We start from the raw sequence: 164,045 nt of genomic DNA on the forward strand, positions 1-164,045 counted from the left end.
GGGCGACAACGTGTCGATCACGGTGAAGCTGATCGCGCCGATCGCGATGGAAGAAGGTCTGCGCTTCGCAATCCGCGAAGGCGGCCGTACCGTCGGCGCAGGCGTCGTCGCCAAGATCATCGAGTAATATCGACGATCCGCGGGCCCTTCCAGGGTCCGCGATTCTACGGTAGGCAGTCATACCGTCGAAACCGGGTGTCCAGTTTGATCTGGCACCCGGTTTTTCTTTGTGGGGCGTCGGCCGCGGCATCGAAAAACGCCTGCCACCGCGGCGAATTTTCGTGTAGAATCGCGGGCTTAGCAGTGGAAGTACCGTTCGGAACCCGGCGCTTCGCTCCCCGCAGGCAACAGGTTTCGCGTTCTTTTAGTGTCCGGCGATGCAACATCGCCTCGCTCTTTTCAAGGAATCGTCATGCAGCAACAAAAAATCCGCATTCGCCTGAAGGCTTTCGACTATCGTCTGATCGATCAATCGGCTGCCGAAATCGTCGATACCGCGAAGCGGACTGGCGCAATCGTCCGTGGCCCGGTGCCGCTGCCGACGCGCATTCAGCGTTTTGACATCCTGCGCTCGCCGCACGTCAACAAGACGTCGCGCGATCAGCTCGAAATCCGTACCCACCAGCGCCTGATGGACATCGTCGATCCGACCGACAAGACGGTCGACGCGCTGATGAAGCTCGATCTGCCGGCTGGCGTCGACGTGGAAATCAAGCTGCAGTAAGGCTTTCGGCGCCGCCTGGTCCGCTCGGTGGTGCTAAGTCTTTGTATTGCTTGCGGAAATCGAAAGGTCGGGCTATACTGCTTGGCTTTTCGCGTATTCGCGTAAAAAAGTTGGGCCTTGCGTGCCCGGCATTTTGTAAATCAGCCCCGACCAATCGCAGTCGGGAATGGAGAAAATGATGAGCCTTGGACTCGTAGGTCGCAAGGTTGGCATGACCCGTATCTTCACGGCTGAAGGGGATTCGATTCCCGTCACCGTGCTGGACGTGTCGGACAACCGCGTGACGCAGATCAAGACTGTTGAAACCGACGGCTACACGGCCGTGCAGGTTGCATTCGGCTCCCGCCGCGCATCGCGCGTGACGAAGCCGCTGGCAGGTCATCTCGCCAAAGCCGGTGTCGAAGCCGGTGAAATCCTCAAGGAATTCCGCATTGACGCGGCCAAGGCAGCCGAGCTGTCGAATGGCGCCGTGGTCGGTGCAGATCTTTTCGAAGTAGGCCAGAAGGTCGACGTGCAAGGCGTGTCGATCGGTAAGGGCTACGCCGGTACGATCAAGCGTTACAACTTCTCCTCCGGCCGTGCTACGCACGGTAACTCGCGCTCGCACAACGTGCCGGGCTCGATCGGTATGGCGCAGGATCCGGGTCGCGTTTTCCCGGGCAAGCGCATGACGGGTCACCTCGGTGACGTTACGGTGACGGTGCAGAACCTCGAAATCGCTCGTATCGACGCAGAGCGCAAGCTGCTGCTCGTCAAGGGCGCGATTCCGGGCGCGAAGGGCGGCAAGGTTTTCGTGACGCCGGCCGTCAAGACCAAGGGGGCGAAATAATGGAACTCAAGCTCCTGAACGAAAATGGTCAGGAAGGTGCAGTGGTCAACGCGTCGGACGTCGTGTTCGGTCGTGACTACAACGAAGCGCTGATCCACCAGGTCGTCGTCGCGTACCAGGCGAATGCTCGCCAGGGTAACCGCGCACAGAAGGACCGCGAGCAAGTCAAGCACACCACCAAGAAGCCGTGGCGTCAGAAGGGTACGGGCCGTGCTCGTGCCGGTATGTCGTCGAGCCCGCTGTGGCGTGGCGGTGGTCGCATCTTCCCGAACTCGCCGGAAGAAAACTTCTCGCACAAGGTCAACAAGAAGATGCATCGCGCAGGTCTCTGCTCGATCTTCTCGCAGCTGGCCCGTGAAGGCCGTCTGTCGGTCGTCGAAGACATCGTCCTCGAAGCGCCGAAGACCAAGCTGCTGGCTGACAAATTCAAGACCATGGGTCTCGACTCCGTTCTGATCATCACGGACACGGTCGACGAGAACCTGTACCTGGCTTCGCGCAACCTGCCGCACGTGGCGATTGTCGAGCCGCGCTACGCTGACCCGCTGTCGCTGATCTACTTCAAGAAAGTGCTGGTCACGAAGGCTGCGGTCGCCCAGATCGAGGAGTTGCTGTCATGAGCGAGATTCGCAAGAACGATCATCGTTTGATGCAGGTCCTGCTCGCACCGGTGATCTCGGAAAAGGCGACGCTGGTTGCCGACAAGAACGAGCAAGTCGTGTTCGAAGTCGCACCGGATGCCACGAAGCAGGAAGTGAAGGCGGCTGTCGAGCTGCTGTTCAAGGTTGAAGTTGATTCGGTCAACGTGCTGGTTCAGAAGGGCAAGCAAAAGCGCTTCGGCCGTTCGATGGGCCGCCGCAAGGACGTGAAGAAGGCGTACGTTTGCCTGAAGCCCGGCCAGGAAATCAACTTTGAAGCGGAGGCCAAGTAATCATGGCAATCGTGAAAGTTAAACCGACTTCGCCGGGTCGCCGCGCGATGGTCAAGGTGGTCAACAAGAACCTGCACCAGGGCAAGCCGTACGCGGCACTGCTCGATTCGCAGAGCTCGACCGCCGGCCGTAACAACAACGGTCGCATCACCACCCGTCACAAGGGCGGTGGTCACAAGCATCACTACCGTATCGTCGATTTCCGTCGCACGAAGGACGGCATCCCGGCAAAGGTCGAGCGTCTCGAGTACGACCCGAACCGCAGCGCGAACATCGCGCTGGTGCTCTACGCAGACGGCGAGCGTCGCTACATCATCGCCCCGAAGGGCCTGACCGTCGGCCAACAGCTGATGTCGGGTTCGGAAGCGCCGATCCGTGCAGGCAACACGCTGCCGATCCGCAACATTCCGGTCGGTACGACGATCCACTGCATCGAGATGCTGCCGGGCAAGGGCGCGCAAATGGCGCGTTCGGCTGGCACGTCGGCCATGCTGCTGGCGCGTGAAGGCGTCTACGCGCAGGTTCGTCTGCGTTCGGGCGAAATCCGCCGCGTGCACATCGAGTGCCGTGCAACGATCGGTGAAGTCGGCAACGAAGAGCATAGCCTGCGCCAAATCGGCAAGGCCGGCGCGAACCGCTGGCGCGGTATCCGCCCGACGGTGCGTGGCGTTGCGATGAACCCGGTTGATCACCCGCACGGTGGTGGTGAGGGCAAGACGGCTGCAGGTCGCGACCCGGTGAGCCCGTGGGGTACGCCGGCTAAGGGTTACCGCACCCGCAGCAACAAGCGCACGACGACGATGATCGTCCAGCGCCGTCACAAGCGTTAAGGAGTAGGCAATGGCACGTTCTGTAAAAAAAGGTCCGTTCTGCGACGCCCATTTGCTGAAGAAAGTTGAGGCGGCTGCAGCTTCGCGCGACAAAAAGCCGATCAAGACCTGGTCGCGTCGCTCGACGATTCTGCCGGATTTCATCGGCCTGACGATCGCTGTTCACAACGGCCGTCAACACGTTCCGGTGTACATCTCGGAAAACATGGTCGGCCACAAGCTTGGCGAGTTCGCACTGACCCGTACGTTCAAGGGTCACGCGGCCGACAAGAAGGCCAAGAAATAAGGGGCAATCAAGATGGAAGTGAAAGCAATTCATCGCGGTGCCCGCATCTCGGCGCAAAAAACGCGCCTTGTGGCTGACCAGATCCGCGGTTTGCCGGTCGACAAGGCGCTGAACGTTCTGACGTTCTCGCCGAAGAAGGCGGCTGGCATCGTGAAGAAGGTTGTGCTGTCGGCAATCGCGAATGCGGAGCACAACGAAGGCGCTGATATCGACGAGCTCAAGATCAAGAGCATCTACGTCGACAAGGCTGCATCGCTCAAGCGTTTCACCGCGCGCGCCAAGGGCCGCGGTAACCGCATCGAGAAGCAATCCTGTCACATCACTGTGACGGTCGGGAATTAAGGAGCCATACGATGGGACAGAAAATTCATCCGACTGGCTTCCGCCTGGCTGTCAGCCGCAATTGGGCTTCGCGTTGGTACGCGAACAACAACAATTTCGCGGCGATGCTGCAGGAAGACATCGGTGTTCGTGAATACCTGAAGAAGAAGCTGAAGAACGCTTCGGTCGGTCGGGTCGTCATCGAGCGTCCGGCAAAGAACGCGCGCATCACGATTTACAGCTCGCGTCCGGGCGTCGTCATCGGCAAGAAGGGCGAGGATATCGAACAGCTGAAGACGGAACTGCAACGCCGCATGGGCGTGCCGGTTCACGTCAACATCGAAGAGATCCGCAAGCCGGAAACCGATGCTCAGCTGATCGCTGATTCGATCACGCAACAGCTCGAGCGCCGGATCATGTTCCGTCGCGCGATGAAGCGTGCGATGCAGAACGCGATGCGTCTGGGTGCCCAAGGCATCAAGATCATGAGCGCAGGCCGTCTGAACGGTATCGAAATCGCACGTACGGAGTGGTATCGCGAAGGTCGCGTGCCGCTTCATACGCTGCGTGCCGACATCGACTACGCGACTTCGGAAGCGAAGACGACCTACGGGATCATCGGTGTCAAGGTGTGGGTGTACAAGGGCGACACGCTCGGCCGTAACGACGCGCCGGTGGTCGAAGAAGTAGCCGAAGACAAGCGTCCGCGTCGCAATGCGCGTCCGGGCGACCGTCGTCCGCGCCGTGATGGCGAAGGCGGCGCTCCGGGTGCTCGTCGTGGCGCACCGCGCCGTGGCGCCGGCAAGCCGGAAGACGGCAAGACTGGAGAATAACGATGCTGCAACCGAAACGCAGGAAGTATCGCAAAGAGCAGAAGGGTCGTAACACCGGCAAGGCGACGCGCGGCAACGCCGTGTCGTTCGGTGAATTCGGCCTGAAGGCGATCGGTCGCGGTCGTTTGACCGCACGTCAAATCGAAGCGGCGCGTCGTGCAATGACGCGTCACATCAAGCGTGGCGGCCGTATCTGGATCCGTATCTTCCCGGACAAGCCGATTTCGCAAAAGCCGGCAGAAGTGCGTATGGGTAACGGTAAGGGTAACCCGGAGTACTACGTCGCCGAAATCCAGCCGGGCAAGATGCTCTATGAAATGGACGGCGTATCCGAAGAACTGGCACGCGAAGCGTTCCGTCTGGCCGCAGCGAAGCTGCCGCTGAAGACGACGTTCATCGTGCGCCAGCTCGGCGCCTAAGGAGAAAACATGAAGGCTTCCGAACTTCTCCAGAAAGACCAGGCCGCGCTCAACAAGGAGCTGGCGGACCTGCTGAAGGCGCAATTCGGCCTGCGCATGCAACTCGCGACCCAGCAGCTCACGAACACGAGCCAGCTGAAGAAGGTTCGTCGCGACATCGCACGTGTGCGGACCGTCATGACTCAGAAGGCGAACCAGAAATGAACGATAGCGTGAAAACCTCGCTGAAGCGGACGCTGGTCGGTCGGGTCGTCAGCAACAAGATGGACAAGACCGTCACCGTGCTGATCGAGCACCGCGTCAAGCACCCGATCTACGGCAAGTACGTCGTGCGCTCGAAGAAGTACCACGCGCACGATGAAGCGAACACCTGCAACGAAGGCGATCTCGTCGAAATCCAGGAAACCCGTCCTGTTTCGAAGACGAAGGCCTGGACGGTGTCGCGCCTCGTCGAAGCAGCTCGCGTCATCTAAGCGGGCAGAGCAGTAGGCAGTAACAGGCACTTCTCCACGAAGTGCTTGAAATCGCAAAGTTTTTGCTTGCGTGACCGGGATTATTTGTTATAATCCCGGTCTTCCCTCTTTATGGGAGCCCCGTCGCGGGCGAAGTTGGTGGGGGAAGCGGACTGGCGCCAGCCTGTCCGAAAGATTCACCGAATTGCGATGGCGGGTTTCGTTTGCCGTCGCTGCTGTTCCAACCCAAGCAGCCGATTGGCTGACGGGACCAAGACTGACCGAATGCATCATGGTGGTGCATCCGGATTAAGTTGGGAAAGACAAACCATGATCCAGACCGAATCTCGGCTCGAAGTAGCCGACAACACGGGTGCGCGTGAAGTCATGTGCATCAAGGTGCTCGGCGGCTCGAAGCGTCGTTATGCCGGCATTGGCGACATCATCAAGGTGACCGTCAAAGAAGCAACGCCGCGCGGGCGCGTGAAGAAAGGCGAAATCTACAACGCCGTGGTGGTCCGCACCGCCAAGGGCGTTCGCCGTCAAGACGGCTCGCTGATCAAGTTCGACGGCAACGCCGCTGTGCTTTTGAACAACAAGCTTGAGCCGATCGGCACCCGTATCTTCGGGCCGGTGACGCGTGAGCTGCGTAGCGAACGATTCATGAAGATCGTTTCGCTGGCGCCGGAAGTGCTGTAAGGAGTCGCGATGAACAAGATTCGCAAAGGTGACGAAGTTATCGTCGTCACTGGCAAGGACAAGGGCAAGCGCGGCGTCGTGCTGGCTGTCGGTGCAGAACATGTGACGGTTGAAGGTATCAACCTCGTCAAGAAGCATGTGAAGCCGAACCCGATGAAGGGTACGACGGGCGGCGTGGAAGCGAAGACGATGCCCCTGCATATTTCGAACGTCGCACTGGTCGACGCGAATGGCAAGGCGTCGCGTGTTGGCATCAAGGTCGAGGAAGGCAAGAAGGTTCGCTTCCTGAAGACGACCGGTGCCGTACTGAGCGCCTGACGCAGCGGAGTAAAAAATGGCTCGTTTTCAAGAGTTTTACAAAGAAAAGGTTGTGCCTGGCCTGATCGAGAAGTTCGGTTACAAGTCGGTCATGGAAGTGCCGCGCATCACCAAGATCACGCTGAACATGGGTCTTGGCGAAGCGATCGCTGACAAGAAGATCATCGAGAACGCCGTTGGCGACCTCACGAAGATCGCTGGTCAGAAGCCGGTCGTCACGAAGGCACGCAAGGCAATCGCAGGCTTCAAGATCCGCCAGGGCTACCCGATTGGCGCGATGGTGACGCTGCGCGGCCGTGCGATGTACGAATTCCTCGACCGTTTCGTGACCGTTGCCCTGCCCCGCGTGCGTGACTTCCGCGGTGTGTCGGGCCGTGCTTTCGATGGCCGCGGCAACTACAACATCGGTGTGAAAGAGCAGATCATTTTCCCCGAAATCGACTACGACAAGATCGACGCACTGCGTGGGCTGAACATCAGCATCACGACGACTGCGAAGACCGACGACGAAGCAAAGGCTCTGCTCGCCAGCTTCAAGTTCCCGTTCAGAAACTGAGGTTACCGTGGCTAAACTGGCACTGATCGAACGTGAAAAGAAGCGCGCCCGCCTGGTCGCGAAGTTCGCAGCGAAGCGCGAAGCGCTGAAGGCGATCGTCGAAGACCAAAGCAAGTCGGAAGAAGAGCGCTACGAAGCACGCCTTGAGCTGCAGCAACTGCCCCGCAACGCAAACCCGACCCGCCAGCGTAACCGCTGCGCGATCACGGGCCGTCCGCGTGGCACGTTCCGTAAATTCGGCCTCGCGCGTAACAAGATTCGTGAAATCGCATTCCGTGGCGAGATTCCTGGCCTGACCAAGGCGAGCTGGTAATAGGAGAAACGTAAATGAGCATGAGTGATCCTATCGCCGATATGCTGACTCGCATCCGCAACGCGCAGATGGTCGAGAAGGTATCGGTCGCGATGCCCTCGTCGAAGGTCAAGGTTGCAATCGCGCAAGTCCTGAAGGACGAAGGTTATATCGACGATTTCGCCGTCAAGGCGGAAGGTGCGAAGTCCGAACTGAATATCGCGCTGAAGTACTACGCAGGCCGCCCGGTCATCGAACGCCTCGAGCGCGTGTCGAAGCCTGGTCTGCGCGTGTACCGCGGCCGTAACGACATTCCGCAGGTCATGAATGGCCTGGGCGTGGCAATCGTGTCGACGCCGAAGGGCGTGATGACCGACCGCAAGGCGCGCGCTACCGGCGTCGGCGGCGAAGTCATCTGCTACGTCGCTTAAAGCCGAGGAGAGAGAAACATGTCTCGAGTAGGTAAGAGCCCGATCGCGCTGCAAGGCGCGGAAGTCAAGCTGGCCGACGGTGCGATCACCGTCAAGGGCCCGCTGGGCACCATCACGCAAGCGATCAATCCGCTCGTGAACGTGGCGAACAACGACGGCACGCTGAATCTGTCGCCGGTCGACGAAAGCCGCGAAGCAAACGCACTGTCGGGCACGATGCGCGCGATCATCGCGAATGCCGTGCACGGCGTGACCAAGGGTTTCGAGCGCAAGCTGACGCTGGTTGGCGTCGGTTATCGTGCGCAAGCGCAAGGCGACAAGCTGAACCTGTCGCTGGGTTTCTCGCACCCGGTGGTGCACCAGATGCCGGAAGGCGTCAAGGCTGAAACCCCGACGCAAACCGAAATCGTGATCAAGGGGATCAACAAGCAACAAGTCGGTCAAGTGGCTGCGGAAGTCCGCGGTTACCGTCCGCCGGAGCCGTACAAGGGCAAGGGCGTGCGCTATTCCGACGAGGTTGTGATCCTCAAAGAAACGAAGAAGAAGTAAGGGTGCGCAATCATGGATAAGACTCAATCTCGCCTGCGCCGCGCTCGCCAGACGCGTATCAAGATCGCTGAGCTGCAGGTCGCGCGTCTCGCCGTGCATCGCACGAACACGCACATCTACGCTCAAGTGTTCTCGCCCTGCGGCACCAAGGTGCTCGCCAGCGCGTCGACGCTCGAAGCAGAAGTGCGCGCCGAACTGGCCGACAAGTCGGGCAAGGGCGGCAACGTTAATGCCGCGACGCTGATCGGCAAGCGTATTGCCGAGAAGGCAAAGGCTGCCGGCATCGAATCCGTCGCCTTCGACCGCTCGGGCTTCCGCTACCATGGCCGCGTCAAGGCGCTGGCTGAGGCAGCTCGCGAAGCTGGGCTCAAGTTCTAAGGAAGGAATTCGTCATGGCAAAGATGCAAGCGAAAGTTCAGGCTGACGAGCGCGACGACGGCCTTCGCGAAAAGATGATTTCGGTCAACCGCGTGACCAAGGTCGTGAAGGGTGGCCGTATTCTCGGCTTCGCCGCACTGACCGTGGTTGGCGACGGCGATGGCCGCATCGGTATGGGCAAGGGCAAGGCGAAGGAAGTGCCGGTCGCTGTCCAGAAGGCAATGGAACAAGCTCGCCGCAACATGTTCAAGGTGCCGCTCAAGAACGGCACGCTGCAGCACGAAGTGCACGGCAAGCATGGCGCATCCGCTGTCCTCCTCGCTCCGGCGAAGGCAGGTACGGGCGTGATCGCCGGCGGCCCAATGCGCGCAGTGTTCGACGTGATGGGCGTTCAGAACGTCGTGGCGAAGAGCCACGGTTCGACGAACCCGTACAACCTCGTTCGCGCCACGCTGGACGGTCTGCGCAAGCAGTCGACCCCGGCAGACATCGCGGCGAAGCGCGGCAAGTCCGTCGAAGATATTTTGGGCTAAGCCCGGGTGGTCACCATGTCTGAAAAAACTGTCAAGGTTCAGCTCGTCAAGAGCCTGATCGGGACCCGCGAATCGCACCGTGCGACCGTGCGTGGCCTGGGCCTGCGCCGACTCAACTCGGTGAGCGAGCTGCAGGATACGCCGGCGGTCCGCGGCATGATCAACAAGGTCTCGTACCTCGTTAAGGTCATCGCGTAAGCGGCCCTACGGATCAAGGAGTTGATATGGAATTGAATAACCTGAAGCCGGCCGCTGGTGCAAAGCACGCCAAGCGTCGCGTCGGCCGTGGCATCGGTTCGGGCCTCGGCAAGACGGCTGGCCGTGGTCACAAGGGTCAGAAATCGCGTTCGGGCGGCTTCCACAAAGTCGGTTTCGAAGGCGGTCAGATGCCGCTGCAACGTCGTCTGCCGAAGCGCGGCTTCACGTCGCTGACGAAGGAATTCGTCGGTGAAGTGCGCCTGGGCGACCTCGAGAAGCTGCCGGTCGACGAGATCGATCTGCTCGCACTGAAGCAAGCCGGCCTGGTCGGCGAGCTGACGAAGAGCGCAAAGATCATCGCGACGGGCGAACTGAAGCGCAAGATCGTCGTGAAGGGTCTCGGTGCCACCAAGGGTGCGCGCGCTGCGATCGAAGCGGCTGGCGGTTCGTTCGCCGAGTGACACGCGTAGCGCGTCGTTACTTGCATTCATCGGAGAAGGTACTTGGCTAACAGCCCGAGTCTTGCAAAACCCGGTCGAAGCACGGCGAAATTCGGCGATCTGCGCCGGCGAGCGATGTTCCTGCTCCTGGCGCTGATCGTCTATCGCATCGGCGCGCACATCCCCGTGCCGGGCATCGATCCGGATCAACTGGCGAAGCTGTTCCAGAGCCAGGCGGGCGGCATCCTGGGCATGTTCAACATGTTCTCGGGCGGCGCGCTTTCCCGCTTCACGATCTTTGCGCTGGGGATCATGCCGTACATCTCGGCGTCGATCATCATGCAGCTGCTGGCGATCGTATCGCCGCAGCTCGAGGCGCTGAAGAAGGAAGGGCAGGCAGGGCAACGGAAGATCACGCAGTACACGCGGTATTTCACCGTGGTGCTCGCGACCTTCCAGGCGTTCGGTATCGCGGCCGCGCTGGAAAACCAGCCGGGCCTCGTGATCGACCCCGGCATGCTGTTCCGGCTGACGACGGTCGTGACGCTGGTTACCGGCACGATGTTCCTGATGTGGCTGGGTGAGCAGATCACCGAGCGCGGTCTGGGCAACGGCATCTCGATCATCATCTTCGGCGGGATCGCAGCAGGGTTCCCGAATGCCGTCGGTGGGCTGTTCGAGCTGGTGCGTACGGGTTCGATGAGCATCATTTCGGCGATCATCATCGTCGTTCTGATCGCCGCGGTGACTTACCTGGTCGTGTTCATCGAACGCGGTCAGCGCAAGATCCTCGTGAACTACGCGAAGCGCCAGGTCGGCAACAAGATCTACGGTGGACAGTCGTCGCACTTGCCGCTGAAGCTGAACATGTCGGGTGTGATTCCGCCGATCTTCGCGTCGTCGATCATCCTGTTCCCGGCCACGATTCTCGGCTGGTTCAGCACGGGTCAGCCGTCGGGAAGCTGGATCTCCAACACGTTGCATAACGTCGCGGAGGCGCTGAAGCCGGGCCAGCCGGTCTATGTGCTGCTGTACACGCTGGCGATCGTGTTTTTCTGCTTCTTCTACACCGCACTGGTGTTCAACAGCAGGGAAACCGCGGACAACCTGAAGAAGAGCGGCGCGTTTGTTCCTGGCATCCGTCCGGGCGATCAGACCGCGCGATATATCGACCGCATCCTCACGCGTCTGACGCTGGCTGGTGCGATCTACATCGTCTTCGTGTGTCTGCTGCCGGAATTCCTGGTGCTGCGCTGGAACGTGCCGTTTTATTTTGGTGGAACGTCGCTGCTGATCATTGTCGTCGTCACGATGGACTTCATGGCGCAGGTGCAGTCGTACGTTATGTCGCAACAGTATGAGTCGCTGCTCAAGAAGGCAAACTTCAAGGGCGGCAACATCCCAATGCGTTAATTAAGGACTATGGCCAAAGACGATGTAATCCAGATGCAGGGTGAGGTGATCGAAAACCTCCCGAATGCGACCTTCCGTGTGAAGCTGGAAAACGGCCATGTCGTGTTGGGGCATATCTCCGGGAAGATGCGGATGCACTACATCCGCATCCTGCCGGGCGACAAGGTGACGGTTGAATTGACGCCTTACGATCTGTCTCGTGCGCGGATCGTGTTCCGGGCGAAGTGATTTGGAAAAAAGGGTATTATCATGAAAGTGATGGCATCGGTTAAGCGCATTTGCCGCAATTGCAAGATCATCAAGCGCAAAGGCGTCGTTCGCGTGATCTGCAGCTCGGATCCGCGCCACAAGCAGCGCCAAGGCTGACCGCGCGTTTGTTTGCGCTTTTTGTTTGAGGAAAAACAATGGCTCGTATCGCAGGGGTTAACATCCCGAATCACCAGCATACCGAGATCGGCCTGACGGCAATCTTCGGTATCGGCCGCACGCGCTCGCGCAGCATCTGCACGGCAGCTGGCGTGGAATTCTCGAAGAAGGTCAAGGACCTGACCGACGCAGACCTCGAAAAGCTGCGTGAAGAAGTGGGCAAGTTCATCGTCGAAGGCGACCTGCGCCGTGAAGTGACGATGAACATCAAGCGCCTGATGGACCTCGGTTGCTACCGTGGTGTTCGTCATCGCAAGGGCCTGCCGATGCGCGGTCAGCGTACGCGTACGAACGCACGTACCCGCAAGGGTCCGCGTCGTGCAGCGCAAGCGCTGAAGAAGTAAGCGGAACTGACAGTTACAGGAAAACGTAATGGCTAAGGCTTCGAACACCGCGGCGCAACGCGTTCGCAAGAAGGTTAAGAAGAACGTCGCTGAAGGCGTGGTTCACGTTCACGCGTCGTTCAACAACACGATCATCACGATCACCGATCGCCAGGGCAATGCGCTGGCATGGGCGACGTCGGGCGGCCAGGGCTTCAAGGGCTCGCGCAAGTCGACGCCGTTCGCTGCTCAGGTTGCTGCTGAGTCGGCCGGTCGCGTCGCGATGGAATACGGCGTGAAGAATCTGGAAGTGCGGATCAAGGGCCCGGGCCCGGGCCGTGAGTCGGCAGTGCGTGCACTGCATGGCCTCGGCATCAAGATCACCGCGATTTCGGACGTCACCCCGATTCCGCACAACGGCTGCCGTCCGCCGAAGCGCCGTCGTATCTAAGGATGTTGCTGGCACGTTCGTGCTGGCGCATTGCCTGTCGCCGCGCCGCGTCGACGGGCGTTGCTTTTTTGATTGACTAAGCCCACCGTTCGCCCCAAAGGGCGCGAACTAGCGCGGATTCCGATCCGCGTGACCGATTGATAAAGGAATGCAAAGTGGCACGTTATATCGGCCCTAAGGCCAAGCTGTCCCGCCGTGAAGGCACCGACCTGTTCCTGAAGAGCGCGCGCCGCTCGCTCGCCGACAAGTGCAAGCTCGACAGCAAGCCGGGCCAGCACGGCCGTACCTCGGGCGCACGTACGTCCGACTATGGTACGCAGCTGCGCGAAAAGCAGAAGGTCAAGCGTATTTACGGCGTGCTGGAGCGTCAGTTCCGCCGCTACTTCGCTGAAGCCGACCGTCGCAAGGGCAACACGGGTGAAAACCTGCTGCAACTGCTCGAGTCGCGCCTCGACAACGTCGTGTATCGCATGGGCTTCGGCTCGACCCGCGCTGAAGCGCGTCAGCTGGTGAGCCACAAGTCGATCACCGTGAACGGCGTCGTCGCGAACGTGCCGTCGCAGCAAGTGAAGGCTGGCGACGTCATCGCGATCCGCGAAAAGGCGAAGAAGCAGGCGCGTATCATCGAAGCGCTGTCGCTGGCCGAGCAAGGCGGCATGCCGAGCTGGGTTGCAGTCGATGCGAAGAAGTTCGAAGGCACGTTCAAGCAAATGCCGGAACGCGCTGACATCGCAGGCGACATCAACGAAAGCCTGATCGTCGAATTGTATTCGCGTTAATCCGATTGACGGCCGAGGTATCCCGATTGCGTCATGCAAGGAGGGGCCTCGGCTGTTTATTTTCTGGTTGTTACCGGTCAGCCTTATCGGTGTAACGAGCCGAGGGTATTGAAAAGGAAAGCCCATGCAAACCAGTTTGCTGAAACCCAAGATCATCGCCGTGGAATCGCTTGGCGAGAACCACGCGAGGGTGGTCATGGAACCGTTCGAACGCGGTTACGGCCACACCTTGGGCAATGCGCTTCGCCGCGTGCTGCTGTCGTCGATGGTTGGCTACGCGCCGACCGAAGTGACGATCGCGGGCGTGGTGCACGAGTACTCGACGCTTGATGGCGTGCAAGAGGACGTCGTCAACCTGCTGCTGAACCTGAAGGGTGTGGTGTTCAAGCTGCACAACCGTGACGAAGTGACGGTGACCCTGCGCAAGGAAGGCGAAGGCGTCGTCACGGCCGGCGATATCGAGCTGGCGCACGATTGCGAAGTCATCAACCCGAATCACGTGATCGCACACCTGTCGAAGGGCGGCAAGCTCGACGTTCAGATCAAGATCGAGAAGGGTCGCGGCTACGTGCCGGGCAACGTCCGTCGCTACGGCGAAGACACGGCCAAGATCATCGGCCGCATCGTCCTCGACGCATCGTTCTCGCCGGTTCGCCGCGTGAGCTACGCAGTCGAAAGCGCACGTGTCGAGCAGCGTACCGACCTCGACAAGCTCGTGATGAACATCGAGACGAGCGGCGTGATCACCCCGGAAGAGGCGATCCGTCAGTCGGCCCGCATCCTGGTCGACCAGCTGTCCGTATTCGCGGCGCTGGAAGGCACGGAAACGGCTGCCGAGGCACCGTCGCGTGCACCGCAGATCGATCCGATCCTGCTGCGTCCGGTGGACGATCTCGAGCTGACGGTTCGTTCGGCGAACTGCCTGAAGGCCGAGAACATCTACTACATCGGCGACCTGATCCAGCGCACGGAAAACGAGCTGCTGAAGACGCCGAACCTCGGTCGCAAGTCGCTCAACGAGATCAAGGAAGTGCTCGCTTCGCGCGGTCTCACGCTGGGCATGAAGCTCGAAAACTGGCCGCCGGCTGGTCTCGACAAGTAAGCCCGTCTGTAGCGTCGCTATAGCGGTAGTTGGCAAAGATGCGGATTTTCCTTTAAAATCCGCATCTTGTTTTTTTTCGTTACCGGCCCGTGCGCCCTCGAGGGTGCGATAGAAGAGCTGGATCAAAACTTCGAATCAAGGAAACTGAAATGCGCCATCGTCATGGTCTGCGGAAACTGAACCGCACGAGCAGCCACCGTCTGGCTATGCTCCGTAACATGTCCAACTCGCTGATCGAGCACGAAGTCATCAAGACGACGCTGCCGAAGGCGAAGGAACTCCGTAAAGTCGTCGAGCCGCTGATCACGCTCGGCAAGAAGCCGTCGCTGGCAAACCGTCGCCTGGCATTCAACCGCCTGCGCGATCGCGACTCGGTCGCGAAGCTGTTCGACGTGCTCGGTCCGCGTTTCGCGAACCGTCCGGGCGGCTACCTGCGCGTGCTGAAGTTCGGCTTCCGCGTCGGCGACAACGCACCGATGGCACTCGTCGAGCTGCTGGATCGTCCGGAAGTCGACGAAACGGAAAACGTGCAAGAAGCTGAATAAGTTTCAGGTGCGTGGCAGTAACCGGAAAGGGCTGAGCGAATGCTTGGCCCTTTTTGTTTTTGAGATTCGATGCGGCCGATTGCCGCAGACGAAGCGAATCCCGTCGCGGCATCCCGGCTCAACGCGCTGCGGTGTCTGCGAAGCCGGCAGAGTCGCACAGGCTGCGCTACGATACGGGGCGACCGGCGTGGATGTTCCGCGTCGGCCGGAAGCCGGTAAATCAGTCGGGGAACGCGTATGGTTGTGGTGCTGATGCTGACGACGGTGCCCGATGCGGCGACGGCCCAGGCACTGGTCAACGGCGCGCTTGATGCGCGTCTTGCCGCATGCGTGTCGGAACTCGGGGCGATCAAGTCGCGCTATCACTGGCAGGGCAAGGTCGAAACGGCCGACGAGATCCAGTTGCTGTTCAAGACGAGCCCCGTGCGCGCGCTCGAACTGGAGCGATTTATTCTCGCGCATCATCCTTACGAGACACCGGAAATCCTCTCGTGGCAGACGACTGCGTCGGCCGCGTACGGCCAGTGGGTGACCAGCGAAACTCAACGTCTATTTCATGTTTAACGGTATGGCGCTTTCCGTGCGTGTGCACGCGCTGCGGGTCCTCGCAGTCCTGTTGTCGTTCATGTTCGTGCTGGGCGTGGGCGGACTGTCGGTCGCGCGCGCGGCCGATGATTTTCTCGATCCGTCGGTCGCGTTCAAGTTCAGCGCGACCGAATCGCCGGGGCAGGTGGACGTCCGTTTCAAGGTCGCGAACGGGTATTACCTTTACCGCGAGCGGTTTGCGTTCGCGGTGAAGAGTGGTCAGGCCACGCTCGGCGATCCCCAATATCCTGCCGGTCACGTGAAGTTCGACCAGACGTTCCAGAAGGAAGTCGAAACCTATCGCGACGAGGTCGTGATCCGCGTGCCGGTCAAGCAGGCAGCGGGGCCGTTCGAGCTCGCGGTCACGTCGCAGGGCTGCGCGGACGAAGGCATCTGCTATCCGCCTGCCGAACACGTCGTGAAGGTTGACGGTGCGGCGCTGGGCGCGCCCACGGCGGCCGGCGGCGCAGCCGCTTCGGGCAACTGGCTCGACAAGGTGACGAGCGCGGATTTCGCGCAGTCGCTGCTCGAGGGGCACGGCTTCTTCACGATCGTCGCGCTGTATTTCGTCGCCGGCGTCGTGCTGAGTCTGCTGCCGTGTTCGTATCCGATGATTCCGATCGTGTCGGCGATCATCATCGGCCAGGGCACGCGCGCGACGCATGCGCGCGGCTTTGCGCTGTCGCTCACGTATGTGGTCGGCATGGCGCTCGTCTATACGGTACTCGGCATCGCGGCGGCGCTGGTCGGCCAGAGCCTCGGCGCATGGCTGCAGAACCCGTGGGTGCTCGGCGCGTTCGGCGTGCTGCTCACCGCGTTCGCGATAGCGCTGATCTCGGGGAAGGACATCGCGCTGCCCGAGCGCTGGCAGAACGGCGCGGCCGAAGCGTCGCGAGCGCGTCAGGGTGGCCACTTCGCCGCGGTCGCCGCGATGGGTGCGTTGTCGGCGCTCGTCGTCGGCGCATGCATGACGGCGCCGCTATTTGCGGTGCTCGCGTTCATCGCGCACACCGGCAATGCGCTGCTCGGCGGTGCCGCGCTGTTTGCGATGGGCCTCGGGCTCGGCGTGCCGCTGCTCGTCGTCGGCGTCGGCGCGGGCACGGTCCTGCCGCGCGCCGGCGCATGGATGGACGGTGTGAAGGTGTTCTTCGGGATCGTGCTGCTTGCCGCCGCACTGTGGATTGTGTGGCCGGTGCTCGCGGGCGGTCTGAAGATGGTGCTCGCCGCGTTGTGGCTGCTCGTCGCGGCCGCGGCGCTCGGCCTGTTCACCCCGCATGCGGGCGTCGCGTCGATCTGGCGCCGCCTCGGCCGCGGCCTCGGCGCCGCGCTCGCGATCTGGGCGGCGACGCTGCTCGTCGGGCTCGCCGCGGGGTCCGACGACCCGGTCAAGCCGCTGGCCGTCCTCGCGGCACGCACGGTTGCGTCGGGCGCTGCATCAGTCGACGGCGCGCCGTCCGCGCAGGGCGGCCCCGCGTTCGCGCCGGTGCGTTCCAGCGGCGAACTGGACACGTTGCTGAAGACGTCCGCGCGGCCCGTGATGCTCGATTTCTATGCGGACTGGTGCGTAAGTTGCAAGGAGATGGAGCATCTGACGTTTACCGACTCGCGCGTGCAGGCTCGGCTCGCGCAGCTTCACCTCGTGCGTGCGGACGTCACCGCGAACAACGCGGACGATCAGGCGCTGCTCAAACGCTTCAATCTTTTTGGACCGCCGGGGATCATCTTCTTCGATCGCAACGGCAACGAGATCGGCCGCGTGGTCGGCTATCAGGCCGCCGAGACGTTCCTGCGCAGCCTCGATCGGGCGGCGGTGCCGACGGTTTGACGACCATTCGCGTGCGCGTCGGCCGCGGCTGCATCGATTTCATGTAAAAAACGGCGGGACACCGAAGTGTCCCGCCGTTTTTCTTGATGCCGGCAGTTGCGCGGCTTAGCGCTGAGCCTTCAGCAGACGCGCGGCATCGAGCGCGAAGTACGTGAGCACGCCATCGGCCCCGGCGCGCTTGAACGCGAGCAGCGATTCGAGCACGACCTTGTCGTGATCCAGCCAGCCATTCATCGCGGCGGCCTTCAGCATCGCGTATTCGCCGCTCACCTGGTACACGTAGGTCGGGAAGCGGAACTCGTCCTTCACGCGGCGCACGATGTCGAGATACGGCATGCCCGGCTTGACCATCACCATGTCGGCGCCTTCGTCGATGTCGAGGCGCACTTCGCGCAGCGCTTCGTCGCTGTTCGCCGGATCCATCTGATAGGTCATCTTGTTGCCCTTGCCCAGGTTCGACGCCGAACCCACCGCATCGCGGAACGGACCGTAGAACGCCGACGCGAACTTCGCCGAGTAAGCCATGATCCGCGTATGGATGTGGCCATCGCTTTCGAGCATTTCGCGTACCGCACCGATGCGGCCGTCCATCATGTCCGACGGCGCGACGATGTCAACGCCGGCTTCCGCCTGCGCGCGTGCCTGGTCAACCAGGATCTCGATCGTGTCGTCGTTGATCACGTAGCCGTTTTCGTCGAGCACGCCATCCTGGCCGTGGCTCGTGTACGGATCGAGTGCGACGTCGGTCAGCACGCCGAGTTCGGGGAAGTGCTTTTTCAGCTCGCGCACCGCGCGCGGAATCAGGCCGTCGGGGTTGGCTGCTTCGCGCCCATCGGGCGTCTTCAGCGACGGCTCGATGGCCGGGAACAGCGACAACACCGGCACGCCGAGTTCGACGCATTGCTCGGCGACGTGCATCAGCAGATCCACCGACACGCGCTCGACGCCGGGCATCGACGGCACGCTCTGGCGTTCATTCGTGCCGTCGACGACGAATACCGGGTAGATCAGATCGTCGGTGGTCAGGCGGTTTTCGCGCATCAGGCGCCGGGAGAAGTCGTCGCGGCGCATCCGGCGCGGACGATGAAGCGGATGGAAGCTCATGGCGATTTGGCAGAAATCAGGGCAAGAAGGGCCTTACGGAACCCTTAGGTCATTTTCGAGATCGTTGGTATATGATAGCGATCGAGCGGCGCGCGTCGCGTGCAGCTCCCCGCTTCTCCTCCCTGAGCGGGTGCCTGTCGTTATTCGATTAGGCTGTTTGACCCGCCGTTCAACGGCGGGTTTTTTTATGAGCCGGGGGAATCCGCAGGTGCCGTCAGGTGCGCACGGCCGATCCGGGCCGCGCGTTGCCCCCTCATTTTGCTACAGGCTCGCTTTTTTCGTCGGCGACGGACGGCCGCACCCAGCTCTCGATCAGCGCGTGCGCCTCGTCGAGCCCCGTGCGCTTCAGCGCCGAGAACAGCTGGACCGTCAGCTTGCCCTTCACGCCCTGATCGCGATACGCGTCGAGCCCCTTTTGCGTGTTCCGAAGCGCGTTGATGCTCTCCTGCCGCGTCAATTTGTCGCACTTCGTCAGCAGCGTGTGAATGGGCTTGCCGGTCGGTGCGAACCACTCGATCATCCGGCGATCGAGATCGGTCAGCGGACGGCGCGAGTCCATCATCAGGATCAGGCCGCACAGTTGCGAGCGCGTCGCGAGGTAGGACGACAGCAGCATTTCCCAGTGGGCCTTCGCGGCCCCCGGCACTTCCGCATAACCGTAGCCGGGCAGGTCGACGAGGTTCGCGACCGGCTCGGCGGCCGGGCCGATCGAAAAGTAGTTGATATGCTGCGTGCGGCCGGGCGTTTTCGACGCGAACGCGAGCCGCTTCTGATTGCACAGCACGTTGATCGCCGTCGATTTGCCGGCATTCGAGCGGCCCGCGAACGCGATTTCCGGCTGGACCGTCGGCGGCAGGTCGCGCAAATGATTGACGGTCGTGTAGAAGCGGGCTTGATGGAGCAAAAAGGCCATGGGAAACCGGTGGGACGGGCGGCGCGAGCCGCTTGGTGGAGGCGGGGTAGCCCCGATAGGCGCGGGAGCTTTCAGCACGATATTGTACAATACGCCGGTTTTGCCGACGGGCTGCGGGCGCGTGCCTCACGCTTTTATGCAGCTTCTGCGGTAGACTGGTCGACGTCGTTTTTTGCAGAACCTCAAATTCCCACAAGACGAAACAGGGTGTGCGAATGAATCGACTGTGCAAGTCTCTGATGGTGCTTCAGGTTGCAGCAGGGTTCGTAGGTTTCGTAGCGGAGGCAAACGCGGCGGAGGCGGCAAAGAAGCCGGATCTGGACCGCGGCAAGGCGATTGCCGCGCAGGTGTGCGCGTCGTGTCACGGCGCCGACGGCAACAGTGCGTCGGGCAGTTTTCCGAAGCTCGCCGGCCAGCATCCCGAATACTTGGTCAAGCAGTTGAACGACTTCAAGGCCCAGCCGGGTGCGAAGGGGCCGGCGCGGACCAATCCGGTGATGGTGGGGTTCGCGAGCGCATTGAGCGCGGACGACATGCGCAACGTCGCCGCGTACTACGGATCGCAGACGACGAAGCTCGGCACCGCACGCGATGCGGCGACCGTGCCGATCGGCCAGAAGATCTATCGCGGCGGCATCGCGGAGAAGGGCGTACCGGCCTGCGCGAGCTGCCACGGGCCGACGGGGCAGGGAATGCCGGTGCAGTATCCGCGCCTGTCGGGGCAATGGGCGGATTACACGGTCGCGCAATTGAACGCGTTTCAGCAAGGGGCCGGTGCGCGTAACAACAACGAGGCGATGCATCAGATCGCTTCGCGCCTGTCGGACACCGAGATCAAGGCCGTCGCGGATTACATCGCCGGGCTGCGTTGAATGGATCGTCGCGAATGAAATGACCGGCCGCGCGTAACGCGGCCGGAGTCAGAACAAGAAAAGGGTGGGGCGCCGCGTGATTGCGGCCGCCTTGCCCTTTTTTGTTGTCAGTTGGAGTTTGAATGAGCGTTACCACGTCGGGGTTGCAGTCGAAGTCGGGTCAGAGTGTGTCCAAGCGCGCGATCGAGCTGGTGAGTTCGATGCGCTTCGCGATCGCGCTGCTGGTGGTGCTGTCGATCGCGAGCATCGTCGGTACGGTCCTGACGCAGGACGACCCGTATCCGAACTACGTGAACCAGTTCGGCCCGTTCTGGGCGGACATCTTCCGGTCGCTGGGCCTGTACAACGTGTACAGCGCGTGGTGGTTCATGCTGATCCTGATCTTCCTCGTCGTGTCGATCTCGCTGTGCGTGGTCCGCAATGCGCCGAAGATGCTCGCGGACGCGAAAAGCTGGAAGGACAAGGTTCGCGAAGGCAGCCTGCGCGCGTTCCACCACAAGGCGGAATACACGGCGCCGGGCACGCGCGCGAGTGTCGCGGCCACGCTTGCCGCGTTCGTCGGCAAGGCCGGCTACAAGCACGTCGTGCGCGAAACCGACGGCGCGACGCTGATTTCCGCGAAGCGCGGCGCGCTGACGAAGTGGGGCTACATTTCCGCGCACCTTGCGATCGTCGTGATCTGCGTCGGCGGTCTGCTCGACAGCAACCTGCCGATCAAATTCCAGATGTGGATGTTCGGCAAGAGCCCGGTCAACACGAGCGCGACGATCAGCGAGATCTCGCCCGACCATCGCCTTTCCGCGTCGAATCCGACGTTCCGCGGCTATGCGTGGGTGCCGGAGGGCCAGTTCGTGTCGACCGCGATCCTGAACCAGCCGAGCGGTTCGCTGATCCAGGATCTGCCGTTCTCGATCCAGCTGAACAAGTTCATCGTCGACTACTACACGACCGGGATGCCGAAGCTGTTTGCGAGCGACATCGTCGTGATCGATCGCGAAACGGGGCAGAAGATTCCGGCGCGCGTCGAAGTCAACAAGCCGTTCACGTACAAGGGCGTGTCGATCTACCAGTCGAGCTTCCAGGACGGCGGCTCGCAAATGGAGATGACGGCCTACCCGATGACGGGCGGCAACGCGAAGACGTTCGCGGTGAAGGGCACGATCGGCAGCTCCGCGCCGCTGCAGATGCCAGGCGCGGACGGCGACACGATCGAGTTCTCGGATTTCCGCGCGATCAACGTCGAAAACATGGCCGACGCGAACGGCAAGCCCGACGTGCGGGGCGTCGCGAAGACGGAGTCGCTGAAGGAAGCGTTCGACGAGCGGCTCGGTTCGGGCGCGAAGACGTCGAAGCCGATGCAGCTTCACAACATCGGCCCGTCCGTGCAGTACAAGATTCGCGGCAAGGACGGCCAGGCGCGCGAATTCAACAACTACATGCTGCCGGTCGACATGGGCGGCTCGCGCGTGTTCCTCGCCGGCGTGCGTGCGAGCCCGAACGATCCGTTCCGCTACATGCGGATTCCGGCGGACAGCCAGGATTCGATCGGCGAATGGATGCGCTTGCGCGCCGCGCTCGAGGATCCGGCGGTGCGCGCCGATGCCGCAGCGCGCTTCGCGCAGCGTTCGTTGCCGAACACCGAAGCGGCGCTGCGCAGCCGCCTGCAGGACAGCGCGTTCAAGGTGCTGACCCTGTTTGCGGCGAGCGACGACAGCGTGGGGCGTGGCGTCGACGGGCAACCGATCGGCGGCTTCCAAGCGGTGGCGACGTTCATCGACCGCTCGGTGCCCAAGGCCGAGCAGGAAAAGGCCGCGAGCCTGCTGCTGCGTATGCTCGAAGGCTCGATGTGGGAGGTCTGGCAGATCGCGCGCGAGCGCGCCGGCGAGCCGGCCGCGCAGCAAGGCGCCGACACGATCCGGTTCGTGCAGAATGCGATCAATGCGCTATCCGATAGCTTTCTGTATGGATCGCCGGTCTATCTGCAGCTTGATTCGTTCAAGCAGGTGCAAGCTTCGGTATTTCAGCTGACGCGCGCGCCCGGCAAGAATCTGGTGTATCTTGGCAGCCTGCTGTTGGTCGTCGGCATCTTCTCGATGTTCTACGTGCGCGAGCGGCGCCTGTGGTTCTGGCTCAAGGATGCCGGCTCGGGCGTCGATGTGGTGATGGCGATGTCCACGGCCCGCAAGACCTTCGATTTCGAGAAAGAATTCGTGCAGACGCGCGACGCGGCCGGCGCAGCGTTGGGCGCCGCACCTCGCGATGCAGCGCCTGCCGGTGCGGCCGCGGCTGCCCGCCCGCCTGCCGGCGGCGGTTCCGATTCCGAGAATTCCACCCGGTAACATCATGGATCTCACTCAAGTTTCCTCTTCCCGACCGGGGCCGGCCAAGGCCCCGAATCCGGCGCCGTTATTCGACGACCGTCCGTTCCTCGCCCGCCTGTCCGTCATCGACTGGCTGTTTGCGCTCGCGCTCGTGGTAGGCGCGGGCTATGCGCTCGTGCACTACAACGAGCACATGAATTACTACGACAAGGCGGTGATGATTGGCACGGTGCCGGCGCTCGTCGCGCTCGGCTGGCGCTGGAAGCCCGCGCGGCTGATGATGGCGGCGATCGCGGCGCTGTCGCTGCTGTCGATCCAGATCTACCAGGGGGATCTCGCGCGCGCCGATTCGGCGTTCTTCCTCAAGTACTTCCTGTCGAGCCAGTCGGCGATCCTGTGGATGAGCGCGCTGTTCGTGCTCGCGACGATCTTTTACTGGATCGGCTTGCTCGCGCGCTCGGAGTCGGGCTCCGCAATCGGCCAGAAGCTCACGTGGGTCGCCGTGCTGATGGGCTTCACGGGCCTGATGGTGCGCTGGTACGAGTCGTACCTGATCGGTGCCGACGTCGGGCATATTCCCGTGTCGAACCTGTATGAAGTGTTCGTGCTGTTCAGCCTCATCACCGCGCTGCTGTATCTGTATTACGAAGGCCACTACGGCACGCGTGCGCTCGGCGCGTTCGTGCTGCTCGTCATCAGCGCGGCCGTCGGCTTCCTGATGTGGTACTCGGTCGCGCGCGACGCGCAGCAGATCCAGCCGCTCGTGCCGGCGCTGCAAAGCTGGTGGATGAAGATCCACGTGCCCGCGAACTTCATCGGCTACGGCAGCTTCGCGCTATCGGCGATGGTGTCGGTCGCGTACCTGATGAAGGAGCGTGGCGTGCTCGCGGATCGCCTGCCGGCACTCGAAGTGCTCGACGACGTGATGTACAAGTCGATCGCGGTCGGTTTCGCGTTTTTCACGATCGCGACGATCCTCGGCGCACTTTGGGCTGCGGAAGCATGGGGCGGCTACTGGAGCTGGGACCCGAAGGAAACCTGGGCGCTGATCGTGTGGCTCAACTATGCGGCGTGGCTGCACATGCGCCTGATGAAGGGGCTGCGCGGCGCGGTCGCCGCATGGTGGGCGCTGACGGGCCTGCTCGTGACGACGTTTGCGTTCCTGGGCGTCAACATGTTCCTGTCCGGGCTGCATAGCTACGGCAAGCTGTAAGATTTCCGACGCGGGTCCGACAAACGACCGCCGGCGCACTGCGTGCCCGGCGGTTTTCTTTTGTAACGCGCGAGCGAGGCCGGGGTGTCGAACGGCGCCCGATCGGCCGGGTCGAACGCTGATGAAGCGTGCGGGCCGCGCATGCACGAGGAGCAGCACGATGTGGATCAAAACCCCTTTGCGCACCGCCCTGACGGGCGGTGATATCGCACAGAGCGAGATTACGCCGCGCGCGGTGTTCGAGAACCGGCGGCGCCTATTGCAGGCCGCGGGCCTTGCTGCGGCGGGCGGATTGCTCGGCGGCAGCGGCGCGGCATTCGCCGCGTATGCGTCGCCCGACGCGCGGGCTGTCAAGCTCGCGGCCAAAACCAACGCGAAATTCGTCGCGGTCGACAAGGTGACGCCGTTCAAGGACATCACGTCGTACAACAACTTCTACGAATTCGGCACCGACAAGGGCGACCCGGCGCAGAACGCCGGCACGCTGCGGCCGCGACCGTGGCGCGTGAGCGTCGAGGGCGAGGTGCTGCACCCGAAGGTGTTCGATCTCGACGAACTGCTGAAGCTCGCGCCGCTCGAGGAGCGCGTGTACCGGCTGCGCTGCGTGGAGGGCTGGTCGATGGTGATTCCGTGGATCGGCGTGCCGTTCGCCGAACTGGTCAAGCGCGTGCAGCCGACCGGCAACGCGAAATACGTACAGTTCATCACGCTCGCTGATCCGTCGCAGATGCCGGGGCTGTCGACGCCGGTGCTCGATTGGCCGTATTCGGAAGGCCTGCGGATGGACGAGGCGATGAACCCGCTGACGCTGTTGACGATGGGCGTCTACGGACAGGTGCTGCCGAACCAGAACGGCGCACCGGTGCGAATCGTGGTGCCGTGGAAGTACGGTTTCAAAAGTGCGAAGTCGCTGGTGAAGATTCGCTTCGTCGACAAGCAGCCGAAGACCAGCTGGAACACGTACGCGTCGAACGAATACGGCTTCTATTCGAACGTGAACCCGAACGTCGATCACCCGCGCTGGAGCCAGGCCACCGAACGCCGGATCGGCGAGGACGGCTTTTTCACGCCGAAGCGCAAGACCCTGATGTTCAACGGCTACGGCGATCTCGTCGCATCGATGTATCAGGGCATGGACCTGAAGAAGAACTTTTGAGAGGCGCGGTGAGAAACGACATGCCTCCTTCGACGCTGACGCCGGAGCGAGCGCGCCGTCCGCGCTCGGCCGCCGCCGGCGCCTCATCCCGGACCGGCGGCGCGCAGCGAGCTGCCGCGCCGCGCTGGCTCGGGCCGGCCAAGGTGCTCGCCTTCGCGGCCGGCCTTTATCCGCTCGCACGTCTCGTGCTGTTCGCGCTGACCGACCGGCTCGGCGCGAACCCGATCGAATTCATCACTCGCTCGACTGGTCTCTGGACGCTGGTGATGCTGTGCGTGACGCTGGCCGTCACGCCGCTTCGGCGTGCGACGGGCGTGTCCGCGTTGCTGCGGTTTCGCCGGATGATCGGACTGTTCGCGTTCTTTTACGCGACGCTGCACTTCACGACGTATTTGTGGTTTGACAAGTGGTTCGACGTGTTCGCGATCCTGAAGGACGTCGGCAAGCGCCCGTTCATCACGGTCGGTTTCGCCGCGTTCGTGTTGCTGATCCCTCTGGCGGCGACGTCGCCGCGTGCGATGGTGCGCCGGCTCGGCCGTCACTGGGCGACACTGCATCGCGCGATCTATGCGATCGCGCTGTTCGGCGTGCTCCATTTCTGGTGGATGCGCTCCGGCAAGCACGATCTTGCGCAGCCGAAGCTTTATGCGGTGATCGTCGCGGTGCTGCTCGGCTGGCGACTGGTTGGCTGGGCCTGGCGGAGGGTCCGCGCATGATCGCGCCGACACGAAAAAATGAAAGGCGATGCCCGGGAGTCATCGCCTTTTTGCATGATGGGCGCCGCGCGAGCGGCGGCGCGCGATTGCTTACTGCGCGGCAGCCGGGGAGGATGCGGGCGTGGCCGCCTTCGTCGTATCGCTCGACAGTTCGGGCGAAAGCGTGAGCGGCATGCCGGAAGTATCTGGAGTGCTCTCGGACGACGCATTTTCGCCGGTCGGCGTAACGTCGGACGGCGGCGTGTCCTGCTGCTGAATGGGCTTCGCCGGCAGCGGAGGCACGGTGGGTAGATAGAGCGGACCGCGTTGACCGCAACCGGCAAGAATCGCCAAAGCCGCTACAATCGCGCTCATCCGGAAAACGACTCGCATGATCGTCCCTGAACAATTTAACCGATAGAGTTTAGCATGTCCGATACCGAATACCTGGCCCGCGCCGAGGCTGTGCTGGCTGCCGTCGAGCGTACCGTGGATGCCGCGAACGACGGCGATCACGACATCGATCTGGAGCGCAACGGCAGCGTGCTGACGCTCACGTTCGAGAACGGCTCGAAGATCATCATCAACCTTCAGCCGCCGATGAAGGAACTGTGGATCGCCGCGAAGGCGGGCGGATTCCACTATCGCTTTGTGGACGGCCAATGGCGCGATACGCGCACCGGCACCGAGTTCTTCGCCGCGCTTACCGATTACGCGACGCAGCAGGCCGGCCTGCCGATCACGTTCGCCGCGTAACGGCGCGCACACTCGGTTCGCCGGGCGCCGATACGTCGCCTGCGACAGATACGCCGAATCGAAACACGAAGAAAAAGCGCCCCGCGGGGCGCTTTTTTCATGCACGCGCCGCTTGTTTCAGTGGCCGCGGAACAGGTTCATGATGTCCTGCTTTTCCTGCTCGTCGACATGCGGCACCGCTTCGTCGACGTTCTCGGTTGCAGGCGCCTGCGGCACGCCGACCGTCGACACGAAGCCGTGCCCCGGCGTGAACTCGGTGAAGTACAGTTCGCCGCCGAGCGACTGGACGTCGTCCGGCATCGTCGGCTTGAATTCCGGCACGCCCTTCAACGCCGCACCCATGTAGTCGATCCAGACCGGCAGCGACAGGCCGCCGCCGGTTTCGCGATCGCCGAGGCTGCGCGGGTTGTCGTAGCCGATCCACGCGATCGCCGCGAGCGTGTGCTGGTAACCGGCGAACCACGCGTCGTGCGAGTCGTTCGTCGTACCGGTCTTGCCCGCGAGGTCGGTGCGCTTCAGCACGTTGGTGCGCGCGCCCGTGCCGCGCTGCGCGACGCTCTGCAGCAAGCTGTTCATCACGTACGCGTTGCGCGCGTCGATTGCGCGCGGCGCATTCTGCTCGGCGATGAGCGGCTGCGCACGCGCGACGATCGCGCCGTTCGGATCGGTCACTTCGGCGATCAGGTACGGGTTCACGCGGAAACCGCCGTTCGCGAACACGGAGTACGCGCCGGCCATCTGCAGCGGCGTGACCTGGCCGGCGCCGAGCGCCATCGGCAGGTAGGCCGGATGGCGCTCGGCGTCGAAGCCGAAGCGCGTGATGTACTGCTGCGCGTACTTCGTGCCGATGTGGTTGAGGATCCGGATCGACACGAGGTTGCGCGAGCGCTGCAGCGCAGTGCGCATCGACATCGGGCCTTCGAAGCCGCCGCCGTAGTTCTTCGGTTCCCACGGCTGGCCGCCGGTTTCCGCGGCGCTGAAATACAGCGGGCCGTCGTTGATCACCGTGGCCGGCCCGAGGCCCTTGTCGAGCGACGCCGAGTAGATGAACGGCTTGAACGACGAACCCGGCTGCCGCCACGCCTGCGTGACGTGGTTGAACTTGTTCTTGTTGTAATCGAAGCCGCCGACGAGCGAGCGGATCGCACCGTCCTGCGGGACGATCGAGATGAACGCGCCTTCGACCTGCGGCAATTGCGTGATCGACCATTTGCCCGCGTCGTTTTTCACGACGCGGACGATCGCGCCCGGGCGGATCCGACGGTTCGGCTGCGCGTTGGCCGACAGCGCGCTCGACGCGAAGCGCAGATTGTCGCCTTCGATCGTCGCGCTGGTGCCGTCGATGAACGCGACCGTGATCTGGCGCGGCGTGGCCGCAGTGACGACCGCCGCGATCAGCTCGCCGTTGTCGGGATGCTCGAGCAGGGCGTCGTCGATCGCCTGCTCGCGATCGTCGGCGCCGGCCGGCAGCTCGATGAAGCCCTCCGGCCCGCGATAGCCATGGCGGCGCTCGTAATCCATGATGCCCTTGCGCAGCGCGGTGTACGCGACCTGCTGATCGGCGGAGTCGATCGTCGTGACGACGTTGAAGCCGCGTGTGTAGGTTTCCTCGCGGTACTGCGCGTACATCATTTGTCGGACCATTTCGGCGACGTACTCGGCGTGTACGCTGAATTCGCGGCCCGCACCCTTGACGACGAGCGGCTGCGCGACGGCTTCGTCGTATTGCTCGCGCGTGATGAAGTTCAGCTCGAGCATCCGCTGCAGGATGTATTCCTGGCGCACCTTCGCGCGCTTCGGGTTCACCACCGGGTTATACGCGGACGGCGCCTTCGGCAGCCCCGCGAGCATCGCCGCTTCGGCGAGCGTGATGTCCTTCAGGTCCTTGCCGAAGTAGACCCGCGCGGCGCTCGCGAAACCGTACGCGCGCTGGCCGAGATAGATCTGATTCATGTAGACCTCGAGAATCTGATCTTTCGTCAGCGCGCGCTCGATCCGGTACGCGAGCAGCATCTCGTAGATCTTGCGCGTGTAGGTCTTCTCGCTCGACAGGAAGAAGTTGCGCGCGACCTGCATCGTGATCGTGCTCGCGCCCTGCGACGCATGGCCGTTCGTCAGCGCGACGAAACCGGCGCGGGCGATGCCGGTGAGGTCGACGCCGCCGTGGTCGTAGAAGCGCGCATCCTCGATCGCGAGGATCGCCTTCTTCAGCGAGTCGGGCACGTCCTTGAAATGGACGATGTCGCGGCGTTCCTCGCCGAATTCGCCGATCAGCACATGATCGGACGTGTAGATGCGCAGCGGCACCTTCGGACGATAGTCGGTCAGCGCGTCGAGCGACGGCATGTTCGGCCACGCAACGACGAGCGCGTAGCCGAGCACGAGGCCGCCGGCCACGACGAGGGCCACGCACATCGCGGCGAGGCCGATCAGGGCCTTCAGCCACCAGGGCCGCTTCTTCGGCTCGGGCGCGGGAGGCGGGGACGTAGGAGACGTGGATTGCATAGGCATACCGGAAAACAGTCCCGCGATTATAGCTGCCCGGTATGACCGGTCCTGACGCCGCGGGCGGGCGCGGGCGCGCAGCGGATCGCGGTGTCGCCGGCACAGTGTCCACGTCGGCGGCCGGCGCGACAACTGGCCGTTCGGCCGACTGTCGCGCGCTCGCTTCGCTTTGCAGAATCAGGCCTCGGAAACGCGGCGTGGGCCGCAACGATCGCGGGAGGCTGGGATGACTGGACGATGGGCGGCGCGATTTGCGCCGGGCAGGCACCGTTCGACGGGGATCGACGTCGCCGCGCACGAGGTGAGAGTGGCCGTGTTGAGCCGCCGAGGACGGGCGGCGGACGTGCGTGTCGAGGGCCTGGAGCGGGAGCCGGTGGGGCTGGCGGGCGGGCCGGACGACGCGCGCTGGGCTGCTGTTGCGCGCGCACTGGCGGCGGCTGTCTCGCGGCTGTCGGCAGCGGGCGTGCGCTGCGACGCGCGCGGCGTGATGGCGCTGCGCGACGACGAGATGCGCACCGCTGCGCTCGATCTCGCAGGGCGGGATGACGTCGCGGACGCAGCCCGGCAGGCGGCCGAGCGGATCTCGGGCCTGGCGCCCGACAGTCTCGCGTACGACTGGCGTCAGGATGACGGCCCTGGTACCGCCGAGATTGAGGTCGCTGTCGCGCCGCAGGCTTTGCTCGAGCGTCGGATCGACGTGGCTGCGCAGGCGGGCATCGACCTGACGGCCGTCGACGGCGAATCGGCCGCCGCGCTGCGCGCGCTGCGCTATGCCGCGCGGTTCGAGCATGACGCAAACGGTCCGTACGCCGCATTCTGGTTCGGCGATGCGGGCGTACACGGCTGGCGGGTCGACGGCGCGGTTGCCGCGCCGGTGCTCGCGGTGTCCGGCGACGTGCGCGCGGCGTTTCCGGATGCGTTGCGGCAGTCCGGGTTCGGAACGGTGGGCTGCGTGCTCGTGGCCGGCGACGAGCGCTGCATCGCGCGCTGCGGCACGTCGGTTGCCGACATCGGCGATGCGCTTGGCGTGGCCGCGGTGCCATTCGACTGCAACGGTTGGGACGGGTTGCCCGGCGATCCGGCGGAAGCTTCAGGCGGTCCGGCATTTGCGCTCGCAATCGGGCTGGCGCTTCGCGGGGTCTGGGAATGACGGCCGATGCGGGATTCGCGCGGACTGCCACGGCGGGGCCGGTGCTTGGCGGATTCAATCTGCTGCCTTATCGAGAGCGGCTCGCGCATGCGTTACGGCGTCGCCGAGCGATGCAATGCGGCGCAGCATTCGTATTGGGCGTGCTCTGCGCTGGTCTGTGGACGGGCGCGGCGACCCTGTGGCGTTGGCGCGTGGACGCCGAACGGACACGGGTGGACGCGCAACTGCGGCAATGGCAGCCGCGGCTCGATGTGGCTCGGCGCGCTGCCGGCGCGGCCGCAGGCGTTGCGAAGCGCGACGCGCAGGCGGCCGCGCTCGCCGCGCCTTACCGGCGCATCGCCGGGCTGCTGGCAACGCTGGCGCACGCGCGCGACGACACGGTTCGGCTCGACGCGTTGCGTGCGACGTCGTCCGGCGCCGTGCTCGATGTGCGCGCCACGAGTTACCGGGCCGCCGCGCGGTGGCTCGCGCGGATCGCTGCCGAGCGGCACGGCTGGCGCTTCGATATCGGCGAGCTTGCACCGGCTTCGACCGGGCCGGTCACCGGTTCGGCCTCGCCATTCCGGTTCTCCGTGCGGGTACGCTGGCATGACGGGGCGACTCGGCAGAATGCGGCAGGGGACAGCGCATGACGACGCTCGCCGATCGGTTGATGTCTGGCGGTGCCGGGCTGCGTGGCAGCGTGATGCGCGTGTCGCCGGCTACCGCGCACGCCGCGGGCTGCGCGCTGGCATTCACGGCAGCGGTGGCGGGCGGCATTCATCTGATGGATGCCGCCGACTGGAGCGGGCTCGCGCGCAGTCGCGTGCTGCTGGCAACCGCGCAGGCGCGGGCGGCTGCGGCGCAGCGGATGCTCGCGGATGCTGTGCACGTGCGCGACACCGGCGACGCCTCCGTGTCCGATGCCGATGCGCGGTCCGTGCCGACGTGGCCCGCCCTGGTACTGGAGGTGGCCGCGTTGACCGGTGCGAGCGGTTTGCGTATTGCATCGATCGAACCGCGAAGCGTGGATGGCGCGGGGGCCGATGGGCGGCGCACGATGCGAATCGTCGCGGACGGCGGTTTTCCTGCCGCACGGCGGTTGATGGACCGGCTCGCGAGTTTCCGGGTACTGGCTGTGCCGGTGGCATTGCACATAGAGCGGAAAGCCTTGGAGGCGCGAATCGACATGACGCTCGACGTATTTCCGACGCTGCCCGCGCTTTCGGACGCGGAAGGCGCCGCAGCTCCGGCATTCGCGAGCGCGCCGGCAGGCGATCCGTTCGACGGTGCGGGTGCGCCCGTGGTGTCCGACGGTCCCGCGCTGCGGCTGGCTGGCACGATCAACGGCGCGCGGGCCGCGCTCGCGTTGTTCGATTCCGGCGACGGAACGTTCACGGCAATCGCGCCGGGCGAAGCGCTCGGGGCGGCCCGTTTGACGCGCGTCGATGCCGGTGCCGTGATGCTCGCGACGGCCGACGGCGCGCACCGGGTCGTTATGGACGATGGAGGAGGCCGATGATCCGTTACCGACGCTGGGCGACCGTGGTCTGGATCGTGTTGCACGTCGCAGCCTCCCACGCCGCACTGCCGCCGCTGCCGCCTTTGCCGGCGGCCGGATGGCCCGTCGCGCCGATGCAGGTACGCGCTGAAGGCGTTCCATTGCCGCAAGGCCTCCTCGACGGAGCCTCCGATCCCGCCCAGCTGCCGGGGCAGGGGCAGGCCGATTCGACGCCTTTCGCAGACGCGATGCGGCCAGCGCTGCAGGCAGGCCCCGGTGCAACGGCGTCCGCACCGCTGCTGGAAGGGCCGCCGATTCCGTTGCCGCCACCGACCCGCATGAGCGACGCCGCATCGCGGCGTCCCGGCGATGCGGACGACGCGCAGCGGATCTCGCTGAACCTGCAAGGGGCCGCGCTCGCGGCCGCATTCGACGCGCTAGCGCGATTCACCGGGCTCAACATCATCGTCGCCGAGCAGGTGCGCGGTACCGTGACGTTGCGTCTGAACAATGTCCGATGGCGCGATGCGTTCGATACGCTGCTCGACACGCACGGCCTCGCGATGTCCCGGCGAGGCAACGTGATCTGGGTCACGCCGGCGGCCGAACTCGCCGCTCGGGAGCGCGAGCGATTCGAAACGCACGCGCGCGCGGCCGAGCTCGAACCGCTGTCGAGTCGTACCTTCGCGCTGCATTACCCGCGCGCGCAGGACGTGCAGCGGCTGCTGGCCGGCGCGACGGGTCAACGCCTGCTGTCGAAACGCGGCGCCGCGGCGGCCGATCCGCGCACGAATCTGCTGTTCGTCACGGATCTGGGGCCGCGCGTCGCGCAGATCGCGGAGTTGATCGACGCGATCGACCGGCCTTCGCGGCAGGTGCGTATCGAGGCGCGCATCGTCGAGGGCGAACAGGGCTTCTCCCGCAACCTCGGCGCGCGCATCGCGCTCCGCGCGCAAGGGCGGGCAGCGCCGGCCGACGGTACGGCTGTGGCGGCCGACGCGCGCAACGCGCTCGACCTGGCCGCGCGCCCCCTCGGCGGTTTCGATGCGGCGACGGCCGGCTTCACGTTGTTTGCCGCGCCGCTCAGCCGTGTGCTCGACGTCGAGCTGAGCGCGCTCGAGGCGCAAGGACGGGGCCAGATCGTTTCGCGCCCACGCGTGGTAACGGCCGACCGCGTGAAGGCGATCGTCGAGCAGGGCTCGGAGCTGCCGTATCAGGCCAAGGTAGGCAACGGCGTCAGCGGCGTGCAGTTTCGCCGCGCGACGTTGAAGCTCGAGGTCGAGCCGCAGATCACGCCCGACGGACGCGTCGTGCTCGACCTCGACGTAACGAAGGACAGCATCGGCGAGCCGACTGCGGCCGGCCCGGCGATTCATACCAAGCACGTGCAGACGCGGGTGGAAGTCGAAGATGGCGGGACGGTCGCGATCGGTGGGATCTACGAGCAGCTGAACCGGGACGATGTGACGCGGGTGCCGCTCTTGGGCAAAATACCCGTACTCGGCGCGCTTTTTCGGCATCGCGCGCGCCGCGACCAGCGCAGCGAACTGGTTGTCTTCATTACGCCGACGGTCGTCGGCGCGCGCTGCGAGACGGTCGGCGCAAGCGGCCCGGATGCGGGAAAAACGGGGCCGGACGCCGATGACGCCCGCTCGACAAGGCAGCCGCTTTGCCAGTAAGCTGCGCCACACACCAGCAAGATTCAAGCAGAGGAAGCCGTTGCAAGCGCGGGACCCACATGCAAACGTATTTTTCGTCGGCCTTATGGGAGCGGGTAAGACCACCGTGGGCCGTGCGGTCGCGCGCCGGCTCGACAGGACGTTCTTCGACTCCGATCACGAAATCGAGGCTCGCACGGGTGCGCGCATTCCGGTGATTTTCGAAATGGAGGGCGAGGCCGGCTTTCGCGATCGCGAATCGCAGGTGATCGCCGAGCTCACGCAGCGCGAGAGCATCGTTCTGGCGACGGGCGGCGGTGCGGTGCTGCGTCCCGAAAACCGCGATTGCCTGAAAACCAACGGAATCGTCGTCTATCTGCGCGCCAATCCGCACGATCTCTGGCTGCGCACCCGCAAGGACAAGAACCGCCCGCTGCTGCAAACGGACGATCCGAAGGCGCGTCTCGAAGCGCTCTACGACGTGCGCGACCCGCTTTACCGCGAATGCGCGGACTTCATCATCGAAACCGGCCGCCCGTCGGTCAACGGGCTCGTCAACATGGTGCTGATGCAACTCGAACTCGCAGGCGTCATCGCCAAGCCGCTACAAGCATGATTACCGTCAACGTCGATCTGGGCGACCGCGCCTATCCGATTCACATTGGTGCCGGCCTGATCGGCCGCACCGACCTGTACGCCCCTCACATTACCGGTTCGTCGGTCACGATCGTCACGAACACGACGGTCGATCCGCTCTACGGCGATACGCTGCGCGCGGCGCTCGCGCCGCTCGGCAAACGCGTGTCGACCGTCGTGTTGCCGGACGGCGAGGCCTACAAGAACTGGGAAACGCTGAACCTGATCTTCGACGGTCTCCTGACCGAGCGCGCCGACCGCAAGACCACGCTCGTCGCGCTCGGCGGCGGCGTGGTCGGCGACATGACGGGATTTGCCGCCGCGTGCTACATGCGCGGCGTACCGTTCATCCAGGTGCCGACGACGCTGCTGTCGCAGGTCGATTCGTCGGTCGGCGGCAAGACGGGCATCAATCATCCGCTCGGCAAGAACATGATCGGCGCGTTCTACCAGCCGCAAGCGGTGATCGCCGATATCGGCGCGCTGACGACGCTGCCCGATCGCGAACTGGCAGCGGGCGTCGCGGAAGTCATCAAGACCGGCGCGATCGCCGATGCGGAATTCTTCGACTGGATCGAGGCGAACGTCGACGCGCTCAATCGCCGCGAGCCTGATGCGCTCGCGCATGCGGTGAAGCGCTCGTGCGAAATCAAGGCAAGCGTAGTCGCGGCCGACGAGCGTGAAGGCGGCCTGCGCGCGATCCTGAATTTCGGCCATACGTTCGGTCATGCGATCGAAGCCGGGCTCGGCTACGGCGAATGGCTGCACGGCGAAGCGGTCGGCTGCGGGATGGTGATGGCCGGCGACTTGTCGGTGCGGCTCGGCCTGCTCGACGACGCGTCGCGGCAGCGGCTGGACACCGTGATTGCCGCCGCGCACCTGCCGGTCCGCGGCCCCGCACTCGGCGATGCGCGCTACATGGATCTGATGCGCGTCGACAAGAAGGCGGAGGCCGGCGCGATCAAGTTCATCCTGCTGAAGCGATTCGGCGATACGGTGATCACGCAGGCCCCCGACGAAGCCGTATTCGCCACCCTGGCGCAGACAACCCGGTAACGGCGTTCCGGATGCCCCGGCGCCCCTGACATGGAGGAGACGTGAGCGAGACATCCAGCAGCAAACTGCCCGAGGCCGGCCGCGCTTCCGTCGTGGCACCGGTCGAGCCGCCGACGCTGGCGGCGCTGGAAGCCCATCTCGCTCCGTATGCGGCGCACGCGTCGCAGTCGCGCGGCCGCCGCCATCCGGAAACACCGCCGGCCGCGCGCACCGAATTCCAGCGCGATCGCGACCGCATCGTTCACTCGACCGCGTTCCGCCGGCTCGAATACAAGACGCAGGTGTTCGTCAATCACGAAGGCGACCTGTTCCGGACGCGACTCACGCACAGTCTCGAAGTCGCGCAGATCGCGCGTTCGATCGCGCGCAACCTGCGCCTGAACGAGGATCTGGTCGAAGCGATCTCGCTCGCGCACGATCTCGGCCATACACCGTTCGGCCATGCCGGGCAGGACGCGCTGAATGCATGCATGCGCGAGCATGGCGGCTTCGAGCACAATCTGCAGAGCCTGGCTGTGGTCGACGAGCTCGAAGAGCACTACGGCGCCTTCAACGGCCTGAACCTGTGCTTCGAGACGCGCGAAGGCATCCTCAAGCACTGCTCGCGCGAGAACGCGCGCAAGCTCGGCGCGCTCGGCGAGCGTTTCCTGCAAGGGCGGCAGCCGTCGCTGGAGGCGCAGCTGGCGAACATCGCCGACGAAATCGCGTACAACAACCATGACGTCGACGACGGCCTGCGCTCCGGCCTGATCACGATCGAGCAACTCGCCGAAGTCGAGCTGTGGCAACGCCATTACGAGGCGGCGCTCGCCGAATTTCCGCGTCTCGAAGGCCGCCGCCTCGTGCACGAAACGGTGCGCCGCATCATCAACACGCTGATCGTCGACCTGATCGACGAGACCACGCGCAATCTCGCGCGTGTCGCTCCGGCATCGCTCGACGACGTGCGCGCCTCGCCGCCGCTCGTCGCGCATAGCGAACCGGTCGCCGCGCAGGCGGCCGCGCTCAAGCGTTTTCTGTTCAAGAACCTGTATCGTCACTACAAGGTGATGCGCATGGCGAACAAGGCGCAACGCGTCGTGACGGGGCTGTTCGACGCGTTCATCGACGATCCGCGCCTGCTGCCGCCTCCATATCAGTCGGACGACGAAGCGCAGCAGCCGCGCCTCGTCGCGCACTACATTGCCGGCATGACGGACCGCTTCGCGCTGAAGGAGTATCAGCGGCTGTTCGTCGTCAACGACAACTGACTGTCACAAACGATCACTAGACTTCGCCGGTTCGATGGCGACGGGAATGTTGCACACGCTGTTGGTAACGTTTTCACAGGAGAGAGGTCGATGAAGAAGAAGCCCGCGGGGACCATGATTCGCTCGATCGCGCTGGGCGGCGCGTTGATGTTCGGTGTGCAGCATGCGGCGTTCGCCGCGACGGAGATCCAGTTCTGGCATGCGATGGAGTCGGCACTCGGCGAGCGCGTGAACGAGCTCGCCGCGCAGTTCAACGCGTCGCAGAGCGACTACAAGATCGTGCCGGTCTTCAAGGGCACTTACGACCAGGCGCTCGCCGCGGGCATCGCCGCCTATCGCAGCGGCAACGCGCCGGCGATCCTCCAGGTGTATGAAGTTGGCACCGCGACGATGATGCAGGCGAAGAAGGCCGTCGTGCCGGTCTACGACGTGTTCAAGCAGGCCGGCGTGCCGCTCGACGAAAAGGCGTTCGTGCCGACCATCGCGAGCTACTACAGCGACGCGAAGACGGGCCACCTCGTGTCGATGCCGTTCAATAGCTCGACGCCGGTGCTGTACTACAACAAGGACGCGTTCAAGAAGGCCGGGCTCGACCCGAACCAGCCGCCGAAGACGTGGGCCGACGTGCAGGCCGACGCGGAAAAGCTGCGCAAGTCCGGGATGGCGTGCGGCTTCACGACCGGCTGGCAGGGCTGGATCCAGCTCGAAAACTACAGTGCGTGGCACGCGCTGCCGTTCGCGAGCCGCAACAACGGCTTCGACGGCACCGACGCGGTGCTCGAGTTCAACAAGCCGCAGCAGATCGCCCATATCGCGTTTCTGCAGCAGATGCAGAAGGACGGCACGTTCACGTACGCGGGCCGCAAGGACGAAGCGTCGGCGAAGTTCTATAGCGGCGACTGCGGGATCCTGACGACGTCGTCGGGCGCGCTCGCGAACGTGCAGAAGTTCGCGAAGTTCAGCTACGGCACCGGGATGATGCCGTACGACGCGAACGTGAAGGGCGCGCCGCAGAACGCAATCATCGGCGGCGCGAGCCTGTGGGTGCTGGCCGGCAAGGATGCCGCGACCTACAAGGGCGTCGCGAAATTCCTCGCGTTCCTGTCTTCGCCGCCGATCGCTGCGAAGTGGCATCAGGAAACGGGCTACCTGCCGGTGACGACGGCTGCATACGACCTCACGCGCCAGCAAGGCTTCTATGCGAAGAACCCGAGCGCGGAAACCGCGATCAAGCAGATGCTGAACAAGCCGCCGCTGCCTTACACGAAGGGGCTGCGTCTCGGCAACATGCCGCAGATCCGCACGGTCGTCGACGAGGAGCTGGAGCAGGTCTGGGCGCAGAAGAAGTCGCCGAAGGACGCGCTCGATTCGGCGGCGTCGCGCGGCGACGAGCTGCTGCGCCGCTTCGAGAAGTCGGGCGGCTGAGCCGCATCGCGTTCGTGCCGCCGGCTGCCGCGTCGCGCATGCGCGCACGGGCCAGCGGCGCGGTTCCCTTTCCGTTTCGCCTTCGGACACCCGCGATGCAATCCCGTTCCCGTTTCGGCACGAGCCTGCTGCCGTACCTGCTGATCGCGCCGCAGCTCGCGATCACCGCCGTGTTCTTCCTGTGGCCGGCCGGCGTCGCGCTGTGGCAGTCGACGCAGATGCAGGACGCGTTCGGCACGTCGAGCGAATTCGTCGGCTTCGCGAACTTCGCGCGCCTGTTCGCCGATCCGCTCTACCTCGACTCATTCCGGACGACGCTCGTGTTCAGCTCGCTCGTGACGGCGAGCGGGCTCGTCGTGTCGCTGCTGCTCGCCGCATGCGCGGACCGCGTGATCCGCGGCGCACGCGTGTACCGCACACTGCTGATCTGGCCTTACGCGGTCGCGCCGACGATAGCGGCCGTGCTGTGGGCGTTCCTGTTTAACCCTAGCATCGGCCTCGTCACGTACGCGCTCGCGAAGGGCGGCATCGTATGGAATCACGCGCTGAACGGCAGCCAGGCAATGTTTCTCGTCGTGCTCGCGTCGGTGTGGAAGCAGGTGAGCTACAACTTCCTGTTCTTCTACGCGGGGCTGCAGGCGATTCCGCGCTCGCTGATCGAGGCGGCGGCGATTGACGGCGCCGGCCCGGTGCGGCGCTTCTTCAACATCGTGCTGCCGCTGCTGTCGCCGACGAGCTTCTTCCTGCTTGTCGTGAATCTCGTGTATGCGTTCTTCGACACGTTCCCGGTCATTGACGCGGCCACGGCGGGCGGCCCGGCCCAAAGCACGAAGACGCTGATCTACAAGATCTTCACGGAAGGCTTCCAGGGCCTCGACATCGGCAGCTCGGGCGCGCAGTCGGTCGTGCTGATGATCATCGTCGTCGGACTCACGGTGATCCAGTTCCGCTTCGTCGAACGCAGGGTGCAATACGCATGATCGAAAATCGCAAGGGCTTCGACCTGTTCTGCCATGCGGTGCTGATCGCGGGCATCGTGCTGATCGTGTTTCCGGTGTACGTCGCATTCTGCGCGGCGACGATGAACGCGCAGGAAGTGTTCACGATTCCGCTGTCGCTGGTGCCGAGCACGCATTTGCTCGAGAACGTCGCGTACATCTGGGGGCACGGCAGCGGCGGCACGACGGCGCCGTTCGGCCGGCTGCTCGTCAACAGCTTCGTGATGGCGCTCGGGATCGCGCTCGGCAAGATCGCAGTGTCGATCCTGTCCGCGTACGCGATCGTCTATTTCCGCTTCCCGTTCCGCAATACGGCGTTCTGGCTGATCTTCGTCACGCTGATGCTGCCGGTCGAAGTGCGGATCTTCCCGACCGTGCAGGTCGTGTCGACGCTGCACATGACGAACGCCTACGCGGGGCTCACGCTGCCGCTGATCGCGTCGGCGACCGCGACATTCCTGTTCCGCCAGTTCTTCATGACGTTGCCAGACGAGTTGATGGACGCCGCGCGCATCGACGGCGCGGGGCCGCTGCGCTTTTTCTGGGACGTCGTGCTGCCGTTGTCGAAGACGAGCATCGCGGCGCTGTTCGTGATCACGTTCATCTACGGCTGGAACCAGTATTTGTGGCCGATCCTGATCACGACGGAGGCGTCGCTGTCGACGGCGGTGGTCGGCATCAAGACGATGATCGCGAGCGGCGATGCCGCGACCGAATGGCAATACGTGATGGCGGCGACGCTGCTGGCGATGATTCCGCCGCTCGTCGTCGTGCTGGCGATGCAGCGCTGGTTCGTGCGCGGCCTCGTTGATTCCGAGAAATAACCAAAGACGGCAACCGGGAGAAGGATCAAGTATGGCTGCGCTGAGCTTGAAGGGCGTCAGGAAATCCTACGACGGCAAGCAGCACGTGCTGCACGGCATCGACGTGGAGATCGCCGACGGCGAATTCATCGTGCTGGTCGGCCCGTCGGGCTGCGGCAAGTCGACGCTGCTGCGGATGATCGCGGGGCTCGAGACGGTGACGGACGGCGAGATCGCGATCGGCGGGCGTGTGGTGAACGCGCTGGAGCCTAAGGATCGCGACATCGCGATGGTGTTCCAGAACTATGCGCTGTATCCGCACATGACGGTCGCGCAAAACATGGGTTACGGGCTGAAGATCCGCGGTATCGACCGTGCGGCGATCGACGCGCGGGTGGCCGCGGCCGCAAAGATCCTCGAACTCGAGCCGCTGCTCGCGCGGCGGCCGCGCGAACTGTCGGGCGGCCAGCGCCAGCGCGTCGCGATGGGCCGCGCGATCGTGCGCGAGCCGGCGGTGTTCCTGTTCGACGAGCCGCTGTCGAACCTCGATGCGAAGCTGCGCGTGCAGATGCGGCTCGAGATCCAGCGGCTGCATGCGCGGCTCGCGACGACGAGCGTCTACGTGACACACGACCAGATCGAGGCGATGACCCTCGCGCAGCGCGTGATCGTGATGAACCGCGGCTACGCGGAACAGATCGGCGCGCCGGTCGACGTGTACGAAAAGCCGGCGACGGTGTTCGTCGCCGGCTTCATCGGCTCGCCGGCGATGAACCTGATGCACGGGCGGCTGTCCGACGACGGCGCGACGTTTACGGTCGCAGGCGGCGGCCCGGCGCTGCCGGTGGCCGGCGCGCCGGGCATCGGCGCCGCGATCGCCACGGGCCGCGACTGGGTGCTGGGTGTGCGGCCGGAGCACATGACGCCGCAGCCGGGCGTCGCGCAGGCCACGCTGCCGGTCGACTCGTGCGAACTGCTCGGCGCGGACAATCTCGCGCACGGCCGCTGGGGCAACCACGACGTTGCGGTGCGTCTGCCGCACGCGGACCGTCCTGCGCGCGGGACGGCCTTCGGCGCGGCGTTGCCCGCGCACCGGCTGCATTTCTTCGATCCCGAGACCGGCAAGCGTGCCGGCTGACCCTGACGACCTGCTGAACGTGTGACGAGGCCGACGATGACAACCTGCCCCGACTGGCCCTATCCGCGCGTCGTCGCCCATCGCGGCGGCGGCACGCTCGCGCCCGAAAACACGCTCGCGGCGCTCGACGAGGGCGCGCGCCGCGGTCACCGGATGGTCGAATTCGACGCGAAGCTGTCCGCCGACGATGTGACCTTCCTGCTGCACGACGACACGGTCGACCGCACGTCGAACGGCAGCGGGCCGGCCGCGGGCATGCGTTATGCGGAACTGGCCGCGCTGGACGCGGGCGCGTGGTTCGATGCGCGCTTCACGGGAGAGCAGATGCCGACGTTCGAGGCGGCGGCGGCGCGCTGTATCGCGCACGGGCTCGCCGCGAACGTCGAGATCAAGCCGTGCCCGGGCCGCGAACGCGACACCGGGCGCCGCGTGGCCGGCGACGCGGCGGCGTACTGGCACGGCGCGGCCGTGCCGCCGCTGCTGTCGTCGTTCTCGTTCGACGCGCTTCAGCAGGCGCGCGCGACGGCGCCCGGGTTGGCGCGCGGGATGCTGTACGACGCGGTTCCGGACGACTGGCACGCGCAGGTGGTCGGCGCGCTCGACTGCGTATCGTTGCACGCCAACCACGCGGAACTCGACGAAGCGCTCGTGCGCGCCATCAAGTCGGCGGGGCTGCGCATCCTGGTTTACACGGTGAACGACCTCGCGCGGGCGCGCGAACTCGTGCGATGGGGCGTCGATGCGGTCTGCACCGACCGCATCGACCTGATCGGCCCGTCGTCGCTGGACGGCCTCGTCTAGTGCCGCGCGGCAGGTAAAACCCTGCACGGAAACGTGCCCGACGCGAAAAAACGATGCCCCGGCGGGTTCTCCACCGGGGCGTTTTGCATCGCGGCCGCGTTACTCGACGAAAAATCCGCTACAAATTGCAGCAGGATTAACCATTCCCCAAATATTCGACTACGCTTAGAAGCGGTAGCCGACGTTCAGGTACGTGACGATCGGGTTGAGCGAGATATGCGCCTTCGACGTCTCGGTCAGCGTGCCGACCGGCGTGCGGCGTGCCGTCGTGAACGTCGCGGTCACACTGACCGGGATGTACGAAATCGACAGGCCGCCGAACCAGTGCTTGGTGAAGTTGTACGTGAAGCCTGCGTTGAACACGGGCGCCCACTGGTTGCTGGTCGTCGCGCTGGTCGGACCGCCGAGCACGCCGTTCTCGAAGCTGCCGTTCGTGATCTTCGCGCCGGTGAACCAGACATACGTCGCGCCGATGCCCACATACGGACGGAACTTCGCGTTGGCATCGTTGAAGTGGTAGCGGAGCAACAGCGCAGGGCTCCACTGGTACGCACGGCCGAGGACGCCGAACTTTTCGAACTGACCCTTGCCGGTGATGTCGAACTTCGGCGGGATCCCCATGACGAGCTCGGTGGAGATATGGTCGGTAACGAAGTAGCCGGTCGCGAGGCCGAGGGTATCGGCGTCGCTGATGCCGGCGCCGGTGTTGGGAATCGACTGATTGATGGGCGTGCCGCCTACGCCGTACACGAAGAGCGGGTCGCTGCTGTCCTGAGGGGACAGGTGGAACCAGCCGGTGCTGACGTAGAAATCACCTGCAGATTGTGCGTGTGCCGTACCGCCCGCAAATGCGAATGCGAGCGCTGCGGCCCCCGTAATGGCCAGTTTTCGTTTCATTGTGTCTCCTCCGATCAAAGGCGTGCTCATTATGACGACTGCGTTTAAAACCAAACAAGCTCGCAAGTTAGAGCTTTCTCCCTAGGATTCGCACGACCGTACGCTTCCGCGCCCCGCAGGGACAGGCATTCTACGCAAGTGCGCAATTTCGGACCTCCGGGTATTTCCTAACGCGTTCAAACGGACATTCAGCATGGCACGGTTAGCACGACTTTACGTTCCCGACCAGCCGCAGCACGTGATACTGCGCGGCCTGGATCAGCAACCCGCGTTCGTCGACGACCAGGACTACGAGCTTTTCATCGATTGTCTGAAGGCCGCGGCACGCGATCATCACCTGTCGGTGCATGCCTATGTGCTGCTCCCGCGACAGGTGCAACTCCTCGTCACGCCGAGCGACGAAGCGAGCCTGCCGAAGGCGATGCAGGCGGTCGGCCGCCGTTACGTCGCGCATTTCAACCGGCGTTATTCGCGCCGCGGCACCCTGTGGGAAGGCCGCTATCGGGCGACCGTCATCGAAGGCGAGCGCTATTTCCTGCTCGCGAGCCGCGTGGTCGAGATGAGCCCGGTGCGCTCGCAGCTTGTCGCGACGCCCGATGCCTACCGCTGGTCGAGCTACCGCCACCACGTGGGCCTCACCGTCGATAGCCTGATTACCGATCACCCGCTCTACTGGGCGCTCGGCAACACGCCGTTCGACCGTCAGCGCGCGTACAAGGAGCTCTGCGAGCAGCCGCTCGACGAGCGGCAGGCCGATCAACTCCAGCAGGCGACGCTCAAGGGATGGGTGCTCGGCGGCGAAAATTACCGCGAGTGGGCGGCGCGCACCGCGAACCGCCGCGTGTCGCCGCTGCCGCGCGGACGCCCCAGAAAGGTGCGTGAAAATACGCCGCCGATCCAGCAGTAACGCCGGAGAGGCGGGCCACGAAGCGGCGCGGCGGGCGCCGCTTCTTTTTGCACCAAAATGATACGTCCCCAATAAAATGGCACCACATCGAAGCGTTCGTTTAATTGGGGATCGATCATGCGGTTTTTGTTGCTATTCCTTTGATTCGTCGCGTATATTCCGAATTCCGGTGGCCCCGGCGAAGTTCGCCCAACCACTGTCGGCCGTGCCGTCTCCCGTCGGGAGCGGGAGTGACGGCAACAAAAAATGGTTCAACGGCCCTCGAGGCCCCTTTACGACGGTGTCCCCATGAACGACCACCAGCAGCCGCTCGCCGCGGTGCCCGCCGCACAAGGTCTGTACGACCCGCAAAACGAACATGACGCCTGCGGCGTCGGCTTCGTCGCTCACATCAAGGGCAAGAAAAGTCACGAGATCATTCAGCAGGGTCTGAAGATTCTCGAAAACCTCGACCACCGCGGCGCGGTCGGCGCCGATCCGCTGATGGGCGACGGCGCGGGGATCCTGATCCAGATTCCCGACGCGTTCTATCGCGAGGAAATGTCGAAGCAGGGCGTGACGCTGCCGCCGGCCGGCGAATACGGGGTCGGGATGATCTTCCTGCCGAAGGAAAACGCGTCGCGTCTCGCGTGCGAGCAGGAGCTCGAGCGGACGGTGCGGGCCGAGGGCCAGGTGGTGCTCGGCTGGCGCGACGTGCCGGTCGACCATACGATGCCGATCTCGCCGACGGTCAAGGCGAGCGAGCCGCTGATCCGCCAGATCTTCATCGGCCGCGGCAAGGACATCATGGTGACGGACGCGCTCGAGCGGAAGCTGTACGTGATTCGCAAGACCGCGAGCCACCGTATCCAGGCGCTGAAGCTCAAGCACGGCAAGGAATACTTCGTGCCGTCGATGTCGGCGCGCACGGTCGTCTACAAGGGGCTGCTGCTGGCGGGCCAGGTCGGCGTGTACTACCGCGACCTGCAGGACGAGCGCGTCGTGTCGGCGCTCGCGCTCGTGCACCAGCGTTTTTCGACCAACACGTTCCCGGCGTGGGAACTGGCTCACCCGTACCGGATGATCGCGCACAACGGCGAGATCAACACCGTGAAGGGCAACGTGAACTGGCTGAACGCACGTACCGGCGCGATCGCATCGCATGTGCTCGGCGACGATCTGCCGAAGCTGTGGCCGCTGATCTACCCGGGCCAGTCGGACACCGCATCGTTCGACAACTGCCTCGAACTGCTGGTGATGGCCGGCTACCCGCTCGTGCACGCGGTGATGATGATGATCCCGGAAGCGTGGGAACAGCACACGCTGATGGACGAGAACCGCCGCGCGTTCTACGAGTACCACGCCGCGATGATGGAGCCGTGGGACGGCCCCGCCGCGATCGCGTTCACCGACGGCCGCCAGATCGGCGCGACGCTCGACCGTAACGGCCTGCGTCCGGCGCGCTACATCGTCACGGACGACGACCTCGTCATCATGGCGTCGGAAGCCGGCACGCTGCCGATTCCGGAATCGAAGATCGTCAAGAAGTGGCGCCTGCAGCCGGGCAAGATGTTCCTGATCGACATGGAACACGGCCGCATCATCGACGACAAGGAGCTCAAGGACAACCTCGCGAACGCGAAGCCGTACAAGAGCTGGATCGACGCCGTGCGCATCAAGCTCGACGAAATCGAGCCGAAGGCCGAGGAAGTCGCGGCCGGCCGTACGCAGGGCGCCGCGCTGCTCGACCGCCAGCAGGCGTTCGGGTATACGCAGGAAGACCTGAAGTTCCTGATGGCGCCGATGGCGCAGCAGGGCGAAGAGGCCGTCGGCTCGATGGGCAACGACTCGCCGCTCGCGGTGATGTCGAACAAGAACAAGACGCTCTATCACTACTTCAAGCAGCTGTTCGCGCAGGTCACGAACCCGCCGATCGACCCGATCCGCGAGAACATGGTGATGTCGCTCGTGTCGTTCATCGGCCCGAAGCCGAACCTGCTCGACACGAACAACATCAACCCGCCGATGCGTCTCGAAGTGTCGCAGCCGGTGCTCGACTTCAAGGACATCGCGAAGATCCGCGCGATCGACCAGTACACGGGCGGCAAGTTCAGCGCGTACGAACTGAACATCTGCTATCCGGTCGCATGGGGCAAGGAAGGCATCGAAGCGCGCCTCGCGTCGCTGTGCGCGGAAGCCGTCGACGCGGTGAAGTCCGGCTACAACATCCTGATCGTGTCGGACCGCAAGACGGACGCTGAGCACGTCGCGATTCCGGCGCTGCTCGCCACGTCGGCGATCCACACGCACCTCGTCCAGCAAGGGCTGCGCACGAGCACGGGCCTCGTCGTCGAGACGGGCTCGGCACGTGAGACGCACCACTTCGCGCTGCTCGCGGGCTATGGCGCGGAAGCCGTGCACCCGTACCTCGCGATGGAAACGCTCGCGAAGATGGCCGAAGGGCTGCCGGGCGACCTGTCGCCGGAGAAGGCCGTCTACAACTTCACGAAGGCGGTCGGCAAGGGCCTGCAGAAGGTGATGTCGAAGATGGGCATCTCGACGTACATGTCGTACACGGGCGCGCAGATCTTCGAAGCGCTCGGCCTGTCGAGCGACCTCGTCGAGAAGTATTTCAAGGGCACGGCATCGAAGGTCGGCGGCATCGGCCTGTTCGAAGTCGCGGAGGAAGCGATCCGCCTGCACCGCGATGCGTTCGGCGACAACCCGATCCTGCGCGACATGCTCGACGCGGGCGGCGAGTACGCGTATCGCGTGCGCGGCGAAGATCACATGTGGACGCCGGATTCGATCGCGAAGCTGCAGCACGCGACGCGCAGCAACTCGTACCAGACGTACAAGGAATACGCGCACCTGATCAACGATCAGACGAAGCGTCACATGACGTTCCGCGGCCTGTTCGAGTTCAAGGTCGAGCCGACCAAGGCGATCCCGATCGAGAACGTCGAGCCGGCGAAGGAGATCGTGAAGCGCTTCGCGACCGGCGCGATGTCGCTCGGGTCGATCAGCACCGAAGCGCACGCGACGCTCGCGATCGCAATGAACCGGATCGGCGGCAAGTCGAACACCGGCGAAGGCGGCGAGGACGAGAAGCGCTATCGCAACGAGCTGCGCGGCATCCCGATCAAGTCGGGCGAGACGCTCAAGTCGGTGATCGGCGACGAGATCGTCAGCGATATCCCGCTGAAGGACGGCGATTCGCTGCGCTCGAAGATCAAGCAGGTTGCGTCGGGCCGCTTCGGCGTGACCGCCGAGTACCTCGCATCGGCCGATCAGATCCAGATCAAGATGGCGCAGGGCGCGAAGCCGGGCGAAGGCGGTCAGCTGCCGGGCCACAAGGTGTCCGAATACATCGGCAAGCTGCGTTACTCGGTGCCGGGCGTCGGCCTGATCTCGCCGCCGCCGCATCACGACATCTACTCGATCGAGGATCTGGCGCAGCTGATTCACGATCTGAAGAACGTGAACCCGAGCTCGAGCATTTCGGTGAAGCTGGTGTCGGAAGTGGGCGTCGGCACGGTCGCGGCCGGTGTCGCGAAGGCGAAGGCCGACCACGTCGTGATCGCCGGCCACGACGGCGGCACGGGCGCATCGCCGCTGTCGTCGGTGAAGCATGCGGGCACGCCGTGGGAACTCGGCCTGGCCGAAACGCAGCAGACGCTGGTGCTGAACCGCCTGCGCGGCCGGATCCGCGTGCAGGCCGACGGCCAGATGAAGACGGGTCGCGACGTCGTGATCGGCGCGCTGCTCGGCGCGGACGAATTCGGCTTCGCGACGGCGCCGCTCGTCGTCGAAGGCTGCATCATGATGCGCAAGTGCCACCTGAACACGTGCCCGGTCGGCGTCGCGACGCAAGACCCGGTGCTGCGCGCGAAGTTCAAGGGCCAGCCCGAGCACGTCGTGAACTACTTCTTCTTCGTCGCCGAGGAAGTGCGCGAAATCATGGCTCAGCTCGGCATCGCGAAGTTCGACGACCTGATCGGCCGTGCGGACCTGCTCGATACGCGCAAGGGCATCGAGCACTGGAAGGCGAAGGGCCTCGACTTCTCGCGCGTGTTCTATCAGCCGGAAGAATGCGAGGACGTCGCGCGCCGTCACGTCGACGTGCAGGATCACGGCCTCGAGCGCGCGCTCGACCACGTGCTGATCGAGAAGGCGAAGGCCGCGATCGAGAACGGCGAGCACGTGTCGTTCATCCAGCCGGTGCGCAACGTGAACCGGACGGTCGGCGCGATGCTGTCGGGCGTGATCGCGAAGAAGCACGGCCACGACGGCCTGGCGGACGATGCAGTGCACATCCAGCTGAAGGGCACGGCCGGCCAGAGCTTCGGTGCGTTCCTCGCGAAGGGCGTGACGCTCGATCTCGTCGGTGACGGCAACGACTACGTCGGCAAGGGCCTGTCGGGCGGCCGGATCATTATCCGTCCGACCAACGACTTCCGCGGCAAGTCCGAGGAAAACATCATCTGCGGCAACACGGTGATGTACGGCGCGATCGAAGGCGAGGCCTTCTTCCGCGGCGTGGCGGGCGAGCGTTTCTGCGTGCGCAACTCGGGTGCGACGGCGGTCGTCGAAGGCACAGGCGACCACGGTTGCGAATACATGACGGGCGGCACGGTCGTCGTGCTCGGCGAAACCGGGCGCAACTTCGCGGCCGGCATGTCGGGCGGTCTCGCGTACATCTACGATCCGGAAGGCACGTTCGCGGCGAAGTGCAACAAGTCGATGGTCGCGCTGGAGCCGGTGCTGCAGCAGGCCGAGCAGGAGCGCACGGTCGATCGCGCACTCTGGCACGAGGGCACGACGGATGAGGCGCTGCTCAAGGGGCTCGTCGAGCGTCATTTCCAGTTCACGGGTTCGCCGCGCGCGAAGTCGCTGCTGGAAAACTGGGACGCGGCGCGCCGCCAGTTCGTAAAGGTGTTCCCGCACGAATACAAGCGCGCGCTGGGCGAAATCGGTGCGAAGAAGGCGGCGAAGGAAGTGCTGGCCGCCTGAACGACGAACGACATAGCGACTGCCGCGCGCGCATGATTGCCGCGCGCGGCTCCCCCACCCGATACACCGAACAGAAGAGCACCTTATGGGCAAGGCAACCGGTTTTCTGGAGTTCGAACGCCGCCACGAGGCGTACGAAGCACCGCTCACGCGCGTGAAGCACTACAAGGAATTCGTCGCGGCGCTGACCGACGCGGACGCGAAGGTTCAGGGCGCGCGCTGCATGGATTGCGGCATCCCGTTTTGCAACAACGGCTGCCCGGTCAACAACATCATCCCGGACTTCAACGATCTCGTTTATCGCCAGGACTGGCAGCAGGCGATCGAAGTCCTGCACTCGACCAACAACTTCCCGGAGTTCACGGGCCGCATTTGTCCGGCGCCGTGCGAGGCAGCGTGCACGCTCGGAATCAACAACGATCCGGTCGGCATCAAGTCGATCGAGCACGCGATCATCGACAAGGCGTGGGCAGAAGGCTGGGTGAAGCCGCAGCCGGCCGCACACAAGACGGGCAAGAAAGTCGCGATCGTCGGCTCGGGCCCCGCCGGCCTCGCCGCCGCGCAGCAGCTCGCGCGCGCCGGCCACGACGTGACGGTGTTCGAGAAGAACGATCGCATCGGCGGTCTGCTGCGTTACGGGATCCCCGACTTCAAGCTCGAGAAGTGGCTGATCGATCGCCGCATGCGCCAGATGGAAGCGGAAGGCGTGACGTTCCGCACGAGCGTGTTCATCGGCAAGGATCCGCTGCCCGAATCGATCGGCAACCTCGCGAAAGAAACCATTTCGCCGGAGACGCTGAAGGAAGAATTCGACGCGGTCGTGATCGCAGGCGGTTCGGAAACGCCGCGCGACCTGCCGGTGCCGGGTCGCGAGCTCGCCGGCGTCCATTTCGCGATGGACTTCCTGCCGCAGCAAAACCGCGTGAACGCAGGCGACAAGCTCACCGACCAGCTGCTTGCGAAGGGCAAGCACGTGATCGTGATCGGCGGTGGTGACACGGGTTCGGACTGCGTCGGCACGTCGAATCGTCACGGCGCGAAGCAGGTCACGCAGTTCGAACTGCTGCCGCAGCCGCCGGAAGAGGAGAACAAGCCGCTCGTATGGCCGTACTGGCCGATCAAGCTGCGCACGTCGTCGTCGCACGAGGAAGGCTGCGAGCGCGACTGGGCAGTCGCGACGAAGCGCCTCGAAGGCAAGAACGGCAAGGTCGAGAAGCTGATCGCGGTGCGCGTCGAGTGGAAGGACGGCAAGATGCAGGAAGTGCCGGGCTCGGAGTTCGAGATGAAGGCCGACCTCGTGCTGCTCGCGATGGGCTTCACGCAGCCGGCCGCGCCGGTGCTCGACGCGTTCGGCGTCGCGAAGGATGCGCGAGGCAATGCGCGCGCCGCGACCGAAGGCGATCGTTCGTACTACACGTCGGTCGACAAGGTGTTCGCGGCAGGCGACATGCGTCGCGGCCAGTCGCTCGTCGTGTGGGCGATCCGCGAAGGCCGCCAGTGCGCGCGCTCGGTCGATGCGTACCTGATGGGGCATTCGGAGCTGCCGCGGTAAGCATCGAGGTGCTTTGAAGTAACAGCCGGGCGTCCATCAGGACGCCCGGTTTTATTTTGGATGGCCGTTAAGGGGAGTCGATCGTCGGATCGCGGCTGGCTTGGGCGCGTTTGCGCTGGTGGGGACCGTCGCCGGCAGCAAGATTCGTGAGCCGAACGCCGGTCGACACACGAACGGTATCGGCGCGCATCAAGCCACTAAACGACGGCCCGTGAACGACTTGCGGTGGGGGTACTTCAGCATTCCGGATGGGCCTTCGTCCCGCCGAGCCGCGCAGTCACTTGGGCGGGCCCGGCGGGTCAGGGAGCCGTTGGAATTTCATAAAGCCGGTGACGCAACCGGTGCGATCAATCGTCGCGACATAGTTTCCCTCGCGTGCGCTCAGATCGAATACCCACCAGCCAAGCGTGCCGGCGTGGTACAGGGGGAGGACTGGTGAACCTGACGTCGGTCAAACTGATTCCCTGTTCTTTGGCGAACGCGAGAATCTTGGCTTCAACCTCTCCAGCTGGCGCGTCGGGACAACTACCTTCGTCTTTCTCGTATCTCGCAAACATGAGGAGGACAAATAGCAGTAAGACCAGCACGGTTGTTGTTGCGACTAGCCAAAGCATCGACCGCACGGTGTAGCGTAGGATTTTCGACGTCATCCGGATTCGTTTCAGTTAATCAGTCGCCACGGATGTTTGTGCGTCCGGGGTGCGGATACAGCCTGCCAGCGGCCAGCGCGCATTGATCCTCCGAACGATGGTCGACGAACCGCTTGGGGTGGGTGGGCTTGGACATTTCGTATGGGCCTTTGACCGGAAAAGGAAACGTTCTTGCCCGACTCGCATCGCGCCATCCACCTTTCGTTTTGTAAGATTTATTGGGAATTGTCATATCATGTCGTCGCTCCGACGGGCCATGCGCGGCCCACATGACCGACCCATTTAAAAGGACACTGGATGGAAGCACTCGTGCAAGGGCTGATCGACGCCGTCAACGGCGTGTTGTGGAACTACGTGCTGATCGCGCTGCTGCTCGGCGCGGGTGCGTGGTTCACGTTGCGGTTCCGGATGATCCAGCTGAAGGCGCTGTTCCTCAGTATCAAACTGGTCGGCAGCAAGGGCGAGCCGGGCAGCATCTCGTCGTTCCAGGCCTTCGCGACCGGGCTTGCGAGCCGGGTGGGCACCGGCAACATCGCCGGTGTCGCGGTCGCGCTGACGGTCGGCGGGCCGGGCGCGATCTTCTGGATGTGGATGACGGCGCTTGTCGGGATGTCGTCGGCGTTCGTCGAGGCGACGCTCGCGCAAATCTTCAAGGTGTCGCACCCGGACGGCAGTTATCGCGGCGGCCCCGCGTACTACATCCAGACCGGCCTGCGCTCGCGCGCCTTCGGCGTGCTGTTCTCGCTGTCGCTGATCCTCGCGTTCGGTTTCGTGTTCAACGCTGTGCAGGCCAATGCGATTGCCGATGCGTTCCATACGTCGTTCGGGTGGAGTCGCGAGACGGTCGGTCTCGGCCTCGTGCTGCTGACCGCGCCGCTGATCTTCGGCGGGATTCGCCGCATCGCATCCGTCGCGCAGGTGCTCGTACCGGTGATGGCGATCGGCTACCTCGGGCTGGCGGTCTACGCGGTCGCGACGCACGCCGCGCTGGTTCCGGGCGTGATAGCGCTGATCGTGAAGAGTGCGTTCGGACTCGAGCAGGCGGCGGGCGGCCTGACCGGCTATGCGGTCAGTCAGGCGGTCGCGATGGGCGTGAAGCGCGGGCTGTTCTCGAACGAGGCCGGCATGGGCAGCGCACCGAATGCGGCCGCGACCGCGAGCGTGCGGCATCCGGTCGTCCAGGGGCTGATCCAGATGCTCGGCGTGTTCGTCGACACGATCGTGATCTGCAGCGCGACCGCGTTCGTGATCCTGTTATCGGGCCAGTACGAACTCGGCACCGGCATGGAGGGCGCCGCGCTCACGCAGCGCGCGATCGCGAGCCACGTCGGCGATTGGGGCGCGATCTATATGGCCGTCGCGATCTTCTTCTTCGCGTATTCGTCGCTGATCGGCAATTACGCGTATGCGGAAGGCAATGTCGACTTCATCACGAAGCGCCGCGGTGTGCTGCCGCTGTTCCGCGTCGCGGTGCTCGGGATGGTGATGTTCGGCAGCGTCGGTCAACTGCCGCTCGTGTGGGCGATGGCCGATACGAGCATGGGACTGATGGCGATCATCAACCTGGTAGCGATCCTCGCGCTCGGCAAGTATGCGCACGCCGCGTGGCGCGACTATCGCCGCCAGCGCGCGCAGGGCATCGCCGATCCGGTGTTTACGCGCAACACGATTCCAGAGCTCGCACGCGTGCTGCCGGCCGACGTGTGGGGCGAGCACGGCCCGCTGCCGCAGCGTCCGGTGCCGGTCGATGCGGTAACCGAAACGCGCGTGGCGGTGCGCGAGCCGTGAACGGCGACCGGCTCCGTGCGTTCGTCGCGCTGATGCCGGATGTGGCGGCGCGCGACGCGCTGCACGCGCTGCCGGTCACCCGCGGCGCGCGGCGGACGCTGCCCGCGCAACTGCACGTGACACTCGCGTTCATCGGCGCGATCGAACGCGCGCGTTGCGACGCGCTGGCCGCGCGCCTGCCGGCGCTTGCGGGCGCGCATGCGCTGCCGTTGCAGCGGGTCGAGCGGATTGCCTGGTGGCCGAGCCTGCCGCGCGCGCGGCTGATCGTCGCGGAACTTGCGCCCGATGCTGCCTGTGCGGCGCTGAATGCCGAGTTGTGCGCGCTGCTGCGCGAGTTGGGCGTGCCGGCCGACCGCCGGCCGTTCAGGCCGCATGTCACGCTCGCGCGGCTGCCGCGCGACGCGGAAGGGCAACCCGCACACGGCGGCGCGACCGGACGGCCGGTCGCGCTGCGCTTCGACGCGCTGACGTTATTTGAAAGCCGGTTGTCGCGCGACGGCGTATCGCATGTGCCGATCGTGTCGGTGCCGGTCGGGCGGGCCTAGCGCGAAGGCCGGAGGACGAGCAGGAGAAGAAGGCCGGCGCGGTATGTGCCGGCCTTCCGTGGCGAGGTTACGCGGCGACCTTGTCGTCGTCGTTCACGCGTTCGACGTTGATCGTGCCGACGTGGAACGCGGCGAGCGACTCGCGGTGTGCGATGCTGACGATCGCGGCCTTGGGCAGCCGCTCGGCGAACAGGTGGTAGAGCCGCGCTTCGTTGTCGGCGTCGAGCGCGCTCGTCGCTTCGTCGAGGAACAGGAAATCCGGCTTGTGCAGCAGCACGCGCGCGCCCGCGAGACGCTGCTGTTCGCCCGGCGACAGCACGCGCGTCCAGTGACCGGTTTCGTCGAGGCGCTCGACGTAGTCTTCGAGACGGCACGCGCGCAGCGCGTCGCGGCACGCATCGTCGGTGAACGCATCGGGCGCGGCCGGATAGGTGAGCGCGGCCTTCAGCGTGCCGATCGGCAGGTAGCTGGTTTGCGGCACGAACATCATCCGTGCGCCGACCGGCGCGTCGATCGCGCCGTCGCCGAACGGCCACAAGCCGGCCAGCGCGCGCATGAACGTGCTCTTGCCCGAACCCGACTTGCCGATCACGAGCCAGCGCGAGCCCGGTTCGATCGTCACGTTGCCGATGTTCGCGAGCGCGTTGCCGTTGGGCAGCGCGAGCTTCAGCGACGACGTCGACAGCTTCGCCGCATCGACGTAGTGCAGATTGATGCCGCCGTGCTCGGTTGCGGGCGACAAGCTTTCCTTCAGGTGCGACGTGCCCATCACGCGCTTGAATTCGCGCAGACGGTTGACGGTGGCGCGCCAGTCGACCAGGGTCGAGTAACTGTTGATGAACCACGAGAACGAATCGCTGACGGTCCCGAATGCGGACGCGATCTGCATCAGCACCCCGAACGAGAACGCGCCCGCGAAATAGCGCGGCGCCGCGACGACGAGCGGGAAGATGATCGCGATCTGACTGTAGAACGCCGTGACGAACGTAAGGCGCTTCGTGTACTTCATCACGCGCCACCAGTTGTCGCGAATGCGCATGAACAGCGTTTGCGCGGTGCCGATCTCGGTTTTTTCGCCGTCGTAGAACGCGATCTGCTCAGCGTTCTCGCGCACGCGGATCAAACCGAAGCGGAAGTCGGCCTCGACGCGCTGTTGCTGATAGTTGATCGACACGAGCGGGTGGCCGACCTTCTGGATGATCAGCGAGCCGACCATCGCATACAGCGCGGCCGCCCAGACCATGTACCCGGGAATCGCGATCGGCGTCGCGCCGAGCGTAATCGTCAGCGCGCCCGCAAGCGACCACAGGATCGCGATGAACGACACGAGGGTGACGACCGTCGACAGCAGGTCGAGCGACAGCGTGAGCGTGGCCGTGGCGAACGACTGGAGGTCGTCGGTGATCCGCTGGTCGGGGTTGTCGGCGAGGCGGTCGCGCTCGATCCGGTAGAACGCGCGATCGCCGAGCCATTGGCCGAGAAAGCGCTCGGTGAGCCACTGGCGCCAGCGGAACCCGAGCATCTGGCGCAGATAACGGCCGTAGACGGCGAGGATGATGAACGCGAACGCGAATCCCGAGAACTGCATCAACAGGCCGGGGAAATCGCGCACGTTCTTCGACTGCAGCGCGTTGTAGAACCCCACGTTCCACTTGTTCAGTTTCACGTTGATCCAGACCACGCAGAGATTGATCGCGATGATCGTGATCAGCAGCCCCCACGCGACTTTCCATTCCGACGACACCCAATAGGGCTTGATGAGGCTCCATGCGGATACCGGGCGCTCGTCCTGCGGCGCGTCGGAGGCGGGGCGGACGGGATCGATCGATTGGGTCATGTGCTTCCTGATGTGTGGCCGGCGCGCGGGGCCCGGCGAGGCCGGGTGCGCGCCGCGATACGGCGTGCGGCATGCCGGCACGGGGGCCGACTGACGGCGGGCGTCCGGATGGTGGCCTGCACGTCTTAAACGGCCCTTAAGACCGGCAGTGACGCGGCAACCGACCGCTCGCGCGGCCGGCCTGCGGGCATTGTGCCAGAGCGTGCGCGGCACGACGGCGAATTTGCCGCATGGGGGACAGTTTGCGGCGTTTTCCGCTTTTATGGTCTAATGGCCGACGACGAAACAGGGGTGCTTCGAGCGCGGCCGCGGGTAGTTCCGGGCAACGCGGCGAGGCTGAGAAAGACCCTTCGCACCCGATCCGGGTAATACCGGCGAGGGAAGTTTCTGATCCCGCCGGGCCGCGCTGGCTGCCATCCCACATGGTCAGCGCCCAAGTCCCGCCCGGCCGGCCGCTGCCGCCGGTTTCGTCCTTTTGGGTACGCGCGTCGCGCGTTACGGAAGGAATGATGACCGCTCAATCTTCAGTCTTTTGCGCTGTTTCCGGTTCGCCGCCGTGTGTGTCTGCACGCGGCGGTGCGCGTGCGCCGGCATTCGCTGCAGATGTGCGCGCGGCTCGCGGGGAGGGCGCGCAATGAATCTCCACGCTTCCCGGCCCGATTTCGCGGTACTCGGCGGCGGCCTCGTCGGCCGCCTGATCGCGTGGCGGCTCGCGGGCGACGGGCACCGCGTCGCGCTGTACGAGCGCGGCGGTCCGGACGGCGAGCAGTCGGCCGCGTGGATCGCGGCCGCGATGCTCGCGCCGCTCGCCGAGGCGGCGAGCGCCGAACGCCTGATTGCCGAGCTTGGCGCGGCGTCGCTCGCTCGCTGGCCGCAGTGGCTCGCCGAGCTTCCTGAATCCGTGTTCTTTCAGCATCGCGGCACGCTCGTCGTCTGGCATCACGCGGATCGCGCGGAGGCGCCGCTGTTCGAACGGCGCGTGCGCGCGAACGCGCCGGCCGAGCTGTTCGACGGCGGCTTCATCGCGTTGGCCGGCGCGCAGGTCGACGCGGCCGAGCCCGCACTCGCCGGGCGCTTCGCGCGCGGGCTGATGCTGCCGCGCGAAGGGCAGCTCGACAACCGGCAGGCGTTGCGCGCGCTCGCGGCAGGCCTCGCGCAACGCGGCGTCGCGCTGCACTGGCACGCGACGATCGACGACGCGAATCGGCCCGACGCGCATTTCACGATCGACTGCCGCGGCCTCGGCGCCAAATCCGCGCTGCCTGCGCTGCGCGGCATCCGCGGCGAGGTTGCGCGCGTGCGGGCGCCCGGCATCGGTCTTACGCGGCCGGTGCGGCTGCTGCATCCGCGCTATCCGCTGTACATCGCGCCGAAGCAGGACGACCTGTATGTGATCGGCGCGACCGAGGTCGAGGGCGAGGACATGTCGCCGGTCAGCGTGCGCTCCGCCCTCGAACTGCTGAGCGCGGCGTTCTCCGTTCATCCGGCCTTCGGCGAGGCGCGCATCCTTGAACTCAACGCGCAGTGCCGACCGACGCTGCCCGATCATCGCCCGGCGGTGATCTGGGACGGCGCGACGACGCTGGCCGTCAACGGCCTGTACCGGCATGGCTTCATGATCGCGCCGGAAGTCGCGCACGCGGCGGTTGAATTTGCGCAGGCCGCGCTCGGCGGCGCGTTCGCCGATACCGACGCGTTCGACGCATGGCGCGATGCCGCGCGCTGGCCGACGCTCCTTCACCATCGCGACGACGCACGCCAGCCGGCCTGATTGCGCGCCGCCGATCGAATCCGACCAAGCTCCATGGACATCCAGATCAATCAACAGACACTGACGCTGCCCGACGGCGCAACGGTGGCCGACGCGCTCGAAGCGTACGGCGCGCGGCCGCCGTACGCGGTCGCGCTGAACGGCCATTTCGTCGCGCGCACGCAGCATGCGGCGCGCGCGCTCGCGGCGGGCGACAAGCTCGACGTGGTGCACCCCGTCGCGGGCGGCTGAGCGCCGCCGGTTCGCCCACGCTCCTCCAGGAAATCGACATGACGTCCCTCACTTCCGCCGACGCGCTCACGCTGTACGGCGAAACCTTCGCAAGCCGCGTGCTGCTCGGCACGTCGCGCTATCCGTCGCTGCAATCGCTGTCCGATTCGATCGTCGCGTCGCGTCCCGGGATGGTGACGGTCGCGTTGCGCCGCCAGATGACCGGCGGCACCGCCGAAGCCGGTTTCTTCGAGCTGCTCAAGCGCCACGCGGTGCCGCTGCTGCCGAACACGGCCGGCTGCCAGACCGTTGCCGAAGCGGTGACGACCGCGCACATGGCGCGCGAGGTGTTCGAGACCGACTGGATCAAGCTCGAGCTGATCGGCGACGACTACACGCTGCAGCCCGATCCGGTGGGCCTGATCGAGGCCGCCGCGCAACTGGTCAAGGACGGCTTCAAGGTGCTGCCGTACTGCACGGAGGACCTCGTGATCGGCCGGCGCCTCCTCGATGTCGGCTGCGAGGCGCTGATGCCGTGGGGCGCGCCGATCGGCACCGGCAAGGGCGTCGTGAACCCGTACGGGCTGCGCGTGCTGCGCGAGCGACTGCCCGACGTGCCGCTGATCGTCGACGCGGGGCTCGGCGTGCCGTCTCACGCATGCCAGGTGATGGAGTGGGGCTTCGACGGCGTGCTGCTGAACACGGCCGTGTCGCAGGCCACGCATCCGGAAATCATGGCGCGGGCGTTCGCGCAGGGCGTCGAGGCCGGCCGCGCGGCCTACCTCGCCGGGCCGATGGACGCGCGCGAGACCGCGCACGCGAGCACGCCGGTCGTCGGGATGCCGTTCTGGCATCAGGACGGGGGCGCCGCATGAGCGCGCGCTTCGCCGACGCGTTCTGGCCGCCGGCCGACGAGCTCGCCGAAGCGGCAGAACGGATTCGTGCGCGCCTCGGCGACTGGCCGGCCGCCACGACGCCGTGGCGGCTCTGCGTCGCGGCGCCCGAGGCGCCGGCGGACGGCGACGTGCTGATCGTGTCGGCCGGGGACCGTGCCGCGCAGGCGCGCGTGTCGGCGGCATCGCGGCCGGCCTCGGCGGACGCCGTCGCGATCGAATTCGACGAGCGCGGCGCGACCCTGCACGCCGCGGGCGTGCGCCATGCGCTGGAAGCTGCGCATCCGCTCGCGGACGACTGGATCGCGGCGCTCGCCGCGTTCCTCGACTGCGGTTTTGCGCCGATCGACGCGCTGGTGCTCGCGCTCGCATGGCGCGATGGCGACGACACGCGCGATGCCGACGCTTGGCCCGTCGATGCCGCACGGTTCCCGCGGGTTGCCGGCCTGGCCGCCGCGCCGGAGCCCGCGTTCCCGCCGTGCCCCGCGCAGCTCGGCCTTTATCCGGTGGTCCCCGATGCTGAATGGGTCGAGCGTGTGCTCGAGTGCGGCGTGCGCACCGTGCAATTGCGCGTGAAAGAGGCTGGCCCCGACGCACTCCGCCGGGAAATCGCGCGCGCGGTCGCGGCCGGACGCCGCTATCCCGATGCACGCGTGTTCATCAACGATCACTGGCAGATCGCGGTAGAAGAGGGGGCGTACGGCGTTCATCTGGGTCAGGAAGACCTGGAAACCGCCGATCTGGCCGCGATCGCGCGGGCCGGACTGCGGCTCGGGCTGTCGAGCCACGGCTATTACGAGATGTTGCGGGCGTTGCACGAGCGTCCGAGCTACCTGGCGCTCGGCCCCGTCTACGCGACCGCGACCAAGGCAGTCGCCGCGCCGCCGCAGGGCCTCGCCAGGATTGCGCGCTATGCGTGCTTCGCGGGCCCCCAAGCGCCGCTCGTCGCGATCGGCGGCGTGGGGCTCGACGCGCTGCCGGACGTGCTGGCGACGGGCGTCGGCAGCGTCGCGGTCGTCAGCGCGGTGACGGGCGCCGCCGACTATCGGGCTGCCATTGTTGCGTTGCAGCAATGTTTTGCCTCACAATTTGACAATCGTTGACCGCAGGGCGCGGAACGGCTTCACGACATCATTCCGATGCAGGCCCTATAATTCGGCGTTCTGCGTAAAAGGACTGTCAGCTCCGTGAGCCCCACTCCTACCGACACACTGCTGGAACTTCGCGACGTCGACTTCGGCTATGGCGAGCGCCTCGTCCTGTCGAACCTGAACCTGCGCTTCGGGCGCGGCCAGGTCGTCGCCGTCATGGGCGGGTCGGGCTGCGGCAAGACGACCGTGCTGCGCCTGATCGGCGGCCTCGTGCGCGCGAACCGCGGCCAGGTGCTGTTCGACGGCGCCGACGTCGGCGCGCAGACGCGCGACGGCTTGTACGCGCTGCGCCGCAAGATGGGCATGCTGTTCCAGTTCGGCGCGCTCTTCACCGACATGTCGGTGTTCGAGAACGTCGCGTTCGCGCTGCGCGAACACACCGACCTGCCCGAAGACCTGATCCGCGATCTCGTGCTGATGAAGCTGAACGCGGTCGGCCTGCGCGGCGCGCGCGATCTGATGCCGTCCGAGGTGTCGGGCGGGATGGCGCGCCGCATCGCCCTCGCGCGCGCGATCGCGCTCGATCCGGAACTCATCATGTACGACGAGCCGTTCGCGGGCCTCGATCCGATCTCGCTCGGCATCACCGCGAACCTGATCCGCACGCTGAACCAGGCGCTCGGGGCGACGTCGATCCTCGTCACGCACGACGTGCCGGAGTCGTTCGCGATCGCCGATTACGTGTATTTTCTGGCCAATGGCGGCGTGCTCGCGCAGGGTACGCCCGACGAGCTGCGCGCATCGACCGATCCGAGCGTGCGCCAGTTCATCGACGGCGCGCCGGACGGCCCGTACAAATTTCATTACACGAGCCCGCCGCTCGCAGCGGATTTCGGGCTCGGCGGAGGGCGCGCATGATCAGCGCGATCGGACGTTACGTCATCGGCGGCCTCGAACGCGCGGGCTACGGCACGCGGCTGTTCGTGCGCCTCGTGCTGGAATTCTTCCCGCTGCTGCGCCGGCCGCGGCTGGTCACGAAGCAGATCCACTTCCTCGGCAACTATTCGTTCGTAATCATCGCCGTGTCGGGTCTGTTCGTCGGTTTCGTGCTCGGCCTGCAGGGCTATTACACGCTGAATCGCTACGGGTCCGAACAGGCGCTCGGCCTGCTGGTCGCGCTGTCGCTCGTGCGCGAACTCGGGCCTGTCGTCACCGCGCTGCTGTTCGCGGGCCGCGCGGGCACGTCGCTCACCGCAGAGATCGGCCTGATGAAGGCCGGCGAGCAGCTCACCGCGCTCGAGATGATGGCCGTCGATCCGATCAAGACCGTGATCGCGCCGCGCCTGTGGGCCGGCATCATTGCGATGCCCTTGCTCGCGGCGATCTTCAACGCGGTTGGCGTGCTCGGCGGCTATTTCGTCGGCGTCGTGCTGATCGGCGTCGATCCTGGCGCGTTCTGGTCGCAAATGCAGGGCGGGGTCCAGGTATGGGCCGACGTCGGCAACGGCGTGATCAAGAGCATCGTGTTCGGATTCGCCGTGACCTTCATTGCACTGTTTCAAGGGTATGAAGCGAAGCCCACGCCCGAGGGCGTGTCGCGTGCGACGACCAAGACGGTCGTGTTCGCGTCGCTCGCCGTACTCGGCCTCGATTTCCTGCTGACCGCGCTGATGTTCAGCTAAGCCTCAGCCAAGCCAAATTTTGGGATGACGATGAAAAAGACTGCTCTCGACTTCTGGGTCGGCCTGTTCGTGGTGGTGGGCTTCCTTGCGGTGCTGTTCCTTGCGCTGAAGGTCGGCAACATGAGCTCGCTGTCGTTTCAGCCGACCTACTCGGTGAGAATGAAATTCGACAACATCGGCGGGCTGAAGCCGCGTGCGGCCGTGAAGAGCGCGGGCGTCGTCGTCGGCCGCGTGAAGTCGATCGGTTTCGACACCAACACCTATCAGGCGGTCGTGACGATCGACGTCGACGGCCAGTACCAGTTCCCGAAGGACTCGTCCGCGAAGATCCTGACGTCGGGCCTGCTCGGCGAGCAGTACATCGGCCTCGATCCGGGCGGCGACACCGAAATGCTGAAGGCCGGCGATACGATCACGATGACGCAGTCGGCCATCGTGCTCGAGAACCTGATCGGCCAGTTCCTGTACAGCAAGGCAGCCGATGCGGGCGGCGCGAAGCCCGCGGCAGGCGCACCGGCGACGCCGGCCGCGCCCGCACCGGTTGCGGTGCCGGCGTCCGCGGTGTCCGGGGCGGCCGGCCAATAACCACACGAGAGAACGACAAGAGGGTAATGACCATGCAGACGATCCGCATCAGGCACGCCGCGCTCGCCGTGGCGGCAGTCGCCGCGTTGAGCGGTTGCGCGACCGTGCAGACGCCGACCAAGGGCGATCCGCTCGAAGGCTTCAACCGCACGATGTACAAGTTCAACGACACGGTCGACACCTACGCGCTGAAGCCGGTCGCGAAGGGTTACCAGTACGTGGTGCCGCAGCCGGTGCGCGACAGTGTGACGAACTTCTTCTCGAACATCGGCGACGTCTACATCGCCGCGAACAACATCGTGCAGCTGCGAATCGCGGACGGTGTCGGCGACATCATGCGGGTCGTGATCAACACGGTGTTCGGCGTCGGCGGCCTGTTCGACGTCGCGACGATCGCGAAGCTGCCGAAGCACACGGCCGACTTCGGGATCACGATGGGCCGCTACGGCATGCCGTCGGGCCCGTATCTCGTGCTGCCGCTGCTCGGACCGAGCACGCTGCGCGACACGGCCGGCCTCGGCGTCGACTACGTCGGCAATCCGCTCACGTACGTGAAGCCCGACGGGCTCAGCTGGGGCCTGTTCGGCGTGAACCTCGTGAACACGCGTGCGAACCTGCTCGGCGCCGGCGACGTGCTCGATGCCGCGGCGCTCGACAAGTACTCGTTCGTACGCAACGCGTACCTGCAGCGCCGCCAGATGCTGATCGACAATGCGCGCGGCGAGGCGTCGACGACGTCGGGCAACGATGCGCTGCCGAAGTACGATCTGCCGGACGACGGCGCGGCGCCCGCACCGGCGGCGACCGGCGCGGCGGGCGCGGCGGGTGCAGCCGCAGTCGGCGGCGCGACGGCGCCCGCGGGCGCATCGGGCGCGGCCGTTGCTGCACCGGCATCGGGGAGCGCCGAATCGCCGAACCCGGCGAGTGCGACCAATGTGCCGGCGATGCAGATGACGCCGCCGGCGCCGGGCGGCTTCCGCTTCCCGAGCATCAAGCTGCACTGACGAACTTACATTCGTTACAGCCGGAAACGATTCAGTCGGTAGCGTGCGCGAACTTGCGCGTAAGCTACCGGCTCCAACCTTCGCATCGACTTTTCATGCAGGTCACCATGATGAAAAAACTGTTCCTGATTCCCGTATTCGCGGCGCTGTTCTCGTTCGGCAGCGCAGCTCACGCGCAAGTCGACCAGTCGAACCCGCAGGCGCTGATCAAGACGGCAACGCAGCAGGTGCTCGACGAGGTCAAGCAACAGACGATCAAGCAGGGCGATACCAACCGCATCATCTCGATCGTCAACAAGGACATCCTGCCGTACACCGATTTCCGCCGCACCACGCAGCTCGCAATGGGCCGCAACTGGCGCACGGCGACGGCCGACCAGCAACAGCAGGTCCAGGAGCAGTTCAAGCTGCTGCTGATCCGCACGTACTCGGGCGCGCTCGCGCAGCTGAAGCCGGACCAGCAGATCCAGTACCCGCCGTTCCGCGCCGATCCCGCGGACACCGACGTCGTCGTGAAGACGATCGCGATGAACAACGGCCAGCCGGTCCAGATCGACTACCGCCTGTACAAGACGGCCAACGGCTGGAAGGTCTATGACCTGAACGTGCTGGGTGCATGGCTGATCCAGACGTACCAGCAGCAGTTCAACGAGAAGATCCAGCAAAGCGGCGTCGACGGCCTGATCAAGTTCCTGACGCAGCGCAACCAGGAGCTTGCCGCCGGCAAGCAGGCGTCGTGAGCGGCTTCGCAGCCGGCTCGTCGCTGACCGTCGCGAGCGCGAAGGCCGCGCTCGCGGACGGTCTCGCGCGCATCGACGCGGGCGCCACCGCCGTCGATTTTGCCGCGCTCACGCAGTTCGACTCGTCCGCGCTTGCCGTGCTGCTCGCATGGCAACGCGCCGCCCACGCGCGCGGCGCCACCCTCGACATCCTCAATCTCCCTCCGAAGCTCGCGAGTCTCGCTCGCGCGTACGGCGTCGACACCCTCGTCGAACCCACCGGCCGACATTGACCCTGTCCGCTCGAAGCCTGCCGCGCCAGCCGGCGCGCGCACGCTTCAGGCCGCGCGCCTGCCGCGTCGGCTCCACCAGCCGGTTTGCCCTATAATCAAGCGTTTTGCGGGGCTGCCAATCGGCGTCCGGCCCCCATTTTCATTCGCAGCAAGCACAGAATAGGCGTCGCGGCCGTTGCGTCGCGCACAGTCATGTCAGCCATAGAAATCCGTCACGTCAAGAAGCGCTACAAATCGCTTCAGGCGCTCAAGGGCGTCAGCCTGTCGGTCGAGGAAGGCGAGTTTTTCGGTCTGCTCGGCCCCAACGGCGCAGGCAAGACCACGCTCATCAGTATCCTCGCCGGGCTAGCCCGGGCCGATGAAGGCAGTATCTCCGTGCGCGGCCACGACGTCGTCAAGGACTTCCGCGGCGCGCGCCGCGCGCTCGGCGTCGTGCCGCAGGAGCTCGTGTTCGACCCGTTCTTCACCGTCCGCGAGACGCTGCGGATCCAGTCCGGCTATTTCGGGCTGCGTCGCAACGACGACTGGATCGACGAAGTGATGGCCAATCTCGACCTCACGGAAAAGGCCGACGCGAACATGCGCGCGCTGTCGGGCGGGATGAAGCGCCGCGTGCTCGTCGCACAGGCGCTCGTGCACCGGCCGCCGGTGATCGTGCTCGACGAGCCTACAGCCGGAGTCGACGTCGAGCTGCGCCAGACGCTGTGGAAATTCATCTCGCGGCTGAACCGCGAGGGCCACACGATCGTCCTGACGACCCATTACCTCGAGGAAGCCGAGTCGCTGTGCGACCGCATCGCGATGCTGCGTCGCGGTGAAGTGGTCGCGCTCGACCGCACCGATGCGTTGCTGCGCCGCTTTGCGGGGCTGCAGCTGTACCTGCGGCTCGCGACCGGCGCGCTGCCGGCCGAGCTGCGCGGGATGGAAACGGATCCGGCCGCGCGCGCGCCGGGCGAGCACCTGCTGCGCCTGGCGAACTACGACGATGTCGAACGCATCCTCGCGCAGTGTCGCGCGGCGGGTTGCACGTTCGACGAGATTGAGGTCCGCAAGGCCGACCTCGAGGACGTGTTCGTCCAGGTGATGAACGGAGCAGAAGTCGTCGAGGGACTCGCATGAGCGGTTTTCAAACCCTGTTCTACAAGGAACTGCTGCGCTTCTGGAAGGTGTCGTTCCAGACGGTGTGCGCGCCGATCGTCACGGCGCTGCTGTATCTGACGATCTTCGGCCACGCGCTGTCGGGCCGCGTCGAAGTGTATCCGGGCGTCGAGTACGTGAGTTTCCTGGTGCCCGGCCTCGTGATGATGAGCGTGCTGCAAAACGCGTTCGCGAACAGCTCGTCGTCGCTGATCCAGTCGAAGATCACCGGCAACCTCGTGTTCGTGCTGTTGCCGCCGCTATCCTACAAGGACATCTTCGGCGCGTACGTGCTTGCGTCGGTCGTGCGCGGGCTCGCGGTCGGCGCCGGCGTGTTCGTCGTGACGATCTGGTTCATTCCGACGCACTTCGCCGCGCCGTTGTTCATCCTCGCGTTCGCGCTGCTGGGCTCGGCGATCCTCGGCACGCTCGGGCTGATCGCCGGGATCTGGGCCGAAAAGTTCGATCAGCTCGCCGCCTTCCAGAACTTCCTGATCATGCCGCTGACGTTCCTGTCCGGCGTGTTCTATTCGACGCACTCGCTGCCGCCCGTGTGGCGCGAGATCTCGCGTCTCAATCCGTTTTTCTACATGATCGACGGCTTCCGTTACGGGTTCTTCGGCGCGTCCGACATCAACCCGCTCGCGAGCCTCGCGATCGTCACCGGTTTCTTCGTGCTGCTCGCGGCGTTCGCGATGCGGCTGCTCGCGACCGGCTACAAACTGCGTCATTGATATCGACGGCAGCGGCCGCCTCGGGCGGCACGCGCCGACAGGAGCCCCTCATGTTGCCGACTCCCGAACAGGTCAAGCAATACATCGCCGGCGGTCTCGCCTGCACTCATCTGGAAGTCGAAGGCGACGGCCAGCATTTCTTCGCGACGATCGTGTCGGCGGCCTTCGAAGGCAAGCGGCCGATCCAGCGGCACCAGCTCGTCTATGCGGCGCTCGGCGACCGCATGAAGCAGGAAATCCACGCGCTCAGCATGAAGACGCTGACGCCCGCCGAATGGCAGAACGCATAACCCGGAACCACTGAGTGCAAGTCACCGTCAACGAGCGCGACGCCGTCCAGAGCGTCGCCACGGCACACCCGGCCGCCAACGGGGAATCGCAGGGACAGGGGATGGACAAGCTGGTGATTGAAGGCGGTCGCCGGCTGTCGGGCGAAATCGTCGTGTCGGGCGCGAAGAACGCCGCGCTACCGATCCTGTGCGCAGGGCTGCTCAGCGCCGAGCCGGTCGAGCTCGACAACGTGCCGAATCTGAAGGATGTGCGCACGACGCTGAAGGTGCTGAACCAGATGGGCGTGAAGAGCGAAACGGACGGCTGCCGCGTGCAACTCGATGCGTCGCACGTCGACAATCTCGTCGCGCCTTACGAGCTCGTGAAGACGATGCGCGCGTCGATCCTCGTGCTCGGGCCGCTGCTCGCGCGCTTCGGCGAGGCCAAGGTGTCGCTGCCTGGCGGCTGCGCGATCGGTGCGCGTCCGGTCGACCAGCACATCAAGGGCCTGCAGGCAATGGGCGCCGAGATCAGCATCGAGCACGGCTTCATCGACGCGCGCGCGAAGCGGCTGAAGGGCGCGCGCATCGTGACCGACATGATCACGGTGACGGGCACGGAAAACCTGCTGATGGCCGCGACGCTCGCCGACGGCGAAACGGTGATCGAGAACGCGGCCCGCGAGCCGGAAGTGAGCGATCTCGCACACTTGCTGGTCGCGATGGGCGCGAAAATCGACGGCATCGGCACCGACCGTCTCGTGATCCAGGGCGTCGAGCGGCTGCATGGCGCACGTCATTCGGTGATTCCGGACCGCATCGAGGCGGGCACGTTCCTGTGCGCGGTCGCGGCGGCGGGCGGCGACGTGCTGCTGACGGGCGTGCGCCCGCACATCCTCGATGCGGTGATCGACAAGCTGCGCGAGGCGGGCGTGTCGATCGAGGAAGGCGACAGCTGGCTGCGCGTGAAGATGGACCGCCGCCCGCAGGCAGTGACGATCCGCACGTCTGAATATCCGGCGTTCCCGACCGACATGCAGGCGCAGTTCATGGCGCTCAATTCGGTCGCGACGGGTACCGCGCAGGTTGTCGAGACCATTTTCGAGAACCGCTTCATGCACGTGCAGGAACTGAACCGGCTCGGCGCGAACATCACGATCGACGGCAACACCGCGCTCGTGACGGGCGTCGACAAGCTGTCCGGCGCGAACGTGATGGCCACCGATCTGCGCGCGTCTGCGAGCCTCGTGATCGCCGGGCTGCGCGCGGAAGGCGAAACGCTCGTCGACCGCATCTATCACCTGGACCGCGGCTACGACCGCATGGAAACGAAACTGACTGCCGTCGGCGCGAACGTGCGCCGCCTCTCCGGGAGCCAAGCATGACTGCGCCGTTGACCCTCGCCCTGTCGAAGGGCCGGATTTTCGAGGAAACCCTGCCGCTGCTGGCGGCCGCCGGCGTACACGTCGCCGAGGACCCGGAAACGTCGCGCAAGCTGATCCTGCCGACGACCGATCCGAACCTGCGCGTGATCATCGTGCGCGCGAGCGACGTGCCCACCTACGTCGAATACGGCGCGGCGGACTTCGGCGTGGCCGGCAAGGACGTGCTCATCGAGCACGGCGGCTCGGGCCTGTACCAGCCGATCGATCTGAACATTGCACGCTGCCGGATGTCGGTGGCCGTGCCGGCCGGATTCGACTACGCGAGCGCGGTGCGCCAGGGCGCGCGGCTGCGGGTCGCGACCAAGTACGTCGAAACGGCGCGCGAACACTTCGCCGCGAAGGGCGTGCACGTCGACCTGATCAAGCTGTACGGCTCGATGGAGCTCGCGCCGCTCGTGGGGCTGGCCGACGCGATCGTCGACCTCGTCAGCTCGGGCGGTACGCTGAAGGCGAACAATCTGGTCGAGGTCGAGGAGATCATGGCGATCTCGTCGCGCCTCGTCGTGAACCAGGCTGCGCTGAAGTTGAAGCGCGCCGCGCTCAAGCCGATTCTCGACGCGTTCGAACGCGCGTCGCAGAATGGCAATTGAGCGCATCACCGTAACGGAATTCCCATGGCCATCACCATCCGCAAACTCGATTCGACGAGCGACGGCTTCGACGCCGCGCTGCGTGCGGTGCTCGCGTTCGAGGCGAGCGAGGACGAAGCGATCGAGCAGTCGGTCGCGAAGATTCTCGCCGACGTGAAGTCGCGCGGCGACGCCGCGGTGCTCGAGTACACGAACCGCTTCGACCGGCTCGACGCGCAGAGCGTCGCCGCGCTGGAACTGCCGCAGGACGCGCTGCAGGCGGCACTCGACGGCCTCGCGCCGAAAGCGCGCGCGGCGCTGGAAGCCGCTGCCGCGCGGGTGCGGGCGTACCACGAGAAACAGAAGATCGAGTGCGGCACACATAGCTGGCAGTACACGGAAAGCGACGGCACCGTGCTCGGCCAGAAGGTCACGCCGCTCGACCGCGTCGGCCTGTACGTGCCGGGCGGCAAGGCTGCATATCCGTCGTCCGTGCTGATGAACGCGATTCCCGCGCGCGTTGCCGGCGTCGGCGAAATCGTGATGGTCGTTCCGACCCCCGACGGCGTGAAGAACGATCTCGTGCTCGCCGCGGCGCTGCTCGGCGGCGTCGATCGCGTATTTACGATCGGCGGCGCGCAGGCGGTCGGCGCGCTCGCGTACGGCACCGAGACGGTGCCGGCCGTCGACAAGATCTGCGGGCCCGGCAACGCTTACGTCGCGTCGGCGAAGCGCCGCGTATTCGGCACGGTCGGGATCGACATGATCGCCGGCCCGTCGGAGATCCTCGTGTTGTGCGACGGCACGACCGATCCGGCCTGGGTCGCGATGGACCTGTTCTCGCAGGCCGAACACGACGAGCTCGCGCAGTCGATCCTGCTGTGCCCGGACGCCGCGTTCATCGACCGCGTCGAGAAGGCGATCGGCGAACTGCTGCCGACGATGCCGCGCCAGGACGTGATCCGCGCATCGCTCGAAGGTCGCGGCGCGCTGATCAAGGTGCGCGACATGGCCGAGGCGTGCCGGATCGCGAACGACATCGCGCCCGAGCACCTCGAAATCTCCGCGCTGGAGCCGCAGCAATGGGGCCAGCAGATCCGCCACGCGGGCGCCATCTTCCTCGGCCGCTACACGAGCGAAAGCCTCGGCGACTACTGCGCGGGGCCGAACCACGTGCTGCCGACGTCGCGTACCGCGCGCTTCTCGTCGCCGCTCGGCGTGTACGACTTCATCAAGCGCTCGAGCCTGATCGAAGTGAGCGCGGAAGGCGCGCAGACGCTCGGCGAGATCGCGTCCGAGCTCGCGTACGGCGAAGGGCTGCAGGCGCACGCGCGCAGCGCCGAACTGCGGATGAAAGGGTGACGCGCGCCGGAGCCGATGCCGACGCATTGGCTCCGGTCGACGAGGAGACCCGGCGCAGGGCGGCAGCCGCCGCCTTGCCGACCATTTGATGCCGGCGCGATGCACGCCGGCTTGAGACCATGACGACACCACAAGACATCATTCGCCGCGACGTGCTCGCGATGACGAGCTACCCGGTGCCGGACGCGACCGGCTTCGTGAAACTCGACGCGATGGAGAATCCGTATTCGCTGCCCGCACCGCTCGCGGCGGCGCTCGGCGAGCGCCTTGCGCAGGTCGCGCTGAACCGCTACCCGGCGCCGCGTCCGGCCGCGCTGCTCGACAAGCTGCGCCGCACGATGGGCGTGCCGGCCGCATGCGACGTGCTGCTCGGCAACGGTTCGGACGAAATCATCAGCATGATGGCGATGGCGTGCGCGAAGCCCGGCGCGAAGGCGCTTGCGCCGGTGCCCGGTTTCGTGATGTACGAGCTGTCGGCGAAATTCGCGCAGCTCGAATTCGTCGGCGTGCCGCTGAAGGCCGACCTGACGCTCGACGCCGGCGCGATGATCGCGGCGATTGCCGAGCACCGGCCCGCGCTCGTCTATCTCGCGTATCCGAACAACCCGACCGGCACGCTGTACGACGAAGCCGACGTCGAGCGGATCATTGCGGCCGCGCAGCACAGCCTGGTCGTGATCGACGAGGCGTACCAGCCGTTCGCGGAGCGCTCGTGGCTGCCGCGCGCGGCCGAGTTCGACAACGTCGTCGTGATGCGCACGGTGTCGAAGCTTGGCCTGGCGGGCATCCGCCTCGGCTACCTCGCCGGGCTGCCCGCGTGGCTGACCGAATTCGACAAAGTGCGCCCGCCGTACAACATCAACGTACTGACGCAGGCGACCGCCGATTTCCTGCTTGACCACCTCGACGTACTCGATGCGCAGGCGGCCGAACTGCGCGCGGAACGCGCGCGCCTTGCCGAGGCCGTGGCCGCGCTGCCGGGCACGACGGTATTCCCGAGCGCCGGCAATTTCCTGCTGGTGCGCGTGCCGGACGCGGCGGCCGTATTCGACGCATTGCTCACGGAGCGGGTGCTGGTCAAAAACGTGAGTAAAATGCATCCGTTGCTGGTCGAATGCGTGCGGCTGACCGTCGGTTCTCCCGACGAAAACGCGCGACTGCTGGCTGCCTTGAAACTCGCGCTGCCCGGTTGAGCCCAGGGCGCGGCGGCGCGCGACGATCAATCCCCATTTACATCAGACTCAATCAAGGAATTGCCATGCGTGTGGCGGAAGTCGTTCGCAATACCAGCGAAACGCAGATCCGTGTGAAGCTCGATCTCGACGGTACGGGCCGGCAGAAGCTGGCCACCGGCGTGCCGTTTCTCGACCATATGCTCGACCAGATCGCGCGACATGGTCTGATCGATCTCGAGGTCGAAGCGCATGGCGATACGCATATCGACGACCACCATACGGTCGAGGACGTCGGCATCACGCTCGGCCAGGCCGTCGCGAAGGCGGTCGGCGACAAGAAGGGCATCCGCCGCTACGGCCATTCGTACGTGCCGCTCGACGAGGCGCTGTCGCGCGTCGTGATCGACTTCTCGGGCCGGCCGGGCCTCGAATTCCACGTGCCGTTCACGCGCGCGCGGATCGGCACGTTCGACGTCGACCTGTCGATCGAGTTCTTCCGCGGGTTCGTGAACCACGCGGGCGTCACGCTGCATATCGACAACCTGCGCGGAATCAACGCGCACCACCAGCTCGAAACGGTGTTCAAGGCGTTCGGCCGCGCGCTGCGCGCGGCGGTGGAGCTCGACGAGCGCGCGGCCGGGCAGATTCCGTCGACGAAGGGCAGCCTCTAACTTCCAAACGGACGACGCCAAGGACAACCTCACGGCTTCGGCGCGGCGCGCCGGCTTGCGATGGATCTGCTCAAATCGTTCATTTCGCTGCTGGCGCTGATCAACCCGGTCGGCGCGGTGCCGTTCTTCCTGAGCCTGACGGCGCAGCAGACGGATGCCGAGCGGCGTCGCACGATCCGGATCGCGTCGGTGTCGGTGTTTTGCGTGATGACGGTGACGACGCTGCTCGGCCAGCAGATCATCGACTTCTTCGGCATTTCGGTCGGCTCGCTCGAAGTCGGCGGCGGGATCATCATGCTGCTGATGGCGATCAACATGCTGAACGCGCAGATCGGCAACACGCGATCGACGCCGGAGGAGCGCGACGAGGCCGAGCTGAAGGACAACATCGCGGTCGTGCCGCTGGCGATTCCGCTGCTCACGGGCCCCGGCTCGATCAGCACGGTGATCATCTACGCGGCGAACTCGCATCACTGGTATGAGCGAGCTGGGCTCGTCGCGATCGGCGCGGTCCTGGCTTTGCTGTGTTTCTTCGCGATGCGGCTTGCCGAGCCGATCGCGAACTGGATCGGCCGCACCGGCATCAACATCGCCACGCGGCTGATGGGTTTGATGCTGTCGGCGCTGGCGGTGGAATTCATCGTCAATGGACTAAGGGCGCTACTGCCTGCACTGAGATGAAAACTTCGATTGCGATTGTGGATTATGGGATGGGCAACCTGCGCTCGGTCGCGCAGGCGCTCAAGAAGGCCGAGCCGGCCGCCGACGTGGCGATCGTCGACACGCCGGCCGCGATTCGCGCGGCCGACCGCGTCGTGCTGCCCGGGCAGGGGGCGATGCCCGACTGCATGCGCTGCCTCGGCGAATCGGGGCTGCAGGAAGCGGTGATCGACGCGTCGCGCACGAAGCCGCTGCTCGGCGTGTGCGTCGGCGAGCAGATGCTGTTCGACTGGAGCGCGGAAGGCGACACGAAGGGGCTGGGCCTGTTGCCCGGCAAGGTCGTGCGCTTCGAGCTCGACGGCCGGCTGCAGGACGACGGCTCGCGCTTCAAGGTGCCGCAGATGGGCTGGAACCGCGTGCGCCAGGCGCAGCCGCACCCGCTGTGGGACGGCGTGCCCGACGACGCATATTTCTATTTCGTGCACAGCTACTACGTGAGCCCGGAGAACCCGGCGCACACGGTCGGCGAAACGGCATACGGCGCGCCGTTTACGTCCGCGGTCGCGCGGGACAACATCTTCGCGACCCAATTCCACCCGGAGAAAAGCGCCGAGGTCGGGTTGCGTCTGTATCGCAACTTCGTGCACTGGAAGCCGTAAAACGTGGCGCGCGAGCCACAGTCGACCTGGCCGAACGGCCTGTCGCGCGTGGCGAGCGAGCTTAAGCGCCGAAAGAGTTGTACTAAACTAGCGAGACGGCGCGGCACCGGTTTGGCCGGTACGCGCCTGATTCTTTTCATTTTCCACGACGACACCCGATTGCTATGTTGCTGATTCCGGCCATCGATCTCAAAGACGGTCAGTGTGTGCGCCTCAAACAGGGCGATATGGACCAGGCCACGATTTTCTCCGAGGACCCGGCGGCGATGGCCCGCAAGTGGGTGGATCTCGGCGCCCGGCGGCTGCATCTGGTCGACCTGAACGGCGCGTTCGCCGGCAAGCCGAAGAATCTCGACGCGATCGAAGCGATCCTCGATGAAGTCGGCGACGAAATCCCCGTTCAACTCGGCGGCGGCATCCGCAGCCTCGAGACGATCGAAAAATATCTCGACGCCGGCCTGTCGTACGTGATCATCGGCACCGCCGCGGTGAAGAACCCGGGCTTCCTGCAGGACGCGTGCACCGCATTCTCGGGCAACATCATCGTCGGGCTGGACGCGAAGGACGGCAAAGTCGCGACCGATGGCTGGAGCAAGCTGACGGGCCACGAAGTGATCGATCTCGCGCGCAAGTTCGAGGACTACGGCGTCGAATCGATCGTCTATACGGACATCGGCCGCGACGGGATGCTGCAGGGCATCAACATCGACGCGACCGTGAAGCTCGCGCAGGCGGTCGGCATTCCGGTGATCGCAAGCGGCGGCCTGTCGAACCTCACGGACATCGAGCAGCTGTGCGAAGTGGAAGAGCACGGCGTCGAAGGCGTGATCTGCGGCCGTGCGATCTACTCCGGCGATCTCGATTTCGCGGCCGCGCAAAAGCGCGCGGACGAACTGAACGGCGAACTCGACAACGCCTGAGCGCGGCGGCGTCCTCTTCGCCGGGGCTGCCCACGGGCGGCCCCGACCGGACGCCTCGCGCGAGGCGTTCGCAACCGGCCGTCCCACCGCGGCCTATGGCGCAACATCATGGCTCTAGCTAAACGCATCATCCCCTGCCTGGACGTGACCGCTGGGCGTGTCGTCAAGGGCGTCAACTTCGTCGAACTGCGCGATGCCGGCGACCCGGTCGAAATCGCGCGCCGCTACGACGAACAGGGCGCCGACGAACTGACGTTCCTCGACATCACCGCGACGTCCGACCAGCGCGACCTGATCCTGCCGATCATCGAAGCCGTCGCGTCGCAGGTCTTCATTCCGCTGACCGTCGGCGGCGGCGTGCGCGCCGTCGAGGACGTGCGGCGCCTGCTGAATGCGGGCGCTGACAAGGTCAGCATGAATTCTTCGGCGGTCGCGAACCCGCAGCTCGTGCGCGACGCCGCCGACAAGTACGGCTCGCAGTGCATCGTCGTCGCGATCGACGCGAAGCGCGTGTCCGCCGACGGCGAGCCGCCGCGCTGGGAAGTGTTCACGCACGGCGGCCGCAAGAACACGGGCCTCGACGCGATCGAATGGGCGCGCAAGATGGCCGAGCTCGGCGCGGGCGAGATCCTGCTCACGAGCATGGATCGCGACGGCACGAAGTCGGGCTTCGATCTCGCGCTCACGCGCGGCGTGTCGGATGCGGTGCCGGTGCCGGTGATCGCATCCGGCGGTGTCGGCTGCCTGCAGGATCTTGCGGACGGCATCAAGGAAGGCCGCGCCGACGCAGTGCTGGCCGCGAGCATCTTCCACTACGGCGAGCACACGGTCGGCGAGGCGAAGCGCTTCATGTCCGACCAGGGCATCGCGGTGAGGTTGTGATGAATACCGAAACGAAACCGCTGCCCGCGTGGCTCGACAAGGTCCGCTGGGACGACAACGGCCTCGTGCCGGTGATCGCGCAGGAAGCGTCGACGAACGACGTGCTGATGTTCGCGTGGATGAACCGCGATGCGCTCGCGAAGACGATCGAAACGCAGCGCGCGGTCTATTATTCGCGCTCGCGCAAGCGCCTGTGGTTCAAGGGCGAGGAGTCGGGCCACGTGCAGCACGTGCACGAGGTGCGGCTCGACTGCGACGAGGACGTCGTGCTGCTGAAGGTCGAGCAGGTGTCGGGCATCGCTTGCCACACCGGCCGGCATTCGTGCTTCTTCCAGAAATTCGAAGGCAACGTGGACAGCGGCGACTGGGTCGCGGTCGATCCGGTGCTGAAAGACCCCGAACACATCTACAAATGACGCAATCGACCGAAGACACGCTGCTGCGGCTCGCGGCGGTGATCGATAGCCGCAAGGGCGGCGACCCCGAGCAATCGTACGTATCGCGCCTGTTCCACAAGGGCGACGACGCGGTGCTGAAGAAGATCGGCGAAGAGGCGACCGAGGTCGTGCTGGCCGCGAAGGACGTGCGCCAGGGCGGCGCGCCGACGGCGCTGGTCGGCGAAGTCGCCGATCTTTGGTTCCACTGCCTCGTGATGCTGTCGCATTTCAACCTGAGCCCGGCCGACGTGATTGCCGAGCTCGAGCGCCGCGAAGGGCTGTCGGGGATCGAGGAAAAGGCGCTGCGCAAGCGTCGCGAGCGCGAGGAAAATGGCGGGTGACGTGTATCGGCACGCCGTGGTGGCAACAGTGCGGTAAGCTGTAAGAATTGTCATCCAACGGGAGTAGCATCATGACCGATACGCCGAGCCAGTTTCCGACGCCGTCGGTGCCGGGCGCAGCAGACGCCGAGCGACTGAACGGTCTGCGCACGCTCACGCACGTGCTGTACGGCCTCTATGCGATTCATTGGCTGACGGGCGGCGTCACCGGCATCATCGCGATCATCATCAACTACGTGAAGCGCGGCGACGTGGCCGGCACGCCGTACGCCGACCATTTCGAGTGGCAGATCCGCACGTTCTGGCGCGCACTGATCGCATACGTGATCGGCTTCGCGCTGATGTTCGTGGTGGTTGGGTTCGCGATCATGTTTGTCACGTGGATCTGGACGCTGTACCGTATCATCAAGGGTTGGCTGTACCTGAACGACAACAAGACGCTCGATCCGCAGGCGTGGTTCTGACCGCGCGCGAGCGTTTCGCAGGAGCAACATGAGTCACGATCCGAATTGCCTGTTCTGCAAGATCGCGGCGGGCGAGATCCCGAGCACGAAGGTGCACGAGGACGACGAATTCGTCGCGTTCCGCGACATCCGCCCGGCGGCCGAGACGCATGTGCTCGTGATTCCGCGCCGGCACGTGCCGACGCTGTCGGCAGCGACCGACGCCGATGCCCCGATGCTCGGCAGGCTGATGCTGCTCGTCGCGCGTCTGGCCGACCAGCTCGGCGTTGCGTACACGGGCGGCGAAACCGGTTTTCGCACGGTGATCAACACGGGCCCCGGCGGCGGGCAGGAGGTCTACCACCTGCACGCTCACATCCTGGCCGGCCCGCGCCCGTGGCAGCGAATGGGTTGACGCAGCGGGGCGTTTCCCCGCATCGATAGTCGAAGCCGGCGTGCCGCCGGCAATTTGCGCCGCGACGCGGCGTGGTTGAGGAGAGGTTTCATCATGGGTGGATTGAGCATTTGGCACTGGCTGATCGTGCTGCTGATCGTCGCGCTGGTTTTCGGTACGAAGAAGCTGCGCAACATCGGCAACGACCTCGGCAGCGCCGTGAAGGGTTTCAAGGACGGCATGAAGGAAGGCGACACGCCGGCAGACGCGCAGCAACTGCCGCGTTCGGGCTCGGTCGACGTCAACGCGAAGGAAACGACGCGTTCCGACTCGAACAAGGCTTGACGCCGGCACGCTGACAGGCATTCGCGATGCTGGATCTCGGTCTTTCGAAGATGGCGCTGATCGGCGTCGTCGCGCTCGTGGTGCTCGGCCCTGAGCGCCTGCCGCGCGTCGCGCGTACGGCGGGCGCACTGTTCGGCCGCGCGCAGCGGTACATCAACGACGTGAAGGCCGAGGTCTCGCGCGAAATCGAACTCGACGCGCTGCGGACGATGAAGACCGATTTCGAAACGGCCGCACGCAATGTCGAGACGACGATTCACGACAACCTGCGCGAGCACGAGAAGGAACTGAACGACACGTGGAATTCCGCGGTCGGCGGTCTCAACGAAGGCTCGGTCGATGCCGGCACGTACGGCAGCGACACGCCCGCGGCGCCGTCCTGGCGTGGCGGCGGCACGGCCGTGTTCGCGCGCAAGCGTCGCAACTGGCGTGTCAAGCAGGCGGCGATGCCTGTCTGGTACAAGCGCGCGACGACCCGCCGCACGCACGTGCAGTCGGGCGCCGCGCGTGTCGCGCGCCACCAGCCGGCCAGCCTGCGCCGGCCGACGCGCTTCTTCTGAGTGGAGCGCATGCTCGCTCGTCAATCCTACCGAGGGCCGGTGTGAGCGACCCCCAGCAGAATCCGGGCGACGCCCCGGAAGAAACCTTCATTTCCCATCTCGTCGAGCTTCGCGATCGCATCATTCGCGCGGGGCTGGCCGTGATCGTCGTGTTCCTCGGGCTCGTGTACTGGGCGCCCGACATCTTCAGGCTGCTTGCTCGGCCGTTGATGGAAAACCTGCCGAAGGGCGGCAGGATGATCGTCACCGACGTCACCGGCTCGTTCTTCGTGCCGATGAAGGTCACGATGCTCGTCGCGCTCGTGATCGCGCTGCCGATCGTGCTGTACCAGATCTGGGCGTTCGTCGCGCCGGGGCTGTACCAGCATGAGAAGAAGCTCGTCGCGCCGCTCGTCGGAAGCAGCTACTTCCTGTTCCTGTGCGGGATGGCGTTCGCGTACTTCCTTGTATTCCCGACCATCTTCCGCGTGATGGCGCACTACAACGCGCCGCTCGGCGCGGAGATGTCGACCGACATCGACAACTATCTGAGCTTCGTGCTCGGGATGTTCATCGCGTTCGGCGTCACGTTCGAGGTGCCGATCGTCGTCGTGCTGCTCGTCCGGATGGGTGTGCTGTCGCTGAAGAAGCTGAAGGAGATGCGGCCGTACGTGATCGTTGGTGCGTTCGTCGTCGCGGCGGTCGTCACGCCGCCGGATGTATTCTCGCAGTTGATGCTGGCGCTGCCGCTCGTCGTGTTGTTCGAGATCGGGCTGCTGGCCGCGCGATTCTTCGTGCCGAAGCCGGCCGAAGAACCGGAAGCCGAGAACAACGGCGCCGCAAGCTGACGCGCGCAGGCGCTCCCTGGCGGGCATGAGCGGCGCTACGGATTGGTGGCCGTGTGGCAGCGCCGACTCGGGCAAGGTAAGGGCAGCGCGCGCGGTATGAGCGAAGCGCAGCTTTGCCGGAAGCAACGGCGATACAACGCAAAAGGGCAGCTCGGAATCGAGCTGCCCTTTTTTGCTTTCCGGCGGAGGCAGGCGGCGCGGACGCGCGGGCCGTGCGGTGTTATTCGGAGTCGCTGTCCTGCTCGTCGAGGGTCTGCTTCGGCGGCGGCGGACGCTTGCCGATCACGACGTTCACGTCGAACTCCTTGCCCTTGCGCACGACATGCACCTTGGTCGGTGTGCCCGGCTTGATCTGTGCGACGGTGTTCAGCAGCTTCGTCGTATCGGTGATTTCGTCGCCGTTCACGCTGACCAGGATGTCGCCTGGCTTGATCCCGGCCTTGTCGGCCGGGCCGCCTTGCAGCACACCCGCAACGATCGCGCCCGACTTCTGCTGCAGCCCGAACGACTCGGCGATTTCCGGCGTGACGTCCTGTGGCTCGACGCCGATCCAGCCGCGCGTGACCGAGCCCGTCGTGATGATGCTTTCGAGCACGGTGCGCGCGGTCGACACGGGGATCGCAAAGCCGATCCCGAGCGAGCCGCCGGAGCGCGAGTAGATCGCCGTGTTGATGCCGAGCAGGTTGCCGTTCACGTCGACCAGCGCACCGCCCGAGTTGCCGGGGTTGATCGGCGCGTCGGTCTGGATGAAGTTCTCGAACGTGTTGATGCCAAGGTGATTGCGGCCGAGCGCGCTGATAATCCCCATCGTGACCGTCTGGCCGACGCCGAACGGGTTGCCGATCGCGAGCACGACGTCGCCGACGCGCGATTGATCGGAGCGGCCGAGCGTGATCGTCGGCAGGTTCGTCATGTTGATCTTCAGCACCGCGAGGTCGGTTTCCGGGTCGCTTCCGATCACCTTCGCGGTGGCGGTGCGGCCGTCGGCGAGCGCGACTTCGATCTGGTCGGCGCCGTCGACGACGTGCTGGTTCGTTAGAATGTAACCTTCCGGGCTCACGATAACGCCGGAGCCGAGGTTGGCTGCCGGTTCGTCCTGGTGCTTGCGGGCGTTGCGGTCGCCGAAGAAATAGCGGAACAGCGGGTCCTTCGCGCGCGGATCGGGCGGCAGCGAGCCGTCCTTGCTGGAGAACACGTTGACGACGGCAGGCATCGCCTTTTGGGCGGCTTCGGCGTACGACGTGGTCGCCGGTGCGCCGCCGATGCCCGGCGCGACTTCCCGCAGCGCGACGATCGGCGTGGCGAGCTGCTTGCCGAGCTGTCCTTGCCGTTGCAGCCATTGCGGCTTGAGCGTCACGACGATGAACATCAGCGCGAGCAGTACGGTCACCGCCTGCGCGAAGAACAGCCAGAAGCGTCTAAGCATCTGAATGGATTAGAGGTTTATATGGATCGGATCGAACTCGAATTGTACTTGAACAATACCCTTGAAACCGCGCGCTTCAAGGACTATTGCCCGAACGGCCTGCAGGTCGAGGGGCGCCGCAAGATCGAGAAGATCGTCACCGGCGTGACGGCGTCGGTTGCGCTGCTCGAAGCGGCGCTCGAATGGGGGGCGGATGCGGTGCTCGTCCACCACGGGTACTTCTGGCGCAACGAAGCGCCGCAGATCACCGGCCGCAAGTACCAGCGCCTGAAACTGCTGCTCGCGAACGACCTGAACCTGTTCGCGTTCCACCTGCCGCTCGACGCGCATCCCGAGTTCGGCAATAACGCGCAGCTCGGCCAGAAGCTCGGGCTGATCGGCGAACAGCGGTTCGGCGACGGCGATCTCGGCTGGATGGCCACGCTGCCGATGCCGGTCACGCTCGAGCACTTCGTCGCCAAGGTCGAGAACACCGTTGGCCGCACGCCGCTCGTGCTCGGCGATCCCGACATGCAGCTGCGCCGCATCGCGTGGTGCACGGGGGCCGCGCAGAGTTATTTCGACGCAGCGATCGACGCGGGCGCCGACGTGTTCCTGACCGGCGAGGTGTCGGAATCGGTCACGCACGCATCGGCCGAGAGCGGCGTCGCATTCGTTGCGGCGGGGCACCATGCGACCGAACGTTACGGAATTCAGGCACTAGGCCGCCACTTGTCGGAAGAATTCGATATCGAGCACCTTTTTATCGATATTCATAATCCGGTCTGACAGCCGGATTTGCGGCGGCGCATCGAAATTTCTCAATGTAGCGTCCGCTTAAAAGCGAAATGATTTAATTGCTCCGATAGTGGGGGAAAACCCTTGACTATCAATTACTTCGAAGGGATTTTCGTCTCCGGGCCTTGTAAATGGCGGCTCCATTCGAGCAAACTAGCGGCGGAATGGAAAGTCGTGACGGAAAATCCAACTCAGAAGTGGGGCGTGTGATGCGAGACAAGGAAGAGAAACGCGTCGACAGCGGCCGCCGTACCTGGCTGATTGCGACATCCGTAGCAGGTGGCGTGGGAGGCGTAGCCACCGTCATACCTTTCGCGGCGTCGCTTGCGCCGTCCGCGAAAGCGAAAGCGGCCGGTGCGCCGGTCGAAGTCGACATCAGCGGCCTGAAGCCCGGCGAGATGGTCACAGTGCCGTGGCGCGGCAAGCCGGTCTGGATCCTGAACCGCACTGACGACATGCTGGCCGACGTCGTCAAGGCCGACAAGGAAGTGGCCGATCCGACCACGAAATCTCCGTATTCGATGCCGTTGCCCGCGTATTGCGCGAACGAATATCGCGCGCGGGCCGATCGCAAGAACATTCTCGTCGTGATGGCCGTATGTACGCACCTCGGCTGCACGCCCAGTCAACGCTTCACGCCGGGTCCGCAGCCGAACCTGCCGGACGACTGGCCGGGCGGTTTCCTGTGCCCGTGTCACGGTTCGACCTACGACCTCGCCGGCCGCGTGTTCAAGAACAAGCCGGCGCCTCAGAATCTCGACATCCCGCCCTACATGTTCACGTCGGCGACGACCCTCGTGATCGGCAAGGACGAGAAAGGAGAAGCGTGATGGCAGTCGACAACAAGGAAGTCTCCACGACAGGTGTCACAGGCTGGATCGACCAGCGCTTCCCGCTCACGTCGACCTGGAAAAAGCACGTTTCCGAGTACTACGCGCCGAAGAACTTCAACTTCTGGTACTTCTTCGGTTCGCTCGCGCTGCTGGTGCTCGTCAACCAGATCGTCACGGGCATCTTCCTGACGATGAACTACAAGCCCGACTCGCTGCTCGCGTTCGCGTCGGTCGAGTACATCATGCGCGAAGTGCCCTGGGGCTGGCTGATCCGCTACATGCACTCGACCGGGGCGTCGATGTTCTTTGTCGTCGTCTACCTGCACATGTTCCGCGGGCTGATGTACGGGTCGTACCGGAAGCCGCGCGAGCTCGTGTGGATTTTCGGTTGCGCGATCTTTCTGTGCCTGATGGCAGAAGCGTTCTTCGGTTACCTGCTGCCGTGGGGCCAGATGTCGTTCTGGGGCGCGCAGGTGATCGTGAACCTGTTCTCGGCGATTCCATTCGTCGGTCCGGACCTGTCGTTGTGGATCCGCGGCGACTACGTCGTGTCCGACGTTACGCTGAACCGCTTCTTCGCATTCCACGTGATCGCGATTCCGCTCGTGCTGGTCGGCCTCGTCGTCGCGCATCTGGTCGCGCTGCATGAAGTGGGGTCGAACAACCCGGACGGCATCGAGATCAAGGCAAAGAAGGACGCGAACGGCATTCCGCTCGACGGCATCCCGTTCCATCCGTACTACTCGGTGCACGACTTCTTCGGCGTTTGCGTGTTCCTGATGGTGTTCGCGGTGATCGTGTTCTTCGCGCCGGAGATGGGCGGTTACTTCCTCGAGTCGAACAACTTCGTGCCGGCGAACCCGCTGCAGACACCGCCTGAGATCGCGCCGGTGTGGTACTTCACCGCGTTCTACGCGATGCTGCGCGCGACCACCGATCCGTTCAAGATCGTGCTGATGATCGTGATCGCGCTGCTGGGGGTGCTCGCGCTGATTCGCGCGCGCGGCAAGTGGAAGATCGGCCTGCCCGTGCTGGCCGCGGCGATCGTCGTGTTCATGTTCCTGACGGAATCGAAGTTCTGGGGTGTCGTGGTGATGGGCTCGGCGGTGATCACGCTGTTCTTCCTGCCGTGGCTCGACCGCAGCCCGGTGAAGTCGATCCGCTACCGGCCGTTGTTCCACAAGGTGTTCCTCGGGATCTTCGTGGCGGCGTTCCTGACCCTCGCGTTCCTCGGCACACGGCCGCCGTCGCCGGCCGCAACGCTGATTGCGCAGGGTTGCGCGCTGATCTACTTCGCGTTCTTCCTCGGCATGCCCGTCTGGACGCCGCTTGGCACGTTCAAGCAGCCGCCGGAACGGGTGCGCTTCAAGCCCCATTAACGTGAGCGAGGAGAGAACGACATGAAGAAACTGCTTTCGACGCTCGCGCTGATCGGGGCGACGGCCGTGGCGCTGCTGGCGGCGCCGGCCGTGCGCGCGGAAGGTCATTTTCCGCTCGACCGGGCGCCCGATAACACGGAAAATCTCGTTTCGCTTCAGCACGGCGCGCAATTGTTTGTAAACTATTGCCTGAACTGCCACAGCGCGAACCTGATGCGCTACAACCGTCTGACGGATCTGGGCATATCCCAGAAGGAGATCGAAAAGAATCTCCTGTTCACGACCGACAAGGTCGGGAACACGATGTCCGTCGCGATGCGGCCCGAAGACGCGAAGAACTGGCTCGGCACCACGCCGCCCGACCTGTCGGTCGAGGAGCGGGCGCGCGGTCGCGACTGGCTGTACACGTATCTGCGCAGTTTCTATCGCGACGATACGCGGCCGACCGGATGGAACAACGCGGTGTTCGAGAACGTCGGCATGCCCCACGTATTGTGGCAACTGCAGGGGCAGCGCACCGCCAAATTCGAAGACAAGACGGACGAGGAGACGGGCGAGAAGGTTCACACGCTCGTCGGCTTCCAGCAGGTCACGCCGGGCACGTTATCGTCACCCGACTACGATGCTGCGGTGGCCGACCTGGTGGCCTATATGACGTGGATGTCCGAGCCGGCCCAGCAGACCCGCAAACGCCTCGGCGTGTGGGTGCTGGTCTTTCTCGGTGTCCTGACTTTCCTGGCCTGGCGGCTCAATGCCGCGTACTGGAAAGATATCAAGTAAACACGCCTGACCGGCGTGGGGCCGGCGCAAGGTGGAACCCGTGAAAGGGGTTGCGCCGCGTGCCGGCCCTCGGCTTTTTTGAGGAAACGCAAATATGATGGTTCTGTATTCCGGCACAACTTGCCCGTTCTCCCAGCGTTGCCGGCTGGTGCTGTTCGAGAAGGGCATGGACTTCGAGATCCGCGACGTCGACCTGTTCAACAAGCCGGAAGACATCTCGGTGATGAACCCGTACGGTCAGGTGCCGATTCTGGTCGAGCGCGACCTGATCTTGTATGAATCGAACATCATCAACGAATACATCGACGAGCGCTTCCCGCATCCGCAACTGATGCCGGCTGATCCGGTGCAGCGCGCGCGCGCGCGCCTGTTCCTGCTCAATTTCGAGAAGGAACTGTTCGTTCACGTCAGCACGCTCGAGAACGAGAAGGGCAAGGCCGCCGAGAAGAACCACGAGAAGGCGCGCCTGGCGATCCGCGATCGCCTGACGCAGCTCGCGCCGATCTTCGTGAAGAACAAGTACATGCTCGGCGAGGAGTTCTCGATGCTCGACGTCGCGATTGCGCCGCTGCTGTGGCGTCTCGATCACTACGGGATCGAGCTGTCGAAGAACGCTGCGCCGCTGATGAAGTACGCCGAGCGAATCTTCAGCCGTCCGGCGTATATCGAAGCACTGACGCCGTCCGAAAAGGTCATGCGTCGTTGATGGTGCAATGAGTGCACGACGGAGCGGGCGGCGCGGCATGCCGCGTGCCCGCTCCGGGTTCGAGGATTGTGATGCAAGAGATTTCAACGAAGCCTTATCTGCTGCGCGCGCTGTACGAGTGGTGCACCGATAACGGCTACACGCCGCATATCGCGGTGAGGGTCGACAACTCGACGCGCGTGCCGCGACAGTTCGTGCGTGACGGCGAGATCGTGCTCAACATCAGCTTCGAGGCGACGAGCCAGCTGCAGATGGGCAACGAGTGGATCGAGTTCACTGCCCGGTTCTCCGGGAAGGCGCACAAGATCGAGATTCCGGTCGCAAACGTGCTCGCGATCTATGCGCGGGAGAACGGGCAGGGAATGGCGTTCCAGGTCGATGCGGTGGCGGGCGAGGGTGCGGATTCGGGTGTGTTCGAAGACGAAGCCGAGCACGCGGAAGATGCGCCGCGCGATGAGTCGCCTGCCGTGTTGACGCCGGTCGCCGATGGCGGCGCGAACGAGGAGCCGTCCGAAGGTGCCGACGAACCGCCGAAAACCGATGGCGACGGCTCGAAAGGTGGCAGCAGACCTCGCCTCAAGATCGTGAAATGAGGTAGAATCTCGCGCTTACGCCGGCTTAGCTCATCTGGTAGAGCAGTTGATTTGTAATCATCAGGTGGCGGGTTCGAGTCCTGCAGCCGGCACCACACACCGAAAAGCGGGCCCCAAAGATGGGGCCCGCTTTTTTGTACCGCAAGAATGCTGGCTCTGCGCTGCCGAGTCGAGGCCGCTACGCTCCAACGCTCGCGCGAAGCTCCTGCCAGCGATCCCCGCTCGACCGCCATAAACTTCGAGCACCGGCGTTCGACGTGAATCAACGGCACGTCAGCTGTTTTCGCCCATCGTCAGGATGATCTTTCCCACGTTCACGGCCGACTCCATCCGTCGATGTGCAGCCGCGGCATCGGCGAGAGGAAACACGCTGTCGACGACCGGTTCCAGGCTCGCCCCTCCCGTAAAGCGGTCCAGCCAATGTTCGCGAAACCGCCGAACCATCTCGTGTTTCTCGCGTTGGTCGCGCGACTTCATCACCGTGCCGATGATTTGCAGATGACGGTACAGGATCTGTTCAAGACCAACGTTCACGTCACCGCCGCCGCCGAGTATCCCCACCTGCACCAGTCGGCCGCCGTTTGCCAATGACGCGACATTCCGGGAAAAATACGGCGCGCCCACAAAGTCGATGACAACGTCGACGCCACGTTTGTCCGTCCTGCTCGCGACGATTTCCGCAAAATCCTGCGTCTTGTAGTCGATCGGATGGTCCACGCCGAGTTGAACGATCCGTTCCAGCTTCGAAGCCTCGGCGGTCGCGAATATCGTCGCACCGGTTGCGTAGGCCAGTTGGACAGCTGCAGAACCCACCCCGCCCGCCGCTGCGTGAATGAGCACCGAATCGCCTCGCTGCAAGCGGCCAAGATGCAACAGCGCTTCGTGCGCCGTGACGAAGACTTCCGGTATTGCCGCCGCGTGCACGTAATCGATCGTTGCCGGAATGGGCATCGCCATTCTCCAGTCAATGCGTGCGAGTTCTGCGTAGGCTCCGCCGCCTACCACGCCCATTACACGATCGCCGACCTTGTAACCCTGAACGGAAGGTCCGGTTTCGATCACCTCGCCGGCGATTTCAAGCCCCATGATGGACGAGTCGCCGAAGTTCGGCCGACCGTATCCGCCGCGCCGATGCGTAAGATCCGCGCGATTCACACCTGCGGCATGGACGCGTACCAGCAGATCGTCCGGGCGAACCTCGGGTGCGTGGACCTCGGCGAGCCGGAGAACGTCGGCCTCGCCGAATTCGTCGAATGTGATGGCTTTCATTTGCAATCTTCCTGCTTCGTGAATGAATGGACCGCGCGCTCGTCGGACCGGGATTGGGCGCCAAGCGCTTCCTGCGCCGCCGCTGATGCCGAGATGGCCGCGGGAAACCCCGCATAGAACGCAAGGTGGGTGATTGCCGCTGCGAGTTCTTCGCGCGTTACGCCGTTCGTCAACGCACGGTGCAGATGCGCCGGCAACTCGTCGAGATGACCTCCCGCGATCAGCGCGGCGACGGTCACGAGGCTCCGGTCGCGCGGTGACAGCGCGGGATCGCTCCAGATCCGCGGATAGAGCGTGTCGTCGACGAATGCCGAGAGCTTCGGCGTGAACGCACGCGCGGCCTCGCGCGGACTGTCGAAATGCGTATGAGACATGGCGGTTCCCCTTCAAGCCTGGCTGATGAACTTGTGCGTGAGGTAGTACTCGATGCCCTCGGTGCCGCCTTCCGAGCCGTGGCCGCTTTCCTTCATGCCGCCGAACGGCAGTTCTGTCGAAACGATGCGGTACTGGTTGATGCCGATCATGCCGGCTTCGAGACCGTCTGCGACATCGATGGCCGTGCGTGCGCTGCTCGTGAACGCATAGGCGGAGAGGCCGTAGGGCAACCGGTTCGCCTCGGCGAGCCCGTCGGCCAGCGCATCGAAACGCATCAGCACCGCGATCGGGCCGAACGGTTCTTCGTGCATCACGCGGGCGTCCTGCGGTACGTCGGCGAGGACCGTTGGTTCGAAGAAATACCCTTCGCGCGCGATGCGCTTGCCGCCGGCAAGCACCCTTGCGCCACGCTTCACCGCATCGGCGATGAGTTCCTCCATCTTCGCGAGCTGTCTCGGATTTGCGAGCGGCCCGACCTGCGTGCCCGCATCCATGCCGTCCCCGACCTTGAGCGCGTTGGCCGCACGCACGAAGTGGCCGACAAACTCGTCGTAGACTTCACGCTGGATCAGGAAGCGTGTCGACGAGATGCAGATCTGGCCCGTACCGCGAAAGCGATTCGCGGCGCCTTCTACTGCGGCCTTTTCGACATCCGCATCGTTGAATACGAGGACGGGCCCGTGGCCGCCCAGCTCCAGCGTGATGGGTTTGACGCCTTCGGCTGCGCGTGCCGACAGCAGACGGCCGATCGGCACCGAGCCCGTGAACGTCACCTTCCGGATGACCGGCGAAGCGATCAGCTGTTTCGACACCTGGTCGGGGACGCCGAATACGACCTGAAGCACGCCCTTCGGCAAACCTGCCTCGTCCAGTGCGCGCGCCAGCGCAAGCGCCGTTGCGGGGCTTTCCTCGCCCGGTTTGATGATCACGCTGCAGCCGGCGGCGAGCGCGGCGGAGAGCTTGCGCGCCGGGGTGATTGCCGGAAAATTCCACGGCGTGAATGCGGCGACGGGCCCGATCGCCTGTTTCTTCACGAGCTGTTGCACACCCGGGCGGTTGGACGGCACCACGCGGCCGTCGATGCGACGTGCCTCTTCGGCGAACCATTCGAAGTAGTCTGCCGCACGCAGGACTTCGTCGCGGCTTTCGGCCAGCGGCTTGCCTTCCTCGAGCGTCATGACCGTGGCGATATGCTCGGCACGCTCGCGCATCAGCTCCGCCGCGCGTTTCAAAATGCGCGCGCGTTCGGCCGGCACGGTCGTGCGCCAGACGTCGAACGCCTGTGCAGCGGCCTGTAGCGCGCGATCCAGATCAGCTGCCGTCGCCAGCGGGACGCGTCCGATCTCGCGTTGTGTGGCCGGGTTGATCACCGGCGCCGTTTCGCGTTCGCTCGCACCGATCCACTCGCCATCGATGAAAAGATGAAGTGCGTCGTAATTGATGTTCATGATAGTGACCTCTATGGTTAGGATTGCGATTCAATAAGTATTCGCCGCGAGCCGGATAACGGAACCTGCGCGACAGCGTGTCCGGGTGATCCGCCGTGTCGGGCCGGGATCCGGTCTGAAGCTTCCTGGTTCTGGCTGCCTGACTTCGGAACCAAGTCTAGGCGGGAAGCGGGCGGCAACTTAGAGGGGCCGGAAAGAATGAATCTTGTCGCTGGAGAGAAAATCCCGCCGCCGACGTGAAGGCGGATTGAAAGATGCGCAAAAACGACACGAGGCCGCGCGCTGACTGCATGAAACGGGGGCCGGCTCTATGATCACAGGCTCGCGCGGGCCGGAAATGCGGCGATTCGACGAATAATTCAGAGCCAGGTGTGTAATGGACAAGGTCTATACCATGTCGGTGTTTGCGAAAGTGGTCGAGATGGGCAGCTTCACGGCCGTCGCAAACCACCTCGATACGACTGTCGGCAACATTTCCCGAGCGGTCTCGGTACTCGAGGACAATCTCAACACGCGGTTGTTGCAGCGCTCGACGCGACGGCTCGTGGTCACCGATGCGGGGCGACGTTTTTACGAGCGCAGCGTGGCGATCCTCTCCGACATCGAGCGGGCAGAAGCGGAAGCCCGCGATGCGCTGCTGGAGCCGCGAGGGGTGCTGCGCGTGCACGCCGTGCCGGGATTAGGCCGTCAGCTTGTTTCTCAAGCCGTGCTTGCGTATCGGAACGCATATCCGGAAGTGTCGGTTGAGCTCATGCTGTCGCAGCGGATGCCGAATCTGCTCGAAGAGCAACTCGACGTGGCGGTCGTGATTGCGCGCACGCTGCCGGACTCGGCGTACGTGAGCCAGAAGATCGGCGCGAGCCATTGCATTCTGGCGGCCTCGCCCGATTATCTGGCGCGGCATCCGGCTCCGGAATGTGTGGAGGATCTCGTCGATCACACGTGTGTGCTGCTGAGCACGGTCGATTACGCACCGGACGAGTGGCATTTGCAAGGCAGGACCGGCGACGCGGTGTATCGCCCGACGGGATCGCACTTCAGTATCAACGACATGGATGCGATGTCCACCGTGCTGCGCGAGGGTGCGGGAATCGGACTGATCGCTGCCTTCTCGGCAATCGACGATTTGCGTAAAGGATCGCTGGTTCGCGTCCTGCCCGAGTTTCACACCGCTCAGCGCAACGTATATGCGGTGTATTCGTCGCGCCAGTTCGTCGACGCGAAAATCAAGCGGTTCATCGACGTACTGAAGGCGCGGGTAGGTGACCAGCTCAATGCGTATGCGCAGGAGCTCGGCATCACGGTTGCATGACGGGCTTCCCGGGCGACATGGCCGGCGAAGGTATTCGATTTGCCAGCACGCCGATCAACCCGGCGACTTTACCGGCGGCGCGCCGCGTACGTAGCGGGCCGTCATGCCGGGGCCGCTGCGGTCGCTACGCGTGCACCATAATCGTCCCCGTTTTGCTGTCACGCCGGCGTCACGCGGCATCGCTAACGTTGCACACTCCCGTCGCGGCAGCACCTTCGCGATCGGGGCGCGTGTGACCGCATGCAACGCCGTGCCCGCGTCCTGCAACGGTCACCCGGGATCTCGCTCCCGCCCACGCATCGGCTATTGCCTCGCACCGATTCCATTCGAAAACACGATCGACGCCGATTGAACCGCTCGCGGACGATCAGGAGACAAGGACCATGTTGAGTCCGCACGAATTCTCGATGCTGCTGCGCATTGCGCGCGCGCCTGACAGTGTCGACCTCGCGAACCCGGCATTTGCCGTGCTCGTCGAAAAACGGCTGGTCGACGATACGCAGGTACGCGTGAATGCGGTTGCAGCGCGCCCGGCGCTAACACCGATCGGGCAGATGCTGCTTGCTCGCTTCGACGAGGCGGCTTGATCGAAACGGAAAAGAGAGAGCAGCCCGGGAAAATCCGGCAGCTGCGCGTCACGCCTTCGCCGCAGCGAAGAACGTGACGCACTGCACGCGCAATGAACGCGCGGCGAACCGCTTACTGCGCGACCGGCACGGTCACGTCGCTTCCGAACCAGTGCATCGAGATCTTTTTCAGCGTGCCTTCCTTGCGGAGTGAATCGAGCGCATCGTTGATCGCCTTCTCGAACTTCGGATTGCCTTTGCGGAACGGGATCGCCATCTCCTGCTTGCCGCCGTTCAGCACCGCACCCGAGCGCAGCGGCAGGTTCGACGTCTTGATCATGTACGGCAGCATCAGGCGATCGTCGAGCGTCGCTTCGATCCGGCCCGCGGCGAGATCACGCAGTTTTTCCGGTGCGCCCGGATACGTCTGCACCTCGATGCCCGGCACGCTGCGCGCCATCTGGTCGTAGTTGGTGCCGAGCGTCACGCCGAGCTTCTTGCCCTTGAAGTCCTCGAGCGACTTGAAGTTGCGCGTGTCGTCCTTGCGCTGAATCAGCTGCGCGGCCGAATACGTGTACGGCTCGCTGAAGTCGAGCGCCTCCTTGCGTTGCGGCGTGATCGTCACCTGGTTGACGATCACGTCGAACTTGCCGGCTTGCAACCCCGCGATGATGCCGCTCCACTCGGTCGGCACGAACTGCGTCTTCACACCGAGCTTGCCGGCCACCGCATTCGCGACGTCGACATCGAAGCCCTCGAGCTGACCCGACGTGCCGCGCGAGTTGAACGGCGGATACGTGCCTTCGAGACCGACGCGCAGCACGCCGGCTTTTTTCACCGAGTCAAGCAAGTCTTCCGCGTGCGCGGCGACGGCCGTAAAACCGAGAGCCGACGCGAGCAGCAGGCCCGTCAGCAGGAACTTCGAACGTTTCATCGTGGATCTCCAGTGGTTCAGTGTGGTGTTTGGGCGCCGGGCATCAGCGCGCCCGGGCCGGAATGCGGGCACGTAGACACTACTCGCAACCGCGCCGCGCCGGAAGTCGAATTGGCCCTGATTGCAATTGATTCCCGGCGGAGGCCGGGCAAGCTGCGCGAAGGCGATGAATGTGCGCCCGTGCGTTCCACCGCTTGTTCGGCATACGCTTAAAAATACTCTTTCAAACCAGGTCGTTTTTCCGATTCACGCAGTAATTTGTCTGTAAAACCGCGCGAGCGAAATCGCTCACCGCGCCATCCGAGGGCGCGTCAAAAGAAGAAAAGGCCGTAGCCATGAACATGCAGAACACAATTGCCGCATTGCGCGGCGGGTTGCTTCAGCAGGACCGGCTGTTGAAGCTCGACACCCCGTTGGGCGCGAACGTGCTGACCGTACAGCGCGCAGTCGGCCGCTCGCGCATCGGGGGCACGTACAAATCCACGCTCGACGTGCTGTCGACCGACGTCCAACTGGAGCTCAAAAAGCTGATCGCGCAGCCGGTCACGTTGTGGATTCAGCAGGGCGATCGCAGCTACCGCCCAGTGAACGGCTACGTGCACACCGCGCGGCGCCTCGGCGCCGACGGGGCGCGCACGACCTATCAGCTGACGTTCGCCGATTTCACCCATTTCCTGAAGTTCTGCCGCCACCAGAGAATCTGGAACGACACGTCCGTCGACCAGATCATCAGCGACGTGCTGAACCAGCATCCGCAGGCGCGCGGACAATTCCGCTTCGCGCTGTCGACGCCGCTGCCGAGCCGTTCGTACACGCGGCAGCACGACACCGACTGGCATTTCGTGCACCGGCTGATGGAAAGCGAGGGCCTTTACACGACGTGGCAGCAGGCCGACGACGGCAAGTCGCATACGCTCGTGATCGCCGATAACCTGCAGGCGTTTGCGCCGACGTCTTTCAGTACGCGGAAAATCCGACCGGCTGGATTGATCCACTTGGACTTGCACGTTGCCCCACATCCAGGGCGGCGCGCCGGGAAGCAATGAGGGCAAGCAGGCATTCCGACGAGCCAACAACCAATCGGTCAGTCAAGAAATGCCTCCGGCTTGGAGTATCGATACGAGGTGAAACCGACCGACACTGACCACGGAGCCGGCGTCGAGCATCCGGAATTGGCATAATCACGCCTCGCCGACCGGAGTGCTGCCACACAGGCACGACGCGCGCCGTCACTATCGCGTATACGCATCGCTTCAAGTCCAGTTCTCACCGCAACACCCATGTCGACCGTCACCCCGACCACCGCGTCGCTGAAACACATCCTCGAACACCCGGGAGACTTCTCCGGATGGCTTTGCATGCCGCCGATGCCGTGGACGCTCGAGACAGTGGGCGAGTTCACCGACGCCGCCGCCCGCGCCGAAAGCACCGCACCACCTGCAACCGCGCCACACCCCGGCTGGCGCGTCACCTTGAACAGCACGACGATCGAAGACATCGTGATCAACGCGCATGACCAGGTCGACGAACCGAGCGTCGCGCAACTGCTCGACGCATTCGTGTTCTACGTCGACAACGAAGAATTCATTCTGCTCTGACGACGCACGTCGCGTGCCACAGCAAAAAAGGACCGCCAGGCGGTCCTTTTTCATGCAGCGTCAACGTCGGAACGAAGCGCAGCGCTCAAGGCAACGAAATCGTCAAATTCGCCGACTCCGGACCCACCTTGATCACCTGCGAATAAGGCGCCAACGCCTGCAACGTCTTGTCCTTCAGATACGTATTGAGCCCGAGGTACCCGAGCAGCGCTACCAGCGCAAACACTGCCCCGATCGCCCACACCGGCACCTCTCGCTTCAGCCGGTGTGCGATCTGATCCGGCAGCGGCCAATGCGGCGCAAACGCCGCGCGCTTGCCCTTCATGTGCGCGATCTCGTCGCCGAGCCGCGCGGTCAGATACGCGAGCTTCTCCGGCCCCTCGAGCAGATACTTGCCCTGGAAGCCGAGCAGCAGGCACATGTGAAACACCTCGAGCGACTGCAACCGCGCCGCGCCCTGCGCGCGACATTCCTCGAGATACTGGAAGAACTTCTCGCCCGCGAGTTGCTCGCCGAACAGCACGAGCTGCAGCGGCCGGCGCTCCCAGTCGGTGCGGATCTTGAACTGCGACGACAGCACCATCTCATCGACCGCCGCGCAATAGGCGAACTTCGCGCCGTATACGTCCTCGGCAGCGATGTTCAGCTTCTTCGCGCCGCGCTCGAAATCCGACAGGAATTCCTGGATCTTCGTGCTGAATTCACTCGCGCTGTCCGGCTCGCGGCCGTTCTTGAGCAGGAACAACATGAAGAACCCGTCGTACAGCAGATCGAGCAGCGAACGAGCCTGGAACGCGGCATCGGTGGACGCCGGCGTATGAAGAGGGGCCGGCGTGTTGTCGCCGAACAGGGAAGGCGCGTAGCTCATGATGTGACCGCGATCAGTTCGAATTTCAGGTCATTGATGCCAGTCGGCGCATAGATCATCGCCGACTGGGCCTGCAGCATGCGCTCGTACAGCGCGCCGCGCGAATCAAGCTGGAAATAGCATGCACCCGGCCGCACGGGAATCGCGGGCGGCACCTGCGGCGTGTACGACAGCCGCACGCCGGGCATCGCCGACAGCACGAGCTTGTCGACGTCGTCGGGCGCGCCGACCTTGAAGCGGGCCGGCACCGCATCGACAAGCTCGACGCTCGGCATGTCCGCGGACACCGCCAGGTAGAACTCGGTCTTGTCGTCGATCTTGCCGGAGTCGAGGCGGCCGAGGTGGAACGACGGACGCACCTCGTCGAGCGTGATCGCGAAGTAGCGCGTCGAGATCACGGTGTCGAGCAGCTCGCGCAGCATCCCGTCGAGACGCGCGAAGCTCGGCCCCGGATCATCATGGCGGTACACGGGCAGGTCGGCGAGCGTGTAGCCCTTCGAGAACGTCATCAACTGCCCGGCGAGGCGCAGCAACTCCTGGAACAGCCGCTCCGGATGCAGCGCCGCGTGCTGGTGCAGATGCGCGAGGGTGGCGAATGCGGCGTTCGCGGTGTGCAGCAGCCAGAACGACGCGATGTCGCCCGAGCGGAACTCGATGATGTTCTTCGACGGCTCGCGGTGAAAACCATACAGCGCGTTGACCTTCGCCTGCAGCGCATCGACGAGCTGGCGCAGCCGCTGATGAAGAATCGGCGACGCCTCGATCGCGAGGCACGGCGGCACGAAGTTGTCGTCGATTTCGAAGCCGGACGTCGCGGTGCGGCGCACGCGCACGAGCGGCACGGACAGCAGCTGGTCGCGCGGCTCGCTGTGCGCGATCAGCTTGACCTGCGTCTTCAGGAACGTGACGTCGGCTTCGGCGGCGTCAGTGAAGTTGTCAGCGACGCTCGTCTGTTCGCTGACGAAACGCGTCGTGAAGCCGGCGGCCGGATCGTCGCTGTAGTTGGTGCCGTTCTCGCGCAGCGGGTGCAGCGCAAGGTAGAACACGAACTCGCCGATGCCGTCGGGCAGCGTGTCAAGCGCGATCGGCGGCGGCAGCTCGTCGGCCTGCGGCGCGGCATACAGCGCGCCGTCCGGAAACACGAGCGCGAGTTCGGCCACGCGCAGCACGTTGCTGCCTAGCGCATCGCGGTCGATGCGCACCGAACGCACGCCCCAGTTGTACGGCTGGATCGCCTGGATCGATTCGAACAGGCGAGCCTCGTGGTAGGCGTCCTGCCGCTGGAAGTGTTGAGGCCGGAGGAACAGCCCTTCCCCCCAAAGCACCTTGGCCGAATAACTCATGTCAAATCCGGTTAATGTGGCGTTGTGATGTAATCGATTTGGTCGTGCCCGAATTTAATCGCCAATTTGTTAACTCTTGTTAATTGACATTCGTGCGTCATGCTTAACCGCAAGTGACCGACGACAGCATATTCAGCGGTTGCGAAGGCGCGCCCTGTTGCGGTGCGATGACTGAGCCGCCGGTGACGGTCATCGCGCAATTGTGCAGGCCGATGATTATGCCGGATTTCTCCGACTTCGCCGGGTCGAACGTCAGTTTCCATCGCTGGATGGCGGGATCGCGGAACAGCGCAACGATGCCGAATGCCTGCGCTTCGCGCGAAACCTTTTCGGTGGCCGTATAGCGCTGCCCGGGAATCAGCGTGATTTCACGTACGTTCAGCAGATCGGCGCCCAGCGCGGCCTTTTCCTTGGTCGGATCGGTGAATGCGTCGAACGGCGCCTGCTGGAACGACGTCGGGTCCTTCAGCGCGTAGAGTCTCACCACTAATGCAAGCGGCTTGTGATCGTTCGCGGCGTTCAGGTTTGGCGCGGCGGCGAGCGTGAGCCCGATGTTGCGCGGCGGCTTCTGCGCATCGGGCAACTCGGGCTTGCCGACGCCGGCCGCTTGCATTACGGCGCTCGCGGCGGAACCGAGCAACGGGGCGGCCGCGCATCCGGCCAGAAGCGCGCAGGCAACGAGCGGCAGCGCAAAGCGAATCATTGACGATCTCATCGTGTTTCCGGCGTGCCGCCTTTAACTCCCCTGTCAAAACTGCCGGGTATTTCCGCGTCGGCGGTGGCGCCCGGCCTATCTGCCGTTCAAATATTAAGCAGCGTGCTCCGCGCCGAGCCCCGGAAATTTTTTCCGCGGGGCGGCCGATGCGCTCCGCGCCAAGTAAAACTTGCACATTCCGGTCGCGGGAAAAGCGGTCGCCAAGCGGCTTCGAGACGCGTTTCGACGGGGTAGCGCACGGTTTTAAAAGGAATTACTCTGCACGCAGCGATTGAATTATGAAAAATTGATCGGTACTATACCCGCGCGCTTCTTGCAAAGCAAAAGAACCAGATTCTCAACGATTTTAATACTCACGCGCCGGTGGATATAACGATGAAAGACCGTCTCTTCGCAAAACTTTCTGGGGTAGTGCTGGCTTGCGGCGTGATCGCCGGTTGTGCGAGCCAGCCGCCGGCGCCGACTGCCGAGGTGTTCAACAAGTCGCTGGCCGATGCGGACGCCGTCGCGAAGGCGGGTGACCAGGACAAGGCGCTCGGCCTGTACCAGCAGCTCGCGAAGTCGGACCCGACGCGCGAGGAGCCGTGGTCGCGCATCGCGCAGATCCAGTTTGCACAGAATCACTATGGCCAGGCGATCGTCGCCGCGCAGGAAGCGCTGCAGCGCGATGCGACGGACCGCCAGGCGAAGAGCGTGCTCGCCGTCGCCGGCCTGCGGATCGCGACGCAGTCGCTCGGCGAGCTGCGCCAGGATGCATCGCTGGCCGGCGACGCGAAGTCGGACGCGCAGGCGCTCGCGAAGCAGCTGCGCGACACGCTCGGCGAGTCGGCGCTGTTCCCGCCCGAGCAGCGCGCGGTGAAGACGCGCACGGCGCGCCGCCCGGTTCATCGGCCAAAGACGAGCGCCGCACCGGCCGCAGAAGCGGCAACGACCGCGCCGACGCCGGCAGCCCCGCCGCAGGCAGCGGCGCCGCAAAAGGGTGGCGCCGACCCGTTCAGCGCGCTGCGCTGACCTGAACGCAACTGACGCGATAACCACAACTAACCTGGGAGCCGTCGAGATGGCCAAGAAAGAAAGCATTCAGAAGAGCTTGCAGAAAATACGGCCGCCGCGCGTCCAGCTGACCTACGAGGTCGAGAAGGGCGACGCGATCGAGGTGAAGGAGCTGCCGTTCGTCGTCGGGGTCGTCGGCGATCTGGCGGGCCAGTCGGAAGTCGAGCAGCCGAAGCTGCGCGACCGCAAGTTCGTCAACATCGACCGCGACAACTTCGACGACGTGATGAAGGCGATCGAGCCGCGCGCCGCGTTCCAGGTGGAAAACCGCCTGAGCCCGGAAGGCGGCAAGTTCGCGGTCGACCTGAAGTTCCGTTCGCTGTCGGATTTCAGCCCGGACGAAGTCGTCGAACAGGTCGAGCCGCTGCGCCGCCTGCTCGAGGCGCGCGCGAAGCTCGCCGACCTGCGCAACAAGCTCGCGGGCAACGACAAGCTCGAGGACCTGCTGTCCGAGGTGCTGAAGAACACGCAGCAGCTGCAGGAGCTCGCAAAGGGCACGGGCGGCGACAAAGACGGCGAATGACGACGGAGTGTTGAGATGAACCAGCAAACGGCTGCGGCCCAAGCGAGCGGCGCGGAATACGCCGCCGGGACTTCGCTGCTCGACGAGATCGTCGAGAAGAGCAAGGTCGCGAAATCCGATTCCGAGCATGCGCGCGCCAAGGACCTGATCGGCGAGCTCGTGCATCAGGTGCTCGACGGCACGGTCATCGTGTCGGACAACCTGTCGGCAACGATCGACGCGCGCGTCGCGGAACTCGACCGCCTGATCTCCACGCAGCTGTCCGCGGTGATGCACGCGCCGGAATTCCAGCGCCTGGAAAGCACGTGGCGCGGCCTCGATTACCTGGTCAAGGAAAGCAACACCGGCCAGACGATCAAGATCAAGGCGCTTCACGCACCGAAGCGCGACCTCGTGCGCGACTTCAAGGGTGCGAGCGAGTTCGACCAGAGCGCGCTGTTCAAGAAGGTCTACGAAGAGGAATTCGGCACGTTCGGCGGCTCGCCGTTCGGTGCGCTGATCGGCGATTACGAGATCTCGCGCCAGCCGGAAGACATGTATTTCATCGAGCAGATGTCGCGCGTCGCGGCGGCCGCGCACGCGCCGTTCATCGCGTCGGCGTCGCCGGAACTGCTCGGGCTCGAATCGTTCGCCGATCTCGGCAAGCCGCGCGATCTCGGCAAGGTGTTCGATACGGTCGAGTACGCGAAGTGGAAGTCGTTCCGCGATTCCGAGGATTCGCGCTACGTCGGCCTGACGCTGCCGCGCTTCCTCGGCCGCCTGCCGTTCAATCCGAAGGACGGCCAGACGGCGGAACGCTTCAACTTCGTCGAGGACGTCGACGGCACCGACCACGACAAGTACCTGTGGTGCAACGCCGCATGGGCGTTCGCCGCGCGGCTCACGGCCGCATTCGACGACTTCGGCTGGTGCGCGGCGATCCGCGGCGTCGAAGGCGGCGGCCTCGTCGAGGATCTGCCGACCCACACGTTCAAGACCGACGACGGCGAGATCGCGCTGAAGTGCCCGACCGAGATCGCGATCACCGATCGCCGCGAGAAGGAGCTGAGCGACCTCGGCTTCATCCCGCTCGTCCATTGCAAGAACTCAGATTACGCCGCGTTCTTTGCCGCGCAATCGGTGCAGAAACCAAAGAAATACAGCACCGACAGCGCGAACGCGAACGCCGTTCTGTCCGCTCAGCTGCAGTACATCTTCTCGGTATCGCGCGTTGCGCACTACCTGAAGGCGATGATGCGCGACAAGATCGGCAGCTTCGCATCGGCGCAGAACGTGGAAACATTCCTCAACCGGTGGATTTCGCAATACGTGCTGCTCGACGACAACGCGACGCAGGAACAGAAGGCGCAATTTCCGCTGCGCGAGGCTTCCATACAAGTGTCGGAGATTCCGGGCAAGCCGGGCTCGTACCGTTCGGTCGCGTTCCTGCGTCCGCACTTCCAGCTCGACGAACTCTCGATTTCTCTGCGACTTGTCGCTGATCTGCCCAAACCGGCAAATTCATAAGCGAGTAAATCGCCCGGGCGGGCCGCCTGGGTAGGACGTTAAAACCACCTCTTTGGGGAGTCGAAGGGCCATGCTAGACCTGTATCTGAAATTCGGAAATCCCGTCATCAAGGGCGAATCCGCGGACAAGGACCACTCGGGCTGGATCGAAGTGAAGTCCTGGGACCATTCGATCGTGCAGCCGCGTTCGGCGACCGCATCGACGTCGGGCGGCCTGACCGCCGAGCGTTGCGAGCACGGCGACATGGTGTTTACGAAGGAAATCGATTCGTCGAGCCCGCTGCTGTATCAGCACGCGTCGGGCGGCACGACGTTCGATGAAGTCACGATCGACTTCATGCGTTCGGACGGCGAAGGCCAGCGCGTCAAGTATCTCGAGGTCAAGCTCAAGTACGTGATCATTTCCAGCATCGCACCGAGCGTGCGCAAGGAAGGCCTGCCGGTCGAAACCTTCTCGCTGAAGTATGCGGCCGTGCAGTGGAAGCAGACCCAGCAGAAGATCGGCGGCAACCAGGGTGGCAACACACAGGGCGCCTGGAGCCTGACCAAGAACGACAAGACCTACGCGGTCTAAGGTCGGTTGCGGCAACGGGGCGCTCGGCGTCCCGTTGCCGTTTTCGCTGTGCAGGCCGGCCGATGAAACGATTCGAACCGAGTTTTCTCGACAAGCTGTTCGACGACGAACCGCACCAGCAGGCAACGGCTGCGATGCGGCAATTGTCGTTGGACGAGCTGAAGAGCACGGTCGCCCGAGACGTCGAGGCGATCCTCAACACGCGTATCGCCCACACCGAAGTCGAGCTCGAGGCGCTGCCCGAATGCCAGAAGTCGGTGCTGACCTACGGGCTGAACGACTTCGCGGGGCTGAGCCTCGCGAGTCACTACGACCGCGCATTCATTTGCAAGTCGATTCAGCAGGCCATCGCGCGCCACGAGCCGCGGCTGCAGCAGGTCAAGGTGACGTTCGAGCTGAGCGAGCAATCGACCAACGCGCTTTACTTCGCGATCCAGGCGCTGCTCGTCGTGCATCCGGCCGAGGAGCCGGTGAGTTTCGACGCGATGCTGCAGCCGTCGACGCTGCAGTATTCGGTCACGCGCACGCGCGCGGCCAGAATGCCGTAAATCAAGCCGCCGAGCGGGCCGGACCGCCCGGTGGCGGATCAGGGTCCGGCAGGAAATATTGAGGTTCGGGGTCGTCGATGGAAGAATTGCTGCCGTATTACGAGCGCGAATTATCGTTTTTGCGGCGCTATTCGCGGGATTTCGCCGAACGCTATCCGAAGATCGCGGCGCGGCTCGCGCTGTCCGGCGAGCATTGCGAGGATCCGCACGTCGAGCGAATGATCGAGTCGTTCGCGCTGCTCGGCGCACGCATCAACAAGAAGCTCGACGACGACTACCCGGAATTCACCGAGGCGCTGCTGGAAGTGCTGTATCCGCACTACATGCGGCCGTTTCCGTCATGTTCGATCGCGCAGTTCACGCCGGCGTCGCCCGGCCAGCAGACCGAACCGGTCGTGATCGACCGCGGCACCGAGCTGAAGAGCCGCCCGATCCGCGGCGTGCAGTGCCGGTTCCGCACCGCCTACGACGTGACGCTCGCGCCGATCCGCATCTCGGAGGCGCGCTACACGCCGGTCGCGCTCGCGCCGAGCGCGACGGTGCTGCCGTCGAACGCGACGGGCGTGATCTCGATCACGTTCGAATCGCTCGCCGCGCAGCTCGATCTCGGCGCGCTGAAGCTGTCGACGCTGCGCGCGCACCTGCACGGCGAGCAGTCGTTCGTCGCCGCGCTGACGGATTGCCTGTTCGTCAACGTGCTCGGCGCGTACGTCGAACCTGAGCGCAACGGCCGCTGGACGCCGCTGCGCAAGCTGCCGATCGCGCAGGCCGGCTTCGACGACGACGACGCGCTGATCGACTACCCGGCGAAGTCGCACCCCGCATACCGGCTGCTTACCGAGTACTTCGCATTCCCCGACAAATTCGATTTCGTCGATTTCGACGTCGCGGCGATCGCGCGCGCGGCCGGCCGCTGCCAGCGTGCGACGCTGCACCTGGTGCTGCAGGACGTGCGCAGCGATTCGCACGTCGCGCGCCTGCTCGAACTTCTGACGGCAAGCCATTTCCGGCTGTTCTGCACGCCGGTCGTCAATCTGTTCCGCCAGCACGGCGAGCCGATCCGGATCACGCACCGCGCGGTGTCGTACCCGGTGATCGCCGAGGCGCGCCGCGCGTTCGCGTACGACGTGTACTCGATCGACTCGGTGAAGCTCGTCCGGCAGCAGGCGCACGAAGAATCGGTGATCGAATTCCGGCCGTTCTACTCGCTGCATCACGGCGAAGCGGCGCGGATCGGCCATTACTGGTTCGCGCGCCGCAACGACTGGGTCGCGCAGAAGAGCCCCGGCTACGAAACCGAGATCTCGATCGTCGACATCGACTTCGAGCCGACGTCGCCGCAGACCGACACGCTGAGCCTCGACCTCACATGCACGAACCGCGACTTGCCGGCGATGCTCGCGTTCGGGCTCGAAGGCGGCGACCTGTTCCAGGAGGGCGGTGCGCAGACGAGCGGCATCTCGATGCTGCGGCGCCCGACGCAGAGCGTGCGCTTCGAGCGCGGCCGCGCCGCGCACTGGCGGCTCGTGTCGCACCTCGCGCTGAACCACGTGTCGCTCGTCGCGCACGGGCTCGCGCCACTCAAGGAAATGTTGACGCTGTACGACCTGCGGCGCACCGCCGTGTCGATGCGCCAGATCGACGGCCTCGTCGCCGTCGAGCAGCGCAGCGCCGTTCAATGGTTGCCCGGCAAGCCGTTCGCGACGTTCGTGCGCGGCATCGAGGTGCGCCTCACGATCGATGAGGAACATTTCGTCGGCGCGAGCCTCGCGTCGTTCGTGCGCGTGCTCGACAGCTTCTTCGGGCTGTACGTCCATCTCAACAGTTTCGTTCAATTGGTCGTCGTGTCGAAGCGCACCGGCGAGGAGATCATTCGATGCAAGCCCCGAACCGGCGAATCGATCCTGGCGTAGTCGACGCGCTGCTCGACGAGCCGCACCGCTTCGAGTTCTTCCAGGCAGTGCGCGTGCTCGAGGGGCTGTTCGCGCGGCAGGCGTCGGATGCGCCCGGCGCGTGGCGGCAGGGCGACGTCGTCGCGCAGCGCATCGAATTCCGCAACACGCTGTCGCTAGGCTTCCCGCCGAGCGAGATCGAAGGCGCGCGCTCGTTCGACGACGAAGGCACGCTGCTCGATTCGGGCGACGCGCGTGGCGCCGCGCTCGCGGCCGGAGAGCTCGGTCACGTCGAGCTGACGCCCGCGTTCTTCGGGCTGCTCGGCGGGCAGGGCGCGCTGCCGCTGCACTACACCGAGCAGATCGTCGCGCGCGAGCACCTGAAGCGCGACCACGCGGCGCGCGCGTTCTTCGACGTGTTCTCGAACCGCGCGACCGCACTCTTCTACGCGGCGTGGAAGAAATACCGGCTGCCGTTCCATTACGAGCTCGACCGCGACGAGCGCTATCTGCCGCTGTTGCTCGCGATCGCCGGCGTGCCGAGCGACGAGGTGCGCGACAGTCTCGCGGCCGGCGCGGGCGGCGTGCTCGACGAGGCCGTTGCCGGCTACGCGCTCGCGGCACGGCACCGGCCGATGTCGGCCGCGTACCTGCAGCGCACGCTGTCCGACTACTTCCGCGTGCCGGTGAAGATCGACCAGTTCGTCGGCAAGTGGTACGACGTGCCGCCCGACCAGTTGAGCGTGCTCGGCGAGGTCAACGCGGTGCTCGGCGCGACGGCGCTCGTCGGCGAGCGCGTGTGGCAGCGCGACATGCGCGCGCGGATCGTCGTCGGCCCGCTGTCGAAGCGCGATTACGAAGCGTTCCTGCCCGGCGGCCCGCAGGCCGTCGCGCTCGAACGGATGCTGACGCTGCTCGCCGGCGTCACGCTCGAATATGAGGTCAAGCTCGTGCTGAAGCGCACCGAGGTCGGCGCGAGCGTGCTCGGCGCGGGCTCGCGGCTCGGCTGGGACGCGTTCCTGTGCACGCGCGACGCGGACGAGGACCGGTCCGACGCTCGCTACGAACTGCACGTGATTCACTGAATTCCGAACGACAAAAACACGCAATCGAACCTGAGAACGACGCCATGAGCACGCCTCTGAAGACCCTCATCACGAAACTGAACCCGCTGTGCCGGCACGCGACCGAGCGTGCGGCGAGCGCGTGCCTGACGCGCGGCCATTACGAGGTCGATCTCGAGCATCTGTTTCTCGCGCTCCTCGACGAAGCGACGGGCGACCTGCCGCTCGCGCTGCGCGCGAGTCGCGTCGATCCGCATGCGTTGCGGGCCGATCTCGAGCGCGAACTCACGCGTCTGAAGACCGGCAACACGCGCACGCCGGTGTTCTCCGTGCACCTGATCGCGCTGTTCGAGCAGGCGTGGCTGATCGCGTCGCTCGATTCGCAGCTCGGCCGGATCCGCTCAGGGCACCTGTTGCTCGCGCTGCTGACGGCGCCCGATCTCGCGCAGTTCGCGCAGCGGATGTCGTCGCGGTTTGCGGAAATGAACGTGACGGACCTGAAGCACAAGTTCGACGAGATCATGGCCGGTTCGAGCGAGGCCGAGCCGCGCCAGCCGGACGACGAAGGCGGCGATGCGTTGCCCCCCGACGGCGCGGCAGCCGCGGCCGGTCCGTCGAAGACGCCCGCGCTCGATACGTACACGACCAATCTCACGCAGCGTGCGCGCGACGGCAAGATCGACCCGGTGATCGGCCGCGAAGCCGAGATCCGCCAGGCGATCGACATCCTGATGCGTCGTCGCCAGAACAACCCGATCATGACCGGCGAGGCCGGCGTCGGCAAAACGGCCGTCGTCGAGGGTCTCGCACTGCGGATCGCGGCGGACGACGTGCCGCCGCCGCTGCGCGGCGTCGCGCTGCACGTGCTCGACATGGGCCTGCTGCAGGCCGGCGCGAGCGTGAAGGGCGAGTTCGAGAACCGTTTGAAGAGCGTGATCGACGAGGTGAAGAAGAGCGCGCACCCGATCATCCTGTTCATCGACGAGGCGCACACGATCATCGGCGCGGGCGGCCAGGCCGGCCAGAACGATGCGGCGAACCTGCTGAAGCCGGCGCTCGCGCGCGGCGAGCTGCGCACGATCGCCGCGACGACGTGGAGCGAATACAAGAAGTACTTCGAGAAAGATGCGGCGCTTGCGCGGCGCTTCCAGGTCGTGAAGGTCGAGGAGCCGAGCGAGCCGCTCGCGGCTGCGATGCTGCGCGGGATGTCCGGGCTGATGGAGAAGCACTTCAACGTGCGGATCCTCGACGACGCGATTACCGAGGCCGTGCGCCTGTCGCATCGCTACATCAGCGGCCGCCAGCTGCCGGACAAGGCGATCAGCGTGCTCGACACCGCATGCGCGAAGGTCGCGCTCGCGCACAGCGCGACGCCGGCGGCGATCGACGATACGAAGAAGCGCATCGAGCGCATCGACGCGGAAATCGCGTCGCTGGAGCGCGAAGCGGCAGGCGGCGCGGCGCACGACGAGCGGCTCGGCGAGCTGCGCGGCGCACGCGATTCGGCGCTCGCGCAATTGACCGAGGACGAGGCGTGCTATGAGGCCGAGCGCGCGATCGTCGCCGAGATCACCGCGCTGCGCGAGACGCTCGACAAGGCGCGCGGCCCGTCCGAAGACGGCGAGCCGGTCGACGTGCCGGCCACGCGCGAGAAACTGGCCGAGCGCGTCGCGGCGCTGCACGCGTTGCAGGGCGGCGAGCCGATGGTGCCGCTGCAGGTTGACGGCCACGTCGTCGCCGAGATCGTCGCCGCGTGGACCGGCATTCCGCTCGGCCGGATGGTGAAGGACGAAATCGATACCGTGCTGAACCTGCAGCCGCTGCTGACCGCCCGCGTGATCGGCCAGGACCATGCGCTGGAGGCCATCGCTCAGCGCGTGCGCACCGCGACTGCGAACCTCGAGGATCCGAACAAGCCGCGCGGCGTGTTCATGTTCGTCGGGCCGTCGGGTGTCGGCAAGACCGAGACCGCGCTGGCGCTGGCCGACATCCTGTACGGCGGCGAGCGCAAGATGGTCACGATCAACATGAGCGAATATCAGGAAGCGCACAGCGTGTCGGGCCTCAAGGGTTCGCCGCCGGGCTACGTCGGTTACGGCGAGGGCGGCGTGCTCACCGAAGCGGTGCGGCGCAATCCGTATTCGGTCGTGTTGCTCGACGAGGTCGAGAAGGCGCATCCGGACGTGCTCGAGATGTTCTTCCAGGTATTCGACAAGGGCACGATGGACGACGCCGAAGGGCGCGAGATCGACTTCCGCAACACGCTGATCATCCTGACGTCGAACGTCGGGTCGGCCGCGGTGATGCAGGCGTGCCTGAACAAGCCGGCCGACGAGCTGCCAGATCCGGACGCGCTTGCCGAGGCGCTGCGCCCGCAGCTGTACAAGGCGTTCAAGCCGGCGTTCCTCGGCCGGATGAAGGTCGTGCCGTACTACCCGATCTCCGACGACGTGCTGGCCGAGATCATCGAGTTGAAGCTGGAACGGATTCGCCGCCGCATCGAAGCGAACCACAAGGCCGCGTTCGAATGGGACGAGTCGCTCGTCGATGCGGTGCTCGCGCGCTGCACCGAAGTCGATTCGGGCGCCCGCAACGTCGACCATATCCTGAACGGCACGCTGCTGCCGGAGATCGCGGGCCACGTGCTTGGCCGGATCGCCGACGGCGCCGCGATCGCGCGCATCGCGGTGCGCGCGGACGAGGCTGGCGAATTCGCGTACACCGTCGAATGAGCGCGTCCGTGCAACACGTATTGATGAACTGACCGAATCATGCCGATCAATCTCCCCGAGCTGCTCTCGCCGATCAGCGACGCGTCGCCAAGCGGCGACGACCTGCTGTTCTCAAACGAATTCGACGCGATCCAGGATGCGCGGCGCCACGACGATCCGACGCTCGACCAGGGCGAGTGGGTGACCGAGATCAAGGAGGCCGACTGGGGCTTTGTCGTCGATAGTGCGAGCGACCTGTTGCGCACGCGCACGAAAGACCTGCGGCTCGCCGTGTGGCTGACCGAGGCGCTCGCGCTCGAGGACGGCCTCACCGGCCTCACCGAAGGCTATGCGCTGCTGGAAGGCCTGTGCCGCGACTACTGGGACACCGTGCATCCGCTGCCGGAGGGTGACGACGCCGAATACCGGCTCGGCAACGTTGCGTGGCTGTCGGGGCGCACCGCCGAACTGCTGCGCGGCATTCCGGTGACGGACGGCGGGTCGACTGCGTTCACCACGCTCGACTGGGAGGTCGCGCAGCACGTCGCTCAGGCCGTGAAGCGCGATCCCGATCACGCCGACGACATCGCGCGCGGCAAGCCGTCGGTCGAGCAGATCGACGCGTCGCGGCGCATGACGCCGATCGCGTTCTACACGACGTTGCTCGCGAACCTGAAGGCGTTCGAATTCGCGCTCGACGCGTTCGACGAGCGGCTCGTCGAACGCGCGGGCGATTCCGCGCCCAGCTTCCGCCAGACCCGCGACGCATTCGAGACGGTCTATCGGCTCGTCGAGCGCTTTGCGCGCGAGCAGGGTTATACCGGCAGCGCACCGCATGCGCCGTCTGCGCCGAGCGCGCCGCCCGAGCGGGTCGAGCCGAGCTTCGGCGACGCGTTCCATCAACAGGAGACCCATGTGCAGCCGCAGACCACTCCGCGTGCGCCGGTCGCGCAGATGATCGCCGGCATTCAGAATCGTGCGCAGGCCGTCGACCAGTTGCGTGCGGTCGCGCGTTACTTCCGCCAGACCGAACCGCACAGCCCCGTCGCGTACCTGGCGGACAAGGCCGCCGAATGGGCCGACATGCCGCTGCACAAATGGCTCGAGAGCGTGGTGAAGGACGACGGATCGCTGTCGCATATCCGCGAGCTGCTGGGCGTGAGGCCCGACGAGCAGTCGTGAGCGATGACGTTTTGACCCGAGAGCGCGGGCCCGGCGCGTCCGCGATGAACGAGAAGAAAGGTGACGCATCAACGTGACCGAACTGGCGCAGGCGATTCGCAGCGGCCTGATTCAGCAGGATCGCCTGCTGAAGACGGACGTCCCGTCGCTGCAGAATAATGCGCTCGTGCCGCGGCGCGCGGTGACGCGCTCCTAGCGCGGCCGCGATTTCAGCGTGGTGCTCACCTGGTTTCCGCCGCACGCGACGTCGAGCTCAAGACGCTGATCGCGCAGCCGATCACGCTGTGGGCGGGGCGGGGCGGGGCGGTGAGGCGAGCGGCTTATCGATCATGCGTGAGCGGATGGAGCGCGCCGTCCGACGGGCGAATCTGCCGCTATCCGCTACCGGTCGCGCAATGCCGCCCAACTCCCGCCTACTGCCCCACCCGAAACTCGATCCGCCGATTCCTCGCGCGCCCCTCCGCCGTATCATTCGGCGCAATCGGCTGATCCGGCCCGACCCCTGTCGTCGTCATTTGCTGCGGCGGGATGCTCTTCGTGATCAGATACCCCTTCACCGCATCCGCGCGCGCCTGGCTCAGCGCGATGTTCGAAGTCCGGTTCCCCGAGTTGTCGGTATGCCCGATGATGTCGACCGTGCGGTTCTGCAGCTTCGCGAGCGCGGCCGCCATCTGATCGAGAATCTGCTTGCCTTGCGGCGTGAGCGTTGCGCTGCCGGTTTCGAACTCGATCGTGCGATTGGCGAGCGTTTGATCGAGCAGCCCTTGCTCGGACGCCGACACGCGCAGCCCGTTCTTGATCGTATACGTCGGGTTCAGCGTGTTCGCCATGTCGCTCGCGAGCTGCTGGCGCTGCGCCTCGTTGTGCACCTCGCCCTTCATCTCGATCTGCGTGCCGTTGATCTTCAGCTGCCCCTTGCTGATCTGCTTGAGTTGCGCGCCGAGCAACTTCTGCACGTTCGCGCTCCAGTTCGGCGGCGTCGCGACGTCGCCGACTTCGATCTGATCGACCACGTTCGCCGCGCCATAGGTGTCGCGCAGCTTCTGCAGCACTGCTGCCTTCGTCGCTTCGTCGGGCACCTTGCCGCCGACCACAACCTGGCCGGGCGTCGCGTTCGCGGGCGGCGGCGCGATCGTGCCGGCCGTGCCGTGCACCACGGTGCCGGACGCCGTGCCCGGTGCGCCGCCGGCGTTCGGCGCAGCAGGTAGCGCGGCGGCTGCGACCGTGCCGTTGCCAACGGGCGTGACGGTCGCGCCCGTGTTCTGTGCGTAAGCCGCACCGCCGCCGACGAGGCCGGCAGCGAAAAGGGCGATGACGAACGGCGACAAATGCGACAAACGCGGCAAGCGCACGCGCCGGACATGATTCGTACGTTGCATCCCGTCAGCCTCCGATGAACGCTTCGCGGAACGCGTCGATGGCGACGCGCAGCGACAGTTGCGGTTGGTCGAGGTAGCTGACGAGCTTGCTGATCTGCGGATCGTTTTGCGCATGGGCGTCGATCCACTCGGGATCGTCGATGTCAATGTTGTGGGCGGCGTAAGTCCGCGGGTCGACGACGCTCAGCAGCGTCTTCGACGACGCGCCGTTGAAGCCGATGATCAGCCGTTCGCGCTCGGCGATGGTGCCGATGAAGATCGCGAGCTCGAAGTCGGCCTGCGCGACGAACGGCGTGATGAGTTCGAGCCAGAACGCGGCGACGAGACTGCGGTAGAACGGATCGACGGGCAGCGGCAGCGTGAGGCCGCGCTCGATGTGCGACGAGCCGCTCTGCATCACCGGCCGCAGCAGCGAGCCGAGCGCGAGCATCGCACCGCGCAGTCGCACCGGATGGCCGCTTTCGAGCAGCATCTGCTGCAACCCGTACAGCGACTGGTGTTCGACGAAATCGTTGAAGGTGCCGTCATGCGACGTGCCCGGGCCGCCGATGTCGATCGGCACCTGCGTGTCGCCGAGCGCCTGCAGCGCGCCGGGCGGCTCCTCCTTCGCGAGCAGCGCCGGCATCTGCGCGGCAACGCGCGACCACAGCCGCGCAAACGCGAGCGGGCTGCGCGCGAGGAACGCGAGCGGCCGGTCGACTTCCAGCGCGGTCGCGCCGAGGAACGGGAAGCGGCGCATCGACACGTCGTGGCTCGCGACCATGTGGCCCGCGATCGCGAGCTTGCTGCGCGAGCCGAGGAACGCGAAATGCATCGGCTTCGCGTCCTCGTAGACGATCTTCCAGCGCGGATCTTCCGCGAGGAGTTCGAGCGCCTGTGCGATCCAGCGATCGAGCGTCTGCAGCAGTTGCGGATTGTGCGCGCTCTTCACGAAGTCGCCGCGCGACGGAATCTTGCCGAAGTAGGCGATCTGCGCCTGAACGGTTTGCGTCATTGCGCCCCCTGTGCATTCGTTGCGGCGGCGGCCGCGACGGCCGGTGCCGTGGCCGGCGCGCCGGTGCCGGCCTGCGTCGCGTTCTGCGCGGCGCCTGCGCTCGCGTCGGCGACCGACGACGGCAGTTGCAGGCCGCGCAGGCTCTGCTGCTGCGGCTGATCGCCGCCGCCACCGGTCGGCTGCGACGTGCTGATGATGCGCATCGTCACCGACACGTTCACGCTGCCCTGCGTCCACGTGAGATCAAACGTGCCGTCCGGGCGCCGCTTGCGCTGCGCCGAGTTGATGAGCTTCTCGAGGCCGTAGCGGCCCGGTTCGTTCACGAGCTGCACGGTGCGACCGTCGAAGGTGGTCGCGGACAGCGTCGCGCCCGGCGAGCCTTGCGGGTTCGGCCACACGAAATTGGTCCACTGCGGCGGCGTGTTGCGGTAGCGCAGCTGCTGCCCGTCGATCGCGATCGTGTACTCGGTCGTGCCGGTGCTCGGCTGCGGCAGGATCTGGAACACGGTCTGCGGCTCGGCCGCCGCGGCTGCACCGCCCGCGGCGCCGCCGGCGAGCGGCGCCACCCAGCGCGCGAAGCCGTTCGTGAAGTCGGGCGTGAGGCCGATACCCATGTCGCCCCACGTGCGGGCGGCGAGCGTGTCGCCGCGGCGCACCGCGAGCGGGCCCAGCGTCGTGCCGACGAACTTCGCGATCGCACCGTCCGGGCCGAACACCTGCGCGATTTCGCCGGCGCCGGCCTCGACCTTCGCGTTCGCGGCGAACGGATACTTGGTCGCGAGCGAGTTCTGGAACGGCTGGTAGACCTGCGCGTTCCACACCTTGTTCACTTCGGCGCTGGCCGGCTGGATCACCACCGAGAACGCCTGCATCAGCGGGCGCACCAGGAGCGGACGCAGCGACTTGCGTTGCGAATCGGTGAGGCCGGTCAGCATCTGCTCGTCGACGAACTTCAGCGAATCGGCGAGCTCCGAGCCGTTGCCGTCGAGCGTCTGCTGCATCAGCTGGCGCGCGCCGGGGCCGGGGTCGCCCTGGTTCTTGATCACGTTGAAGCGCGTACGAACCTTCGACAGCGAATCCATGTAGCCCTTGAGCATCGACGTGCCGTCGTGCGTCGCGACGATCCGCGCGAGCCCGATGAACTCCTGGCCGATCGGACCCATCGGAACCTCGGCCGGATTCCCGTTGATGTCGATGTTCGCGGCCGCCATCTGGCCGGCCTGCGAGCGCGTGAACAGCTGCTTCACCCAGTTCACCACGCCCGTCTGCGCCTTCTTGATCGCGACGTTCGCGAGCGACGGGTTGTCCCACGACGTCTGGTCGTACGCGGTCTCCAGAATCTTGCGGATCGGCGAATCCTGAGGATCGCCGAGGCGGTTCATCCCGTCGACGGCCTGACCGAAGCTCGTGAAGCCCTGCACCGCGATGCCCTGCATGAACTTCTGCCAGTGCTGCGCGTATTCGGTCTTGTACATGCCGACGAGCGTCTTCTGGATCTGCTCGGGGCTGCCTTCCAGCGTCAGGTCGTCCTGCGTCGACGTGTTCAGCACCCAGTCCTTCGCCTGCAGTTCCTTGGTCGCAGCGTCGCGGATCGCCGGCTGCACGTAGTCGAACCACGCTTCGCGCGTGAACGTGCCCGGAATGGCGTAGCTGCCGGCAATCAGCCCCTGGTTGCCGTCGCCGACGATGCGCGCGATGGTCATCGGCGCGAAGCGGGTCGACGCGCGCGCCTTGATTTCCTCATAGACCCGCTGGCGGGCCGGCATCCCGCGCACGACGCGACGCAGGTTTTCGCGGGTCTGGTCGACGAGCGCGAGGTTCGCGTCGATCATCGGCCAGTCGTTGTCGTTCACGCGCGACAGATAGAACGAGATCATCCGTTCGGCGCTCTTGATCATCTCGTCGCGCGGCATGTTGCCGCGATTCGTCTCGAGCCAGCCGCGCCAGAAGCGTGCGAGCTGGTCGGTCAGGTGCGCCTGTTCGACGTGACGTTTGTCCGACAGCATCAGGTACGTCTTCAGCGCGTTGTACGCATCCTGCACGTTGGTCGGCGAAGCGTCGCTGTACAGGCCGCCTTGCGGTGCGGCCGGCTGTTGCGGCGAGCCTGCCGCTGCGGCCGATGCGCCTTGCGCGGCGCCGGCGGGCGGTGCGGCGCCCGGCGGATTCGTCGACACCGGAATCGTGCCGCCCTGCACCGCGCCCGATTCGGGCGGCCGCGTCATCGGCACGAGCTGTTCGGGGTGCGCGTTCACGTCCTTCATGAACGATGCGAGGTTCTGCGAGACCGGCGCAAGCAGGATCTGGCGCACGCCGTTGTAGTACTCGGTCAGCAGATGCTGTTCGAGCCGGTCGCCCTGATACAGGCCGAGCGACACCGACATCGGCTTGTCGCGGCGGAACTGTTCGAGCTGCTCGATCCGGTCTTCGAGAATGTCCATCGCCTGCAGCCGCGACTGCAGGTCGTTGCGGCCCTGCTGCAGGCGCGTGACGTTGTCCAGGTCGGCCTGCACGTTCGCGACGAGCTGCTGGTTGCCGATCGTCGACCAGGTCCAGCCGCCGAGCGCGAGCGCGAGCGCCGCGACGAAGCCGAAGAAGGTCGCATAACGCAGCCGCGTCTTGGTCGGGCTCGCGAACTGGCGCACGGTCTGGCGGTCCGCGAAGATCACCTTCGAGAAGAGGTCGCGCAGGAAGAAGCCGTTCTTCGAGAATGCGCTGTGCGGCTTCGGCAGCGCGCTCGCGTCGAGGCCGAAGCGGTGCGCGATGCGCTGTGCGGCGGCGCTGTTGGTCTCGCCTTCCTGCAGTGCGCTGGTGAAGTAGAAACCGCGGAAGATCGGCTTGTACTGGAACGGGTTGTTCTCGAACAGCGTTGCGAGGAACGCACGCAGCGCCGGCTTGATCGTCGAGAATTCGAGCGGGAAGCTCAGCTGCCCCGGCGACAACTGGTTGCCGCGCGACAGCGACAGTTGCGCGACGCTGATCTCCTTGAGCCCTTCGTACAGTTCCTCGAAGCGTTCGTCGAACAGTGCGACGACGTCGCGCTTCTCGTCCGGCTCGTAGGGCAGGGTGGCGCCCCACACGCGGTCGTATTCGTGCTTGTCGCTGCTGCTGAAGAATTCGGTGAAGCCGGTGATCAGGTCGGCCTTCGTGAACATCACGTAGACCGGCGCGAACACTTCGAGCTTTTCGGTCAGCTCCTGAACGCGCTGACGGAGGTTTTTCGCGAGGTTGATCGCGAATTCTGGGCGGTTGCCGGTGAGTTCGGCGATGCTGGCGGTGACGATGATGCCGTTGATCGGCGCTTTCGGCCGATAGCGTTTCAGCAGGCCGAGAAAGCCCAGCCATTCGCTCCGATCTTCCTCGTGCACCGAGTAGCGGCCGGCCGTATCGAGCAGGATGCCCTCGGTCGTGAAGAACCAGTCGCAGTTGCGCGTACCGCCGATGCCGTGGATCACCGCGCTGTTCTTGTCCGCGAACGGGAACTGCAGGCCGGAGTTCAGCACCGCGCTGCTCTTGCCCGCGGCCGGGTTGCCGATCACGATGTACCACGGCAGTTCGTACAGCGCCGAGCCACCCGATACCTGGCCGATCTTCGACGTCTTGATCGTCTTCACCGCGTCCGACAGGCGCGTGCGCAGCACGTCGAGATCGGCGGTCTTTGCGTCCGGCGCGATCGCGGCTGCGGCCGGTGCGGCGATCTTGCCCGTTTCGGCCTGTTCTTCCAGCACCTGGCCGAGCTGCTGGTTCGCGCGCTTCACGCGCCAGCGGCGCCACAACGCGACGCCGAGCCACAGCACGAGGATGGCCGCGAACGCGATCGCGGCCCACAGGAGCGGCAGCTGCAGCATGTCGGCGGCGATGAACAGGATCGCCGCGAGCGCGACGATCCCGACGATCGAGAGCGTACGCGGATGAGTCAGCACGTTGAGGATGCGTTGCATAGGACGTTCAGGTTCCGGTGCGTTTTCGGTGAGGCGACGCAGGCGCGCCGAGCGGCAAGCGTGGCGGCGCGATGTGTCGCCATGCTGTCAAACAGGAAGAAGGGGCTGGCATCAGTGCGCCCGCGACATCGGAGAAGGCGCGCGCAATAATGAAAGGACGCTGTGAGAATTAAAACTGAAGCGGCCGCCGGAAAAAATCGTGCAACGGAATGCCCGATCGATTGCGCCGCCAAAACCGTTTCCTGCCGGGTGATTAAAAAGCCCCATGCCGCCCTCATTATTTCTTGTCCGGCAGCCCTGACTAGCTGCCGCGTCCCAGTTTAAAACCGGGTTTATGGTATTCCACGTGCCCGAGATCCATCATTTTCCATCGGCCTCCCCAGGTCAGGCCGACCTGCTCGGCGACCTGTCCGTACAACTGGTAGCCGCGCATCGCCCAGGGATCTTTCTCGGAAATGACCAGCTTGCCGTCGCGCAAGAATGCGTTGTCGGCTGCGAGCCCGAACTGGTGATAACTCTGGAAAGCCGCCGCATTGGTCACGTTGGTGCCCATCTGCGCGAGCCGGTTCTGTCGTTCCGGGCTCCGATAACCTTCCAGCAGCGCCATTTCATAGCCATGTTGTTCGTGCATGATCTTGTAGACCAGCAGCAAACGCGTGCGGAAGTCGGGATCCAGCAGATTCCAGTCGCGGCTCGCATCTCTCAGCGCAGGCCGCACCTGTTCGACTTCCTTCGTGGCAAACACTTCAGGCGGCAACGGCGGCGGCGGGACGAGCTGCTCGCCCTGCAGCAGCGCGGCAATCTTCTCGTCGGGCACGCGCGCCGTGTCGTCGTACTGAAACAATTGCCGACCGCGTAACGCAATGGCCACCAATGGCGGCGTCGCAAGAATACCTGCCGACACCATAATCATCAAGCGTCGCCGGATCAGTAAATTTTGCACGTCACTTAATGCGCCGCGCGTCACGCTTGCCGATTTAACAATTTGACTGCGCGTGCGGGCGGCGCGCTCGTTCGCGCGGCGCGTCAGGCGGCCGTGAAACTGGGCGACGGATTCGAAAACGGTCGCGCGGATACCCGGTAAAAGCAACAGGGCCGCTACCGCGACGGCAAGGGCGAAATAGGCGACGAGTGCGACGGCAATCAACGAAATCCCCGGAAATTGGAATTGATTGTGTTTTGCAATGCTTGCTCTTAGAATCAGGCTGCTTTGAGAGGCCGGGCTATATTATCGCGGTGAATTAAACCAGGATTCAATGAGACGCTGAATGAGTGCGCCGGAAAATTCAAATTCGAAAACCCCGCCGAGCCTGTTGTCCGATACCAAACCGGCGGGCCAGGGCGGACCTCAGCAGTCGCGCATTCTCGCGGATCTGGAAGGACGCGTCACGCCCCCGGCCGAAGCGCCGCGCCGTTCGCTGAAGGCGCCGATCGCCGCCGTCGTCGCGCTTGTGGTCGCCGTCGGCGGCTGGGGCGCGTGGCGCTCGCAGCAGCGGTCCGCCGAGCCGGTCGCGACCGCGGCGCCCGCAGCGCCCGCGCAGGCATCGGCGAAGGCGGAACCCGCCAGCGGCGCCGCCGCGCAGGCCGCGCAGAATGCCGCTTCGTCCGCGCCCGCCGCGCAACCGGCGACCATCGTCAACGACGATGCCGCATCCCGGACCGTTGCGTCCGCATCGTCCCAGGCGCCGGCTTCTGGCGTGGACAACAGCCGCCTGTCGCGTGCGCTTGCCAACGGCGCCGACGACGCGTCGGGCGCAGCCACGGCCGGCGCCGTCGCCGCGACGGCCGCCGCCGCTGCGGCGACGAAGTCCGCGAAGGCCGACGCCGCGAAGAACGACAAGGTCGCCGCACGCGGCAAGACCGATGCAAAGGCCGATGCGAAGGCGGACGCGCGCAAGCATCGCAAGGAACAGCAGGCGGAGCTTGCGCAGGCGAAGAAGCGTCGGGACGCTGCGACGCGTACCGCGAGCGCGAAGGCCACTGCGAAGGACGATCCGGATGCGGATCTGCTGGCCGCGCTCGTCGCGCGGACGAAACCTGCGGACAAGAAGGCGGCCGCGCAGAAGGCGCAGGCCGTGCCGACCCGGACGGCCGCCGCGACGGGCGGCTCGCTCGCAGCGCGCGTGAAGGATTGCTCGGAGCGCGGTTTCTTCGAGGATCAGCTGTGCCGCTGGCGCGTCTGCGACGGCCACTGGGGCAAGGATCCGGCATGCCCGAGCGCCGCGCAGTCGGAAACGCGCCAGTAACCGGCATCACGCCGCCCGCTTGTCGCACATGCGCCGCCCAATGGGCGGCGCGTTGCTTTTGCGGGTGCCCTGCGTCCCGACAGCCGTGTGTGACGGTGTCACGAGAACGTCACGCGCGTCGGGCATACGTTTCCTTTCATTTCCCGGCGTCGCGCCGCGGCGCGCGAAGCGCGGCACGGTGCGCGCCGCACGACTTTCGACACGATGGACCTGATCGTACAGACTTACGGCGCCGATACGTCCGGCATGGTGTGCGGATTCCGTTTCGTGCCAGGCGGATCGGGGGCGATGCTCGACGCCGATGCGGCCGCCGCATGGTTGCGCACGTGCCGCGACGGCGATGCGGCCGCCTCGGACGACTTCGTCTGGCTGCACTTCAATCTCGCGCACGGCGCGAGCGAGCGCTGGATGCGCACGCATCTCGCATTGCCGGACAGCTTCTTCGAATTCCTGCACGAAGGATCGCGCTCGACGCGCATCGAGCAGGAAGACGGCGCGCTGCGCGCCATCGTCAACGACGTGATGTTCAACCTCGAACTAACGCCGTCCGAAATCGCGACGCTGTTCGTGCACGTCGAGCGGCGCATCATGGTCACTGCTCGGCTCAAGCCGCTGCGCTCGGTCGACACGCTGCGCGCATGCGTGCGCGACGGCGAACGGTTCCGCTCGCCGGCCGAGCTGCTCGTGCATCTGCTGCGCGATCAGGCTGACCTGCTGATCCAGATCATGCGGCGCACGAGCGTCGACGTCGACCGCATCGAGGATCGCTTCCTGTCGCAGCGGCTTACGTCGAATCGCGTCGAGCTTGGCGCGATGCGCCGCACGCTGACGCGGCTGCAACGGATGCTCGCGCCCGAGCCGGGGTCGATCTTCCGGCTGCTCGCGAAGCCGCCCGCGTGGCTGCATCCCGAGGACGTGCAAGAGCTGCGCGAGTCGACCGAAGAGTTCTCGCTGGTGCTTGCCGATCTGTCGGGGCTCAACGAGCGGATCAAGCTGTTGCAGGAAGAGATCGGTTCGCGGCTCGACGAGCAGAACAACCGGACGCTGTTCACGCTCACGCTCGTCACCGTGATCGCGCTGCCGATCAACATCGTCGCGGGTTTCTTCGGGATGAACGTCGGCGGGGTGCCGTTCGCCGAGAACAAGCACGGGTTCTGGCTGATGGCGTTGCTCGTCGCGGGCTTCACCGCGCTTGCCGCGTGGTGGGCGTTCCGCCGGCGCGACGATCGTTAGCGGCATTCGAAAAAAAGGCCTCGCACGCGAGGCCCGGAACGGACGTGACATCTGAACGCCGGCCGGCGCCGCAAAGCACGGCGCCGGCCGGAACAACGTTACTGAACGAGCGTCTTGCGCGGCTTGAACATGCCCTGATAGCGCAGCGACGGGCGCTCCTTCACCGCCGGTGCGATGCCGCCGAAGCTCGGCGTCTGACGCAGCTTCATCGCGGCCGGCGAAGCAACCGAGCCGATCGACGTCGAGCGCGAAGCCGGCGCGAGGTTGTTCGCCACGAGCAGCGCGGCCTCGCTCTTCAGGTTCGCGAGCAGCACCGGATCGGTAGAGCCGTTGACCTGCGTGAGCAGGCCGCTCCACGCGGCGTCGCTGTAGTTCACGACGTAGTAATCGAGCCCGCTCGGATCCGCGACCACGCCCGTGCAGCCGTCGACCCGCGTCTGCGTCTGCGTATCCTTCAGCGCGAGCGTCGTGCGTTGCGCGAGACCCTGGCCGTACGCGAGCGTGATCGGCACCGTCCATTGCAGGCCCGGGTACGCGTTCTTGTTCGGGAACGGCTGCTGTTTCAACGTGACGATCGTCTGGTTCTTCGTCATGTCGCACTGCGTGTCGAGCGAGATCAGCGGCACACCCGTCTGGCGCACGTAGCTGTCGCCGATCGGGCCGACCGGCTGGCCGCTCGCCTTCGACAGCGCATCCCACAGGCGCTTCGGCGTGCCGTTGCCGAACGAGTAGTCGACCAGGTATTGCTGCAAGCCCTTGCGCAAGGTTTGCTCGCCGAGATAGTTCTCGAGCGTCTTCAGCACGTGGCCGCCCTTGTCGTACGTGAACGCGCTTGCGCTCAGCACGAAGTCGTTCGACGCCCAGTCGTTGAAGTTCGGCGCGACAGGGAACGCGTTCGGGCCGATGTCGCGATTGATCACGCGATACTTGTTCTTCACCTGGTCGAGCCAGCTGAACTCGTCGGGGAAGAACTGGATCGTCGTCTTCGTTTCGAAGAACGTCGCGAACGATTCATTGAGCCACACGTTGTCCCACCAGTCGGTCGTGACGAGATCGCCGAACCACTGATGCGCGACTTCGTGCGTCAGCACCTCGTTGCCGTAGTGCGACATCGGCTGGCCCGGCTGCGGCAAGATGTCGTCGGCGAATTCGAGGATCGACCCCCAGTTCTCCATCCCGCCGAAGTTCAGGTCCTTCTGTTCCTTGAACGCGTCGTTCGCGGCGACCGTGTCGAACTTCGTCAGCGGCAGCGGAATGCCCGTGTAGCGGTAGTAGAAGTCGAGCGCCTGCTTGGTGCGATCCATCGCCGGCTTCGCCCAGTCGCTCATGCCCGGCGGCGTGAACACGCGCAGATGCAGGCCGCCCTTGCCGCCCGGCAGCGGGCTCGTGAAATCGTCCTCGTAGGTGTCGAACATCCCGCCGCCGAAAAACAGCAGGTACGACGGCATCGGCGGGGTCTTCTCGAACTGCACGAGCTTGTATCCGCCGCCAACGTTGGTCGACGGCTTTTCGGCCGCATTCGACACCACGCGCCAGTTCTGCGGCACTTCGGCCGTCACTTCATAGGTCGGACGGAACGCCGGCTCGTCCCAGCCGGGGAACCACTGGCGCGCCAGGTTCGTTTCGCCCTGCGTGAGGATCGCGCCGCTCGTCGTGCCGTCGGTGCTTTTCAGGTCGACGCGGAACACGCCTTCCGCGGCCGAGCAGCCCGGATACGGATCGTCGCCGCAGCTGCCGCCCGTCTGCGTGGCCGGATCGTCATACGACTTGAAGTTGATGATGCCCGACCACTCCATGTGCAGCGAATAGTTGCCCGGGGCGATCGTGCCGGCGACGGGGCGCAGCTGGTAGAAGTCGCCCTTGTCCTGCGGTGTCGCGATCAGCTGGATGTTGCCCGGCTGCAGCGTGATGCGGCCGTTCGTGAACTTGATCCGGTGGCCGGCGACCACGATGTTGTTGACCGGCTTCAGCACCTTGATCTCGACGTCGGCGCGCCCGTCAAACGCGTTCAGCGCGTCGTTCGGGCGGAACCACAGCCGGTAGTTGACCGGCACGACAGTGTCCGGCAGCTCGACAGGCGATACGCTCTTGTCGACATTGGATGGGCTCGGCGGCGTGCTGGCGGCGGGCGCCGAACTGGAATGCGGCGCGCCGGCAGAGCTGAGTGCGGAAGCCGAACCCACGCCGCCGTCGTCGCCACCGCACCCGGCGAGTGCGAGCGCGGCGACCAGCGGCAGATAACGCATCTTGTGAATGTTGATCGACATGACTGAAACCTCTATTGTTGAAGGAATCGTTCAGTGCTGCGAAAACGCCGGCAAAAGGAACCCCTCGCCGTTAATCAACAGCGACGAGAAATGCCAATGACGGTTTATTCGAAAAGACGGTCGGCCGACTACGTGAAGGTAATCATGGTTTACTGCCCCCTCTGTGTTTCCGGATGTCGGTTAACTTGCCGGTTCAAAATGGCCGGGCGCGTGTTCTACTGAATTGATTTCGCGCGCACGACACGGGGCCGCCCGCCCTGCGCGGGCGTGCATTCCCTTTAAACCGACAGCCCACGGGGCTGGCCGTACCAGGCCGCAGGACGGAAGGACGGCCTGTCGCCGTTCCGTAAAATCGCCGTCATGCGGCTTGAAGCTTTGTCGGCCTGCTCGAAGGATGGGTAAATATACTTGATGGTTTTGGGTAAAGGAAACGAAAAAATTAGAAGGTGATTCGATTGCGGCTTGTGCGGCCGATTGAATGCCGGGAGGCATTAATTAGAATTTTGTTTGTCCGGTATTTTCGTAGTTTTAATCTATTAAGGATCGAGGCGGTGCTGGAAAACTACGAATCGGCGCGTCGCGGCGCGCGCTCGGTACAATGCATCGATACCGTGACGATCGATTCCCGCCCGGAGGCCCTTGATGCCACACGCGTTGTTCCGAATCGCAGTGCTTCGCGCCGTACTGCCGCTGTTCGCCGCCGGGTTGCTGCTCGCCGGCTGCGCGGGCCTGACGCGCGAACCCGTGAGCGTCACGGTCGCCGGCCTCGAGCCGCTCGTCGGGCAAGGTCTCGAGATGCGTTTCAGCCTCAAGCTGCGCGTGCAGAACCCGAACGACGCGCCGATCGAATACGACGGCATTTCGGTCGCGCTTGACCTGAACGGCACACCGTTCGCGAGCGGCGTCAGCGACCGCTCCGGCATCGTCCCGCGCTTCGGCGAGGCCGTGATCGACGTGCCCGTGTCGGTATCGGCGTTCGCCGCCGCGCGGCAGGCGTGGAATCTGCCCGGCGCGGCAGCGAACGGCGAGTTGCCATACGCGCTGCGCGGCCGGCTCGCGGGCGGCGTGCTCGGTACCGTGCGGTTCAGCGACGCGGGCACGCTGCGGATGCCGGCCGCGCCGGGATGGGGCGGGTAGGCGGATGTGCGGCGGCCGCCGCGGAAAGGGGCGGAACCAGCAGTGGTTCGCGCGCTTTGCCGCGCGCGCAAAGCACGGTATGGTGTGGTCCGCGCGGTGCACTCTCCGGTCGCACCGCCTGTCTGAAGCCAACCTGTAACCGAGCTCGCGTGACCGATTTCCCCGTTTTCCACTGGACCGACGCCGACGGCGCCGAACATGCGCTGCGCTGGCGTTCCGAAGCCGGCGTGCCGCCGCCGAAGCGCGCCGTGGCGGCCGACGACCGCCTGACCGCCGACGCCGCGTATCGCCTCGCCTGCGAGGGCACGGCGCTCGTCTGGCAGGGCGACTTCCAGAATGCGCGCCAGCTCGTGCAGGCGATGGCGCGCCGCGTCGAGCGCAAGCCGAAGAAGGCGAAGGCTGCGGCCGGCGTCGATGCGTTCAACCTGCACCGGCTCGCACAGTCGCAACGCGCCCGCACGCTCGGGATGCTGCTGATCCCGCTCGAGGCCGACTACACGATTGCGCTGCGCCGCGCTCCGGACGTGCGCGCCGCATGCGAGGAAGCGTACGGCGCGGGCGGCGTGCCGTCGATCGTGTCGTTGCGCGAACTGCTCGGGCTCGTCGGCGCGCACGAATGGCGCAAGAAGGGCGTGCCGATTCCGGCACTCGGCGGCGCGCCGATCCATCCGCATTACGGGGTGTTCTCGCCGGTTCGCGGCGAATACGTCGAGCTCGTCGCGCGCGCGCCGTTGCCCGCGACGTCGCTCGCGTTCGACATCGGCACGGGCACCGGCGTGCTCGCGGCCGTGCTCGCGTCGCGCGGCGTCGAGCGCATCGTCGCGACCGACCAGGATCCGCGCGCGCTCGCATGCGCGCGCGAGAACGTCGCGCGGCTCGGCTATGCCGAGCGCGTCGACGTCGTCGAAGCCGACCTGTTCCCCGCCGGCCGCGCGCCGCTCGTCGTCTGCAATCCGCCGTGGGTGCCGGCGCGTCCCAGCGCGCCGATCGAATACGCGGTCTACGATCCCGACAGCCGCATGCTGCGCGGATTCCTGGCGGGGCTCGCCGCCCATCTCGAGCCGGGCGGCGAAGGCTGGCTGATCCTGTCCGATTTCGCCGAGCATCTCGGGCTGCGGCCGCGCGACACGCTGTTGCAATGGATCGACGAAGCCGAGCTCGCCGTGCTCGGCCGCGAAGACATCCGCCCGGCGCACCCGAAGTCGGCCGATGCGGACGATCCGCTGCACGCGGCGCGCCGCGCCGAGGTCACGTCGCTGTGGCGGCTCGGCGCGCGGGCCTGACCGCGCATTTTCGGTAAACTGTCGCCATTCCTCACGAAATCCCGCCGCCGGGCCGTGGTCGACCGACCGTGGCCCGGCGCCGCTTCACGATGTCGAACAAGACCTACGAAATCCGTCCGGAGCAGTCCGTCGAGCTGCTGAAGGAACTGCATATCCTGACCCGCGACGGCAAGCTGAACCAGGACAGCCGCCGCAAGCTGAAGCAGGTCTATCACCTGTTCCAGTTCATCGAGCCGCTGCTCGCGAGCGTGCACGCCGACAAGGGCGCCGTCACGCTCGTCGATCACGGCGCAGGCAAGTCGTATCTCGGCTTCATCCTGTACGACCTGTTCTTCAAGCAGCAGCCGGGGCACGGCACGCCGGCGTTCACGTCGCACGTGTACGGGATCGAGACGCGCGAGGAGCTCGTCACGCGCTCCGCCGAGCTGGCCGCGCGGCTCGGGTTCGGCGGCATGTCGTTCCTGAACCTGTCGGTGGCCGATTCGATCACGTCGCCGAAGCTGCCGGAGACGGTCGACGTCGTCACTGCGCTGCACGCATGCGACACGGCGACCGACGACGCGATTCGCTTCGCGCTGGCGAAGCGCGCGCAACACATCGTGCTGGTGCCGTGCTGCCAGGCGGAAGTCGCGGGCGTGCTGCGCAAGAACAAGGGCAAGTCGCTCGCGAATGCGCTGACGGAAGTGTGGCGGCATCCGCTGCATACGCGCGAATTCGGCAGCCAGATCACCAACGTGCTGCGCTGCCTGCAGCTCGAGGCGCACGGCTATCAGGTGAGCGTGACGGAGCTGGTCGGCTGGGAGCATTCAATGAAGAACGAGCTGATCATCGCGCAGTACAAGAACCTGCCGCGCCGCAAGCCCGGCGAGCGGCTGAACGAGATCCTCGGGATGTTCGGGCTTGCCGAGCTGAACGAGCGCTTCTTCGTGCCGACGCCCGCGGGGGCGGGCGGCGCAGCGATCGAGCCGGCTGCGGACTGAGCGGGCGGCCCCGAAGGTGCGACCGGGCGGCCGATGCGTGTGCCGCGCGCGACCCGGCCGTTGCGCGATGCGTCAGACGTCGTCGCCCGGGCGGCGCATCCATTCACGCCAGCCGTCGTGCCCGAGGCGGCGCAGCGTTTCCTGGTTTTTCTCGTAGATCGCCGATGCGTCCGGGAACGCATTCACCGCGCGCGCGATGCTGTCCTCGCGCAGCAGGTGCAGGATCGGATACGGCGCGCGGTTGGTGTAGTTCTCGATGTCGTCGGCTTCGCTGCCTTCGAACCGGTACTCGGGATGGAAGCTCGCGATCTGCAGTACGCCGTCGAGGCGTAATTGCTGCACCAGCCGGTCGGCGAAGAACAGCGCGTCGTTGTAGTCGACGAAGTCCGCGAAAACGCGCGGGTAGATCACGAGCGTCGTGTCGACCTGTTGCGGGTCCGCGGCCTCGAGCGCGCGCAATTCGGTTTCGAGATCGGCGAGCGCATCCTCCAGTGTCGTTGCTTCGCTGATCGCATAGCGCACCTGTTCCTTCACATACACGCTTTTCGCAAACGGGCACAGATTGAGCCCGATCACCGCGCGCGCGAGCCAGTGCCGGGTGGCGGCGACGATGTCGTCTTGAGATTCGGGGCGGCTATCGGTCATGGTGAAGGCAATCGGACGGAACGGCGGCGAGGGCCGCATTGTAGCCGCGGCGCGCGCGCCGGATATTGACCGGCCCGGCGTGTCATACGCATGCGGCTTCGATCAGTTGCGTTACCAGCGCGGGCGCGGTGCCGATCGGCGTTTCACCATGCCGGTAGGTCTGGCTGGCCGCGTAGATGCCTTCGACGACGAGCGCCAGCGCATCGGCGAGCGCCTGCGGCTGCCGCGCGCCGGCCCCTTCGCACAGCTCGACGAGCCGCTTCATCAGCTGTTCCTTGTTCTGCGCGACACGCTCGCGCGCGGGATGCGACGCATCCGGGAATTCGGCCGCGACATTGACGAACGGGCAGCCGCGATAGTCCTTCTGCGTTGCGCGCTCGGCGAGATCGGTGAAATACTGGATTAGCTGCGCCCTGGGCTGGCCCGGATGCTTCGCGACGCTCGAATCGAGACGCTCGAAGAAGCACGCATCCATGCGCTCCAGATACGCGAGGATCAGTTCGTCCTTCGACGAGAACTGACGGTACAGGCTCATCTTGTTGACGCCCGCGCGTTCCACGACCGCCTCGACGCCGACTGCGCGCACGCCTTCCTTGTAAAACAACTCCTGCGCGGCGCGCAGCAGGTGCTCCTGCGCGGCGGCCGCGGCGATGGGCCGGCGCGTGCGCCGCGCCGACGGTTGCGCCAGCGGCTTGTTGGCGGCCTCGATGCCCGACATGATGCCCCTCGAATGCGTGATGAATTGCTTGACATGTTACCGACTGGTAACTACGATCGCAACACACTTGTGACCGACCGGTAACAATGCTGGTCGCGTCCACGGACAAATGCCAGGCATCGGCCCGGGTCAGCCGATGCGGTGTGCGGCGGAAGAGGCCTGGTGCAAGGCGGTTCAGGCGCGCGGGCGCCGCTGCGCCAACAGGAGAGGGATGACATGAACTGGGCAGTGACACGAATCGGCGGGCGTTTCCATTACGGATGGCTCGCGGCGGCGGTGGTTTTCCTGATCCTGCTCGCGGCGGCCGGTACGCGCGCGACGCCGAGCGTACTGATGGTGCCGCTTGAGCGCGAGCTCGGCTGGAGCCGCGCGGCGATTTCGCTCGCGATTTCGGTGAACATCGCGTTGTATGGGCTGACCGGGCCGTTCGCGGCGGCGGCGATGCAGCGCTTCGGGCTGCGGCCCACGATCCTCACCGCGCTCGTGACGATGGGTGCGGGTGTCGCGCTTTCGTCGATGATGACGCAGAGCTGGCAGATGGTCGTGATCTGGGGGCTGATGGTGGGCTGTTCGACCGGCGTGGTCGCGCTGACGCTGTCCGCGACTTTCGTCACACGCTGGTTCCATGCGCGGCGCGGCCTCGTGATGGGCATCCTGACGGCGAGCACGGCGACGGGCCAGCTCGTGTTTCTGCCGATGCTCGCGGCCATCGCGCAGCGTCATGGCTGGCGCCCGGTCGTGCTGGTTGTCGCGCTGGCGGCCGCGATCGTGATTCCGCTGGTCGCGTTCCTGCTGCCGGAGCGGCCGGCCGACGTGCAGTTGCGCCCATACGGCGAGCCCGCCGATGCGCCGGCGGCCCCCGACGCGACGAAGGAGAACCCGCTCGCGGTCGCGTTCCGCACGCTGTTGACGGCGAGCCGCTCGCGCGATTTCTGGCTGCTGTTCTTCAGCTTCTTCATCTGCGGCGCGAGCACCAACGGCTATGTCGGCACGCACCTGATCGCGATGTGCAGCGACTACGGGATGACCGAAGTGCAGGGCGCATCGCTGCTCGCCGCGATGGGCGTGTTCGACCTGTTCGGCACGACGCTGTCGGGCTGGCTGTCGGACCGTTACGACAACCGCGTGCTGCTGTTCTGGTACTACGGGCTGCGCGGGCTGTCGCTGATCTATCTGCCGCACGCATTCGGCATCGATTTCTTCGGGCTGCCGCTGTTCGCGATGTTCTACGGGCTCGACTGGATCGCCACCGTCCCGCCGACCGTGCGGCTCGCCACCGACGTGTTCGGCAAGGCCGCGGCGCCGGTCGTGTTCGGCTGGATCGTCGCCGGCCACCAGCTCGGGGCGGCGTTCGCGGCGCTCGGCGCAGGGCTGCTGCGCGCGAGCCTCGGCACTTATACGATCGCGTCGATGATCTCGGGCGGCCTTTGCATCGTCGGTGCGTTGATCGTGCTGCGGATCAACCGCGGGCCGTCGCGCGCGGCCGCGCAGGCGGTCTGACGGCACCGGTTCGGCTGGCTGGCGCACCTGGGCGGCACGCCCTCGAGGCGGTCAACGCAGGATCGGTGATTTGCATTGAGCGGGATCAGCGGGCGCGTCGCGGCGCAAGCGGTTATGCTTGCGATTCGCCGGGGCGTTCGCGCCCCTTCATCGATGCCAGCGAGGAAATGCATGTCCGTCAAACCTGCTCCCACCACCGTTTCGATTCACGATCTGATCGCGGGCCGCTGGAGCCCGCGTGCATATTCGGACGAGCCGATCAGTGCCGCCGACCTGCACGCGGTGCTCGAAGCCGCGCGTTGGGCGCCGTCCGCGTATAACGCGCAGCCGTGGCGCTTCATCGTATTCGATCGCACCCATGACGAAGCGGCATTCAAGCGCGCGTTCGCGACGCTGGTGCCGTTCAACCAGGGCTGGAACGCGCCGGCGCCGGTGCTGATCGCCGTGACCGCGCACACGCTCACGCCGAAGGGCGAGCCGGCGCCGACCGCACTGTACGACGCGGGCGCGGCGGCGATGTCGCTGGTGCTGCAGGCGCACGCGCTGGGCCTTGCCGCGCATCAGATGAGCGGCTTCGACGCGAAGGCATTCCGCGATGCGTTCGAGATTCCTGCCGACGTCGCGATCCCGGCGATCATCTCGCTTGGCCATTACGGCAACGTCGACAAGCTCGATCCCGTGCTGCGCGACCGCGAAAAGGCGCCGCGCACGCGCCATCCGATCGGCGAAGTCGTTTATGCGGGCGCGTGGAAAAAGGGGTTCGATGCCGCGGCCTGATCTCGTATTCGGGCGGGCATCCACGGTGCGCTCCGTCCTCGATGCCGGCGGGTAGCCGGCGCGCCGGATGCCAGCGCGGCGCTGCCGCCGGCGGGCCGGCCGGCGCCGCCGAAGCGCACCGGTTGTGATCCGGCGGGCTTCATGTTAAAAAGCCCGTCCTTTCCGTTTTCGCGCCGGCCATGCTGCGGCACCTTCCCATGACTTACTGCGCGATCGATTTCGGCACGTCCAATTCCGCCGTGGCGCTGCCCGGCGGCGATGGCATGCGTCTCGCGCCCGTCGAGGGCGACCATCTGACGCTGCCTACCGCGATCTTCTTCAATAACGACGAAGAAACGGTCGAGTTCGGCCGCGCGGCGCTTGCGTCCTATATAGACGGTTTCGACGGCCGCCTGATGCGGTCGATGAAGAGCATTCTCGGCTCGCCGCTCGCGGAGACCACGACCGATCTCGGCGACGGCAGCGCGATCGCGTACACGGAGATCATCGCCCGCTTCCTGATGCACCTGAAGCGCAAGGCGGAGGCACACGCCGGCGCGCCGATCGGCCGTGCGGTGCTCGGCCGGCCGGTGTTTTTCGTCGACGAGGATCCGCGCGCGGACCGTCTCGCGCAGAACCAGCTCGAAGCAGCCGCGCGCGCGGTCGGCTTCGCCGACGTGCATTTCCAGTACGAGCCGATCGCCGCGGCGTTCGACTACGAGTCGCGCCAGCAGGCCGAACGGCTCGTGCTCGTCGCGGACATCGGCGGCGGCACGTCGGACTTTTCGCTGGTCCGTGTGGGGCCGGAACGGAAGGCACGCCTCGAGCGCAAGGACGACGTGCTCGCGCACCACGGCGTCCACGTCGCCGGCACCGACTACGACCGGCGCGTCGAGCTGGCGGCGATCCTGCCCGCGTTCGGCTACCGGGCGCTCGACCCCGAGGGCCGCGAACTGCCGAACCGCATCTACTTCGATCTCGCGACCTGGCACCTGATCAATACGGTCTACACGCCGAAGCGGCTCGGCGAATTGAAGCTGATGAGGCACCTGTATCAGGACGTGCGGCAGCACGATCGGCTCACGCGCGTGGTCGAGCAGCGGCTTGGGCATGCGCTGATGGCACGCGCGGAGGAGGCGAAGATCGGCGTCGCGGCGGGCGGAGAGACGATGATCGACCTGAACGACGTGGAAGAGGATCTGCAGATTGCGTTCGATGCGAAGCGCCTCGTCGACGCGAGCGTCGACGATACCGCCCGCATCGTCGAAGCCGCGCGCGAAACGGTGCGGCTCGCGGGCGTGGCGCCGCGCGACGTCGGTGCGCTGTATTTCACCGGCGGTTCGACGGGTCTCGCGTTCCTGTCGGGCGCGCTTGCCGGCGCGTTCCCGGACGCCCAGCCCGTATTCGGCGATCGCCTTGCGAGTGTCGCGACGGGGCTCGGCATTCACGCGCAGCGGCTGTTTGGCTGAACGGCGGAAGGCCATTCGATAGCGCGGCCAAAACGCGCGGTTGTGCCGGAAAACAAAAAGCCCCGCCGAAGCGGGGCTTTTTTACACGAAATATCGCGCCGAACTTAGACCGGACGGATGTTCGCAGCTTGCAGACCCTTCGGGCCCGTCTTCACTTCGAATTCAACCTTCTGGTTTTCTTGCAGCGTCTTGAAGCCTTCGACGCGGATTTCCGAGAAGTGCGCGAACAGATCGTCGCCGCCGCCTTCCGGGGTGATGAAGCCGAAGCCCTTTGCGTCATTGAACCACTTGACGGTACCGGTTGCCATGTTACTTGTTCCTAAAAAGATAAAACGGGGCCGAAGCCCATGGGTGCGGAAAATCAAGGAAGGGGGTAATAGGACCAACCGGAGTACCGTTGATGGGCGAACTACGAAAGAACCAATTCACTCGCCGCTTGAAATCCTGCAACGTTGTTTATACGGCTAATCGGCCCTGCGGTCAACCGTATTTCCATGCTCTCAGGGTTATTGCGGAGTTCAGGTTTACAAACCTTGCAAGCGATGCGAATTTTTTGTAGGGGACGAACGATTTTGGCGCCAACTCGCAGGTGCAACCGTTAAACTACGCGCCGCGTGGACGGGTTGCCCCGATCGGGTGACCCTCCCCCCAAAATGGCATGCGCGGCGTTGTCCGAGCCGATCCCGGACAGCAGGCTGACCGTGCTTTTTGAGACATAGGAGAGGATGTGAAGAGTTCTATTCAACGGAACATCGGCCCGTTTGCACTGATGCTGACGGGGCTGGGTTCGATTATCGGCTCGGGCTGGCTGTTCGGCGCCTGGAAGGCCGCGAAGATCGCCGGTCCGGCGGCGATTTGCGCATGGATCATCGGCGCGGTCGTGATTCTCGCGATTGCGCTCACGTACGCCGAGCTCGGCGCGATGTTTCCGGAGTCCGGCGGCATGGTGCGCTACGCGCGCTACTCGCACGGTTCGCTGGTGGGCTTCATCAGCGCGTGGGCAAACTGGATTGCGATCGTATCGGTGATCCCGATCGAAGCGGAAGCGTCGATTCAGTACATGAGCACGTGGCCGTATCCGTGGGCGCATGCGCTGTTCGTGAATGGCGAGTTGACGACACCGGGCCTGTTGCTGTCGGCCGTGCTGGTCGTCGTTTACTTCCTGTTGAACTACTGGGGCGTGAAGGCATTCGCGCGTGCCAACACCGCGATCACGATCTTCAAGTTCCTGATTCCCGGCCTCACGATCCTCGGCCTGATGCTGACGAGCTTCCATTCGGAAAACCTCGGCACCGCATCGAACGCGAGTTTCGCGCCGTATGGCTGGTCGGCCGTGCTGACCGCGGTTGCGACGAGCGGTATCGTATTCGCGTTCAACGGCTTCCAGAGCCCGGTGAACCTCGCCGGTGAAGCGCGCAACCCGTCGCGCAGCGTCCCGTTTGCGGTGATCACGTCGATCCTGCTCGCGCTCGTGATCTACGTGCTGCTTCAGATGGCGTACATCGGCTCGGTCGATCCGGCCGAAGTCGCGAAGGGCTGGGCGCATTTCAACTTCTCGTCGCCGTTCGCGGAACTCGCGATCGCGCTGAACCTGAACTGGCTCGCGATCCTGCTGTACGTCGATGCGTTTATCAGCCCGAGCGGCACCGGCACGACGTACATGGCGACGACCACGCGCATGATCTACGCGATGGAGCGCAACAACACGATGCCGAAGATGTTCGGCAACGTACACCCGATCTACGGTGTGCCGCGTCAGGCGATGTGGTTCAACCTGCTCGTGTCGTTCATTTTCCTGTTCTTCTTCCGCGGCTGGAGTTCGCTCGCGGCGGTGATTTCGGTCGCGACGGTGATTTCGTACCTGACCGGCCCGATCAGCCTGATGGCGCTGCGCCGCGCGGCGACCGACATCGAGCGTCCGCTGTCGATTCCGCTGATGAAACTGATCGCACCGTTCGCGTTCGTTTGCGCCTCGCTGATCCTCTACTGGGCAAAGTGGCCGCTGACGGGCGAGATCATCCTGCTGATGATCGTCGCCCTGCCGGTGTACTTCTTCTTCCAGGCGAAGGCCGGCTGGACCGGCTGGGGTGCCGACCTTAAAGCCGCATGGTGGCTGGTCGCGTACCTCCCGACGATGGCCGTGCTGTCGCTCATCGGCAGCAAGGAGTTCGGCGGTCACGGCTTGCTGCCTTACGGCTGGGACATGCTGGTCGTTGCGGTGATCTCGCTGGTGTTCTACTTCTGGGGTGTGAACACGGGCTACCGGACCCAGTATCTCGACGAGCGCGAAACGCACGACGAGATCCTCGAAGGGATCGGTGCTTGACGACGCCTGACCTGCTGCCGGAATCGGCGGCGGCAGGAAGCGTGAAAAAAGCCCGTCCGAGCGCTGCTCGGGCGGGTTTTCTTTTATGGCGCGCATCGGGGACGGGGCGACGCTCGACTCAGGCGCTCGCGCTGTCGAACACGTAGTTCGTCATCGCGAGCACGCGCTGATACGTGCCGAGCGACTGGATGCCGAGCCGGTAGTCGTCGTCGGCCGCGCCGAGCGCGGCGAATACCGGCAACAGGTGTTCGTCGGTCGGATGCATCAACGCCGCGTGCGGCGCCTGCCGACGATAGTCGAGCAGCGCGTCGACGTCGCGCGCGGCGAGCCTTGCTTCGAACCAGTCGGTGAATTCGGCGACGCGCGGGTCCGCATCCTCGGGCGCCGCGCCGAAATCGGCCGCGCGCAGGTTGTGCGTGATCTGGCCGGAGCCGATCACCATCACGCCTTCGTCGCGCAGCGGACGCAGCGCGCGGCCGAGCGCGAAGTGATGGGCGGCGTTCGCGCGCGGCTGGATCGACAACTGCGCGACGGGCATGTCGGCCTGCGGGAACATCAACAGCATCGGCACCCACGCGCCGTGATCGAGGCCATGCTCGGTCGTCGCCGTCGCGATGCCGGCCGCGTTCAGCAGCGTGGCAGCGCGCTCGGCGACGTCCGGCGCGCCCGGCGCCGGGTAGCGGATGTCGTACAGCGCCTGCGGGAAGCCGTAAAAGTCGTGGATCGTTTCAGGCTGCGCGGCGACGCTCGCGACCGGCTGCTGCGTGCCCCAGTGCGCGGACAACATCAGCACTGCGCGCGGGCGCGGCAGTTGGCCGCCGAGGTGCGTGAACGCGCCGGACGGCAGCGTCGGATCGATCGGCAGCGTCGGCGCGCCGTGGGACAGGTACAGCGAAGGCAAGCGATTCATGGTGAGGGGCCTGCAACAAGGTTTGCCTGTGACTATAGGTCCACACCAAGAATTGATAAACGCGTGTTTTGGAATTTGATTGAATCGAATAAGTTGATAATCGCCGAATGGAGATTCGCCCGCGCCGGGTGCGCGCAGACGCGTGCCGCGGCAAATCGTGGAGAAAGCGATGGATCAGCGAAGAAGGGCTAAGAACCGCCCCGAACCGCTTACTGGGCCGGCCGGATTCCGGCCCACGGCGCCGTCATCGGCGTGCCGAGCGCGAAGAGGTCGAGTACGCGCGTGACAGTCTGATCGACCAGTTCGTCGATCGTCTTCGGCATCGCGTAGAACGCAGGCAGCGGCGGGAACACGATGCCGCCCATTTCGGTCACGGCGGTCATGTTGCGCAGATGCGCGAGGTTGAACGGTGTTTCGCGCACCATCAGCACGAGACGGCGGCGTTCCTTCAGCGTGACGTCGGCCGCACGCGTGATCAGGTTGTCCGAGAGCCCGTGCGCGACACTCGCGAGCGTCTTCATCGAGCAGGGCGCGATCACCATCCCGTCGGTCGCGAACGAGCCCGACGCGATCGTCGCGCCCACGTCGCGTACCGAATGCACGACATCGGCACGGCTTTCGACGTCGGCTTTCGACAGCTTCAGTTCATGCTGGATATTGAGCCAGCCGGCGTTCGAAACCAGCAAATGCGTTTCGACGCCGCCGGCGGCGCGCAGCAGTTCGAGCAGCCGCACGCCGTAGACCGCGCCGGTGGCTCCGGTGATCGCGACGATCAGCCGGCGCGGCGGCGCGCTGGGAAATGCCATCGGCGACGCTACGTTACGCAGCGGCGAACAGTTGCTGCAGTTCGCCCGACTGGTACATCTCCATCATGATGTCCGAGCCGCCGATGAATTCGCCCTTCACATACAGCTGCGGGATGGTGGGCCAATTCGAGAATGCCTTGATGCCCTGACGGATTTCGTCGTCCTCGAGCACGTTCACCGTCTTGAATTGGTCGACGCCGCAGGCTTTCAGCACCTGCACTGCGCGGCCGGAAAAGCCGCACATCGGGAACTGCGCGTTGCCCTTCATGAAGAGCACGACCTGGTTTTCGTCGACGATTTGCTTGATACGTTGTTGGGTGTCCATGACTGACCTTGCGTTTGCGGGGCGTTAGAACGAAATGATAGCGGATTTCAACCGGACGGGCCGGCCGTCAGCCGGGCAGGCGGCCGCCGGTCGTGCGTTCGATCGCTGCGAGATCGGCGAGCGATTCGACCGCGACGAAACCGCGCGACTCGAGCAGGGCGCGGACGGCTTCGGCCTGGTCGTAACCGTGCTCGATCCATAGCGAGCCGCCCGGCTTCAGATACGCGCCGGCGCCCGCGACGATCGTCCGGATTGCGCTCAGGCCGTCGGCGTCGTCGGTCAGCGCGCCGCGCGGCTCGAAACGCAGGTCGCCCTGCTCGAGGTGCGGGTCGTGCTGGGCGATGTACGGCGGGTTGCTGACGATCGTGTCGAATGCGAGCGCCGGATCGAGTGCGGCATACCAGTCGCTTTGCAGCCATTGCAACGGGCCGCCGGGGCGGTGCGCATCGAGCAGCTTGTCCGCATTGCGCCGTGCGACGTCGAGCGCGGCGGACGAGCGATCGAGCGCCCACACGCGCGCGTCGGGCCGTTCGGCCGCGATCGACACGGCGATCGCGCCGCTTCCGGTGCCGAGGTCGAGCACGGCCGGATGCGGGCGGCCGTCGAGTGCGTCGAGCGCTGCTTCGACGAGCAGTTCGGTTTCGGGGCGGGGTATCAACACGTCCGGCGTCACGTCGAACGGCCGGCCGAAGAATTCGCGCATCCCGACGAGCTGCGCAACCGGCTCCCCTGCGACGCGGCGTGCTTCGAGCGCGCGGTAGCGCGCGATCGCGGCGGCGTCGAGCGGCGCGTCGCCGCGCGTGATCAGCTGCGTGCGGGTCCAGCCGAGCGCGTACGCGAGCAGCACGCGCGCGTCGACCGCGTCGAGCGGCGACGCGCGCAGCAGATCGTCGGCGGTGGTGTCGCGCATTGCCGCCTCAGTCAGTGTCGCCGAGCGACGCGAGGAGTTCGGCCTGGTGCTCGCTGACGAGCGCGCCGATCAGTTCATCGAGATCGCCGTCCATCAGCGCCTCGAGCCGGTACAGCGTCAGATTGATCCGGTGGTCGGTCATCCGGCCTTGCGGGAAGTTGTACGTGCGGATCCGTTCCGAACGGTCGCCCGAGCCGATCAGGCTCTTGCGCGTCGCCGCTTCCTTCGCGTGCTGCTCGTGATACTGCTTGTCCTTGATCCGCGCGGCGAGCACCTTCAACGCACGGTCCTTGTTCTTGTGCTGCGAGCGGTCATCCTGGCACTCGACGACGATCCCGGTCGGGATGTGCGTGACCCGCACCGCCGAATCGGTCTTGTTGATGTGCTGGCCGCCTGCGCCGGACGCACGGAACGTGTCGATCCGCAGATCGGCCGGATTGATCTCGACCTCGCCAATCTCGTCGGCTTCCGGCATCACCGCAACCGTGCAAGCGGACGTGTGGATGCGCCCCTGGGTCTCGGTCGCCGGCACACGCTGCACGCGATGGCCGCCCGATTCGAACTTCAGGCGTGAATACGCGCCCTGACCCGCGATCCGCACGATCACTTCCTTGTAACCGCCGAGATCCGACGGGCTTTCCGACATCATCTCGACCTGCCAGCGCTGGCGTTCCGCGAAGCGCAGGTACATGCGCAGCAGGTCGCCCGCGAACAGCGCCGATTCGTCGCCGCCGGTGCCCGCGCGGATTTCCAGGAAGATGTTGCGGTCGTCGTTCGGATCCTTCGGCAGCAGCATCTTCTGCAACTCGCCTTCGAGGCGAGCCATGCGTTCGCGTGCGCTGCGGATCTCGTCTTCCGCGAACTCGCGCATCGACGCATCGGCGAGCAGTTCCTGCGCGGCCGTCTCGTCGTTGCGCGACTGGCGCCACAGCGCGTACTGCTCGACGACGGGGCCGAGTTCCGCGTGTTCACGCGTCAGCTTGCGGTACTGGTCGAGGTCGGCAGTGACGTTTTCTCGGCTCAGCAGGTCGTTCAGTTCGGCCAGCCGGGTGGACAGCTGGTCGAGCTTGCGTTGCATGCTCGTTTTCATGGTGTGGAGCGGCGCTCCCGGGCAAGGGTATTCGAAAAGGATAGGCCGGCTCGCGGCCGGCGGCAGGGACAGCCGGCCGGCGCTAGTGGCCGGACTGGTCGTTCGAGCGCGGCGCGTGCTGGTAGAAGCCGCGCATCAGGTCGATCAGCGAATCGCGATCGGCGCCGTTCACGCGGTTGAGCGCGCTCGTCGGGCCATGGATCAGCTTGTTGGTGAGCGCTTGCGACAGCGCTTCGAGGACGGCGGCCGGATCGTCGCCGCGGGCGAGCAGCTTCTGCGCCTTCTCGACTTCCGCGCGGCGCAGCGCATCGGCCTGCGTATGCATGTGGCGGATCACCGGCACGACGCTGCGCGTGTCGAGCCATTGCATGAAATTCTGCACGCGCGTTTCGATGATCGTTTCGGCCTGCGCGACTGCGGCCTGACGCGATGCGTTGCCTTCGCGCACGATCGCGCCGAGATCGTCGACGGTATAGAGGAAGACGTCCTTCAGTTTGCCCACTTCGGGCTCGATGTCGCGCGGCACCGCCAGATCGACCATGAAAATCGGACGGTGGCGGCGCGCTTTCACCGCGCGCTCGACCGCGCCGAGGCCGATGATCGGCAGCGTCGACGCGGTGCACGACACGATGATGTCGAACTCCTGCATGCGGGCCGGCAGGTCCGACAGCGGCATCGCGCGGCCGTTGAAGCGGTCGGCAAGCCGCTGGCCGCGTTCGGCCGTGCGGTTCGCGATCACCAGCTCGCGCGGGCTTTGCGCGGCGAAATGCGTCGCACACAGCTCGATCATTTCGCCGGCGCCGATGAACAACACGCGCTGATCGGCGACCTTCTCGAAGATCCGCTGCGCGAGGCGAACGGCGGCGGCGGCCATCGACACCGACTGCGCGCCGATTTCGGTCGTGCCGCGCACTTCCTTCGCCACGGCGAACGTGCGCTGGAACAGCTGGTTCAGATAGGTGCCGAGCGCGCCGGCTTCGGTCGCCGTGCGCACCGCGTCCTTCATCTGGCCCAGAATCTGCGTTTCGCCGAGCACCATCGAATCGAGGCCCGAAGCGACGCGGAACGCGTGACGGACGGCTTCCGACTGCGGCAGTGCATAGACGTGCGGTGCGAGTTCGTCAACGGGGATCTTGTGGTACTCGGACAACCAGCGAATCGCACCCTCGCGCGCGGCCCGATCGTCGGTCGCGCAATAGAGCTCGGTGCGATTGCAGGTCGACAGGATCGCCGCTTCCGGCGCATTCGGTGCCTGCGGGCCGAGGAATACGTTCTTGAACGTGGTGAGAGCCGGCTTGATTTGCTCGAGCGGAAACGCCACGCGTTCGCGCAAGGCGACAGGCGCAGTGTGGTGGTTGATTCCGATCGTGAGGAGTTGCATATCGAGGGCTATCGTTTAGCCCCATATTATAGCGTTTCAGCGATTTCCTCACTCGCGGCATACCGGGCATCAGCGTGGCGCGGCCTCGAATTTGGGGGCTCGATCGGTACGCGATCGAGCTGGTAGCCGAAGCCATAGAGCGGCAGGAGCCGGTATCCGCGCACCGGAAGCAGCTGCAGCTTGCTCCGCAGCCGGGATGCATGGGTGTCGAGCGTGCGCGACTTCATGTCGCGGCGGCGGCCCCAGACCGTCTCGAGAATGTGGGCGCGTGACACGGGCCGCGAGAGGTTCGTGAACAGTAGCTGCGCGAAGCGGAACTCCTTCGGCGTGAGTGAAACGATTGCGTCGCCGAAACGCACGAGGCTGTGAGTCGCGTCGAATGCGTATTCTCCATACAGTTCGCGCGCGCGATTCGGCGGCCGTCGCACGCCGGCGCGCCGGCTCAGCGCGGTGACGCGCGCGAGCAGTTCGGGGCCGCTCAAGGGGCGCACGAGGCAATCGTCGGCGCCTGCGTGCAGGCACGTGACGATTTCGCTTTCGCGCGCGCACTGCATCACTGCGATCGCCGGCAGACCGGGCAAGACCGCCTGCGCGCGCGGAATGACTTCCTCGGCCGGCTGATCGCCGGCCCAGTGGCCGGTGATCAGCATGTCGCAGGTGTCAGTGGCGAGCCACTCGAAGAACGCCGCGCTGGACGGAAACGCGTGGCACACATGACCGCCGGCGAACAGCAGGCGGTTCAGGAGCGCAGCGTGACGTGCCTCCGGATCGATCAGGGCGATTCGCATGAGGATTTCTTCAATACGGCTGCCGGTGCGCGCTTGCCATAACATCTGGTCGGCCCCTACACTCGAATGTTCGCGGCGCCCGGCTGGTCTCAGGTTCGATGGATGAATCGATGCTAGCCGCTGGCAACGTTCACGCCTATGGGACGAATCTGAATTTATAGAAGGCGTCGAATGAACTGGTTTGGAATTCTGGTCCTGGGGGCGGCCGTCGGGCTGTTCGGCCGATGGCTGCACCCGATGCGGCGCACGGGACGGCCGGCATGGTGGATCGCGGTGCTGGTCGGGATCGCAGGCGCTGCCGCCGCGCGCATGGCCGGCAATCTCTCAGGACTGTTTTACGATGGCGAAACGCTCGAATGGCCGGTCTGCACCGGTGTCGCGTTCCTCGCCGTGGCCGTGACGGTCGCCGTGTCGGCCCGTCGCTGAAAGCTCTCAGGTGAAATCATGAATGCCCGTCTCCCCGAAGTGTCGTCGGTGCCGGCCCGCCTCGCGCTGCTGCGCGGCGCGATGGTCCGCGAGAACCTCGCCGCCTATCTGGTGCCGTCCGCCGACCCTCACCTGTCCGAGTACCTGCCCGAACGCTGGCAGGCGCGCCGCTGGCTGTCCGGCTTCACGGGCTCGGTCGGCACGCTGGTCGTCACCGCCGAGTTCGCGGGCCTGTGGGTCGACAGCCGTTACTGGGTGCAGGCCGAGGCCGAGCTCGCCGGCACGGGCGTTCAGCTGATGAAGATGACCGGCGGCCAGCAGAGCGCGCCGCATGTCGAATGGCTCGCGCAGAACGTGCCGGCCGGCGCGACGGTCGGCGTCGACGGCGCGGTGCTCGGCGTCGCGGCGGCGCGCGCGCTGACGGCCGCGCTCACCCCGCGCGGGATCGCGCTGCGCACCGATCTCGACCTGCTCGACGCGATCTGGCCCGAGCGTCCCGGGCTGCCCGAGGACGCGGTATTCGAGCACGTCGCGCCGCAGGCCGACACGACCCGCGCAAGCAAGCTCGCCGAGGTGCGCCGCGCGATGCAAGCACAGGGTGCGCAATGGCATTTCGTGTCGACGCTCGACGATCTCGCGTGGCTGTTCAACCTGCGCGGCGCCGACGTCAACTTCAACCCCGTGTTCGTCGCTCACGCGATGATCGGCGCCGATCGCGCGACGTTGTTCGTCGCCGACGGCAAGGTGTCGCCGGCGCTGGCCGCGTCTCTCGCGCAGGACGGCGTCGAGGTTCGCGCGTACGACGCAGCGCGTGCGTCGCTGGCGGCGCTGCGCGACGGTGAGACACTGCTGATCGATCCGCGCCGCGTGACGTTCGGTACGCTCGAGGCGGTGCCGGCCGGCGTGAAGCTGATCGAGGCCGTGAACCCGTCCACGTTCGCGAAGTCGCGCAAGACGGCCATCGAGATCGAGAACGTGCGCGTGACGATGGAACACGACGGCGCCGCGCTCGCCGAATTCTTCGCATGGTTCGAGCGCGCGGTGAACCGCGAGACGGTCACCGAGCTGACGATCGACGAGAAGCTCACGGCCGCGCGTGCACGGCGGCCCGGCTACGTGTCGCCGAGCTTCGCGACGATTGCCGGCTTCAACGCGAACGGCGCGATGCCGCACTACCGCGCGACACCCGAGTCGCACGCGACGATCGCCGGCGACGGGCTGCTGCTCGTCGATTCCGGCGGCCAGTACACGACCGGCACGACCGATATCACGCGCGTCGTGCCGGTCGGCACGGTCAGCGATCTGCAGCGCCGCGATTTCACGATCGTGCTGAAGTCGATGATGGCGCTGTCGCGTGCGCGCTTTCCGCGCGGGATCCGCTCGCCGATGCTCGACGCGATCGCGCGTGCGCCGATGTGGGCGGCCGGGCTCGACTACGGTCACGGTACGGGCCACGGCGTCGGCTACTTCCTGAACGTGCATGAGGGCCCGCAGGTCATCTCGCACTACGCGCCGGCCGAGCCGTACACGGCGATGGAAGAAGGGATGATCACGTCGATCGAGCCGGGCGTGTACCGGCCGGGCAAATGGGGCATCCGGATCGAGAACCTCGTCGTGAACCGCGCGGGCGGGCAGACCGAGTTCGGCGACTTCCTTGCATTCGAGACGCTGACGCTGTGCCCGATCGACACGCGCTGCGTGCTGGTCGAGATGCTGCATGACGAAGAACGCGCGTGGCTGAATGCGTATCACGCGACCGTGCGCGAGCGCGTCGGCCGGCACGTGAGCGGCGACGCGAAAGCGTGGCTCGACGCACGCACGCAGCCGATCTGACGCAACGCGCGCACTGGACGATACCGGCCGCGCGACGGCCGGACCGCACATGAGAGGGCACCTGATGGCAGACACAGCAGTGATCGTGATCGACATGCAGCGCGGGCTCGTGCAGCGTGCGCGGCCCGCGTACCGGCTCGACGACGTCGTGGCGGGCATCAACCGGCTGACGGCCGCGGCGCGCGCGGCGGGCGCGCCCGTCTGCTTCGTGCAGCACGACGGCGATGCGGACGACGACATCGTGCCCGGCACGCCGGGCTGGGAGCTGCACGACGAACTGATTGTCGGTCGCGCCGACTGGCGCATTCGCAAGCAGGTGAGCGATGCATTCCAGGACACGCCGCTCGCCGCGCAGCTCGACGGCCACGGTGTTCGTTCGGTGCTGATCTGCGGCTATGCGACCGAGTTCTGCGTCGACGCCGCCGCCCGCCGCGCGGCATTGCTCGGCTACCGGACGACCGTCGTGTCCGACCTGCATACGACGAACGAGCGCACGCACCTGTCGGCCGCGCAGATCGTCGCGCATCACCACTTCATCTGGGAAAACGGCACGCTGTCGGGCAATGCGGTCACGCCGCGTCCGCTTGCCGACGTGCTCGCCGCGGAGTTCGCATGACGATCAAGGTGGTCGTATTCGATTTCGGCGGCGTGCTGATCGACTGGAGTCCCGAGTACCTGTACCGGCAACTGATTCCCGACGAAGCGCAGCGCCGCTGGTTCCTCACGCACGTGTGCGCGATGGATTGGGTGGCTCGCCAGGACGGTGGACAAACGATCGACGAAGGCACGCGCGAGCTGGTCGCGAAGTTTCCGGAGCACGAGGCGCTGATCCGTGCGTTCTATGCGCGCTGGCACGAGATGATCGGCGGCGTGTTCGATGAGGGCGCCGCGCTCGTCGACCGGCTCGATGCGCAGGGGATGCCGCTGTTCGGGCTGACCAACTGGTCCGCGCAAACATTTCCGTATGCGTGGGATAACTTCCCGGTGCTGCGGCGCTTCAAGGACATCGTCGTGTCGGGGCATGTGAAGCTCGTGAAGCCCGATCCTGCGATCTATCGCGAAATGCATGCGCGGATCGATTCGCACGTGCCGGGCATCGCGCCGCACGAGCTCGTGTTCATCGACGACAACGCGAACAACGCGGCGGCTGCGACGGCGCTCGGCTGGCACGGGATTCATCACACGAGCGCGGCCGCGACCGCGGCGCGCTTGCGCGAGCTGGGCGTGCTCGCGTAGCCGGCGGCGGCCGCGTCGTCTTCAGATGAAAAAAGCGCCCCGCAGGGCGCTTGTTCGTTTTCACGGATGCGGCGTCGCGCGAACCGGCGCCGCAGCGGCGCAGCGCCGGTCGCGCAGGCCGCGCCGCTCAACGGCTGATCGGCTTGTAGCGCAGACGCTTCGGCTTCGCGGCTTCCTCGCCGAGACGCGCACGCTTGTCGGCTTCGTATTCCTGGTAGTTGCCGTCGAAGAACGTGACCTGCGAGTCGCCTTCGAACGCGAGAATGTGCGTCGCGATCCGGTCGAGGAACCAGCGATCGTGCGAAATCACCATCACCGAGCCCGCGAATTCGAGCAGCGCGTCTTCCAGCGCCCGCAGCGTTTCGACGTCGAGGTCGTTCGACGGTTCGTCGAGCAGCAGCACGTTGCCGCCGGAGATCAGCGTCTTCGCGAGGTGCAGGCGGCCGCGTTCGCCGCCGGACAGGTTGCCGACGATCTTCTGCTGGTCGCCGCCCTTGAAGTTGAAGCGGCCGATGTACGCACGCGACGGCGTTTCGTACTTGCCGACCGTCAGCACGTCGGCGCCGCCCGAGATTTCCTCGAACACCGTCTTCGAGCCGTCGAGCGCGTCGCGGCTCTGGTCGACGTACGCGAGCTTCACCGTCGGCCCCATCACGACTTCGCCCGAGTCCGGCTGTTCCTTGCCCGTCAGCATCTTGAACAGCGTCGACTTGCCCGCGCCGTTCGGACCGATGATGCCGACGATCGCGCCGGCCGGGATCTTGAAGCTCAGGTTGTCGATCAACAGGCGGTCGCCGAACGACTTGCTGACGTTCTTGAACTCGATCACTTCATTGCCGAGGCGATCGCCGACCGGAATGAAGATTTCCTGCGTTTCGTTGCGCTTCTGGTATTCCTGGCTGTTCAGCTCCTCGAAGCGCGCGATACGCGCCTTCGACTTCGCCTGGCGGCCCTTCGGATTCTGGCGCACCCACTCCAGTTCCTTCTTGATTGCCTTCTGGCGTGCCGATTCCGCCGCTTCTTCCTGCTTCAGACGCTCTTCCTTCTGGTCGAGCCAACTGCTGTAGTTGCCCTTCCACGGAATGCCGTGGCCGCGGTCGAGTTCGAGAATCCATTCGGCGGCGTTATCGAGGAAGTAGCGATCGTGCGTGACGGCGACGACGGTGCCCGGGAAGCGCACGAGGAACTGCTCGAGCCAGTCGACCGATTCCGCGTCGAGGTGGTTGGTCGGCTCGTCGAGCAGCAGCATGTCGGGTTTTTCGAGCAGCAGCTTGCACAGCGCGACGCGGCGCTTTTCGCCGCCCGACAGGTGCTCGATCTTCGCGTCCCACGGCGGCAGGCGCAGCGCGTCGGCGGCCACTTCGAGCTGCTGCTCGGGGCTGCCGCCGTCGCTCGACGCGAGGATCGCCTCGTACTTCGCCTGCTCGGCCGCGAGCGCGTCGAAATCGGCGTCCGGCTCCGCATATGCGGCGTAGATTTCCTCGAGCTTCTTGTTGGCCTGGAACAGCTCGCCGAGGCCTTCCTCGACGGCTTCGCGCACGGTCTTGGTCGGATCGAGCTGCGGTTCCTGCGGCAGGTAGCCGATGTTCAGGTTCGGCATCGGCGTCGCTTCGCCTTCGATGTCCTTGTCGACGCCCGCCATGATGCGGATCAGTGTCGACTTGCCCGAGCCGTTCAGGCCAAGCACGCCGATCTTCGCGCCGGGAAAGAACGACAGCGAGATGTCCTTCAGGATCTGGCGCTTGGGCGGCACGATCTTGCCGACCCGGTTCATCGTGAAAACGTATTGGGCCATTTGGGTGTGAAAGTCAGAGGGTTGAGACTGCCGCGCGACACGTGGGCGCGCGTGGCGTCGGATGATTCGGTACGGAGCGTGCCGCGCGCGGCGCGGCGATATCGCCGCGGGTTGGCGGCGCGAGCGCGTATTGTACTTCGCCGATGGCTGGCGCTGGCGTCGCACCGGCCATTGGGCCGGCCCGCGTTCAGAGCCACGCGGCGACGCCGCCGTGCCCCGAGCAGGTGCCGCGCCGATGGCGGCTGAAGCTGTATGTGCCGTCGCGGCAGCGCGCGCTCGCGCCGCCGGGCGCGCGGCCCGATTTCGAATGTGCCGGTGCATTGACCGCGTCACCGTCGCGATTGCGGTATGTGTCGTGCCGGTCGAGGTCGGCTTCGTTGTCGTAGCCGGGTGACGCGCGATACGCGTGCGCCGCGGGCGGCAGCGCGCAGCCGACGAACAGCGCGGCCGACAACGTGGCGATGCGCGTCGCGCGGCGGAGCAGGGCAGGCATGGTCTCTCTCTTCGGATAGTGTTGTCTGCGATCGACGGCGGGCGGGCCGCCTGCCGCATGTTAGCCGAACGGCAGTGTTGCATTGCCGCGATCGGCCGGTGCGGACGTCGGACCGGACCAACCGTTGCATCGATCCATATCGATACAACAAGTGGATCCATCGAAATTCTTCAATTGGTTCTTAGTGAAGAACCGTTTGGTGCTTACACTCCTTCGCTTCGAAGGCGGCACACCGACCAGCCCAAGGGACAGTGCGCACGCGATGCGAGGGTGCTTCGCGCACCGCATCGCATTCGCAGCTTCGCAGACTGCGTCGCGCACCGTCCGGAGCGAGCCCGATCCGCTCTTGCCTCCGCGCCGCGCACGCGCGGCGGGCAGCCGGATTCAACAACGACAATTCCCCGCGCCGCCTTCACGCGACACCGGTCGTACCGGAACCGTTTTTTGGAGAGAGACAGATGAGTGGAAGCAACACAGGCCTCGGCACGGGTCTGAAGCAGCGGCACGTGACGATGATGTCGATTGCCGGCGTCATCGGCGCGGGCTTGTTCGTCGGCTCCGGCCATGCGATCGCGGAAGCCGGCCCGGCTTCGATTCTCGCGTATGCGATCGCGGGTGTGCTGGTCGTACTGGTGATGCGCATGCTCGGCGAGATGGCCGTCGCGCATCCGGACAGCGGGTCGTTCTCGACCTATGCCGATCGCGCGATCGGCCATTGGGCCGGCTTTACGATCGGCTGGCTGTACTGGTGGTTCTGGGTGCTCGTGATCCCGATCGAGGCCACGGCGGCCGCGACCATCCTCAATGCATGGTTCCCCGGCATTGCGACCTGGATTTTCGCGCTCGGCATCACGCTGCTGCTGACCGTCACCAATCTCTTCTCCGTCAAGAACTACGGCGAATTCGAGTTCTGGTTCGCGCTGATCAAGGTCGTCGCGATCGTCGTGTTCCTGTGCATCGGCGGTGCGGCGATCGTCGGTATCGTGCCGGCGCCGGCCGTATCCGGCGTGTCGAACCTGTTCGCGCATCACGGCTTCATGCCGAACGGCGCTGGCGCGGTGCTCGCAGCGATGCTGACCACGATGTTCTCGTTCCTCGGCACCGAGATCGTGACGATCGCGGCCGCCGAATCGGACAACCCGCAGCGCCAAATCGTGCGCGCGACGAATTCGGTCATCTGGCGTATCACGCTGTTCTACCTCGGCTCGATTCTCGTCGTCGCGGCGATCGTGCCGTGGAACGATCCGCTGCTGCCGAAGCACGGCTCTTACCAGCGCGCGATGGAGTTGATCGGCGTGCCGAACGCAAAGGCGATCATCGACGTGATCGTGCTCGTGTCGGTCGCGAGTTGCCTGAACTCGGCGTTGTATACCGCGTCGCGGATGCTGTTTTCGTTGTCGCGGCGCAAGGACGCGCCCGCGTTCCTGCACCGCACCGATTCGACCGGCACGCCGCGCGCGGCCGTGCTTGCGTCTACCGCGTTCGGGTTCCTGACCGTGATCGCCAACTACCTGATGCCGGAGCAGGTGTTCAGCTTCCTGTTGGCGACGTCGGGCGCGATCGCGCTGCTCGTGTATCTCGTGATCGCGATCTCGCAATTGCGGATGCGCCGGACGCTCGAATCGGGCGGCGCGGACCTCACGTTGCGGATGTGGCTGTTCCCGTGGCTTACGTGGGCGGTGATCCTGTTCATCTGCGGCACGCTGACCGTGATGTTCGTCAGTGAGGAGCACCGGATCGAAGTGGGGGCGACGGCTGTGCTTGCGTTGATGGTGCTGCTTGCGTCGTGGCTCAACAAGCGCGGGCGCGATGCGCAGGCGAGCGACGGGCGGCGCGTGTCGGCGACGTAACGAGCACGAATGGGCGGACGCGGCTGTGCAGGGTGGTTGCCGCTGGCCGCAAGTCCGGGGGAGTCGGGAAGTGGAGTCGGCGAGCGCAGCCATTTGCGCTCGACCGCACGCCGCGGGACGGCAGGATGACGCGTGTCGCCGACGGGCGATGGATTGTGCGTTTTCCGAGAGAGCACGCCAGAATGCCCTGTCGACAGAGATCCGTAACCACATCGCGGATGCGGTCCGCATCGGTATCGGCACGGCGCCTGACGCATTTCTTCGTTGTGTCCGTCCGACGCCAGGGTCCGCGCTTCCCGCATCCGTCGAGCGCGAGCCGGAAATAGCGGCAGCCAAGAAGAAAAAGCCCGCATCAAGCGGGCTTTCTCACATCAGCATCGAAACGACGCTCAGACGTTGAACAGGAAGTTCATCACGTCCCCGTCGTGCACGACATATTCCTTCCCTTCAGCGCGCATCTTGCCGGCTTCCTTCGCGCCTTGCTCGCCCTTGTACGCGATGAAGTCGTCGAATGCGATCGTTTGCGCGCGGATGAAGCCGCGCTCGAAGTCGGTGTGGATCACGCCGGCCGCTTGCGGTGCCGTGTCGCCGATGTGAATCGTCCACGCGCGCACTTCCTTCACGCCCGCGGTGAAGTACGTCTGCAGGCCCAGCAGCTTGAAGCCCGCGCGGATCACGCGGTCGAGGCCCGGCTCTTCCATGCCCATGTCGGCGAGGAACGCTTCCTTGTCCGCGTCGTCGAGATCGGCGATCTCGGCTTCGATCGCCGCGCACACCGCAACCACCGGCGAATTCTCGCTTTCCGCGTACTTGCGCACCGCTTCGAGGTGCGGGTTGTTGTCGAAGCCGTCGTCCTTCACGTTCGCGACGTACATCGCCGGCTTCGCGGTGATGAGGCAGAACGGCTTCAGCAGCGCCTGTTCGTCGTCGGACAGGTCGAGGCCGCGCACGGCCTTGCCCTGGTCGAGATGCGCGCGCACCTTCTCGAGCACTGCGGCGAGCTTCACCGCTTCCTTGTCGTTGCCCGACTTCGCGGCCTTCGAGTAGCGCGTGAGCGCCTTCTCGACGGTGCCGAGGTCGGCGAGCGCAAGTTCGGTGTTGATCACTTCGATGTCGTCGATCGGGCTGACCTTGCCGGCGACGTGGATCACGTTGTCGTCTTCGAAGCAACGGACGACGTGCGTGATCGCATCGGTTTCGCGGATGTTGGCGAGGAACTGGTTGCCGAGGCCTTCACCCTTGCTCGCGCCCGCGACGAGGCCCGCGATGTCGACGAATTCGACGACGGCCGGCACGACGCGCTCGGGCTTCACGATTTCGGCGAGCGCCTTCAGGCGCGTGTCGGGCACTTCGACGATGCCGACGTTCGGCTCGATCGTGCAGAACGGGTAGTTCTCGGCGGCGATGCCGGCCTTGGTCAACGCATTGAACAGAGTGGACTTGCCGACATTGGGCAAGCCGACGATGCCGCATTTGAGGCTCATGGAATCCTTCGAACGGGTGAGGCAGCGCGGCCGGACAACGCGCGGCGGCGCGGGAAAATAGGGACGGCCGGCGCTCGGGGCGCGGCGGGCCGACGTCAAAGGCGCTATTGTACCGTGCCGACGTGCCGGTTTCCGCCGTCGCCCGCGCGCGTCGATGCAACGCCCGCCGACGTCGCCGTGACCGCCCGCGATTCTGCTGATTTCCCGCAAAGTACGGCCGCGTAAGGGCTTCGCCGCGCGGCTATAATGCCCGCCATGACTGCCCACCACACCTTCGACGTCGCCGTGGTCGGCGGCGGCCTCGTCGGCAAGACCGCCGCGCTCGCGCTGACTCAGTCCGGCTACAAGACCGCGTTGCTCGCCCAACCTGCCGCGCCGCGCCCGGCCGATCTCGCGTTCGACACGCGCATCTACGCACTGTCGTCCAGCTCGCAGGCGTTGCTCGAGCGGCTGCGGGTCTGGCAGGCGCTCGATCATCGCCGGCTCGCGCCGGTGTACGACATGCGCGTGTACGGCGATGCGCATGCGGAACTGCACTTCTCCGCATATCAGGCGTCGGTGCCGCAACTCGCATGGATCGCCGAATCGTCGCTGATCGAGACGTCGCTCGATGCCGCGCTGCGGTTCCAGCCGAACCTCACGTGGTTCGACGCGCGCGCACAGGGCTTCGACGTGCGCGACGACGCAGCGGTGCTCACACTGTCGTCGGGCCACGTGCTCGAAGCGGACCTCGTCGTCGGCGCGGACGGCGCGCACTCGTGGGTGCGCTCCCAAATGGGGGCCAAGGTCGACCGGCGCGATTACCGGCAAACGGGCGTCGTCGCGAACTTCAAGGCGTCGCTGCCGCATCGCGAGACGGCGTACCAGTGGTTTCACGACGGCGAGATCATCGCGCTGCTGCCACTGCCGGACGGCCACGTGTCGCTTGTATGGTCCGCGCACACCGCGCACGCGGACGAACTGCTCGCGCTCGATCCGGCGCAGCTTGCGGCCGAAGTCGAACGCGTGTCGCACGGCCAGGTCGGCACGCTCGAATGCGTGACGCCGGCGGCCGGCTTCCCGCTCGCGCTGCAGACCGTCGACAAGCTGATCGCGCCGCGCGTCGCGCTCGTCGGCGATGCCGCTCACCTGATCCATCCGCTCGCGGGGCAGGGCATGAACCTGGGTCTGCGCGACGTCGCGGCGCTCGCCGACGCGATCGCGAACAAGGAGAGTTTCCGCAATCTCGGCGATACGGTGCTGCTGCGCCGGTACGAGCGCTCGCGCCGCGAGGATATCCGCGCGCTGATGGTCGCGACCGACGGGCTGCAGCGCCTGTTCGCGGTGCCCGGCTCGCTCGCGAAGGCGGTGCGCAACGCGGGCATGGCGTTCGTCGGCGCGCAGCCGCTCGTGAAACGCTGGCTTGTGTCGGCCGCGCTCGGCTGATCGAACCTTCGCGCCCTCGGCCTGTCGGACAGGGTCGCGTTACGGCGTACACTGTGACGTGCACTCCGATTGAGCTGAAGGAACAACAGGATGAAAAAAACGATCCGCATCGCGTCGCTGGCGCTGGCCGTCACGATCGCGACGCTTGGCTGCACCGCGCAGGCCGACCAGACCACCGACAAGCTGAAAGCCACGCTGCAGGCGCGTCTCGGCAGCGACGCGCCGATCAAGAGCGTGTCGAAATCGCCGGTCGCCGGGTTGTACGAAGTGAATCTCGGCACGCAGATCATCTATAGCGACGCAGCAGGCGACTACGTGCTGCTGGGCGATCTCGTCGACACCAAGACGCGCAAGAACCTCACCGACGCCCGCCTGTCGGAACTCAACAAGATCGACTTCGCGAGCCTGCCGCTCGCCAACGCGATCAAGGTCGTCAAGGGCAACGGCGCGCGCAGGATCGCGGTGTTCTCGGACCCGAACTGTCCGTACTGCAAGCGCCTCGAGACGACGCTGCAGTCGATCGACAACGTGACCGTCTACACGTTCCTGTACCCGGTGCTGTCGCCCGATTCGACCGCGAAGTCGAAGGCAATCTGGTGCGCGACCGACCGAGCGAAAACGTGGGAGAGCTGGATGCTCGACCATCGCGTGCCGACCGGCGCCGGCACCTGCGACACGACCGCGCTCGACAAGAATCTCGCGCTTGGTCGCGGAATGAACGTCACCGGCACGCCGACGATCTTCCTGCCGGACGGTCGCCGCCTGCCGGGCGCGGTGTCGGCAGACCAGCTGAACCAGGCGCTCGCGTCGAGCAAGTAACCGGCCGTGCCGGGCCGCATGGCCCGGCCAGCGAGGGGCGCCCGCGATTCCAGCCGGCGCCTCTCTTCGTTTCCGCTGCCGTATTCCGTTCGATTTCCTTCCCGATTTCCGACCGATAGCCACGATGACCCAGCCGATCCGTTATTCGATTGCCCCGAAAGATCTTGCCGCGCACCTGTTCGAGGTGTCGGTCACGGTCGCCGATCCCGATCCCGCCGGTCAGCGCTTCTCGCTGCCCGTGTGGATTCCCGGCAGCTATCTCGTGCGTGAGTTCGCGCGCAACATCGTGACGCTTGCCGCATTCAACGACGCCGGGCGCAAGGTGCGCATCGCGAAAACCGACAAGAATACGTGGCAGGCGGCGCCGGTGAACGGCGCGTTGACGCTGCGCTATGACGTGTACGCGTGGGACCTGTCGGTTCGCTCCGCGTATCTCGACGGGTCGGGCGGCTTCTTCAATGCGACGGCGGTGTTTCTGAGCGTCGCCGGCCGCGAGGATGCTCCGTGCGAAGTCGACATCGCGAAACCGATCGGCCCGGCATTTCGCGGGTGGCGCGTCGGCACGTCGCTGCCGGAGGCGCGCGGCACCAAACGCTACGGGTTCGGCGCGTATCGCGCATCGAACTATGACGAACTCGCCGACCATCCGGTGACGATCGGCGAATTCGCGCTGGCGACGTTCGACGCACACGGCGTGCCGCACGACATCGTGATCGCCGGACGCGTGACGCAGCTCGACATGGAGCGGTTGCGCACCGACCTGAAGCGCGTGTGCGAAGCGCAGATCGCGCTGTTCGAGCCGAAATCGAAGAAGGCGCCGATGGAGCGCTACGTGTTCATGACGCTTGCGGTCAGCGACGGCTACGGCGGTCTCGAGCATCGCGCATCGACCGCGCTGATCTGCAACCGCACCGACCTGCCGGTGAAGGGCCGACCGGAAACGACGGAAGGCTATCGCACGTATCTTGGCTTGTGCAGCCACGAGTATTTCCACACGTGGAACGTGAAGCGCATCAAGCCGGCCGCATTCGTCCCGTACGATCTCGCGCGCGAAAACTACACATCGCTGCTGTGGCTGTTCGAAGGCTTCACGTCGTATTACGACGATCTGATGCTCGTGCGCAGCGGGCTGATGTCGCAGGACGAATATTTCGCGGCGCTGGGCCGCACGATCGGCGGCGTGCTGCGCGGCACGGGCCGCCTGAAGCAGAGCGTCGCGGAAAGTTCGTTCGACGCGTGGATCAAGTACTACCGGCAGGACGAGAACGCGACCAACGCGATCGTCAGCTATTACACGAAGGGATCGCTCGTCGCACTCGCATTCGATCTCGCGATTCGTGCGCAGACCCGCAACCGCAAGTCGCTCGACGATGTAATGCGGCTGCTGTGGCAGCGCTACGGCCGCGATTTCTATCGCGGCAAGCCGGCGGGCGTCGCGGAAGACGAGGTCGAGACGCTGATCGAGGAAGCGACGGGCGTCGCGCTCGGCCGCCTGTTCGCCGATGCCGTGCATGGCACGCGCGACCTGCCGCTCGCCGAACTGCTCGCGCCGTTCGGTGTAACGCTTACGCCTGACGTCGCATCGGGCGCGGCCGCGAAGCCGACGATCGGCGCGCGCGTGCGCGGCGGCGCGGACTGCACGCTCGCGGCCGTCTACGAAGGCGGCGGCGCGCATCGTGCGGGGCTGTCGGCCGGCGATACGCTGATCGCACTCGACGGCTTGCGCGTCACCGGCACGAATCTCGACACGCTGCTCGCGCGCTATCGCCCCGGCGACAAGGTCGAAGTGCACGCATTCCGCCGTGACGAATTGCAGATCACGAAGCTGAAGCTCGACGGGCCGGAAGTGGCGCGCTACCGGCTCACGGCCGCCGCGAAACCGGCCGCCGCGTACAAGGCCCGGGAAGCCTGGCTGAAGGGCTGAGCATGGCGCAGGTTTCGGGGCGCGATCGTTGATTGTTCTGCTGTTGCAACAATCCGTCGCCTGGGGCCTGCTTTTTCGCGGTCATGCGGCCACGCACAATGGCGTCACTCGCGCTACCCAAGCGCAACCTAACTGGAGCCTGACATGACGACCATTCTGCAAATCAATTCCGCGGCACGCTCGCAAGGTGCGCAGTCCACGCTGCTGGCCAACGAACTGACGGCAAAGCTGCAACAATCGAACCCCGGTTCGACCGTCGTGGTTCGCGACCTGCTGGCCGACGCGCTGCCGCACCTCGACGAATCGGTGCTCGGCGCCTTCTTCACGCCGGCCGACCAGCGCAGCGGGGAACAGAATGCGATCGTCGCGAAGAGCGATGCGCTGATCGCCGAACTGCAAGCGGCTGACATCATCGTGATCGGCGCGCCCATGTACAACTTCGGCGTCTCGTCGCAACTGAAGACGTATTTCGACTGGATCGCCCGCGCAGGTGTCACCTTCCGCTACACCGAGAACGGTCCGGAAGGTCTGATCAAGGGCAAGAAAGTTCACGTCGTAACGGCGCGCGGCGGCAAGTACCTGGGTACGCCGAACGACAGCCAGACGCCGTTCCTGCGTACGTTCCTCGGCTTCATCGGCCTGACCGACGTGAGCTTCATCCACGCGGAAGGCCTGAACCTCGGCCCGGACGCACAGAGCGCCGCGCTCGCCGGCGCGCGCGAAGCGATCGCCGCCGTGTAACGCCGATGCGGGTGGATCGCACCCGCTGGATCGCGCGATGAAAAAAACGCTGCGTCCCGACAAGGGGGCAGCGTTTTTTGCATTTCCGGCCGATGAAAGCCCGGCCGACGCCGTTACGCGAGCGTCTCGGCGACTTCAGGCAGACGCCAGTCGATCGGCGCACGACCCGCTTCGACCAGATAGTCGTTCGCGAGCGCGAAGTGACGGCAACCGAGGAAGCCGCGGTGCGCGGACAGCGGCGACGGGTGCGGCGCCTCCAGCACGCAGTGGGCGCTCGGATCGAACAACGCGCGCTTCGCCTGCGCGTGCGCGCCCCACAGCATGAATACGAGCCCGCGATGGCGGTTGGCAAGTTCGCGGATCAGCGTGTCCGTGCATTGCTCCCAGCCTCGCTTTGCGTGGCTCGCGGCCGCGCCTCGCTCGACGGTGAGCACGGTGTTGAGCAGCAGCACACCCTGGCGTGCCCACGTGTCGAGACAGCCGTGGCGTGGTGTGTCATGGCCGAAATTCGCGGCAATTTCCTTGAAGATGTTGCGCAGCGACGGCGGCGTGCGCACGGCCGGCGGCACCGAGAACGCGAGGCCGTGCGCCTGCGGCGTGCCGCGGTCGTCGCCGTGGTACGGATCCTGGCCAAGGATCACGACCTTGACGTCGTCCGGGCTGGTCAGGCGCAGCGCGCGGAACACGTCGGTCGGGTAGACCGTCTTGCCGGCCGCGCGCTCGTCGTCGACGAAGCGGCACAGTGGCGCGTAGGCGTCGCTGTCGACGAAAGGCTTCAGCACGTCGCGCCAGGCGGCTGGCAGCGCGTCGAATTGCGCGGCGAGGTGCGGGATGTCCGCGGTGACAGCGTTGGCGGGTTGCGGGGCGGCGGAAGCAGCGCCGGCAGCCGCCGGCTTCGTTGCGGGCTTGCGCCCCGTTGCGGCGGCTGCGGCGGGCGCGGGTGCCGGCGCGGGAACATCGCCCGGCGCCGTTTCCGGCACGGGATCGTCGAACAGCGACGCCTGTTGCGGCGTCCGGAGAGTCTTGCGGGTTGCCATGCGTGATGCGGGTTTATCGCGCGCGCAGCCGGTAGCCGCGCTGCGCCTTGCTGATGTTTTCGGGGGTGAGGCCCGGCAGCGCCTGCTGCAGTTCGGCGGCGAGTGTTGCGAGCGCTGCGTCCGGGCCGTCGATCAGTTCGAGTTCGATTTCGCTGATCGGTTCGCGGCGCGTATCGTGTTCCGCGTGGACGACGATCTCGCCGACGTCCACCGCGGCTTCGACGGTTGCGCCGCCGATCGCGATACGCCACAGCGTACGCGAAAAATCCGTCCGGAACAGCGCGTGCAGTGCGGGCGCCGCCTCGCGCAGCGCAGCCGCGGCCTCCGGCACGTCGCACGCGGCGACCAGCGCATCGACTTCGAGCGCGTCGCCGGCAATCGGCAACTCCCATTCGTGGCGGCGATGCAGGCCGGCCTCCGCGCTGCCGACCGTCTTGAAGGTCTGCAGCCAGCCGTGCGGCGTGCGGCGCACGCGCACCGCGCTTTTCGAACCGGCCAGCGCCAGATCGGGCGTGTCGTAGTAGACGTTCGCGAGCGCGATGACCTCACCGGCTTCACCGGTCAGCGTCTCGAAGAAGCGGCGCGCCGCGTCCGTCTGGACGGCCGGCAGCGCGAGCTTGATTTCCTTTTCGATCGCCATCAGAAGAACATCCGCGCGAGTTCCTCGCCCGGCTGGTCGGCGCGCATGAACGCCTCGCCGACGAGGAACGCGTTCACGTTCGCCGCGCGCATCGTGTCGACGTCCGCGCGCGACAGGATGCCCGACTCGGTCACGACGATGCGGTCTGCCGGAATCATGTCGAGCATGTCGAGCGTGGTCTGGATCGTCGTCTCGAACGTGCGCAGGTTGCGGTTGTTGATGCCGAGCAGCGGCGTCTTCAGCGTCAGCGCCTGTTCCATCTCGTTGCGGTCGTGAACCTCGACCAGCACGGCAAGGCCGAGCGAGTGCGCATACGCTTCGAGTTCCTGCATCAGCGGCGTGTCGAGCGCGGCCGCGATCAGGAGGATCGCGTCGGCGCCCATCGCGCGTGCTTCGAGGATCTGGTACGCGTCGACGATGAAGTCCTTGCGCAGCACCGGCAGCGTGCAGGCCGCGCGCGCTTCCTGCAGATAGCGGACGCTGCCCTGGAAGAATTGTTCGTCGGTCAGCACCGACAGGCACGCAGCGCCGTGCGCCGCATACGAGCGCGCGATGTCGGCCGGCACGAAGTGCTCGCGCAGCACGCCCTTCGACGGGCTTGCCTTCTTCACTTCGGCGATTACCGCCGCGTCGCCGGCCGCCTGCTTCGCGCGCAGCGCGCCGACGAAGTCGCGCAGGTCGCGCGCCGATGCTTCCAGTTTCAGTGCCTCGAGCGGCGTGCTGCGCATGGCCGCCGCGACTTCTTCGCGCTTGACGGCGATGATTCGGTCGAGAATGTCGCTCATGTGGGTTCCTGCTTGATTCGTAAATGGAGTCAGCGCTTGAACTGCTGCGTAAAGCGCACGAGTTCGTCGACCTTCGCGCGCGCCTTGCCGCTCGCGATCGCTTCGCGCGCGAGCTGGATGCCGTCGGCGATCGATTCGGCGATATTGGCCGCGTAGAGCGCCGTGCCTGCGTTCAGCGTGACGATTTCGCGTGCGACACCCGGCTGGTTGTCCAGCGCACCGAGCAGCATCGCTCGCGATTCCTCGGCATTTTCCACCTTCAGCGTGCGGTTCGACACCATTTGAAGGCCGAAGTCCTCCGGATGGATCTCGTATTCGTGCACGTTGCCGTCGCGCAATTCGCCGACGAGCGTCGCGGCGCCGAGCGACACTTCGTCCATCCCGTCCTTGCCGTACACGACCAGCACGTGCTGCGCGCCGAGCCGCTGCATCACGCGTACCTGGATGCCGACGAGGTCGGGGTGGAACACGCCCATCAGCTGGTTCGGCGCGCCGGCCGGATTGGTCAGCGGGCCGAGGATGTTGAAGATCGTCCGCACGCCGAGTTCACGGCGCACGGCCGCGATGTTTTTCATCGCCGGATGATGATTCGGCGCGAACATGAAGCCCATGCCCGTTTCGGCGATCGACGCGGCAACCTGGTCCGGCTGCAGGTCGATGTTCACGCCGAGCGCCTCGAGCACGTCGGCGCTGCCGGACTTGCTCGACACGCCGCGGTTGCCGTGCTTCGCGACTTTCGCGCCGGCCGCCGCGGTGACGAACATCGACGCGGTCGAGATGTTGAACGTGTGCGAGCCGTCGCCGCCCGTGCCGACGATGTCGACGAAATTCGAGTTGTCCTGGACGTCGACGTGGTTCGCGAATTCGCGCATCACCGTCGCGGCTGCGGCGATCTCGCCGATCGTCTCCTTCTTCACGCGCAGCCCGGTGATGATCGCGGCCGCCATCACCGGCGACATGTCGCCGCGCATGATGAGCCGCATCAGGTGCAGCATCTCGTCGTGGAAGATTTCGCGGTGCTCGATCGTGCGTTGCAGCGCTTCCTGCGGGGTAATCGTCATCGTGCGTCTCCCGTCACGCGGCCGGTGCGGCGGCATGGGCCGCTGCGCGATGCTGCTTGAGGAAATTCTCGAGCAGCGCGTGGCCGTGCTCGGAGAGGATCGACTCCGGGTGGAACTGCACGCCTTCGACCGGCAGCGTCTTGTGACGCACGCCCATGATCTCGCCGTCGTCGGTCCAGGCCGACACTTCGAGGCAGTCGGGCAGCGATTCGCGTTCGATCGCGAGCGAGTGATAGCGCGTGACGTTGAAATGCTTCGGCAGGTCGGCGAACACGCCGCGGCAGTCGGTTTCGATCCGGCTTACCTTGCCATGCATGATGGTCTTCGCGCGCACGACGCGGCCGCCGAACGCTTCACCGATCGCCTGGTGGCCGAGGCACACGCCGAGGATCGGCTTTCTGCCAGCGAATTCGCGCAGCACGTCGAGCGTGATGCCCGCGTGCTGCGGGTTGCTGGGGCCGGGCGACAGGCAGATCGTGTCGGGGTTCAGGCGCGCGATCTCGTCGAGCGTGATTTCATCGTTGCGGTACGTATGTACGTCCTCGCCCAGTTCGCCGAAGTACTGGACCAGGTTATAGGTGAACGAGTCGTAGTTGTCGATCATGAGCAGCATGGTCAGTCTCCGGTCAGAAGTCGCTATCGAGGCCGTCCTGGACCTGTTCGGCCGCACGCAGCACCGCGCGCGCCTTGTTCTCGGTCTCTTGCCATTCGGATTCGGGCACCGAGTCGGCGACGACGCCGGCCGCCGCCTGCACGTACAGGTTGCCGTTATGGATCAGGCCGGTGCGGATCGCGATCGCGAGATCCATCTCGCCGGAGAACGACAGGTAGCCCACCGCACCGCCGTACAGTCCGCGCTTGATCGGCTCGAGCTCGTCGATCAGCTCCATCGCGCGCACCTTCGGCGCGCCGGACAGCGTGCCGGCCGGGAACGTCGCGCGCAGCACGTCGTAGTTCGTCATGCCGGGCTTGAGCTTGCCTTCGACCGAGCTGACGATGTGCTGAACGTGCGAGTACTTTTCGATCACCATCTTGTCGGTGACCTGCACCGAGCCGATCTCCGCGATGCGGCCGACGTCGTTGCGCGCGAGGTCGATCAGCATCACGTGTTCGGCGATTTCCTTCGGGTCGTTCAGCAGCTCGGTCGCGAGTTCGGCGTCGCGCTCGGGCGTGTTGCCGCGCGGGCGCGTGCCGGCCAGCGGCCGGATCGTGACGATCTGGTCGTCGCCGCGCTTTTCCTGGCGCACGAGAATTTCCGGCGATGCGCCGACCACGTGGAAATCGCCGAAGTTGTAGTAATACATGTACGGCGACGGATTCAGCGAACGCAGCGCGCGATACAGCGACAGCGGATTGTCGCGGTACGGCTTCGTCAGCCGTTGGCCGACCTGCACCTGCATCAGTTCGCCGGCGGCGATGTATTCCTTCGCCTGGCGCACGGCAGCCAGGTAGTCGTCCTTCTTGAACTCGCGAAACGTCTCGGTGCGCACGCTCGCCGACGTGACGGGCGGCTGCACAGTGGTGCGCAGGCGCTGCTTCAGCTCGCGCAGGCGCTGCTTGGCCTTCGTGTAAGCCTCCGGCTGGGTCGGGTCCGCATAGATGATCAAGTAGAGCTTGCCGGCGAGGTTGTCAATCACCGCGACTTCCTCGGTGAGCAGCAACTGGATGTCCGGCAGGCCGAGGTCGTCGCGCGGCGCGGTGTTCGCGAGTTTCTTCTCGATGTAGCGCACCGCGTCGTAGCCGAAATAGCCTGCGAGGCCGCCGCAAAAGCGCGGCAGGCCCGGGCGCTGCGCGACCTTGAAGCGCGCCTGGAACGACTCGATGAATTCGAACGGATCCCCGTCGTGCGTCTCGACGACCTGGCCGTCGCGCACCACCTCTGACACGCCGTTGCGGGTGCGCACCAGCGTGCGGGCCGGCAGGCCGATAAACGAATAGCGGCCGAAGCGTTCGCCGCCGACCACCGACTCGAGCAGGAACGAGTTGGCGCCCGCGCGTTCGGGCTGGGCGAGCTTCAGGTAGAGGGACAGCGGCGTTTCGAGGTCGGCGAGTGCTTCCGCGATCAGCGGGATGCGGTTGTAGCCTTCGTTCGCAAGCGATTGGAATTCGAGTTCGGTCATGTTCCGGTCCTGTTCGGGACGAGCGGCGGAGTGCGCCAGGGATCACTTGACGCTGCACGCGTGGCCGTCGGCGAAAGGGCGGTCGATCGAGAAGTGCCTGTTGCCGGCCGGCACTCCGGGCGTGAACGTCGCGAGCCTGCGGCCGGACCTGAACGCAAGCGTTCGGACGCGGTACAACTCAAGGTGGTGCGACGATCGGCGCGGATGCGCAGCGAGATAAAAAACGGCGCTGAAGACGTGCTTCAGCGTACCTCATCGAAGAGGTTAGCGCGACCAGCGACGCCAGGGCCAGGCTCCCCGGTCGATGCTGCTCAGACTCCGTTTTTTATTCAGAAACATGCGGATGGAAGAAATAATCAGATGGTTGGCCGGCCGGCGTTGTGCGCGGCAATCGCGCGTGCTGCGACCAGCAACGAATCGACTATACCATCCGAATTTATCGTTTGTATAGCTTTGCCGTGGTTGTAGCCGTACGGCACGGTCAGCGTCGCCATCCCGGCCGCACGGCCCGCGAGCGCATCGTTTTCGGAGTCGCCGATCGCGACCGCCGCGTTCGCGGCGACACCGAGCGCGTCGCATGCGGTGAGCATCGGGAGCGGATCGGGCTTCTTGCGCGCGACGCTGTCGCCGCCGAGCACGATGCCGAAGCGATCGAGCAGCCCGTACTGCCCGAGCAGTTCGACCGCGAAGCGATGCGGCTTGTTCGTCACGCACGCGAGCCGGATGCCGGCTGCGCGCAACGCGTCGAGCCCGGCGGTGACGTCGGGATAGAGGCGCGCGTGACGGCCGTTGATCTTCGCGTATTCGGCCTGATAGATCGCGAGCGCATCGTCAAAGCGCGCGTGCGCCTCGTCGGACGCGAAGCGGGGCTTCAGCACGCTGTGGATCAGATGCTCGGAGCCCTTGCCGACGTAGCCGATCACCTCGTCGCGCGACGTCGCCGGCGCACCGAGCCGCGCGAGCATCCCGTTCAGCCCCGCGGTGAAATCATCGGCCGTATCGACCATCGTGCCGTCCAGGTCGATCAGCGCGGCGTCGATGCGCGGCGCCGCGAAACGGATCGGGCCGGCGGCTTCGGCCGCGGCACGGCCGGTAATGGAGGAATCGACCAGCGACGAATCGGCCACGGTGTCAGCTCCGCTCGACGGTGGCGAGCGCGGCGCGCATCTCGTCGATCACCTTGCGGTAGTCGGGCTTGCCGAAGATCGCCGAGCCGGCGACGAACGTGTCCGCGCCGGCGGCAGCGATTTCCGCGATGTTGTCGGCTTTCACGCCGCCGTCAACCTCGAGCAGGATCTCGCGGCCGGTGCGCTCCATGTACGCATCGATGCGTGCGCGCGCTTCGCGCAGCTTGTTCAGCGTTTCCGGAATGAACGACTGGCCGCCGAAGCCCGGGTTGACCGACATCAGCAGCACGAAGTCCAGGCGGTCCATCACGTGGTCGAGATAGTTCAGCGGCGTGGCCGGATTGAATACGAGCCCGGCCTTGCAGCCATGATCGCGGATCAGCGACAGCGTACGGTCGATGTGATCCGATCCTTCCGGGTGGAAGCTGATCAGGTTCGCGCCGGCCTTCGCGAAATCGGGCACGATCCGGTCGACCGGACGCACCATCAGATGCACGTCGATCGGCACCTGCACGTGCGGGCGGATCGCCTCGCAGACGAGCGGGCCGATCGTCAGGTTCGGCACATAATGGTTGTCCATTACGTCGAAGTGGATCCAGTCGGCGCCGGCGGCGACCACGTTGCGGACTTCTTCACCGAGCCGTGCGAAGTCGGCCGACAGAATGCTGGGAGCGATGCGGAATTGAGTCATGACAGGAGAGCGGGGACGCTGCGGCGCAAAACCGCCATTCTACCGTCCGGCGATCCGCTTCGCGGCGACGGGCAGTGCGGTAGCGGCCCGATTCCGCATAGAATGCCGAACCAATGCGGCGCACCCGCGGCCCGGCTGCCCGAGTCGGCGCGAGCGGTTACCTAGAACGGAAACACCATGAGTCAGTATCAGTTCACCGTTTCGGTGAAAACCAGCTACTTGCCGGAACAATCCGACCCCGATCGGCGTCAATACGCATTCGCGTACACGCTGAACATCCGCAACACCGGGCAGGTCGCGGCGCAATTGATCGCGCGTCACTGGATCATCACGGATAGCGAAAACCACGTGCAGGAAGTGAAGGGGCTCGGCGTCGTCGGGCACCAGCCGCTGCTGCAGCCGGGCGAACAGTTCGAATACACGAGCTGGGCCGTGATCGCGACGCCGGTCGGCACGATGCGCGGCGCGTACTTCTGCGTGGCGGAGGATGGAGAGCGGTTCGAGGCGCCCGTCGACGAGTTCGCGCTGCATATGCCGCGCACGCTGCATTGAGTTGAGCGGGCGGCGGCGATCAGCGCAGCTTGCGGTCGTTGCCTCGAGCGTGCTTCTTCCTGCCCGACGACGTCCACACGACGATGAAGATCAGCAGGGCAAGCGCTACGAAAGCCTCGAGCGCGAAGATGAGCATCGGATATTGGTCGAGAAAATCTGACATGGCGGTTTCCATCAAGAACGGACATTGTATGTGGTTTGGGCCCCGGCTGGCCGGCTGGGTTGCCGCGGCGGCAGCTGCCGCGCTGCTGGCCGCGTGCGGCAGCGCGCCGACTCGAACGTCGGCGTTGAAACCGCCGACCGGCGCGGCGATCGTGCCGGGCCAGCTCGCCGCAAAGCGGCTGACGCCGGTCGCTTGGCAGCAGGTGCCGGGCTGGCAGGACGATTCGCTGATCGGCGCGACGGCGGCGCTGCGGCAGAACTGCGCGCGACTCGCGCGCCAGCCGGCATGGCAGCGCGCGTGCGCGGCCGCCGACCGCCTCGACGAACTCGACGTCAGCAGCGCGCGCGCATTCTTCGAAGCGTATTTCACGCCGTTTCAGCTGGCGAACACCGACGGCACGCTCGACGGGCTCGTGACCGGCTATTACGAGCCGTTGCTGCATGGCTCGCGCGTGCGGCGCGGCCCGTACCAGTACGCGCTGTACCGCTGGCCGGCCGGCTATCGTGCCGGCGCGCCGCTGCCCGCGCGCGCGCAACTCGAGCGCTCCGGCATCCTGAACGGCAACGAACTCGTGTGGGTCGACGATCCGATCGAGGCGTTCTTCCTGCAGGTGCAAGGCTCGGGGCGCGTGCTGCTCGACGACGGCTCGGTGATGCGCGTCGGCTTCGGCGGCACCAACAATCAGCCGTATCGCTCGATCGGTAAATGGCTGCTCGATCGCGGCGAGCTCACACCCGCGCAGGCGACGATGCAGGGGATCAAGGCGTGGGCGAAGGCGAACCCGACGCGCGTCGACGCGTTGCTCGACACGAACCCTCGCTTCGTATTCTTCCGCGACATGCCGACAAAGGAAGACGCACCGCATGGCGGCGCGGACGGCCCGATCGGCGCACTCGGCGTGCCGCTCACGCCCGAGCGTTCCATCGCCGTCGATCCGTCGTCGATCCCGCTCGGCACGCCCGTGTTCCTGCAGACCACGCGTCCGCTGACGAACACGCCGATGAACCGTCTCGTGTTCGCGCAGGATACGGGCTCGGCAATCAAGGGCGGCGTGCGCGCCGACTATTTCTGGGGACTCGGCGATGACGCCGGCGATCTCGCCGGGCGCATGAAGCAGGTCGGCCGGATGTGGCTGCTGTTCCCGAATTCGTGAAGCGACGCGGCGCCGGTGCTCGTGCACGGCCCGCAGCATTGAAACAAAACAGCCCGACCGTCGACCGGCCGGGCTGTTTTTTTGTGCGTGCTTGCTGCTGCGTGACGCTCGGACAGCGGCGCGGGCCGTTATCACCCTTTGCGCTTGTCGATCACACGGCGCGCCTTGCCCACCGACCGTTCGATCCCGTTCACGGGCATCACGTTGATTGCGGCCGTCACGCCGATCAACGACTTGATGTCGTGCGCGAGCGCGTGCCTGGCCGCGTCGATCGCCGCCGTGTCCGGCGCCGTCTCGGGACATGGCTCGACGTTGAGCGTCAGCACGTCGAGCGGCCCTTCCTTCGTCAGCACGATCTGGTAATGCGGTGCGAGTGCACGCTGCTTCAGCAACTGTTCCTCGATCTGCGTCGGGAAGACGTTGACGCCCCGTACGATCATCATGTCGTCCGATCGCCCGGTGATCTTTTCCATCCGGCGCATCGTGCGTGCGGTGCCGGGCAGCAGGCGCGTGAGGTCGCGTGTCCGGTAGCGGATGATCGGCAGAGCCTCCTTCGTCAGCGACGTGAACACCAGTTCGCCGAGTTCGCCGTCCGGCAGCACGGCGCCCGTCTCCGGGTCGATGATTTCCGGATAGAAATGGTCTTCCCAGATGGTTGGCCCATCCTTGGTCTCGACGCATTCCGACGCGACGCCGGGGCCCATCACTTCGGACAGCCCGTAGATGTCGACCGCGTCGATGCCCATCCGTTGCTCGATGGCCACGCGCATGTCGTTGGTCCACGGTTCGGCGCCGAAGATGCCGATGCGCAGCGAACTCTGCGCAGGATCGAGGCCCTGGCGCTCGATTTCGTCGGCGATCGACAGCATGTAGCTCGGCGTCACCATGATGATGTCGGGCCGAAAATCCTGGATCAGCTGCACCTGCTTCTCGGTCTGGCCGCCGCCGAACGGGATCACCGTCAGGCCTGCGCGTTCCGCACCGTAGTGCGCACCAAGGCCGCCGGTGAACAGGCCGTAGCCGTAGCTCACGTGAACCTTGTCGCCGGGACGCGCGCCGGCCGCGCGGATCGAGCGGGCGACGAGATTCGCCCACGTGTCGATGTCGCGCGCCGTGTAGCCGACGACGGTCGGCTTGCCGGTCGTGCCGGACGACGCATGAATGCGCGAGATCCGGTCCTGCGGCACGGCGAACATGCCGAACGGATAGCTGTCGCGCAAGTCGCTCTTGGTCGTGAACGGGAAGCGCGACAGATCGGCGAGCGTGTGCAGATCGTCGGGATGCACGCCCGCTTCGTCGAACTTGCGGCGATAGACGGGGGAGTGCTCGTACGCGTGCCGCAGCGACCATTTCAGGCGCTCCAACTGCAGCGCGGTCAGCTCGTCGCGCGACGCGGTCTCGATCGGCTCGAACGGTAGCGGGGTAGTCATGCGTGTCTCCAGTGTTTGTTATCGGCGAGCCGTGGACGTCAGCGGTCTTCCGGCAGCACCGTGCCCTTGATCTGGGCCGATTTGCCGCGGAACATCGCGACCGTTTCACCCGCCTGATTCGTGACGCGGATGTCGTAGATACCGTGCCGTCCACTGCGCGTCTGCTCGATCGCCTCGGCGGTGAGCAGGTCGTTGCCGTGGGCCGGGCGCAGGTATTCGATCGAGCAGCCCGCCGCAACGGTATTTGCGTTGTACGAGTTGCATGCGAACGCGAACGTCGAATCGGCGAGCGTGAAGATGATGCCGCCGTGGCAGGTCTGATGCCCGTTCAGGAATTCAGGCCGAATGCGCATCTGCAGGCGTGCGTAGCCTGCGCGCACTTCGACGATTTCCATGCCGAACGCGCGACTGCACGCATCCGCGTCGTACATGGCCCGCGCCGTCGCACGGGCGAGCGCATCGGGATCGAGCGTGTGGGTGGGCGCGCTCATGTCACCGCCCCTCGAAGCGCGGCGCGCGCTTCTCGATGAACGCCTGCACGCCTTCCGCGTAGTCGTACGACTGTCCGAGTTTGCGCTGCATGTCGCGCTCGAGGTCGAGTTGCTGATCCAGCGAGTTCGTCACGCTGTCGCGCATCGTTTGCTTGATCGACGCGATGGCCAGGGTCGGCTGCTGCGCGAGCTGGTTCGCGAGCTGACGGGCCGACGCAGCGAGCGCATCGTCGTCGACTGCGCGCCAGATCAATCCCCATTGCTCGGCCTGTTCGGCGCCGAGCTTGTCGCCCGTCAGGGCGAGCCCGAGCGCGCGCGCCATGCCGACACGTTGCGGCAGAAACCAGGTGCCCCCCGAATCGGGCACGAGCCCGATCTTCACGAAGGCCTGAATGAAACTGCTCGACCGCGCGGCGAACACGATGTCGCATGCGAGCGCCAGATTCGCGCCGGCGCCGGCCGCTGTGCCGTTCACGGCCGCGATCACCGGTATCGGCATGCGTTGCAGGCGGCGGATCAGCGGGTTGAAATGTTCGTCGATCAGCGCGCCGAGATCGGTGGACGCGCCCGGCGTGAAGTCGAGGTCGGCCAGATCCTGCCCTGCGCAGAAGCCGCGCCCGGCACCGGTCAGGATCAGCGCGCGCGCGCCGGCCGATTCGACCTCATCGAGCGCCGACTGCAGTTCGCGGTGCATCGCCCGCGTAAAGCTGTTCAGCTTGTCCGGGCGGTTGAGGGTGATCGTCGCCACGCGGGTAGTCTGATCGAACTCCAGCTGGATCGCCTGATATGACATGCGGTGTCTCCTTCATGACTTCGTTATAGGCGCGCGAGGCGGCCGTTACACGCGTTCGATCGCGATTGCGATGCCCTGACCGACGCCGATACACATCGTACAAAGCGCAAAACGGCCGCCCGTACGCTCGAGCTGGTGAAGCGCCGTCGTCACGAGTCGTGCGCCCGACGCGCCGAGCGGATGGCCGAGCGCGATCGCACCGCCGTTCGGGTTCACGCGGGGATCGTCGTCGGCGACGCCGAGCATGCGCAGCACCGCGAGGCCCTGGGATGCGAATGCTTCATTCAGCTCGATCACGTCGAACTGGTCGATCGTCATGCCGAGCTGGCGCAACAGTTTCTGCGTGGCCGGCGCAGGGCCGATGCCCATCACCCGCGGCTCGACCCCTGCTGTCGCCATGCCGACGACGCGTGCGCGGCGGCGCAGCCGATACTGATCCGCGGCCTGCGCGTTGGCCAGCAGCAGCGCGCATGCGCCATCGTTGACACCCGACGCGTTGCCGGCCGTGACGGAGCCGTCCGGGCGCACGACGCCCTTCAGCTTCGCGAGCGCGTCGAGCGACGTCTCGCGCGGATGCTCGTCGCGCGACACGACGAGCGCATCGCCTTTCTTCTGCGCAATCGTGACCGGCACGATTTCTTCGGCGAGCGTGCCGTCCTGCTGCGCACGCGCGGCCTTCTGCTGACTGCGCAGCGCGAACAGATCCTGGTCGGCACGGCTGATGTTGTAATCGACGGCCACGTTCTCGGCCGTCTCGGGCATCGAGTCGACACCGTATCGCTGTTTCATCAGCGGATTGATGAAACGCCAACCAATCGTCGTGTCGAAAATGTCGGCCTGGCGCGCGAACGCGGTGGCGGCCTTGCCCATTACGAACGGTGCGCGCGTCATGCTTTCGACGCCGCCCGCGATCATCAATCGCGCTTCGCCGGCCTTGATCGCGCGCGCGGCCACGCCGACCGCGTCCATCCCGGAACCGCACAGGCGATTGATCGTCGAACCCGGCACGCCTTCCGGCAAGCCCGCGAGGAGCGCGGACATGCGCGCGACGTTGCGGTTGTCTTCGCCGGCCTGGTTCGCGCAGCCGTAGATCACATCGTCGATCGATGTCCAGTCGACGTCGCGGTTGCGTTCGATCAGCGCCCTCAGCGGTACCGCGCCGAGATCATCGGCTCGAACGTCTTTCAGGGCGCCGCCGTAGCGGCCGATGGGGGTGCGAATCGCATCGCAGATGTAGGCGTCGATCATGGTGTGTCGATATGTAACGAACCCGCCGGCTGGCGGATTCGTTCATGGTAGGGAACGTGGTGGCGTTTGCACGTCGGCGGAACGGCTTATGCCGTCTGGCCGGCTTCCACGGGCACCGCCTTCGGCGCAACATGGACGCGGCTTTGCACTACGCGGAACCGATTGGCGACGAACGCAGGGTCGGCCAGCGCGGCGTTCGCGGCCGGATTCGCACCCGTGCCGTGGAAGTCCGAGAACGCGGCCGACTGGTTCACGAACACGCCGCCGGTCAGGTTGATCGACAGTGCGACGCCGCCGCGCACCGCCGCCTCGTGCGCGTCGTCGAGGATCTTGTCGTCGGTGCTGTAGACGGACAGCGTCAGCGCGCCATGCTCGGCGGCGATCTGGCCCGCGAGATCCAGCGATTGGGCGGTCGAGTCGGTCGCGATCACGAACGAGATCGGCCCGAACCACTCTTGCGTGAATTTCGCGCGGTCGGCCACGTCGAGCTGCAGTACGAGCGGCGTGCGCACACGAGCGTTGGGGAACATGGGGTGCTGGAGCGTCTGGCTGTCGGCAAGCACACGGCCGAGCTTGCGGGCGTCGGCGATGCGCGCGGTCACGCCGTCGTTCTGGATCGCGCCGATCAGTTCGACCGAGCGCGCCGGGTCGCCGGTCAGCTTTTGCACGGAAACCGCGATCGCCTGGGCGACTTCTTCGAAGCTCGCATGACCATCGGCCGTCCGGATGCCGTCGCGCGGCACGTAGATGTTCTGCGGTGCCGTGCACATCTGGCCGGAGTACAGCGCCAGCGAGAACGCGATGTTCTTGGCCGCGGCCTTCAGGTCGTCGGTCGAGTCGATCACGATCTGGTTGACGCCCGCCTTTTCCGTGTACACCTGTGCCTGATGGGCATGGCGCTCGAGCCACGTGCCGTTTTGCGTGCTGCCGGTGAAGTCGATCAGCTTGATTTCAGGACGCAGTGCGAGTTCCTGCACGAGCGCGCCGTCATTCGGCTCGGTCGCGAGCAGCGTGACGACGTTCGGATCGAAACCGGCTTCGCGCAGTACGTCGCGCGCGATGCGTACCGTGATCGCGAGCGGCAGGATTGCGCCGGGGTGCGGTTTGACGATCACCGTATTGCCGGTTGCGAGGTCGGCGAACAGGCCCGGGTAGCCGTTCCAGGTCGGGAACGTACAACAGCCGAGCACGAGGCCGGTGCCGCGCGGGACGACTGTATAGCGCTTGTGCATCGCGAGCGGCGGGTTCTTGCCTTGCGGTTTCTCCCAGTGCGCGTCGGCCGGGATGCGGCGCAGCTCGTTCCACGCGTAGGCGACCGCTTCCAGCGCGCGATCCTGCGCATGCGGGCCGCCAGCCTGGAACGCCATCATGAATGCCTGGCCCGTGGTGTGCATCACGCTGTAGGCGATTTCGAAGCTCGCGCGATTCAGTCGCGCGAGGATTTCCAGGCTGACTCCGATCCAGGCGCTCGGGCCAGCTTCGCGCCACGTGCGCTGCGCAGCGGCGGCGGCTGCGATCAGCTCGTCGGGCGTCGATTTCGGATAGCGGATGTCGAGGTCGATCCCGTACGGCGACCGCTCCGCACCGACGGTTCCGCCGGATGCCGGCTGGTCGAGCGCGAACGTGCTGCCGAGGTGCGCGTTGAACGCGGCTTCGCCATCGGCGTTGGCGCTTTCCCCGTACACTTTGGGACTCGGCATTTCCGCGAACGGGCTCCAGTACCCGCGGCTCTCGATGGCGGCGAGGGCGTGTGTCAGCGTGTCTTCGTGCTTCGTGAACAGTGCATGGGTCATGACGGCGGCCTGATGGACGTTGAGAGGAATCGGATCGATTAATTAACCGACCGGTTGGTCGGAGAATGGTAGCATCAAACTATTCGCGTGTGCGAGGCGTTTCTCATTTCATTGATCGAGGAGAAATAGATGTCTTACGAGAACATCCTGGTGGAGACCCGGGGGCGAGTCGGGCTGATCACGCTCAATCGCCCGAAGGCGCTGAATGCGTTGAACGATGCGTTGATGGACGAACTGGGCGCAGCACTGAAAGCGTTCGATGCGGACGACGAGATCGGCGCGATCGTCCTGACGGGAAGCGAAAAGGCGTTCGCGGCCGGGGCGGACATTGGCATGATGGCGACCTATTCCTATATGGATGTCTACCGCGGCGACTACATCACACGTAACTGGGAGGCCGTCCGCGAGATCCGCAAGCCGATCATTGCGGCCGTGGCGGGCTTCGCGTTGGGCGGCGGATGCGAACTTGCGATGATGTGCGACATCATTTTCGCGGCCGATACGGCCAAGTTCGGCCAGCCCGAGATCAAGCTGGGCGTGATGCCGGGCGCGGGCGGCACGCAGCGCCTGCCGCGTGCGGTTTCGAAGGCGAAGGCTATGGACATGTGCCTGACCGCACGCTTTATGGACGCGGCCGAGGCCGAACGGGCGGGGCTGGTGTCGCGTGTGCTGCCGGCCGACAAGTTGCTCGACGAGGCGATTGCTGCAGCGACGACGATCGCCGAGTTCTCGCTGCCGGCGGTCATGATGGTCAAGGAGTCGGTGAACCGGGCGTACGAGACGACGCTGGCGGAAGGTGTCCATTTCGAGCGTCGACTGTTCCATTCGTTGTTCGCGACGGAAGATCAGAAGGAAGGAATGGCGGCATTCGTCGAGAAGCGCAAGCCGGTATTCAAGCACCGCTGATTGGACTGCGCGGCGAGGTGACGTGCGGGGCGGGTGGCGCGGGTCGCGCGCGAGGTGATCGTCCGAGCCTGCCCGCCCCCCCAAGCCCCGTGCGCGGCAGCGCACGGGGCTTTTTCAAAATATTTTCACAAAGGGGTTGCGCGGCCGCGGGCGGGTGCCTAGAATCACGCCTCTTTCGCGCTAACGGAAACGCGGCGCGGGAGAAGAAGGGAAGCGGTGCGATTGGGTCAGCGGTAGCGGCCCTGGGCACACGAAGCTGAACCCCTCGCGGTCGCAACGAAGCAGTTCAGAAAGTTGTTGACGAGCGAAGAAAGGCGGTTCATAATCTC

Annotated in this window: 168 protein-coding genes, 1 tRNA gene, 3 pseudogenes and 1 riboswitch; of the genes and pseudogenes, 126 read left to right on the plus strand and 46 right to left on the minus strand. The window is 65.4% G+C overall.

All coding sequences use genetic code 11. The features are described from left to right. The 32 genes and pseudogenes from KDW55_RS22955 to dsbD form a co-directional block, all read left to right on the plus strand. Nucleotides 1-127, plus strand: a pseudogene (locus tag KDW55_RS22955) (elongation factor Tu); the annotation flags it as partial. Nucleotides 128-412: 285 nt separating this feature from the next. Continuing rightward, nucleotides 413-724: a 30S ribosomal protein S10 gene (gene rpsJ, locus KDW55_RS22960; protein WP_004199280.1), complete on the plus strand. Its 312-nt coding sequence runs from the start codon at nucleotides 413-415 to the stop codon at nucleotides 722-724. A 178-nt stretch (nucleotides 725-902) separates the two neighbouring features. Beyond that, the gene (gene rplC, locus KDW55_RS22965; protein ID WP_006752926.1) at nucleotides 903-1,553 is read left to right on the plus strand and encodes a 50S ribosomal protein L3; all 651 of its coding nucleotides are present in this window, start codon (nucleotides 903-905) and stop codon (nucleotides 1,551-1,553) included. Beyond that, complete coding sequence (gene rplD / locus KDW55_RS22970; RefSeq protein WP_040143046.1) at nucleotides 1,553-2,173, plus strand: 50S ribosomal protein L4; 621 nt, start codon at nucleotides 1,553-1,555, stop codon at nucleotides 2,171-2,173. Before rplC ends, rplD begins: the two co-directional genes overlap by 1 nt. Beyond that, nucleotides 2,170-2,484 (plus strand): 50S ribosomal protein L23, encoded by a 315-nt coding sequence (gene rplW, locus KDW55_RS22975; protein WP_004199275.1) that lies wholly within the window; start codon nucleotides 2,170-2,172, stop codon nucleotides 2,482-2,484. The genes rplD and rplW overlap by 4 nt, the downstream gene beginning before the upstream one ends. 2 nt (nucleotides 2,485-2,486) lie before the next feature. Next, nucleotides 2,487-3,314: a 50S ribosomal protein L2 gene (gene rplB / locus KDW55_RS22980; RefSeq protein ID WP_040143048.1), complete on the plus strand. Its 828-nt coding sequence runs from the start codon at nucleotides 2,487-2,489 to the stop codon at nucleotides 3,312-3,314. A 10-nt stretch (nucleotides 3,315-3,324) separates the two neighbouring features. Further along, nucleotides 3,325-3,600 carry a 30S ribosomal protein S19 gene (gene rpsS / locus KDW55_RS22985; RefSeq protein ID WP_004199273.1) on the plus strand — a complete coding sequence of 92 codons (276 nt, stop codon included), beginning with the start codon at nucleotides 3,325-3,327 and terminating at the stop codon, nucleotides 3,598-3,600. A gap of 12 nt (nucleotides 3,601-3,612) precedes the next feature. Beyond that, nucleotides 3,613-3,942: a 50S ribosomal protein L22 gene (gene rplV / locus KDW55_RS22990; RefSeq protein ID WP_004199272.1), complete on the plus strand. Its 330-nt coding sequence runs from the start codon at nucleotides 3,613-3,615 to the stop codon at nucleotides 3,940-3,942. Between the two features lie 11 nt (nucleotides 3,943-3,953). Next, entirely contained in the window at nucleotides 3,954-4,754 is an 801-nt protein-coding gene (gene rpsC, locus KDW55_RS22995; protein WP_006482899.1) for a 30S ribosomal protein S3, read from the plus strand. Nucleotides 4,755-4,756: 2 nt separating this feature from the next. Then, the gene (rplP, locus tag KDW55_RS23000; RefSeq protein WP_040143049.1) at nucleotides 4,757-5,173 is read left to right on the plus strand and encodes a 50S ribosomal protein L16; all 417 of its coding nucleotides are present in this window, start codon (nucleotides 4,757-4,759) and stop codon (nucleotides 5,171-5,173) included. Between the two features lie 9 nt (nucleotides 5,174-5,182). Further along, the gene (gene rpmC / locus KDW55_RS23005; protein WP_006400652.1) at nucleotides 5,183-5,377 is read left to right on the plus strand and encodes a 50S ribosomal protein L29; all 195 of its coding nucleotides are present in this window, start codon (nucleotides 5,183-5,185) and stop codon (nucleotides 5,375-5,377) included. After that, complete coding sequence (rpsQ, locus tag KDW55_RS23010) at nucleotides 5,374-5,646, plus strand: 30S ribosomal protein S17 (RefSeq protein WP_006752928.1); 273 nt, start codon at nucleotides 5,374-5,376, stop codon at nucleotides 5,644-5,646. Before rpmC ends, rpsQ begins: the two co-directional genes overlap by 4 nt. Nucleotides 5,647-5,955: 309 nt before the next feature. Then, a complete protein-coding gene (gene rplN, locus KDW55_RS23015) occupies nucleotides 5,956-6,324 on the plus strand; it encodes a 50S ribosomal protein L14 (RefSeq protein WP_006752929.1) in 369 nt (122 codons plus the stop codon). 9 nt (nucleotides 6,325-6,333) lie between these two features. Next, nucleotides 6,334-6,642 (plus strand): 50S ribosomal protein L24, encoded by a 309-nt coding sequence (gene rplX, locus KDW55_RS23020; protein WP_006477187.1) that lies wholly within the window; start codon nucleotides 6,334-6,336, stop codon nucleotides 6,640-6,642. Between the two features lie 16 nt (nucleotides 6,643-6,658). Next, nucleotides 6,659-7,198, plus strand: a complete 540-nt coding sequence (rplE, locus tag KDW55_RS23025; protein ID WP_006482882.1) for a 50S ribosomal protein L5 — start codon at nucleotides 6,659-6,661, stop codon at nucleotides 7,196-7,198. Nucleotides 7,199-7,205: 7 nt separating this feature from the next. Further along, nucleotides 7,206-7,511, plus strand: coding sequence for a 30S ribosomal protein S14 (gene rpsN / locus KDW55_RS23030; protein WP_006482884.1), 306 nt, complete (start codon nucleotides 7,206-7,208; stop codon nucleotides 7,509-7,511). A 14-nt stretch (nucleotides 7,512-7,525) separates the two neighbouring features. Then, nucleotides 7,526-7,921, plus strand: a complete 396-nt coding sequence (gene rpsH, locus KDW55_RS23035) for a 30S ribosomal protein S8 (RefSeq protein ID WP_006477185.1) — start codon at nucleotides 7,526-7,528, stop codon at nucleotides 7,919-7,921. Between the two features lie 18 nt (nucleotides 7,922-7,939). Continuing rightward, a complete protein-coding gene (gene rplF / locus KDW55_RS23040) occupies nucleotides 7,940-8,470 on the plus strand; it encodes a 50S ribosomal protein L6 (RefSeq protein ID WP_006758786.1) in 531 nt (176 codons plus the stop codon). A 12-nt stretch (nucleotides 8,471-8,482) separates the two neighbouring features. Further along, a complete protein-coding gene (rplR, locus tag KDW55_RS23045; protein WP_006477183.1) occupies nucleotides 8,483-8,848 on the plus strand; it encodes a 50S ribosomal protein L18 in 366 nt (121 codons plus the stop codon). A gap of 14 nt (nucleotides 8,849-8,862) precedes the next feature. Next, nucleotides 8,863-9,381 (plus strand): 30S ribosomal protein S5, encoded by a 519-nt coding sequence (gene rpsE / locus KDW55_RS23050; RefSeq protein WP_006752931.1) that lies wholly within the window; start codon nucleotides 8,863-8,865, stop codon nucleotides 9,379-9,381. Between the two features lie 15 nt (nucleotides 9,382-9,396). Beyond that, complete coding sequence (gene rpmD / locus KDW55_RS23055) at nucleotides 9,397-9,579, plus strand: 50S ribosomal protein L30 (protein ID WP_006400644.1); 183 nt, start codon at nucleotides 9,397-9,399, stop codon at nucleotides 9,577-9,579. A 26-nt stretch (nucleotides 9,580-9,605) separates the two neighbouring features. Then, nucleotides 9,606-10,040, plus strand: coding sequence for a 50S ribosomal protein L15 (gene rplO, locus KDW55_RS23060; protein WP_006482880.1), 435 nt, complete (start codon nucleotides 9,606-9,608; stop codon nucleotides 10,038-10,040). A gap of 42 nt (nucleotides 10,041-10,082) precedes the next feature. After that, nucleotides 10,083-11,432, plus strand: coding sequence for a preprotein translocase subunit SecY (gene secY, locus KDW55_RS23065; RefSeq protein WP_006400642.1), 1,350 nt, complete (start codon nucleotides 10,083-10,085; stop codon nucleotides 11,430-11,432). Between the two features lie 9 nt (nucleotides 11,433-11,441). Next, nucleotides 11,442-11,660, plus strand: a complete 219-nt coding sequence (infA, locus tag KDW55_RS23070) for a translation initiation factor IF-1 (RefSeq protein WP_004521905.1) — start codon at nucleotides 11,442-11,444, stop codon at nucleotides 11,658-11,660. 21 nt (nucleotides 11,661-11,681) lie between these two features. Continuing rightward, on the plus strand, nucleotides 11,682-11,798 hold the full coding sequence (rpmJ, locus tag KDW55_RS23075) for a 50S ribosomal protein L36 (RefSeq protein ID WP_004199844.1): 117 nt from the start codon (nucleotides 11,682-11,684) through the stop codon (nucleotides 11,796-11,798). 38 nt (nucleotides 11,799-11,836) lie between these two features. Then, nucleotides 11,837-12,202, plus strand: coding sequence for a 30S ribosomal protein S13 (gene rpsM, locus KDW55_RS23080; protein WP_039323572.1), 366 nt, complete (start codon nucleotides 11,837-11,839; stop codon nucleotides 12,200-12,202). Between the two features lie 28 nt (nucleotides 12,203-12,230). Beyond that, on the plus strand, nucleotides 12,231-12,632 hold the full coding sequence (rpsK, locus tag KDW55_RS23085) for a 30S ribosomal protein S11 (RefSeq protein ID WP_004197937.1): 402 nt from the start codon (nucleotides 12,231-12,233) through the stop codon (nucleotides 12,630-12,632). A gap of 155 nt (nucleotides 12,633-12,787) precedes the next feature. Then, entirely contained in the window at nucleotides 12,788-13,411 is a 624-nt protein-coding gene (gene rpsD / locus KDW55_RS23090) for a 30S ribosomal protein S4 (protein WP_014722284.1), read from the plus strand. A gap of 124 nt (nucleotides 13,412-13,535) precedes the next feature. After that, a complete protein-coding gene (gene rpoA, locus KDW55_RS23095; RefSeq protein ID WP_006477176.1) occupies nucleotides 13,536-14,513 on the plus strand; it encodes a DNA-directed RNA polymerase subunit alpha in 978 nt (325 codons plus the stop codon). Nucleotides 14,514-14,662: 149 nt separating this feature from the next. Next, nucleotides 14,663-15,058, plus strand: a complete 396-nt coding sequence (gene rplQ, locus KDW55_RS23100; protein WP_006477175.1) for a 50S ribosomal protein L17 — start codon at nucleotides 14,663-14,665, stop codon at nucleotides 15,056-15,058. 237 nt (nucleotides 15,059-15,295) lie between these two features. Next, nucleotides 15,296-15,622: a divalent-cation tolerance protein CutA gene (gene cutA, locus KDW55_RS23105; RefSeq protein WP_059545472.1), complete on the plus strand. Its 327-nt coding sequence runs from the start codon at nucleotides 15,296-15,298 to the stop codon at nucleotides 15,620-15,622. Then, nucleotides 15,615-17,468, plus strand: a complete 1,854-nt coding sequence (gene dsbD, locus KDW55_RS23110; RefSeq protein WP_212161502.1) for a protein-disulfide reductase DsbD — start codon at nucleotides 15,615-15,617, stop codon at nucleotides 17,466-17,468. Before cutA ends, dsbD begins: the two co-directional genes overlap by 8 nt. A 105-nt stretch (nucleotides 17,469-17,573) precedes the next feature. Here the strand turns inward: dsbD and hemB are convergent, their stop codons facing one another. Together hemB and yihA are read right to left on the minus strand one after the other, a co-directional pair. Further along, entirely contained in the window at nucleotides 17,574-18,572 is a 999-nt protein-coding gene (gene hemB / locus KDW55_RS23115; RefSeq protein ID WP_059545468.1) for a porphobilinogen synthase, read from the minus strand. A 253-nt stretch (nucleotides 18,573-18,825) separates the two neighbouring features. Continuing rightward, complete coding sequence (yihA, locus tag KDW55_RS23120; RefSeq protein WP_040143058.1) at nucleotides 18,826-19,485, minus strand: ribosome biogenesis GTP-binding protein YihA/YsxC; 660 nt, start codon at nucleotides 19,483-19,485, stop codon at nucleotides 18,826-18,828. Between the two features lie 215 nt (nucleotides 19,486-19,700). Between yihA and KDW55_RS23125 the strand changes: the two genes are divergently transcribed. From KDW55_RS23125 to msrQ, 5 genes are all read left to right on the plus strand, one after another. Further along, nucleotides 19,701-20,357, plus strand: coding sequence for a c-type cytochrome (locus tag KDW55_RS23125; RefSeq protein ID WP_059545466.1), 657 nt, complete (start codon nucleotides 19,701-19,703; stop codon nucleotides 20,355-20,357). Nucleotides 20,358-20,479: 122 nt separating this feature from the next. Next, the gene (locus KDW55_RS23130) at nucleotides 20,480-22,696 is read left to right on the plus strand and encodes a cytochrome c biogenesis protein ResB (protein WP_212161504.1); all 2,217 of its coding nucleotides are present in this window, start codon (nucleotides 20,480-20,482) and stop codon (nucleotides 22,694-22,696) included. Between the two features lie 4 nt (nucleotides 22,697-22,700). Then, entirely contained in the window at nucleotides 22,701-23,891 is a 1,191-nt protein-coding gene (gene ccsB / locus KDW55_RS23135) for a c-type cytochrome biogenesis protein CcsB (RefSeq protein WP_040143063.1), read from the plus strand. A 160-nt stretch (nucleotides 23,892-24,051) separates the two neighbouring features. After that, nucleotides 24,052-25,047: a protein-methionine-sulfoxide reductase catalytic subunit MsrP gene (gene msrP, locus KDW55_RS23140; protein ID WP_069241902.1), complete on the plus strand. Its 996-nt coding sequence runs from the start codon at nucleotides 24,052-24,054 to the stop codon at nucleotides 25,045-25,047. Nucleotides 25,048-25,067: 20 nt separating this feature from the next. Continuing rightward, a complete protein-coding gene (gene msrQ, locus KDW55_RS23145) occupies nucleotides 25,068-25,763 on the plus strand; it encodes a protein-methionine-sulfoxide reductase heme-binding subunit MsrQ (RefSeq protein ID WP_059545462.1) in 696 nt (231 codons plus the stop codon). Between the two features lie 90 nt (nucleotides 25,764-25,853). On the opposite strand, the gene KDW55_RS23150 is transcribed toward msrQ, so the two are convergent. Next, on the minus strand, nucleotides 25,854-26,135 hold the full coding sequence (locus tag KDW55_RS23150; protein WP_040143066.1) for a lipoprotein: 282 nt from the start codon (nucleotides 26,133-26,135) through the stop codon (nucleotides 25,854-25,856). 36 nt (nucleotides 26,136-26,171) lie between these two features. On the opposite strand from KDW55_RS23150, the gene cyaY reads away from it, so the two are divergent. Beyond that, entirely contained in the window at nucleotides 26,172-26,498 is a 327-nt protein-coding gene (gene cyaY, locus KDW55_RS23155; RefSeq protein ID WP_040143068.1) for an iron donor protein CyaY, read from the plus strand. 117 nt (nucleotides 26,499-26,615) lie between these two features. Here cyaY and KDW55_RS23160 read toward each other — a convergent pair whose 3' ends face one another. Continuing rightward, nucleotides 26,616-29,009, minus strand: a complete 2,394-nt coding sequence (locus KDW55_RS23160) for a penicillin-binding protein 1A (protein WP_059545458.1) — start codon at nucleotides 29,007-29,009, stop codon at nucleotides 26,616-26,618. Between the two features lie 220 nt (nucleotides 29,010-29,229). Here KDW55_RS23160 and KDW55_RS23165 point away from each other — a divergent pair, with 220 nt between their 5' ends. The 12 genes from KDW55_RS23165 to ugpQ all read left to right on the plus strand — a co-directional run bounded on the left by KDW55_RS23165 (nucleotide 29,230) and on the right by ugpQ (nucleotide 41,398). After that, nucleotides 29,230-30,153 (plus strand): competence protein ComA, encoded by a 924-nt coding sequence (locus tag KDW55_RS23165; protein WP_212161505.1) that lies wholly within the window; start codon nucleotides 29,230-29,232, stop codon nucleotides 30,151-30,153. After that, a complete protein-coding gene (locus KDW55_RS23170) occupies nucleotides 30,150-30,785 on the plus strand; it encodes a fimbrial protein (RefSeq protein ID WP_212161506.1) in 636 nt (211 codons plus the stop codon). The genes KDW55_RS23165 and KDW55_RS23170 overlap by 4 nt, the downstream gene beginning before the upstream one ends. Further along, nucleotides 30,782-31,654, plus strand: coding sequence for a pilus assembly protein (locus KDW55_RS23175; RefSeq protein WP_212161507.1), 873 nt, complete (start codon nucleotides 30,782-30,784; stop codon nucleotides 31,652-31,654). The genes KDW55_RS23170 and KDW55_RS23175 overlap by 4 nt, the downstream gene beginning before the upstream one ends. Further along, complete coding sequence (gene pilQ / locus KDW55_RS23180) at nucleotides 31,651-33,312, plus strand: type IV pilus secretin PilQ (protein WP_212161509.1); 1,662 nt, start codon at nucleotides 31,651-31,653, stop codon at nucleotides 33,310-33,312. Before KDW55_RS23175 ends, pilQ begins: the two co-directional genes overlap by 4 nt. Nucleotides 33,313-33,352: 40 nt before the next feature. Further along, nucleotides 33,353-33,907 carry a shikimate kinase gene (locus KDW55_RS23185; protein WP_212161524.1) on the plus strand — a complete coding sequence of 185 codons (555 nt, stop codon included), beginning with the start codon at nucleotides 33,353-33,355 and terminating at the stop codon, nucleotides 33,905-33,907. Next, nucleotides 33,904-34,983: a 3-dehydroquinate synthase gene (gene aroB / locus KDW55_RS23190; protein WP_040143078.1), complete on the plus strand. Its 1,080-nt coding sequence runs from the start codon at nucleotides 33,904-33,906 to the stop codon at nucleotides 34,981-34,983. Before KDW55_RS23185 ends, aroB begins: the two co-directional genes overlap by 4 nt. A gap of 65 nt (nucleotides 34,984-35,048) precedes the next feature. Continuing rightward, nucleotides 35,049-36,233 (plus strand): deoxyguanosinetriphosphate triphosphohydrolase, encoded by a 1,185-nt coding sequence (locus KDW55_RS23195; protein WP_249174094.1) that lies wholly within the window; start codon nucleotides 35,049-35,051, stop codon nucleotides 36,231-36,233. A gap of 90 nt (nucleotides 36,234-36,323) precedes the next feature. Next, the gene (ugpB, locus tag KDW55_RS23200; RefSeq protein ID WP_040143082.1) at nucleotides 36,324-37,658 is read left to right on the plus strand and encodes a sn-glycerol-3-phosphate ABC transporter substrate-binding protein UgpB; all 1,335 of its coding nucleotides are present in this window, start codon (nucleotides 36,324-36,326) and stop codon (nucleotides 37,656-37,658) included. Between the two features lie 95 nt (nucleotides 37,659-37,753). Then, the gene (gene ugpA, locus KDW55_RS23205) at nucleotides 37,754-38,638 is read left to right on the plus strand and encodes a sn-glycerol-3-phosphate ABC transporter permease UgpA (RefSeq protein WP_040143083.1); all 885 of its coding nucleotides are present in this window, start codon (nucleotides 37,754-37,756) and stop codon (nucleotides 38,636-38,638) included. Next, nucleotides 38,635-39,480, plus strand: coding sequence for a sn-glycerol-3-phosphate ABC transporter permease UgpE (gene ugpE / locus KDW55_RS23210; RefSeq protein ID WP_040143084.1), 846 nt, complete (start codon nucleotides 38,635-38,637; stop codon nucleotides 39,478-39,480). The genes ugpA and ugpE overlap by 4 nt, the downstream gene beginning before the upstream one ends. Before the next feature lie 31 nt (nucleotides 39,481-39,511). Next, a complete protein-coding gene (locus tag KDW55_RS23215; protein WP_059545448.1) occupies nucleotides 39,512-40,597 on the plus strand; it encodes a sn-glycerol-3-phosphate import ATP-binding protein UgpC in 1,086 nt (361 codons plus the stop codon). 36 nt (nucleotides 40,598-40,633) lie between these two features. Then, nucleotides 40,634-41,398, plus strand: coding sequence for a glycerophosphodiester phosphodiesterase (gene ugpQ, locus KDW55_RS23220; RefSeq protein WP_040143088.1), 765 nt, complete (start codon nucleotides 40,634-40,636; stop codon nucleotides 41,396-41,398). Nucleotides 41,399-41,563: 165 nt separating this feature from the next. On the opposite strand, the gene KDW55_RS23225 is transcribed toward ugpQ, so the two are convergent. Continuing rightward, complete coding sequence (locus KDW55_RS23225; RefSeq protein ID WP_040143090.1) at nucleotides 41,564-42,295, minus strand: OmpW family outer membrane protein; 732 nt, start codon at nucleotides 42,293-42,295, stop codon at nucleotides 41,564-41,566. 193 nt (nucleotides 42,296-42,488) lie between these two features. Between KDW55_RS23225 and KDW55_RS23230 the strand changes: the two genes are divergently transcribed. From KDW55_RS23230 to thpR, 5 genes are all read left to right on the plus strand, one after another. Beyond that, nucleotides 42,489-43,202, plus strand: a complete 714-nt coding sequence (locus KDW55_RS23230; protein ID WP_040143092.1) for a transposase — start codon at nucleotides 42,489-42,491, stop codon at nucleotides 43,200-43,202. 288 nt (nucleotides 43,203-43,490) lie between these two features. Continuing rightward, nucleotides 43,491-48,194 carry a glutamate synthase-related protein gene (locus KDW55_RS23235; RefSeq protein WP_040143094.1) on the plus strand — a complete coding sequence of 1,568 codons (4,704 nt, stop codon included), beginning with the start codon at nucleotides 43,491-43,493 and terminating at the stop codon, nucleotides 48,192-48,194. An 85-nt stretch (nucleotides 48,195-48,279) separates the two neighbouring features. After that, a complete protein-coding gene (locus tag KDW55_RS23240; protein ID WP_069240814.1) occupies nucleotides 48,280-49,746 on the plus strand; it encodes a glutamate synthase subunit beta in 1,467 nt (488 codons plus the stop codon). A gap of 947 nt (nucleotides 49,747-50,693) precedes the next feature. After that, nucleotides 50,694-52,184, plus strand: coding sequence for an alanine/glycine:cation symporter family protein (locus KDW55_RS23245; protein ID WP_059545441.1), 1,491 nt, complete (start codon nucleotides 50,694-50,696; stop codon nucleotides 52,182-52,184). After that, nucleotides 52,181-52,729, plus strand: coding sequence for an RNA 2',3'-cyclic phosphodiesterase (gene thpR / locus KDW55_RS23250; protein WP_212161512.1), 549 nt, complete (start codon nucleotides 52,181-52,183; stop codon nucleotides 52,727-52,729). Before KDW55_RS23245 ends, thpR begins: the two co-directional genes overlap by 4 nt. Nucleotides 52,730-52,796: 67 nt before the next feature. Here thpR and KDW55_RS23255 read toward each other — a convergent pair whose 3' ends face one another. Next, complete coding sequence (locus tag KDW55_RS23255; protein WP_212161513.1) at nucleotides 52,797-54,566, minus strand: ABC transporter ATP-binding protein/permease; 1,770 nt, start codon at nucleotides 54,564-54,566, stop codon at nucleotides 52,797-52,799. Nucleotides 54,567-54,843: 277 nt separating this feature from the next. Beyond that, a riboswitch (TPP riboswitch) is annotated at nucleotides 54,844-54,966 on the plus strand. A 234-nt stretch (nucleotides 54,967-55,200) separates the two neighbouring features. Between KDW55_RS23255 and KDW55_RS23260 the strand changes: the two genes are divergently transcribed. The 29 genes from KDW55_RS23260 (at nucleotide 55,201) to tatC (ending at nucleotide 76,644) form a co-directional block, all read left to right on the plus strand. Further along, nucleotides 55,201-56,337 carry an FAD-dependent oxidoreductase gene (locus KDW55_RS23260; RefSeq protein WP_040143103.1) on the plus strand — a complete coding sequence of 379 codons (1,137 nt, stop codon included), beginning with the start codon at nucleotides 55,201-55,203 and terminating at the stop codon, nucleotides 56,335-56,337. A 33-nt stretch (nucleotides 56,338-56,370) separates the two neighbouring features. Next, the gene (thiS, locus tag KDW55_RS23265; RefSeq protein WP_040143104.1) at nucleotides 56,371-56,568 is read left to right on the plus strand and encodes a sulfur carrier protein ThiS; all 198 of its coding nucleotides are present in this window, start codon (nucleotides 56,371-56,373) and stop codon (nucleotides 56,566-56,568) included. A gap of 38 nt (nucleotides 56,569-56,606) precedes the next feature. After that, on the plus strand, nucleotides 56,607-57,422 hold the full coding sequence (locus KDW55_RS23270) for a thiazole synthase (protein WP_212161515.1): 816 nt from the start codon (nucleotides 56,607-56,609) through the stop codon (nucleotides 57,420-57,422). After that, entirely contained in the window at nucleotides 57,419-58,543 is a 1,125-nt protein-coding gene (thiE, locus tag KDW55_RS23275) for a thiamine phosphate synthase (protein ID WP_069240807.1), read from the plus strand. Before KDW55_RS23270 ends, thiE begins: the two co-directional genes overlap by 4 nt. An 84-nt stretch (nucleotides 58,544-58,627) precedes the next feature. Then, nucleotides 58,628-59,449, plus strand: a complete 822-nt coding sequence (locus KDW55_RS23280; protein WP_040143108.1) for an ABC transporter ATP-binding protein — start codon at nucleotides 58,628-58,630, stop codon at nucleotides 59,447-59,449. Continuing rightward, nucleotides 59,446-60,213, plus strand: coding sequence for a lipid asymmetry maintenance ABC transporter permease subunit MlaE (gene mlaE / locus KDW55_RS23285; protein WP_011655796.1), 768 nt, complete (start codon nucleotides 59,446-59,448; stop codon nucleotides 60,211-60,213). Before KDW55_RS23280 ends, mlaE begins: the two co-directional genes overlap by 4 nt. A 24-nt stretch (nucleotides 60,214-60,237) precedes the next feature. Then, entirely contained in the window at nucleotides 60,238-60,798 is a 561-nt protein-coding gene (gene mlaD / locus KDW55_RS23290; protein ID WP_040143109.1) for an outer membrane lipid asymmetry maintenance protein MlaD, read from the plus strand. A gap of 32 nt (nucleotides 60,799-60,830) precedes the next feature. Continuing rightward, nucleotides 60,831-61,802: a VacJ family lipoprotein gene (locus KDW55_RS23295; RefSeq protein WP_059545481.1), complete on the plus strand. Its 972-nt coding sequence runs from the start codon at nucleotides 60,831-60,833 to the stop codon at nucleotides 61,800-61,802. 110 nt (nucleotides 61,803-61,912) lie between these two features. Further along, nucleotides 61,913-62,542: an ABC transporter substrate-binding protein gene (locus tag KDW55_RS23300; protein WP_069241901.1), complete on the plus strand. Its 630-nt coding sequence runs from the start codon at nucleotides 61,913-61,915 to the stop codon at nucleotides 62,540-62,542. Further along, nucleotides 62,539-62,814, plus strand: a complete 276-nt coding sequence (locus KDW55_RS23305) for an STAS domain-containing protein (protein ID WP_040143110.1) — start codon at nucleotides 62,539-62,541, stop codon at nucleotides 62,812-62,814. The genes KDW55_RS23300 and KDW55_RS23305 overlap by 4 nt, the downstream gene beginning before the upstream one ends. A gap of 192 nt (nucleotides 62,815-63,006) precedes the next feature. Further along, on the plus strand, nucleotides 63,007-63,933 hold the full coding sequence (locus KDW55_RS23310; RefSeq protein ID WP_040143112.1) for an ABC transporter ATP-binding protein: 927 nt from the start codon (nucleotides 63,007-63,009) through the stop codon (nucleotides 63,931-63,933). Then, nucleotides 63,930-64,685 (plus strand): ABC transporter permease, encoded by a 756-nt coding sequence (locus KDW55_RS23315; protein WP_040143113.1) that lies wholly within the window; start codon nucleotides 63,930-63,932, stop codon nucleotides 64,683-64,685. The genes KDW55_RS23310 and KDW55_RS23315 overlap by 4 nt, the downstream gene beginning before the upstream one ends. 50 nt (nucleotides 64,686-64,735) lie before the next feature. Beyond that, on the plus strand, nucleotides 64,736-64,975 hold the full coding sequence (locus KDW55_RS23320) for a BolA family protein (protein ID WP_006477131.1): 240 nt from the start codon (nucleotides 64,736-64,738) through the stop codon (nucleotides 64,973-64,975). Between the two features lie 14 nt (nucleotides 64,976-64,989). Then, the gene (gene murA, locus KDW55_RS23325; protein WP_040143115.1) at nucleotides 64,990-66,339 is read left to right on the plus strand and encodes a UDP-N-acetylglucosamine 1-carboxyvinyltransferase; all 1,350 of its coding nucleotides are present in this window, start codon (nucleotides 64,990-64,992) and stop codon (nucleotides 66,337-66,339) included. Further along, nucleotides 66,336-66,989, plus strand: coding sequence for an ATP phosphoribosyltransferase (gene hisG, locus KDW55_RS23330; RefSeq protein WP_040143117.1), 654 nt, complete (start codon nucleotides 66,336-66,338; stop codon nucleotides 66,987-66,989). The genes murA and hisG overlap by 4 nt, the downstream gene beginning before the upstream one ends. Nucleotides 66,990-67,013: 24 nt before the next feature. Further along, nucleotides 67,014-68,330 (plus strand): histidinol dehydrogenase, encoded by a 1,317-nt coding sequence (hisD, locus tag KDW55_RS23335; RefSeq protein WP_040143118.1) that lies wholly within the window; start codon nucleotides 67,014-67,016, stop codon nucleotides 68,328-68,330. Nucleotides 68,331-68,449: 119 nt separating this feature from the next. Further along, nucleotides 68,450-69,523, plus strand: coding sequence for a histidinol-phosphate transaminase (gene hisC / locus KDW55_RS23340; RefSeq protein ID WP_212198046.1), 1,074 nt, complete (start codon nucleotides 68,450-68,452; stop codon nucleotides 69,521-69,523). A gap of 65 nt (nucleotides 69,524-69,588) precedes the next feature. Then, nucleotides 69,589-70,176 carry an imidazoleglycerol-phosphate dehydratase HisB gene (gene hisB / locus KDW55_RS23345; RefSeq protein ID WP_006765368.1) on the plus strand — a complete coding sequence of 196 codons (588 nt, stop codon included), beginning with the start codon at nucleotides 69,589-69,591 and terminating at the stop codon, nucleotides 70,174-70,176. 60 nt (nucleotides 70,177-70,236) lie between these two features. Continuing rightward, entirely contained in the window at nucleotides 70,237-70,857 is a 621-nt protein-coding gene (locus tag KDW55_RS23350; RefSeq protein WP_040143123.1) for a YchE family NAAT transporter, read from the plus strand. After that, nucleotides 70,854-71,495 carry an imidazole glycerol phosphate synthase subunit HisH gene (gene hisH / locus KDW55_RS23355; RefSeq protein ID WP_040143126.1) on the plus strand — a complete coding sequence of 214 codons (642 nt, stop codon included), beginning with the start codon at nucleotides 70,854-70,856 and terminating at the stop codon, nucleotides 71,493-71,495. Before KDW55_RS23350 ends, hisH begins: the two co-directional genes overlap by 4 nt. Before the next feature lie 164 nt (nucleotides 71,496-71,659). After that, complete coding sequence (gene hisA, locus KDW55_RS23360) at nucleotides 71,660-72,415, plus strand: 1-(5-phosphoribosyl)-5-[(5-phosphoribosylamino)methylideneamino]imidazole-4-carboxamide isomerase (RefSeq protein WP_040143128.1); 756 nt, start codon at nucleotides 71,660-71,662, stop codon at nucleotides 72,413-72,415. A gap of 108 nt (nucleotides 72,416-72,523) precedes the next feature. After that, the gene (hisF, locus tag KDW55_RS23365; protein WP_040143129.1) at nucleotides 72,524-73,297 is read left to right on the plus strand and encodes an imidazole glycerol phosphate synthase subunit HisF; all 774 of its coding nucleotides are present in this window, start codon (nucleotides 72,524-72,526) and stop codon (nucleotides 73,295-73,297) included. Beyond that, on the plus strand, nucleotides 73,297-73,713 hold the full coding sequence (gene hisI, locus KDW55_RS23370) for a phosphoribosyl-AMP cyclohydrolase (RefSeq protein ID WP_040143131.1): 417 nt from the start codon (nucleotides 73,297-73,299) through the stop codon (nucleotides 73,711-73,713). Before hisF ends, hisI begins: the two co-directional genes overlap by 1 nt. Next, on the plus strand, nucleotides 73,710-74,075 hold the full coding sequence (locus tag KDW55_RS23375) for a phosphoribosyl-ATP diphosphatase (RefSeq protein ID WP_040143132.1): 366 nt from the start codon (nucleotides 73,710-73,712) through the stop codon (nucleotides 74,073-74,075). The genes hisI and KDW55_RS23375 overlap by 4 nt, the downstream gene beginning before the upstream one ends. Before the next feature lie 71 nt (nucleotides 74,076-74,146). Further along, the gene (locus KDW55_RS23380) at nucleotides 74,147-74,539 is read left to right on the plus strand and encodes a membrane protein (protein WP_040143134.1); all 393 of its coding nucleotides are present in this window, start codon (nucleotides 74,147-74,149) and stop codon (nucleotides 74,537-74,539) included. Between the two features lie 28 nt (nucleotides 74,540-74,567). Next, a complete protein-coding gene (locus tag KDW55_RS23385) occupies nucleotides 74,568-74,933 on the plus strand; it encodes a histidine triad nucleotide-binding protein (protein WP_040143136.1) in 366 nt (121 codons plus the stop codon). Between the two features lie 93 nt (nucleotides 74,934-75,026). Beyond that, on the plus strand, nucleotides 75,027-75,257 hold the full coding sequence (tatA, locus tag KDW55_RS23390) for a Sec-independent protein translocase subunit TatA (protein ID WP_040143138.1): 231 nt from the start codon (nucleotides 75,027-75,029) through the stop codon (nucleotides 75,255-75,257). Between the two features lie 26 nt (nucleotides 75,258-75,283). Next, entirely contained in the window at nucleotides 75,284-75,817 is a 534-nt protein-coding gene (tatB, locus tag KDW55_RS23395; protein WP_059545431.1) for a Sec-independent protein translocase protein TatB, read from the plus strand. A 41-nt stretch (nucleotides 75,818-75,858) separates the two neighbouring features. Continuing rightward, nucleotides 75,859-76,644: a twin-arginine translocase subunit TatC gene (gene tatC / locus KDW55_RS23400; RefSeq protein ID WP_040143142.1), complete on the plus strand. Its 786-nt coding sequence runs from the start codon at nucleotides 75,859-75,861 to the stop codon at nucleotides 76,642-76,644. Between the two features lie 220 nt (nucleotides 76,645-76,864). Here tatC and KDW55_RS23405 read toward each other — a convergent pair whose 3' ends face one another. Beyond that, nucleotides 76,865-78,070: a Do family serine endopeptidase gene (locus tag KDW55_RS23405; RefSeq protein ID WP_040143143.1), complete on the minus strand. Its 1,206-nt coding sequence runs from the start codon at nucleotides 78,068-78,070 to the stop codon at nucleotides 76,865-76,867. Nucleotides 78,071-78,091: 21 nt separating this feature from the next. Here KDW55_RS23405 and KDW55_RS23410 point away from each other — a divergent pair, with 21 nt between their 5' ends. The 7 genes from KDW55_RS23410 to KDW55_RS23440 all read left to right on the plus strand — a co-directional run bounded on the left by KDW55_RS23410 (nucleotide 78,092) and on the right by KDW55_RS23440 (nucleotide 83,233). Continuing rightward, nucleotides 78,092-78,838, plus strand: coding sequence for a Nif3-like dinuclear metal center hexameric protein (locus KDW55_RS23410; RefSeq protein WP_040143145.1), 747 nt, complete (start codon nucleotides 78,092-78,094; stop codon nucleotides 78,836-78,838). A 218-nt stretch (nucleotides 78,839-79,056) separates the two neighbouring features. After that, a complete protein-coding gene (gene petA / locus KDW55_RS23415) occupies nucleotides 79,057-79,677 on the plus strand; it encodes a ubiquinol-cytochrome c reductase iron-sulfur subunit (protein WP_040143147.1) in 621 nt (206 codons plus the stop codon). Continuing rightward, nucleotides 79,677-81,059: a cytochrome bc complex cytochrome b subunit gene (locus tag KDW55_RS23420; RefSeq protein ID WP_040143149.1), complete on the plus strand. Its 1,383-nt coding sequence runs from the start codon at nucleotides 79,677-79,679 to the stop codon at nucleotides 81,057-81,059. Before petA ends, KDW55_RS23420 begins: the two co-directional genes overlap by 1 nt. Before the next feature lie 21 nt (nucleotides 81,060-81,080). Then, a complete protein-coding gene (locus KDW55_RS23425; RefSeq protein WP_059545429.1) occupies nucleotides 81,081-81,839 on the plus strand; it encodes a cytochrome c1 in 759 nt (252 codons plus the stop codon). Between the two features lie 94 nt (nucleotides 81,840-81,933). Further along, a complete protein-coding gene (locus KDW55_RS23430) occupies nucleotides 81,934-82,545 on the plus strand; it encodes a glutathione S-transferase N-terminal domain-containing protein (protein ID WP_006400565.1) in 612 nt (203 codons plus the stop codon). A gap of 71 nt (nucleotides 82,546-82,616) precedes the next feature. Then, the gene (locus KDW55_RS23435) at nucleotides 82,617-83,138 is read left to right on the plus strand and encodes a ClpXP protease specificity-enhancing factor (protein WP_212161519.1); all 522 of its coding nucleotides are present in this window, start codon (nucleotides 82,617-82,619) and stop codon (nucleotides 83,136-83,138) included. A gap of 19 nt (nucleotides 83,139-83,157) precedes the next feature. Beyond that, nucleotides 83,158-83,233: transfer RNA gene (locus KDW55_RS23440), tRNA-Thr, on the plus strand. A 178-nt stretch (nucleotides 83,234-83,411) separates the two neighbouring features. Here KDW55_RS23440 and KDW55_RS23445 read toward each other — a convergent pair. From KDW55_RS23445 to KDW55_RS23455, 3 genes are read right to left on the minus strand one after another with little or no spacing between them, the layout of a single operon-like run. Beyond that, complete coding sequence (locus tag KDW55_RS23445) at nucleotides 83,412-84,407, minus strand: NAD(P)H-quinone oxidoreductase (RefSeq protein ID WP_212161520.1); 996 nt, start codon at nucleotides 84,405-84,407, stop codon at nucleotides 83,412-83,414. Continuing rightward, complete coding sequence (locus KDW55_RS23450) at nucleotides 84,404-84,781, minus strand: carboxymuconolactone decarboxylase family protein (protein ID WP_040143172.1); 378 nt, start codon at nucleotides 84,779-84,781, stop codon at nucleotides 84,404-84,406. Before KDW55_RS23450 ends, KDW55_RS23445 begins: the two co-directional genes overlap by 4 nt. 12 nt (nucleotides 84,782-84,793) lie before the next feature. Beyond that, nucleotides 84,794-86,230 (minus strand): NAD-dependent succinate-semialdehyde dehydrogenase, encoded by a 1,437-nt coding sequence (locus KDW55_RS23455; protein WP_212149119.1) that lies wholly within the window; start codon nucleotides 86,228-86,230, stop codon nucleotides 84,794-84,796. A gap of 376 nt (nucleotides 86,231-86,606) precedes the next feature. On the opposite strand from KDW55_RS23455, the gene KDW55_RS23460 reads away from it, so the two are divergent. Further along, nucleotides 86,607-87,542 (plus strand): LysR family transcriptional regulator, encoded by a 936-nt coding sequence (locus KDW55_RS23460; protein ID WP_212161521.1) that lies wholly within the window; start codon nucleotides 86,607-86,609, stop codon nucleotides 87,540-87,542. Nucleotides 87,543-87,925: 383 nt separating this feature from the next. Further along, nucleotides 87,926-88,129, plus strand: coding sequence for a hypothetical protein (locus KDW55_RS23465; protein WP_040143177.1), 204 nt, complete (start codon nucleotides 87,926-87,928; stop codon nucleotides 88,127-88,129). A 112-nt stretch (nucleotides 88,130-88,241) separates the two neighbouring features. Here KDW55_RS23465 and KDW55_RS23470 read toward each other — a convergent pair whose 3' ends face one another. Further along, entirely contained in the window at nucleotides 88,242-89,042 is an 801-nt protein-coding gene (locus KDW55_RS23470; RefSeq protein WP_040143179.1) for a transporter substrate-binding domain-containing protein, read from the minus strand. 335 nt (nucleotides 89,043-89,377) lie between these two features. On the opposite strand from KDW55_RS23470, the pseudogene KDW55_RS23475 reads away from it, so the two are divergent. Together KDW55_RS23475 and KDW55_RS23480 are read left to right on the plus strand one after the other, a co-directional pair. Next, nucleotides 89,378-89,992, plus strand: a pseudogene (locus KDW55_RS23475) (phage late control D family protein); the annotation flags it as partial. A gap of 330 nt (nucleotides 89,993-90,322) precedes the next feature. Then, nucleotides 90,323-90,640: a hypothetical protein gene (locus KDW55_RS23480; protein WP_059545415.1), complete on the plus strand. Its 318-nt coding sequence runs from the start codon at nucleotides 90,323-90,325 to the stop codon at nucleotides 90,638-90,640. An 85-nt stretch (nucleotides 90,641-90,725) separates the two neighbouring features. Here the strand turns inward: KDW55_RS23480 and icmH are convergent, their stop codons facing one another. The 3 genes from icmH to tssJ form a co-directional block, all read right to left on the minus strand. After that, the gene (gene icmH / locus KDW55_RS23485) at nucleotides 90,726-91,508 is read right to left on the minus strand and encodes a type IVB secretion system protein IcmH/DotU (RefSeq protein ID WP_059545413.1); all 783 of its coding nucleotides are present in this window, start codon (nucleotides 91,506-91,508) and stop codon (nucleotides 90,726-90,728) included. Next, nucleotides 91,505-92,851, minus strand: a complete 1,347-nt coding sequence (gene tssK / locus KDW55_RS23490) for a type VI secretion system baseplate subunit TssK (protein ID WP_212161523.1) — start codon at nucleotides 92,849-92,851, stop codon at nucleotides 91,505-91,507. The genes icmH and tssK overlap by 4 nt, the downstream gene beginning before the upstream one ends. 103 nt (nucleotides 92,852-92,954) lie before the next feature. Continuing rightward, nucleotides 92,955-93,566 (minus strand): type VI secretion system lipoprotein TssJ, encoded by a 612-nt coding sequence (gene tssJ / locus KDW55_RS23495; RefSeq protein ID WP_040143189.1) that lies wholly within the window; start codon nucleotides 93,564-93,566, stop codon nucleotides 92,955-92,957. A 375-nt stretch (nucleotides 93,567-93,941) separates the two neighbouring features. Between tssJ and KDW55_RS23500 the strand changes: the two genes are divergently transcribed. The 10 genes and pseudogenes from KDW55_RS23500 to KDW55_RS23545 all read left to right on the plus strand — a co-directional run. After that, nucleotides 93,942-94,577, plus strand: a complete 636-nt coding sequence (locus KDW55_RS23500) for a tetratricopeptide repeat protein (protein WP_059545411.1) — start codon at nucleotides 93,942-93,944, stop codon at nucleotides 94,575-94,577. A 49-nt stretch (nucleotides 94,578-94,626) separates the two neighbouring features. Beyond that, a complete protein-coding gene (gene tssB / locus KDW55_RS23505) occupies nucleotides 94,627-95,142 on the plus strand; it encodes a type VI secretion system contractile sheath small subunit (RefSeq protein ID WP_040143193.1) in 516 nt (171 codons plus the stop codon). A gap of 15 nt (nucleotides 95,143-95,157) precedes the next feature. Next, nucleotides 95,158-96,648, plus strand: a complete 1,491-nt coding sequence (tssC, locus tag KDW55_RS23510; protein WP_040143195.1) for a type VI secretion system contractile sheath large subunit — start codon at nucleotides 95,158-95,160, stop codon at nucleotides 96,646-96,648. Nucleotides 96,649-96,718: 70 nt separating this feature from the next. Beyond that, entirely contained in the window at nucleotides 96,719-97,222 is a 504-nt protein-coding gene (locus KDW55_RS23515; RefSeq protein WP_040143197.1) for a type VI secretion system tube protein Hcp, read from the plus strand. A gap of 62 nt (nucleotides 97,223-97,284) precedes the next feature. Next, nucleotides 97,285-97,770, plus strand: coding sequence for a type VI secretion system baseplate subunit TssE (tssE, locus tag KDW55_RS23520; protein ID WP_212198047.1), 486 nt, complete (start codon nucleotides 97,285-97,287; stop codon nucleotides 97,768-97,770). A 77-nt stretch (nucleotides 97,771-97,847) separates the two neighbouring features. Beyond that, on the plus strand, nucleotides 97,848-99,683 hold the full coding sequence (tssF, locus tag KDW55_RS23525; protein ID WP_040143201.1) for a type VI secretion system baseplate subunit TssF: 1,836 nt from the start codon (nucleotides 97,848-97,850) through the stop codon (nucleotides 99,681-99,683). Continuing rightward, nucleotides 99,647-100,747 (plus strand): type VI secretion system baseplate subunit TssG, encoded by a 1,101-nt coding sequence (gene tssG, locus KDW55_RS23530; protein ID WP_059545409.1) that lies wholly within the window; start codon nucleotides 99,647-99,649, stop codon nucleotides 100,745-100,747. Before tssF ends, tssG begins: the two co-directional genes overlap by 37 nt. 44 nt (nucleotides 100,748-100,791) lie before the next feature. Continuing rightward, nucleotides 100,792-103,458, plus strand: a complete 2,667-nt coding sequence (gene tssH, locus KDW55_RS23535) for a type VI secretion system ATPase TssH (RefSeq protein WP_212161702.1) — start codon at nucleotides 100,792-100,794, stop codon at nucleotides 103,456-103,458. A gap of 39 nt (nucleotides 103,459-103,497) precedes the next feature. Beyond that, nucleotides 103,498-104,619 carry a type VI secretion system protein TssA gene (gene tssA / locus KDW55_RS23540; RefSeq protein ID WP_040143207.1) on the plus strand — a complete coding sequence of 374 codons (1,122 nt, stop codon included), beginning with the start codon at nucleotides 103,498-103,500 and terminating at the stop codon, nucleotides 104,617-104,619. A gap of 67 nt (nucleotides 104,620-104,686) precedes the next feature. After that, a pseudogene (locus KDW55_RS23545) lies at nucleotides 104,687-104,907 on the plus strand (hypothetical protein); the annotation flags it as partial. 125 nt (nucleotides 104,908-105,032) lie between these two features. Here KDW55_RS23545 and KDW55_RS23550 read toward each other — a convergent pair. From KDW55_RS23550 to KDW55_RS23565, 4 genes are all read right to left on the minus strand, one after another. Continuing rightward, entirely contained in the window at nucleotides 105,033-105,998 is a 966-nt protein-coding gene (locus KDW55_RS23550; RefSeq protein WP_040143209.1) for an OmpA family protein, read from the minus strand. 4 nt (nucleotides 105,999-106,002) lie between these two features. Further along, a complete protein-coding gene (gene tagF / locus KDW55_RS23555) occupies nucleotides 106,003-106,992 on the minus strand; it encodes a type VI secretion system-associated protein TagF (protein WP_040143211.1) in 990 nt (329 codons plus the stop codon). Continuing rightward, nucleotides 106,989-110,930, minus strand: coding sequence for a type VI secretion system membrane subunit TssM (gene tssM, locus KDW55_RS23560; RefSeq protein ID WP_209821244.1), 3,942 nt, complete (start codon nucleotides 110,928-110,930; stop codon nucleotides 106,989-106,991). Before tssM ends, tagF begins: the two co-directional genes overlap by 4 nt. A 301-nt stretch (nucleotides 110,931-111,231) precedes the next feature. Then, nucleotides 111,232-112,077: a M15 family metallopeptidase gene (locus KDW55_RS23565; protein ID WP_040143215.1), complete on the minus strand. Its 846-nt coding sequence runs from the start codon at nucleotides 112,075-112,077 to the stop codon at nucleotides 111,232-111,234. Between the two features lie 121 nt (nucleotides 112,078-112,198). Between KDW55_RS23565 and KDW55_RS23570 the strand changes: the two genes are divergently transcribed. Together KDW55_RS23570 and KDW55_RS23575 are read left to right on the plus strand one after the other, a co-directional pair. Further along, nucleotides 112,199-113,176: a phage tail protein gene (locus KDW55_RS23570; protein WP_209824777.1), complete on the plus strand. Its 978-nt coding sequence runs from the start codon at nucleotides 112,199-112,201 to the stop codon at nucleotides 113,174-113,176. A 204-nt stretch (nucleotides 113,177-113,380) separates the two neighbouring features. Beyond that, a complete protein-coding gene (locus tag KDW55_RS23575; RefSeq protein ID WP_212198048.1) occupies nucleotides 113,381-114,409 on the plus strand; it encodes a transporter in 1,029 nt (342 codons plus the stop codon). A gap of 98 nt (nucleotides 114,410-114,507) precedes the next feature. Here the strand turns inward: KDW55_RS23575 and KDW55_RS23580 are convergent, their stop codons facing one another. Then, complete coding sequence (locus KDW55_RS23580) at nucleotides 114,508-116,676, minus strand: M1 family metallopeptidase (RefSeq protein WP_040143219.1); 2,169 nt, start codon at nucleotides 116,674-116,676, stop codon at nucleotides 114,508-114,510. Nucleotides 116,677-117,318: 642 nt separating this feature from the next. Here KDW55_RS23580 and KDW55_RS23585 point away from each other — a divergent pair. The 3 genes from KDW55_RS23585 (at nucleotide 117,319) to KDW55_RS23595 (ending at nucleotide 120,076) form a co-directional block, all read left to right on the plus strand. Next, nucleotides 117,319-117,813 (plus strand): LEA type 2 family protein, encoded by a 495-nt coding sequence (locus KDW55_RS23585; RefSeq protein WP_040143220.1) that lies wholly within the window; start codon nucleotides 117,319-117,321, stop codon nucleotides 117,811-117,813. Between the two features lie 149 nt (nucleotides 117,814-117,962). Further along, the gene (locus KDW55_RS23590; protein ID WP_212198049.1) at nucleotides 117,963-119,096 is read left to right on the plus strand and encodes a class I SAM-dependent methyltransferase; all 1,134 of its coding nucleotides are present in this window, start codon (nucleotides 117,963-117,965) and stop codon (nucleotides 119,094-119,096) included. An 89-nt stretch (nucleotides 119,097-119,185) separates the two neighbouring features. Further along, nucleotides 119,186-120,076 (plus strand): SAM-dependent methyltransferase, encoded by an 891-nt coding sequence (locus KDW55_RS23595; protein ID WP_212198050.1) that lies wholly within the window; start codon nucleotides 119,186-119,188, stop codon nucleotides 120,074-120,076. Nucleotides 120,077-120,148: 72 nt separating this feature from the next. On the opposite strand, the gene KDW55_RS23600 is transcribed toward KDW55_RS23595, so the two are convergent. Further along, nucleotides 120,149-120,721 (minus strand): DUF1415 domain-containing protein, encoded by a 573-nt coding sequence (locus tag KDW55_RS23600; RefSeq protein ID WP_212161698.1) that lies wholly within the window; start codon nucleotides 120,719-120,721, stop codon nucleotides 120,149-120,151. A gap of 82 nt (nucleotides 120,722-120,803) precedes the next feature. After that, nucleotides 120,804-121,439: a TetR/AcrR family transcriptional regulator gene (locus KDW55_RS23605; RefSeq protein WP_059545394.1), complete on the minus strand. Its 636-nt coding sequence runs from the start codon at nucleotides 121,437-121,439 to the stop codon at nucleotides 120,804-120,806. Nucleotides 121,440-121,655: 216 nt separating this feature from the next. On the opposite strand from KDW55_RS23605, the gene KDW55_RS23610 reads away from it, so the two are divergent. From KDW55_RS23610 to KDW55_RS23620, 3 genes are all read left to right on the plus strand, one after another. Next, nucleotides 121,656-122,939, plus strand: a complete 1,284-nt coding sequence (locus KDW55_RS23610) for an MFS transporter (protein WP_040143230.1) — start codon at nucleotides 121,656-121,658, stop codon at nucleotides 122,937-122,939. A 171-nt stretch (nucleotides 122,940-123,110) separates the two neighbouring features. Beyond that, nucleotides 123,111-123,716: a nitroreductase family protein gene (locus KDW55_RS23615; RefSeq protein WP_059545390.1), complete on the plus strand. Its 606-nt coding sequence runs from the start codon at nucleotides 123,111-123,113 to the stop codon at nucleotides 123,714-123,716. Nucleotides 123,717-123,913: 197 nt separating this feature from the next. Beyond that, nucleotides 123,914-125,164 carry an Hsp70 family protein gene (locus KDW55_RS23620; protein WP_212161696.1) on the plus strand — a complete coding sequence of 417 codons (1,251 nt, stop codon included), beginning with the start codon at nucleotides 123,914-123,916 and terminating at the stop codon, nucleotides 125,162-125,164. 104 nt (nucleotides 125,165-125,268) lie between these two features. On the opposite strand, the gene KDW55_RS23625 is transcribed toward KDW55_RS23620, so the two are convergent. Further along, a complete protein-coding gene (locus tag KDW55_RS23625) occupies nucleotides 125,269-125,472 on the minus strand; it encodes a cold-shock protein (protein ID WP_006477070.1) in 204 nt (67 codons plus the stop codon). Nucleotides 125,473-125,891: 419 nt separating this feature from the next. Here KDW55_RS23625 and KDW55_RS23630 point away from each other — a divergent pair, with 419 nt between their 5' ends. Continuing rightward, nucleotides 125,892-127,490 carry an APC family permease gene (locus KDW55_RS23630; RefSeq protein ID WP_040143236.1) on the plus strand — a complete coding sequence of 533 codons (1,599 nt, stop codon included), beginning with the start codon at nucleotides 125,892-125,894 and terminating at the stop codon, nucleotides 127,488-127,490. A 118-nt stretch (nucleotides 127,491-127,608) separates the two neighbouring features. Here KDW55_RS23630 and KDW55_RS23635 read toward each other — a convergent pair whose 3' ends face one another. From KDW55_RS23635 to KDW55_RS23665, 7 genes are all read right to left on the minus strand, one after another. Continuing rightward, nucleotides 127,609-128,400, minus strand: a complete 792-nt coding sequence (locus KDW55_RS23635) for a class III extradiol ring-cleavage dioxygenase (protein WP_212149128.1) — start codon at nucleotides 128,398-128,400, stop codon at nucleotides 127,609-127,611. A gap of 209 nt (nucleotides 128,401-128,609) precedes the next feature. Continuing rightward, nucleotides 128,610-129,206 carry a UbiX family flavin prenyltransferase gene (locus KDW55_RS23640; RefSeq protein ID WP_069240785.1) on the minus strand — a complete coding sequence of 199 codons (597 nt, stop codon included), beginning with the start codon at nucleotides 129,204-129,206 and terminating at the stop codon, nucleotides 128,610-128,612. Between the two features lie 13 nt (nucleotides 129,207-129,219). Beyond that, complete coding sequence (grxD, locus tag KDW55_RS23645; RefSeq protein ID WP_006477066.1) at nucleotides 129,220-129,531, minus strand: Grx4 family monothiol glutaredoxin; 312 nt, start codon at nucleotides 129,529-129,531, stop codon at nucleotides 129,220-129,222. 67 nt (nucleotides 129,532-129,598) lie between these two features. Beyond that, the gene (gene prmC, locus KDW55_RS23650; RefSeq protein ID WP_040143242.1) at nucleotides 129,599-130,441 is read right to left on the minus strand and encodes a peptide chain release factor N(5)-glutamine methyltransferase; all 843 of its coding nucleotides are present in this window, start codon (nucleotides 130,439-130,441) and stop codon (nucleotides 129,599-129,601) included. Between the two features lie 7 nt (nucleotides 130,442-130,448). Then, nucleotides 130,449-131,531 carry a peptide chain release factor 1 gene (prfA, locus tag KDW55_RS23655; RefSeq protein WP_040143244.1) on the minus strand — a complete coding sequence of 361 codons (1,083 nt, stop codon included), beginning with the start codon at nucleotides 131,529-131,531 and terminating at the stop codon, nucleotides 130,449-130,451. A gap of 82 nt (nucleotides 131,532-131,613) precedes the next feature. Next, on the minus strand, nucleotides 131,614-132,912 hold the full coding sequence (gene hemA, locus KDW55_RS23660; RefSeq protein ID WP_040143246.1) for a glutamyl-tRNA reductase: 1,299 nt from the start codon (nucleotides 132,910-132,912) through the stop codon (nucleotides 131,614-131,616). Nucleotides 132,913-132,938: 26 nt separating this feature from the next. Beyond that, entirely contained in the window at nucleotides 132,939-133,700 is a 762-nt protein-coding gene (locus KDW55_RS23665) for a response regulator transcription factor (protein WP_040144867.1), read from the minus strand. A 171-nt stretch (nucleotides 133,701-133,871) separates the two neighbouring features. Here KDW55_RS23665 and KDW55_RS23670 point away from each other — a divergent pair, with 171 nt between their 5' ends. The 4 genes from KDW55_RS23670 to KDW55_RS23685 all read left to right on the plus strand — a co-directional run bounded on the left by KDW55_RS23670 (nucleotide 133,872) and on the right by KDW55_RS23685 (nucleotide 137,195). Then, nucleotides 133,872-134,126 (plus strand): hypothetical protein, encoded by a 255-nt coding sequence (locus KDW55_RS23670; RefSeq protein ID WP_059449757.1) that lies wholly within the window; start codon nucleotides 133,872-133,874, stop codon nucleotides 134,124-134,126. Between the two features lie 18 nt (nucleotides 134,127-134,144). Next, the gene (locus tag KDW55_RS23675) at nucleotides 134,145-135,959 is read left to right on the plus strand and encodes an aminopeptidase P family protein (RefSeq protein WP_059545384.1); all 1,815 of its coding nucleotides are present in this window, start codon (nucleotides 134,145-134,147) and stop codon (nucleotides 135,957-135,959) included. 64 nt (nucleotides 135,960-136,023) lie between these two features. Beyond that, nucleotides 136,024-136,575: an isochorismatase family protein gene (locus KDW55_RS23680; protein ID WP_040143251.1), complete on the plus strand. Its 552-nt coding sequence runs from the start codon at nucleotides 136,024-136,026 to the stop codon at nucleotides 136,573-136,575. Continuing rightward, nucleotides 136,572-137,195, plus strand: a complete 624-nt coding sequence (locus KDW55_RS23685; RefSeq protein WP_212198051.1) for an HAD-IA family hydrolase — start codon at nucleotides 136,572-136,574, stop codon at nucleotides 137,193-137,195. The genes KDW55_RS23680 and KDW55_RS23685 overlap by 4 nt, the downstream gene beginning before the upstream one ends. Before the next feature lie 127 nt (nucleotides 137,196-137,322). Here KDW55_RS23685 and ettA read toward each other — a convergent pair whose 3' ends face one another. Together ettA and KDW55_RS23695 are read right to left on the minus strand one after the other, a co-directional pair. Continuing rightward, a complete protein-coding gene (gene ettA, locus KDW55_RS23690; RefSeq protein WP_040143255.1) occupies nucleotides 137,323-138,990 on the minus strand; it encodes an energy-dependent translational throttle protein EttA in 1,668 nt (555 codons plus the stop codon). Between the two features lie 187 nt (nucleotides 138,991-139,177). Beyond that, complete coding sequence (locus KDW55_RS23695) at nucleotides 139,178-139,483, minus strand: DUF3761 domain-containing protein (RefSeq protein ID WP_209824765.1); 306 nt, start codon at nucleotides 139,481-139,483, stop codon at nucleotides 139,178-139,180. Nucleotides 139,484-139,941: 458 nt separating this feature from the next. Between KDW55_RS23695 and gabP the strand changes: the two genes are divergently transcribed. Beyond that, entirely contained in the window at nucleotides 139,942-141,333 is a 1,392-nt protein-coding gene (gene gabP / locus KDW55_RS23700; protein WP_040143258.1) for a GABA permease, read from the plus strand. 389 nt (nucleotides 141,334-141,722) lie between these two features. Here the strand turns inward: gabP and ychF are convergent, their stop codons facing one another. Then, nucleotides 141,723-142,817, minus strand: a complete 1,095-nt coding sequence (gene ychF, locus KDW55_RS23705) for a redox-regulated ATPase YchF (protein ID WP_040143260.1) — start codon at nucleotides 142,815-142,817, stop codon at nucleotides 141,723-141,725. A gap of 246 nt (nucleotides 142,818-143,063) precedes the next feature. Here ychF and KDW55_RS23710 point away from each other — a divergent pair, with 246 nt between their 5' ends. The 4 genes from KDW55_RS23710 (at nucleotide 143,064) to KDW55_RS23725 (ending at nucleotide 147,726) form a co-directional block, all read left to right on the plus strand. Continuing rightward, a complete protein-coding gene (locus tag KDW55_RS23710) occupies nucleotides 143,064-144,242 on the plus strand; it encodes a UbiH/UbiF family hydroxylase (RefSeq protein WP_069240780.1) in 1,179 nt (392 codons plus the stop codon). Nucleotides 144,243-144,332: 90 nt separating this feature from the next. Next, the gene (locus KDW55_RS23715; RefSeq protein ID WP_040143264.1) at nucleotides 144,333-145,061 is read left to right on the plus strand and encodes a DsbC family protein; all 729 of its coding nucleotides are present in this window, start codon (nucleotides 144,333-144,335) and stop codon (nucleotides 145,059-145,061) included. 124 nt (nucleotides 145,062-145,185) lie between these two features. After that, entirely contained in the window at nucleotides 145,186-146,985 is a 1,800-nt protein-coding gene (locus KDW55_RS23720) for a PDZ domain-containing protein (protein ID WP_212161693.1), read from the plus strand. Between the two features lie 144 nt (nucleotides 146,986-147,129). Then, entirely contained in the window at nucleotides 147,130-147,726 is a 597-nt protein-coding gene (locus tag KDW55_RS23725; RefSeq protein WP_212161692.1) for an NAD(P)H-dependent oxidoreductase, read from the plus strand. 113 nt (nucleotides 147,727-147,839) lie between these two features. Here the strand turns inward: KDW55_RS23725 and KDW55_RS23730 are convergent, their stop codons facing one another. From KDW55_RS23730 to rpe, 8 genes are all read right to left on the minus strand, one after another. Then, complete coding sequence (locus KDW55_RS23730) at nucleotides 147,840-148,763, minus strand: uracil-DNA glycosylase (RefSeq protein WP_040143270.1); 924 nt, start codon at nucleotides 148,761-148,763, stop codon at nucleotides 147,840-147,842. A gap of 13 nt (nucleotides 148,764-148,776) precedes the next feature. Beyond that, the gene (locus tag KDW55_RS23735; RefSeq protein WP_212161691.1) at nucleotides 148,777-149,403 is read right to left on the minus strand and encodes a CYTH domain-containing protein; all 627 of its coding nucleotides are present in this window, start codon (nucleotides 149,401-149,403) and stop codon (nucleotides 148,777-148,779) included. Further along, nucleotides 149,403-150,188, minus strand: coding sequence for an indole-3-glycerol phosphate synthase TrpC (gene trpC / locus KDW55_RS23740; protein WP_040143273.1), 786 nt, complete (start codon nucleotides 150,186-150,188; stop codon nucleotides 149,403-149,405). The genes KDW55_RS23735 and trpC overlap by 1 nt, the downstream gene beginning before the upstream one ends. Nucleotides 150,189-150,217: 29 nt before the next feature. Then, nucleotides 150,218-151,249, minus strand: coding sequence for an anthranilate phosphoribosyltransferase (gene trpD, locus KDW55_RS23745; protein WP_040144868.1), 1,032 nt, complete (start codon nucleotides 151,247-151,249; stop codon nucleotides 150,218-150,220). A gap of 13 nt (nucleotides 151,250-151,262) precedes the next feature. After that, nucleotides 151,263-151,862: an aminodeoxychorismate/anthranilate synthase component II gene (locus tag KDW55_RS23750; protein ID WP_212161689.1), complete on the minus strand. Its 600-nt coding sequence runs from the start codon at nucleotides 151,860-151,862 to the stop codon at nucleotides 151,263-151,265. Nucleotides 151,863-151,875: 13 nt separating this feature from the next. Next, nucleotides 151,876-153,369, minus strand: coding sequence for an anthranilate synthase component I (gene trpE, locus KDW55_RS23755; RefSeq protein WP_212161688.1), 1,494 nt, complete (start codon nucleotides 153,367-153,369; stop codon nucleotides 151,876-151,878). Between the two features lie 356 nt (nucleotides 153,370-153,725). Further along, a complete protein-coding gene (locus KDW55_RS23760; RefSeq protein WP_069241899.1) occupies nucleotides 153,726-154,481 on the minus strand; it encodes a phosphoglycolate phosphatase in 756 nt (251 codons plus the stop codon). Between the two features lie 19 nt (nucleotides 154,482-154,500). Beyond that, nucleotides 154,501-155,187, minus strand: coding sequence for a ribulose-phosphate 3-epimerase (gene rpe, locus KDW55_RS23765; protein ID WP_040143278.1), 687 nt, complete (start codon nucleotides 155,185-155,187; stop codon nucleotides 154,501-154,503). A 177-nt stretch (nucleotides 155,188-155,364) separates the two neighbouring features. Between rpe and apaG the strand changes: the two genes are divergently transcribed. Beyond that, the gene (apaG, locus tag KDW55_RS23770; RefSeq protein WP_040143280.1) at nucleotides 155,365-155,739 is read left to right on the plus strand and encodes a Co2+/Mg2+ efflux protein ApaG; all 375 of its coding nucleotides are present in this window, start codon (nucleotides 155,365-155,367) and stop codon (nucleotides 155,737-155,739) included. 19 nt (nucleotides 155,740-155,758) lie between these two features. Here apaG and KDW55_RS29515 read toward each other — a convergent pair whose 3' ends face one another. Then, nucleotides 155,759-155,902, minus strand: coding sequence for a hypothetical protein (locus KDW55_RS29515; protein WP_226209366.1), 144 nt, complete (start codon nucleotides 155,900-155,902; stop codon nucleotides 155,759-155,761). 28 nt (nucleotides 155,903-155,930) lie between these two features. On the opposite strand from KDW55_RS29515, the gene KDW55_RS23775 reads away from it, so the two are divergent. Further along, nucleotides 155,931-157,055, plus strand: a complete 1,125-nt coding sequence (locus tag KDW55_RS23775; protein WP_226209368.1) for an MltA domain-containing protein — start codon at nucleotides 155,931-155,933, stop codon at nucleotides 157,053-157,055. 131 nt (nucleotides 157,056-157,186) lie between these two features. On the opposite strand, the gene paaK is transcribed toward KDW55_RS23775, so the two are convergent. The 5 genes from paaK to paaN form a co-directional block, all read right to left on the minus strand. After that, the gene (gene paaK / locus KDW55_RS23780; protein WP_069240774.1) at nucleotides 157,187-158,485 is read right to left on the minus strand and encodes a phenylacetate--CoA ligase PaaK; all 1,299 of its coding nucleotides are present in this window, start codon (nucleotides 158,483-158,485) and stop codon (nucleotides 157,187-157,189) included. 38 nt (nucleotides 158,486-158,523) lie between these two features. Next, nucleotides 158,524-158,976: a hydroxyphenylacetyl-CoA thioesterase PaaI gene (paaI, locus tag KDW55_RS23785; protein WP_059545363.1), complete on the minus strand. Its 453-nt coding sequence runs from the start codon at nucleotides 158,974-158,976 to the stop codon at nucleotides 158,524-158,526. Nucleotide 158,977: 1 nt separating this feature from the next. Beyond that, complete coding sequence (gene paaG, locus KDW55_RS23790; RefSeq protein ID WP_069240772.1) at nucleotides 158,978-159,769, minus strand: 2-(1,2-epoxy-1,2-dihydrophenyl)acetyl-CoA isomerase PaaG; 792 nt, start codon at nucleotides 159,767-159,769, stop codon at nucleotides 158,978-158,980. A 45-nt stretch (nucleotides 159,770-159,814) separates the two neighbouring features. Beyond that, nucleotides 159,815-161,017 carry a 3-oxoadipyl-CoA thiolase gene (gene pcaF, locus KDW55_RS23795; RefSeq protein WP_212161685.1) on the minus strand — a complete coding sequence of 401 codons (1,203 nt, stop codon included), beginning with the start codon at nucleotides 161,015-161,017 and terminating at the stop codon, nucleotides 159,815-159,817. A gap of 86 nt (nucleotides 161,018-161,103) precedes the next feature. Next, nucleotides 161,104-162,810: a phenylacetic acid degradation protein PaaN gene (paaN, locus tag KDW55_RS23800; RefSeq protein WP_212161684.1), complete on the minus strand. Its 1,707-nt coding sequence runs from the start codon at nucleotides 162,808-162,810 to the stop codon at nucleotides 161,104-161,106. Between the two features lie 129 nt (nucleotides 162,811-162,939). Between paaN and KDW55_RS23805 the strand changes: the two genes are divergently transcribed. Beyond that, entirely contained in the window at nucleotides 162,940-163,716 is a 777-nt protein-coding gene (locus KDW55_RS23805; RefSeq protein ID WP_040143295.1) for an enoyl-CoA hydratase, read from the plus strand. Nucleotides 163,717-164,045: the final 329 nt, after the last annotated feature.

Source organism: Burkholderia sp. AU19243 (assembly GCF_018148075.1).
Lineage (GTDB): Bacteria > Pseudomonadota > Gammaproteobacteria > Burkholderiales > Burkholderiaceae > Burkholderia > Burkholderia latens_A.

What these genes read in the sequence shown, in the direction of transcription:
- grxD (WP_006477066.1), bottom strand. Translation starts at nt 129,531, where the DNA reads ATGGACACCCAACAACGTATCAAGCAAATCGTCGACGAAAACCAGGTC.
- rplR (WP_006477183.1), top strand. Translation starts at nt 8,483, where the DNA reads ATGGATAAGACTCAATCTCGCCTGCGCCGCGCTCGCCAGACGCGTATC.
- KDW55_RS23130 (WP_212161504.1), top strand. Translation starts at nt 20,480, where the DNA reads ATGAGCGTTACCACGTCGGGGTTGCAGTCGAAGTCGGGTCAGAGTGTG.
- tssM (WP_209821244.1), bottom strand. Translation starts at nt 110,930, where the DNA reads ATGCAACGCATCCTCAACGTGCTGACTCATCCGCGTACGCTCTCGATC.
- rpsC (WP_006482899.1), top strand. Translation starts at nt 3,954, where the DNA reads ATGGGACAGAAAATTCATCCGACTGGCTTCCGCCTGGCTGTCAGCCGC.
- rpsJ (WP_004199280.1), top strand. Translation starts at nt 413, where the DNA reads ATGCAGCAACAAAAAATCCGCATTCGCCTGAAGGCTTTCGACTATCGT.
- KDW55_RS23380 (WP_040143134.1), top strand. Translation starts at nt 74,147, where the DNA reads ATGACCGATACGCCGAGCCAGTTTCCGACGCCGTCGGTGCCGGGCGCA.
- petA (WP_040143147.1), top strand. Translation starts at nt 79,057, where the DNA reads ATGCGAGACAAGGAAGAGAAACGCGTCGACAGCGGCCGCCGTACCTGG.
- KDW55_RS23805 (WP_040143295.1), top strand. Translation starts at nt 162,940, where the DNA reads ATGTCTTACGAGAACATCCTGGTGGAGACCCGGGGGCGAGTCGGGCTG.
- icmH (WP_059545413.1), bottom strand. Translation starts at nt 91,508, where the DNA reads ATGAGCTACGCGCCTTCCCTGTTCGGCGACAACACGCCGGCCCCTCTT.
- rpsK (WP_004197937.1), top strand. Translation starts at nt 12,231, where the DNA reads ATGGCTAAGGCTTCGAACACCGCGGCGCAACGCGTTCGCAAGAAGGTT.
- infA (WP_004521905.1), top strand. Translation starts at nt 11,442, where the DNA reads ATGGCCAAAGACGATGTAATCCAGATGCAGGGTGAGGTGATCGAAAAC.
- KDW55_RS23710 (WP_069240780.1), top strand. Translation starts at nt 143,064, where the DNA reads ATGCCCGCCATGACTGCCCACCACACCTTCGACGTCGCCGTGGTCGGC.
- msrP (WP_069241902.1), top strand. Translation starts at nt 24,052, where the DNA reads ATGTGGATCAAAACCCCTTTGCGCACCGCCCTGACGGGCGGTGATATC.
- cutA (WP_059545472.1), top strand. Translation starts at nt 15,296, where the DNA reads ATGGTTGTGGTGCTGATGCTGACGACGGTGCCCGATGCGGCGACGGCC.
- pilQ (WP_212161509.1), top strand. Translation starts at nt 31,651, where the DNA reads ATGATCCGTTACCGACGCTGGGCGACCGTGGTCTGGATCGTGTTGCAC.
- KDW55_RS23730 (WP_040143270.1), bottom strand. Translation starts at nt 148,763, where the DNA reads ATGGCAACCCGCAAGACTCTCCGGACGCCGCAACAGGCGTCGCTGTTC.
- KDW55_RS23620 (WP_212161696.1), top strand. Translation starts at nt 123,914, where the DNA reads ATGACTTACTGCGCGATCGATTTCGGCACGTCCAATTCCGCCGTGGCG.
- KDW55_RS23715 (WP_040143264.1), top strand. Translation starts at nt 144,333, where the DNA reads ATGAAAAAAACGATCCGCATCGCGTCGCTGGCGCTGGCCGTCACGATC.
- tatB (WP_059545431.1), top strand. Translation starts at nt 75,284, where the DNA reads ATGCTGGATCTCGGTCTTTCGAAGATGGCGCTGATCGGCGTCGTCGCG.
- KDW55_RS23725 (WP_212161692.1), top strand. Translation starts at nt 147,130, where the DNA reads ATGACGACCATTCTGCAAATCAATTCCGCGGCACGCTCGCAAGGTGCG.
- tssC (WP_040143195.1), top strand. Translation starts at nt 95,158, where the DNA reads ATGAACCAGCAAACGGCTGCGGCCCAAGCGAGCGGCGCGGAATACGCC.
- hisF (WP_040143129.1), top strand. Translation starts at nt 72,524, where the DNA reads ATGGCTCTAGCTAAACGCATCATCCCCTGCCTGGACGTGACCGCTGGG.
- ychF (WP_040143260.1), bottom strand. Translation starts at nt 142,817, where the DNA reads ATGAGCCTCAAATGCGGCATCGTCGGCTTGCCCAATGTCGGCAAGTCC.
- trpC (WP_040143273.1), bottom strand. Translation starts at nt 150,188, where the DNA reads ATGAGCGACATTCTCGACCGAATCATCGCCGTCAAGCGCGAAGAAGTC.
- ugpB (WP_040143082.1), top strand. Translation starts at nt 36,324, where the DNA reads ATGAAGAAGAAGCCCGCGGGGACCATGATTCGCTCGATCGCGCTGGGC.
- KDW55_RS23470 (WP_040143179.1), bottom strand. Translation starts at nt 89,042, where the DNA reads ATGAAACGTTCGAAGTTCCTGCTGACGGGCCTGCTGCTCGCGTCGGCT.
- KDW55_RS23585 (WP_040143220.1), top strand. Translation starts at nt 117,319, where the DNA reads ATGCCACACGCGTTGTTCCGAATCGCAGTGCTTCGCGCCGTACTGCCG.
- cyaY (WP_040143068.1), top strand. Translation starts at nt 26,172, where the DNA reads ATGTCCGATACCGAATACCTGGCCCGCGCCGAGGCTGTGCTGGCTGCC.
- KDW55_RS23665 (WP_040144867.1), bottom strand. Translation starts at nt 133,700, where the DNA reads ATGCGAATCGCCCTGATCGATCCGGAGGCACGTCACGCTGCGCTCCTG.
- aroB (WP_040143078.1), top strand. Translation starts at nt 33,904, where the DNA reads ATGATTACCGTCAACGTCGATCTGGGCGACCGCGCCTATCCGATTCAC.
- KDW55_RS23410 (WP_040143145.1), top strand. Translation starts at nt 78,092, where the DNA reads ATGGATCGGATCGAACTCGAATTGTACTTGAACAATACCCTTGAAACC.
- thiE (WP_069240807.1), top strand. Translation starts at nt 57,419, where the DNA reads ATGAGCGCGCGCTTCGCCGACGCGTTCTGGCCGCCGGCCGACGAGCTC.
- tagF (WP_040143211.1), bottom strand. Translation starts at nt 106,992, where the DNA reads ATGACGCAAACCGTTCAGGCGCAGATCGCCTACTTCGGCAAGATTCCG.
- KDW55_RS23625 (WP_006477070.1), bottom strand. Translation starts at nt 125,472, where the DNA reads ATGGCAACCGGTACCGTCAAGTGGTTCAATGACGCAAAGGGCTTCGGC.
- KDW55_RS23465 (WP_040143177.1), top strand. Translation starts at nt 87,926, where the DNA reads ATGTTGAGTCCGCACGAATTCTCGATGCTGCTGCGCATTGCGCGCGCG.
- tssG (WP_059545409.1), top strand. Translation starts at nt 99,647, where the DNA reads ATGCAAGCCCCGAACCGGCGAATCGATCCTGGCGTAGTCGACGCGCTG.
- KDW55_RS29515 (WP_226209366.1), bottom strand. Translation starts at nt 155,902, where the DNA reads ATGTCAGATTTTCTCGACCAATATCCGATGCTCATCTTCGCGCTCGAG.
- tatA (WP_040143138.1), top strand. Translation starts at nt 75,027, where the DNA reads ATGGGTGGATTGAGCATTTGGCACTGGCTGATCGTGCTGCTGATCGTC.
- KDW55_RS23295 (WP_059545481.1), top strand. Translation starts at nt 60,831, where the DNA reads ATGCAGACGATCCGCATCAGGCACGCCGCGCTCGCCGTGGCGGCAGTC.
- KDW55_RS23430 (WP_006400565.1), top strand. Translation starts at nt 81,934, where the DNA reads ATGATGGTTCTGTATTCCGGCACAACTTGCCCGTTCTCCCAGCGTTGC.
- KDW55_RS23215 (WP_059545448.1), top strand. Translation starts at nt 39,512, where the DNA reads ATGGCTGCGCTGAGCTTGAAGGGCGTCAGGAAATCCTACGACGGCAAG.
- KDW55_RS23450 (WP_040143172.1), bottom strand. Translation starts at nt 84,781, where the DNA reads ATGTCTCATACGCATTTCGACAGTCCGCGCGAGGCCGCGCGTGCGTTC.
- rpoA (WP_006477176.1), top strand. Translation starts at nt 13,536, where the DNA reads ATGCAAACCAGTTTGCTGAAACCCAAGATCATCGCCGTGGAATCGCTT.
- KDW55_RS23385 (WP_040143136.1), top strand. Translation starts at nt 74,568, where the DNA reads ATGAGTCACGATCCGAATTGCCTGTTCTGCAAGATCGCGGCGGGCGAG.
- KDW55_RS23435 (WP_212161519.1), top strand. Translation starts at nt 82,617, where the DNA reads ATGCAAGAGATTTCAACGAAGCCTTATCTGCTGCGCGCGCTGTACGAG.
- KDW55_RS23605 (WP_059545394.1), bottom strand. Translation starts at nt 121,439, where the DNA reads ATGTCGGGCATCGAGGCCGCCAACAAGCCGCTGGCGCAACCGTCGGCG.
- prfA (WP_040143244.1), bottom strand. Translation starts at nt 131,531, where the DNA reads ATGAAAACGAGCATGCAACGCAAGCTCGACCAGCTGTCCACCCGGCTG.
- rplE (WP_006482882.1), top strand. Translation starts at nt 6,659, where the DNA reads ATGGCTCGTTTTCAAGAGTTTTACAAAGAAAAGGTTGTGCCTGGCCTG.
- KDW55_RS23310 (WP_040143112.1), top strand. Translation starts at nt 63,007, where the DNA reads ATGTCAGCCATAGAAATCCGTCACGTCAAGAAGCGCTACAAATCGCTT.
- tssF (WP_040143201.1), top strand. Translation starts at nt 97,848, where the DNA reads ATGGAAGAATTGCTGCCGTATTACGAGCGCGAATTATCGTTTTTGCGG.
- KDW55_RS23445 (WP_212161520.1), bottom strand. Translation starts at nt 84,407, where the DNA reads ATGAAAGCCATCACATTCGACGAATTCGGCGAGGCCGACGTTCTCCGG.
- paaI (WP_059545363.1), bottom strand. Translation starts at nt 158,976, where the DNA reads ATGAGCGCGCCCACCCACACGCTCGATCCCGATGCGCTCGCCCGTGCG.
- ugpE (WP_040143084.1), top strand. Translation starts at nt 38,635, where the DNA reads ATGATCGAAAATCGCAAGGGCTTCGACCTGTTCTGCCATGCGGTGCTG.
- gabP (WP_040143258.1), top strand. Translation starts at nt 139,942, where the DNA reads ATGAGTGGAAGCAACACAGGCCTCGGCACGGGTCTGAAGCAGCGGCAC.
- KDW55_RS23460 (WP_212161521.1), top strand. Translation starts at nt 86,607, where the DNA reads ATGGACAAGGTCTATACCATGTCGGTGTTTGCGAAAGTGGTCGAGATG.
- thiS (WP_040143104.1), top strand. Translation starts at nt 56,371, where the DNA reads ATGGACATCCAGATCAATCAACAGACACTGACGCTGCCCGACGGCGCA.
- tssJ (WP_040143189.1), bottom strand. Translation starts at nt 93,566, where the DNA reads ATGAGATCGTCAATGATTCGCTTTGCGCTGCCGCTCGTTGCCTGCGCG.
- KDW55_RS23425 (WP_059545429.1), top strand. Translation starts at nt 81,081, where the DNA reads ATGAAGAAACTGCTTTCGACGCTCGCGCTGATCGGGGCGACGGCCGTG.
- ugpQ (WP_040143088.1), top strand. Translation starts at nt 40,634, where the DNA reads ATGACAACCTGCCCCGACTGGCCCTATCCGCGCGTCGTCGCCCATCGC.
- KDW55_RS23375 (WP_040143132.1), top strand. Translation starts at nt 73,710, where the DNA reads ATGACGCAATCGACCGAAGACACGCTGCTGCGGCTCGCGGCGGTGATC.
- KDW55_RS23270 (WP_212161515.1), top strand. Translation starts at nt 56,607, where the DNA reads ATGACGTCCCTCACTTCCGCCGACGCGCTCACGCTGTACGGCGAAACC.
- KDW55_RS23570 (WP_209824777.1), top strand. Translation starts at nt 112,199, where the DNA reads ATGAGTGCGCCGGAAAATTCAAATTCGAAAACCCCGCCGAGCCTGTTG.
- rplB (WP_040143048.1), top strand. Translation starts at nt 2,487, where the DNA reads ATGGCAATCGTGAAAGTTAAACCGACTTCGCCGGGTCGCCGCGCGATG.
- KDW55_RS23125 (WP_059545466.1), top strand. Translation starts at nt 19,701, where the DNA reads ATGAATCGACTGTGCAAGTCTCTGATGGTGCTTCAGGTTGCAGCAGGG.
- KDW55_RS23455 (WP_212149119.1), bottom strand. Translation starts at nt 86,230, where the DNA reads ATGAACATCAATTACGACGCACTTCATCTTTTCATCGATGGCGAGTGG.
- paaN (WP_212161684.1), bottom strand. Translation starts at nt 162,810, where the DNA reads ATGACCCATGCACTGTTCACGAAGCACGAAGACACGCTGACACACGCC.
- KDW55_RS23615 (WP_059545390.1), top strand. Translation starts at nt 123,111, where the DNA reads ATGTCCGTCAAACCTGCTCCCACCACCGTTTCGATTCACGATCTGATC.
- rplF (WP_006758786.1), top strand. Translation starts at nt 7,940, where the DNA reads ATGTCTCGAGTAGGTAAGAGCCCGATCGCGCTGCAAGGCGCGGAAGTC.
- rplD (WP_040143046.1), top strand. Translation starts at nt 1,553, where the DNA reads ATGGAACTCAAGCTCCTGAACGAAAATGGTCAGGAAGGTGCAGTGGTC.
- hemB (WP_059545468.1), bottom strand. Translation starts at nt 18,572, where the DNA reads ATGAGCTTCCATCCGCTTCATCGTCCGCGCCGGATGCGCCGCGACGAC.
- mlaE (WP_011655796.1), top strand. Translation starts at nt 59,446, where the DNA reads ATGATCAGCGCGATCGGACGTTACGTCATCGGCGGCCTCGAACGCGCG.
- trpE (WP_212161688.1), bottom strand. Translation starts at nt 153,369, where the DNA reads ATGACCGAACTCGAATTCCAATCGCTTGCGAACGAAGGCTACAACCGC.
- KDW55_RS23685 (WP_212198051.1), top strand. Translation starts at nt 136,572, where the DNA reads ATGACGATCAAGGTGGTCGTATTCGATTTCGGCGGCGTGCTGATCGAC.
- KDW55_RS23600 (WP_212161698.1), bottom strand. Translation starts at nt 120,721, where the DNA reads ATGACCGATAGCCGCCCCGAATCTCAAGACGACATCGTCGCCGCCACC.
- KDW55_RS23695 (WP_209824765.1), bottom strand. Translation starts at nt 139,483, where the DNA reads ATGCCTGCCCTGCTCCGCCGCGCGACGCGCATCGCCACGTTGTCGGCC.
- rpmJ (WP_004199844.1), top strand. Translation starts at nt 11,682, where the DNA reads ATGAAAGTGATGGCATCGGTTAAGCGCATTTGCCGCAATTGCAAGATC.
- KDW55_RS23750 (WP_212161689.1), bottom strand. Translation starts at nt 151,862, where the DNA reads ATGCTGCTCATGATCGACAACTACGACTCGTTCACCTATAACCTGGTC.
- rpsE (WP_006752931.1), top strand. Translation starts at nt 8,863, where the DNA reads ATGGCAAAGATGCAAGCGAAAGTTCAGGCTGACGAGCGCGACGACGGC.
- tssK (WP_212161523.1), bottom strand. Translation starts at nt 92,851, where the DNA reads ATGAGTTATTCGGCCAAGGTGCTTTGGGGGGAAGGGCTGTTCCTCCGG.
- hemA (WP_040143246.1), bottom strand. Translation starts at nt 132,912, where the DNA reads ATGCAACTCCTCACGATCGGAATCAACCACCACACTGCGCCTGTCGCC.
- KDW55_RS23165 (WP_212161505.1), top strand. Translation starts at nt 29,230, where the DNA reads ATGACTGGACGATGGGCGGCGCGATTTGCGCCGGGCAGGCACCGTTCG.
- rpsH (WP_006477185.1), top strand. Translation starts at nt 7,526, where the DNA reads ATGAGCATGAGTGATCCTATCGCCGATATGCTGACTCGCATCCGCAAC.
- KDW55_RS23550 (WP_040143209.1), bottom strand. Translation starts at nt 105,998, where the DNA reads ATGCAACGTACGAATCATGTCCGGCGCGTGCGCTTGCCGCGTTTGTCG.
- KDW55_RS23230 (WP_040143092.1), top strand. Translation starts at nt 42,489, where the DNA reads ATGGCACGGTTAGCACGACTTTACGTTCCCGACCAGCCGCAGCACGTG.
- rpsQ (WP_006752928.1), top strand. Translation starts at nt 5,374, where the DNA reads ATGAACGATAGCGTGAAAACCTCGCTGAAGCGGACGCTGGTCGGTCGG.
- prmC (WP_040143242.1), bottom strand. Translation starts at nt 130,441, where the DNA reads ATGCGCGACACCACCGCCGACGATCTGCTGCGCGCGTCGCCGCTCGAC.
- KDW55_RS23735 (WP_212161691.1), bottom strand. Translation starts at nt 149,403, where the DNA reads ATGGCGATCGAAAAGGAAATCAAGCTCGCGCTGCCGGCCGTCCAGACG.
- KDW55_RS23610 (WP_040143230.1), top strand. Translation starts at nt 121,656, where the DNA reads ATGAACTGGGCAGTGACACGAATCGGCGGGCGTTTCCATTACGGATGG.
- dsbD (WP_212161502.1), top strand. Translation starts at nt 15,615, where the DNA reads ATGTTTAACGGTATGGCGCTTTCCGTGCGTGTGCACGCGCTGCGGGTC.
- pcaF (WP_212161685.1), bottom strand. Translation starts at nt 161,017, where the DNA reads ATGATCGACGCCTACATCTGCGATGCGATTCGCACCCCCATCGGCCGC.
- rpe (WP_040143278.1), bottom strand. Translation starts at nt 155,187, where the DNA reads ATGACTCAATTCCGCATCGCTCCCAGCATTCTGTCGGCCGACTTCGCA.
- KDW55_RS23245 (WP_059545441.1), top strand. Translation starts at nt 50,694, where the DNA reads ATGGAAGCACTCGTGCAAGGGCTGATCGACGCCGTCAACGGCGTGTTG.
- ugpA (WP_040143083.1), top strand. Translation starts at nt 37,754, where the DNA reads ATGCAATCCCGTTCCCGTTTCGGCACGAGCCTGCTGCCGTACCTGCTG.
- trpD (WP_040144868.1), bottom strand. Translation starts at nt 151,249, where the DNA reads ATGACGATTACCCCGCAGGAAGCGCTGCAACGCACGATCGAGCACCGC.
- KDW55_RS23225 (WP_040143090.1), bottom strand. Translation starts at nt 42,295, where the DNA reads ATGAAACGAAAACTGGCCATTACGGGGGCCGCAGCGCTCGCATTCGCA.
- KDW55_RS23635 (WP_212149128.1), bottom strand. Translation starts at nt 128,400, where the DNA reads ATGAATCGCTTGCCTTCGCTGTACCTGTCCCACGGCGCGCCGACGCTG.
- yihA (WP_040143058.1), bottom strand. Translation starts at nt 19,485, where the DNA reads ATGGCCTTTTTGCTCCATCAAGCCCGCTTCTACACGACCGTCAATCAT.
- rplC (WP_006752926.1), top strand. Translation starts at nt 903, where the DNA reads ATGAGCCTTGGACTCGTAGGTCGCAAGGTTGGCATGACCCGTATCTTC.
- rpsM (WP_039323572.1), top strand. Translation starts at nt 11,837, where the DNA reads ATGGCTCGTATCGCAGGGGTTAACATCCCGAATCACCAGCATACCGAG.
- rpmD (WP_006400644.1), top strand. Translation starts at nt 9,397, where the DNA reads ATGTCTGAAAAAACTGTCAAGGTTCAGCTCGTCAAGAGCCTGATCGGG.
- KDW55_RS23775 (WP_226209368.1), top strand. Translation starts at nt 155,931, where the DNA reads ATGTGGTTTGGGCCCCGGCTGGCCGGCTGGGTTGCCGCGGCGGCAGCT.
- KDW55_RS23170 (WP_212161506.1), top strand. Translation starts at nt 30,150, where the DNA reads ATGACGGCCGATGCGGGATTCGCGCGGACTGCCACGGCGGGGCCGGTG.
- rpsS (WP_004199273.1), top strand. Translation starts at nt 3,325, where the DNA reads ATGGCACGTTCTGTAAAAAAAGGTCCGTTCTGCGACGCCCATTTGCTG.
- KDW55_RS23300 (WP_069241901.1), top strand. Translation starts at nt 61,913, where the DNA reads ATGAAAAAACTGTTCCTGATTCCCGTATTCGCGGCGCTGTTCTCGTTC.
- KDW55_RS23350 (WP_040143123.1), top strand. Translation starts at nt 70,237, where the DNA reads ATGGATCTGCTCAAATCGTTCATTTCGCTGCTGGCGCTGATCAACCCG.
- tssH (WP_212161702.1), top strand. Translation starts at nt 100,792, where the DNA reads ATGAGCACGCCTCTGAAGACCCTCATCACGAAACTGAACCCGCTGTGC.
- KDW55_RS23235 (WP_040143094.1), top strand. Translation starts at nt 43,491, where the DNA reads ATGAACGACCACCAGCAGCCGCTCGCCGCGGTGCCCGCCGCACAAGGT.
- KDW55_RS23320 (WP_006477131.1), top strand. Translation starts at nt 64,736, where the DNA reads ATGTTGCCGACTCCCGAACAGGTCAAGCAATACATCGCCGGCGGTCTC.
- ettA (WP_040143255.1), bottom strand. Translation starts at nt 138,990, where the DNA reads ATGGCCCAATACGTTTTCACGATGAACCGGGTCGGCAAGATCGTGCCG.
- KDW55_RS23640 (WP_069240785.1), bottom strand. Translation starts at nt 129,206, where the DNA reads ATGGCATTTCCCAGCGCGCCGCCGCGCCGGCTGATCGTCGCGATCACC.
- tssE (WP_212198047.1), top strand. Translation starts at nt 97,285, where the DNA reads ATGAAACGATTCGAACCGAGTTTTCTCGACAAGCTGTTCGACGACGAA.
- paaG (WP_069240772.1), bottom strand. Translation starts at nt 159,769, where the DNA reads ATGTCATATCAGGCGATCCAGCTGGAGTTCGATCAGACTACCCGCGTG.
- KDW55_RS23575 (WP_212198048.1), top strand. Translation starts at nt 113,381, where the DNA reads ATGGACCTGATCGTACAGACTTACGGCGCCGATACGTCCGGCATGGTG.
- KDW55_RS23160 (WP_059545458.1), bottom strand. Translation starts at nt 29,009, where the DNA reads ATGCCTATGCAATCCACGTCTCCTACGTCCCCGCCTCCCGCGCCCGAG.
- hisI (WP_040143131.1), top strand. Translation starts at nt 73,297, where the DNA reads ATGAATACCGAAACGAAACCGCTGCCCGCGTGGCTCGACAAGGTCCGC.
- hisG (WP_040143117.1), top strand. Translation starts at nt 66,336, where the DNA reads ATGACTGCGCCGTTGACCCTCGCCCTGTCGAAGGGCCGGATTTTCGAG.
- KDW55_RS23260 (WP_040143103.1), top strand. Translation starts at nt 55,201, where the DNA reads ATGAATCTCCACGCTTCCCGGCCCGATTTCGCGGTACTCGGCGGCGGC.
- tssA (WP_040143207.1), top strand. Translation starts at nt 103,498, where the DNA reads ATGCCGATCAATCTCCCCGAGCTGCTCTCGCCGATCAGCGACGCGTCG.
- rplV (WP_004199272.1), top strand. Translation starts at nt 3,613, where the DNA reads ATGGAAGTGAAAGCAATTCATCGCGGTGCCCGCATCTCGGCGCAAAAA.
- KDW55_RS23480 (WP_059545415.1), top strand. Translation starts at nt 90,323, where the DNA reads ATGTCGACCGTCACCCCGACCACCGCGTCGCTGAAACACATCCTCGAA.
- rpmC (WP_006400652.1), top strand. Translation starts at nt 5,183, where the DNA reads ATGAAGGCTTCCGAACTTCTCCAGAAAGACCAGGCCGCGCTCAACAAG.
- KDW55_RS23405 (WP_040143143.1), bottom strand. Translation starts at nt 78,070, where the DNA reads ATGCTTAGACGCTTCTGGCTGTTCTTCGCGCAGGCGGTGACCGTACTG.
- KDW55_RS23175 (WP_212161507.1), top strand. Translation starts at nt 30,782, where the DNA reads ATGACGACGCTCGCCGATCGGTTGATGTCTGGCGGTGCCGGGCTGCGT.
- KDW55_RS23675 (WP_059545384.1), top strand. Translation starts at nt 134,145, where the DNA reads ATGAATGCCCGTCTCCCCGAAGTGTCGTCGGTGCCGGCCCGCCTCGCG.
- ccsB (WP_040143063.1), top strand. Translation starts at nt 22,701, where the DNA reads ATGGATCTCACTCAAGTTTCCTCTTCCCGACCGGGGCCGGCCAAGGCC.
- rplW (WP_004199275.1), top strand. Translation starts at nt 2,170, where the DNA reads ATGAGCGAGATTCGCAAGAACGATCATCGTTTGATGCAGGTCCTGCTC.
- KDW55_RS23150 (WP_040143066.1), bottom strand. Translation starts at nt 26,135, where the DNA reads ATGCGAGTCGTTTTCCGGATGAGCGCGATTGTAGCGGCTTTGGCGATT.
- KDW55_RS23595 (WP_212198050.1), top strand. Translation starts at nt 119,186, where the DNA reads ATGTCGAACAAGACCTACGAAATCCGTCCGGAGCAGTCCGTCGAGCTG.
- hisA (WP_040143128.1), top strand. Translation starts at nt 71,660, where the DNA reads ATGTTGCTGATTCCGGCCATCGATCTCAAAGACGGTCAGTGTGTGCGC.
- apaG (WP_040143280.1), top strand. Translation starts at nt 155,365, where the DNA reads ATGAGTCAGTATCAGTTCACCGTTTCGGTGAAAACCAGCTACTTGCCG.
- rplN (WP_006752929.1), top strand. Translation starts at nt 5,956, where the DNA reads ATGATCCAGACCGAATCTCGGCTCGAAGTAGCCGACAACACGGGTGCG.
- KDW55_RS23255 (WP_212161513.1), bottom strand. Translation starts at nt 54,566, where the DNA reads ATGACCCAATCGATCGATCCCGTCCGCCCCGCCTCCGACGCGCCGCAG.
- KDW55_RS23670 (WP_059449757.1), top strand. Translation starts at nt 133,872, where the DNA reads ATGAACTGGTTTGGAATTCTGGTCCTGGGGGCGGCCGTCGGGCTGTTC.
- hisD (WP_040143118.1), top strand. Translation starts at nt 67,014, where the DNA reads ATGGCCATCACCATCCGCAAACTCGATTCGACGAGCGACGGCTTCGAC.
- msrQ (WP_059545462.1), top strand. Translation starts at nt 25,068, where the DNA reads ATGCCTCCTTCGACGCTGACGCCGGAGCGAGCGCGCCGTCCGCGCTCG.
- KDW55_RS23515 (WP_040143197.1), top strand. Translation starts at nt 96,719, where the DNA reads ATGCTAGACCTGTATCTGAAATTCGGAAATCCCGTCATCAAGGGCGAA.
- rplX (WP_006477187.1), top strand. Translation starts at nt 6,334, where the DNA reads ATGAACAAGATTCGCAAAGGTGACGAAGTTATCGTCGTCACTGGCAAG.
- mlaD (WP_040143109.1), top strand. Translation starts at nt 60,238, where the DNA reads ATGACGATGAAAAAGACTGCTCTCGACTTCTGGGTCGGCCTGTTCGTG.
- rplQ (WP_006477175.1), top strand. Translation starts at nt 14,663, where the DNA reads ATGCGCCATCGTCATGGTCTGCGGAAACTGAACCGCACGAGCAGCCAC.
- KDW55_RS23420 (WP_040143149.1), top strand. Translation starts at nt 79,677, where the DNA reads ATGGCAGTCGACAACAAGGAAGTCTCCACGACAGGTGTCACAGGCTGG.
- hisB (WP_006765368.1), top strand. Translation starts at nt 69,589, where the DNA reads ATGCGTGTGGCGGAAGTCGTTCGCAATACCAGCGAAACGCAGATCCGT.
- KDW55_RS23720 (WP_212161693.1), top strand. Translation starts at nt 145,186, where the DNA reads ATGACCCAGCCGATCCGTTATTCGATTGCCCCGAAAGATCTTGCCGCG.
- KDW55_RS23240 (WP_069240814.1), top strand. Translation starts at nt 48,280, where the DNA reads ATGGGCAAGGCAACCGGTTTTCTGGAGTTCGAACGCCGCCACGAGGCG.
- KDW55_RS23580 (WP_040143219.1), bottom strand. Translation starts at nt 116,676, where the DNA reads ATGTCGATCAACATTCACAAGATGCGTTATCTGCCGCTGGTCGCCGCG.
- hisH (WP_040143126.1), top strand. Translation starts at nt 70,854, where the DNA reads ATGAAAACTTCGATTGCGATTGTGGATTATGGGATGGGCAACCTGCGC.
- rplO (WP_006482880.1), top strand. Translation starts at nt 9,606, where the DNA reads ATGGAATTGAATAACCTGAAGCCGGCCGCTGGTGCAAAGCACGCCAAG.
- KDW55_RS23500 (WP_059545411.1), top strand. Translation starts at nt 93,942, where the DNA reads ATGAAAGACCGTCTCTTCGCAAAACTTTCTGGGGTAGTGCTGGCTTGC.
- rplP (WP_040143049.1), top strand. Translation starts at nt 4,757, where the DNA reads ATGCTGCAACCGAAACGCAGGAAGTATCGCAAAGAGCAGAAGGGTCGT.
- KDW55_RS23315 (WP_040143113.1), top strand. Translation starts at nt 63,930, where the DNA reads ATGAGCGGTTTTCAAACCCTGTTCTACAAGGAACTGCTGCGCTTCTGG.
- paaK (WP_069240774.1), bottom strand. Translation starts at nt 158,485, where the DNA reads ATGACTACCCCGCTACCGTTCGAGCCGATCGAGACCGCGTCGCGCGAC.
- tssB (WP_040143193.1), top strand. Translation starts at nt 94,627, where the DNA reads ATGGCCAAGAAAGAAAGCATTCAGAAGAGCTTGCAGAAAATACGGCCG.
- hisC (WP_212198046.1), top strand. Translation starts at nt 68,450, where the DNA reads ATGACGACACCACAAGACATCATTCGCCGCGACGTGCTCGCGATGACG.
- KDW55_RS23680 (WP_040143251.1), top strand. Translation starts at nt 136,024, where the DNA reads ATGGCAGACACAGCAGTGATCGTGATCGACATGCAGCGCGGGCTCGTG.